Consider the following 230686-nt stretch of genomic DNA (forward strand, 5'->3'; position numbering starts at 1 on the left):
GTCGTTCAAATCCATGACACTCTCCTGCTTGGTCGCTGAGAGTGGAGCAGATCCTCGGCGGGCTTTCAACCTTTCAAGGTCAGGCTTATAAAATCAATTGGTTATGGTTTTTGTCGTGTACAGAGCCCGCATGATGAACGTTAAATATGCCTTGGTAGCCATCGCGCTATTCATCGTGGAAGTTATCATTGCCACCAAACTCAACAACTACCATTTCATCCGCGCCTATTTCGGTGATTTTCTGGTGGTAATCCTGCTGTATTGCCTGTTGAAAGCGGTTTACGACTTCGACCCGAAACGGTTGGCAATCGGTATCTTTGCGTTCTCGGTGGTTGTGGAAGTGGCGCAATATTTTCGCATTGCCGATGTGCTGCAACTGACGGGCTGGGCGCGGGTAGTGGTGGGGACGAGCTTCAGTTTCCACGATGTGCTGATGTATGCGGCGGGATGTGGAGTGGTGTATTGGGTGGATAGTCGCGGGAGAGAGGTCGGTGATAAATGTGACCGATAAGAACGTGATTGCTGACGTAAAACAAACCCGTGAGCACTGGCTGTTGTATTTCACACTGCTACTGGGGTTGTTCCAATGGCTGTTATGGCTAACTGGCTACGCATGGGATAGCACGCTTGCGCAATACCTGTTCCCGCCTGCGGTTGGCATCATTGGGCTGGAAACGTGGGCGCGTTTGCGGAAACACATGCCGGAGGTGGCTGTAGATGAAACTGTGTTACTGCACTGTTTGCCTGCAATGCTGGCGGGTGTACCTGTGTTATTGCAGGCATGGTGATATTCGTGGTCATGCTGTATGAACGGTTTGTCTCTTTGGCTTGGCACGAGGATAACCTTGTGGTGAATGGGGAGGAAATTCCGGTGAAAGCGATTGGCTGGCGTGTACCATCACCGTTTCAGGATTATGGGCGATAAGAGGCTGATGAATGGAAATCCTGCTGGTTTTGCTCTTTATGGTTGTTTTGATAGCAGTTGGTAGCATCCCTTGCCTGCTGTTTTGGTGGTTAGCGTGGAAACTGCTGCCCAAGGCTTACGCGCTGCCGCCTTACCGGATGGTAGTACTATGCGTTACCCTATCCATTTTGACAGCAATGGTGTTAAACCTTGAACTTGAGGTTGGTGTGCTTTCTATCGCACCGCTAACGCTAGTTTTTACCCTGTTATGGTCATTGCTATTACTGCCTATTGGAATATTCGCCAAGTATTTTTATGTCAACTATACGGGAAGGAGATCATGATCAAAAAAACCTTGCTGACGCAACACTGCCGAAAAAACAAGGTGCAACTTACACCTGCCACGTGATACCAGAACCAGAGTTGGACGAGGAAACTCAAGCAACTGCGGTTAGTGGCGCAACCCACGGCTATGTGATGAAAGGAAAGGTTAGAACTCATGGCGAGCTTCGTAAAAAAACGGCACGATAAGGTGCGATGCCATGAATAATCAAACCTATAATATGAGCTTAATTCAACAAGGATAGATAACAATATGCAACCGATACGCAGCATCACCCTCGCAATCCTGCTCATTGCTGCCAGCCTGCTTCCCGCTTGCAACAGTACACCGACAAAGCCAGACATTAATTCTGCCGCTAATCGTGCCCCCTGTCCCATCTTGCAAACCTACAGTAAGGAAGACGAGCAATTCCTCGGCCCGCCGTTGGGTTACGCTATCCGTTCCGGCAAGTTGGCGGATGCCGAGTGCCTGCTGAAATCCGGCATCAGCCCCAATGCTTACGACCACATGGGAGAAAGCCCGCTGCGTATCGCCATTACCGCCAACAACCCCGACATGGTGGCGTTGTTGCTCAAATACGGCGCAACAACCAATCGCCCCAGCAAGGATTTCCAGACACCCGACGGCTGCGGCAATGAAAATCCAGTGGATGTGGCCAAGGAGGTCGGCAACCCCAAAATCATTGCCCTGCTGCAAGGTGCGGAAACGGCTGGCGAATGCACCAATCGCCCGCTGGAAGAGATGAAACTGATGGAATCGGTTGACCCGATGCGCCACCCCGAAATGTACCAGTGAAATAGAGTTCACTATGGAAATATACGTCTATCCCATCATCGCTTTGTTATTTATCGGGATATTCACCCGCGAAGTCATCGCGCCCGCGTCACGCAACCACTGTGACCGCCGTTGGTTAATTATGGCAAGCTCACTGGGTGTTGCTACGGTTGTTATCACTCTGTTCATCGGGTATGTGATGGCAGATGTGATTCGGGAAAATGCGCTCTTCAACGCTAGCGAGGTATTACCCGATGTAATGGTTGGTATTTTAAGTTTTTTGCTGACCAGTTTTGTATTCTACTGGTGGCATCGGGCAACCCATTACTCTGATCTGCTGTGGCGGGTGTTTCACCAATTGCATCACAGTGCCAGACGGGTGGAAGCGTTAACCGCATTCTATGCGCACCCACTCGATACCGCAGCGGCAGTGCTGATCAGTGCGTTTTCCAGCTATGTTGTGTTGGGGGCAAGCCCGCTGGCGGCGGCAATCGCGCTATTGATTACTGGGACATTTGATTTGTTTTTGCATAGTGACATGTGTACTCCACGATGGTTGGGCTATTTCATCCAACGCCCGGAAATGCACACAGTCCATCACGAACGCGGGCATCATGCGCAAAACTACGGCTTGCCAGTATGGGATGGGTTGTTCGGGACATCGTGCAATCCAGAGGAACGGCGACTGGATTTGGGGTTCGATTCCGAAAAAAGCGAGCGGTTAACTGATATGCTGTTATGCCGCGATGTGCATAAAACCAGTGCAGGAAATTAATCCATGACCCTAGTCATCAACCTCGCGAAAAAAGCCAAAATTCCGTTCAAGGTACACGAATAAGCCCACTACGGTCTGTGAAGCAGCGTAAAAACTCGGCCTTCCGCCCACGCAGTTGTTCCGGCTGGCGGATGTGCTGCAACTGACGGGCTGGGCGCGGGTGGTGGTGGGGACGAGCTTCAGTTTCCACGATGTGCTGGTGTATGCGGCGGGATGTGGAGTGGTGTATTGGCTGGATATGCAAGGCGATTAGCGGGTGTGCCTGCCCAACTACCCATAACTTTTACGGTTCAAGTATGCCATTATCGCCGATGATCTGGTTCAATCTGTATTGATAACAATGTTTAACCGAGAAGGAATGTGAACATGAAATATCTCTTTTCTGGCCTGTTGGCGCTGCTTTTTTCAACATTGGTAGGTTGTTACGCAAGTAACCCTCTGCCTCCCGGTGGTGGGATTGCTTGCACCCAAGAAGCCAAAATGTGCCCCGATGGCAGTGCGGTAGGTCGTACTGGCCCACATTGCGAGTTTGCCCCTTGCCCAGCAGCCAAGCCTTGATTTGGGCTAACATAACCCGTGAGCCGTTGATATGCCTGAAAATACTTATTCCTTGGGTTGGAGCATCGTGTTCTGGCTGTTGTGGTCGGTTGGCGTGCTGGTTTTGCTGCTGTTCGGCGGTTTTCTGCTGCTAACGGCAATGGATGCGCCGCTGGCTGTTGGCTGGAATGGCTTGGTGGTGCTGGCGGAAGGTTTTCTGCTATTCAAAACCGCGCGGCATTTTGCACGCAAGGATAAACCGGCCTCCGAACTGCTGTTGTTGGTTGCGGTCGCCGCCATTGGCATTCCGCTGCTGGCAACGGGTGGCTGCATCATGCTCGATAATATGGGTGGTAGTATGCGCATTGCGGGGTAAACCAGTGTGATTATCCACTTTGTGTTTGATTTGCTGGCGCTGGCAAGCAGTGTGCTGGTGAGTTTCTGGTTTCGGCGTAAGGTCGGGCTGGCACGTCCGGCGGGGATCACGCAGCCATCGCAACACCATTACTACCTGCTGGCTTTGCTGTTCGGGCTGGTGGCGGGTAGCACGCTGTTTGGCACGCTGAACCTGCATCTGGCGGGGCAAAGCGGGGTTGCCAAAAGCATGTTGGGCGGCGTATTCGGTGCAATCGTAGCGGCGGAAACCTTCAAGCATTTTGCCGGAATCCGCCAGTCGACCGGGCTGTATTTTGTCCCCGGCCTGATCATGCTAATTGCGGTCGGGCGTATTGGTTGCTTCCTCGCCGGATTGCCCGATTTTACTTACGGCACGGAAACCAGCCTGCCGTGGGGTGTGGATTTCGGCGATGGCATTCGACGCCATCCGGTGCAATTGTATGAAACCTTTACCATGTTCGCCCTCCTTGCCGTGTTGCTGGTCAGTTACCCCCGTCAGCCTGCTTTCTGGCAACGGCAAGGGTTTTACGTGTTCGTGCTGGTGTATGCAGGGCAACGTTTCGCGTGGGAATTCATCAAGCCCTATCCACCCGTGCTGGCAGGTCTGAACCTGTTCCAGTGGATCAGTCTGGCGCTGATCGTTTACGCGCTGTTCATGCTCAACCGGAGTCAGAATCATGGGTAACAAAGCCCGCCCCTACATCTTCTACGGTCAGACCCAATCGCTGTGTGAGGAATGCCTCGCGGTTGTGCCTGCCAAAATCCTGTTCCAGCACGGCAATGTGTATTACCAGAAACGTTGCGCGGAACACGGCGTGCAAAAGATGCTGATTTCCACCGACATTGCGTATTACAAGCGCTGCAAGGAATACCTGAAACCCGGCGACATGCCGCAAGCCTTCCAGACCGAAATCAAGCAAGGTTGCCCGCACGATTGCGGCTTATGCCCCGACCACGAACAGCATTCCTGTCTGGCGCTGTTTGAAATCATCGACGAATGCAATATGCACTGCCCAGTGTGTTTCGCAAACTCCGCACCCGGCATGGGCAATCCGCGCAGCATGGAAGAGATCGAAACTATGCTGCAAACCCTGTTGGCGAGCGAACAGCAACCCGATCTGGTGCAAGTTTCCGGTGGCGAACCGACCTTGCACCCGCAATTGATGGACATCCTGCGCCGTCTCAAAGCCAGCCCGATCCGCCACTTGATGCTCAATACCAACGGCATCCGCATTGCCCGCGACCCGCATTTGGTGGAAGAACTCGCGACCCTCAAACCGGGTTTCGAGGTTTACCTGCAATTCGACTCACTCAAGGTAGAAGCTCTGCAAAACTTGCGCGGGCAGGATATGCGCAAGATTCGTCAGCAAGCCTTGGAAAAACTGGAGCAGCACAATATTTCCACCACACTAGTGTGCGTGATCCGCAAGGGTGTGAATGACGATGAAATCGGCGAAATTATCCAGTTTGCCCAGCAATGGAAATGTGTGCGCGGCATTACCTTCCAGCCAGTGCAAGACGCTGGGCGCAACGACGGCGACGAGCCAGTGAATCGGATTACCTTGAGCGAAATCCGCACCCGTATTGTCGAAGCGGATAACCCGTTTGGCGATGAAGACATGATCCCGCTGCCCTGTCACCCGGAAAACATTTCCATCGGTTACGGTATCAAGCTGGGTGGGGAAATTGTGCCCGTGACAGGCTTGTTACCGCGTGAAGAGCTGCTCAAAGGCGTGGATAACACCATTACCTTTGAAAAAAGTGCGGGTCTGAAAGACGCTTTTCTGAAACTGTTTTCACTGGATGCGTGTAGCGAACAGACTACGGAAAACCTGCAAACCATGCTGTGTTGCCTGCCGCGCATCCAAAGCGAAGGGCTGACTTACGACAACGTGTTCCGCATCGTGATCATGGCGTTTATGGACAAATACGACTTTGATCTGGGTTCGGTGAAACGTTCTTGCACGCATTTCGTCGAACCAAACGGGAAAATATACCCGTTTGATACGTGGAATTTGTTCTACCGCGATAAAGTCAGAGGGTAACGGGTTTCACGCGGCTTGCTGCTTCCGCCGCCCGCGCCCGTGCTTCGTCGGTATCTTTGCCGCGAGCCAATGCTACGCCCATGCGCCTGCGGGTGAAGGATTCTGGCTTGCCGAATAAACGGATGTCTGTTTCCGGCACTTGTAAGGCTTCTGCCACGCCGTCAAAGGCAATGCCCAGCGCATCCGCCCCGCCGTAAATTACCGCACTTGCACCCGTGGAATGCAGCGCGGTATTGACCGGCAAGCCCAAAATGGCACGGGCGTGTAACTCGAATTCGTTTTGGAACTGGGTTGCCATCGTGACCATGCCGGTGTCGTGCGGGCGTGGGCTGACTTCTGAGAACCACACGTCATCGCCCTTGACGAACAATTCCACCCCGAACAAACCGCGTCCGCCGAGGTTAGCCGTGATTTTTTCGGCGATGTCCTGCGCTTTTGCCAATGCGCTGTCGGTCATCGGTTGTGACTGCCAGCTTTCGACATAATCGCCTTTGACCTGCCGATGCCCGATGGGGGCGCAGTAGTGGGTTTCGATTTCGCCGTTTGCGCCGCGAGCGCGTACCGTCAACAAGGTGATTTCGTAGTCGAAGTGGATGCACTCTTCCACGATCACGCGCCCGTGATTGACGCGGCCTGCGGACAGCGCGTATTCCCAAGCGGCTTCTACCTCATCCGCGCTTTTGAGCATGGATTGGCCTTTGCCGGAGGAGGACATCACGGGTTTGACGAAACACGGGTAGCCCACGTCGTCTGCCGCCGCTTGCATTTCAGCCAAGCTGGAAGCGAAATGGTAACGCGAAGTCGGTAAACCCAATTCTTCCGCAGCCAAACGGCGGATGCCTTCGCGGTTCATGGTCAATTGCGCAGCGCGGGCAGTGGGGATCACTTCGGCAAGTCCGGCGGCTTCAATCGCGGCGAGTTCGTCGGTGGCAATCGCTTCGATTTCCGGCACGATCAACTGCGGTTTTTCGGCTTCCACCAAGGCGCGTAACGCTGCCGGGTCTGCCATGTTGATGCTGTGGAAACGGTGCGCAACCTGATGCCCCGGCGCGTTCGGGTAACGGTCAACCGCGATGACTTCCACGCCGAGGCGTTGCAGGGCGATGATGACTTCCTTGCCGAGTTCACCGCTGCCGAGCAGCATCACACGGGTGGCGGATGGGGAAAGCGGGGTTCCGATGCGCATTTGAGTCCTCCGGGGCAACAGGTACGGGAAAATTCTGGAGAATAGCACAAGCCGCCCCGGCGCGTTAAAATCCAGCCACACAATTATTTACCCTATTTGGAAGGACGACAGGCATGGCTTACACGGTAATAGTACAACCCTCTGGGCACACATTTCAGGCAGAAGAAAACGAACTCATTCTGGAAGCAGGGCTGCGCCAAGGCGTGGCGTTAACCTACGGTTGCCGGGGCGGATTCTGCGGTTCGTGCGCTGCCACCGTGCTTAGTGGGGGTGTGTATTACCCCAATGGCGCACCTAAAGGTTTAGCCGCCGCCGATCAGGAAAACGGTAAAACCTTCCTGTGCATGGCGTGTGCTGACGGCGATGTGACGCTGGATATGCCGCAACTCAGTGCTGCTGCGCCCGACATCGAAGTTAAAGTTTTGCCAACACGGGTGGAAAAGATGCGCAAGCTGGCGGATGACGTGATGGAACTGACCCTGAAAATGCCGGAATCCGAACGCCTGCGCTTCCTTGCGGGACAATACATCGACATCCTGCTGAAAGACGGCAAACGGCGTGGTTTCTCGCTGGCGAATGCGCCCAGTGATGACCAGTATCTCGAATTGCATGTCCGTCACGTACCGGGTGGGCAATTTACTGGCTACGTGTTCAACGAAATGCAGGAAAAGGCCATCCTGCGCATCGAAGGCCCGTTGGGCAGTTTCTACATCCATGATTCCAAGCGCCCGCTGATTTTGATCGGCGGCGGTACGGGCTTTGCCCCATTGAAAGGGATGCTGGAACAACTGATGGCGCAAGGGCTGGATAAGCCGGTACACCTGTATTGGGGCGTGCGGGCAAAAGAGGACTTGTATATGGATAGTGTGGTGCGTAGCTGGGTTGCCAAGCATCCGCAACTGACTTACGTGCCAGTGTTGTCCGCGCCACACGCCGACGACCAGTGGGAAGGGCGCACGGGTTGGGTACATGCCGCTGCTGCTGCCGATTTCCCGGATATGTCTGGCTATGACGTTTACTTGAGTGGCCCGCCGCCAATGGTGCAAGCCGCCAAAGCCGCGTTTTTGGCACAAGGTTTGCCGGAAGCACAATTGTTTTTCGATTCGTTTGAATACAGCCCCGACACGCTCAAAGTCATGCAGGAAAACCAGTCATGAGCGGCACGGGTTTCGTGTTACACCCGCAACTGGCGAAAGACACACATTTCGTCAGTGATTTGCCGCTGTGCAGGGTATTGCTGATGGATGAGGCGCGTTACCCGTGGTTTATACTGGTTCCACGCCGGGGGGAAATCCGCGAGATTCATGAGTTAAGTCAAGATGAGCGCAATCAATTGTGGGTGGAATCAGACCAAATCAGTCGGGCGTTATTACACTTGTATGAGCCTGACAAACTCAATATCGCGTCGCTAGGAAACATGGTTCCGCAGTTGCACTTGCATCATATCGCCCGTTTCCAAACGGATGCGGCATGGCCTGCCCCGGTGTGGGGAAAGTTCGTACCTCAAGCGTATGAACCCGCCGTTGCCGCACAACGCCTTCAAACAATGTGTCAGGTATTACACCGATGAAGGATGGAAAATATGCAGAAAACCAATTGGTCGCAGGATGCGTACATACAGGCGTGGGACTTTGCGTGCCTCGCCCATCGCGGGCAGACTTATAAAGGCCCGCAACCCGGTATCGTTTACGAATACAGCAACCACCCCGCTGCGGTGGCGATAGAAGTGATCCACGCTTTGCAGCATCACCCCGAATATGACGGTGATCTCGCCATCCAGTGCGCTTTGTTGCACGACACGCTGGAAGACACGCCCGTCACTTTCGCGGAATTGGTGGAAACTTTCGGGCAGGCGGTGGCGGAAGGTGTCAGTGCGTTGAGTAAGGATAGCACCTTACCAAAAGGGGAGCAGATGGCGGATAGCCTGATGCGCATTTGCCAGCAACCGCGTGAAGTGTGGCTGGTGAAATTGGCTGACCGCACCAGTAACTTGCAATACGTCCCACCCCACTGGTCGGGAGCGAAAACGCAAGCCTACCGTACACAGGCATGGATGATTCTGGAAATGCTGGGAACAGCCAGCCCCGCATTAGCGCAGCGGCTGGCAGAACACATTTGGCGTTACGCGCCGTAATTACAGCTTGTTTTTCGCCTCGATCATGTCATGGATGATCGGGTTGAGGATCAGTTCCATTGCCAACACCATCTTGCCGCCCGGAACCACAATGCTGTTACGGCGTGACATGAAGGAATCGTGGATCATCGCCAGCAGGTAAGGGAAATCCACATTGAAGGCTTTCGGGTCAGCGAAACGGATGATCACGAAACTTTCATCCGGTGAAGGGATGTCGCGTGCGATGAAGGGATTGGACGTATCCACGGTCGGTACACGCTGGAAGTTGATGTGCGTGCGTGAGAACTGCGGGGTGATATGGTTAATGTAATCCGGCATCCGGCGCATGATGGTGTCAACGGTTGCTTCCGGTGAATAGCCGCGCTCGGAGTGGTCACGGGCGATTTTCTGGATCCATTCCAAGTTAACGCTGGGTACAACCCCGATCCCTAGGTCGACGTACTGTGCCACGTCATAGCCACCGTAGCGCTTGTCTGCGGTGATGTCTTGCACCAGACCGTGCAGACCTTCGTAGAACAGGATGTCGGAATTGCTTTCAGTATCTTCCCAAGGGGTGAATTCACCCGAACCTGCTGCACAAGTTACGCCCGCATCTGCCAAACGCTTTTGGTGGAAAACCGCTTCACTATCATTGTGCAGGTAATAGCGCTTCTTGCCGACCCCGGATTCACCGTAGCTCTTAAACAGGGCTTCAAGTGCGTGGAAATCGTTGGCTTCTGGGCCAAAGTGGCTGAAGTTCGGCTCTACGGCAGAGCGTTGCTTGAATTCGCTGCGGGTAACGCCGTGGAAACTGTCGCCTTCGACGACCGTTGCAGTGATGTTTTCGCGGTAGAAAATGTGTTCAAACGCACGCTTTACGAACGTCGTGCCCGCCCCGGATGAACCTGTGACAGCAATAACTGGGTGTTTCTTTGACATGGGATCCTCTCCTCTTAGAATCAGAATGTGAATGCGCAATCCAACAACATTCTAACGAATGCAACTTACGGTCTGTATATGCCTTTTGATAGGGGCTAGCGGCGGGCAAGGTGGGTCAGAATTTCTGTTGTAATCCACTATTTATGGATTTTATCCCCAGTTTCTGTGGATAACTGTGTGGATTGTTTGCGGAAGAAACGGTAACAAGGCTTGTTTTACAAAGGCTTATCCTAAGTGCACAATAAACAAACAATATTGTTTTTCAATTGAATCAATAGGTTATCTTAATTTTGGTGCTTTTTGGCAGTGTGGTTGCGGTGCTGCGTAGCATCTGGTAATAAAACACAAATTGTGGATAAGTGGTGTGGAAAATGCCTTTCCCCATCTAGATGTTGTGTCGGTGTCTGATACTTGCCCTACTACCCGTAGATTTTTGTTGGATAGAACACATTTATCGTAAAGCTGCCGATCATTCCCGCTTTTCCCCCAGCCCCGTAAACCCCGCTGACAGATAATCTTGGCTGATGATCCTGTAACTATTTTGTAATCATGCAGTTACTGACTTATGCACAAACTCTGTGGATAAAAGTGTGCGCAACTGTGTGGAAGGTGCTGCACAGTACCCCACAAACAAGGGCTTAGCCCAGATTGTGCAAATATTAATCTCATTAATTATCCATTGCCAATCATGCAGTTACAAAACTCAAGCAGTTTTTTTCAGGGTCAGGCTATTCCTTGACGCAACTGCGTTCCTACATCTAGGGGCATGTGCATAACATTCCTAGCCGTCAGCAAATGCTTGACACAAGATGTAGTGTGGTTGGGGGTATTTCACACTATGGGCATATTTCTTGTGGATAAGCTATGATTAACCCCCTTTGTAGCTTATGTACCCTTTCCTGTATGAAACAAGTCCAGCCCCGTGTCGGTTTTGTCAGTCTCGGTTGCCCTAAGGCACTGGTTGATTCCGAGCGCATCCTTACCCAACTGCGTGCCGAAGGTTATGCCATCAGCAGCAGTTACGACGAAGCCGATTTGGTGGTGGTCAACACCTGCGGTTTTATTGATTCGGCGGTAGAAGAATCGCTGGAAGCCATCGGCGAAGCGCTGGATGAAAACGGCAAAGTGATTGTCACGGGTTGTCTGGGCGCAAACGCTGCCACGGTACTGGACGCTTATCCCAATGTCTTGGCTGTCACCGGCCCTCATGCTTATGAGGCGGTGATGCAATCTGTCCATGCGCATTTACCGCCGCTGCATGACCCGTACAGCGACCTGATCCCGCCGCAAGGGGTACGCCTGACCCCGCGCCATTACGCTTACCTGAAGATTTCGGAAGGCTGTAACCACCGCTGCTCGTTCTGCATCATCCCTTCACTGCGCGGTGATCTGGTGTCGCGCCCGATTGGCGATGTATTGCAGGAAGCCGAAAATCTGGTGAATGCCGGGGTGCGCGAATTGTTGGTGATTTCGCAAGACACCAGCGCTTACGGTATTGATGTGAAATACCGCACGGGTTTCTGGAAGGGGCGTCCGGTGAAAACCCATTCCCAGCAGTTGGCGGAAGCCTTGGGCGAAATGGGCGTGTGGACGCGCCTGCATTACGTTTACCCCTACCCGCACGTGGACAACCTGATTCCACTGATGGCGGAAGGCAAAATCCTGCCGTATTTGGACATACCTTTCCAACACGCCAGCCCTTCCGTATTAAAGGACATGCGCCGCCCCGCACATGCCGAAAAAGTGCTGGAACGTCTGCAAAGTTGGCGGGAAACCTGCCCGGATATTGCTGTGCGCAGTACCTTCATCGTCGGCTTCCCCGGTGAAACCGAAGAGGACTTTGAAACCCTGCTGGATTTCCTGCAAGAAGCCGAACTCGACCGCGTGGGCGCATTCACTTACTCCGCCGTCAATGGCGCGGAAGCCAATGCCTTGCCCGGTGCAGTGCCCGAAGACGAAAAGGAAGAGCGGCTGGAACGTTTCATGGAAGTGCAAGCCGAAATCAGTGCCGCTAAACTCAGCCACATGATTGGCAAAACCCTAACCGTGCTGGTGGATGAAGCCGACGAAGGCCAAAGCATTGCCCGCAGCTACCGCGATGCGCCCGAAATCGACGGGCAGGTCATCATTGAAGGCACGGAACTGCCAGTTGGCGAATTTGCCAAGGTGCGCATTACCCACGCGGATGAGCATGATTTGTGGGGCGAGGTAGTGTAACCATTAGATGACATGGCTTGCGTCAGCGGGCAAACGGCATTGGCGGAAGAGGATTTTCCTTGTGCTATGATTCCTATACCGCGAGCATTTAGGAACAGCCATGAAACTCCCCTACGGTGAAAGCAATTTCAAAAAGGTGATAACCCAAGGTTACACCTACATCGACAAGACGGATTACATCGCCAAGCTGGAAGCAGCAGGCAGCTACCAGATGTTGCTGCGCCCGCGCCGTTTCGGGAAAAGCCTGTTCCTATCGACGCTGTGGCACTATTACGACGTGCAGCACCGTGATGACTTTGATGCGCTGTTTGGCAACTTGCACATTGGGCAGCACCCGACCCCGCTCAAAAACAGCTACCCCGTGCTGTTCATGGAATTCAGCGGGATTGCCACCGATTCCCCTGAAAGTATTTACCATTCGTTCAGCCACAAGGTCGGGCTGGCCTTGCAGCGCACCTTGGAAAAATATGCCTACCCACCCGCAGCCATCACCAGCATCAGCCAAGTGTCCGCCCCTCATGAGAAAATGGAAACATTCTTTAACATTGTGGACGGGCAAAAAATCCTGCTGCTGATCGACGAATACGACCACTTCGCTAATGCCATCCTCCCGCACGACCTCAAGCTGTTCCAAAGTGTGGTCGGCAAAGGTGGCTTTGTACGCAGCTTCTATGAAACCATTAAGACTGCGACCCTGACGGGTACGGTAGACCGTTTCTTCATCACCGGGGTCACGCCGCTAATGCTCGACAGCATGACCAGCGGCTTCAACATCAGCGAAAACATTTCCCTGCACGAAGATTTCAACAGCGTGATGGGTTTCACCCCAAGCGAGGTGGAAATGTTGTTACAACCGCTGGTGAAGTCTTGCCAGCTTGATGGCGATGTTCTGATGGCGGATGTGCGGCGCTGGTACAACGGCTACCGTTTCAACGCACGGGCGGCAGAAACCATGTACAACCCCAATATGGTGCTGTATTTCCTGAAGAATTTCCGTATAGGGGATTGCAGTTACCCCAAGCGGATGCTGGATGAAAATATCGCCTCGGATTACGGCAAGATCATGGGGCTGTTCGGCATCGGCGACCGTGACAACAATTTTGCGGTCTTGGATGAAATCATCAACACCGGCGAAGTGACCGCCACGCAACGCCGCAAATTCGACTTCGACAAAGGTTTTGACCGTGACGACTTTATCAGTCTGTTAGCCTACATGGGCTTTGTCTCATTGCAGGGCGATACCTTGTCCGGCGAAGTGTTCGGCATCCCCAACCACGCCATCCAAGAACTGTACTTCCAGTATTTTAAGGTCGAGTTGGAGCGCCGCAACGAGGTCAGCATCCCCGACCGTGCCTTGTTGCAAGCGGTGGAAGCCTTGGCTCTGCATGATGACATCCAGCCCTTGGCAACCGAAATGCAACGGGTGCTGCCATTGCTGTCGAACCGCGATTTCATGAAGATGGACGAAAAGCACATCAAAACCTTGGTGTTGACGCTGCTGTACCAATCCCCGGTGTACTTCATCCAAAGCGAGCGGGAAATGCACCATAAATACCCCGACATTCTGCTGATGGAGCGCAGCCCCTATGCGGTCAAACACCAACACCTGATCGAACTGAAATACGCCAAGAAAGGCGAGGGGGAAAAGGCTTGGGAAGCCAAACGGCAAGAAGGCATCGGGCAGGTGCAAGGCTATTTGCAGCTACCGGAAATTGCCGTACTGCCCAAGCTCAGTGCGTGGGTGCTGATAGCGGATGGGGAGCGGGTTGAGGTCGTGAAAATACAGTAGTGTCACCGGCGCAACCGCATAAGCCGTTTTAGCGCGATGGTATTAATAGGAATGTACTTATTGGGATTACCTTCGGCACTAACCGCCCACTTTTTCCCGGCAACATCAAGACAATTGCCCCGCTGTGTTCTTCGCCGTAGCTGACGTGTAGCGGTTTGTCGTTGCCGTAGAAATACAGGCGGTCGAACGGGGTGTTTTGCACAATCCATTGCGCCACTTCCAGCATGTTCTCATCCGGCACAATAAAGTCACAAGCTGCACCTTTGCGTTCACAAATCAGGTTGCCACGGGAATTGAGTTCGTGGGCAGCGTGTTGGTCGCGTTTGGGGTCAATTCTGCCGTTTATGTGTTTGGCTAATTCAGGTGAACAAAAGCCGTAAGTAAGTTCGATACCACCGAAGTAATCCATTACCGGGTCAACGACTTGCAGGGCAAGTGCGGCTAAAGCGTTATAGGTTTCGGTTTGCTTCGGCAGGTTAGGTAAGCCTGTTTTGGCTTGGGTTTCACCGCATTCGATGAAGTCACGGAAGGTGTGATATTGACCGCAAGGGGCATCCAACGTTGGTGTGTGGTGTGAGGTTTGCAGCTCAAATCCCACCACTTCTAAGCGCAAGCGTTGCAAGGTCGCATCAAACTGTTCGGGAGGCATTCCATAACCTTCTAAATCAAACTCAGGGTGTGCTGATAAAGCTTGGTCAAAAGCGACTTGTTCAGCGTAATGTGGATAATCCGACGTGAGGAAACGCGCTTTCAGGTAGAGATAGGTCGGCGCGTAGGTTTCCCCGTATTTGTAATACTCAAAACGCTGGTTGACGAGGCTGATTTTGATACGCTCCAACAAGCGCGGTAAAGCTAGCCCTTCAAAGTCGTCGTATTTCATCAGCGACAGCTTGCCGGATTCAGCATGGATTTTCAGTAAATCAGCAGAAGTCACGTCACCAAAGACAAAAGTGGCGCAACTGATGTAAACGCGCAGGATCGGCGGCAACAACACTACCTGTGAGGTGTGGAAGGTCAGTGAACCTTCAGCATCTAAATAACCGTAACCTTGGTTCGCAGCTTGTTGGCACATCTGGCGAATTAGCGTTGGGTTGCCTGCGGAAAATAGCAAACGTTCGCCTTCGGTTTGGGCAAGCGGGTAGCTATTGAAAAAGGCTTTCACGTCCCGTTTGAGGCTTTCGGGTAAATGACGGTAAACGCGCTGCTGATCGAAACGGCGCATGGCAAAATAAACGGTCAGGTCTTCGCGGCGGCTATCGAAGGCAAGTTTCAGGGTGTCATTGCCGTGGAAACGTTGCAAGAAGTTCAAGCCGCGTTGCCATGTGCCGAATAGCTCTTTTACAGCGGCAATTTGTGAAAACTCATCTTCTTGAGGTGGGCGACCGAGTTCAAGCCAACACAACCATAAGGCATCTAGCAAGTCGGCGTGTTGCTGGTAAAACGCCTGTTCTTTTTCTGTTTTGGTCGGGCGTGCCGCTTTCGGCGCTTTGGGGGCTTTTGGAATTTGGCTGATCAGGCGATTAGCCGTACTGCGGTTGCGGTAACGGCGTTCCAGAAATGCCTGTTCTGCGTCTTTGTCTTTGAACACGAAAAACACGCCGGGGCCGACGGCTACCGGGTCTTCGTCGAGGACGCGGCGCAGGTATTCGCGGAATTCTTCCTGTGAGTAATAGCGCTGGAAGGTGTTACGGCTGGTGAGTACGCCATCGCGGAACAAACGCCCGCGTTCAGTGGATTGTTCGCCCAACATGACCGCAGCGCACAGGAATTGGGTGCAAAGTTGGTATGCGCCTAACACGGCTTCCATGCGTTCGGTTTTGTCTTCGATCACGTTGATGACGAAACCGAGGTTGACAATATCAGCGGTGTGTTTGGGGTTGTCGGGGCAGAAATGCGGATCCCAACCGTTGGCGATGAGGTTGTTTTGCCGCAGGATGTCTACGTCGCTACCTTTGCCACAGCCGTAGTCGAAAATCGTGTGTTGGCCTTCCAGAAAGTCATGCTTGGCGAGGAGTTGCATGGGTTTGGAGAGGGCGTAGCGGGTTAGCGCGGTGCGGTGGCGTTCGACGGTTTTGGAAGTTTTTTCTATGACTTCGGGCGGCGCTATTTCACTTCCATCAAGCCTAACTAGCTGGTGATCAACGACTTTGTAGCCTGCATTGCGGAGGCGTTCTTCCCATTGTTTTTTATAGCCGATTTTGCGGGAGTCTTTAAAAAGTCCGGCATCTTCGAGTTGCTTGGTAAGCGCGGCGAATTTGGGAATGTCGGGGTGATCGGGGGGGAGAAGGAGTTCTTTGCGGTGGAGGATGGGGGGGTTGTTATTATAATTGCACAAAGAGTTATTGAAATTATTCAAGTTTAACTTGATAGATTTTTTAAGTTCTGGAAAATGGTTCTTTTCAAAATCATCATATTCTAGCAAAGAAAAATATTCATCAATCAAGCTGACTTTAATGACATTAGGGTTCACTCCCTTTATATTTGCAACAAAAGAAAAAAACTTTATTTTATCTTTTAAAGACGAGAAGTTAATGAGATTTATATGGAAATAAACCTCATTATTAACTCGTTTTCCTTGGATTGATCTTAAAGCATTCAGATCAAAAATATTCATTGCAAATCAAACTTCAATATCTAACCAAGGAGCAATGCGTTGCCATGCTAAATCAGCAATTCTAACTGTTCTACTTTCGATGATTTCTTTTGTCCAATCACCATCAACATTAGCAACTGATTTCACCATCGGCAAATGACTTGAGTTTTCTAGTAGTTTTTCTGTTAATCCTGAAATGTTAACTCCATCTAACTTGGCTTTAGCAAGCAATTGATTTAGATCATCTAACGTATCCGCAGACAATACCTTATAGAATAATTTCTTTTTCTGCCAAGAACCATTTCCTAAAGATGAGTTTTCTGAAGGTGGGAGCAAGGTTAAATTACCTAGTTTATTTATAGTATCAGGGTCTTCATAAATACTATCTAACCAACCCTCATTTTTTGTTTGTGGAGCAATATGCTCAACTGTTTGCGAAGATTCGTCATCCCATGTTCTTAAATTAAACAATGGAAGAACACCTTGTTTTCCTATTATAGTTAATCCTGGATTTTCCTTGTCCACTACATTATCATGTGCTGATGCCAATAATAAAAATCTTGCAACTATTCCTTTTGTAGAATAAATGGGAATCCGTAATATTTTCTTTATCCATTCTTCTTTGCAAATTATTCCACCATTTTCTTTCAATTTATCAACTAAAGCTTTTTTTAGCAAATGAGATTTAGGTAAATCACAACTATTTCTACATCTTGCAAGTGGTTTTAGTATCACTCCATTATTGGTATTTTCATATCCAGAATACATTAACTCTCGATAAATTGAATCGATTCCTTCCGTGGTTTTTCTGGAGGAACGCCATAAAATAGAAAATGCTGTTACGGCTTTTGTTACAGAAATAAATTCACTAATGGCCTCATTTCTGCATTCTGAAGTTGAACTTAAAACTTCAGAATAATACCTGGCCAATATTCCTATGGTAATAGTGTGGTTTAATTTTTTAAGAAAGTCTACACAAAGAGATGTTTTGTCATCGCTAATCGGAGAAAGATCAGGTTTTTCTTTTTTATCACCAGTCCAAACTTTTTTCATAAAAATAGCACTATGAGATAAATGCCGAAGAAAGTTTCTTCTCTCGTTGCTATCAATACAGTCGATTTCTTCATAAGAGTCTTTTAGAAATCGACGTTGCTCACTTAGTCTTTTTGATAGCCCTTTGCCTCTTTCTGCCAGCTCAAAAGAAATTATGAGGCGACTTGTTGCATCTTGCTTATCTTTTGATTCAGAGAAGCTTTCAAGGTAATTTTCAATTTGTTCTATATAATTATATGATGGAGTGTTTTTATATTCTGATAATTTTTCAGAATATACAACTCTTGGTTTAAAAGTTTCAAATGCCGTGAGTGGCTCACCCGTTGTATTTAAAGATTCAAACATATCAAATGCGTAATCTTCATTTTTTGCTGTTACTATGGTAATAGCAATTCTATCTAACACAAAATTAGCAAAAAATACTATTCTTAAAAGCTCTTCATATGATTTATCACTTTCAGACTCTAATATTTTCTGAGCGGCTTCTGGGATTTCCGCATTAAGAAGAGTATTTTGAAAGTTAGTTGACTTTATAATAGATTCAAATTTTGGAATTTCTAGTTTTTCATCACTTTTGGTATTTTTTGCTATTATCTTAATAATTTTCTGAATAGATAATCGAGCATTTTTTAACAAATCATACTTAACTTGTTCAGCACTTGCAATCGGTGCTAAATACTTGAATCTGTTGTTGTTATTGTTGCGGGAATAATTGCCATATTCATGAAGATAATAGCCAACTGGAGAAATATAAGAAGCTGTTTTTTGTCTTCTTGACCAAGAATCAACATAAGCTCGGATCATTCTAGGGTAAAATTTAAATAAATCATCTCCAAGATTTGTGTCTTCCTCGAAAGTTTTCCCTAATCGAGTAACAACTTTTATACATTCCTCATAAAGCCAATACTGAGCATCATCTTCTTTATTTAGTTTATTAGCGGCTAGTTTTATTTCTTCATGCAACACAGTGTTAATAAGCAAAATAGTCGACAAACGTTGTTGACCATCAATTATAGTCATAACTTTTGCGGGAACTTCACCTTTAACTGCTGGCTCAACAGTTGATAGACCTGTATCATGAATAGCAATTATTGTTCCAATAAATGTTATTGCATCAGCACGCTCAACTAACATAGAAAAGCCATGACAAGCATCTTCCATCAATCGAGATATTTTGTTTTTATCCCAAGAATAATGTCTTTGATATGCGGGAATATACAGTCCTAATCCAGGCTCGCATAAATATTCCCATACGCTCTTTGGTTGAGCACTGAATACATCTTTAATATCCACTATTACTATTCCTGTGAAATTATAAACTACAAATCATACAAGCCTGATCTTCGGGATCATCATCTTCTTGATCTCTCAAAGCATCTTGCCATTTTATTGTGTGAACACTCTTAGCATTACGATTTGAAGTGCGTGCTCCTTCTGTTTTTTCAGCATGGGCAACTACTTCTTCAAGCGTCTTACCTTGTACCCATGTATAACCTTGTCCTGATTCCTTTTCGATGCGAACAGCCTCGGCAAATAAGTCAGGATGTTCGCGCTTTAACCCTAACCATTCATCTTGACGTTGAAAGAAGCAGAAGTAGCAACCTGAACGACTACGCCACCGATAATATTCTGGAATACCAACAGTATTTTCCAAAATTCGGAAAATATCTGATCGAATCAATCCATCTTCCATAAAAGGAAAAACTGCTTGAATATTTTCTTTCTGGCTAATATAACCTTCTCTATTTTCATCTGCACGAATACCGATATAGGTAACAACCGGATCATTACCAACGAACTTCTCAAAGGGTTTGATCTTCATCATTGATGTACACCAACGCTGTCGAGGCGATGGCAGATAGTTGTTGTGTATTTTTAACCAATGTTCAAAATCTCGCTCAGGACTCAGTTTTTTAATTTCTTTGCCTAAGTAAGCTTCTAATTTGTCGAGAAAATCATAAACTTCCTGAAGTTCAGCACCCGTGTCAGTAAAGAAATATTCAACCCGGTTATGAATATCTGGGTAGTGATCTCGGAGATATATGGCGAGAGCAGCACTATCCTTACCGCCGGATAATCCGAGGACATGGCGTGAATCTTCAAGTTCTGAAGCTTCTTGTAGCGTCAAATGCTTAGTCATGTTTAATCTTACTCAATTGCTTGGATGCAACTACTTTGGGGTGTTGAGTTGTCTGATAATCACGCAAGAAATCATCCACTAATTCAGCTAGTACTGCAAGTTGCAATTCTTTATCCGCCCCAGATAATTGATCATTTAATCGACTTTTTAGCTCATCTGCGGCTTCTCGCTGCATTTTACTTATCGCAACAGGCTGTTGACGCTCTTTTTCACCTTTTTTTATTGATTTCAATAAGATGACATCAAATTCATCTTGGGTATTTTGCCTTTTTTGATCATGAATGCGTAAAGCCTCAAGATCAAGCATACGTCGAGAATATTCACTCAATCGCATATCTGCTTGTGCTTTATCGCCATCAAGCCATTTTTCCGGTGATTTCTTGCCAAGAAACATAAGGATGCTGATAAACCAATCGTGATCAACTTTATCCGAATTGGTCAGTCGGTTGATGAATGCTTTCAATCCGTCGGTATCTACCGTATATGTATCAAGTCCCACATAACGCCCTGTAATGCGTCGCATCTCAGGAATCGTAGCATTAGCTTTCAGGCGTAAAGCTTGTGCTAAGAGCTTTTGTTGATCATCTAACATCTTAGAGTAAGCATGTTTCAATGCACTTAGTGTGTCCTTGAGCCTTTCAACATAACCATCGAATTTGGTTTGTTCGGTTGCTCTTATATCGAAACCTAGTGCTTGGGGTATTCCCTCAAACAGTAATTGTTCGGGTGATTTAGATAAGTGGAATGCATTGCGGAATGCTTTGGCGTGTTCAGGTAAGTCACTAGTCTTTTGTGTGTATTCATTTAAACCTCCCACAAATGTAGCTAGTGGTTTGATAGCTTGAACTACCGTCCGAGTCTTACCATCGGTGAATAATGCGGTCATGTATTCTTTGAAGATGGTGGCGCGGATACCTTCAATTCTAAACAGTTGTACCTTGAACAGTTCCGGTGTTTTCACAAAACGCTCTAAGACATCTTTACTGAGTGTCGGGAGGTACTGACCATCTTCGTATAAAGCTAATTCATCTTGATGTACAAAGTAAGCCGCCAAATACAATACAGGCAACACACCATTTTTTAGACCAAACGGTGTCGAAGTTAAGATGCCATCCAGATCACTGAAAGGTCGAGCTTTCTGCTCAGTTGAATTCAGAAATTCCTCAATCTCTGCCCAAGTTGCTTGTATAGAATGACCGCTGGTAGGTGCAAAAAATCCCCATTTACCTGTGTCATCCTGCCGATGAATGCTGGACTCACGCAATAACGCAAGATACATAGCTTTCTCAGGCGGAAATTTTTCAATTCCTAAAGCTTCTTCATCTGGATGCAAAAGCATCATTTCAAGCAGTTTGTTACGCCCTGCGGCTGCTTGGCTAGATGGTTTGTCGCGGTTGATCAGTTCATTTTTGATCGTTGGGATTCTGCAATATAAGCTACCTAATATGTCAGATAGTTTGTTTTGAAACGCCCGTTTACCATCAATCTGAACAGGTTTACCTTGCCAATACCATTGGCTACGTTGAGGCTGCTCTAACAGCAGGTGAACTTGAGTTTCTTCCGCCTGTAGTGCCGATTGGTAGTAATCTCGGAACTCCCGCTGTGCGACCGGATCAGAATGCAGTTCTTGGGATTTGTTTTGCACGGCTTCTAATGCCAATACATCTGCAACTACATCACGTAGCGTTGCTGCATGAGGATATTTCACTAATACATCAAGCGGAGATGCATTAGAAACCACTTGCTTGATGAAGGTTTCATCGTCCTGCTGATCTTCAGCGAGATAGAAAACAATACGTGGAACACCTGCACTTTCGCCAAGTTGACTTACTGAACTAGCATCAATAAAAGCCGTCGTGAAATAGTGCATTGCTCCTTTTTGAATGGAGAATTTACGTGCAACAATCGGCATTCCACCATGTTGCTTACTGAGACGTTCTGCAAGGCTGAATACACCTAATTTGCCGCGTTCTTCCTGCAAACGAAGTTCCAAGTCAAAGTCACTACCTTGCCATACACGATACTCGTTGTTGTACTTGCGCAATTGTAGAACCGCACGCTTCTGCAAAACTTCCAATGCACTTGTGATAGCATCAGGGTCATGCAAACAATAATTTAGGATTTCCTTAGATGCTTTTAAACCTGCTTGTGCTCCGATGAGATTCAACAAACCTACGGTTTTCAGAACTTTTACAGCATCAGGATTGTCATCACCCAAACGCTCTAATGCAGTGACAACTTCTGTCCAACGGCGATGTGTAAGATGGTCAACAACAGCCGCAGGTTGGTTGCTGATAAAGTAATCGTAAATTTCCCAAGGGTAAATCCAATCACCAAGATGTTCTAAACGCTTGAGACTATCCTGAAACCCAAACGCTTCCGTGCTTCCCAAATAGTTAAATAAGGTGCGTTCATTTTGAGCCACTTTTTGGCAAAGTAGTGGTAACAACAATGCGCTGATAGGGTGTAACGGATAGCATTGTTGGAACAATTGACTCGCAGAATGCTTATCTAGTGTATTTGGTAAAGCCAGCCACTTGCTTAATAAAGCAGACAATTGTTCTGTTTCTTTTGTAATTGTTTTTGGCAGTTTTTTAGGTTGTTCAACTGCTTTACTGACAATCCGTAAAGTTTGCTCAGCAGATTCTAGGAAAGGGATAACTTCAAAACGTCCTTGAACTTTTGCCCATTCATTACGTTGAACCCGACCTAATCCACGCGCATATTGTTCAAACGATTGATGCAGCAACACGAACACTGACAGAATTGCACCGCGCTCATCCTCACAGCCTGTGTATGCCTGCTCTGCTAATGCTTGTAACAGGTAAATGTCGTTCGCTTCAGGATGGCGAGCTTCATACTCTAGGAACTTACCTAGCTCATCAATCACAATCAAAACACCGTAGCCTCCTGCACTAGCTACTGCTTCTTGTAACTGGTTGATCGTATCAATCGTTTCCGTAACAGTGATGTGATCTTGTGCAGATAATTGAGCTAATTGTTCAAGTACTAGCGGATACTGCCGTTCTTCACGAGAGAAGAAAGCCGTAGCTCCCTCATGTAATGATTTAGCAAGTCGTTTACTTAGTGGCTCAGGGCTGCCGGTCAAGAAAACCCTGCAATGCTCTAATGATTTCCCGTTTTCATCCCAAAATTGGTCAATAACCATCTCATTGCAACGTGCTAGGACTGCTTGAGCCGCATCTGTGGCTACATCATCTGCTGCGCCTAATAAGTGGGAAAGAAATACGGCAAAAGATGATTTTCCCGAACCATATGGCCCCATTAGTGTCCATGCGCGGGGCATACTTCTGACTGCTGTAATGGTTTCGCCAACACGCGCCAACGTATCCAATGCACGAGTGGTTGGAATATAGGCATTAACAACAGCTAGTGAGTCGGCATCGCGCTCAAGATTAATTGAACGGGTGTAGTTTGTATTGACTTGTATTTGTCCGGCCAAGCTCATGCTGCTGCCTCAAGAAAATTCGATTGTTCGTAGTAACTGCGTAAGTAGCTCATAGGCTCAAGTTGGACATCGCTTGTTCTGAAAAGCACCCTGACTCCTGCTGTTTCCTGAAACCTGAATGGGGTATCTTTTCTCTGCTCTAGTTTTTCTAACTTGTAGAGAAAAGCACTTTCAGTCAGACAGAAAACTGCTCCCGGTGCTGGATAGTCATTTTTGCCATACATCAAATCTTCGATAGCCAACGCCTTTTCTCCTGTTGCATTGAACAGCGATGCAACTGCATAAGCAAGGACCTCGATAGGCAAGTGACCATGATCGCCCACCTGTACCTTGTATGTTTTGTTGTCAGGCAATAATGATAAGAGTTTGATGGACGCAAACGGTGTATCTAAAAACTCGTCTGAAAACTGTTTGGCTTTCGGGCGAGCATCCGAATACATACGCAAAGCCACAGCGACATCATTTTTAAGCGTATTTTTAGATGGTTTTGTATGACTGTTCTGTCTTACAAAATCTATCAAAGAATCAATGGCTTGTTCCGATGTGAATTCTGGTTTGTGATAACGGTTGTACATCCAATAGGCACAAGTTGCCTGCTCAGGATTGCTTGCCATGTGCCAATGTAATAACCAAATTGTAGCTTCATCCTCAAGATAAGGATCGACACCTTCGTTTTCGTCAAAGATGAAATCACCTAGTTTTGTCGGTTGGTAGCCTGTTTCTGTTTTTTCGATGATTTGGGTAGCTTGCACCCAATAACGAATAGCATTGACCATATTTTTGCCAACGCCAAGTCTAACAGTCGCGTCATCTGCATCAAATACTGACGGGTCAACCACAACCTCTTGGTAGGCTTTGGTTAGCCAACTGTAACGCAAGGGAAATGTTTCATGCCTACCAAAAGACATTCTTTTAGGATTGAATTTCATGCAATCACTCGCTTCTTAGTTGTGTTTTCTTCGTGATGCACCGATGTGGCAAGGGATAGTGAAAGTTGTTGTTTGCCTTTGAGGAAAGATTCAACATTCTCCAAAAACCAGCTTTTCAAACTGACATTATTCATCATAAGCTGTTCATATAGTTCTTGTTTTGTTTCGGGGTTTATTTCAATGACAATCCTGCCACTCACGCCTCTTGCCATACCATTTTGCTCCATTGGCACTATGTTACATAACATGTTAAGTGTAACATTACACGGATGAGAGTAACATTCAAATTAGCTGATTTTTTGACAGTAAATAAAGGTGATAAGGCGAAGCTCATGATTCCTCAAAGACTTCTTCAGCATTTTTTCGACTTGAACGTATGGTATTCCGATGGGCGACGTAGACCCCAGAAACCATTGCTGTTGTTGCTGGCTCTAGCACGGGTTCAAGCTGGAAAGCCCCGTATGATTGCCTTTGATGAAATTGAGGAGAAACTCGAACAGGTCATTGAGGACTTTTCCCCCAGTCGCCAACCTCATCCAGAATACCCATTTTGGCACTTACGCTCAGAAAAAATTTGGGAAGTCCCACAAAGCCACACCATCCCTACAACATCATCTGGCGATGCAGACAGAAAATACCTCCGCGATCACAAGATACAAGGTGGTTTTAGCCAAGAAGCGTTTGCCTTGCTCTCATCCCATTCCGACCTGCTGGAACGAGCGGCGATGATCTTGCTGGACGACAATTTCCCCTCATCCATTCACCAAGACGTGTTGGATGGTGTCGGGCTGGAAATAGACGTGACATCAAGCATCATTCAATACAAGCACGGCTAATCCCAATTGCCTCATGCGCCACCTGCGTTTAAAGCAGCAAGCCGATTAGCCAGTTGCAGAAAGTAGTCTGTTGACCAGATGTTGAGTACTTTGGCATCAGGTATGAATTTCACAACATCCTGCTTGGCGCTGTCAAAATCTACTGCCATGATGCGCTGGTGTAACCGTACTTGTAGTTCAGTTTCTGACACAACTTCTTGGCGAATAGCACCGCTTTCATAAGCTCGTCTGGCGAAATGCGCCAGATTGGGTGAGACGTTATGGCGTATATACCACTCAAAATCGAACCAATCACGCCCCTTCACCCGATTTTTCCATTGACGGAATAGCAGTGCGTGTAACTTTCCGGCAAAAAGATCGGGCAGGGAAAAGCACTTGACGTAAAAAGAAAACGGTTGGAGTAGCAGCTTTTCTTCCGTAGCGAAACCCAGCGGTGGCAAGGTATCCACCTCAAACTTGATTTTGACCTTGCGGGCGCTGCTAATGTTCAGGCTGAACACTTGGGTGTTGTTCTTCAAAAAGGCTGATTCTATCTGGCTGTCCGTGGTCTTTTGTTTGGTCGTAATCTCTACATCCAAACCCAATGCCTTAAATTCAGCGATCACCGCTTTGAAGTACGGTTGCAAAGAAAATTCAGCATCCGGTTGCAACAGTGAAAAATCCAAGTCTTCAGAGAAGCGTGGCAAACCATGAAAAATCCGCAGGCAAGTGCCACCGTAAAAAGCGGCTTGCTCAAAAAAGCCTGCGCGGTTGAGACCTGCCAATGCTACTTCCTGCATGACTTCGCGAAGTGCTTGATCGTGTTGCTCGACATTGACCAATGGATAGCGGTTCAACATCTGTTCCAGCAAATTCACTGCCATTGTTTGATAGCCTCGTACAAATTGCCCAGCAATGCGGTTTTATGCCCTGATTGCCGATAGGCTGCGATGATTTCCAAGTTAATCATGCCTGATTCATCAGCATCAAAGCGCAGGTCATCCAGCAAGAAATATTGCATGGATTTGACAGAATGCACCCGTAAGTTGCGGCTCAGTACCAGTCTGTCACACAAAGCCTTGGCAGGTGCGGCAAGTAAGCAATAACCACCGCCTTCCACCGCCACTGATTCTAGGCCGATAGGGTACAGCCCGTCTGGCAGGTGTTGGTAGGAAAAGCGCCCCACATCCGTTTCGAGCGTTTGGCTTCGCCGCGTTGTCACTGAGGTGACTTCCAGCACCTTTTCGGGGATTAGTCCGTGATGCCATAAGGCGTAGTCCAGTGATACACAGGAAGGCCCATACAGCAGGTTGGCGACCAGCAGGCGCACAATTGGTTTCCCCGTCAATTCAGGTGAAACCACATACATACCGCGTTTCACGGGTAGTAGGACGCCTTCCTCCAGCCAGCGGGAAATCTTGTTATTGGGGGTTTTGTAGCCGTTGAGTACTGACAACAACGTTTGATGCATAACAGGAATGTTGCCAAAAGACTTAAGCTGTAACTCGGCATTTCGCATGACATAACCGTTGAAAATGTTTACTTGATTTGATTAAATCAAACTAAGCATGAGAAATCAACGTATGTTGCTAGGTTCTGAAACTACAGTAAGACCACATAAGCGCCGCCCTAATCAATGAAAAGGGCGGCTCGTATGTAAAAACGAAGTTCTACTTCAAATGCGGGAGTGGGCAATCAACACTTAGCGCGAAGCAAAATTATTGCTGCTGCCGAAGTAAACCCATTCCACCAAGTCATCGTGTATGTCCCGTGCACCGGGCGCACCGGGGTCATTGTGCAAAATGCTCACTACATACGGCAAGCCATTGGCGGCGGTGATAAAGCCTGCCAGCGCCTTCACATTTTTCAATGTGCCTGTTTTGAACTTGCCACGGCCTGCCAAGTTGGTCATGCGTTTCTTGACCGTGCCTTCCATGCCGATGGTTGCCATTGAATTCAGCATATCGCTACGGAAAGGGCTGTTATAAATGTCGATCAGCATTTCACCCATTTCACGGGCGGAAATGCGTTCCACACGGCTAAGGCCAGAGCCGTTTTCAATCCGTAAGTTCGAGAAGCGCAAACCACGGCTTTCCAACCATTGACCGACAGCCGCAGCACCTTTTTGGGTGGTTCCCGGTGCGCCAAGCTGTTTTGCGCCAACCGACAGGAGCAACTGGCGAGCCATGACGTTGTTACTGTCTTTGTTGATTTCCATGATGATTTCACGCAAAGGCGCGGACAGGTGGGTTTGCACCAATTGCGCCCCGGACGGCGTTGTGCCGATTTGCAGGCCACCGCCTAAGTTGCCGCCCATTTCAGCATTCCAGATACGCCAGAAGTCAGCGAACAGGTTGGCATTCAAATCGCGTGTATTGCGCGGTGCGAGGCGGCAAATGCGCTGGACTTGCCCAGCCTTACCCGGCATGTTGTAGCAACTGCCCCACTCACCGTACAGCAAAGCTTCGGGTTCAGCGTTATAGGCTGCACCTTCCGCACCATCAATCGTACCTTGGTTTTGCACATTGAAATAGGTTTTGTCGATGACGAAATTACCCGCGATATTGCGTACACCCCGCGCCCGCAGTGCTTGCAGCAATTGACGGAAGCCAGCTTCACGGAAATCGGGGTCGCCGTAACCTTTGATGATGACATCACCTTGCAGGGTATCGCCCGCCAGATTCCCGGTGGTATAGATTTCAGTCGGCCAACGGTAGTCAGCGCCCAATACGCCCAAGGCCGTATACGTTGTCACCAGTTTCATGGTGGAAGCGGGGTTACGTGGGGTGTCAGCATACGCAGTCAGGATCGGTTGCCCGCCATTTACCGGGCGGACATAAGCCCCCATGTTCTGCTCAGCCAAACCACGCAAGCGCAAGCTGCTGGCAATGCTATCCGGTAACTGGTTAAGCTTGCCCGGCCCACGATAAGCTTTGTCCCCGCCCGCAGAGGGCAGGTTAGTCGGTGATGCATCGCCACGCGGTGCGTGAGAGGCGTAACTTTGGTTGTGAGGCCGACCCTGTGGTCGGTAGGGAGCTACGTCATTGATGTATGACGAGTCAGCCGAAGCGCCAGAATCCTGTGGCGTCGGTTGTGAACTGCACGCTATAACAGAAATGGATAAAACGGTCATCGCCGCGATACGCCAATTCAGCATAAATCTCCCCCTGCTTAATCCTGTCAAAAAACCATAGCCTAGCGTAGAAGCAGACGCGCTAAAACTCAAGCCTATATGGCTTCCGCGCGAAAAATTATCCTCTCCGCTCGTCAGCGGGTTGCTTAAATTCTATAAAAATGTTCCCTCAAAGCGACAAACGTTGTGAATAAACAACGTTCTGAGACAGTAGACAAACAAATCGGGCGTGCTATTCTTGCGAAAAATTAACGTTATCCGTTTGGAGTATGAGGATGAAACCATCCACGACTGAGCTCATGAACCCGATAAAACGTTTGGGGCTGGGCATATTATTGGGGCTATCAATCTGTGCAAGTAACTTTCCTACCGACGCGGTAGCCAAGGGGAAGGTCACGGAAAAAACACAGACTAGCAAGAAAACCAAACACACCGTCAAAAAGTCTGAGGATAAAAAGGCCGAGAAGTCATCAAGCAAGGGCAAAGTGAAGTTGGCTAGCAAGTCTAGCAAACACAAGACCGATAAGGCTGACGCAGCGGATAAGCCATCAAGCAAGGGCAAAGCAAAGTTGGCGAGTAAATCTGCCAAACACAAGGCCGACAAAGCCGAGGAAGACAACAAGACAGCGAAAAAAGACAAAACCAGCAGGCACGCCAAACTTGCCAAGAAATACAAAAAATCATCAAAAGTTGCTGAAGTAAAAGCAACGCACAAGACCAAAACTTCCCGTAAAAGCACGGCTACCAAGCACAAGCTTGTCCGCACCCCGCCGACAAACCAGTACAACATCACTTTCGTTCCAGAAGGCACTGCTGAAGAAGCAGATACCCAAGCACAGGGGCGCTTGCTTCAGGTCGGTACTGCTTCCTATTACGGCGATGCCTTTGATGGTGGGCGTACCGCTAGCGGCGAACGTTTCGACCAAGACAAGTTAACTTGCGCCCACGGCAGCTTGCCGTTTGGTTGCAAAATCCGTGTCACTAACTTGCGCAACAACAAGTCAGTCCAAGTAAAAGTGAATGACCGGGGCGGTTTCGCCAAACACGGGCGCGTGCTCGACCTTTCCAAAGCGGCAGCGCGGGAAATTGGCATGGTCAATACCGGTACTGCCAAAGTCAAAATTGAAGTGCTGGAATAAGCCTCACTTACAGGAAGCGGCTGACTAAGATCATGTCGCTTTCCACCCCTTGCGGTAGCGGGATGCGCACTTTATGCCCGCTGCCGGGGGCGGTTTCCATCGGAATGCCATCAAGGTTTTCCATGCTTTCCAAGGTAGTTTCACGGTTGCCTTCCGGCAGTACCAGTTCCAAGCGGTCGCCGACGCTGAAACGGTTTTTCACATCCAGTTCAATCCAACCCTGTTCCTTATCCACGCTGATTGCTTCGGCAACGAATTGCTGCTGATGCCCGAGGGATGCGCCTTGCATGTAGTTTTGGTATTCGTGGGTATGGTGGCGTTCGTAAAAGCCGTCGGTGTAACCCCTGTTCGCCAAGTTTTCCAGCACGCCCAGCAGTTTGGGGTCGAAACTGCGTCCCGCTAGCGCATCGTCAATCGCTTGTTTATAGGTTTGCGCGGTGCGGGCAACGTAGTAGTGCGACTTGGTGCGGCCTTCGATTTTAAGGCAATCCACGCCGATTTCCGTGAGTTTCTGGACGTGTTCGATGGCACGTAAGTCTTTGGAATTCATGATGTACGTGCCGTGTTCGTCTTCCATCACGGGCATCAGTTCGCCGGGGCGGTTGGTTTCTTCGAGGAAATACACCTTGTCGGCGAGCGGGTGGCGTTCTTGCCCCCCCATCCCCAGCCCTTCCCCCGCACGCAGGGCATCCATTGGCAGGATGGCTTCCTTCGGTACAAATTTACCTTCCGCTGCTTCCACCGCTTCGGTGGTTTTGTATTCCCAGCGGCAAGCATTGGTGCAAGTGCCTTGGTTGGGGTCGCGGTGGTTGAAATACCCCGACAGCAGGCAACGCCCGGAATAGGCAATGCACAACGCGCCATGCACGAACACTTCCAATTCCATGTCAGGGCATTGCTGGCGGATTTCGGCGATTTCGTCCAGCGACAATTCGCGGGAAAGGATCACGCGGGTCAGGCCAATGCTCTGCCAAAATTTCACGGTGGCGTAGTTGACCGTATTGGCTTGCACGGAAAGGTGTACCGGCATTTCAGGCCATTTTTCGCGCACCAACATGATCAGGCCGGGGTCAGCCATGATCAGCGCATCCGGTTGCATTGCAATCACTGGGGCAATGTCGGCGAGGAATGTGCCAATCTTGCTGTTGTGCGGGGAAATGTTCGCGGCGACGAAAAACTGCTTGCCCTGCGAATGCGCTTCCGCAATCCCTAACGCCAACACTTCGTTTTTGAAGTCGTTATTGCGTACCCGCAGGGAATAGCGTGGCTGGCCTGCATAGACCGCATCCGCACCGTAGGCGAAGGCGTGGCGCATGGCTTTTAATGTCCCGGCGGGGGCGAGCAGTTCAGGGCGTTTCATGGGGCGAAATCCAATCCGTTACGTTAAGGCCGGGATTATATTCCCAAGCGGTGCGCTAGGCGAATGCCCTTGTTGCCATTAAAACGTCACGACCAACGGTGAATCTTGCACCTCCCATTGCCCCTTCGCCACATTTTCCCCCGTGCCGCTGTTGAACAGTAGGTAACTGTACTTGCCGTAATGCGGTAGTTTGGCAAGCATCCTATCCAATCCGTCAGGGGTGGAAGCATCCAGCAGCACCATATTTTGTTGCCCTGCCCGCAATGCCAGTGCCAGCGTGTGCAAGCCGCAGGTGTAATTGACACTGTTGAGGGTGTAGGCCGCATCCGTCAGGCGGAAGGGTTCCTTTGCCCGCTCCAGCAAGCCTTGCAAGGCAAGATTGTCACCGCCGAGCAAGATAACCGTGCCAGTATCGGGCAAAGGCTGGTCGTCATACTGCACCCGTAAGGTTTTATCGTGGGCTTTCAGCGCGTCCAACCAGCTTTCCCACGCGACTTGCATCGCGGCATCGGTTTTGCGTGACAGCACGTAAGTCTTGGTTTCCTTGCCATACAGCACGCCGATGGAGGCTGGCAATTCCGCCGGATCAGGCAGGCGGAACAGGTCGAAATCCGGGTCAAGTGCCAAACGCTTGGGTTTTGCAGGCAGTTTCAGGGTAAACGTCTGCTTGGCTTGGGTCATGTGCAAGGTTTCACGCTGTTCGGGCTGCTTGCTGTCGGTAAATTGCAGGCGGGCGGGAATATCCAGCGGAAAGGCTTTGCCCGCCTGCGTTTGTTCCAACGTCAGTTCAAGCTGGTAGTCGGAAGCGGCGGGTTTGAGCGTATGGCTGGCGATTTTCAGTTGCGGTGCACCTGTGGTTTCGAGCCATTCATGCTGGAAACTGGCATCCACCTGCAAGGCCGCGAGCAAATCACCGAACGTGGCGGGGCGGAAACGGAAGTCGCGGTAAAACCCCTTCAATCCAGTGAATAACTTTTCATCACCCAACTGGCGGCGTAGCATGTGGAACAACATCAGCGACTTGTCGTAACCGATGGCTTGGGTGGTGGCATCATGGCGGCTGCGGAAGCTGGCAAGTGGGAAATCGGCTTGTTCCCCAACGAACGTGGCGTACTTTTGCAAGGCAGCGCGGCGGTATTCAATACCTTCGCCCTGTTGCTCCTTGATGCGCTGGTCAGCCAGATAGGCGGTTAAGCCTTCCGACCAATTGCCGTGGCTGGCATCAACGTAGACCCCATTGCCCCACCAGTTGTGCAAAATTTCGTGCGGAAATGCACTGTCCAAAATGAACGGTAAACGCATCACACGCGACCCAAGTAAGGTAAACGATGGCATACCCCAGCCCGTTTCCCAAAAACTTTCTACCGTAGCGAACTTTGCATAAGGGTAATCCCCCAGTAATGCCGAATAACTGTCGATGTATTTTTGGCTGGTTTGCAGGTAACGTTTGGCTAAGGTTTCATCCGCTGTTTGTAAATACACCATTGCCGTGGCGTGCTTGCCGGATTGTTGGTAAACGTGAAACTTGCCTGCAATCAAGTGGATGCTGTCCTGCGGGTGGGTTTCACGCCAGCCTTGTGCGGTTTGTTCGCCTTGGCTGAGGCTGACCCAACCTTCCGGTAAGCGCATTTGTAAGTCGAAAGTATGCAGCGCGTCGGTAACTTGTGGATACCATTGGCTATTGCCATCAAGATACACGCCGCGTTCGTTGAGTAGCACGCACGTTTGGGTCAGCCATGCGCAATCCGGTGTTGAGGCCAACTTACCGCTGTACGTGAGGGTAATAGCCTGCTGTTCGGGCGGAAGTGTAATACTATAGCGGTTAGGGGCAAGCGTTTGGGTGCGGGGGCTGTTCAAGCTGAATGCTGACCCTAGCGTAAAGGCAAATTGCCCGTCGTGGCGCAGGGTGTCTGGTACTGTCAGCGTGTCTTCCACCTGTAAGGAACCCGTTTTGACATCAGGCATGACACGTAAGACATGATGCAACACCGGCAAGTTATCCGCTGCTACCGGAACCGGCAGGGATAAAATCATCAGGATAAAAAGATGTTTCAGAATCCACATAGATTGTTGACCAAAATGATGAACCATAAGTTATTGGTGGCCTGTTGCCTTGGCTTTACCCTGTTTGCTGCCAGCGGGCAAGCGGCGATGTTGGAACACCGTAGCCAGCCGGAAGTCCTCGCGTGGTTGGGGAACTACCAGCCGGAAGTCGTCAGTGCGGATAAGCGTTTACCTTTTCCTGCCCTGATGGATGCATTGGGTCATAACCGCGTGGTTTTTGTCGGTGAAACCCACGACCGTTACGACCATCACCTCAACCAGCTTGCCATTCTACAAGCATTGCACCAGAGAAACCCGCGACTTGCCATTGGGGTGGAGTGGTTCCAGCAGCCTTTCCAGCCAGTGGTCGATGATTTTCTCGCGGGCAAAATCGACGAAAATGAATTGCTGCGCCGCACGGCTTACTTTGACCGCTGGCGTTACGACTACCGCATGTTGCGCCCGATCATGGAATACGCCAAGGCCAACCATTTGCCGGTGATTGCGTTGAATGCCCCGGCGGAGTTGACCCGCAAGGTTTCCCACGGCGGTTTGCAAGCCCTGAGTCCGGCGGAACGGGCGCAGTTACCCGCCAGCATCAGCCCACCCGATGAGGCTTACCGCTCACGGTTGGCAAAAATTTTTGCGGAACATTCCGGTAAGCAGCAACTGGAGAATTTCGTGCAGGTGCAGCGGATTTGGGATGAAACCATGGCACAAAACATCAGCCGTTTCCTGCAACCCAATCCGGCGTGGCAGATGGTGGTGTTTTCCGGTTCCGGGCATATCAGCCACGGCGCAGGCATCCCCCAAGACGTGGCGCAACAAATGCCGGACATCAAGCTGGCAACCGTGGTCAGCAGTGATATGCGCGACATCCAACCGGACATGGCGGATTATTTTATCCTGACGCGCCCCTATTCCTTGCCGCCGACCGGCAAGTTGGGGGTATGGCTAAATACCATCGGTAAAACCGTGCAGATTGGTGAAATGGCGGCAGGCAGCGCGGCTCAGAAAGCCGGGCTGCAAACCGGCGACCGATTGGCAAGCCTAGATGGCATCGCCATTACTAGCATGACCGACCTGATGCTGACACTGGCGCAATATAAGCCGGGGCAGCAGGTGCAGGTGCAGGTGGCGCGTGCGGGTGAGACGAATTTGTCCGCCTATGCTGTGACCTTGCAGTAAAAATACTGGCTGGCGCGGAAGTGGCGAAATCCAGCGACCACGCAGGGCGCACGTCGGGTGTTTGCCTTTCCCGCAGCTTGTCCGGTTGCAGGTCAGCGACCACTAGCATTTCGCTATTGGCAGTACCTTCGCTGAGGATGCCTTCGTGGGAATAGGTGAAATCGCACGCACTCAAGATGGCATTTTGTGCGTACTGGCTGCCCATGCCCGCCACACCTTGCAAATGCCCCACATTGCCACATAGCGCAACATACACTTCATTTTCCATCGCCCGTGCTTGTGCCGCTTGGCGGATACGCAAATATTGGGTGCGTAATGCCGTGCTGAATGGGGTGAAAAATACCCTTGCCCCTTGGTTTGCCAACCGCCGCGCCAGTTCTGGGCTTTCAACGTCTTGCCCGATAAGGATGCCGACCGTGCCGCAATCGGTTTCAATAGCGTGGGCAAAGTTGCCGGAACAGGTGCTCCACGCTTGGCTTTCGTGTTGCGGAATCTGGATTTTGGATTGGCGGTGCAAGCTGCCGTCACGCAGCGCCACGAGGCAGACGTTTTCCACTTGCCCATTGGGGCGGCTGATCAGATGTGTGCCGCCGATAATATTGACACGGTGTTGGGTCGCTAGCCTGCGCAGGCTTTTTTCGATCTTGAAGGTATAATGGTGCAAGATGGCGAGCGCTTCACCGACAGTGAGCTTGCGGTGTTGCAGGGTGAGGAGCTGCAAGGTGAATAATTCCGGCAGTACGATGAAATCAGCCTGTTGTTCCGCTGCGGTAACAACCCAGTGCCCAAGCTGGTTGCTGAAATCCTCAAACGTGCTGAGTGGTTGTTGCCTATACTGCACACTTGCCACCCGTACATTCTCAGGAAAATGGGAAAGGTTTGCGCCACCCATAGATTTACCCCCAATTATCAAACGATTGATGATATTGAACGACTGTCAGTCTACACAGGTTGTTGTGGTAAATATAAGACAAAGTTTTTTAACCCCCATAAGCAGAATTACTGTACCGCCCGTCGGGTTTTCCTTGGAGGACAATATGCAAGCAGATTTTTGGCTAGAACGTTGGGAACAGAACCAAATCGGTTTCCATCAGGATGACTTTAACAACCACTTACAGGCTTTCTGGCACAAGCTGAATGTGCCTGCGGGCGGTCAAATTTTCGTGCCGCTGTGTGGCAAAAGCCGCGATATGTTGTGGCTGCGAGCGCAAGGTTTTCAAGTAACAGGGGTGGAACTTAGCCCGATTGCGGTACAGGATTTCTTTGCTGAAAACCGGCTGGAAGCGCAGGTGACGCAACAGGGCAAATTGGAACGCTGGGAAGCGGACGGTTTGGTCATCCTCTTGGGTGATTTTTTCAACCTGACAGCGGCGGATGTGGCGGATTGTGCCGGAGTCTTCGACCGTGCCTCACTGATCGCGTTACCACCGGAAATGCGGGCGCGTTATGCACAACATTTCAGCGCGATTTTGCCACCCCATGTACAAACCTTGCTGGTCACGTTGGAGTACGCGCAAACCGAAATGAAAGGCCCACCGTTTGCCGTGCATGAGGCAGAGGTGCGCAACGCTTATGAGGCAGCTTTCCGCGTCGAAAAGTTGTTTGAAACCAGTGTACTGGATGAAAGCCCCAGCTTCCGCCAACGGGGGCTGACGTGCTTGGATGAAAAGGTGTATTTACTGATGCCGCGCTGAAACGTTTAACGTTTATCACATTGGTCGGAACCGCATTGGCAGGAGGGTTTGCCCGGTTCCGGCACTAAATCCACCCCACCTTCGTGCCACGGGTTGCAGCGCCCAATACGGCGGATCGCCAGCCATGAGCCTTTCAACGCACCGTGTTTTTCGATGGCTTCTTTCGCGTAGTGCGAACAGGTGGGGTAAAAACGGCAGTTACTGCCCAGCATCGGGCTGATGAAAAACTGGTAGAAGCGGATGAGGAGCAGGAATGGGTATTTCATTGCGCCATTATAGCAACAATGCGAAACTCCGCCCAACACACAGTTAGTCCATCACAAAGAGCTTGCACCACATGAATATGGAACAATCGCTAGGTCTGGGCAAAAAGCACCATGACCCAGCGGCGGAACGCCGTCGCCTACAGCTTTACATCAACCTCAAACTTTCCTCGACCGGGCAGCCACCCGCGAATGCTGGCGATAACGAATTTCTCTCGATTGCCCACGATTTGCTGCAAAGTTACCGTGAGAAAAATCGCCTGCTGACTGGCTACTTATGCCCGGCTGACCAGCGTATCCAAAGTTTCCTCGACAGCTATTTGGAAGATTGTGGGGCGGAAGGCAAGGTACGCCTGCCCGGCAATAGCGTCGTGCTTGACCGCTACGGCGTGGCGCGGGAACTTTCTTTGCCGTCTGACAGCGACGAATTCAAGTCCGACATCATTTCCAGCTACCGCGTAAAACAGGGCATTTTGCACAATCCGGCGAATGACCGCCGCACCACCAAAGGCTCGTTCCACATTGCCGAAGGCGGTTTGCCGGTTCCCGGCGACAAAAAAGCCGTGCCGAAACTGGCGTTTGCGCGGATGTTGGCGCACGCCATGAACCCGCCGGATACCTTGTTGCAACTGCCATTCACTGCCAACGAAGCGCAACAGGCCAAGCTGTTCGTTTCCTTGCTGCTACGCCCGGTGGTCTGCCCGGAAATCCCCGGTGTGGAAGCGGAAAAAAGCATGGAAATCCGCTTTTTTGCCCCCGGCAATCTGGTCAGTAACCTCGATTTCGTCGAAAGCATTTTCGGCAATGCGGGCAACCCTTACCTGCCTGCACAAGATGCCGCGCTGGATGTGGATCATTGGACGGGGCATACCGGCTGCGTCATCCTTGCCCCGCACCTCACGCGCTTGACCAAAAAAGAGCTGGGTTTGCCGCACTACGACCAAGCCACGGAACGCCAACGCAAAGATGGCATGTGCTGGCAGGAGGCGGGCGAGCTTTACAACGACGGCAGTTCTTTCAAAGTCACTGCCCGCGACACACGCGGGGTGATTGTCACCATCCTCGCCGACAACTATTACGGCTACTGCAAGAAAGAAGTCAAAACCCAGATCAGTTACGCAGCCAACCTGTTCGGGCTGGCGGAGGAAGAACATGCGGGGGGCGCACTGGCTTTCCAACGCCGCAACCACGGTGAGGAATACGGCGCGGATAGCCGTACCCGCAAACGCCCGGAAATTTACAATTTTGAGCGCATGGTGGCGGAATACGGTGCACGCATGGATGTGCAGCCGGAAGGTTACGCCATCGACAAAGCGCACCCCGACCTGATTTATCTGCCGCTCGACATCCGCATGGATTTGCGCACCCAAACCATCCGCTGGAAAAATGCCACGGGCGAACACTGCATCAAGCTGCGCCCCGGCAAGGTTTACATGCAGCCCAACGGTTACAAAACCGAGATGCAGAAACACCCTTCTGCCCCTAGCTGGCGCATTATCGGCACGGATGCGGAAGGCACGTTCTGCCACAAGCCGTGCACCGTTTCCGGCGGCGGCAAATCGGAAATTTCCAAGTCGCTGAATGACGCAGTAATCTACGGCCCAGTATTCGTGCAGGATTTCGAGGATGACATGGATCAGGTCGAAATCATTTTCAACCACGATTACACCCAGCGCCTCAAGCCGGAATTCGCCGACGAAGACAGCGACCCAACCCGCCAGCCGCTTAGCCCGGAACGCAGCCTCGGTTCGGTGATCAAGCTGCTTACCCCTTCGCCCAGCAATACCGACGAATACAACTCGTGGCTGGCGAGCATCCCTCCACGCATCCTTTCGCAAGCCTTCATCATCAAGCGCATGTATAAACCGGGGTCGGGCAGCAACTGGCGCAAGCATTTCTCGGTGGATGTGATTAACGGAATGCCGGGCAATGCGCTGAAACACAACGGGCGCGAACTGGTCGCCTCTTACCTGCGTGTCGGCTTGGATAAGGCGGGTAACTGGCACACCTACAAAGTCCGCCAAGATTTCATCGCCACCGAAAAAGTGCAGATGGAAGACGACATCAGCGCGTCGGTGGTGGTGAGTGGCGACGTATTGCCCAACCGTTCACCGAAATCATCCAATTCCAGCGTCAAACTGGTGAAAAACTGCGAATACCGCCTGTTCCAGCGCCCGGATGAAGCCATCCATCGCGGTTTCGACAAGCAAACCGAACACGATATGGCGCAACCGGACAATTTCATTGCCAACTTTGAGCCGTTGAAAGGCGACTCACTCACTGAAATCGTTGAGGATGTGGTCGAATTCCAGCAATACACCGACCCGATGCGTAACTTGCTGCAAACGGCGAATGAGTCCGGCGAATACGTGGTGTCTTCCGCCAACCCGCGTTTGGTGAATGGCAAACCCAGCCAGAATCCGCGTTACCTGCAAATCCGCCCTGACCTGCAACAGCCCCTACGTAAGTATGTCGCGGAAATGGGGGCGCGTTTCCTGCGGCGTGTGCCGCTGAACCAACCGCTGATGACGCCGGTTGATGCGGTGCTGACCGGGCGGCGTAACAACCCGCCGGAAAAGGGCATCCGTCCTCTGGCGGTGTTTAACCCGATCCATTATCAGGAATTGCCGGAACTGTTCATGGATTTCATTTGCAGCGTGACCGGCAAATCGCCCTCCACCACGGGTGCGGGCAGCGAAGGCGCATTGACCAAAGGGCCTTTCAACGCTTTGCGCACCACCGCTGACCTGAACAATGCGCTGGTGTCGTTCATCATCAGCGGTTACGCGGGTTTTTCCAGTGCGGCTGGGTATATCGGTGCAAACCTGCGCGTTGACCACGACATCAGTTTGCTGATCCCGGAAATCTGGGCGCGGCTGCGTGAACACGAGCGTGATCCGCGTTACCTGATTGAACATGGCTATTTGGAAAAGCTGGAAGATTTCGAGTACCAAGGCCAACCCGTGCTGGCAAGCCGTTTGGGCTACCGCATTACCGACCGTTTTGTTGCCACGTTTATGGGTAAAATCTTCGACAATCCGGCGGTGGTATTCGGCGAAAACACCCTCAAGCCAGAAACGCAGGGCATGGATGTGTTCGTGGATGGCATCAACAATATCGTCGAAGCGCAGCAACACGTCGCGCAAGCCTATCTGGATGACGGCAGCATCGAAGACGCTTGCCCGCCGCTGCAAGCTTTGTTGCACATCATGGCAACTGGCAGTTATCAGGGGAAAAATGCGCACCATCCCGACATCCGCGCCCTGTTTACCCGCGATGTCATGCTGAATTCCCGCTGGTATCAGCAACGTTTGCTGACCAAACAGCAGCGCGATATTGCTTTGTGGGAACGCCATTGCCACGACCTGCAAGCGTTTCTTGGCAAGGAAACCCATCAGGATGTGGCGGAAAAGATGGACATTGCCGGACGTTTGCAGCACGCACAGGCCAAGCTGGCGCATATCTGTACCCCGGAATACTTGCGCAGTTTGGAAGGGACGATTGGCGCGGATTTGTTGGGGGGCTACGCTTAGGCGTTAACCGAGCATCGCAAACAACGCTGCCAGTAAAGCGCGGTCAGGGGCGTTACCCAGCGATTGCTCAGCCGCGTGCAATACTTGGGTGCTCATGCGGTTACCGCTGGGCTATCGAAGCCTTGCAGCGCGGCTAGCTGGTGTTGTTGGGTGTCCGGCACGGTCGCCCGTTCTGGCAACGTTGGGGGCTTGACGTTCGACCGTGGCTTAAGTGTAGTAATCCTTCGGACAGTTTACACAGCAAGCGCCCCTACGCGGAACGTGCATAATCCGTTATGCTGTCTCCTTTAATACGTACAACGACGAAGTATTCATGCAGACCACCCCATCTTTTGCCGATTTTGCCCTCGCTGAACCGCTGTTACAGGCGGTACAAAAAATGGGGTTTACCCAGCCTACCAGCGTGCAACGCGAGGCAATCCCCCGCGCCCTGATGCGCCGTGACTTGCTGGTCAGTGCTGAAACGGGCAGCGGTAAAACTGCCGCGTTTTTGCTGCCCACCCTGCATCATCTGCTCAGCCAGCCTTCCGACGAATACGGTACTCGTGCTTTGGTGCTGGTTCCGACCCGCGAGTTAGCGAAGCAAATTTTCCAGCAATGCCAGCAGTTGTTGGAGTTCTGCAATTTGCAGGTGGGGGTTATTACGGGTGGTGCAGATTTCCGCCAACAGCAGAATATGTTGCGTAAAAATACCGAAATCGTGATCGCCACCCCCGGTCGCTTACTGGAATTGATGGCAGAACAAACCCCCGATTTTTCCCATCTGGAAGTGCTGGTTTTGGATGAGGCTGACCGGATGCTGGAAATGGGGTTCAGTAAAGAGCTGCAAGCCATTGCCGCGCAGTGCAATAAACAACGCCAAACCCTGTTGTTTTCCGCCACCTTAAACCACGAAGGCATCATTAAAATCGCCGAAAGGGTGTTAAACGCGCCTGAAATGGTGGGGCTGAACACCCTGCGCGACCAACATAAAAACATTGAGCAGCAAGTCGTCCTCGCCGATGACACCGCGCACAAGCAACGTTTGCTGGCATGGTTGCTGCTGAATGAAAATTTCACCAAAGCCTTGGTGTTCACCAATAGCCGGGCGCAAGCGGATAGTCTAAGCGGTACATTGCAAGCACAAGGCGTGCGTTGCGGGGTGCTGCACGGCGATATGGATCAAAAAAACCGTAACCGCATCATGGCACTGTTCCGCGACGGCGTGATCAGCACTTTACTTGCGACTGATCTTGCCGCACGCGGCTTGGACATCCCCGGTGTGGAATTGGTGGTCAATTTTGACGTGCCCCGCACGGGCATCCATTACATCCACCGCATCGGACGTACTGGGCGCGGCGATACACCGGGTTTGACCATTGCCTTGGTCAAGAGCACCGAATGGAATTTGATGGTCGGTATCGAGCGGTTTTTGCGTCAAAATTTCAAACATCGTACTATTGAAGGCTTGGAAGGCCAGTATACCGGCCCCAAAAAACTCAAAGCCTCCGGTAAAGCGGCGGGCAGCAAAAAGAAAAAACTTGCCAAAAAAGCGGCAGCAACCAAAAAAGGGAAGAAGCGTTAATCATGTCTAAACCCATCAACATCCCCATCATCAAAGTCCCGCCCACCGCGCTGATTGAGTCGCTGAACCCGCATTACACGCCCGAACAAAAAGTGGTGGTGAAGGACAAAATCAAACGCCTGCTCAAAGAGCAAGATGCAGTGCTGGTGGCGCATTACTACGTCGAACGCGATTTGCAGGAGTTGGCGGAAGAAACTGGCGGTTACGTTTCCGACTCGCTGGATATGGCGAAATTCGGCAACGAACACCCTGCGACTACGTTGATTGTTGCGGGGGTGCGTTTCATGGGCGAAACCGCGAAGATTTTGAACCCCGAAAAGCGCGTATTGATGCCAACGCTGGAAGCCGAATGTTCGCTCGATTTGGAATGCCCCGCCGACCAATTCATCCCGTTTTGCGACGAAAATCCTGACCGCACCGTCGTGGTGTATTCCAATACCAGTGCGGAAGTGAAGGCGCGTGCCGATTACGTCGTGACCTCCAGCATTGCGGTGGAGTTGGTGACATGGCTGGATGAACAGGGCAAGAAAATCCTCTGGGCGCCTGACAAACATTTGGGCAACTACATCCAGCGCCTTACCGGGGCGGATATGTTGCGCTGGCAAGCCGCTTGCGTGGTGCATGACGAATTCAAATCCCGCGCTTTGGGTAAGTTGATTGAGGAATACCCCGACGCAGGCGTGCTGGTTCACCCCGAATCGCCGGAAGAAATCATCAAGCTGGCAGATGCAGTCGGTTCCACCACCCAAATCATCAAAGCAGCGCAAACCTTGCCCAATAAGCGTTTCATCGTGGCGACCGACAGCGGCATTTTCTACAAAATGCAGCAAGCCGCACCGGACAAGGAATTTATCGCCGCGCCGACCATGGGCGAGGGTGCTACCTGCCGCAGTTGTGCGCACTGCCCATGGATGGCAATGAACGGTTTGCACAACTTGCTGAAAGTGTTGGAAACGGGTGAAAACGAGATTTTCGTAGATGAAGACATCCGCGTGAAAGCCTTACGCTCTACACAGCGGATGTTGGATTTCGCCAAGATGCGGCGTTAAGCCTGTTCCCGCGCTATCGCCCGATGCCCGATGTCGGTGCGGTAGTAAACGCCATCCCACTGGATTTCATGCACCAGTGCATAGGCGTTAGCTTGCGCTTCGGTAACGGTGTTGCCCAAACCGACGGCGCACAGCACGCGCCCACCGTTGGTGACGACTTGCCCATCCTGCTCTGACGTTCCTGCATGGAATACTTTGCCGTCGAGCTTCGCCGCTGCATCTAACCCGTTGATCACGTCGCCTTTACGGTAAGTGTCTGGGTAACCACCTGCTGCCAATACCACGCCTAAAGAAGCGCGGCTGTCCCATTGTGTCGTGACCTGATCCAGCCGTTCATCCAGTGCCGCTTCCAATAAATCGACGAAATCGGATTGCAAACGCACCATGATCGGTTGGGTTTCTGGGTCGCCGAAACGGCAATTGAATTCCAGCACTTTCGGCACGCCTTGCGGGTTGATCATCACGCCTGCGTACAAAAAGCCCGTGTAGGGGATGCCATCTGCTGCCATGCCGCGCACGGTGGGGTAAATCACTTCCTGCATGATGCGCTCGTGCATCGCGGGTGTGACCACTGGCGCGGGGGAATACGCACCCATGCCGCCGGTATTTGGCCCTTTGTCGCCGTTGTCGCGGGCTTTGTGGTCTTGGGAACTTGCCATCGCCAGTACGTGTTCGCCATCCACCATCACGATGAAACTGGCTTCCTCGCCGAGCAGGAATTCCTCAATCACCACGCGGCTACCCGCAGCACCGAAAGCATTGCCTGCCAGCATGTCATTGACCGCTGCAATGGCTTCATCTTCCGTTTGCGCCAGAATCACGCCTTTGCCCGCCGCCAAACCATCAGCTTTCACCACAATCGGTGCACCCATCTTGCGGATATACGCTACGGCGGGTTCGATCTCGGTGAAATTGGCATAATCAGCGGTAGAAATCTGATGTCGTGCGAGGAAGTCTTTGGCAAACGCTTTGGAAGATTCCAGTTGCGCCGCTTGTTGGGTAGGGCCGAAACAACGCAAACCCGCCGCACGGAATTTATCCACGATACCTTTGGAAAGCGGGGCTTCGGGGCCGACCACGGTCAAACCGATACTGTTTGCTTGCGCGTATTGCACCAGCGCATCCACGTCTTCCGCTGCAATTGGCAGGTTGCGCATGTTCGGTTCCAGCGCAGTGCCTGCATTGCCGGGGGCTACCAGCACTTCGCTTACGCGCCCGGATTGGGCAATTTTCCACGCCAGCGCATGTTCGCGCCCACCGCCACCGACTACCAGAACTTTCATGTTTGCTCCCTAAATCCTGAAAAACGCACCATTAAAGCGGGATTAGGTAGCTGTTTCAATAGCTCATGCGTTAAATGTCAGGATGTGTTCAAGCCGGAAATGGATTCGTCCGGGAGTTAGAAATGTACTATTGTGGAATTTTACTGGTAGCCGCCTTGTTAGGCGGGTGCAAAAATGAGACCTCTCCCCCGCAAGTGGCGGAGCTTCCGCCTGCACGGGTGGTGGCGACGGTTTATGCTGTGCATTCAGACACGGGTAATACCGCGTGCTACCGTGCGCCGGATGCGGCCTCACCCCTTGTCAGCACGCTCAGTAATGGACAACTGGCGGATTTGGTATCCATGCAGGAGGGTGTCATCAAAAATGGCAACGATTACTGGTTGCACATTTACCCGCGCCTCGGGCATCGGCCCAGTTGCTATATCAACATCAACCAGCTTGTGCCGGTTTCGTAAAAGCTTTGTTATGCTGTCAGCCTTAGTTACACACACATGATAAGCAATGAGCAAAATGATACAGGCTGACAGCCAAATCCGCTGGCGCTACCAACTGTTCCTCGCTGACGGCTATTTGGTCGAAGCAAGCACAGACCCGCAAGGTGACATCCTGCAATTGGGGCAGGGTGACATGCACCCCAACATTGAAGCGGCATTGCTGGGCTTGCCAGAGGGAGAAAATACCCGTCTGATCATGATGGCATCGGAAGCTTTTGGCACACCCGACCCCGACGCGATCCAAACCGTGCCGCGTGACGATTTCCCACCAGAACTGGGTTTGCAGCAAGGGCAAATCATCAGTTTCGCACTCCCTTCTGGGCAAGAGATTCCGGGGAAAATATTGGGCATTGGGGATGCGGGTGTGCAGGTCGATTTCAATCACCCGCTAGCAGGGCATAATATCCGCCTTGATCTGGAAATCGTTGAGATAGTAGGAAAACCAACCATGCAAGCCATCCTCGCCAACCCTCGCGGCTTTTGTGCCGGTGTTGACCGCGCCATTGAAATTGTTGACCGGGCGCTGGAAGTGCTTGGCGCTCCCGTGTACGTGCGCCATGAAGTGGTGCATAACCGTTTTGTGGTGAATAACTTGCGTGATAAAGGCGCGATTTTTGTGCAGGAATTGGATGAAATCCCCGATGATGCCACCGTCATTTTCAGCGCCCACGGGGTTTCGCGGGCAGTGCAGGAAGAGGCTAAACGGCGCGGTTTGAAAGTATTCGATGCCACCTGTCCGCTGGTGACAAAGGTGCATATCGAAGTGGCACGTTACAGCCGTGAAGGGCGCGAAACCATCCTCATCGGGCACAAAAACCACCCAGAAGTGGAAGGCACGATGGGGCAATACGACACTTCCCATGGCGGCGCAGTTTACCGGGTCGATTCCCCGCAAGAAGTAGCGGAACTACAGGTCAAGAATCCAGAAAAACTCGCTTTCGTCACCCAAACCACGCTGTCGGTGGACGATGCTTCCATCGTGATTGATGCCTTGCGCAGCCGCTTCCCCGCTATTATCGGGCCGAAAAAAGACGACATCTGTTACGCCACCCAAAACCGCCAAGATGCGCTGAAACGTTTGGCAGATGAAAGCGATTTGATTCTCGTGGTCGGTTCGCCCAACAGTTCCAATTCCAACCGTTTGCGCGAAATTGCCGAAAAGCGCGGTACACCCGCCCACCTGATCGACGGCGCAGAAGACATCCGTGCTGAATGGTTGCTGGGCAAAAGCAGCATCGGTGTCACCGCTGGCGCATCTGCCCCGGAAGTGCTGGTGGAAGGCGTGATTGCCTACCTGCAAGCGCAAGGGGCAAACGTCAAGGTACAGGATTCTGGCATTACCGAAAACGTTTCCTTTGTGTTGCCTAAAGAGTTACGCGCAGATTAATCATCTTCAGGCGCAGTGCAATGCGGGTTCCCCACCTTACAGGAGCTGATCCGCCCCGTTGTGGTTGCCATCGTGACCTTGTAACGGGTGCTGGAACTCGTTATCACGCTCAACGTACCGCCATTGGATACTTTCCCGCTTGGTTGGTAGTTGATCAGCCGTGGGGTTGAGCTATTGCTGGTGATCGTAACGTTGGTGGCGCTAGGTACGGTATCTTGCAAAATGGTGTCTGGTGTATCCGCAGTGCCGTTACCATCGGTATCGCAGGTATTGCCAGTATCGACTGCACCATCGGCATCGCAATCGACGAAGACGATCCAGCCACTATCAAAACCACCGGAGCTTGCGCAGCCTGACCCGCCACTGTTACGCACACACATGGCAGCGTTATAGTTGCGTTTGACGGCTTCGCCACGGGTGTAATTGATGGCTGAAACGAGCTGGTTGTTGAGGGCGGTTAGGCGGTTGTTTTCCATCATGCTGCTCAATGAGGGGGCGGCGACTGATGCCACGATGGCGACAACTGATAGCGTTACCATTAGCTCAATGAGCGTCATACCTTGCTGTTTATTGTTCATGATGCTTTCCATTTCAGGTATGTTATTTTTAGGATTCTTAGAAAGTGAAGGCGTCCATGCCAAGCACGTACTTCCTTGAGGCATCAGTATACAAACATCACCGTGTATCGGCGGGCGCTAAAAGACAGACGGCTTACCAAGCCAGACCGCCCGCTATTTACGCCAAAAAGCCGGGGTTAAAAGTACCAACACTGTCATCAGTTCCAGCCGCCCCATGATCATGCACAGGCTCAGCCACCATTTGGAAAAGTCACTCAGCGGGGCGAAATTGGTTGAAACTTTCCCCAAGCCCAAGCCCATGTTGTTGATGGTCGCGGCTACTGCTGAAAATGCCGTGACTTGATCTTCGCCATCCGCCATCAGCCCCAGCATGAAAACCATGAAGACGAAGACGTAAATGAAGAAGAATCCCCAAACGCCCTTCACCACACTTTCTTCAACTACCTGTCCGTTGACTTTGATGGGGATTTGCGCACGAGGATGCACCAGTAAGTTGATCTCGCGGATAGCTTGCTTAATGAGCAGTAACACGCGGATGTCTTTCATCCCACCTCCCGTTGAACCTGCGCAACCCCCGATAATGCTCAACATGGTGATCATGAGTGGCAAGAAATAAGGCCATGTGGAATGGTCGCCCAGAAATATCCCAGTACACGTCATTACCGACACTACATGCACGGAAGCGTAGCGCAATGCTTCAAATGCATCAGGATATTTTCCGTCAAAATACAGGATGGCAGCGGTCAACCCAATCGCAGACAACATGACCAAGATGTAAAAACGGAATTCCGAGTCTTCCAAATAAACGCTCAGGCTAGTTGCACGCCAAGCCATGAAATGCAGGCCGAAATTTGCACCCGCCAAAAACATGAATAGCACGGCGATATAATCAATGACGGGGTTATTAAAAAAGGCAAGGCTGGAATCGTAGTTGGAAAATCCGCCCGTCCCCATCACCGAGAAACTGTGCCCAACCGCATCAAACCAAGACATTCCGGCAAGGCGGAAAGCCAGCACGCAGGCAATCGTCAAGGAAAGGTAGGTGTACCACAGCAGTTTCGCCGTGGTTGCAATGCGGGGTTCGAGTTTGGAATCTTTGACCGGGCCGGGCGATTCAGCTTTGTAGATTTGCATCCCCCCGACGCCCAACATTGGCAGGATCGCAACCGCAAGCACAATGATCCCCATGCCCCCCAGCCAATGCAGTTCCGTGCGCCAAAATAAAATGGAACGTGGGAACCCATCCAGCCCGATAAAAACCGTGGCTCCGGTGGTGGTCAAACCGGATGTTGTTTCAAACACCGCATTGGCAAAACTTGAGTTTATCGAATCTGAAAAAACGAAAGGCAATGCGCCTGCCAGACTCAGTACCACCCAAAACAGGGTGACAATCAGGAAGCCGTCACGGGTGCGTAAGTTTGCCCTGACCCGCCTGACGGGCAACCACAATGCCGCACCTGCAACAAACAGTATGCCTCCGGCTTCCGCAAAAGGTGATACTTCGGGGTCATTCATCAACCAACCGACCAGAATCGGGGGTAACATGGTCAGGCTGAAAACCATCAGCAACAGACCCAAAATACGCTGGATGACACTGAGTTGCATAGGTCAGAAGTAGTTGATGCCGACCTGGAACAGTTTTTCAACCACAGGTACGTAGCGTTTGTCGGTAACGAACATGATGACGTGATCATTGGCTTCGATCAGGATATTTTCCATCGCCATCAGGACTTCCTCCTTGCGTACCAGTGCGCAAATGCTTGTGCCGGGTGGCAGCTTGATTTCTTCCAAACGCCTGCCGACCACGCGGGAGGTTTTGCGGTCGCCGTGGGCAATGATTTCAATGGCTTCCGCAGAGCCACGGCGTAAGGCATGGACAGCCACGATGTCGCCGCGCCGGATGTGGGTCAGCAGCGCCCCAATGGTCACTTGTTGCGGGGAAATGGCAAGGTCGATGGTATTTTCCACCAGATCGACATAACTGGGGCGGTTGATCAGGCTGATGACCCGTTTCGCCCCCAGCCGTTTTGCCAGCATGGAGGAAAGGATATTGGCTTCATCGTCGTTGGTGGTGGCAATGAAAACATCGGTATTCTCGATATTTTCTTCCAACAGCAAGTCTTCATCGGCAGCGTCGCCTTCCAGCACGATGGCTTTGTCTAAGCGTTCGGCAAGTTTGGCGGCGCGGTCATTGTCTTTCTCAATGATTTTGACCTGATAACGCGAATCTTCCAGCAAGCGGGCAAGGCGGTTGCCGATGTTGCCACCACCCGCCAAAATGATGCGTTTGTAAGGCTTATCGAGCTTACGCAATTCACTGATGATGGCGCGGATGTGTTTGGGGCTGGCGATGAAAAATAGCTCATCATCCACCTCGACAATGGTTGCTTCGGTGGGGGTGATGGCCTTACCTCGGCGGAAAATAGCGGCAACCCGAGCTTTGAGGCCGGGCATGTGTTCACGCATTTCGCTCAGGTGATGCCCCACGAGTGGGCCACCGTGCAATGCCTTGATCGCCACCATCTGTATCTTACCCCCGGCAAAATCCAGCACCTGTAAGGCTCCCGGATGAGCCAGCAGGCGGAAAATGTACTCCGTCACCAGTTGTTCGGGGTTAATCAGCACATCAATCGGTACGGCTTCGGGGGTGAACAGTTCCTTGCGGTCAAGGTAATGGGAGGAGCGGATACGGGCAATTTTGGTGGGGGTGCGGTACAGGGTGTGGGCAATTTGGCAGGCAACCATATTGATTTCATCGCTGTTCGTCACCGCAATCAGCATGTCGGCGTCTTCGATCCCGGCGCGTTCCAGCACCCGTGGGTAGGAGGCTTGCCCCACTTCCACCCGTACATCCTGCTTTTCACGCAACTCCCGCAGGGCAGCGGCATTGGTATCGACGATGGTAATATCGTTGTCTTCGTGTGCCAGCGCCCCAGCGACTGAACGCCCCACTTGCCCCGCACCCAGAATCAGGATTTTCATGCTGGTTTCTAACGTCCGTATTTTTTCGGATCAACATTGAGGGAACGCATTTTGCGGTACAGGTGGGTACGCTCCATTTTGACCTGATCGGCCAGTTTGCTGACGTTGCCATCGGCTTGCTTGAGTTGGTAAATCAGGTAATCGTGCTCAAACTGTTCGCGGGCTTGGCGCAGTGGCAACTCGAACAGGCTTTCGGGAATATGCCCCAGCCCTTCGCTAAATACCGGGATGCGCGTACCGATGGAATCTTCCACTTCGTCCAGCGACACTTCGGTTTCTGTACCCAAAATCAGCAAGCGTTGAACTAGGTTGCGCAGTTCGCGGATATTGCCGGGCCAAGTATGGTTACGCAGGAAATTTTGCGCCGACAGGGAAATGTGGCGGTAAGGCAGGCCGTCCTGCGCGGTAAGGGCATCCACGTAATGGTTGAGTAATTCCGGCACATCTTCCGGGTGTTCGCGCAAGGGTGGGAGCATCAGCGGAACCACGTTCAGCAGGTAATACAGTTCCTCGTTGAATTTCCCGCCGACCACATCGTCTTGCAGGTCGTGGGTGGAAGAGGCCATCAGGGTCACGTCGAGGTCAACCCATTCGTGCCCGCCAGTGCGCATGAAGCGGTTTTCTTTGAGCGCATTCAACAGGCGGATTTGCGCGTCGCTTTCCAGTTCGTAAATTTCTGCCAAATACAGCACGCCGCCATTGGCTTCGTCGAGCAGGCCGTATTGGATTTTGCCGTTTTCTTCCGCGCCGAACAGCAGTTTGCCGACGATGCTGCCCGAATTGTTCCCAGCAGACAGTGCTGCACGTACAAACGGGCGATCTTTGCGGGCGCTGCGCGAGTGGATGTAACGCGCAAACGATTCCTTACCAACCCCCGGTTCGCCGTAGAGCAATACGCGGGTATCGTGCTGGGCAATGCGCTTGGCCTGTTCGCGTAAGCGCTGCATGGCTTGGCTGGAACCTACCGGGTCTGGTGAACTTGCCACCTGTTTGCGCAATCCCCGGTTTTCCTGCTCCAGTTGGCTGGCACGCAGGCCGTTGTTGATGGTCAGCAGCATTTTTGCCATCGACAAGGGCTTTTCGATGAAATCGTAAGCGCCGAGTTTGGTGGCTTCCACCGCCGTTTCAATCGTGCCGTGACCGGACATCATGATTACCGGGCAGCACAGGCTATCGCTTTCACGCCATTCTTTGAGCAGGGAAATGCCATCTTGCCCCGGCATCCAAATGTCGAGCAGGATCAGGTCAGGTTTGCGGCTGCGGTGCAGTTCGCGTGCTTTCGCGGCATTTTCGGCGGTAACAACCCGATAGCCTTCGTCTTCGAGGATTTCGCTGACCAGTTGGCGAATATCTGGCTCGTCGTCCACGACCATGATGTATTGTGCTGTCATATTCCCTGCTCCTTGTCCTTAATTCAGCGGAAAACGTATGCTAAGCATAGCGCCTCCGGCCTCGTGATTCCGCGCTGTCAGATGCCCGGCGTGCTCTTCCACGATTTTTTTCACAATTGCCAAACCTAATCCTGTGCCTTTGTGCTTGCTGGTGACATACGGCTCAAACAAGCGTGGCAGTAATTCCGCCGGGATGCCAGCACCGTTGTCTTGCATGCACAGGGAAACTTGGTTGGCATCTGCCCAGTACGTGGTGGTGATGGTAATGACACCTGCCGCCGTTTGGCTTTCCTCAAGCGCTTCCAAACCATTCTTGATCAGGTTGACCAGTAGCTGGCGGATGCGGTTTACATCCAAACGCAGTGGCGGGATACCCTCGCCCAGTTGCAGTTTGATGCTGATACGGGCTTCGTTCTGGCGGTACAACTCTGCCACTTCCTGCACCAGTGCATTCAGTTCAACCCGTTGCAAATGCAAGCTGGGGGCGCGGGCGTATTCACTGAAAGCATTCACCATCAACTTGAGGTTATCAACTTGTTGAATGATAGTATTAGTCATGCGTTTAAGGAAGCTGGCAGAATCTTCACTCAACTCGCCTGACAGTTTACGGGTCAAACGTTCGGCAGAAAGCTGGATCGGCGTCAGCGGATTTTTGATTTCATGCGCCAAGCGCCGCGCCACTTCGCCCCATGCAGCATCGTGTTCGGCTTGGATCAGGTCGGTGACATCATCGAATACCAGTACCGAGCCGCGTTGCCCCGAAGCATCCGCAGGCAGCGACGCACCCCGGCAAACCAGCAATTGGCGTCCGCTTTCGCGTGTCAGGTTGATTTCAGATTGCCATTCGCTTTCGGTCGCCAGATTCTGCAAATGGGGCTGCACCACTTCGCAGAACGGTAGCAGGTCAGGCACGGAACTGCTGATTTCTTTCATCGCTTGCCCAACGTGATCCAGTAACGGTTGGCGCAGGATATTGGTGGCGGCGCTGTTGACGCGGCGGATAATGCCGCTTTCGTCCAAAGTAATAACGCCGGAGGATAAGTGTTCCAACACCACGTGCAGGTAATCGTGTTCTTGTTGGAGTTGGCGGCGGGCTTGTTCGCGTTCCTGTTGGGCATCTGACAGGCGCTTGGTCATGGTGTTGAAAGAACGTGCCAATAAGCTGAAATCATCCTTTTCCTCGACGGGCAATTTCTTTTGCAAATCACCCGCAGCAACCGCCAATGTGCCTTCCACCAATGTGCGCACCGGGCTGGTGAGGCGGCGGGAAAAAATAAAGGCGGCCCACAGCGCAAACATGACGGTCAACACCATGATCACGAGAATCATCAGGCGAAACGCATCTTTGATGGCATTACGCTGGAAATTAAGCAGCTTGTATTCGTTACGGGCGGCACTCACGCTGTCTGACAGGCTTTGCTCGCGTTCGGAAATTGGGAACAGCGCGGTAAGGATGCCTTCTTGCTGGTTATCAATCCCGTATTGCACGCGCATGGCAACCCGCGAAAATAGGTTTTTAGTCCCCACCGGCTCCAGCTTGTAATAATAATCGCGGACTTGCAGGGCTTGGAACAGGCTGCGGTCAGGCATCCGAGGGATCAATGTCCCTGCGTCTGCCACGCCCACCGCCACCATATTATGGGAGTTGTCCAGCAGGAACACTTCCCGCGCCCCCATCTGTAAAAACTGATCCAATAAGGTGGCTATTTCACTGCGCCCCAAGCCCGCGATGGCATTTTTGAGCCGTTCCAGCTCCGCCAGATGTTGGCGGTTGCGGGTGGCTAGGGCAATTTCGCTCAAATCGAGGGAGTCATCCAGCGCGTGTTCCACGGGTACGGAAAACCAACGGTCAATACGTTCCCCGATCAGGTTGATGGAAAACACAGAAACGATCAGTACCGGCAATAAGCTCAAGACCAAAAATCCCGTCATCAGCCGCAAGGTGAAACGCGACCCCGCTTGCCCGGTGCGCCACTGGTGAAAAACCCTGACCAAGTTGATCAGAATGACCAAACTCAACAGCAGCAGGATCGCAGCACTCAGGTAAAGATGCCAATCGCCGTAACGCGCGGCTTTTTCCGGGCTAATGGTCGCCATGTTCAGCAGCGACAGCGATACCACCAGCAGCGCAGAAATCATCGCTACCGGCAACCATTGCCAGATTGTTTTTTTCAGGGTATCGGCCACATCACTCCTTCACTTTCCAGTGAATAGCGGTCGGAAAACAGCGCTTGGACTTTCAACGGCAAGTTCAAGCTTTTGGGGCTGAGTTTTGCCGTTACGAAGATCGACGCATCATTGTTATAGGCGTTTTGAGGCAAGGCAGGCAAGGGGGAATCTTCCAGTGTTCCCATTTTCTCCAGTGCTGCAATCAGCGTCGGGAAGCTCCAATTCTCACCCGTATCCAGCCGCACCAATTGGTATTGCTGGCTCAAGGGGTGGTAATTCAGTTCCGCCTTGATGGTTTGCAGGCGGCGTTGGGTATTCCACCACCACGTATTGTGCCACTCCAGATTGAAGCGGATTTCATTTTGCAACGTCATACCGTTGAGCAAGCCTTCACGCAGGTAATCGCTTAATTGGTAATCCAGCTTCACGTTGCTGAGCAAGGACTTGGGCTGTTCGCCGGGATAAACCGAAAACTCACGGAAGTGGATGCTGGCTTCCTCAGCTACCGCTTGCCCCAGCAACAGCGCCAGTAATAGCCCGAGCAGTAATTGGCGCAATCCACGAAATGTCATAGCTGCCACATTCATTGTTTCCCACACCGCTTTTCCAGCAATGCATAATAAAACCCATCCATGCCCGTATTCCCCGGCAGGATTTGTCGTCCCATTGGCAATGCACGTCCCCATCCGTCCCCGATGGTTTGATGCACCGCATCGTGTTGTTCCGCCACAAATGCCGCGATTTGCTGGCTGTTTTCATCCGGTAAAATCGAACAGGTGGCGTATAGCAATTTGCCGCCCGGTTTCAAGGTTTGCCAAAGCGCCCGCAATAACCGCGCCTGTTCCTGTTGTAAGGCTGGAATGTCGCTATCACGGCGCAATACCTTGATGTCGGGATGGCGGCGGATAACCCCGGTCGCGGAACAAGGTGCATCCAGCAGGATACGGTCAAACAATTGCCCATCCCACCACGCGGCAATATTCCCGGCATCGGCAGCGACCACTTGCGCTTGTAACTGCAAACGCTGGAGGTTTTCCGTTACCCGCTGCAAACGGCTAGCGCTGCTATCCAACGCGATTACCTGTAAATCTAGCGTCTTTTCCAGCAAATGACTGGTTTTTCCACCCGGTGCGGCGCAAGCATCCAATACCCGCATTCCCGGTTGGCAATCCAGCAGGAAAGCTGCCAGTTGCGCCGCTGAATCCTGTACGGAAACCGCCCCAGCCGCAAAGCCCGGTAACTGTTCGACGCCCGCTGCTTTATGCAAGTTCAAGGCGCTGGCAACGTGAGGCACGGTTTCAGCCGCCAAGCCGCTATTTTCCAGTAATGCTAAGTAAGCGGCAGTGGTGTACTGGCGTTGGTTGACCCGCAACGTCATGGCAGCGTGGGTATTGCTGGCTTGCAGGATGGCTTCCCAATCATCAGGCCATGCGGTGCGGATACGCGCTAGTAACCAGTTGGGGAAGGCGTAACGCGCACTGTCCTGTTGGTCAGCTTGCGCCAGTAAAGCATCACGTTCACGTAGGAAGCGGCGTAACACGCCATTGACCAGCTTTTCCGCCCACGCTTTGCGCAGCTTTTTCACCGATTTGACCGTTTCATTGACGGCGGCGTGGTCGGGAGTGCGTTGGTAAATCAGTTGGTACAAGCCGACCCGCAGCAGGCATTCAACATCTTTGTCGGCGGCTTTGAGCGGCTTACCCAGCAATTGCGCCAATACGGCACTCAAACGTTCGTGCCAACGCAAACTGCCAAAACACAGGTCACGCAGTAATGGCTGTTCGGTGGCGGGCAACGCTTGGGCGACAGGTTGCTGCAAGACTTCGGTCAGGGAATCCCCGCCGTAAATGACTTGCTGCACAATGCGGGCAGCCGCAGCGCGGGTGCTCAAAACTGTTCCCCTAACAGGGAACGCCCATTGAGGAATTCGGCGGCTGACAAGCGCTTTCCCCCCGGCAATTGCAGGGTCAAAATGCGCACCAGGCCATCGCCCGTAGCAATGTCGATACCTTCGCGGCTTTCTGCCAGCACTTCACCGGGATTGCCATTACCAGCAACAATGCGGGAGGCAAAGAATCGCAACGGTTGTCCGTGATACAGCGTGTAAGCCGTTGGGTAAGCATCAAACGCGCGGATCATGCGGTCGATTTCCACCGCTGGCTTCGTCCAGTCGATTACTGCCTCGGCCTTGCTCAGCTTGTGGGCGTAATTGCTCAGCGTTTCATCCTGCACTTGTGGTTGTAGCTTGCCTTCGCAGAGTAAATCTAATGTGTGCAGCAGCGCGGTAGCACCTTCCGTCGCCAGCTTGTCGTGGATGCTTTGCCCTCCGTCTTGCGGGGTAATTGGGCAAACCACTTTGTACAGCATGTCGCCTGTATCCAAGCCCAAGGCCATCTGCATGATGGTTACGCCCGTTTCCGCATCGCCTGTTTGGATCGCCCGTTGGATGGGCGCAGCCCCACGCCAACGCGGTAATAACGAACCGTGGATATTCAGGCAGCCGTAACGCGGAATGTCCAGCACCACTTGCGGCAGGATTAGCCCATATGCCGCCACAATCATCACATCCGGCGCATAAGCCCGTAGCTTGTCCTGCTCTTCGGGCGCTCTCAAAGAAAGTGGCTGTTCTACCGGAATGCCTGCGTTTACTGCGACTTGTTTGACCGGGCCAAAGGTTAGCTTGCGCCCACGACCAGCAGGGCGGTCAGGTTGGCAATACACTGCCACCACTTCATGGCGCGACCCCAGCAGGGCTTGCAGGGCGGGTACGGCAAAATCCGGTGTACCTGCGTAGACGATCCGCAACGCTTGGCTCATCCTGCCGCCACCTTGTCAGTTTGTTTGCTGGGCGGTTTGGCGCGTTCCTTTTCCCACTTTTCCATCTTTTTGCGTACCCGTTGTTGCTTGAGGGTGGAAAGGTAATCAACAAACAGTTTGCCTTGCAGGTGATCCATTTCATGCTGGATGCAGATCGCCATCAGGTCATCGGCATCCATTTCAAACACTTTGCCATCGCGGTCTAAAGCGCGTACCCGGATGCGTTCAGCGCGGGTCACATTGTCGTAATAGTCGGGAACTGACAGGCAGCCTTCCTCATGCTCAACGCTGCCCTCTTTGCTGATGATTTCAGGGTTGATCAGGCAGAGTTGCCCATCTTTCTTTTCAGAAATGTCGATGGTGATGATGCGCTGATGGATATTAACTTGGGTTGCTGCCAAGCCGATGCCTTGATTGGCATACATGGTTTCAAACATGTCATCAATAAGCTGACGGATAGCGGCATCCACGGTGGCTACCGGGGCGGCTTTCTTGCGTAAACGTGGGTCTGGATGGTGTAAAATGTTTAACAATGCCATTGTAAATACCGAAAATCTAAAAGTTCTGAACGTTCTTCGTGACCGTAGTTTATTATAAACCGCAACGTCCAACACATAATAACCACAAGGATACCACCATGCGGCATTCTTCATCTTTTTTCTGGCGAGCTTTGCTGATTGGCACGGCTTCCGTGGCGCTTAACGGCTCGGCAGGTGCTGCCCCGACCCATGATTCCTATGACAGTTACTACGGTCAGCCTGATGCGCCATCAAGGGATGTTAGCCAAACTGCGGATATTACCGTCAATCCTGCTGCGCCGCGTACCTATACCGTGCAAAAGGGCGATACCTTGTGGGGCATTGCGCGTAAATTTCTCAATACCCCGTGGTACTGGCCGGAAGTTTGGGACAAGAACCAAAGCATTCAGAACCCGCACTTGATTTACCCCGGCGATGTGCTGAGTTTGGATTACGTGCAAGGTGGTGGCAACCAGTTGCTTCCGCGCATCCGTGTTGACCGGCGTGGTTCTGGGGAGCCGATTTCCAGCCTGATCCCGTTCATGGCTTGGCCTCGTGTATTGGATGAAGCAACCATCAAGAATGCCCCCTATATTTTGGCGTCGCAGGATGACCATCACCTGATCAGTGAGGGTGAAACCATTTATGTCAGGAACCTGCGCAATGCCGCAGAAGGTACGCGCTGTGCGATCTTCCACCCCAATAAAGCGCTGAAAGACCCACAAACCGGAGCAACTTTGGGCTATGAGGTCACTTACGGTGGTTACAGCCGGGTGGAACGTGTTGGTAATCCATCAACCGCTACCATACTGGATGCCAAACGCGAAATCCGTGTTGGCGACCGCCTGTTCTTGCCGGTGGATGAAACCAGTGGTTTGAATGCCCCGATCCACGCGCCGGATTTCAAAGTCCGTGCTGACATCATTTCCCTCTACGATGCTGAAGCGATCAGCGGCAATTACATGATTGCCACCATCAACAAGGGGCAGCGTGACCACATACAAGTCGGGCATACACTGGGCATTTACGCTGAGGGCAAGACTGTTACCGACCCTTACCTGCGCCAGCAAACCCGTTACGGTACAGGGTTGCCCGTCGAAACCCAGCTTCCACCCGAAAAAGCTGCCAATTTAGTCATTTATAAAGTGACCGATAAGGTCAGTTACGGCTTGATACTGGATGCCACCCGCGAAGTTAGGAATGGCTATAGAATAGGCAATCCATAGCGAAATACCTCCCAAGCTTGACAGGGAATCCCTTGCCAATAAGAAAATAAGTTTTTCATCATATACTTATATATTGATGATTTAGTTATGTTTTTTTGCGTGCAGGAAGGTAATCAGTTAAGCTGCGCACTGAGATGTTGATATATCTCAATGCGCAAGGGGGCGTTCTATGTACGAAACCCGGCACTGTCGGGTTTTTTTATGCCCCAAGGGCAAGAAAAACGGAATATTTGGCTGGCCTCTTCCATCATGATTTCTAATTGACGGGTATTGAGAGTAATAAGGACAGCGAAAAATGATGACATTTGAGACATTTGCATCCGCACAGTTAGCACTTTTGATGGCTGGTTTTGCCATCGCTTTTATCATGGGCGCCGCCGCACAAAAAACCCATTTTTGCACCATGGGCGCGGTTTCAGACTGGGTGAACATGAGCCACACGGGACGCTTGCGGGCTTGGGGCTTGGCAATTGCGGTCGCCACTTTGGGCGTCGTTGTATTGGAACTGATCGGTTGGGTGAAAGCCGATGCTTCATTCCCCCCTTACCGGGGCGGCTCGTTGGCGTGGATTGAAAACTTGTTGGGTGGCTTGCTGTTCGGGGTTGGCATGACCTTGGCAGGCGGTTGCGGCAACAAGTGTCTGGTACGGATTGGCGGGGGCAACCTCAAATCCATCTTTGTTTTGTTGATGGTGGGCGTGATTGCTTATTTCATGGTGACACCATTCCCCGGCACGGACAAAACCTTGTACTCCCTCTTATTTTACCCGTGGACAAACCATCTGGCGGTGAATGTTGGGGCCGCGCAGGATTTAGGGACGTTGCTGGCAGGTGCTGAAAAGGCGGCGTGGGTACGTTTTGCACTGGGCGGCATTTTTTCCCTATGGCTGATCTGGTTGGCGTTCAAGTCCAGTGACTTCCGTAGCAATATTGACTTCGCTCTGGGCGGCATCATTGTCGGTTTATGTGTGCTCGCCGCATGGTATGTCACCAGCAATATCGCAGTGAATGTGGATGGGGAAAGTTACCCGCTCAGCCAATACTACGGCGAATGGGATATGTTGGCGGAATCCGAAGACGGCAAACCCGCACAGGGCGCAACCCTTAGCCCGCAGTCATTCACGTTCGTTAACCCCATGGGGCAAGCTGTAGGTTATGCTAGCAGCGGTTTCAGCAGCACTGTCCTGACCTTTGGCATCATGGCGGTGTTTGGGATAATTGCAGGTTCTTTTGTTTGGGCATTGCTCAGCCGTGCTTTCCGTATTGAGTGGTTCGCCTCCGTCAGCGATTTTGTCAATCATGTGATTGGTGCAACGTTGATGGGCTTCGGCGGTATTTTGGCGATGGGTTGCACCATCGGGCAGGGTATTACGGGGGTTTCCACCCTCGCACTTGGCTCTTTCATCGCGTTGGGGGGAATTATCCTCGGCAGCGCCCTCACCATGAAAGTGCAACTGTACAAAATGATTTACGAAGATGAAGCCAGTTTCGGCAGTGCTTTAGTTACTGGGTTGGTTGACCTGAAACTGTTGCCCGAAAGTTTGCGCAAACTGGAACGGGTTGATTAAGTTTTTTTGAGGAGAGGAGGAAGACGATGTTGTTGAAAGCATTATTCATAAGTGTGGCATTGGTTGTTAGCGCATCGCCCAGCTTTGCGGCTGAGCCAGCGAAAGCCGATGCTGCTCCTGCCGCAGCAGCTAAAAAAGTTGAGAAGGTTGAGTTAAAAGCCGATGCAGCACCTGAGGTTAAAGCTGCGCTTGAAGCCGCAGGAACTGCAAACCAAGCCGTCGTAAAAGCCGGTTTCGAGTGGTTCATGAAGGAAAAATCCATGTCGGATTTGCTGCAAGACGCCATTAAATTAGCTAACGAAGACAAAACTGAAGATGCATTGAAACTGGCAAAAACCATTTCAAAAGCTGCTGAGGCAGGCATGAAACAGGCAGAAGCGGCTAAAACGGTTGCCCCACGTCTGTGAGTAAGGCCGTTAATGGTCAATGAATAGGATTCTGTTTAGAGAGGAGGTAAACATGCGAAAACTTTTTCGCAATCTGGCGATGTCGGCAGTTGTTTCTGTATTGGCATTAAGTACCAGTGTTCCGTCTGCTTATGCAGCAGATGATGCTAAAAAAGCCGATGAAGCCAAAGCAGCGGATGTGGCAGCTAAGCCCGCAGACGCAGCTAAACCAGCGGATGCGGCAGCTAAACCCGCCGATGCTGCTAAGACAGAGGAGAAAAAGGAAGTAACGGGTAAAGACCTGGCTTTCGACCGCGCTAAAGGTAACTGCCTTGCTTGCCATATCATCGCTGGCGGGGATTTGCCGGGTAATATCGGCCCACCACTGGCGGGCGTTTCCCAACGTATCCCTGACAAAGCCAAGCTGCGTGCTCAAGTCTACGATGCACGTGTTGCCAATCCCGACACCATCATGATCCCGTTCGGTCCTATGGGTGTCATGAACGACGAAGAGATCGACAAAGTCGTGGAATTCATATCAACACTGTAATAGTTGCCAAGTTTCTGGAGAGAGGAATTATGAAACGTAGAACATTTTTGCAAGGCACATTGGCAGCGGGAGCGGCTGGCTTGGCAGTCAGTGCAGGCTTGCTGACCCCGCGTATGGTCATGGCGGAAGGCGGCGGCGCATTTGACGCAAAAACCTTGGATGACGCGCTGAAAGCCATGGCGCTGACCCCGGAAGAATCCAAAGACATCACCATCAAAGCCCCTGAAATTGCTGAAAACGGTGCGGTAGTCCCGGTTGAAATTACCACCACCATCGCAGATGCCAAAGAGATCAGCATTTTGGTTGAAAACAACCCGACCCCACTGGCAGCCACCTTCATCCTCGGCGAAGGCGCCACTGCTGGTGCATCTACCCGTATCAAAATGGGCAAAACGTCCAACGTGGTAGCGGTGGTCAAGGCAGGCGACAAAGCCTATTCAGCCAAACAAGAAGTCAAAGTCACCATCGGCGGCTGCGGCGGCTAATTACGGGAGCAATCAATCATGTCAAGCATCAAACTGAAAGCCAAAGTTGAAGGCGATACCGTCGAAGTCAAAGCACTGATAACCCACCCAATGGAAACCGGGCAACGCAAGGACAAAAAAACCGGCGAACTGGTTCCCGCACATTGGATCAAGGAAATCATCGTCAGCGCAGGCGACAAAACCGTGATGACCGCCAACTGGGGCGCATCCGTATCCAAGAACCCATACCTTGCATTCAACTACAAAGGTAAGGCCGGGGACAAGATCAAACTGTCTTGGACTGATAGCAAAGGCGAAAAAGATTCTGCGGAAGCAGATGCCGCTTAATTACGAGGAGGTTCTCATGAAAAAAGCATTTACAGCCGTAGCAATTGTCGTGGCTTTGGCAGCTTCCTCATTTAGCACAGCCCAAGCAGGCCCTGCGGAAGACTTGGCAGCATTCCAAGGTTATTACGCCAAGCTGTTTCCGAATGTTCCCGCCGCTGACTTTAAAGATGGTGCGTATGCACTGGATGCGGCATTGAAGGAACAATGGCAAACCATGGAGGAGTTTCCCCCTTACGAACCTGACGTGGATGCAGGTAAGAAAATGTGGGAAACCCCTTTCAAGGATGGCAAAACTTACGCAGATTGCATGGGTGATGTGAAAGCCGTCCGTGGTAAGTTTCCGCACTATGACGCAGAAAAAGACACCATTGCCACACTGGAGGGCGCATTAAACGCCTGCAAAACTGCGGGTGATGGTGAAGGTTTCATGGATAAAGAGGGCAAGCCGCTGCTGAACAAGGGCAAGATTGCCCAATTGGCTGCTTACATTGCGATGGAAGGTCGTGGTGGCAAAATTGACATCCCCACGCCAGAAGGCAAAGCTGTAGCATGGTATGACAAAGGCAAAAACTTCTACTACGCTAAACGTGGTCAGTTGAATATGTCTTGCGCGGACTGCCATACTTACAACGCGGGTAAAAAGATCCGTGCTGACTTGCTCAGCCCTGCAATCGGTCACGTTACCCACTGGCCTACTTACCGTTCTGCGGATGGTGAAATCACCACCTTGCACAACCGTTTTATGGGTTGCAACACCATGGTGCGTGCCAACAAGTTCAAGGCGCAAGGCGACGAATATAAGGCATTGGAATATTTCCTGACTTATATGTCCAACGGCCAAGAATGGAATGGCCCCGGTTCACGTAAGTAACAACCGACGTTCGATCTGACAATCGCAGAAAAGCCCGGCTCATGTCGGGCTTTTCTGCGATGTTGAAGTTTTTATTGAGAGAGGAATTATGAAACGTAGAACATTTTTGCAAGGCACATTGGCAGCGGGAGTGGCTGGCTTGGCAGTCAGTGCAGGCTTGCTGACCCCGCGTATGGTCATGGCGGAAGGCGGCGGCGCATTTGACGCGAAAACCTTGGACGACGCGCTGAAAGCCATGGCGCTGACCCCGGAAGAATCCAAAGACATCACCATCAAAGCCCCTGAAATTGCTGAAAACGGCGCGGTAGTCCCGGTTGAAATCACCACCACCATCGCAGACGCCAAAGAGATCAGCATCTTGGTTGAAAACAACCCGACCCCATTGGCAGCCACCTTCATCCTTGGCGAAGGTGCTACCGCTGGCGCATCTACCCGTATCAAAATGGGCAAAACGTCCAACGTGGTAGCGCTGGTCAAGGCAGGCGACAAAGCCTATTCAGCCAAACAAGAAGTCAAAGTCACCATCGGCGGCTGCGGCGGCTAATTACGGGAGCAATCAATCATGTCAAGCATCAAACTGAAAGCCAAAGTTGAAGGCGATACCGTCGAAGTCAAAGCACTGATGACCCACCCAATGGAAACCGGGCAACGCAAGGACAAAAAGACCGGCGAACTGGTTCCCGCGCATTGGATCAAGGAAATCATCGTCACCGCAGGCGACAAAACCGTGATGACCGCCAACTGGGGCGCATCCGTATCCAAGAACCCATACCTTGCGTTCAGCTACAAAGGTAAGGCCGGGGACAAGATCAAACTGTCTTGGACTGATAGCAAAGGCGAAAAAGACGCAGCGGAAGTCGATGCCGCTTAACGCGCTATTCCCGCCTTAACCGTTGGCTTTATCTTTCCGGTATGTGGCTGGAAAGATAAAGCGCTATATCCCCTCCACTATTTTTCTGAGTCCCCTGCACGTTTCCTGCAAACGCTTTACCTACACTGGCGCGGTATCATTTCCTCGAAGCATAAAGGTACTGCCATGTTTCATGCGATTTTGCGGCGCGTATTCCGTCAAGTGTTGCTGCTTTTCTTGCTGCTAGCCACGGTTGTATTGGCTGGGGCAAGCTGGATCGACGGGGAAATCTTTTCGCCGCCACGCCGCGCTTTGCAGAGCTACCATCTGGAACGCCTCCAGCACCCAGCCGCGTTTGGCTTGAAAATCCGCAGTTACGCTTGTTTGGCAGGTAAAGTACCGTGCCTGCTGGTGGAGCCGGATGCGCAAGCTGGAGCGGGAGAACGTGGACGAAAACTCCGTCAGCAACTTGCCGACAAAGGCATTACCCCGCCTGCTTACGGGCAAGTGCGTGGCACGATGGTACTGCTGCACGGTCGGAACATGCGTAAGGAAGACCTGCTGCCCGTGGCAGAGCGCTTCGTTGCTGCTGGTTTCCGCTGCCTGATTCCCGACCTACCTGCACATGGCGATAGCCCGCTGTTGACGGTGGCGTTTGGTGGGAGTGCGTTTGAACGCAGCTTGCCACGTAAAATATTGGCGGATGCGCGGCAACATTTCGCCTTGCCTGCCGAACCCGCAGCCTTATGGGGCATGTCGATGGGGGGCGCATTTGCCGTGAGTGCCGCTAACGAATCGCCGCAAACGTGGGATGCGCTGATCGTGGTCAGCAGTTTCGGTACGTTGGAACAGGTGATGGATGTGCAGGTTCCACGCCGCTGGAAAACGCTGGTAAGCAAGCTGTTCCCGGCGCTGGATGCTGCCCAGCAATTGCGTGGACAACCTGCGGTCAGCCATCTCAACCCGCAGGAATGGGCGCAAGGCGTACATACCCCAGCGCTGGTCGTGCATGGAACCCGTGATGCTTTCATCCCCTTGGTGCAAGGGCGTAAGTTGTACGATGCGCTCGCCAGCCCGCACAAACGCTGGCTTACGGTAGATGGTGGTGGGCACACGAATGTACTGGGGACAGCGATGCCGTTGTATGCGGAAATGGGAGGCTGGCTGTTGCAGACCATCCCGCCACAATCTCTTGCTAACAACCGCTAGCGGCTGGAGTAAACAATTGGCTTGCAAACCTTTTTGCAGTGCCATAATCTCATTGGCATCCACCCTCAGGAGCTTATCATAATGAAAACAGTCGGCTTACTCGCACTTACCTTACTCTTCTCGCCACTGGCTGCGTTTGCCGCCATTCAGGCTGATTCCAGCATCAGCACCGTTACCGTTTACCCAGACAGTGCCCGCGTTACGCGCATCGCCAAAATTGCCCTGCCTGCCGGTGAGAACCAAGTCCTGCTGCCTAATTTGCCGCTGAGTTTGGATGAAGCTTCCCTGAGGGTTTCGGGGGAAAGTGCCGAATCGGTGGCCTTGGGCAGTGTGCAACTGGAACAAGCAGTTTCCGCCGATGCGGTGCAGGCGCGTGAAAAGCAGTTACACGACGAAATCGACGACTGGAAGCGCAAACGCCAAGAAGTGCTTGATGCCAAAACCCGCGCCGAACAGCAAATTGAATTCATCCGCGCTGCCGGTGGCTTAGGTGTTGCTGCTGCCCCTGCCGAAGACGGTGCACCCGCACCTGCCGCGCCTGCTGCCAAACCGTTGCCAATGGATCAGTGGCAGGCGGCATGGCAAACCCTTGAAGCCGCCACGGCTACGGCGCAAACCAAAGTCCGCGATGCTGACAAAACCATTGCCGAATTCGACAAAGGCATTGCCCAATTGGAAGCCCAGCTCGCGCAAGTCGCGACGGGTAACACCACTTCACGCACAGCCACCTTACACGTCAAAAGCGACAAACCCACCGAACTCAACCTGACCTTGCTTTATCAGATTCCGCAAGCGGGTTGGAAGCCGGTTTACGATGCGGAACTTAATAGCGAAGATGGCAAGCTCAACCTGAAAACCCAAGCTGAAATCCGCCAAACTACCGGGGAAGACTGGTCGAATGTCGCAGTTACCCTTTCTACCTTGCGCCCGACCAGCAATGCTGCACTGCCGGAGTTGGATAGCTGGGTCATCGACTTTGAAAAGGAGCGGATTTATCGCGCCGCCAGTGTTGAGGATGAAGGCGTGGTGAAATCAATGGTAGAAGCGCCTGAGCAGATGGCGGAAATGGCTGCTGCGCCCGCTGCGGCTCCTGCGCCACCGCCTGCCCCCAAACCGATGGCAGTGATGGAAAGCGCTTTGACCACGGGCGATTACAACGCCGAATATAAAGTGCCGGGTGCGCTGACGTTGGCATCCGGCAATGACAGCCGCCGCGTGACCCTCGAATCCCGCCAATTGGAAAGCAAACTTGCGCTGAGCAGCGTGCCGCGTCTTGATCCACGTGCGGTGTTGACCAGCAAAGCGGTTTACACGGGTGAAGCACCGTTGATTCCGGGGGCGGTTTCCCTGTACCGCGATGGTAGCTTCGTCGGCAGCAGTGATTTGCCGCCGTTACAAAAGGGTGAAGAGATGAAACTTTCCTTCGGTGAAGATGACCGGGTGAAAATAAAATTCAACGCCTTACCCGAAAAAACCACCGAGAAAGGTTTGCTCACCACCCGCGAAAACCGCGAACGCCAGTACGAAGTCACGGTGGAAAACCATCACGACAACGACCGCAGCGTGGTGTTGTACGATACCTTGCCAGTGTCAGCGCATGAGGACATCAAGATCACCGTCAGCGGGGAAAAGCCGCAGCAAAACGACATCGACGGCAAAAAAGGTGTGGTGGCGTGGGAACGTGAAGTCGGCGACGGGGAAAAACTTATCCTCAAATACGGCTACGCGGTCAGTTATCCACAAGGCAAAGACCTTTCCGGCTTATGAGTATGCAAGCTAACACCCTGCCCGTTGTGCAGCTTTTGCAGATTTCTGACAGCCATTGTTATGCCGATGACGATACGCGGCTGGAGTGGACGGATGCGGAAATTTACCCCAACCGTTCACTGCAAGCGGTGCTGGCGTATTTGGTGGGGCGGGCTGCGGGGTGTTCCGCGCTGTTCTTGAGCGGCGATTTGGCGCAAGAGGAAACGGCCGCAACCTATCAGCACATGAACGCTATGTTGGCAGATTTTCCGCTGCCAGTGTATGCGATGCCCGGCAACCACGACATCCCGGCGCTGATGCACGCGCACTTAAACGGCAAGGTGTCCCTGCCGGAAAAGGTGACGTTCGGCGTGTGGCATTGCTTGCTGCTGGATACCAGCGCACCGGGCAAACCGGACGGGCATTTGGGTGACGAACAATTCCAGCGGCTGGAAAGTTTGCTGGAAAGTATTCCACCGGAGCATTTCATTGCGCTGTTCATGCACCACCATGCGGTTTTCATCGACAGTGCGTGGATGGATGTGATGGGGCTGCAACAACGCGAACGTTTTTGGGTGCTGCTGGAACGTTTCCCGCAAGTACGGGCAGTGTTCAACGGGCATATCCATCAAGAATTCAGCGGGGAACACACCTTTGCCAGCGGGGTAAGCGTGCCGGTTTTTGGGACGCCAGCCACCAGTGTGCAACTCAAACCCACCAACCCGGTGTTTGCGTTTGACCATACCCGCCCCGCATGGCGCGAAATTAGCCTGCATCCTGATGGCAGTGTGACAACGCAAGTGCAGTATTTGACTCTCCCGATGTAATCCCGTACCGTGCCGCGCTGTTCAGGTGCTTGTTCATCAACTGATGGGAACAAGATAAATGGGAAACTGGTGCAAAACCAGTGCTGCCCTCGCAACGGTGAGCGTGCCAACGCAAGCCCGATACCAGCCTGACAACGTGCGGTGGAAGACCCCAAGCCTCCTCCGTTGCCAGTAAACGTGCGCGATGGGCGCACAGTACGGAAATCCATACCATGAAATTATTCCCTTTTGCCGCTGTGTGTGGCACTACTTTTATTTGCCTGTCTGTTTCCCCGCTGGTGTTGGCAGAAGACGCCGATTCTCTCGATGCCATCGTCGTCACCGCTGACCGTAAAGCACGGACGGTCGACGAAACCCTGACCCCCGTCACGATTATTACCCGCAAGGATATTGAGAAGTATCAAGCTACCGAACTGGTGGACGTGCTGCGGCGTGTGCCGAGTGTGAATGCGATTAACTCTGGTGGCGTTGGGCAACCCACTTCTGTCTATTTGCGTGGCACGAATGCCAGCCATGTGTTGGTGTTGATTGATGGCGTAAAGGTTGGGTCTGCTACTTTGGGGACAACAGCTTTTGAGCACCTGCCGCTGGATCAAATCGACCGTATCGAAGTGGTGCGCGGTTCACGTTCCAGCCTTTATGGTTCGGAAGCGATTGGTGGTGTGATTCAAATTTTTACGCGCAAAGGTGGGAAAGGTTTCCAACCAGAAATCACGGTGGGTGTTGGCAGTAACAACACCCGGAAAGCTAACGTGAACCTAGCGGGCGGCAACAACACGACTTGGTATAACCTCAACGCAGGTACAGAAAAAACAGATGGTATTGATGCCTGTAACAACTCCAATGCATGTTTCGCTTCCCCCTTGCAGCCAGATAACGATGGCTATCGCCGTGAATCTGCTTCCCTTCGTGCTGGTCATCGTCTTGCCGATGGCACTGAAATCGAAGTGACCGCCCTGCAATCGCAAGGTGATACGCAGTATGACGGCGGCTTTCAAAATCATACTGATTTTACTCAGCAGGCCTCGAGTGGGAGGTTTAAGCACAAGGTTGGGGAGAGGGTGGTTATCACTGCGCAAATTGGTCAAGCACAAGACAAAACAAATAATTTCAAAGATGGTGTATTTAAAAGCCGCTTTAACACCCAGCGAGCGACCAGTAATGTTCAGGCAGATATGCAGCTTGGGCAAGCTGGCGGGTTAACTATCGGTATTGACCAACAAAACGATAAGATTGATACAAGCACACGCTATGACCGTACTTCACGCAAAAATACGGGTATGTTTGCCAGTTACCAGCATGATCTTGGTAAAACTCAAATGGAATTCTCTGCTCGCCAAGATGATAACGAGCAATTTGGTAGGCAAAATACGGGGGGCGTCGCTGTAGGGCATGACCTGCCTAACAATCTGCGTTTAAAAGCCAGTTATAACACGGCCTTTAAAGCCCCGACCATGAATGACCTCTATTATCCTGATGATGGCACTGGTGTTGGCAACCCCAAGCTTGCACCGGAAACAAGCCATAATACAGAGCTTGGTTTGCAAGGTACTTTACCCAAGGGAAAATGGGAGATTAATGCTTTCCACAATCAAGTGGATAACTTAATCACATGGAAAGACATCGGTGGTTTCAAATCTTCGCCGTTCAATACCAATAAAGCGGATATTCAGGGTGTTGAGATAGTCGCAGCCACTCAGCTAGCCGCATGGAACATTGCTAGTAACCTGACCCTTCAACGCACGCAGGACAAATCCAGCAATCAGCCGCTGACGTACCGCCCCACTCAAATCCTTAATGTTGATGCAGACCGGGCGTTGGGACGGGTGAATATTGGGGCAACAGTTCATGCCGAGAGTAAGCGGGACTGGGACGATGCCAGTGCATGGCCTACGATAGTACGCAGGCAGCTTCCCGGCTATGCCACCCTTGACCTCCGTGCCGATTACAAGCTGTCGAAAGATTGGACAGTGGGGGCGAAAATCGGCAACGTGCTGGACAAGCAGTACGAAACCAATAAAGGGTATAATCAGGACGGAATCAACGGCCTCGTGACCCTCAAGTACGCGCCGAAATAGTTTTAAGGAGATATTTATGTTTACACTTTCAAATAAAAATCAGTGGCTTGTTGGCGGCATCTTGCTGCTGGTGATGCTTGCTACCCGCAGCCCGCTGGTTGACCACATCCAAGATGCGTCGTGGGCGGTGTTTTTCCTGCTGGGTTTTTATGTGCGCACTTACCTTGCGTTACCCGTGTTTTGGCTGGCGGCGTTTGCGGTGGATTACACCGTGACCCGTGATGGCACAGTTTCCAGCTATTGCTTTACGCCTGCGTATGGCTTCACCTTTCCGGCGTATGCCACATTGTGGGGTGCTGGGCGTTGGTTTGCGGGGAATTACCGCCAAGACTGGAGTGGCCTGTTCAAACTGGCAGGTGCGCTAATGGTCGGGACGTTGGCTTGTTTCCTCGTTGCCAATGTTGGTTTTTATGCCTTTGCGGACTATTTCGCCCAAATGAGTGCGATGGATTATGCAACAGCAGTAGCGAAATACCTGCCACCTTACCTGCAAACCACGCTGTTCTACGTGGGAATCGTGGCGCTGGTGCATGTTGCGGTCGTGCAAGCGAATGCCGGGAAGCGTGTTGCGGCGTAAATCAGGTTGCCCATGCGCCTGATCCTCGCCCCGATGGAAGGCGTGATGGATCACATCATGCGCGACCTGCTGACACGCATCGGTGGTTATGACCGCTGCGTGACTGAATTCGTGCGCGTTTCCCGCGAGAAATTGCCGCCGCGTGTGTTTTACCGTGCCTGCCCGGAACTGCGTCATGGCGGAAAAACCCCCGCCGGGACGCCAGTTTACGTGCAATTGCTCGGTGGCATCCCCGACTGCATGGCACGTAATGCGCAAGTGTTGGAAAACCTCAAGCCCCAGGGCATCGACCTGAATTTCGGTTGCCCCTCCAAAGTTGTCAACAACAGCGACGGCGGCTCGATCCTGCTGCGTGAGCCGCAACGGGTGCATGACATCGTGAAAGCGGTACGGACAGCGGTCAGCACGCACATCCCCGTGACTGCCAAAATCCGCCTCGGCTTCGACGACGGCAGCCTGTTTGAAGACATCGTGTTGGGCGTGGAAGCCGCAGGTGCAACGGAACTGTGCATCCATGCCCGCACCAAACAGCACGGTTACAAGCCACCCGCCTATTGGTCAGAAATCGGTAAGGTCAAACCCAAACTGCGCATTCCGGTGATTGCCAACGGTGAAATCTGGTCAGCGGAAAATGCCCTGCAAGCGCAAGCCGACAGCGGTTGCCAAGACCTGATGTTGGGGCGTAGCGCTTTGAGTTTTCCCGACCTTGCCCGCGTGATTAAAGCCCAGCACCACGGCGAAACTTACACGCCGATGACGTGGGATGAAATCCTGCCGATTGTGCTGGAATACGCGCACAGTTTTGAAGAACGCGCTCCAGTCCGCGCTTCCGGTTACATCAAACAGTGGTTCACCTATTTGTACCGCCAATATCCCGAAGCGGAAAGCACCTTCCAGCAGATAAAAAGCATGAAACTGCCCTCCGAGATCAGGGCGCATATCGGGAAAAATGCATGACGGATTCCGCCCAAAACCAACGCCATCAAGCCCGCATGGCGCGGAAAAAAGCCCTCATTGACGCCAGCATTGCCCGCGCTGACCAAAGCAAAGGTTTGCTGCTGGTGTTGACCGGCAATGGCAAAGGCAAATCCAGTTCCGCTTTCGGCATGGTGGCGCGTTCCTTGGGGCATGGCATGAAAGTCGGGGTCTGCCAATTCCTCAAAAGCCGTACCGATACCGGCGAAGAAGCGTTCTTTCGCCAACACGCAAATTGTGAATGGCACGTACTCGGCGATGGTTTTACCTGGGAAACCCAAAACCGCGAGCAGGATATTGCCACCTCACAACGTGGCTGGACAGTCGCACAACGGATGTTGGCGGATGACAGTTATGCGCTGGTGGTGTTGGATGAACTCACTTACCTGTTGAACTACGGTTATCTGGACGCTGATCAAGTATTGGATGCCATCGCTGCCCGCCCGCCGATGCAGCACGTGGTCGTCACGGGCAGGGCAGCCAGCGCAGCCTTGTGCGAATTGGCGGACACAGTAGCGGAAATTGCCGATGTGAAACACGCTTACCGCGCTGGCATCCAAGCGCAAAAAGGCATTGATCTGTAGGATAAGCGGTATATATCTAGCGACAAACGGCTATAATTAGCGCAATAGGAGACTAGTTATGGCAAACGATCAGAGCGCATTCACCCAATACGCGGGTTATGCCCGCAGCGTAGCAATTGCTCAAGCTAACGCCACCGCCTACCGGAAATACGTCGAAGGGCCCGACAGTTACCCGGCAAAAATACAGGCGATTGAAGCTTCCATTGCAGCGGAAAAAGCCAAACCCAAGCCGAACCCCGTGTTGCTGCAAAACCTGCAAGCCAATGCCGATAAGTTCAAAGCCGACTACGCCAAAGCGGGTTACGCACAGAAACTCGCCGATGCCATTGCCGCTGAAAGCAATGCCAAAGCGGAAATGCTCAAGCTGGAAAATGCCAACGAAGTGTTCCAATGCACCCCGATGATTGCCAAAGAGTCGCTGTACATCGTCGATACCGCAGGCTGTAATGCTTTTCGCACCTATAGCAAAAGCCCGCTTTACCCCTGCTATTACCAAGCTCCGCCTGCCAATAATGCCATGCAGCAAAAGGCGATCCAGCAGGTGCAACAGCCCGTGGTTCCGCAGTGTGTGTGTTTCCAGAATAAAACCATTACCTTGCCGCCCACGGCGGGTGGTGACGGTTTGCGGGTGTGGGAAAGCAATATCCGTATCAGCAAAGTGAACATCACCGACCAGCGTGTTTATGGCAATGACGTGGGGCATAAAGATGCGATCCAACTGATTCCGCCCGCCAAAACTGACCCAGTGAATAAAGCTGCCGACGGTTCGCCATGCCGCATGGAAGAGCAAATGGCAGGGGCAATGCTGGAAAACATTTACATCGACAACTGCCAAATCACCGCTGAAAAAGCCGCGTTCCAAGGCATTTTCGCCAGCGATGGGCTGTTTCGGAATATCCGCATCCTCAATAACACCATCAAGACGCAGGCCGCGCATTTCATTACTTTGAATGGCTTGCTCAGCGGCGTCATGCGCGGTAACAAATTGGTCGCAGCGGGAACATCGCCCGCACGGGTGCAACTGTATTCGACCCGCATCGGTGGCAGTTTGGCGGAAGAAGGGCTGGTGTGGCTGTTGTCTTTCAGCGCTTCCACGGGTTTCCAATACGCGCCGCTGGATACTGATTTGGTGTTCAACAAGGGGAAACCGGAAGAAGGCTTATACCCGTTGGATTCGGGTGGCAATATTGACCACCGGGGTAAGATTTCACGCCATTACGCCGCCTTCAGTATTGGGCTGGAACAGTTCGATTACTACGGCTACTTGCGCGAATACAACAGCCTGACTTATGGGCAATACCGCAGCAAATACCCCGACGACCTCAAGCGCATGGAAGGTTGGCTGACTGCCCGTATCGCCGAATACAAAATCCTCGACCCAAAATCCGAATTGCGTTTGGTGGTGATGCCGCAATTGCAGGATGCATTGGCGAAACTGCACGACCCGAGCTTATTTGATGTGCGCGTCCCCGACTTAAAGCTGTTGCCAGTCAAGATTTTCAGCATGAAACGGCTAGCGATCCGTTTCGGCAAACTGGCGGTATTTGACCCCAACGCCTTAGCCACCAGCCCGGAAGCCTTGGCGCAACTTAAACTGCGGCGCAGCAAACTGGCGTTTTTGGTCTAAAGGCTTAATCCGGTTGGCAGAGGTCACGTGGGTAATCGGGGACGTAATGCTTAAGTTCCATCTCAACCCAACCGCCCGCCACCGGGTCTTTGACCATGATGCTGGGTTCTGCCATCCCGACGTGGCGGTATTGCTTGTCGGCGTAATCCCAAACGCTGCCGCAACGCAGTTGGTCGTGTTGCACCGGGATGCGGCTTGCCAACGCAGCGGGCACATCCTTTGTCCACTGGAACAGCACCGTCCCAAAACCTGCACCGCCGTTAGCGAAACCGGCAGGGGTAATGGTGATGAATTCCGCCCGGTCAGCGATGAGCACTTGCGCCGCGCCGTGGCTATCTTCGCGCAACAACCACGCGATTTGCAGGCGGGAAGGTGACGGTTTGCAGCGCTTATCCGGGGTAACAACCCATTCGTTGGTGGCGGGGTCGCCATCCATATCCACTTGTAATTGCAATAACTGGCATCCCGCCCATTCGGGAGCATAAGCCAACACCGCGTCACGCAAGGCGGGCGAGGCTTTTTCATGTATGTCTGCCAACACCAGCCCGGTCGCTAACGGTGCGGAAATGGTTTGTTGGGCAAAGCCGCTGTTAGCACCCAACAGCAAACTGGTGGCACACAAAGCGGGCAACAACGTGGCGCGGAAGGCAAAGCTCATGGTTTTCATCCTTAAATAACGGCGAACTTTCCCAAGTATAGGCGAGATTAGCCGACCGACAGCGCCACCCCGACCAACCACAGCATTTCGCCGATTTCCACGCTTGCCCCTGCGGTATCGCCGGTACACCCCTGAATGCGTTGCACCATCATGCGCCGCAACAACCAAAAGCCAAGCACGGCGGTGAACAAACCTTGCAGGGAAAACAACATCGCCACCGCGAAGGTGATCACTGTTACCCACAGGGCAGGTTCTCGCGGCAAATGTTCCGTCACGGCACTTGCCAAACCCCCCGCCCGCACATACGGCGTGGTCAGGAACAACAGCAAAATCAAGGCGCGTCCCACTGCCGGGGCCAGCAAGACTGCCCACCAATGCCCGTTTTCCAAAATCACCGCCAGTGCCGCGAATTTCAGCAGCAACACGCCGATCAGCGCAACCACCCCTGCCGCACCCACCAATGGGTCTTTGAGGATGCGGTGGGTTTTTTCCACATCGCCAAAACCACCCAGCCATGCATCCGCACTGTCCGCCAGCCCATCAAGGTGTAGTCCGCCCGTGAGCATTGCCCACAACACCACCAGCATTGCCGCCAGCAACAACGCTTGCGCATGGGGAAACAGCAGCAGCGGTAAGCACAACAACACGCCGATCAGCAAACCGACCAGCGGGTAAAACAGCGCGGCGCGGGCGAAATCGGGCGCTTCCAGCTTGCCCAAGTCAGGTACGGGAATGCGGGTGAGGAAGGAGAGGGCGAGGAGGAAGTGGCGGGGCATCATTGTGTAATCCCGGTTTGGCGCGATGCCAACCATCCGGCACGTTTCTGCACGATGGCAGCAATCGCGTTCAGTAATGCGCTATTTTCTAGCCCTAATGCCAGCATGACGGGCTGAATGCCTGCCAGTACCCGTTTACTGAGTGCAATACTGCGTTTTTGCAGCAGAATGGGGTTAATGCCGACTTCATTAGCAAAACGTTGCCAGTGGCGGTGTTGCACCCATTCGGGACGGTATTCGCCGCCGATAGGCATTGCCATACGGGTATCTAGTGCTGGGTAAACGCTGGTACACAATAGGTCATACAACGGCGCAAGGTATAGACGATTGCTAGCCGTTATTATCATCGCCAGATTTTTCGCATGGGCATCGGCATTGCCAATCAGGTAATTGAAAATCACCCAATCTAGCACTTTCAAACGCTCGCGCCCCGGCACGGCAGCGTATTGGTCGATCAGGCGGAAAATATCTGCGAAATCCGCCCCACCATCCTTGGTGTATTTCTGGTCTGGCAATGCCCCTGCCAGTTGGCAAAAATCCAGTTGGTGCAAACGCTGCCATTGCCCATCACGCTCCACGCGGTCGTAGCGTTCCACCAGCAAGACGGGTTCGGGCAAGCGCACGATGTCAGCATTGACCGCATCCAACCCGCAATACCGAGCCAGCCGCAGGCAAAAGGCTTCATTGAATACCGCCTCTGGAAACTGCTTTTCCGGCTGGATCGCAGGTTTGAGGATATGGCTGGAAGCCGCCCCACCTATCGGCAACCAAAACGCGCCGTCGGTATAACGCACAGGAATTTTATCTTGCGCTCCTGCCAACGACAGGCGTAATTCCCCGTGTTGGAACAAGAGTGGCAAATGATCTGCCAAGCGCACTAAATCAGCACGAATCTGCTCCGTGGGGTAAGGCTGGTACGCGGCTTGGCGGGATTGGGTTGCGCCTTCCGGCACGAGTGCGAATGCACCAGCGGCATCTTCCCCAAAGGCGGCGAGTTGTGCGTAGACATCGCCACGTGGGAGGCGTTTAAGTTTCAGGATGGTATTTAACACTGCGCCTTCCGGCAGCAGGTTGCTAAAGAAAAACAGGACGTTATCGCCCCGCCATTGTTGCAGACCCAACGGCAGATGCGGTGTCAGGGGAAATGCAGTGCGGGATTGCACCCAGCTTGCGGCGTATTGGAAGCATAAAACGCGCGATTCACTCCACAACTGCCCGACAATTTCGTTGCCATACAACACTTGTAACATGGTCAGCGCCCCTGTGCGGTCAGTTGCAGCCCTAACGCGGCTAACACTTGGCAAGCCTTGCCCAGCGTTACGCCTGCTTTGCCGTTTTCAAGCTGGATGACGAGTTCGCGCCCTACACCGGAAACGAGTGCAAGTTCTTCTTGGGTCATGGCGTTGGCAAGGCGGGTGGTGCGTATTTGTTCGCCCAAAGTTAGCAGCATGGGATTATTGCCCGTAGTGGCGTGACGGCGGCGTTTGCTGGTGATGTCGCTGATGTCCGACATTACTACCTCCCAAGATGGTAAAAGCGAGAAAGTCTGTTATTGGCTACTTTTGGCTAAACGGGTGGGGAAGTCAAGGGAAAGTCGGGTTTCGGCGACATATCTATTTGTCTGAATTCCAGTTCAGATACATTCAAAGTCAGGGTTTGAAATTACTTGGTGAGCGCACCACTCATTACCAGCAATATTCGCATAATGATCATTACTTCCGTGGTTTCGGCAACTTTTCGATAGCCTGTTCAAAGTCGCGGTCAATCGGTTGCGGCTCTGATAGCAAGGCTTGGCGGTACTTTGCGTACTCCTGTTCGGCCTTTTGCAATGCTTGTTGGTGGGAAATTGTTCCGGCGTTGTCCAGCAGTTCGCGTCCGGTCATGCGCAGAAAATCATCCAGCCGCGTTGCCCAATCTTGCATGTACATGGGGGTGCGGTTGAGTGCCTGCAATTCGGCGAGTTCCAGATAGGCGGTGACGATGCGGTTGAGGACGTTGAGTTCGTCCGGGGTCAGGTAGTTTTTGGCAATGGTGATTTCGGCTTTGCCGGGTTTTGTGCCGATCCAGTGGGTCATGCCCATGTTGGGCTGGTTGGCGTCGGCGCGGGTGTGGATGATTTCGGCGGCGGTGTGTCCGTGCGCTGCCCAGTGCATCTTGTTTTGTACGCTGGCGAAAAACTGTTGGGAAACCTCGGTTTTCGGGTCGTAATCAATGCTGGTGGCGTAAATGTCCAGCACCTTGCGCCAGAACACGCGCTCGGCGGAACGGATGTCGCGGATGCGGGCAAGCAATTCGTCGAAATAGTTGCCACCGCCGCCGCGTTTGAGGCGTTCGTCGTCCAGTGTGAAACCCTTGACCAGATATTCGCGCAGGCGTTGGGTTGCCCAGATGCGGAACTGGGTTCCCCGGTGGGATTTTACCCGATAGCCGACGGAAATGATCACGTCTAGGTTGAAGTGTTCCACCTGATAAGTTTTGCCGTCGGCGGCAGTTGTTGCAAAATTTGCAATAACTGAATCCCGCACCAGTTCGCCTTCTGCAAAAATGTTGCGGATGTGGCGGGAAATCACCGACTTGTCGCGCTGGAACAGGTCGCTCATGTCGGTGAGGGAAAGCCACACGGTTTCGTCTTGCAGGCGGACTTCGAGGCGGGTTTGTCCGTCGGGGGTTTGGTAGAGGAGGAACGATGTATTTTGTTCGTCTGTAATATTCACTAATGTATCCTCAGTATTCAAAGTATCGTCATCAGTTCTTTTCTGCGGCTTTAAAAAAGTCCTCGATACCGTACAAATCTAACTGTAGTAATCTGTCTTGCAAGTTAATAACACGAGTAATTAATATTTTATCATCTGTCTCATCGGCTTCTCGCAAAAGTGTATTTAGAGCTTGAATTAATGATTTTCCGTCATAAAGCCGTCTGGCAGATTCGGTGGACAGTCTGTCCGCTAATTTTTCCATCAACTCTAATGTTGCTAAAGGGTCACGGTTTGATAAATCAGCAATCCAATCCAGTAGATGTTTGATGCTCCACCGATCTTCGTTGAAACTGGCTTTCTCGATATATAATCGGGCAAAATCGAGTCCTAAACAGCTACCATGCTCTTTAGGATCGAAAGCATCCTCAATTTCACCAATAACTTTTGGTAGACCTAATTCAAGTTCCAGAATACGAGTCAGTCCACTGATACACAGCCCATCTCGAATGTGTTTATCTAAGTTGGCTGCAAATACTTGGGTTGCAGCTATCCACACTTCTTCTTTGTTTACATTGGCTAGTTTTTCAAAAAGTTGATCCTGACTAATATGTCTAGATAGATGACTCATAGTCGATAAGAGTCCCCAGCCCTGCAATGCTTCGGGGTCACCTGATCGTAACATACGTTCCAGATAAGGCTGTACATACTCAAAATTACTATGATACTGATAATATAAATGTTGTTGTGCTACTCCCCAAAGATATGGTGGCGAGTTACCATCATAGATGTCACTAAATAATTGAAACCCCCATTCTGGATTTTTGTATGTTATATAGGGGATTTGATCAATAATTGTTATGGCTGCTTGTTCCGAAGCTTTGACTAAATGTCGTAATAATGGAAATAGCAATTCTGGAATATTTTGCTCTTCCTCTAATAAGCGACTGCAAAGTTTTGCAACACCACTTCCAATATGTCCCCAGTCACTGTTGATGGCACGAAACCGTACATCACGTTCAGATTTTTCAGTCAACGGTTCTTCAAAATTCTTTCTGATCTTCTGATGTCGCAAATCAAAAAGAAACTGAAATAAAATAAATACAAGTTTTTCTGTTTGTTCCTGTTGACGCAATACTTCACAGCAGGCTTCAGGAATCATAAAAAGATTAAATTGATTTGTATCCGTCCATAGCCAATTCTTTTCCATTAGAAGTAGTAATTTTTCTGCCAATGGCTCTCCATTTACTTCCGGCTGAACTCTTTTGAACTCACCACCAGCAGGGGTAAGATTCCCATATCTATACCGTAGATGATCAGCAACTCCATGAACAATATTTTGTGCATAACCTGCATCTAGTTCGCTCGAAAAAAATATGGGTATTAATTTTAAATATCGAGGAGGGTCATAGGCGGCAGCTTCGCTAAGCCTGCGTTGTACCATTCCTTGGTCGCCACGCAGATGGTCTCCAGGGTGATGTCCAAATCCATCGTCATAACCTTCATAATGCTTACAGTAAGAGATCAAGGCAATATCAGTGAAACTTAACATTTGCTCCAAGGTCAACGGATAACTAACAGTACCTCCTCTGCTTCTAATATCGGGTTCCGGCAAAAACCGACCAAAGCTATTCTCGAATTGGTTAATGAAACTTTGGCTTTCCTCAGTGCGATATATAACAGGTATCCACAACAAGTAGTTATACCTTTTTCTGTATACCCATTGAGGTGGTTCATTATTTTCTTGGTATCCAACCCAATCATCGCCATTATATAAGCCTAGAATAATGCGCTGATTTTCGAGTTGAGCTATCTCCGGCAAGAGGAAGTAACTGGTCTGCATCAATTGCCCGATTTCATAATCTAAACGACCATAGCGGAAAAATTCTGCATTAGTTAATAGTGCGCTTATTCCATCAGCATGGCTTTCAGGTGAATCAGAATAAGGTTTGATCAGGAAATACAGAAAAATCAGTAGGCTTGAATCTCTCAGTCTTGATTTATTTGTTTTCCACCATGCTGTGTTCTCACTTGCATGAGTATGAATCGCATTTTCTAATGCTTGTAGTAGAACAGCCAAATCATCTGAGTGATACAAATCTTGGCGGCTATGTCTCCGATCATAAGATGGGCAACTATCAATAAATGCTGAGTTTAACTCTCGATTTCTTGGTTCTTCACTGTATGCCCATAATTCTAAGCTAGAGAGTACCAGATCAAGAAAATGGCTAGACTTTTCTAAGTGTTTTTCCAAGAAATTTTTGTCTCGAAATTTGCAATCCAATTGTCTGCCAAGTTCAAAGTGAGAAATGCCTCTATTAGTTACCTTTCTAGTCATGAAGCGCCATAACAAGGTATTACCTTCGTTCATTGAGGTAGCATAGCGACCTAAAACATCTAGGAAAAACCCATATTCGCGGATGGTCTTTTTAGAAATCGACTCAAGTAAGGTATTTATCCCTTCTGTATGCCACTCGGTAAAGTTATTTATCTGCCAGATAATTACGTCATGCGCGTTGCTTGCATTCCAATCTTCATTAATAGCCCGTAACCATAGTCCAACGACTTCAGCAGGAAAGTTATTTGCCCATAGCTCTAGTCGTCGTAAAAAGTTATCCCTCCAATGCTGATCAGTATTTCTCAATAACGGCAACCAATAATCTAACAGTAATCTAAACCAACCATTTCCTGTGGTTTTCCAGAACATCCGCTCGAATAGAATAGGGTGTTGTTGAAAGATGCGCCGAATCAAAGGCCAGTCTTCATTCGGGCTAACATTCAGAGTTGCAATAGTCTCAACAATGAGTCGTTTAAGGTGGTAAGCAACTTTGTCATGATCGAGTGCTTTTGTAATCTGACGTGAAAATAGTTCTGGGCTGTATATTCGTAGATGAAATACAAAAGTTTGAACTGATGCTCTCAAAAAAGGGAATGGCGGGTATTCTAGGATAAATGACAGAAAATCCTTGTCATTGGCAAGAGCATGTTGGACAACCAAGGTATCAAAAAGTGTCTGATGACTGAAAGCAATCTTGCCGGAATCTTCGAACAACACATTTTGGCTAATCAGATTTCGACGTATAGATTCATCTCCGGGAAATTGGGTGATCGAGAGTTGATGTAATCTTGAACTAAGTAACAGGTGTGCGAGTTTTTGCAGGCTTTGCAGCCCTGTTGTACCTAAATCAGGATGCTTTCTTACACACTCATCCAGAAACACTGCCTGTAATTCATAGGGGTTGCGGATTTCTAGCCCTCTGTCCAAGCTAGCAATGGATTCAAATAGACGTAAATTCTGAGGTAAACAGAGCAATTGCTTTAGTTCGGTGTTTAAAGCCTCTGCCTTAACGCCCCACCCCGAAAGTAAAGGAGCTACAACACCATCAAAATCAAAATCCGCCAGCTCGACTTTTTTAGCCCATGTCCGGTCTCGGAGTTTTGCATCGTATTGTAAATCAAAGGTTCGGCAGGCTGCAATCAATGTTATATTTGATATGCCTTGCAACCGATCAATCAAGCTTAAAAAGTAATTAAGACTACCCGAATCCCTGTTTAAAGATAAAACATCCAGAGAGTCAATAATGACGACAAGTGGTTTTGATTCCACAAGGCGAGCACACATTTCTACTAAGTCATTTGGCAGATCGCATCTTGTTTCTTTAGTAATAAAACGATCACCCTTCAGGAATAGTGACGCTGTGTTTTCATCGCGTTCCAATTGTTCAATAATATCTAAGAGTAAACATGTTTTTCCGCTTCCTGGACGGTCAACAATGAGAATTGTCTCTTTTTGTTCCCTAATGCTATGGAGAACTTCTCCAAGTTCTGGTCGGGCAATTTGTCTGCCACCAACAGACCGATTCCAATCACGTCCAATGCGTGAAATATCGGCGAATTTATCCAGTATTTCCTGAGTCACATAGGTTGGTGCTGAAATTACTCCATGCTTACGTAATTCAGTGAAAACTTGTTCGCTACGAATTTCAAAACTTGTGCCTACTTGTTTTGATTGATGAGCATTTACAAAACTTTCAAGAATAGCAAGGGTCGTATCCGGCTTTGTAACTAGCCTTTCTAATTCTTGTAGATTTTGTCTTTTCCATTCCTCAAAATTAAGGTGAGAACCAAATTCTATTCGTTGAGCTAACTTAAAACTATTTTCTGCCGACTCTTGCCATCGTTCTGCTAAGTTAACTAAGGAGTCATTCTGCCTGTTTCCTGCTTCACGCTGAAATGCTGGGAAATCGGGATACTCACGGCAAGCGTCTGCTAATGATTTGAATTCCCCGAATGGTGTGGACGAATAGAAATATACCAAAGCAGTGCTGTCAGCACAGAGTTGCTCTTTGCTTTTTACAAGTTCATCACCTAAATCGGCGAATGACCAAGCGCGATTTTGTGACTGATTTTTCTTGGCCTGTATATAATGTCGATGATTATTCTTATAGACAATCACAATATCATCGACGGTCACTCTTTCTGAAAATTCACGAATCCCATTCGACTCAGCTTGAATGTAATCAATGTTGTCATCGGATAGCAGACGAATTACCCAGTGGATAGCCACTGCTATTTGATAGTCATCGCCCTGACCGGATTTTGTACCTTGCCTGCTCAAAATATCCTCGACAAACTAAGTTTTTGAATACCCCAATGCCAGCATCGCATTTTTTACCCCATACAACGCTAACACATCCCGCAGCCACAACCGACACCCTTGCTCTTTAACACTATGATCCGCCGAGCAATCCACCTGCCATTGCCGCAGCACATACCCCGCCATCGCCGCCCGCAGTTTCAAATGCAGCACGCCATCGACCATGCCGTAGTCGCGTTCGGTGATTTCGGGACGCTCACGGTCAGGGTGCGGCACGATGTCGAGTTCGACAATGCGGTTCCATTGGATGTCTTGCGCGGGGAGTTCGTGTTTGGCGGGGTTGCTATCCAGCAGTTCGGTGGATTCCATGCGCGTAAACACAAAGTCGCGGAATTCCCCGGATTTGCGGTCAAAAGCGCGGACGTGCCAGCGCAGCCCGTCATTTGCCAGCGCGAACGGCACAATCTCCCGCTCCGACACCCCGCTGGAATGCGAGAAATAACGCATCCTCACCGCTTTACGCTGATAAATTGCCCGCGTCACAGGCGCAAGGATTTCCACCGAAGGGCGGATCAACATCGGCGGCAATTCGCACGGCAACAACGCATCCTGCATCTGGCTGACCCCATCGCCAAACCCTTGCGACAGCATCATCAACACCCGCTCGACATTGTGCGCAAACGCAGGCCGAAAGCCACCGCCCAGCACATACGCCTTGCTGCTGCCATCCAGACTGAGGTTGTCGGGGCAAAGCTCGCGGTATTGCGCAAAATCGCGGGTCGCGGCAGCGGGAGCAATGCCAAAGCGATCCATCAAATCCTGACGGCGCACATCCCCCAGAAAGAACAGACGGAACTCAAGGAAGGCCAAGCGTTCGCGCTGCGGCAGGCTCAGGGATGCCAAGGTATCGGCGGTGGTTTCAAACATATCGGGCTGTTTCATGGATTAGATTATGATCTTCCTTATTCTAAAATTCAATAAACTAGACTACTATAGATCATCAATATGATGATAGTTTAAACGCTAGCGATTATGCGGAGACAAGCAATGAAAAAGGAATTGGTTCACACTTTTGCCTCACAGCCACGTTGCTTCGAGGCAGGCGATACCGCCCTGTTCGGCAAACCAACGCAATCCATGAAAGCCCAGTGGAATGTGCCTGACAATCGCCCGCTGGCTGATTTCGCCCCGACCATCATCCTCAAAGCCAAAGATTTCGCCACGGAAATCACCATCTTCAACGCCCGTGAACACAAAATGAAGACGGAAGCCGCCATTTCCAACGAACACATCACCAATAATGCTGCGGTGCGCCGGACATTGTTGGAACGTGGCATTCGCCCAGAAAACTTGCAGCCTGCGGAAGATGTGAAGAAAGTGGAACGCCGTTTGGCTTCAGAGGAAAAGAAAGCGTTGCAGAAACCGGATGTATTAGATGAATAACGACCGCTACCGTTAGGCGGATGAGCGGCGGGCGGGAACCCAAACGGCGGCGCATGGACTAAACTTATAGTGAACCCATTCTAACAATTAATTCATCACAATGAGGGAAGTGCATCATGAATAAGCTATTGAAATACAGCCTTATTGCCAGCCCATTCTTGCTGTCGCTGGCGCAACCTGTGTTGGCGGATGTCAATATTAACTGTCCGTTGAGTGATGCCCGCCGCACCATTACTGACCCACTGCCTGCGGGTTGGTGGACAACCCCAATCGTTAACCATTTGACCGAAACCAAGGTGCAGCCGATTGCTGGCAGACCCGCGCTGATGTGCATTTACGGTTCGTCCGGCTCCGTGCAGCGCAATGCCCCGGATAACAACACCTGTACCGCTGTTGCGGGTGGCTTCCGCTGCGTGACCAATGTGCCTGCGCCAGTCACGTTCTCGACGGGCAGTTTGGATGTGCCGCAAACTTACACCTTTGACCTCGACACGGGGCGTGTCCAACCGGCTGGGGCTGATTTGTGGTTCCAAGCGGAAACAGCCGATTTGCTTTACCTCGTCCCGCGCAATGGCGCATTGATGGCGGTCGGCAACCGCTCAAACCGGGGTTTCGCGGGTTGTTCCGCTGCCCGTTTCACGCCTGACCGTGCTTCCTTGTTGGATGTGCCCGTCGGTTCGTATGTCTGCGTCAAGACTAACGAAGGGCGGATTAGCCAATTCAGGATGAATGCGATTTCGGCAGGTTCCCCCAAACGGCTTTCTATCGGTTACACCACTTGGCGGTAAAACGGTAGGAGGGTTGCCGCGAGTGCTTCAAGCCTGCGGCAGCCCATGCCCGACAATGGAGCTTGCCCCGTCCGGGTAAGTGCGCACACGGGTGATCTGCGCGTAGCCGACTTCAAAGCGCAAACTTTTCTGGTACAGGATGTCGAGCACCTGTGCCAGCACCACGCGGATGACCCCCGCATGGGTCAGCACCAACACATGCTGCCCGGCGTAACGGGCTTGCAAGTCATTCCACGCTTCATGGATGCGGTCGATGAAACTTTCCATCGCTTCGCCGCCGGGGGCAATGAAACGCCGTGGCTGATACCACAATTGCTGCATCAACTCGGCATCTTGCGCCCAGATTTCGTCTTGGGTTTTGCCAATCCACAGGCCGAAATCCATTTCCCCGAAACGCGCATCCACCTCAAACGGGCAATTCAAACGCTGGGCAAGCAAACGGGCAAAATCGTGGCAACGGCGGCTGGGTGAGGCAATCACCGCATCCCAGCGCCCGGTTTGGGTGGCAAGCGTCAGTTGTTTCCAGCCGGAAATGCCCAGCGGTTCATGGCGCGGGGCGCAAAACAGGTTGGGGGTTGCCACTTGCCCGTGGCGCAACAAATCCACCGTGGTCGGCGTAGTCGGTACGGTGGGCGGCAGTTCTGGCGCAACTTCCGGGGCGCTGGCGTTATCCATGCGGCGTTACAGCTTCCCGGTAACAGATGCTTCGGCAAACGTTGCCATGCGGTTGTGCAATGCACAGGCCATGCGTAATAGCGGAACAGCGACGGCTGCACCACTGCCTTCCCCCAAACGCATCCCCAATTCCAACAGCGGGCGTTGTTTCAGTTCCGCGACGGCGAACACATGCCCCGGTTCGCCCGAGGTGTGCGAGAGGAACAGCCAATCACTGACGGCAGGTTGCAGCGCGGTAGCAATCAGTGCCGCTGCGGTGCTGATGAAACCATCCACCAACACCGGGATGCCCCATTGGGCAGCGCGGACGTAAGCGCCCGTGAGCGCGGCAATTTCAAACCCACCCATGCGGCGCAAGGCTTCCAGCGGTTTGTGGCAGTAATGGCGGTGCAGGTTGAGGATGCGTTGCACGACTTTGACCTTGTGTAACATGCCTGCCTGATCCAAGCCTGTGCCGGGGCCAACCACTTCCAGCGGGGGTAAGTCCAAAAGGGCGCAATACAAAGCGGTGGCAGCGGTGGTGTTGCCAATGCCCATTTCCCCGCCGATGAACAGTTCTGCACCGTTGGCGTGGGCGCGTTCCACGGCGTCAAACCCTGCTTGCAAGGCCAAACCCAGTTGCCATTCGGTCATCGCCGCTTGTTGGGTGCTATTGTCTGCACCATCGGCGACACGTTGGCTAATCAGTCCGAGGTGGGAAACTGGGTTTTTGAGACCGACATCAATCACTTCCAGCGTCGCGCCCAGCTCCTTTGCCAGTACGCTGATGGCAGCGCCGCCATTGAGGAAGTTGTGTACCATCTGCGTGGTTACGGCTTGCGGGAAAGCGGATACCCCTTCCTCGGCAACCCCGTGGTCAGCGGCGAATACGCTGATGTGTACCTTGTCGACTGCCGGGTGTCCGCGCTGTTGCATACCCGCGAGGCGGATCGCGATGTCTTCCAAATCACCCAGCGCCCCGGCGGGTTTGGTCAATTGCGCTTGCCGTTCGCGGGCTTCCGCTGCGGCTGCATTGTCCAAAACTCGACAGGGTTCGTTTAACCATTCCATGCTATTTCCTTTTAGATGCTGCTATCCGTTAACCTCACACCCGTTCCACCCAAGCCGCAATAGCCACTCGGATTTTTGGCGAGATATTGCTGATGATAGTCCTCTGCGTAGTAAAAGGTGGGCGCTTCTACGATTTCGGTGGTAATTGCGCCATAGCCAACATCTTCCAGTGCTGACTGGTAAGCATCCAGACTGGCTTCGGCTTCCAGCCTTTGTGCGGAGGAAGTGGGGTAAATGCCGGAGCGGTATTGCGTGCCCCTGTCATTGCCTTGGCGCATCCCTTGCGTGGGGTTGTGCGCTTCCCAGAAAACTTTCAGTAAGGTGGCGAAAGTGATCTGTGCCGGGTCGAGCACCACCAGTACCACTTCGTTATGCCCGGTCATGCCCGAACAGACTTCGTGGTAGGTTGGGTTAGGCGTATAGCCACCCGCATAGCCCACGGCAGTGGAATAAACCCCCGGCAGTTGCCAAAATAGTTTCTCCGCACCCCAAAAACAGCCCAGCCCAAAGGCCACCTGTTCCAGACCTGCTGGAAATGGCGCTTGGATCGGGTTGCCGTTGACGAAATGGCGGTTGCTGACCGGGATAGCTTCAGGGCGTCCCGGCAAAGCCTGATCTGGGGTTGGCAAGGTGGCGGGTTTGGTGTATCCAAACATAGTTGCCTCCTTGTTTACGTGCTTTTTTTGCCCGCGCCGGTGAAGAAATCCATCCACGGTTTGAAGGCTTCAGAGCCACCTACCACGCCAGTTTTAAAGAAACTGAGAGGATCGTAACCTTCTACGCCTTCCTGCATTTTTTTCAGCATTTGTGCCATGACTTCACGGTTAAATTCTTGTACATCCGGTAAGCCCATCAGGCGGCGCATGTCTTCCGGGGTCATGTCTACGTCGATTTTGATATTCATACGGGTACTCCCTTGTCCTGTATATCGGCATTTTGACACAGATTAGCGCAGGCAGGGGGAAACGATGCCATCATTTCATGACGCCTTACCTATACTCAAAGGCAAACTTGCGACAAAGAGTTAACGAAAATGACCACCGATACTCCAGTTACACCAGCCGACGCCCCTTCACTAGCGCAACTGTCACGCTTGAAACGCTGGGGCGGCTACCTGCGGAATGCCATCATCCTTTCAACAGATACCATGAAAGTGCTGACCGACCGGCTGATGGGGGCATTGCGGCTGTTTGCTGCCGTAGGTTTGGCTTTGATTGCCGGGTTGGTGGTTTACCAAGCGATCAGCAGCGCCAAATCGGTGCTGGTTAAACCCTTCACCGTTGCCAAAAGTATCGTTGACCTTAACCCTGACAGCGGGCGGGTCATTGCCAGCCAACTCAGCCGGGAATTGCAGGAGGCTGAAACCGCCATCGACAATACCCTGAAAGGCCAAGGCACGCGGCAGGCGGGGCAAAACATGGATGATCGCGGTGAGCCAGTGCAAATCATCAGCACCTCAGCCAGTACGCAGTTGGGTAGTAACATCAAGCTGCCAGAAACGGGCATTGCCATCAGCGATGTGGTTGATTTCATTTCCAGCATCTTCGGGCGGCGCAATATCGTCGGCTCGGTCTACCAAGATCAGGGCAAGCTGTTTATGCAGGTCGAGTTGGGCGAAAATGTTTTCACTTATTCCCGTGATTTGGGGAGCCGTCCGCCCAATGCACTGAATTTCGACCTGATCAAGGAAATGTTGAATGAAAGCCGCATCGACTTGCTCAGTGCCGCCGCGCCCAAACACAACCTGTATTATTACTGCGCAGGTAAAACCAATTTTGTCGGTGCAGGGGCGCAAGAGGGTGCGTTAGGGCAATGGTTTGGGTATTGCGCCAACCTCCGCAGCAGCCAGTTGACCCCGGAAAGTCTGGGCGAGTTACTGAAAACCCTGCAACAAGAAGAGCACAAGCAAGCCGTCGATGGCGATGATATGTTGAAGCATGTGCTCGACAATACGCTCGCCAATGCGGTGGAAAAGACCAAGCTGCTGTGCCCAGATTACGAGCAAACGAAAGTGTGTGTCGCCGCTGTTGCTGCTAGCGCCGCGCCAGTTGTTGCGCCAGTCCTGCCGTCGCCGCCACTTGCCCCGATTGCGGCTCACCCTCGGCTTCCTGATGCATACGACTTCCAGCCGGAAACATCAGTGGCTGCATTGGTTACTGGTGGTGGCGTCCCTATCCCGGAGCAGCCTGAAGACGTGCAGAAATACTTGCAGCAAGTGTTGCAAGCTTCGCCGCCGCTGGCTGATTTGGCGACCTTGCAAGCGCTATGGGATAAATGCCAAGCACCTGATACCCCGCCCGCTGCTTCGCTGGATATGCTGGCTTCCAACCAGACCGAAAGTGACGCCACGCTGCTATTCAACAACAAGCTTTATCCTCAAGCGGTGGCGAAATACATCGAAGCCTTGCAAAAGAACTGCAAGAACGCTTTTGCGTGGGCGAATATGGGGGTTTTACTTACCCAGCAAAAGAATGCGGATACCGCCGTTTTGGCGTTGGAAGCGGCAACCAGCGTCAATAACCGCATCGACTGGATACAAAACAGCCTGTGTATTGCCCGCGCTTACCGCGACCCAATGGCGCTGATGGAAAAGCGTTTGGAAGACAAAGCCTGCGCGGATGCCCGCATGATCAACCCCGCCAACCGGGTGGTGCTGGACAAGCAGTTTTACTTATCCATTGCTGACCGCTATTTCGATGAAGGCGGCTACCCGCAAGCTTCCAGCGCTTACCAAACGGCTTTGAGCATCGACCGCAAACTGGACTGCAATACCAATAAGGCGGTCAAGCAACTTTACTTACTGGAAACCCAATACCAAGTCCAAGGCGCATGGAAAGCCGCGTGTGAGATTAAGAATGCTGCAATACCGTTGCCGGACAATCGGCACAGCGCCTGTGAAGAGGAGCTGAGCAAGTTCCCTTGCCCAACCGCCAATTGAGGGCTTAAAAGCGGATTTTCAGCGCAAATTGCGTCTTCATCGCCAGCAATGCTTCGGCATTGCCTTTGGCGTCGTTGACCGGGTGGTGGTCATGTTGGGTTTTGCGCAGGTGTTTAAAGTTCTGGAACATATCCCCCACCAGCCCCTTGTACAGCGACCCCATATTGGTGGAGCTGAAACCGAACGGGTTTTCACCCAGAAAGTGATGAAAATACCAGTTGATGAACTGCCAATCGAAACCGTTATTGTCCGAAATGAAGTGCGGGCGGTCTGTTGCTTCGCGCTTTAACCAATCGGCAAATCGGCGCATCACCACGGCAGGATCATCGAAAGCCAAGGTTTCTTCCCGGCTATGCCCACTGACGGCAAGCGCTTGCGGAATCCAACGTTCCGAAATCGGCTTGAGTTGCCCGTAGAAGGTGCGGCTCAAGGCCGGTTCGACGATGACCGCGCCGAAACTGACCATTGAATAATCGCCGGGAATCGGGCCGTCGGCCTCGATGTCCACCATGATGTAGCTCATCTTTTTTCCTTAAAAGAACAGCGCTACCTTTGCCTCTGCCCGGTACTTGTGCAGCAGCGGCTCGGTATAGCCATTCGGTTGCTCACGCCCTTTAAACACCAGATCGCAAGCGGCTTTGAATGCCACGCTCTTGTCAGCATTGCCGCCCATTTTGGTGTAAGTCGGGTCGCCTGCGTTTTGCGCATCAACCTTGCCCGCCATGCGCTTGAACGCTTCCATGACTTGCTCTGGCGTGCAAATGCCGTGGTGTAACCAGTTTGCCATGTGTTGGCTGGAAATGCGCAGCGTGGCGCGGTCTTCCATCAAACCCACGTCGTTGATGTCAGGCACTTTGGAACAGCCGACACCTTGGTTTACCCAGCGTACTACGTAGCCTAGGATGCCCTGTGCGTTGTTGTCCAGTTCCTGCTGGATTTCTTCTGCACTCCAGTTGGGGTTAGCTGCGACCGGAATGGTGAGGATGTCGTCGATGTTGGCACGTGGACGGCTTTTCAACTCTTGCTGACGGGCGAACACGTTGACCTTGTGGTAGTGCAGCGCGTGTAAGGCGGCTGCGGTTGGCGATGGAACCCACGCGGTATTTGCCCCAGCGAGCGGATGCCCGATTTTGGTTGCCAACATGTTTGCCATTTGGTCGGGGATTGCCCACATGCCTTTACCGATCTGTGCATGACCCGGCAGGCCGCATTCTAGGCCGATGTCGACGTTCCAGTCTTCGTAAGCCTTGATCCAAGCAGCAGTTTTCATGTCGCCTTTGCGGATCATCGGGCCTGCTTCCATTGAGGTGTGCATTTCGTCGCCGGTACGGTCAAGGAAGCCGGTGTTGATGAATACCACGCGCTCTTTGGCGGCGCGGATGCATTCTTTCAGGTTGACGGTGGTGCGGCGTTCTTCATCCATGATGCCGACTTTCAGGGTGTTGCGCGGCAAGCCCAGTGCGTCTTCGATGCGCCCGAACAGTTCGTTGGTGAAGGCGACTTCTTCCGGCCCGTGCATTTTCGGTTTCACGATGTAAACCGAGCCAGTGCGGGAGTTGGCGAATTTCGCGCTGCCATTGAGGTTGTGGATGGCGATCATGGCGCTCATGTAACCGTCCATGATGCCTTCGGGGATTTCGTTACCGTCTTTGTCGATGATCGCGGGGTTGGTCATCAAGTGACCGACATTACGCACGAACAGCAAGCTGCGTCCCGGCAGTACGAGTGTGGAACCATCCGCAGCGGTGTAAGTGCGGTCAGGGTTCATGGCGCGGGTGAACGTTTTGCCGCCTTTGCTGACAGATTCGGTCAGGTCGCCTTTCATCAGGCCGAGCCAGTTGGTGTAAATCAAGGTTTTGTCGACTGCATCGACGGCAGCTACTGAGTCTTCGCAGTCCATGATGGTAGTCAGTGCCGCTTCCATCAGGATGTCATTGACGCCAGCGGTGTCGCTTTTGCCGATAGCACCGTTGCGGTTGATCTGGAGTTCAAAGTGCAGGCCGTTGTTACGCAGCAAGATGGCGGAAGGTGCTTCTGCATCCCCGTTGTAACCGGCAAATTGGTTGCCATTACGCAGGCCAATGACGGAACCGCCCACGAGGTCAATGCGCAGTTCACCGTTTTCTACCCAGTAACGGCTAGCGGTTTTGTGTGAGCCGTGCGCCAGTGGTGCGGCTTCGTCGAGGAAGTTGCGGGCAAATTCGATAACTTTCGCGCCACGCACCGGGTTGTAAACCGTACCGGCTTCTGCGCCATCGGTGGAAGGTAATGCATCCGTGCCGTACAGCGCGTCATACAAGCTACCCCAGCGGGCATTGGCGGCATTCAGGGCGAAACGCGCATTCATCACCGGCACAACCAACTGAGCGCCTGCCATTTCGGTAATTTCAGGGTCGACATTTTGCGTCGTAACCGCGAAGGCTTCACCTTCTGGCAACAAATAGCCGATGTCTTGCAGGAACGCTTTGTACGTTGCGAAGTCGAACTTGCCTTTGTTGGCAACGTGCCATGCGTCGATTTGGGCTTGCAGGGCGTCGCGTTTTGCCAGCAGCTCGCGGTTACGCGGGGCGAGGTCATTGACGATGGCTTCCAGCCCTGCCCAGAAACGTGCGGTGTCGATGTTAGTGCCCGGCAGTGCTTGATTGTTCACGAAATCATGCAGGAGTGTTGACACTTGCAAGCCGCCAACCTGAATTTTATCCAACATTAGTCAAGTTCCTCACAGAAATAAAATGTAATTGTCGACATATCAGCTTATAACGCAAGATTCCTTACGGTAAAAATTGGAATTATCAATGTTTAGTATTGGCGGGGCATTTGAATCTAAACCGGCATTTGTGAGACTCTTAAGTCCGTCGATTTTGGTATGCCCCGTTAATGACAAAAAAGCTACTGACTAGCCTGTGTGTTTCCCTGTTTTGCGCTGTTTTGGCGCAAGCTGCCGCCGTGCCTGAAGATCAGGCGAGCCTGTTCCTGCAAGTGCGTGCTGACCTGCAAGCAGGCAAAGTGGACACGTTTGTCGCTTTGCCGCCCACGATGCGCCAATACCCGCTGTACCCATGGTTGGAATACGAATACATCAAGCAAAGCCTTGGCGGCATTCCCGATCAGCAATTGCTGGCGTTTGCCCTGCGCAACCCCGGCTCGCTGATGGCGGATGATGTTTATGCGGCACTGGCGAAACGGCTGACGGAAAAGCAGGATTGGCAAGGCTTGCTGAACAACATCCCTGCTGAGCTGGATGATACGGATGTGCTGTGTTACCGCACCCAAGCACTCGCCGCCACCGGACAAAAAGATGCCGCACTGGAAGTCGGTAAACAGGCATGGCTGGGCATTGAAAAATCTATCACACCCGCGTGTGCGCCTGTCACCGTGCTGTTGCGCAATCATGTGAAATTGTCCACCGAGGATTATTGGCAACGCATCCGTGTGGCTATCGACAAAAAACAAACTTCGCTGGCTGCACAACTGGCGGCTGACTTGCCCCCCGACCAGCAAGCCGCCGTCGCGTTGTGGATACAAGTGCGTAAAGACCCGTTGGCAAGCCTGCCAACGGTATTGCAGCAAGCAGACTCCCCTTATGTGCGCGAAATTATCGCTTTCGCACTGGAGCGCATTGCCAAAAAAGAGTCACAGACCGCCGAATCCACGTGGTTGGCAGCCCGCCAAAAATTCAAATTTACCCCGGCAGAATCCGGCAGGGTGGAAAGCGCCCTCGGCATGTATCAGGCATTACGCCACGACGCCGCAGCGATTCCCCGGCTGGTCAACATTCCTGCTGAAAATCGCACCCAAGACGGCAGCCTGTGGTTGGCGCGTATTGCTGCCCGCCAAAGTGATTGGAATAGCGTCTTGCAAGCCACCCAGCAACTGACTTTCGATAACGAGCGCGATGCGGCAGGTTGGAAATACTGGCAAGCCCGCGCTTTGGAACAGACTGGCAAAACCCAAGAAGCGGCTTCGCTGTACGCCAATATTGCCCCGCAAGCGACATTTTACGGTTTCCTTGCTTCTGACCGCTTGGGGCAAGGCTATTCTGGGCTGAATGATCCGCCGGTTGACCGCAGCCAACGGGTTGCCGGGTTGCAAAAGTTGGCAGCGATCCAGCGGGTATTTGCGTGGTTTGCGCTGGGCGACCGTGCCCAAGGGCGCAAGGAATGGTTCCGTACCCTCCAACAGATGGATAAGGACGGCAAGCTGGCAGCGGCAGAACTCGCTACCCGCACGGGCGACCCCAACCTTGCGATCTGGACGCTTTCCCGCTCGAAAGAATGGGGTGAAATCAACCTGCGTTTCCCGCTCGTCCACACCGATCTGGTGCAGGAACAGGCGCGGAACCAAGGTCTCCAACCTGCGTGGATTTTCGGGGTAATGCGCCGCGAAAGTGCGTTTGATGCCAATGCGGAATCGGGCGCGAATGCTTTCGGCCTGATGCAATTGATTTTGCCCACTGCCCGCGCTGTCGGGCGCAAATTGGGGCTGACCATCAGTAGTAAGGATGATGTGCTGCAACCAGCAACCAATGTCCAGTTAGGCAGCGCTTACTTGCGCGAAATGCTGGGCAAGTTTAACGGTAACTACGCGCAAGCCACCGCCGCTTACAATGCCGGGCCGGGGCGTCCGCCGCAATGGGCTCCTAGCTCGCTGATCAATGCCGACCAGTGGATCGAAAGTATCCCATTTACCGAAACCCGCGATTATGTGCAGGCGGTGATGACGTATACTACGATTTACGATTACAAACTTAACGAGGGAAAAGGCATCCGCCTGTCTGAGCGGTTGTTGCCCATAGCACCGAATGCACCACCGAAAACTGCCCAACCGTAAACTTACCCAGCAACGCGGCGTCGCCATCCTGACGGTATTGGTGGTGGTGGCGTTGGTGGTGACGTTGGCAGCGTTGATTTTCGCCCGCCAAAGCCGTGCGGTGCGTCAAACCGATAACTACCAATCGTTAGAACGCGCATGGCAATACGCTTTCGCCCTAGAGCAATTCGTCGGTATGGAATTGCAGCGCGACCAGCAAGACAATAAATACGATGCTTTAAGTGAGGGCTGGGCAACCCAGCTTCCAACCTTGCCGATAGAAGAGGGTAACGGCGTCAAAGTTGGTGAATTCAAAGGTAAGCTGGAAGACCTGCAAGCCCGTTTCAACCTTAATAATGTACTGGATGAAAAGGGTAAGTTGCGCACCAATGGCGAAGACCAGCAGTTAAAAGAGCTGGTGAAGTTAAGCAGTTTGCCATCCGGGTTTGCCGACACCATTATCGACTGGGTGGATGCTGATAGTATTATCCAAACGGGTGAAAGTGCAGAAAGTGATTATTATCTGTCAGGCGCAGTGCCTTATCGGGCGGCTAACCGGGCGTTTGCGGATGCCAGTGAGGTACGGCTATTACGGCTGGATATAACTGACCCCAAAGAAAAAGAACAAATGTTGGCGGACTTTTTACGGAATGCCACCGTATTGCCAGCCAAAACCTCGACTAAAATCAATGCCAATACGGCGACGGATGTGGTGTTGAAAGCCATTGGTTTAAGCCAAAATAGTGTTGATACCATCGCGGCGGCACGCACCGCCGAAACCCCGTATAAAACCACGGGCGATTTGTTTGCTGCTTTGGATCCAGTGGATCAAGCAAAACAGGAGCAACTGAGCAAGGTTTTGGATGTTGCCTCGCAATATTTTCGCCTGACCGGAGAAGTCCGTCTCGGCAGGGCGCGGGTCTATGTCAATAGCGTATTTTTTCGTGAAACCGGCAAGCCCATCCGTGTCATAATGCGCCAATTTGACCGCGTTAACGAACCAGAAAAAGACGACACAACGACTGACGATGCTAATACTACGCCTGCAAACACCTGATGACCCCGAACCCGCTTGGGCTTTGCTCAGTGGTGCATCCACCGAGTGGGCGCACGGTACGTGGGATAAACTGTTACCCTTAGCGCGGGGGCAGCAGCAGGTTGTATTGCTGATCCCCAGCCGTGAAGTACTGTTGACCCATACCACCATCAATACCCGTAACCAGCGCCAGTTAAAGCAAGCGATTCCCTACGCGCTGGAAGATGCCATCGCCGACGACCCAGAAAACCAACACATTGTCTGGCAAATGCGCGGTGATACCTCGCTGGTTGACGCAGCCATCATCGACCGTGAGCGCCTGCGTGAATGGGTTGCCGCCTTGCAAAAGCACCAACTCCGCGCCAACGCGATCCTGCCGGACGTATTCGCCCTGCCGTGGGAAGCCGACACCGTGACCCTGTGGCAGCAAGGTGAGCAGACGTGGTTGCGCACCACCGAACTGGGCGGTTTCGCCTGTAACAGCAGCGCCTTGCCTTTGGTGCTGGAGAGCCTGCGGGCAGGGCGCGAAACCCCGCAGCGTGTGCGCCTGTATTCCGACCAATCTAGCGCTTGGGCAGAAAGCGGGCAGTTTGAAATCATCCCCGAAATCCACGCCGAACAACTCCACGCCAGCAGCTTGCAAAGTGCGATGCCACTCAACCTGTTGCGCGGCCTGCAAGATGAAACCAATGCCCGCCTGCGCCAACAATGGCAACGTTGGAAACAAGCAGCAGTACTCGCGGGGGCGGCAATCCTCTTGGGGGCAGGCTGGTTCGGCACGGCTGCTTACCACATGAACCGGCAGGTGGCAGAACTCCATGCCGAAAACCAACGCCTATTCGCCGAGCTTTTCCCCAATGCCACTGGCAGCGTTGATGATCCGGCGTCGCTCAAAGTTTTGCTGGATTCAGAACTCGCAGCGTTGCACAAGAAGGATGGCAATGGCGGGGCAGGCAGCCCCTTGGCCTCACTTGCCAGCTTCGCCGAAGCCTTCGCCAGCAGCAGCGGTTTGACACTGGAAGACATCCACGCCCAAGCGGGTGAATTATCGGTTAACTTGCAAGCGCAAGACCAGCAGGCGGTCGACAAGCTGCGTGAAACCCTAGAAACCGCACTGGGCAAGACCATCGAACTCAAATCATCTCGCACCGCCGACACCATCAAGGCGAGCCTGACTTTAGGGGGCACGTCATGAAAGCATGGTGGCAAAGCCTGAACACCCGCGAACGCCGCTTGGTGACGATAGCTGCGGCATTGCTGGCAATGATTTTTTTGTGGCTACTCATCTGGAAGCCGTTAGCCCGCCACTACACGTTCCTGCAACAGGATTTGCAGGTAGCGCGTGATGCCAACCAGCAAATGCAGCAACAGCGCGGCGAAATCCTCAACGCCCGTGGTGCTTCCCCCGATGCTGCGCCGCTCAGCAGTGAAAACCTTTACAGCGCTGTGACCAACCTGTTAAAACAACACCAGCTTGATGGTGAAGGCAGCAGTTCCGACTCACAGGAACGCGACAAAGTGCGCATCAAGCTGACAGGCAAGCCTTTCGATGCATTGGCGCGTTTCCTTGACCAAATGGAACACCAGTATGCCGCCCATGTCTCCAGCATGACCCTGAAACCCGCCAAAGAAAGCGGATTGATTGACGCAGAAATTCTCTTACAACGATGAAAAAAAGTATTCTAATTCTCGCCGGGCTGATCAGTTTCCTACTCACCTCTTTGACACAATTACCCGCCCACTTGCTGACCGACCGTCTGCCTGCGGGTTTGCCGCTTACGCTGCAAGGTGTCAGTGGTTCACTCTGGCAAGGTTCTGCCAGCAACGTCTCTTGGCAACAGTTGCAACTGCGCAATGTGCAGTGGGATTTACACCTTTCTGCGCTGTTCAAGGGGCAGCTTGCCGCTGGGTTACAAGCGCAGTTGGAAGGTGGTGATCTCAAAGGGACGTGTGGTGTTACGTTTGCGGGCAAGTTGCATTGCCGTGAGCTGACGTTGACAGATTTGCCTGCACAAGCCTTGCAGCCGTATTTGCAAGGTTTCATGCCATTGCGTGGGAAACTCCAAGCTGACCTCGCCAGCCTAGATTGGGCGAAAAACACCCGACCTAACATCAGCGGGCAACTCGAATGGCAAGAAGCCGGGGTGCAGATGAACCCGCGAGCATTCGGCAATTACACCGCAGTCTTTAGTGTTGATAGTGCGGGTGTGCAGCAAATTAGCCTGAACTCTGCGCCTGAAGCCGCTTTTGCACTGGATGGGCAAGGCAGTGTGCAAGTTGATGGTGCGTATCAGCTTTCTGCTGGCCTCAGACCGAATGGCGCGTTGGATGAAGATATTAAGCAGTTCATGGCAATATCGGTTGGAATGCCACAAGCAGATGGCAGCTATCACCTTGAAAAGCAGGGAAATGTGGCGTTGTGATGCGACTTTGAGGATTGGCGCACCCGGCTGGGATCGAACCAGCGACCCTTGGCTTCGGAGGCCAATACTCTATCCACTGAGCTACGGGTGCATGAAAGACTGTGCATGATACCCAAGGAAGGGCATAACGTCTATCTGCTTAACTCATATCAACGCAAAAGCAATTTTTCTATTCAGATGGATGGTGTATATTAGGGACATTGAATATAATCCGCCGGTTTACACTTTTTTGACTTCTTAGATTCACTGATTTCCGGGCAAAAATGTCCGCCCGGTCTACAGGAGGACAATGTGGCTCACTCGACACCTAATGACCCTATGGCTAAGCCAATTTTGATTGGTGGCCTCGCCCTGATTGGCGCGGCTGTTTTTGTACTGGTTTCCAGCTTGTTCAGCACGATTGGGAAAAACTCAATCAAAGGTGCTGAAGATACGACTATGCAAGCAGCAGCGGCTGATGCGAACCTTGCTCCGATTGGTTCCGTCAACAAGGTTGACAAATCCGTGGTTAAAGCAGCCCGTTCTGGTGAGGCTGTTTATAGCGCTGTCTGTACTTCTTGCCATGGCGCAGGCGTGTTGGGTGCACCGAAAATTGATGATAAGGCTGCTTGGGCTCCGCGTGTTGCCCAAGGTTTGGACGGTCTGCTGAAAAATGCGGTCAATGGTATCCGTTCCATGCCAGCGCGTGGTGGTGATCCAGCGATTACCGACGAAGAGTTGAGCAATGCCATTGTTTATATGACTGGCAAAGCAGGTCATGACCTGTCTGGTCAAGTGAAAGCTGCTGCTCCAGCCGCTGCACCTGCTGCTGATGCGAAGCCTGCTGAAGCTGCTGCTCCAGCCGCCGCTGCCCCTGCTGCTGATGCAAAACCTGCTGAAGCCGCTGCCCCAGCCGCCGCTGCCCCTGCTGCTGATGCAAAACCTGCTGAAGCTGCCGCTCCAGTCGCCGCTGCGCCTGCTGCTGATGCAAAGCCTGCTGAAGCCGCTGCCCCAGCCGCTGCTGCTGATGGCGAAAAGGTCTACAAAGCCACTTGTTTCGCTTGCCACGATGTCGGCGTTGCGGGTTCCCCGAAATTGGGCGACAAAGCTGATTGGGGGCCGCGTATTGCCAGAGGTGCTGACGCGCTGTACAAGTCTGCCGTTGAAGGCCGCATGAACGTTACTCCGGGTAAAGTCATGCCAGCTAAAGGCGGCAACCCTTCCCTGTCTGATGCTGACGTTAAGGCGGCAGTTGATTTCATGGTGGGCAAAGCTAAGTAATCAGCCCTCGCTGGTTATTTTGATAGAAAGGCGCACGGGTTGCGCCTTTCTTGTTTGCGGCGCAATAAAATCCCGCTAGCATTGGGGTTCATGAATACCCGTACCGAATACCAATGGCGTGACCTGTTCCGGCAGGTACTCCTTCACCGTAAAGAATTGATCCGCGCCAACGGCGTTGCCATCCTTGCTGCCCTGATCAGCGTCCCGATCCCACTGTTGATTCCCTTGCTGGTGGATGAAGTGCTGCTGCACAAACCTGCCGCCATGATCGCATTGATGGATGGCCTGTTCCCACCTGCTTGGCATGGCCCGATCCTGTATATCAGTGGCATTACTTTGCTGACGATGGTGCTGCGCCTGCTGTGGCTGGTGTGCACGGTTTATCAGACCCGCGAATTTACCCTGATCAGCAAAGACCTGACCTACAGCATTCGCCGCCGTTTGTTGCGGCACATCGAAACCATTTCTATGACCGAATACGAAACGTTGGGCAGCGGCACGGTCAGCTCGCGCTTAGTGGTGGATGTGGAAACCCTTGATGCTTTCCTCGGTGCAAGTATCAGCAAGTTTATCGTCGCGGTCATGACGCTAGTCGGTGTCACCGTGGTGATGCTGTGGCTGCATTGGCAGTTGGCGCTGTTCATCCTGTTCCTCAACCCACTGGTGATTTTGCTGACCACTAAGCTCGGTTCTTACGTCAAAGATTTGAAAAAGCAGGAAAACAGTGCGTTTGAACTGTTTCAGCAAGCCTTGACGGAAACCCTCGATACCATCCAGCAAATCCGCGCCAGTAACCGCGCTGGTAGTTTTTTCAGTCGGGTTGCCGATCACGCGCAGGATGTGAAACTTCACGCAGGGCGTTTCGCGTGGCGCAGTGATGCGGCTAACCGCTTGTCATTTACCGTGTTCATTTCCGGGTTTGACCTGTTCCGCGCGGTCAGCATGTTGATGGTGGTGTTTTCGGATTTGAGTATTGGCGAAATGCTCGCGGTGTTCAGCTACTTGTGGTTCATGATGGGGCCGGTGCAGGAAGTGCTGTCGATCCAGTACAGTTGGTACGGGGCGCGTGCCGCCTTACAACGCATCAACACCTTGCTGGCGATGCAGCCGGAACCGCATTACCCGCACCTGCATAACCCTTTCGTGGGCAAAACCACGGTCAGCGTGCGGGCAGAAAACATTACCTTTGCTTACGGCAACAAACCGCCGGTGTTGAAGGATGTGAATCTGACCATCCAGGCTGGGCAGAAAATTGCGCTAGTCGGGGCAAGCGGCGGCGGCAAATCGACCTTCGTGCAGGTGCTGCTGGGGCTTTACCAGCCGCAACAAGGGCAGTTGTATTTTGATGGCGTACCCGTGACGGAAATTGGGCTGGATGTGGTGCGCGAACACGTCGCCACCGTGCTGCAACAGCCCGCGCTATTCAACGACACCATCCGCGCCAACCTGACCTTGGGGCGTGATTTGCCGGATGAAAAGTTGTGGGAAGCGTTACGCATTGCCCAACTCGACGACACCATCCGCGCTCAGCAACAAGGCTTGGAAACCATCGTCGGGCGGCAAGGGATGCGCCTTTCCGGTGGGCAACGCCAGCGCTTGGCAATTGCGCGGATGATCCTGTCCAACCCCAGCGTGGTGATCCTCGATGAAGCCACTTCCGCGCTGGATATGGAAACCGAGCAGAAATTGCATACGGCAATGGGTGAATTCCTCAAAGCGCGTACCACCCTGATCATTGCCCACCGCCTCAGTGCGGTACGCCAAGCTGACCACATTTTCGTGTTTGAGGATGGCGGGATCAGCGAGCAGGGAAACCATCAGCAATTGCTGGCGCAAGATGGCTTGTACCGGAAATTGTACGGCGAGGTGTAATTACCCGCCCGTGGCGCTCATGTGGCGGAAAATCACGGGTTGGGCAGCGTTTACATCGAATTCGTGCCCTTGCGGCTTGATCGACATCGACTGGAGCAAGGCTTCACGCACTTTGACATCATCGTCTGGGTTTGCCCGCAACACTTCGCGCAAATCCACCGAATGTTCTTGCCCCAAACATAGCAGCAAACGCCCTTCCGCCGTCACCCGCACGCGGTTGCAAGTGTCGCAAAAGTTGTGGCTATGCGGGGAAATGAACCCGACCCGGTAATCGCTGCCTGCCCGCCCGAAATAGCGCGATGGCCCGCCGGTATTATCCGCCACTTCCGCTAGCGCCATGTGTTGTTGCAAGGCGTGCAAGATTTCAGTGCTGGAATAATACGCCTCGGCGCGGTCGTGGCTGTCGATCACACCCAGCGGCATTTCTTCGATGAAGGTGATGTCCATGCCGCGCTGGTGGGCAAATTCCACCAAATCCAGCACTTCGTCATCATTACGGTGTTTGAGGATCACGGCATTCAGTTTAATGCGCTGGAAACCCGCCGCCAGTGCTGCATCAATCCCCGCGAACACTTTGTTGATGTCGCCCAAGCGGGTCAATTGCTGAAAACGTTCTGCCTTGAGGGTGTCGAGGCTGATATTGATGCGCGTGACACCTGCGTCTTTCAATTCCTGTGCGTAACGCGCCAGTTGCGTGCCGTTGGTGGTCAGGGTCAGGTCGTGTAAGCCGTCGAGTTGCCCCAGTTCGCGGAACAGGTGCAGGATGTTACGCCGTACCAGCGGTTCGCCGCCAGTGATGCGGATTTTGTGGACGCCAAGCTCGACGAACGTTTTCCCCAGCCGCGCCATTTCTTCCAACGTCAGCAATTGCTCGCGGGGGACGAAGGTCATTTCTTCCGACATGCAATACACACAGCGCAAATCGCAGCGGTCGGTGACGGAAAGGCGCACGTAAGTGACCTGCCGCCCGAAGCGGTCGACCAGCAGGCTATTTTCGGGATTGCTTGGTATCATGTTTCTAGTTTTACCAACTCAGCCGTGGAGCCGCAATAAGCATGATGGAACATAAGGTGTGGGATAAAGGGAGTATCACTGCGGTGGTATTGGCGGGTGGGCAAGGTAGCCGCATGGGTGGGCAGGACAAGGGCTTGCTGCTGTTCCACGGTCGCCCGCTGGTGGAACACATCCTTGATGGTTTGAAACCGCAAGTCGGAAAAAGCCTGATCAGCGCCAACCGCAATGCCGACACCTACCGGCGTTATGGATGCATGGTCATTGCCGATACGGTGGAAGGCTTCCAAGGGCCGCTGGCAGGTTTTGCCGCTGCTATGCGGGTGGCAACCACGCCTTACATCCTCACCGTGCCATGCGATGCCCCATCCATGCCGCCCGATCTGGCGCAACGCTTACTGACGGCACTGCAAAGCGAAGGGGCGGAATTGGCTGTTGCGCACGATGGCATCCGCCTGCAACCCGTTTATGCGCTGTTGCCCCTGTGCCTGCTGGATGATTTACAAGATTTCTTAGCGCAAGGCGGGCGCAGCCCAAGGGAATGGTATGCCCGCCACCGCATGGCAACGGTGGATTTTTCCGATTGCGCTGCCAGTTTCAGGAACATGAATACCCCCGCCGACAAGCAGATGTTGGAAGGGCAAGTGCCGCTGCTGGGCTTTTGCGCTTACAGTGGCACGGGCAAAACCACCTTGCTGACTCAATTGATCCCGCTATTGAAAGCCGCCGGGCTGCGCATTGCGGTGGTCAAGCATACCCACCACGTCATTGACCTCGACAAACCGGGCAAGGACAGCTACCGGATGCGCGAAGCGGGGGCGCAACAAGTGGTGCTGGCTTCGCACCAGCGTATCATTTCCATGCGCGAAGTCGGGGGCGGTCGCCAGCGCGAAGCCTCGCTTGCTGATGCCATCAGCGGGATTATGGCGGCAAACGTTGACCTGATTCTGGTGGAAGGTTTCAAACACGAAGCCTTTCCCAAGATTGAATTGCACCGCCCCAGTTTGGGTAAGCCGCTGATGTTTCCTACCGATGGCAATGTGATTGCGCTGGCGACGGATGATGCGGCATTGGAAGTTCCTGCGCATTTGCCTAGGCTTGATCTTAATCAGCCGGAAACGGTGGTGGATTTTATTTTGGCGAGGATAAAGCAGCCACTCACGCCACATCCTTGACTTTTGGCAGATAGATGGCGGATATTGAGGTTTTACAGCCAAAAGTGGCAGATAAAATGGCGGATAACTCAAGCAACCACAAAGATCGAATCCTACAAGCGCTCCGTGAATTAGGCGAACCTGTCGCCCTATCGGACATCAAAGCGAAACTGGGCGACATACCAGAGCGGACATTACACCGCTGGTTGGCGCAATGGGTGGCAATAGGCGAGGTGCAAACCGCTGGTCAAAAGCGGGGACGGCGTTATTTCTTGCCAACACAATTCTCACCATTAGCGCCCGCAGCCAGTTCACACCTGTTGTTTTCAGCGGCGGCAATGCCTTTCATTGAGCGTGTCCGCCAGCCATTGATGACCCGCTCGCCGTGTACCTATGACAATGCATGGTTTGATGCTTACCAACCGAATGAAACCTTCTATTTGGATGCCGATCAACGTCAACGCCTGATGCAACAGGGCAGAAAAGTCAGCGATGAATTACCGGCGGGCACTTACGCACAGCGTATTTTCAACCGTTTGCTGATTGACCTGTCCTACAACTCGTCACGTTTGGAAGGTAACACGTACTCGCTAGTAGATACCCAAAAGCTGTTGTTGGAAGGGCTTGAAGCCGATAACAAGCTGGATGAAGAAAAAATCATGCTGCTGAACCACAAGGATGCGATCCGCTTTCTGGTGGAAGGCATCAACCGTCTGGAAATCAGCACGGATAACATCCGCTCCTTGCATTACTTGCTGTCAGATGGTTTGGTTGTTGCTGGTGCTGCGGGGCAAATACGCAGTGACAGTGTGCGCATTGCCTCCAGCACTTACATGCCGATGGATAACCGCGAACGGCTGGAAATGCAGCTCACCCGCATTGCAGATAAAGCCCGCCGCATCCATGACCCGTTTGAACAAAGTTTTTTCCTGCTGGTACACATTGCTTACTTGCAAGGTTTCATTGATGTCAATAAACGCACGGCGCGGCTGGCCTGCAATATCCCGCTGGTGCGGCATAATCTCGTGCCGCTTTCTTTCAACGACATCGACAAGGATGATTATGCCTCGGCAGTGTTGGTGACTTATGAACAGCATGAAGTCCGTCCACTGGCGGAGCTGTATATCTGGTCGTATCTGCGTTCCTGCCAACTGTACAGCGTCACGGCTGAAGCGATAGGTATTGATCCGCTGCGGGTGCAATACCGGCAAACCCGCAGGGGAGTGATCAGGGAAGTTGTGCAGCAATTACTACACGGTGATGCATTGGAAAGTTATATCCAGCAACAAGTTGAAGCACTTGTGCCCGCCATTCACCACGAAAAATTCATGGCAGATCTGCGCTACGACCTTGAACACCTTGCCCCGCATAACATTGCAGGGATGGGGTTTTCGCGGCAGGAACTGGAACGCTGGCAGCAAGCATTTTGATGCGTTAACGCTATTTCCTCCCAACCTTTTCCCAACCTCCGCCGTCTATGCTGTCTCTCCAAGGCTAGGGCAAGTGTTTGGAGGCACTTCCCCTGATGCCGTTATTAACGTGTAAGAGAGGAGAGGAATCATGCAATACGCAAATCCGAATACTGAAGGTGCGGTCATCAACTTCAAACCGCGCTACGAAAACTTCATTGGCGGCGCTTGGGTTGCCCCGGTGAAAGGCGAGTACTTCGACAATATTTCCCCAGTGAATGGCAAGCCGTTTTGCCAAATCCCGCGTTCCAGCGCCGAAGACATTGAGCTGGCACTGGATGCTGCCCACGCTGCCAAAGATGCATGGGGCAAAACCTCGGTGACGGCGCGTTCCAATATCCTGCTGAAAATCGCTGACCGCATCGACGCCAACCTTGAATTGCTGGCAGTCGCGGAAACATGGGACAACGGTAAAGCGGTGCGCGAAACCCTCAATGCGGACGTGCCGCTGTCATCCGACCATTTCCGTTATTTTGCAGGCTGCATCCGTGCGCAAGAAGGCACGTTGGGCGAACTCGACGAAAATACTGTGGCTTACCATTTCCACGAGCCGCTGGGCGTGGTTGGGCAAATCATCCCGTGGAACTTCCCGCTGCTGATGGCGGCATGGAAACTTGCCCCAGCGCTGGCGGCAGGTAACTGTATCGTGCTGAAACCGGCAGAACAGACCCCGGCTTCGATTCTGGTGCTGATGGAATTGATTGCTGATTTGCTGCCCGCAGGCGTGTTGAATATCGTCAACGGTTTCGGCGTGGAAGCAGGCAAAGCGCTGGCAACCAGTACCCGCATCGCCAAGATTGCCTTCACGGGTTCTACGCCGGTCGGTTCCCTGATTATGAAATACGCGGCGGATAACATTATCCCGTCCAGCGTGGAACTGGGCGGCAAATCGCCTAACATTTTCTTTGCCGACGTGATGGATCAAGAAGATGCGTTCGTCAGCAAGTGCGTGGAAGGTGCGGTGCTGGCGTTCTTCAACCAAGGTGAAGTTTGCACTTGCCCATCACGCTTGCTGGTGCAGGAATCCATCTACGAAAAATTCATCGGCATGGTGCTGGAGCGTTCCGCGCAAATCAAACGTGGCAACCCGCTGGATACCGAAGTCATGGTCGGTGCACAGGCTTCCCAAGAGCAATACGACAAAATCCTCAGCTACATCCAAATCGGTAAAGAAGAGGGTGCAGAAGTCATTACGGGCGGTGAAGTTGAGCAAATCGGCGGCGACTACTGCAACGGTTTCTACATCCAGCCCACCCTGCTGAAAGGCACGAACGACATGCGTGTGTTCCAAGAGGAAATCTTCGGGCCAGTCGTTTCCGTTGCTACCTTCAAAGACGAAGCGGAAGCACTGGCGATGGCCAATGACACCGAATTCGGTTTGGGCGCAGGCGTGTGGACGCGCGACATGAACCGCTCTTACCGCATGGGGCGTGGCATCCAAGCTGGGCGCGTGTGGACAAACTGCTACCACCTGTATCCTGCACATGCGGCGTTCGGTGGCTATAAAAAATCCGGCGTAGGCCGCGAAACCCACAAGATGATGCTCGACCATTACCAACAAACCAAAAACTTGCTGGTGAGCTACGACATCAACCCGTTGGGCTTCTTCTAAACTTTCTCCTCGCGTGTGGTGCGCAATGCGCGGGTCGGGTTATGCCTGACCTGCGCTTCTTTGTTTGCCGAACAATATCCACGCCGTCACAATGAGCGCAGCCGAGAAGGAAACCAACGCCCAATTGGCGAGAGAAAGGCCAAGAATCACCAATTCCTCGTCTTCGCACAAACCGCTGACCGCAAACAAGCTGGGCACGTTATCGCTCAGGAAGTAAACAAACTGTTCAATCAAACCGGGTTGGCTGCCTGCGCAAGAAGCACTACCGGGCGGCTGTAACTGCAACCACGTTTGATAGCTTGCTGTCCCCGTTCCCGTTCCCGCCAGCAAGAAGACGAGCCGACCTACTATCCATGCCTCGACACCACTGGCGGCAAGCAAACCGAACACCGCAATCAGCATGAACAGCAGCCGCTGGAAAATACACAAATAGCAAGGGTGAAGGCCAAGCAGGGCAGTCAGCGCAAAGCTGCCGATTACGAGGCTCAGCGCGGCTAAGCCAATGGTGAGCCAGAGAGTTTTATGGGGCAGTGTCAGCATTTGTAGGGGCATCCTGTGTTTTTTTATCCCACAAGTGTAGTCCGGCTGTTGTATGGGAGGGATGACAAAAGGCAAACAATCGCTGCTTTTTCGTGCCTCGCATTTTCTTGTCCATCATGAAATAGTCTGGATTTTTTTACGATGCGTCGTAAAATGGATTAAAGCAAATCATTATTTATCAATTGGTTATTGTGTGAGTTCTGTGTATTGGAATGGATTGTTTTACTGTGGTGGGGGCGCTGAACGTGCTGGTGGAAACGTTGTTGATGCGGCTGGTTTTAGCAAATCCTGTAACCACCCGCATCTCTCCTTGCCAATAAAACATGCTATCCTGCACCCAGCAAACCAATGGAATTTCCACATGCGCAGGGTCATAGGGCTATTCATTTTCCTCTTCATGTTAATGGTCGGTGTCATTCCGCCTGTGTATGCCGTCAATGCTCCTGAGGAAGCCAAGGAAGAAACCGTCAGTAAAGACAGTTTTGACGCTTACAAAGAGCTGGCAGATACCAAGCTGGATGCCGCGAAAGAATCCCTACAAAAAGACATTCAAAACTTCACAACTCGTGTTGAAGGTCAGGATAAACGCATTGACCAGCTAAACTCAGGAATTGATCACTCTCTGGCACTTCTTGGTGTACTACTGGTTTTGGCTGGTGTAATCAGCTTTTTCTCATTCCGTAACGCTGCGCGTAAGCAAGCACTGGATGAAGTAAAAGCGTGGTTTGCAGAACACGAACAATCCTTGAGTGACCGAAAGCAGGATTTAACCAACAAAATGGACGGATTCAATCAGCATATCCTTGAATTACAAAAACAAGTTCACGACCAAGCTGAAAAAATCCGAGAGATGATGAAGGAATTGGAAGACAGGCTTCTTGCCGAGTCTGATGAACTGGTCAAAAAAATTAGTGCATCACCGCAGGTTTATGATTCACCAAAAGCTGATGCACCTCCACTTTCCCTTCTTAGTCATATCAGGCTACATAATATTGATAGTTATGACTCTCTAAAAACTGATGTGCCGCTGCTTTCCCAAAAGGAAGCCGCGTTATTGGCAAAAGCAGCCGACAAGACTCAACATAAACCTGAAGCAGATCGAACTTTTGCAGACTGGAACCGCTTAGCATTCGCTGCGACCAAGAATAATGAAAAAGATCGAGCTATCACTTACTGGGAGAAAGCTCTAAATGCTCCTGATGTAGATGATTCGAAAATTGCCAAAACGTTACTTAATATTGGGATGGCATGGTATTACTTGGGGAAATATCAAAAAGTAATTGAAGTATATGATCAACTGCTAGACAGTTTTTCCAACTCCGCCGTCCCTAGTGTACAGGAGCAGTGCGCTATAGCGCTGGTCAACAAGGGCATGACACTGGGGGGAAAACTCAATGACCCGCAGGGCGAGGTGTCGGCCTATGATGAGTTGCTGCAACGTTTTGCCGTCTCCCTTGTCCCCAGTGTACAGGAGCAGTGCGCTATAGCTCTGGTCAACAAGGGCGTAACACTGGTACAAAAGTTTAATAACCCGAGGGGCGCGGTAGCGGCCTATGACGAGTTGCTGCAACGTTTTGGTGATTCCACCTTCCTCAGCTTGGAGGAGCAGTGCGCCAAAGCGCTAATCGGCAAGGGCATAACGTTGGGCAGGATGGGCGATCTGGCAGGTGTAGTTGCATGTTACGACGAACTGTTGGCACGTCACAGCCAATCCGGGAATCCAGCAATCCGCAAGCTATGCCAATCCGCAGAGGCAAATATGGCGGAGTTGCTGCTGGTATCAGGTGGGAATACCGAAGCCATTCCAAAGATACGGCAAGTGTTGGAACGGGTAGACGCCACCAATCAGGAGTTTGCCATCATGCACTTCCTGCTATGGTTGGCAGGAACGGATTCCTCGGTTTCTAATGTACTGACAGCCATTCGCGCCTCGTCGTCAGAAGTGCAATTCACTTGGGACTGGACTGAAATTCGTCCGCTGGTGGATAAACTTCCCGAACCGCGCAAAACCCAAACCGAATGCTTCATTGCTTTCTTCGGGCAGCATCACGACATCGCAACATTAGAACAATGTCTGGTGGCAGTGTCGAACTAAAACCAAACAGCTCTCCCAGTTGACCTGTCGCATCCTCTGTTGTCATAATGTCAACATGAAAGCCAAGCGCATACTCAAAGACCGTACCGTTTACGAAGGCGGGTACATACAGGAAATGGTTATATGGGAAGTGCCGCAACCCGTCGCAGGCAGCGAACACCTATACAAATACCGCCTGTTCTTCGGCCTGCCCGGAGAGCGGATTGTCGGTTATGACAACGAACGCCCCAAGGGAGATCATCGGCATTACGGCGAACGGGAAGAGGCGTACCCCTTCACCACGATCCAAAAGCTGATTGAGGATTTCATAACCGATGTACGGGAGCAAAGGAGACAATACTATGCAAGCCAAGACTAAACGCACCCTCGAAATCAAAATCCTCACCGAAGAGCAGGCCATGCAAGCTTCCGCTGCCCGTTTTCTGGATGCTTGGGGTAAGGGCGAATACGCAGGTGAATACCTGACTTTCACCTCACCCGGAATGTTCTTTGATGTCATCAACTCCCGCCGCTGGGATTTGGTGGTTAAACTGCAAAAGCTGGGTAAAACCAGCATCCGTGAACTGGCGCGGCAGGTGCAGCGCGATGTACGGCGAGTGCATGATGACATCAAAATCCTGATTGAACACGGTATTGTGGAGCAGGATGTAGGTGGTGTTTATGTTCCCTTCGATGCAATTCATGCGGATTTTACATTGGTGGCGGAAGCAGCATAGTTGCCGTGTTCGCCATCACCGAATCAGCCGCAAAAAGGCGGTTTGTGTAGCGGGCACATAGGGAACCCGCCATAATCACAGCCTTGATCCCGATACGGCGAACACGCATGTCCAACGACCTCAAGCAACGCAACAATCCCCTGCACGGCCTCACGCTGGAGGCGATACTCACCGCGCTGGTGGCGCATTTTGGTTGGGCGGGATTGGCGGAACGCATTCCCGTGCGCTGTTTCAGCAGCGACCCCAGCATTACGTCCAGCCTAAAGTTTCTGCGCAAAACCCCGTGGGCACGCGAAAAAGTGGAAGGGCTTTACGGCTTTATGCAACGTGAGATTCACCGCGCTAACAAGGGCGACCCCTCTGCTGGCTAAATGTTGAAACACCTCCGCGACCTCACCTTCCGCAATCGCTTCCATGCTTTGGGGGCGCACTTTTACAGCGAATTCCAACCGCAGGGGCTGGAAAACCCGACGCTGGTGTGCAGCAACGCCGACGTGGTGCAGCAGTTGGGTTTGCACGCGAATGAAGTGAACACAGATTTATTCCTGCAAGTATTCAGCGGCAATGCGCTGTTGCCGGGGATGCAGCCATTGGCGCAGGATTATGCGGGGCATCAGTTTGGACATTTCAACCCGTTCTTGGGGGATGGTCGTGCGGTATTGCTGGGAGACGTGGAAACATCGGGCGGCATCGTTGACCTGTACCTGAAAGGCGTGGGCAAAACGCCGTATGCGCGGACTGCCGATGGGCGAGCGGGGTTACGTGAATGCCTGCACGAATTCGATACCACGGAACAGTTGGCGGCTTTGGGTGTGCCGACCGCGCGGTGTTTGTGCGTTACTTCCGCCAGCCAGCAGGTGTACCGGCAAGGCTTTGAACCGATGGCGATGGTGACGCGCATTGCCCCCAGCCATGTACGTTTCGGCACGTTTGAAAACTATTTCTTCCAGAAAAACCCGGCGGCATTACGGCAGTTGGCGGATCATGTGATTGCCTGCCATTTTCCGACGTGTGTAGCGGAAGGGGAGGCGCGTTATGCAGCGTTTTTCCGTGAGGTGGTGTTGCGCACCGCACGCTTGATTGCGCATTGGCAGGCGGTGGGGTTTGTGCATGGGGTGATGAATACCGACAACCAGTCGATCCTTGGCATCACCTTGGATGTGGGTGTAAGCACGTTTACCCCGGCGCGTGATCCCCTGTGTGTCAGCCACCCGGACGATGAGCATGGGCGTTATGCCTTCGGGCAGCAACCCGTGGTGGGCTTGTGGAACTGCAATGTGCTGGCGCGGGCGCTTTCCCCGTTGGTTAGGGTGGATGCGTTACGCAGTGCTTTGCTGGTGTATGAGCCGGAATACTTGCGCCATTACGCCGCGCTCATGTCAGAGCCTGACGGGGCGTGATACCAATTCCGCCAGCCGTTCGCGCACCAATTCGCTGCCGCCGGTGCTGTGGCAGAGTTTTTCCATCAATACCGACGGGTCTTGGCAAGAATCCAATGCCCGCCCCATCACCGCATCAATGCAATGCCGCCATTCTTCCAACTCCGGCGAAGCGGATTGCGGCAGGAAGGAACCCCGGTACAGCGCAAACGCTTCGGTGCTTTGCTGTTGGCGCAATACCTGCCACACGTGGATGAAGTCAGCCCACACCGGAACTTGCAAGCGGTAAGGGCGCGACCCGATCTGCCCGTCCAGCAAACGCCGCAAATGCGACAATTCCGCTTTCAAAGTGGTGGTGGAAATCGGTTGGTCGCCATACAGCGCGGCATGGAAACCTTCCAGTGTCAGCCCTTGCGGATTTAGTGCTAACAGGCACAGAATTTCCACCTGCCGCATCGGCAAGCTCAAGGGTTTACCCCGAAATAACACACGGGGTTGCCCCAGTGCATGGATTTCCAATTCCGCCCGTGATAAATGCAGTGGCAGGCTGTTGGCAATCGAACGCGCCAAGCCCGCGACGGCGGCTTGCCCCAGCGGGGTGTGTTTGTTCCAAGTGGTGGAAATGTCGAGCACACCAAGCGTTTCGCCCGATTGCGGATGCACGATAGGTGCGGCGTAACATACCCAGTCATGCACATAGGAAGAATAATGTTCGGCGGAAAACACCGTTACCGGACGGCGCAGCGCGACCGATAAGCCTACTGCGTTGGTTCCGGCAGAGGGTTCGTCCCAGCACCCGCCTTGGGTAAAGTTCACACTTTCGGCACGTTTACGCATGTGGTTGCTAGCAAATGTCCACAGCAAGCGGCCTTGGGGGTCGGCAATGGCAGCGACTAAAGAGCCTTCTTTCGCCAATTGCATGACCTCGCCTTGCACTTGCAGCGCGGCTTGGCGCAAAGGGGAACTGTTCCACAAGTGGTGGATGGTGTAAGCGTCTTCCAGTGGGGCATGGTCTTGGCGGGGATTGACATGATGCAGGCTGCGTTGCCACGAGGCAACAATTTCCCCTTGGAGGTTGCCAGTTTTGAGCAATGGGCTGCCCACCACGAAACGGCTCCACGCGGTTTCGGTCACACGCCTGCGCTGCGTGAGTGAGGTTGCTACCTCCTGCTGCATGATTCTCCTCCTTGCGCTGTTGGTGGTGTGTTTGGTTTTATTTTATTTCAAGCGCTTGTCTATGTGCGGATTGCTCCAAGCTAACCTTTTATTGGGTGTCTGGCAAGTACTGCCAGAAAAAACAAAAAAGGGAGCCGAAGCCCCCTTTTGCACCTATTTTGTGGGGGCTTGCCTTGGCAGGTGAAAAGACTTCCCGTAGGATGAGTTCTTCCGACGTTGCCAAGTGCTACATTTGATAGGATGCGACAGGTTAACAATATGGATCACGGTAGCTTTAGGATTTGCTCATGACGACAACAGAAAGCCAGATCGAACAGGGTTTGATTGCCAAGCTGACCGATCTTAAATACACCTACCGCCCCGACATCCGTGACCGCGACACGCTGGAACAAAACTTCCGTGCCAAATTCGATGAACTCAATCGGGTGCATTTGACCGACGGTGAGTTTGCGCGGTTACTGGATCAGATCATTAGCCCTGATGTATTCGCCGCCGCGCAACACTTGCGCGAACGTAATAGCTTTGAGCGTGATGACGGTACGCCACTCCACTACACCCTCGTCAATATCAAAGACTGGTGCAAAAACACCTTCGAGATAGCCAACCAACTGCGTATCAACACCGAGAACAGCTATCACCGCTATGATGTGATGCTGCTCATTAATGGTGTACCTGTGGTACAGATCGAACTCAAAACCTTGGCAATCAGCCCACGCCGCGCTATGCAGCAAATCGTGGATTACAAAAATGATGTGGGCAATGGCTATACCAAGACCTTACTCTGCTTCCTGCAATTGTTTATCGTCAGCAACCGCAGTGATACGTGGTATTTCGCTAACAACAACGACCGCCATTTTAGCTTTGATGCAGACGAACGTTTTTTACCGCTCTACCAATTTGCGGATGAAAGTAACCGCAAGATTACCCATATCGACCACTTCGCTGACCATTTCCTGACGAAGTGCGTTCTCGGCGAAATGATCAGCCGTTACATGGTGCTGGTTGCCAACGAGCAAAAACTGCTGATGATGCGCCCTTATCAAATCTACGCTGTTCGGGCGATTGTGGATTGCATCCACCAAAGCTGTGGCAATGGTTATATCTGGCACACCACTGGCAGTGGCAAAACCCTGACTTCATTTAAAGCATCCACCCTGCTCAAGGACAATCCCGATATTGAAAAATGCTTGTTCGTGGTTGACCGCAAAGACCTCGACCGCCAAACACGGGAGGAATTCAACAAGTTTCAGCAAGGCTGCGTTGAAGAAAACACCAATACCGAAACCTTGGTACGGCGGCTGCTTTCCAGCGATTACGCCGACAAGGTAATCGTCACCACCATCCAAAAGCTCGGTCTGGCACTCGATAGCACCAACAAGCGCAACTACAAAGCCAAGCTCGAACCCTTACGCCATAAGCGCGTCGTGTTCATTTTCGACGAATGCCATCGTTCCCAATTCGGCGAGAACCACAAAGCGATTAAGGACTTTTTCCCGAATGCCCAGCTTTTCGGTTTTACGGGTACGCCGATCTTTGAAACCAACGCCAGCTACCAGCAGATCGAAGCGCAAACCGCGTCGTTCAAAACCACGCAAGACATTTTCCAGCAACAACTTCATGCCTATACCATCACGCACGCCATTGAAGACCGTAATGTTTTGCGTTTCCACATCGACTATTACAAAGCAGAAGGCAATGCCAAACCGAAAGCGGGTGAAACGCTGACACAAGAAGCCGTGGTTAAAGCGATTCTGGATAAGCACAACGCGGCGACGGCGGGGCGTAAGTTCAACGCGGTTCTGGCAACGGCTTCCATCAATCACGCGATTGAGTACCACCGCTTATTCAAGGAAATCCAAGCGCAACGGCAAGCACAAGACAGCGATTTTGTGCCGTTGCATATTGCCTGCGTGTTCTCGCCGCCTGCCGAAGGCAATAAGGATGTGCAGCAGATTCAGGAAGATTTGCCGCAAGAAAAGGCCGATAACCAAGATGCACCGGATGAGAAAAAAGCCGCACTCAAAGCCATTATGGCGGATTACAACGCTCAGTACGGCACGAACCACGACATCAATAACTTCGACCTGTACTACCAAGATGTGCAAAAGCGCATCAAAGACCAACAATATTCCAACCACGACTACGCCCACCAGCACAAAATCGACATTGTTATCGTAGTGGATATGCTGCTGACGGGTTTCGACTCCAAATACCTGAATACCTTGTATGTGGATAAAAACCTCAAGTACCACGGGCTGATTCAAGCCTTCTCTCGCACCAATCGCATCCTCAACGACACCAAACCTTACGGCAATGTGCTTGATTTCCGTAGCCAACAAGCGGCGGTGGATGACGCGATCAAGCTATTTTCAGGGGAACAAAAAGACCATGCCAAGGAAATCTGGCTCGTCGATTCGGCTACCGCTGTGATTGGCAAACTGGAAAATGCGGTGGCGAATTTGGATAAGTTCATGGCTTCGCAGGGCTTGGAAAGTGCGCCGGAACAAGTCGCCAACCTCAAAGGCGATGAAGCCCGCAGCCAGTTCATCAACCTGTTCAAAGAAGTGCAGCGGCTCAAAACCCAGCTTGACCAATACACCGACCTCACCCCAGAAAATGCCGAGAGCATTGAACAGGTTATTCCCGAAGACCAACTGCGGGCGTTCCGAGGGGTTTATCTGGATACTGCCCAGCGGCTCAAGGCACAACAAGCCAAGAACAACGACAGTGCCAGCGCGGTACAGCAGCTTGATTTCGAGTTCGTGCTGTTTGCTTCCGCTGTTATTGACTATGACTACATCATGGGGCTGATTGCCCGCTATACCGAAGGCTCGTCGGAAAAACAGCAAATGACCCGCGACGAACTGATCGGGCTGATTGGTTCAGATGCCAAATTCATCGACGAACGCGCAGACATCGCCGCCTATATCAACACCCTCACCATCGGGGCAGGCTTGAGCGAGCAAGCCATTCGGCAAGGCTATGAAACCTTTAAAAATGAAAAGTCCGCCCGCGAGCTGGCAATCATCGCCGACAAACACGGTTTGGAAGCAGCCACCTTGCAAACCTTTGTCGATAGAATTATGCAGCGCATGATTTTCGACGGCGAAACCTTAAGCGACCTACTCGCACCGCTAGAACTAAGCTGGAAAGCCAGAACCAAAAAGGAATTGGCATTGATGGAAGACTTAACACCGCTGTTGCACAAACTCGCCCAAGGGCACGACATTTCGGGGTTAGCAGCGTATGAATAACCAAACAAATACCTGCATCCTCAAACTACGTTTCCCCGAATTTCGCAATGCACCGGAGTGGGAGTTAACCTCACTTGGTACAAAAGCTATCAAAATTGGCAGTGGTATTACTCCTAACGGTGGAGAAAAAAACTATAAAAATACTGGTCGCCCATTTGTTCGGAGTCAAAATATTGGGTGGGGGTATTTAATACTGGATGATATTGTCTTTATTGATGATACGACACATTCAAAATTTTCTGCTACAGAAATCAAGAGCGGTGATGTTTTCCTAAATATTACAGGTGCTTCAATTGGTCGAAGTGCAGTTGCAAATTACAGCGTTCAAGGTGGAAATGTAAATCAGCATGTTTGTATCATTCGCACCAAACAAACAGAATTAAAACCATTTTTTTTGAATCAATACTTGCTATCCCAAGATGGACAGAAACAAATTGATAGTTTTCAAGTTGGTGGCAATAGACAAGGACTTAACTTTGCTCAAATTCGATCCTTTTGCTTGCCTTTAACTTCGATAGAAGAACAACAAAAAATCGCCGATTGCCTTTCTTCCATCGACGAACTTATCACCGCACAAACGCAAAAACTCGACACGCTTAAGACGCATAAAAAAGGGCTGATGCAGCAGCTTTTCCCAGCGGAAGGTGAGACTGTGCCGAAGTTGCGGTTTCCTGAGTTTCTGGATGCGGGAGAGTGGGAAGAAAAGACCATTCAAACATTAATTGATGAAAATATTATTATCGGTCATTTAGATGGGAATCATGGTGAATTATATCCAAAAGCTGAAGAGTTTTCGCAAAATGGTATTCCATATATTTCAGCTAATGACTTTATTGCGGGCGTTGTTGAGTTTGGCAAATGTAAGCGTATTCCAATGCAACGAGCATCACAATTTAAAAAAGGCGTAGCAAAAGACGGAGATATTCTTTTTGCACACAATGCAACAGTTGGGCCGGTAGCAAAACTAAATACAGATTTACCATTTGTTATTTTGAGTACAACTGCTACATATTATCGTTGTGATAATGATTTGTTGATAAATGACTTTCTGAGATTTTCCATTACCAGTCAATATTTTATACAGCAGTATTCAAAAGTCATGTCTCAGTCTACGAGGAACCAAGTTCCAATAACAACTCAAAGAAAATTTTTCATTAACCTTCCAAACCCTAATGAACAGAGAAAAATTGCGGATTGTTTGGCTTCGGTGGATGCGTTGATTGCGGCGCAAGCGCAGAAGATTGAGGCACTGAAACAGCATAAGAAAGGCTTGATGCAGCAGCTTTTTCCGGCGGCTGAGGAGGTGGCGGGGTGAGTAATAGACCACTTTCCATGAATAGATTGGTGCAACGGTTACGCGGTGACTTGGATAACCCAACAAAGCCTAGTCATTTTGTGTTGCTCTACGCCTACAGCGGCACGGGTAAAACGCGGCTGTCGATGGCTTTCAAGGAAGCTGGCAAGAGGAAAAGAGGCGTTCAACGCGATACGCTCTACTTCAATGCCTATACCGAAGATTTGTTTTCTTGGGACAATGATCTTGCTGGCGACACCGAGCGCGTTTTGCGAATTAACGCAGCGTCACGTTTCTTTTCCGGCTTCAAAGAACTGTCGTTAGAAGAAAAAATACGCCCTTTTTTGTACCGTTATGCCGATTTCGATTTCAGGATCGACTACGAACAGTGGACGATTACCTTTTCCCGTGGTGACACCGATCATATTAAAGTTTCGCGGGGTGAGGAAAACATCTTCATATGGTGTATTTTTTTGGCGATTTGCGAATTAGCGATAGATGGTGCGGAAGCCTATAGCTGGGTGAAGTATCTCTACATCGACGACCCGATTTCCTCACTGGATGACAACAACGCCATTGCCGTAGCCAGCGATTTGGCTCAATTACTCAAAAGGGGCAAAGATCGCGTAAAAACGGTGATCTCCTCCCATCACGGGCTGTTTTTCAATGTGATGTGCAACGAATTCAAAAAGTCATCACACAAGAAATATTTTCTGCTCCGTGGGACTAATGCGGATAGCTACAACTTACATACGTTGGGAGAAAAAGATGACACCCCCTTCTTTCACCATGTAGCCATGTTAAGCGAACTGCAACAAGCCTCCGAATCGGGCAAGCTGTATACCCACCATTTCAATATGCTGCGCAGCATCATGGAAAAGACCTCCAGCTTTTTTGGCTACAACGATTTTTCTGCCTGCATTCACGGCGTAGATGATGAAGTGTTGTATGCCCGCGCCTTGAATTTGCTGAGTCATGGCAAATATTCGGTCTACGAACCAAGGGAAATGGTCAGTGACACCAAAATATTATTCCAAAGAATACTAACGGCTTTTCTGGAACGTTACCGTTTCCATTTGCCTGAGCTACTCACTGAAGCTACCACACAACAGAGCCAACCATGATGGAACAAGACAAGAATAAACTGGACGATACCCCCGTGGCACTCACTCCCTTACCTGCGGGTTATCAAGACTGGCTTGCCAGCCTCAAAACCCGCATCCACACCGCGCAACAACGTGCAACACTGGCGGTTAACCGCGAACTGGTATTGCTGTATTGGCAGATAGGGCAGGAAATTTTAACCCGCCAATCCACGCAAGGCTGGGGCGCGAAAGTGATTGATCACCTAGCGCACGATTTGCGTGTTGCCTTTCCTGAAATGAAAGGGTTTTCACCGCGCAACCTCAAGTACATGCGAACTTTTGCCCAAAACTGGGGCAGTAGTGAATTTGTGCAAGAGGTGCTTGCACAATTGCCGTGGTATCACCACATCACCTTGCTGGACAAGCTCAAAACCCAAGCGACACGCGAGTGGTATGCCCAACAAGCCATCACCCACAACTGGTCACGTAATGTACTAGTGATGCAGATAGAAACCAACTTGATGGATAGAAGCGGCAAAGCCGTCAATAACTTTGCCCAGTGCCTACCAGCTCCCCAATCGGATTTGGCACGGGAATCACTAAAAGACCCGTACCGTTTGGACTTTTTGGGTTTAGGACAAGATGCCCAAGAGCGGGCTGTCGAAGCCGCATTGGTTGAACACATTACCCAATTTTTACTGGAACTGGGGGCTGGCTTTGCCTTCGTGGGCAAGCAAGTTCATGTGGTGGTGGGCGGGGAAGATTTTTATCTGGATTTGCTGTTTTACCACCTGAAATTGCGTTGCTATGTGGTGGTGGAACTCAAAGCAGGGGATTTTAAGCCGGAACATACTGGGCAGATCAGTTTTTATTTGAGCGCGGTTGATTCCTTGCTGAAACACCCTGATGACCAACCTTCCATCGGGTTGTTGCTGTGCAAAAACCATAACCGCATCGTGGCAGAATATGCTTTGCGTGATAGCCATAAACCGATAGGTATCGCCCAGTATCAACTAGGCGATGCTATCCCATCTGAACTTAAAATTGGTTTGCCCACTATTGAGCAAATTGAACAAGAACTCAGTAATAAAACACCCTCACAAGATAAAGCAAACCATGACTGATCAAGACCAAAAGAAACTGGGTAGCACCCTTTGGAACATCGCCGATGATTTGCGGGGCGCGATGAATGCGGATGACTTCCGTGATTACATGCTTTCCTTCCTGTTCCTGCGTTACCTTTCTGATAATTACGAAGCTGCCGCAAAGAAAGAACTGGGTTCCGACTACCCTGATAATAAGGATATTCCGAATATCGCGCCCTTGAGTATTTGGTATCAGGATTATCAGGAGGATGTGCCGGAGTTTGAGAAGCAGATGCGGCGCAAGGTGCATTACGTCATCCAGCCGGAATTTTTGTGGAGCAATATTGCGGAAATGGCTCGTACTCAAGACGGGGAGCTGCTGCACACGCTACAAAAAGGCTTTAAGTACATCGAAACCCAGTCATTTGAAAGCACCTTTCAGGGGTTGTTCTCGGAAATCAATCTGGATTCGGAGAAGCTCGGCAAAAAGTACCCGGAGCGCAACGCGAAACTCTGTACCATCATCACTAAGATTGCCGAGGGAATTGCTAAGTTTTCCACCAGTAGCGACGTGCTGGGCGATGCTTATGAATACCTGATAGGGCAGTTCGCAGCCGGATCAGGCAAGAAGGCGGGTGAGTTTTATACGCCACAACAGCTTTCCAGCATCCTTTCCGAAATTGTAACACTAGACAGTCAAGACCCGACCACGGGTAAGAAAAAACGATTAGATAAAGTCCTCGACTTTGCTTGTGGCTCTGGCTCGTTGCTACTGAATGTGCGTAAACAATTAGGGGTGCATGGTATCGGTAAAATCTACGGGCAGGAAAAAAACATCACGACCTACAATTTGGCACGCATGAATATGTTGCTGCATGGGGTGAAAGATTCCGAGTTTGAGATTCATCACGGCGACTCACTTCTCAACGACTGGAATGTTCTTAAGGAAGCGAATCCCGCCAAGAAACTTCATTTTGATGCTGTCGTTGCCAATCCCCCCTTCAGTTACCGCTGGGAGCCGACTGAGGCATTAGGTGAGGATTTCCGCTTCAAAAATTATGGACTTGCGCCCAAATCCGCAGCCGACTTTGCTTTCCTCTTGCACGGTTTCCACTACTTGGGCAAAGAAGGCACGATGGCAATCATCCTGCCACACGGCGTACTGTTCCGTGGTGGTGCGGAGGAACGTATTCGCCGCAAGCTGTTGGAAGATGGCAATATTGACACCGTGATTGGTTTGCCCGCGAATCTGTTTTTTTCAACAGGCATTCCCGTCTGCATTCTGGTATTGAAAAAGTGTAAGAAGCCAGATGATGTACTATTCATCAATGCCAGCGAACATTTTGAGAAAGGCAAACGCCAAAATCGTCTATTGCCGGAACATATCGACAAGATCATTGCCACCTATCAGTTCCGTCAGGAAGAAGACCGCTATGCGCGGCGCGTGCCAATGGAGGAGATTGCCGCCAACGACTACAACCTGAATATTTCGCGCTACATCAGCACGGCAAAAGCAGAGGAAGAAGTCGACTTGCAGGCAGTTAATGCCGAATTGGTCAGGTTGGGAAAAGGGATTGTGGAAGCTACCCAGAAGCACAATGAATTTCTGAAAGAACTTGGTTTGCCTGTTTTGCCGCTGGGCATTTAGGGGACAGCACTAATCATCCGATGTCACACCATAAAAAAGGGAGCCGAAGCCCCCTTTTTATACCTATTTTGTAGGAGCTTGCCTTGCAAGCGATTGCCAGCAGGGCTGGCTCCTACAACGACCGGCTTACGACACTTTCGGGTCGAGCTTGCCAGCTTTGTACAGGCCGAACATCACTTCCAGTGAAGTTGGCTGGATTTTGCCAGCCATACCCGCAGAGCCGAAAGCTTCAAAGCGGTCTTTACAGATGCCTGACATGGCTTTGGTCGCTTCTTTCAGGAATTTGCGTGGGTCGAAGTTGGCTTTGTTGTCAAACAGGTGTTTGCGGATTGCGCCTGTGGATGCCATACGCAGGTCGGTGTCGATGTTGACTTTGCGCACGCCGTGCTTGATGCCTTCAACGATTTCGGAAACCGGCACGCCGTAGGTTTGGCCCATGTCGCCGCCGTAGTTGTTGATGATTTCGAGCCAATCTTCTGGAACAGAAGAGGAGCCGTGCATAACCAAGTGGACGGTTGGGATGCGGTCGTGGATTTCTTTCACACGGTCAATACGCAGTACGTTGCCGGTAGGCTTCTTGGTGAACTTGTATGCACCGTGGGAAGTGCCGATCGCGATTGCCAGCGCGTCAACGCCAGTTTTCTTGACGAAATCAGCCGCTTCTTCCGGGTCGGTCAGCAGTTGGGAATGATCCAACACGCCTTCAGCACCGTGACCGTCTTCTTCGCCCATCATGCCTGTTTCGAGTGAACCCAAGCAACCCAGTTCGCCTTCGACGGAAACGCCGCAAGCGTGTGCCAGTTCAACCACTTTGCGGGTGGTGTCAACGTTGTATTCGTAGCTGGAAGGAGTTTTGCCATCAGCCATCAAGGAACCGTCCATCATGACGGAGGTGAAGCCAGACTGGATGGAGCGGAAGCAAACGGCAGGTTCCGCACCGTGGTCTTGGTGCATACAAACTGGGATGTGCGGGTACATTTCAACCGCTGCTTGTACCAAGTGGCGCAGGAACGGTTCGCCAGCATAAGAACGCGCACCGGCAGAGCCTTGCAGGATAACCGGGGAGTTGCACGCATCTGCTGCTTGCATGATCGCGTGGATTTGCTCCATGTTGTTTACGTTGAACGCTGGCATCCCGTAGCCGTTTTCAGCCGCGTGATCCAGTAATTGGCGCAATGAAATCAAAGCCATGTTGTTCTCCTTAAAATGTTAGTTAAAACGTTAAGCTGTATGTTTGGTGTTAGCCGTTCTGGTGTTCGCCGACGCGCAGTATTTTGAGCTGGTTTGTCCCACCTTTCGCCCCCATCAGGTCGCCTTTGGTGATGATGACCAGATCGCCAGTTTCCACGATACCTTCCTGAATCATCAGCTCGACGGCTTGTCGGTTGGCTATTTTCGGGTCTTTCAGCGGTTCGTGCAATTTTACTGGGTAAACGCCCCGGTACATGCTGACCCGCCGGGCAGCCTCATCACTGGAGGCCAGCGCGTAAATCGGGATGCCGGAACTGATCCGCGACATCCACAACGGGGTCGAGCCAGATTCCGTCAGTGCCGCAATCGCCCGCACATTCATGTGGTTAGCGGTGTACATGGTCGCCATCGCAATGCCTTCGTCGATGCGTTCAAAGCGCTCTTCCATGCGATGCCCGGAACGGCGGGTTTCGATGGAATTTTCCGCTTCTTCGCAGATGTCCGCCATCGTTTTTACCACCAGCGCAGGGTGTTTGCCGGTCGCGGTTTCGCCGGAAAGCATCACCGCATCCGTACCATCAATGACGGCATTCGCCACGTCGAAAACTTCCGCCCGCGTGGGGATCGGGTTTTCGGTCATGGTTTCCATCATCTGGGTGGCGGTAATGACTGCGCGGTTGAGCTTGCGGGCTTGGCTGATCAGGCACTTTTGCGCCCGTGGCAACTTGGCGTCACCAATTTCCACACCTAAGTCGCCGCGAGCAATCATGATTACGTCGGAGGCGAGGATGATGGCATCGCGGATTGCGCCTTCCATGGTTTCAGCGCGTTCCATCTTGGCAACAATCGCAGCCCGCCCACCAGCTTCCACCATTAGGCGACGTGCTTCATTGATGTCGTCGGCTGAGCGCGGGAATGAAACGGCGAGAAAATCAACGCCGATATTGGCAGCAACTTGGATGTCTTCCCGATCTTTGTCGGTCAGTGCGGCGGCACTTAAGCCCCCGCCACGGCGGTTCAGCCCTTTATTGTTGGACAGAACCCCACCATTGACGGCGCGGGTATGGATTTCATTGCCCTGAATGGCGATGATAGCCAAGACAATGCGCCCATCATCCAACCAGAGTTCATCCCCGACTTTGACATCGTGAATCAGTTCTTTGTAACCCAAACCGACCCGTTCTTGCGTGCCTGCATCGTTGGCGAGGTCTGCATCCAAGATGAAGGTATCGCCGGGTTTCAGGGTGATTTTGCCATCCTGAAAACGGGCAATGCGTAATTTTGGCCCTTGCAGGTCGCCGAGAATACCGACGATGCGCCCCGCTTTCCGCGCCAATTCACGCACCAGTTCGGCACGAGCCGCGTGTTCTGCGTGGGAGCCATGCGAAAAGTTTAGCCGCACGACATCTGCCCCTGCCCGGATAATGGCTTCAATGGCCTCCGGTGTGCTTGTAGCTGGCCCCATGGTCGCTACAATTTTAGTCCTTCTCAATGTATTACCTATTAACTGTGTGCTGTAAAGTGCTTAGTTTATGCTTGTTCTATGACATTATGTAGTGTGAAAAATGAAGCCGCACACTGGCGGCTTCATTAGTAGCTGTGATCAGCCTTTAGCGCGTTCTTCCAACATCGCAACGGCTGGGAGGACTTTGCCTTCGAGGTATTCCAAGAAAGCGCCGCCAGCGGTAGAGATGTAAGAGATTTTGTCGTAAATGTTGTACTTTTGGATGGCTGCGATGGTGTCGCCGCCGCCCGCCAGTGTGAAGGCTTTGGTTTCAGCCATTGCCATTGAAATGGCTTTCGTGCCTTCGCCGAATTGGTCGAATTCAAATACACCAACCGGGCCATTCCATACAACAGTGCCAGCATTCATGATGATGTCGACCAGTTCCTGTGCGGATTTAGGGCCGATGTCGAAAATCATGTCGTCGTCAGCCACGTCTTTCGCATCTTTCAATTCTGCCGGTTCGGCTGGGTCGAATTTCTTGCCGCAAACCACGTCAACAGCGATCGGAATGATTGCGCCACGAGCAGTCATTTTCTTGATCAGCTCTTGTGCCGTTGGTACGAGGTCATCTTCGCACAGGGATTTGCCGACATTGTGGCCTGTAGCTTTCAGGAAGGTATTGGCAATGCCGCCGCCAACAACCAACTGTTCGCATTTTTCAGACAGCGCTTCCAGAACGGTCAGTTTGGTGGAAACTTTGGAACCACCGACGATAGCAACCATTGGACGGGCAGGGTTTGCCAGTGCTTTGTCCAGTGCAATCAGTTCTTCCGTCAGCAAGATACCGGCAGCGGCGATGGGGGCAAATTTACCTGCGCCGTGGGTGGAAGCTTGTGCGCGGTGAGCTGTGCCGAAAGCGTCCATGACGAATACATCGCACAGGGCAGCATATTTCTTTGCCAGTGTTTCGTTGTCTTTCTTTTCACCTGCGTTGAAACGCACGTTTTCCAGCAGTACCACTTCGCCTTCCGCTACGTCAAAACCACCGTCGATGTAGTCTTTGATCAGGCGCACGGTTTTGCCCAGCTTGGCGCTCATGTCTTCGGCAATCGGTTGCATGGAGTTGGCTTCATCCACTTCACCTTCGGTCGGGCGACCACGGTGGGACATGACCATGACTTTCGCACCCGCTTTCATCGCGTGTTCAATGGTTGGCATGGATGCAGTAATACGGGCGTCGGAAGTAACTTTGCCGTCTTTGACAGGTACGTTCAGGTCGGCGCGGATCAGGACACGTTTGCCTTTCAGATCCAAGTCGGTCATTTTTATGAAAGCCATGTGGTGGAACTCCTTGCAGAAATCAAATCAGTCAAATAAAGCGGGTAAGGTGTGAGGTGCTTTAGTTGACGAATTTGGAGACCCTCACCCCAACCCCTCTCCCGCGAAGCGGGCGAGGGGCTAAGATTTCCCCTGTTGTTCCCCCTCGCCCGCTTCGCGGGAGAGGGGGCTAGGGGGGGAGGGTTTCTTAGTTCGCTGCTACGTGCTCAACAAAGCGCAGCATGTTCGCGGTATAGCCGTATTCGTTGTCGTACCAAGCCACGACTTTCACGAATGTGCCATCCAGCGCGATGCCAGCTTCAGCATCGAAAATGGAAGAGAAGCCAACGCCACGGAAGTCAGTGGAAACCACTTTCTCGTCGGTGTAGCCCAAAGTCTTGCTCATGTCGCCAGTAGTAGCGGCTGCTTTCATCGCTGCACAGATGTCTTTGTAAGACGCTTCAGTGTTCAGCTCAACAGTCAGGTCAACTACAGACACGTCAGAAGTAGGAACGCGGAACGCCATGCCAGTCAGCTTGCCTTTCAGCTCTGGCAGAACAACGCCAACCGCTTTTGCTGCACCTGTGGAAGATGGAATGATGTTTTCCAAAATACCACGGCCACCGCGCCAGTCTTTCATGGAAGGGCCGTCAACAGTTTTCTGGGTAGCAGTCGCAGCATGGACAGTAGTCATCAGACCACGCTTGATGCCCCACTTGTCGTTCAGAACTTTAGCAACAGGAGCCAAGCAGTTAGTGGTGCAAGATGCAGCAGAAATGATCGCTTGACCTGCGTAAGTCGTGTGGTTTACGCCGTAAACGAACATTGGCGTAGTGTCTTTGGAAGGTGCAGACATAACCACTTTCTTCGCGCCCGCTTCGATGTGTTTTTGGCAACCTGCTTCGTCAAGGAAGAAGCCGGTGCATTCCAGCACGATGTCTACGCCGATGTCGCTCCACTTCAGGTTAGCTGGGTCGCGTTCAGCAGTCAGGCGTACTGTTTTGCCGTTTACGACCAAGTTGCTGCCTTCAACCGCAACATCACCGTTGAAACGACCGTGTACGGAGTCGTATTTCAGCATGTACGCGAGGTAATCAGGTGCGAGCAGGTCATTGATACCGACTACTTCGATGCCAGGGAAATCTTTTGCAATAGCGCGGAAAGCCATACGACCGATACGGCCAAAACCATTGATACCAACTTTAATCGTCATGGGGAACTCCTCTAAACTCACTTAGATAAATCAGTAGGCAGGCTTCCCCTCCTCAGAGGAAGCCGCCTTGGGTGTGCGGTTACGCTGCGTTGCTGGCAGCTACGCTGATTGCGCCGAGTACATTTTCAACGGTGAAGCCAAACTGCTCGAACAACAGGTTCGCAGGGGCAGATTCGCCGAAGGTGGTCATGCCAACCACTACGCCGTTCAAGCCAACGTATTTGTACCAGCCGTCGCCGATAGCGGCTTCAACCGCAACACGGGCAGTAACTGCTTTAGGCAGCACGGATTCTTTGTACGCCGCATCTTGCGCATCGAATACGTCGCAAGAAGGCATGGAAACCACGCGCACTTTCTTGCTGGACTTCGCTGCTGCTTGCATAGCCAGTTCAACTTCAGAACCAGTCGCAATCACGATCACGTCAGGTGTGCCGTCGGTGTCTTTCAACACGTAGCCACCTTTGGCGATGTTAGCAAGTTGCTCAGCAGTACGAACTTGATGCTTCAGGTTTTGGCGCGAGAAGATCAGGGTGCTAGGGCCTTTGTACTCAATCGCGTGTTTCCAAGATACGGCAGTCTCAACCGCATCGCAAGCACGCCAGACGGACATGCGCGGGATCATGCGCAGTGTAGGGATTTGCTCAACCGGCTGATGGGTAGGGCCGTCTTCGCCCAGACCGATGGAGTCATGGGTGTAAACGAAGATGCTTTGGATTTTCATCAAAGCCGCCATACGCAGGGCATTACGTGCGTATTCGGAGAACATCAGGAAGGTCGCGCCGTAAGGCAACAAGCCGCCGTGCAGTGCCATACCGTTCATGATCGCGCTCATACCGAATTCGCGCACACCGTAAGACAGGTAGTTGCCGCTGAAATCTTGCGCTTTATGATGCCCAGGACTGATGTGCTTGCTGGACTTGTTGAAAGTGTTGTTGGAAGGCGTCAAGTCAGCCGAGCCGCCGAGGAACTCAGGCAGCAACGGTGCGAACGCATCCAGTGCATTTTTGGAAGCCACGCGGGTCGCTGGTGATTCTGCTTTCGCATCAATCGCAGCAATGGCTTTCGCGGATTCTTCAACCCAGTTAGCAGGCAATTCGCCAGCCATGCGGCGTTTGAATTCAGCCGCTTCCGCAGGGTAAGCCGCTGCGTATGCCGCAAATTGCTCATTCCATGCTGCTTCTGCTGCTGCACCTTTGGCTTTCGCGTCCCAACCTTCGTAAACGTTGGCAGGAATCTCGAATGGGCCAGGTGTCCAACCCAATTGGGCGCGGGTCAAGGCAATTTCAGCGTCACCCAGTGGTGCGCCGTGGCAGTCGTGTGAACCTGCTTTGTTCGGTGAGCCAAAACCGATAGTGGTTTTGCAGCAAATCAGGGATGGCTTGCCAGTTTCAGCGCGGGCAGCTTCGACAGCCGCTTTGATCGCGTCAGCATCGTGACCATCAACGTTAGCAACGACGTGCCAGCCGTAAGCTTCAAAGCGCTTAGGGGTGTTGTCTGTGAACCAGCCGTCCACTTCACCGTCGATGGAAATGTTGTTGTCATCGTAGAAACAGATCAGTTTGCCCAAGCCCATTGTGCCTGCGAAAGAGCACGCTTCGTGGGAAATGCCTTCCATCAAGCATCCGTCGCCCAAGAACACGTAGCTGTGATGGTCAACGATGGTGTGACCCGGCTTGTTGAATTGCGCAGCCAAGATTTTTTCAGCCAATGCCATACCAACGGCGTTGGTGATGCCTTGACCGAGTGGGCCGGTAGTGGTTTCAATGCCCGGTGCATAGCCGTACTCAGGGTGGCCTGGGGTTTTGGAATGCAGTTGGCGGAACGCTTTCAGGTCGTCCATTGACAGGTCATAGCCAGTCAGGTGCAGTACGGAGTACGGCAGCATGGAACCATGCCCATTAGACATGACGAAACGGTCACGGTTAGCCCACGCAGGGTTTTGTGGGTTGTGGGACATGTAGTCGTTGTAGAGGACTTCAGCGATGTCCGCCATGCCCATAGGTGCGCCCGGATGCCCGGAATTCGCTTTTTGTACGGCATCCATAGCCAAGACGCGGATTGCATTAGCCAGCTCACGGCGTGTAGTCATTGACGGGTCTCCTGTAATTTCAAGTATCGTTTTAACCCATCTCTAACGTGGTGATGGGATATGTAAGGCGTAACCCCCGCCGTCTGTATCTCAAGTGATGCAGCGCAGCAAAGATTTGCAAATTTTGTAGTATACTGCCACCACTAAAGCGCGACCCAAAGGGATGACAGCGCCCGCTGTATATTTATTGTTCAGGCTGGAATAAAGTCCTTGTATTGTGTCGAACTTCTATGGCATGGGCAACTCTCCCTTGTTGGATAGATAACCCTGCATTAATGTGAATTTTCCATGACGACAGCCCGTAGCGTATGGTGCATTGGCGAAATGTTTCGTCTATTATGGCGGGCTGGATTTTTGATACCGCACTTGAGGAGCGTTGCGACGGGCTGATTCCCGCCAGGCTCAAGTGAAGGTTGTTAGTACAACGGCGCTCGGTCATTCATTTTTGTTTAGGAGATTGAATCAATGACTGAGAGAAGCTACCTGTTTACTTCTGAGTCTGTTTCTGAAGGCCACCCAGATAAAATGGCGGATCAAATATCCGATGCCATTCTGGACGCGATCATTGCCAAAGACCCTTACGCCCGTGTGGCGTGCGAAACCCTGACCAAGACTGGCATGGTGGTTCTCGCGGGCGAAATTACCACGACTGCTGAAATCGACTACGAAGGTATCGTGCGTGGCGTGGTTAACGACATCGGCTACAACAATTCCGAAATCGGTTTCGACGGTCACACTTGCGCCGTGATCAATGCACTCGGTAAGCAATCCCCAGACATCGCGATGGGCGTTGACCGTGCGAAACCTGAAGATCAAGGTGCGGGCGACCAAGGCTTGATGTTTGGTTACGCCAGCAACGAAACTGACGTATTGATGCCAGCCGCTCTGACTTACGCCCACCGTCTGGTGAAGCAACAAGCGGATATGCGCAAAAACGGCACACTGCCTTGGCTGCGCCCGGATGCAAAATCCCAAGTTACTGTGCGTTACGAAGATGGCAAAATCGTTGCTATCGACGCCGTAGTGCTTTCCACCCAACACAGCCCAGATGTCAGCCTTGAAGACCTGCGTGCCGGTGTGATGGAACACGTTATCATGCCAGTACTGCCACAAGAATGGCTGCACGCTGATACCAAATACCACATCAACCCAACTGGCAACTTCGTAATCGGCGGCCCTGTGGGTGACTGCGGCCTGACCGGGCGTAAAATCATCGTCGACACTTACGGTGGTATGGCACGTCACGGCGGCGGCGCATTCTCCGGCAAAGACCCATCCAAAGTTGACCGTTCCGCTGCGTATGCAGGCCGTTATGTCGCGAAAAACATCGTGGCTGCTGGCTTGGCAGACCGTTGCGAAATTCAAGTCTCCTACGCTATCGGTGTAGCGCAACCTACCTCCATCACGGTTGAAACCTTCGGAACTAACAAGGTCGATGAAACCCTGATCGAAAATCTGGTACGCGAACATTTCGACCTGCGTCCTTACGGCATCACCAAAATGCTCGACCTGCTGCGCCCGATTTATCGCAGTACGGCTGCTTATGGTCACTTCGGTCGTGATGACCTCGACCTGCCGTGGGAACGTACCGATAAAGCTGCTGCGCTGCGTGCTGCTGCTGGCCTGTAATTAGGAGACTGACAATATGACTACTTTTAACGACTATATCGTCGCCGATATGGGCTTGGCTGCTTGGGGCCGCAAGGAAATCAACATCGCTGAAACCGAAATGCCCGGTTTGATGATGATCCGCGAAGAATTCGCTGCCAGCCAACCACTGAAAGGCGCTCGCATTACCGGCTCTTTGCACATGACGATCCAAACAGCCGTGCTGATGGAAACGTTGGTTGCTTTGGGTGCGGAACTACGCTGGGCATCTTGCAACATCTATTCTACCCAAGACCATGCGGCTGCGGCGATGGCTGAAGCTGGCATTCCTGTGTTCGCGTACAAAGGCGAATCACTGGAAGAGTACTGGGATTACACCCACAAAATCTTCGAGTGGCCTAATGGTCAGCAAGCCAACATGATTTTGGATGATGGCGGCGATGCGACTTTGCTGCTGCATTTGGGGACTCGTGCTGAAACAGACCCTAGCTTGGTTGCTAACCCTACGTCTGAAGAAGAAACTTACTTGTACGCGGCAATCCGTAACCGTCTGGAAACTTCACCGAACTGGTACAGCACCCGTTTGGCAGAAGTCCGTGGCGTAACGGAAGAAACCACTACCGGGGTTCACCGCCTGTATCAGATGCACGCGCGTGGTGAGCTGAAATTCCCGGCAATCAACGTCAACGATTCCGTGACCAAATCCAAGTTCGACAACCTGTACGGCTGCCGCGAATCACTGGTTGATGGCATCAAGCGTGCTACCGACGTAATGGTAGCGGGCAAAGTTGCGCTGGTATGCGGCTACGGCGACGTGGGCAAAGGTTCTTGCCAAGCATTGCGTGCATTGTCTGCTCAAGTTTGGGTAACAGAAATCGACCCGATCTGCGCCCTGCAAGCAGCAATGGAAGGCTACCGCGTGGTAACGATGGATTATGCGGCTGACAAGGCTGACATTTTCGTCACAGCGACTGGCAACTACCACGTCATCGACCACAGCCACATGGTCAAAATGAAAGACCAAGCTATCGTTTGCAACATCGGTCACTTCGACAATGAAATCGACGTGGCTTCACTGGAACAGTACCAGTGGGAAGAAATCAAGCCGCAAGTCGACCACATCATTTTCCCTGATGGCAAGCGCATCACGCTGCTGGCAAAAGGGCGTTTGGTGAACTTGGGTTGTGCGACTGGGCATCCGTCTTACGTCATGTCGTCTTCATTTGCCAACCAAACGATTGCGCAAATCGAACTGTGGACTGAGCGCGATTCCGGCAAATACCCAATTGGCGTTTACACCCTACCGAAACACCTCGACGAGAAAGTTGCCCGCTTGCAGTTGAAAAAGCTGAATGCGCAACTGACCCAGTTGAGCGAGTACCAAGCGCAGTACATTGACGTTCCAATGGAAGGCCCGTACAAAGCTGACCATTACCGTTATTAAGGTGTAAGAACCCCTCACCCCCCCTAGCCCCTCTCCCTCAAGGGGGCGAGGGGAACAAGAGAGGAAAGTTTATGACTGACGAACATCAACAGGATCATCAACACGATGACCTGATCTTCAGCTTCGAGTTTTTCCCGCCCAAGACTGACAAAGGCGCGGAAAACCTGCGGGTGGTGCGCACCCAATTGGCAGAATTGAAGCCGCGTTTCTTTTCCGTCACTTACGGCGCGGGCGGCTCGACGCAAGCCAATACGCTCAACACCGTGCTGGAAATTCAGCGTGATTCTGGCATTGAAGCTGCGCCACATTTGTCGTGCGTAGGTTCCAGTGCCGAACATATCCGCGAAATTCTGGACACCTACCGCAACAACGGCATCAAGCACATTGTTGCTTTGCGCGGTGATTTGCCTTCTGGTTCACGCGATTTGGGGCAATTCCGCTACGCTAACGAGTTGGTGGAGTTCATCCGTAAGGAAACCGGCGACCATTTCGATATTGAAGTGGCGGCCTACCCAGAAATGCATCCGCAAGCTCCCAACCTCAGGGTCGACATCGACAACTTTGTGCGCAAGGTGAATGCAGGCGCGAACAGTGCGATTACGCAGTACTTCTTCAATGCTGATGCGTACTGGCATTTCGTGGATGAATGCGTGAAAAAAGGCGTGGAAATCCCCATCGTCCCCGGCATTATGCCGATTACGAATTACACGCAACTGGCGCGTTTTTCGGATATGTGTGGCGCGGAAATCCCACGCTGGTTGCGCAAGCAACTGGAAACCTATGCGGATGACGTGGAATCCATCGCTAAATTCGGTGAGGAATTCGTTAGCTTGCTGTGTGAAAATCTGCTGGAAACTGGCGCACCGGGGCTGCATTTCTACACTATGAATCGGGTTGAGCCGACCATGAGCATTTGGAAAAATATTGGGTTGGCCGAGTAATGCGCATCCCGCGTTTTTACGTGCCGCAACCTCTCGTTGTTGGGCAGGAATTCACTCTGCCCGACACGACTTTCCGCCACGCAGTGCAAGTCTTACGCTTGAATGTTGGCGAGCCGCTGATCCTGTTTAACGGCGAAGGCGGCGAATATTCCGCACAGATGAGCAACGTCAGCAAACGCAGCGCATCCGTGATGATCGAAGGTTTTTCTCCGGTCGATACCGAATCCCCCATCCACCTCACCCTCGTGCAAGCCGTTATCAAGCCGGACAAGATGGATTTTGCCCTGCAAAAAGCCGTGGAACTGGGTGTGAATACCATCCAGCCGCTGATTACCCAGCGCAGCGTGGTGCGCATCGGCAAAGAGCAGGTGGATAAAAAGTTGCAGCATTGGGAGGGTGTTGTGGTTGCCGCTTGTGAGCAGTCCGGGCGTACCCGAATGCCAGTGGTGCAAGTTCCCTTAGCGCTGGAGCGCTGGTTGGAAATGCCAGCAACAGGCACACGTTTGATCCTCGCGCCGGGTGATTTCCCACGCATCAATGCTTTGCCGCTGGATTTGCCTGTGCCAATTGAACTGCTGATCGGGCCAGAAGGCGGGTTTACGGATGAGGAGGTGGCGCAGTGCATTCAGGCGGGTGTTACGCCGGTTTCGCTGGGGCCGCGCATCTTGCGGGCGGAAACGGCTAGCCTTGCGGCACTGGCATTGCTCCAGCACCGCTACGGCGATATTTAATTATTCTTCAAGCTGCGACGGCAAATCTTTAGTGATAGCCTGCATGTAATCATCCAATGGCAAGGTCGGTGCTGCATGGAGATTAAACGAGCTTAAGGTCTGGTTGTAGGCTGGTTCGCTGGAGAATTCATTATCGACCGTTATCTGATCCAGCCAGTTAATACCTTCCAAGATAATGAGTGGGGAACTCAGTAAGAGTGCCAGCCCTACCGCAGGCAGCGGGCGTAGGTAACTTGCCCAGCGTTGGTATAGGTACAGCAGCACGACCACGAGCACGGTGTTGTACAGCGTCGCCGAAGCGCTGGAGGGGGCATCAGAAGTCACGAGGTAAGATAGCGTTTCGCCGACCAAACCAATCAAGGATTTGGTAATAGCCAGCAGGGAAGCCATGCTGACTGCCGAGGCGATAGCCCAGCGATGGGAAGCCAGCCACGTTACCACCGACAATATCAGGGCAAATGCCAGTAAGACGGACAGGTTAAGTAATACGTCGCTGACGTAGAACCATGCGCCTTTGTCGATAAACGTTGTCAGGTATTTTTCCAAGAACAGCGTGGCTGCGGTCAGGATCAGCAGTATGGCTGCCCACACGGGGTTGGAAATAATGGAAAAGAAGCCGCTGAATTTCAGTAGGTTGGTTTCCGCAACGGGGGCATCAGCAGACAGCAGGTTGAGTTTGCGCCCGCCCAAGAGCAAACGGCTGGGGATGGGTAATTGCACCCGCTGTTGCCCCAGTGGATGCCCATTCATGGACGTGCCATTTTCACTCGACAGGTTTTGGAGGAACAATGCCCCGTCTTCGCCTTGTTCAAGCTGTAAATGATGCGCGGAAACCGCCGGGTCTGAGAGGATGATGTCGTTATCCAGCGCCCGCCCAATAGTTACCGGGAATTGTTCCAAGCGGTGGTATTGGTTTAAGCCACGTGTCTGGACTTCAAGAATTACTTTTGCCATTTGAATCCCTCCATCATGCGCTTGGCTAGTTGCACTCCGCTTGCAAAGTCGATACCCGTCATATCCATATTAAACAGCATCCCTTGTTGCGGGTATCCAACCATCGCTCCCGTCACCATCATGTCGCTGAGTCCCTTGTAATTGAGGTAATCCCGGCGGCAGATAGTCATTTTGAACTCTTGCCCTGCCACTTGGGTGAAATCAGTATGGCAGGCGAAATTGGTCACATCGTTTTTACCGGCCTTGCTCTCCAATACGCTGGAGTTCTGGGTTTGATAGCCCTTATAAAAACGCGGCGGGGTCATTTTATCGCTGGTAAGCCAGATATATTCATACGCGAGCGAGCCGACTTCCAACCCATCATCCAGATAAATATTGCTGTCATTGGTGCAGCGGGTGTAATACACGCGCATGAGTTCATCAGGGTCGGGTTTGCTGCTGTTGTCCCAGCAACGCACATAACCTTCAATATCACCGGGAACCACCAGCTTGCCGATGGGCAGGGTTGTCCATTTGGCATCGGTCAGGCGTTTGATGTATTTGTCGGCATTGCCACGTAGTTGTTCGGCAATGCGCTCATCAAGGTCGGCATCCTGCTCGAATCCGCTTAGCTTGAGGCGTTCCAGCATGGTGGCAAGGTATTGCCCCGGAACCAGAAAGCTGATTTCGTTGCCGGAGGTTGCCACATTTACACCGATGACTTCGCCTTGCTCATTGAGGGTGGGGCCGCCGCTCATGCCGGGATTGAGGCTGCCGGAAAACAGGATGTTGTTGTCATCGCTGTTTTTCATGATGCCATTGTTTGTTCCTTCGATAATCGAAAAGCCCAAATCCAGCGGATTGCCGAGTGAATACAGACGTGCGCCTTTTTGCGGTACTTGCGCGAGGTGCAAAGGCGTACCGAGTGGTTCGCCCGCCTTCAGTACGGCCAAGTCATGGATAACATCGACCGCCAGCAATTCCAACTTGCCAGATTTGCCAGCCGTGGAAAGGTAATCCAGCTCGAATTCTTCGGGGTCATTCACGAAGGTGCTGACAACGTGGTAGTTGGTCGCAATGATATTTGGCTCCATGACGATGAAGCCGGAACCAATTGCGGTTTTCTTGCCACTTTGTTGGTTAATGACCCGAACCTGATAGACAGACTGCTCAACATTCTTGTAAATAGAAGAGGAATCGCCCTGCGCGTAACCCGGCTGAACAAGCGCAAGCGTGATCAGAACCAATAAGATTTTTAATGAAAAACGGTACATTCCCTGCTTTCCCGCTTAAAACAAGCTTCATGTTTTGTATTGTATAAAATGGACTGTTGTTGCCAGCAGTACCTGTGGGATGACAGTTTTCCCCCTTCCGTCATCCTTGTAGGTCGGTGAAAACGTCCCTAGCGATGCTGATGGTTTCCGCCAAATCGGCATCGGTATGCGCCATTGAGACAAAACCGGCTTCGTAAGCGGAAGGCGCAAGGTATACCCCACGATCCAACATGCCGTGGAAGAAGCGGTTGAATTGTCCAATATTGCAGGCGGTCACTTGTTGGTAAGTATCAATGCGTTTTTCTGTCGTGAAGAAAAGGCCGAACATGCCGCCAACCTGCTGCGTGATGAAGGGTATATTAACTGCGTCTGCCGCTTGTTGCATCCCTTTTACGAAAGAAGTTGTCTTGGCGGTTAATTCTGCATAGAAACCGGGGCGGGAAATGATTTCCAGCATTTTCAAACCAGCCGTCATGGCGATGGGGTTGCCGGACAATGTGCCAGCTTGGTACACCGGCCCCAGCGGGGAAAGGTGCTGCATGATTTCGCGTTTGCCGCCGAATGCACCGACCGGCATACCGCCGCCGATGATTTTACCCAGCGTGGTAATGTCGGGTTTGACGCCATAGACTTGTTGCGCCCCGCCCAATGCCACGCGGAAGCCAGTCATGACTTCATCAAAAATCAGCACCGCGCCGGATTGGTCGCACACCTCACGCAAGGTTTCGAGGAAACCGGGGACGGGTGGGATGCAGTTCATGTTGCCGGAAACGGGTTCGACGATGATGCAGGAAATCTCATGCCCACGCGCCGCGAACACTTCGCGGACCTGCTCACTGTTGTTGTAATCCAGCGTCAGGGTGAATTGCGCCAATTCTGCCGGGACGCCGGGGGAACTGGGTTGCCCAAAGGTCAGTGCACCGGAACCGGCTTTCACCAAAAGTGAATCGCCATGCCCGTGGTAGCCACCTTCAAACTTGACCATGTAGTTACGTCCGGTGAAACCGCGTGCCAGCCGGATGGCAGACATGGTGGCTTCCGTGCCGGAACTGGTCATGCGCACCATTTCGATGGACGGCATGATTTCGCAAATCTTTTCCGCCATGGTGATTTCGAGTTCGGTCGGTGCGCCGTAACTCAGGCCATCTACTGCCGCTGCTTGCACCGCTGCCACCACTTCCGGGTGCGCGTGGCCTGCGACCATTGGCCCCCATGAGCCGACGTAATCAATCAGGCGGTTGCCATCAGCATCCCACATATACGCCCCTTGGGCGCGGGCAATAAAGCGCGGAGTCCCGCCAACGCTACGGAATGCACGTACCGGGGAATTGACCCCGCCGGGGATGGAACGTTTGGCTTGTTCAAACAGCGCTTCAGAACGGGTCACGGCAGACTCCCTCGGCATCAATATTAAAGGATGCTTATTTTCAATGACCCCGCCGCCATTGTCCAGCAAAGCAGGAAAAAACTTCGACGGACGGGGATCAGCGAAATTTATGACTGCTGGAATAAGTCCCGGTACAAACTGGCTTGGTGGGCAATATCCGGGGCATTAAACACATCGGAAATCACCGCCAGCATGTCCGCGCCATTTGCCAGCAAGCTCGTGGCGTTATCCAAGGTAATCCCGCCGATAGCGCAAATTGGTACGGATAATTGTTGGTGTGCTGCGTGTAGCACTTCCAAACTGGCGCGTGGTGCATGGGGCTTGGTGGGGGAGGGGAAAAAGCTGCCGAAGGCGATGTAATCTGCGCCTTGCTGTGCCGCTTCCAACGCCAACGGTAACTGGTTGTAACAGGACACCCCGATGATGGCGGATTTGCCCAGATACGCCCGCGCCGTTGCGAGTGCGGAATCTTCACGGCCTACGTGAACGCCGTCGGCTTGCACGGTTTTCGCTAGAGCCACGTCGTCGTTGATGATGAATAGGGCATTATGGGCGCTCGCGAGGGATTTTAAGTCCCTTGCTTCCTGTTCGCGCCGCGCCGCATCGCTGGTTTTGTCGCGGTATTGGACGATGGTTGCGCCGCCGCGCAGGGCTTGCTCGACTTTTTCCAGCAGCAAGTTACCAGTGGAGCCGTCGGTGATGATGTAAAGGCCGTTTAGTAGTGCCATGTTCATTGTTACTTGTCCTGCAAATGCCGTTCGCTATCCATGCTTTGGTGCAGGATGCGGATAACCTCCACGCAGGAGGACAGGCCAAGGCGGTAAAAGATCAGGTGCGAGCCAACCGGATGTCGCTTGTACCCAACGCGAATGTGCTCGATGGGCTGACCTGCCTGCGGATTTTCTGCCAGAAAGTCAAAAGCATCCAATAGCTTCTCGCCATACTGTTCTGCCTTCGCGAGTCCCCAAGTTGTAGCGCCATAACGCCAGATGCCTTTCAGGTCTTCCAATGCGAGCGGCGACAGGCTGTATTGCGCCATTATTTGCTCCCCAATTCTGCCCGCATTTCACGCTTAAACGCTTCACGGTCAAAGGCTTGGGGTCGCCCACTGTTTTCGCCTGCAATCAGGGCTTCCCGTAGCCGTTGTACCCGCAGTTCCTGTTCTTCCAGCAGCCGTAGTCCCGCACGGATTACTTCGCTGACAGAATGGTAATGCCCGGTATTAACTAAGCGGTCAACGAAGGTTTCAAAGTGACCGCTGAGGGATATAGAGGTATTTCGAGACATAACACAACTCTCAAGGCTGTCGATTTCCTTGATTATACCAAAAATTGGTATTTTGTCTGTGCAATTTGTATGCTCTCTTAGCTTACCTTCGTCCAGTAGAAGCGGTTCGGAATAAACTGCCCGCGCCCGATTTGCCGCCCTGCCTGCAAGCTACCCCACGTATATGCCTGCGCTGTTCCCACCGCTTTCACCATATCCATGCCTTTAGCAAGGTTGGCAGCACAGGTGGAAGCCAGTGTGCAGCCGGAACCATGATACGTTTCCGGCAAGCGTTCCCAGAACCATGTGCGTAGGCGTTGGCCTTCGCCGTACAGGGCGTTTTCGACCCGTTCGCTTTCGGCGTGGGTTCCGGTCAGCAGGACGTAAGCGCAGCCCTGATCCAGCAGCGACTGGGCTTGCTCATCCAGCGTGTCGCCATGAGTCGCCAGCCGTGCAGCTTCCGGGACATTGGGGGTCAGCAGGGTGGTCAGGGGCAGCAGGTATTCGCGGATGGCTTCCACCAGAATATCGGTGGAAAGGCTTTTGCCGCCGCCTGCCGCGAGGATTGGGTCGAGGATGACCGGCACATCCGGCGCTTGCAGCAAGATGCGGTGGACAGCTTCCACCGCCGCTACGCTGCCGAGCAAGCCGATTTTGATGGCGGCAATCGATAAATCCGCCAGCAGGGCTTCGGCTTGTTGCTCAATCAGGTAATCGCTGACAGGTTCAACGCGCTGCACATTACAGGTGTCCTGCACGGTCATGCAGGTAATGACGGATGCCGGGTGGCAACCTTGGCTGATGATGGCTTCAATATCAGCCTGAATGCCTGCCCCGCCGCACGGGTCGTGCCCGGCGAGTGTCATGACCACTGGAATGCTCACGTTTTTACCTCCATTTAGCAACAAATCTCCCCCAAGCGTTTGCGCACCACCACGACACCTTCTTCGCTTTTCTCTTTTTCAAAGCCTAAGCGCTGCATCAGTTTTAACATGCCAGTGTTGTGCGCCAGCACTTCGCCATCCACGTAACGCAGGCCGCGTGCACGTGCCGTATCCATGAGGATTTGCATCAGTACCCCGCCCAAGCCCCGGTTTTGGAAGCTGTCGGCAATCACGAGGGCGAACTCGCAACTGGTTTTATCCGGGTTGATGGCGTAACGCGCCACGCCCATTTCGACTTCCTTGCCATCCTGCCGGGTCAGCGCGAGGAATGCAATTTCCCGGTCATAGTCAATTTGTGTCAGGCGAACCAGCATGTCAGGGGTGAGTTCGCGTAAGGCTTGCATGAAGCGCATGTAACGCGACTCTTTCGACAGGTTGCGCACGAACTCCTGTTCCATTTCCGCATCTTCGGGGCGGATTGGGCGGATCACGATGTCAGTGCCGTCCGGCAATTGCATCCGCTTGACCAAATCGTTCGGGTAAGGGTGGATTGCCATGTGGTCGTAGCGGCGGGCGGTAACGGGCGGGTAACTGATGGTGAAACGCGCATCGACCGCCATCACGCCTTCGGCATCCGCCATCAGCGGGTTGATGTCCATTTCCACGATTTCGGGCAGCTCACAGACCATTTCCGATACCCGTTGCAGGGCTTTCCACAGTGCCTCGAAATTAATCTTGGGCATATTGCGGAATTCGCCGAGCAGCTTGGCGGCGCGGGTGCGGCACACGGTTTTCTTGATCATGTAATCATTCAGCGGCGGCAGGGCAACGGCGTGGTCACGGTGGATTTCCACCGCTGTGCCGCCCATGCCGAAGCTGATGATGGGGCCGAATACCGGGTCACGTACTACACCAATCATCAATTCACGACCGGAATTGCTTTGGTACATGCGTTCGACGGTGATGCCTTCAATCCGCGCTTCCGGCAAGCTGCGGCGGGTGGCTTCCACCAATTCTTGGTAAATGCTGCGCACTGCGTGGGCGCTGGCAATGTTCAGGCGTACCCCGTTCACGTCGGACTTGTGGGTCACGTCGGGGGAACTGATTTTCATCACCACCGGGAAACCCAGCGATTCTGCCGCAACCAACGCTTCCGCCGGGCTGCGGGTGAGGATTGTTGGCACGGCAGGAATGCGGAACGCCGACAAAATGGCGCGGGATTCCGTTGTGGAAAGGGTGCGGCGGCCTTCTGCCAGTACGCTTTCAAGGATCAGGCGTGCGCCTTGGATGTCCGGCTCGCGGGTTTGTTCCTGCACCGACGGCGGAACCTGCATCAGCATTTTCTGGTTATCGCGGTAATGCGTCAGGTAGGAAAACGCTTCCACGGCAGCTTCCGGGGTGCGGAAGTGTGGCACATTAGCTTCCGATAGGATGTCGCGCCCGGCGGCAACTTGCAGGTCGCCCATCCAGCACGCCAAGATTGGTTTGCAGATTTTGGCTGTTTTGGAATCTTTACAGGCCGTGCCGACAATTTTTGCCACGGCTACGGGGTCGGTCATGGCTTGCGGGGTCAGCATGACCAGTATGCCGTCGATGTTTTCGTCCTGCATACACACGCTCAGCGCGGCAGCGTAACGTTCCGGGGTGGCATCGCCGAGGATGTCGACCGGGTTGCCGTGCGACCACGTGAATGGCAGTACTTTGTTCAGGTCTGCCAAGGTTTTGGGGGAAAGGGTTGCCATGCGCAAGCCGGTTTCTATCGCGCGGTCAGTTGCCATGACACCCGGCCCGCCGCCATTGGTCATGATCAGCAGGCGGTTTTGCTGGGTGCGCAAGCCAGAGGAGAGGATTTGTGCGGCAGAAAACAGTTGGTTGATGGTGTCTACCCGGACTGCCCCGGCGCGTTCCAGTGCGGCATCGAAGGCTTCATTGCCGCCGACGATTGCCCCTGTATGGGTGCTGGCAGCACGCGAGCCTTCTTCGTAACGCCCCGCTTTCAACACCACCACGGGTTTCATGCGTGAGGCAGTGCGCAGGCCGCTCATGAAACCGCGTGCATCGTGTACACCTTCGATGTACAGCAAAATGCTGTCGGTTTTGGGGTCAAGCGCGAGGAAATCCAGTACATCCCCAAAGTCCACGTCGGCTGCGTCACCCAGCGTCACCACGGTGGAAAAGCCGATCTGGCGGGCGGCGGCCCAATCGAGGATGGCGGTACACATGCCGCCGGATTGCGAGACCAGTGCCAGATTGCCGGGTGCGGCTTGGTTGCGGGTAAACGTGGCATTCAAACCTGCGGATGGGCGCATGATACCTAAGCAGTTAGGGCCGATGATGTGCATCCCATACTGGCGGGCGATTTCCACGGAGTCTTTCTGTAAGCGCTGTCCGCGTGTACCGGCTTCGGCGAAACCAGAGGAAAGGACGACTACGCCCTTAACACCGTTTTCACCGCATTGCTGGAGAATCGCTGGTACGGTGGCGGCGGGTGTTGCCACAACCGCCAAATCAATGGATTTGTTCAATTCGGTCAGGTTAGGGAACGCAGTTTGCTCCTGCACCTTTTCGTATTTGGGGTTGATGGGGTACACTGATCCCTTGAACCCGGCATCCAACAGATTTTTGAAGACGAGGGTTCCTACGCCGTCTAGACTGTTGCTTGCCCCGAATACTGCGACACTCTTGGGGGCGAAGAGTTGATTTAAATAGTGGTGGCCCATAGCCAAAACCTCTAAGCTGAATAGATTGAGGACAGCGATGATGAAAGCCTAAAAACATCATTGTTGCAATGCAGCATATCCTACTCCAATTTTAGTGAAAAGAATATGACAGTTGCCGTAATTACGCATTCCCATTGTAGTTTGCACGATAATGGGTCTATCCATCACCCCGAATGCGCCGAACGGTTGGGGGCGATTAATAACCGCATGATTATGTCGGGCGTCGACTGGATTGCCCGCCATTACGATTCCCATCTTGCGGAACGTGAGCATCTGCTGCGCGTGCACGATGAGGAATACGTTGATCGTGTGTTCGCCACTGCCCCCAAGGAAGGTCATGTGATGCTGGACGGTGATACCGGCATGAATGAATATACCTTGGATGCGGCGTTGCACGCGGCAGGTGCTGCGGTCATGGCGGTCGATTTGGTGATGGCGGGAACCCACAAGCACGCTTTTTGCGCGATCCGTCCGCCGGGTCATCATGCGGGGCGGCGGCAAGCGGCAGGTTTCTGCATTTTCAATAATGTCGCAGTTGGCGCAGCTTATGCGCTGGACGTGTATGGGCTGGAGCGAATTGCGATTATTGATTTCGATGTCCATCACGGTGACGGCACGGAAGAGATTTTCAAAGACGAACAACGGGTGCTGTTCTGCTCCTCTTTCCAACATCCATTTTATCCTTTCACGGGTGCGGATACGGATTTGCCCAACATCCGCAATTTGCCTTTGCCGTCTGGGACGGGTGGTGCAGTATGGCGGGAAGCGGTAGAAGCGAGTTGGTTGCCCGCTATGCGCGAATTCCAGCCACAATTGGTGATGATTTCCGCCGGGTTTGATTCGCACATGGAAGACGACATGGGTGGCTTTAACCTGCTGGAGCGTGACTATTTGTGGATTACCAAGGAATTGTGCCAGATAGCCAAAGAGTCGGCTGATGGGCGGGTGGTTTCTTGTCTGGAAGGGGGATATGAGCTATCCCCCTTAGGCCGTAGTGCCACGCTGCACATCAAGGAACTGGCGGAATTCCACTAACAGGTCAGTGCTTTAGTGCAGGCCAATGGTGAATGCGCCAGTTTTCCCCGCGTAATAGGTGGTCGCTTCCAACGTGTAAGTGCCTGCGGACAGGGTGCGCTTGATTTGGGAATCAGTCGTGCCATTGCTGTCATCGTTTGAAGCCAGCAGGCTACCACCGCTTTGCAGCAAATACAGGAATGCATCTTGTTGGCTGGATTTGAGGTCAAGGGTAACGGTTGCCGCTTGTGTCAGCGTGAAGCTGTACTGGCGGGCGTAGTAGCCGCTGCCGCGTTGGTTGGCGGTGCAAGTGCTGGCCCATTGTCCGCTGAGTGTTTGCCCTAACGTCAATGGTGTGACCGCACAGGTCGGGTTGCTGCTGGTTGTTACGGGTGTGGCATTGACCGTGAATACGCCGTCCCGCCCCGCGTAATAGGTGGTGGCTTCCAATGTATACGTTCCCGCTGGCAAGCTACGGATAATCTGCGAATCGGTTGTGCCATTGCTGTCATCGTTTGATGCCAACATACTGCCATCAGCCCCCGCACCTTGCAGCAAATACAGGAAAGCATCTTGCTGGCTGGATTTTAGGTCAAACTTGACGTTCGTCGCGCTCGGCAAGGTAAATGTGTAATAACGGGCGCGGAAGTTGCTGCCCCGATGGCTAGATGCACAACCTGCCGCCCATTGCCCGCTGAGATTCCCGCCCGCAGTAAGCGTGGTTGGGGTGCAAGCCGTGTCGGTGGTTTCCACCATCACATTGGTATAGCTGCTGTTGGTCAAGCCCACGTCGTTGGTTACGCTCAGGCGGAAAGCGAGGGTTTCCGGGGCTGCGGGGGCAACAAAAGTGGGGGTGGCGCTCGTCCGATCGCTTAAGGTTACGGGTGTCCCGGCAGTTTGTTCCCATAAATACTGGCTAATGCTCCCACCGAAACCGCCCGCTGTGGCGCTCCCATTTAATGTAACGCCTGCTCCCGGCCTGACAGATTGGTTTGCTCCGGCAAGTGCGGTCGGTGGAGTTTTTACTGACATTACCGCGCGGTAGGCATCCAATGCGCCCGCGCCGCATGATGTGGTGGTGCAGTCAGCGCCAGTGCCCGTGGCAAACGGGCGTGCGGCGGCTTTGAGTTTCCGTTCCAGCAGTGCAGGCAATTCCGTTGCCGGGATGCTTCCGTCGCTCAAGTGGCTATTGGCTGACAACATCAGTGCTAACACCCCGGAAACGTGCGGGGCTGCCATGCTGGTTCCCTGATAAACGCCGTAGGTGTATTGGCTGGTGGGGTTGGTAAGGCCAGTGTTGACGGTTGATAGGACATCAACACCGGGGGCGGCAATATCTGCCAAACTTCCGGCATTGCTAAAGCTGGCTTTGCTGCCGTTTTTGGCTAACGCGGTGACGGCGATCACATTGGTGCAATTGGCGGGGCGTTGGGTGCTAATGTCGGCACTGGCGTTTCCGGCGGCAACAACGACTGCTACGCCGTGTGCGGTGGCGGCATTGATGGCATCTTGGTAGGTAGTTCCGCAACTGCCGGTTCCGCCCAAGCTCAGGTTGATGATTTTTGCGGGGTTGGGGTTTATGACGCCATTAACGGCTTCACCTGACGACCAGCGGATGGCATCCGCAATATCCGATAAATAACCGCCGCATTTCCCCAATGCCCGTGCCATCAGTATTTTGGCATTCCAACTGACGCCCGTGACTCCGAAGGCATTATTGCTGGCTGCGCCAATCGTGCCTGCGGTATGTGTGCCGTGCCAATAACTGTCACGTACTGAGCAACCTGTAAAAGCGGTGCTGGTAGCATCTTCTGTGCTGATCCAATCGCCGGGGTCGGAAGGGTTACTGTCGCGCCCGCCGCCATCGTTTCCGCGCGGGGTGGTGCTGACAAAATCATAGCCGGAACGGGCTGCTGTTCCGCCGACGAGGTTGGGCGTTAAATCAGGGTGGTCGACTACCCCGGTATCGACGACAGCGACGGTAATGTTACTGGTGTTGCTGATTTCGCCCCATGCGGCAGGCAGGTTGGCAGCGCCTGCATCCAATGTGGGGGGCGCATAGTGCCACTGACCGATGTATTGGGGGTCATTGGGTAAAACATCCCCGACAGGGAACATCAACTGGTCGGGTTCAGCATATTCCACATCCGGGTCAGTGCGTAGCAGGGTGGCGTAATCCCGCGCTTCTTGTAGCGTCATTTTGCCGGGTAATTGCACAATGTGGGCGTCGCCTCCCATGGCGCGTTTGTACTTTGCCCGAATGCCCAGCCCCACCGAAGCGATAGCGACCTGCACTTGGCTGGTTTCACTGATCATGATTGAGCGATGGGTGGCTGCGGGGCGTAATTTAACAATGATCTGATCCGTTTCACCCGCTAGCTGTGCTTGTAATGGCGCTGGGGAATGGGGTGCAGCCCAGACACCAGCAGTCATCATGAAGATTATTGGGCTAAGCAATAAACGCGGGGACATATCCGTAACCTCGTCAAATTAAACTCGGCTAACTTGAAATATCTTAGTAATCAGCAAATTAAGATTATTTCGTGTAGCTTGTGAGCTTAAGCATAACGAGGCAGTAGTGATAAATACCGTGCACCACGGATAAGTGCCATTTATTTTCTGATCAGAGCATCTAGGGTATAAAAAAGGCGGATAAGCGGTAAGGTGGCTACGGGTTCAGCGGATCGCCACGTAAATGGTAAGTGCGACCAGCGAAAACATGACGACCCACCAACCGAAGCTGACCTGACCGAACAGGGATTCCATCAAGGTGGGGGGCTTTTTGGGCGGGGCGGGCTTGGCAGTTAGGGCTGCCAGCAGTTCTTGGCGTACTTGTTGTTCCACATCAGCGAGCATACCGCCTTTGGTTCCGGCAATGTCGTTCAGCACTTTTTCCTTGATGCTGTTTTTGACACCGATTTTTGTGCCCTCTTCCTTGCCTTTTTTTACACCATCTTCCCAACCTTCCTGATAACCGATGGATGCGCCGCGTTGCCAACCGAAGTGATACGCCAGCCACGCAATGGCGGCAATAAAGACCCCGTACCAAAAGACATTCATTGAACTTTTTCCTTACAAATGCGTTCCTATACTCAATAAAAACCACGTTGGGCTATTCAAATGTATCACTATTTTACCGTATTGGTAGGCGTACTGCTAACCTGCATAGCGCCGCCTGCCTTGTCTGATAGCAGTATAGGGGCGTCGTTTAACCAGTGCCCGCAGCAAAATTACACAGGTGCTTTGTTTCGTCACGATTGGCCGACGCTGGTTTGGGATGGAACCCGTAACCGCGCCCGCGTGATGGCGGAAGGCAACCGTCCGGCAGAGCATTTCCTGCGGGTCAAATACCCAGCCAAAGGCGTGGGGCCGGTGCAAAGTGGTGGGCAAGCGCTGGTGCGCCTCGCTCCGGCGGAAGAATACTACCTTAGCTACCGGGTGCGGTTTCAGGAGGGCTTTGATTTCCGGCGTGGCGGTAAGTTGCCGGGGCTTGCCAGTGGTGATGGTAAATATTCCAATGGGCTGCATCCCGTTAACGGCGATGGCTGGACGGCACGCATGATGTGGCTGGAAGAGGGGCGCTTGATTCCTTACATCTATTACGTGGGGATGCCGAAAGAAAGTCGCTGGGGTGATAGCTGGCCGACCAATACCAGCCTGAAACCCAGTGTATGGTACACCCTGACTCAGCGCATCCGCCTCAATAGCCCCGGCAAGAGCAATGGTATTTACACCATTTGGGTAAACGGCAAGCAAGTGACCCACCGTACTGACATGCTCTGGCGCTACGGTAACAAGGGACTGATTGATTCGTTTATTTTTAGCACATTCCACGGCGGCAATACCGCAGATTGGGCACCGCGTTGGGATTGTTTCGCGGATTTTGATGATTTCCGCATTTCTCGTCAGCCGCCGCAGTAGGTTTCAGGGACAAACCCAAAAAAGTTTACTGATGGCTGAAGAAAAAACTTGAAAGCGAAAAGTATTTCCTTATAATACCGCTCTTCTTACGGGACATTAGCTCAGTCGGTAGAGCATCTGACTTTTAATCAGGTGGTCGAGCGTTCGAATCGCTCATGTCCCACCATATAAAAAAGGGTTGTAAATTTTAGGATTTACAACCCTTTTTGCTATCTGCGGTATTCAAAACCTCCAGTTGTCTCCCAGACTTCGGCATTCCCCCTAAAACTTATCCAGCTTTTTCGCGGTGCTTTCCATGCGGCGGATGTCCTGTGACATGGCTTGCAGGCGTGCCATCGTATAGGCGGATGTTCCCGGCAGGCGCGTTGCTTGGTCGAGCGAGGCGCGGGCGTACTTGTACTCGCCCATGCGTAAGCTGCGTTCGGCGGCGGCGGTGTAGGCTTCTGCCGCTTGCCCGGCTTGTTCCGCGACCCGTTGGCGGGTTTCCAGAAATTCCAAACTGCTTTGTTCATCCAAACGCTGTTGGCTGAGCAGTTGCCACGCTTGGGCGGCTTTGCCGTTGGCGAGCAGCGCATCAGCGAGTGCGTTGAGGATGCCTTCGTGTCCGGGGTGGCTCCTTGCCAGCGGCATCAGCAGTTTTTCAGCATCGTCGTAACGCCGGGCGCTGATCATAGCTTCAGCGCTTGCCAGCAATATGGGCAATTGGCCTGAACCCGCGTTGAGTTTTTGCAGTGCTGCCGCCCCGTTACCGCTGCGTAATAAGCGGATGGCTTGGGCGTATTGGGCAACAGCGCTATTGCCATCCGTTTGTGCGGAGGAGCTGGGGGCAGTCAATGCGCGGAGTTTTTCCCGTGCATAAAGGTAATCCACATCTTCTTGCGCCCGCCCGGAACCCAATTTGTTGGCACGGCTGCGGGCATCGCTGACCCGCTCAATGCTCAGCGGGTGGGTTTGCAAATACTTATTAATGTCACCGTACAGTTGGTTGCCAGCGCGGCGATCCAGCTTTTCCAAGAAACTCGGCATAGCGCCGGGGTCAAAACTGGAGCCTGCCAATATCTGTAAGCCGATGCGGTCGGCCTCAAATTCAGCATCGCGGCTGAAGGCCAGTTGTTGGTGGGCTTGCGCGGCAATCGTGCCGGTCATGATGGCTTCCCCTGCATCCGGGTTTTTAGTGGCGGCGGCTGCACCTGCCAACACACCTAACCCCATGAGCCACGGACTGCCTTTCTCGTCTGCCATCATCCGCGCAATGTGGCGCTGCGAAACGTGGGCAATTTCGTGGGCGATAACCGCAGCCAATTCGCTTTCAGAGGTGGTGTTGATGATCAGCCCGGAATGGATCACCACGACCCCGCCGGGCATGGCGTAGGCATTAATGTCGGGATTTTTGGCGATCAGGAAATAATAGTTTTTGCCGCCGGGGGCGTGTGCGGCTAAGCGCTTGCCGAGGGCTTGTAGCCACTCGTTGAGTTCGGGGTCTTCCACAATCGGGTCGCTGCCGCGCAGCTCGCGTAACAGCTTAAGGCCGAGGTGGGTTTCTTCGGTATTACTCATGGCGCTGCTTGCGGGGTCGCCAAAGTCAGGCAAGGTAATGACTGGCCTGTCCAAACTCGGTTCGGCATGGCAAGGTAACGCGCCAGCCATGAGGCCAGCAGCAATAGCAAGGGTGAGGATGCGCTGTTTCATGCGCTAACTATAGCCGAAATTAAGGTGCTTGACAGTCCACGCTTTTACATTAGAATATAAGCATATGTTTATATATTTCTACGGGACTGTGTATGTTTGGGATTCACGAAATTGACGCTGGTGGGTTGAAAAAGCTGTTGGATGCAGAAAAAGGTGTGCACCTGATTGATGTGCGTTCTGCTTCGGAAGTGGCTCAGGGCATGATCGAGGGTTCCGAATTTATGCCGCTGCATACTTTGCCTTTACGCATGAATGATCTGCCGAAGGACAAAACCATCGTATTTTACTGCCGTACTGGGGCGCGTTCTGCGCAAGCTTGCATGTATTTGGCACAAAATACCGGCATCCAAGCGACTAATTTGCGTGGTGGGATCATCAGTTGGTATCAGTCAGGTCAGAAGATCGTGCTGCCGACCGCTGCCTAAATAAGAAAATTCTGTTATAGTGATTTAGTTTAGTCAGGAGGGGTGAGCCTGCGCTTGGGTTCACGGATTGTAAACTATTGAGAGAGATTTGACGCATGAAAAAACTGGCGATCATCGCAACCAAAGGTAGTCTGGATTGGGGTTATCCTCCATTCATTTTGGCATCTACAGCCGCTGCACTGGGCTACGATGTACAGATTTTCTTCACTTTTTATGGCTTGCAACTGCTGAAAAAGAAGCTTGACCTGCAAGTGACCTCACTGGGCAATCCCGGTATGCCAATGCCAATGCCAATGCCTGTGCTGCTGCAAGCCCTGCCAGGGATGCAAGGCATGATGACTGCCATGATGAAAAAGAAAATGGCAGACAAAGGCGTTGCTGATTTGGCTGAATTGCGTGAACTGTGCCAAGAAGCGGATGTTAAGTTCGTTGCTTGCCAGATGACGGTTGACCTGTTTGAAATGGATCCGAAGGAATTCATCGAAGGCGTTGAGTATGCTGGCGCGGCGATGTTCTTCGAGTTTGCGGGTGAATCCGACATTTGCCTGTTTATCTAAACCGCAAGGTTATTAGACAGTCCACAAAAAGCCGGGTATATCCCGGCTTTTTGTTTGGAGGAAAATGAGATGAAAATCATGTTGATCAGTGGCAGCCATCGCCACAACTCACAAAGTGAGAAAGTTGCCCGCTATGTCGCCCAGTCATTGCTGGATAACGGGCAGGCAACGGCAACAGAGGTTTTCAGCTTGGCGGGCAACCCTTTGCCGCTGTGGGATGAGGGCATCTGGAACGGGGATGCAAACTGGCAAGCCTTACTGAACCCTTTGTCTGAAAAGCTCGCGGCGAGCGATGGTTTTGTGATTGTATCGCCTGAATGGCATGGGCAAGTTCCCGCCGGGTTGAAGAACTTCTTCCTGCTATGGGGCGCGGGGGAACTGGCGCATAAGCCAGCGCTGATTGTCAGTGTTTCTTCCTCGGATGGCGGTGCGTACCCTGTCGCCGAACTGCGCATGAGTAGTTATAAAAATAACCACATCTGTTATATCCCGGAGCAACTCATTGTGCGCAATGTGGAATCCGTGCTGAATGACGATGAAAGTAAAAATAACCCGCAGGCCGACCGTTATTTCCGTGACCGTATCGTGTATGCCGGGGGTATACTGAGTGCTTATGCGGCAGCCCTCAGGGGTGTGCGGGATTCTGGTGTTACCCACACGGATGTGTTCCGCTTCGGCATGTAAATGAGGCTATAAGCAAATGTTAAAAACAGCAGCGAAGACCCCGCAACGGATGTTAAACCGGATTGGGCGTCTGAGCTATTTCCACGATGACCGCCATGCTGACAGGCGCAATGAAATCCGTTGGCTGGTCGAGGAGTTTGTGGAAATCCCGGTGAAAAACCTTCCCCCTGCGTTGGAGGGGTTCACCATTGTGCAGTTGACCGATACGCACTTGCGGCCTTATACGCAAGTGGAACATATCCAGCGGGCGGTGGATAAAACCAATGCCCTCAAACCCGACTTGGTGGTGCTGACGGGCGATTACGTTTGGCATGATGAGCAAGACATCCTTGATCTGGTTCCGGTGCTGGCTGGGTTGAATGCACGGCATGGCATTTTCGCAGTACTGGGCAACCACGACATCAAAACGGATGCGGTCTTGATCGAAGAGACGTTTGCCAGCTACGGCATTCCGGTATTGCGCAACGACGGGCTGGACATCCAGTACGGCAACGGCGTGTTTCATCTGGCGGGGATTGATGATGGCTGGTTGGGCAAGCCTGACATCAAGGCGACGCTGGATAAGTTACGCGGCGACAAGCCCGTGGTGTTGCTGGCGCACGAGCCGGACATGATCGACTGGTATGCAAGCGACAGCCGCATTTCCCTGCAACTTTCAGGGCATACGCACGGCGGGCAAGTGCAAGTTTCACCGGGAAAACCGTTCATTCGGCCTTATTTGGGGCGGAAATATGTGCAGGGGCTGTATCGCGTGAACGAGTCGTGGGTTTACACCAGCCGGGGTATTGGCACAACGGGTGTGCCGCTGCGGCGTAATTGTGCGCCAGAAATTACTCATATCACGCTGGTTGCGGGTGATGGTTATTCGATCGCAGCGTAACGTTTGTCAGAAAGGCTTTGGATATTCCGGGCATTTCAGTAAACTGTCAAAAAGATAAAAAAGTGTTCTGGAGGGCTTCTTATCGCGGCTTCCACACCTTTTATAAGAACAGTCTTGCCGGATAGCCCGGTCAGGCTGAAATAATTAAAAAAACAACGAGCTATCAGTGTGAATACGTCCGATTCCCAAACTAATGTGTCCGAGCTTGACCTGACTGGCCTGAAAGTTGTCGTCGTGGATGACAGTAAGACCATCCAACGTACTGCGGAAGTCCTTCTGGGTGAACAAGGTTGCTGGGTGGTAACAGCCAGCGACGGGTTTGAGTCATTGGCGAAAATCGCTTCGTTTAAGCCAGATGTCATTTTCGTCGATGTCATGATGCCGCGCCTCGATGGTTATCAGACCTGTGCGCTCATCAAGGCAAACCGCCAATACCGCGATATTCCAGTGATCATGTTGTCCAGTAAGGACAGCATTTTCGACATGGCTCGTGGGCGCTTGGCGGGGTCTGACAAATACCTTACCAAGCCCTTCACCAAGCAGGATTTGCTGTCTGCCATCAAGACGCACGTCAAGCTGGAAGCAACACCCGCCACCCAGCCGGAAGGATAACAGCGTATGGCCGCACCGCATGTGCTGATCATTGACGACTCGCTGGCCGAAACCCGAATGTTCACTGTATTACTGGAGAAAAACGGGTATCAGGTCAGTGTGGCCTGTAATGGTCAGGAAGGGATTCAAGTCGCCAAGGCGCGGAAGCCGGATGTAATCCTGATGGATGTTGTGATGCCTTTGGTCAATGGTTTTCAGGCGACCCGCGAACTGACCCGTTCCCCAGAAACAGCCCACATCCCTATCATCGTATGCAGCTCCAAATCTGCCGAAACAGACCGCTTGTGGGGAATGCGCCAAGGGGCAAAGGCTTATCTGGTCAAGCCCGTGGCAACCCAGTTGTTGCTGGAAACGGTGGCGCAGTTTGTGCCTAAGGCGGGTGGTCATGGCAAGTCCGTATGAATTGCTGGCTGGTCTGGCTTTATTGCGCGAAAAGAAGCGCCGTTCCCGCCAGCGCAGCGACTTGGAGTTGCAGGAGTGGTCGGGTTTCCGCGTACAGGTTGGCAAGTTGGTGTGCCTGATTCCTTGTGAACAAGTTGAAGAGGTCATGACGCCTACGTCGGTGGCGGTTGCCCACGGTGTGCCTGCTTGGGTTCGGGGTATTGCTTACTTCCGGGCGCAGTTGGTGACGTTGGTGGATGTTGCCGGTTTGTTGTTGGGGGAAATCAAAGCGCCGACGGCTTCTTCCCGCGTGTTTGTGATGCGCGGTAAGCAGGAGTGGTTTGGTTTGCAGGTCAGTGCCTTTGATGGTGTGCGGCATATTTGGTCGGATACGGTAGAGGCGGGTGTGCCGGATGCTTTCTCGGGGGCATGGTTGCAATACGTGCGTCAGTGGTTGTCCCTAGAGGGTGAAACTGTGGCAGTACTGGATGCGGGCAAGCTGGTCGGGGCATTGGAAAATGGGGAGGTTCGGGTATGAGCCTGTTTGTTTGGCAGATGTCGGCGGGGGCGTTGTTGCTGCTTGTATTGATACTGGGGTTTTTCCTGTTTCGCCTGAAACGTCAGGTACGTTTGCAGTCCGCCGGGGATAGCCGCCAACAGCAAAAAGCGATCATGCGTTTGCTGGATGAGATGGGTTCCCTCGCCAATGGCGATTTGTCGATGCGGGCAACGGTGACGGAAGACATTACGGGCGCGATTGCGGATGCGGTGAATTACGCAGTGGATGCGTTACGCACCTTGGTAGTACGCATGGATTCAACCTCCAACCGCCTGACGCATTTTGCCCAAGGCGCGGATGGGCGCGTCAACCAGTTAGCGGATGCCAGCACCCGCCAAGCGCGGGATATTGCGGTGGCAACTTCGGCGATTGCTACCATGACGCAATCCATCCAGAAGGTGTCACGCAATGCTTCCAGTTCGGCGGAAGTGGCACGCAAGTCGCAGGAAATTTCACAGGCTGGGGCGCGGACAGTGCGTGCCACGATTGAAGACATGGTGGCGATCCGTGAGCAAATACAGGCCACTTCCAAACGCTTGAAACGCTTGGGGGAAAGTTCACAGGAAGTGGGCGACATTGTGCGCCTGATGAATGAAATCGCTGAACAGACCAATATTTTGGCATTGAATGCTTCCATCCAGACGACTTCCAATACGTCGGCGGGGGGCAGCAGCGGCTTTAGGCGCTTGGCGGATGAGATGCAGCAACTGGCGCAACAGGCGGCAGGGGCATCGCGCAAGATTGATGTGTTGATCCGCACCATGCAGGCGGATACGCACGAAGTCATGGCGTCAATGGAAGAGACCACGGCGAAAGTGGTGGATGGTGCACGCAATGCAGGTTCCGCAGGGGATGCACTGGATGAAGTGGAAAATGTAACCATCGGGATGGTTCGCCTGATCGGTAACATTTCAGATGCCGCAGGTAAGCAAACGGACATGGCAGGGCAGGTCAGCTCGACAATGAATGCCATTCAGGAAGCGACTTTGCAAACAGCACAATACAGTCAGGAAACCCGGACACTCGTGGCAAACCTGAATGCAACGGCAATGGATTTGCGTGCAGCCATTGCGGGCTTCAATCTGGCAGAAGAAAAAAGATAATGACAGGTGAAATATGATTTCGGATAAATCAAGTTTGGCAAGCCGTCTTGGCTGGATCATTGGCGATTTGGAGCAGGCCATAGAACAGGCCCGGCAATTGTTCGCGCAATATACCCAGTCAGCAGACGGTGGTGAACTGGGCACATGCCGGGAAGCCTGCCGCCAGATTTGGGGCGTGCTGGATGTCTTGGGGGCGCAAGGTGCTAATATGCTGGGGCGGGAACTCGTCTCGGTGCTGGATGCCTTAATCCAACACAAAGTCAGCAATGTTAAGGCCGCACAGGATGCGACCGCCGAAGGCTTGCTACAACTCTCCGAATACCTGAAGCATTTGCAGGATGGTTATGCCGATTTGCCGGTGGTGGTATTGCCTACCCTGAATAATCTGCGGGCGGCACGGGATGCAGAATTGCTTTCCGAACATCTGGTATTCCTGCCAGAAGATGCGCACGCGGACAATGCCCAGATCGGTACGGATGAATACATCAACCTGACCCCGGAACGCTTGCAACAAGTCAGCACCAAGCTGCGTTTCTATTTCCAAAAAGCCTTGCTGGGCTGGTTCCGTGATGAACAGCCGCAACGCATGTTACAGGCCACCAATAAGGTAGCTACCAATATGCTGGTGCTTAGCCAAGCGCGGCGTTTGCGGGCTTTGTGGTGGATTACTTCTGGTCTTTCCGAAGCGTTGGAACAGGGGCGTTTGGAACAAAGTGTTGCCATCAAGATGCTGTTGGGGCGTATGGAGCGTGAAATCCGCCGCTTCGGTGAGTTGGGTGAAGCGGCGTATGACCGTACCTTACCCAATGAATTGCTGAAAAACCTGCTGTACTACATCGGCTTGGCAGAATCCGGCGCGGAAATTACCGACAAGGTAAAGGCTGCCTACAATCTGGATATGTATTTGCCGCAGGGCGAAACGCTAGTAGAACTACGTCAACATTATTCCACGCCGGGACGTGATTTGTGGCGTGCGGTTGCCAATTCGGTCATTGATGAACTGAAAGGTTTGCAAAGCACCTTGGAGGCGATGCAAGACGAAGAGCGCCAGCCGGAATTGTTGATCAAATTGGCGGAACGTTCCTCACGCCTTGCCGATACTTTAGGCATGATTGGTCTGGGGCAAGCAGCCGACTTGACCCGTTCCTTAGGGGAAACCTTGCAAGGCAAGGCAGCGCGGCACGAGGTGCAAAACCTTGATGACTTGTTGCATACCAGCACACATTACGTGCGCTTGGAAAAGGTGTTGGACGAGTACGCGCACAGCGGCGAAGACATCACAGATGCGGTTTTCAATGCGGAACATGAAGGGCAAGACCCTGCCAGCGCCCGCAGTTTGTTGCGTACCGCGCAAACGGAACTGAACAAAGCGCAGACGCGGGTGGTTTCCTTCTACAAAGAAGGTTGGGCATTCGTCTATCTGGAAGAAGTGGTGGCATCGCTGGAAAATATCAGCGGCGCACTTCATGTCATGGATGAGCAAGAATTGCTGCCGATGGTTAATACCGCGCTAACCTATTTGCGTGAAGATTTATTGGCTCGCCAACGTCAGCCTTCACCCGAAGAACTGGCAGTTTTTGCTGATGTATTAACCTTGTTTGAAGCCTCCATTTCCGCCAAATTGCAGGGTGAGGATTACTTTGCCCTGTTGCCGACCGCTTACGGTAAGCTACGCGAGCTTGATGGGTACAGCGAGTTGGATTTGCTCGGCGACATCAATTTGGATGAAATTGCATCTGACGCTGAGGCAAAAAAAAAAGCGAGACAAGTTTCAGTTTCAACACTTTATCAGCGCCTGCGGAACCCGAGCTAGACGACTTTGAGCTAGTCAGTTTTTCTGAAGACGAACACGAAACACCCGCACCTATCCCTGCCCCTGCCGTTCCTGAATCCCCCGGTTTGCGTGAAGCACTGGGGGATGAAATCTTTGAGATATTCACCGAAGAAGTTGCGGAAATCACCCAAACCCTCGCCGACCTTTACCAGCAATGGAACAAGGATCGGCAAGACCGTGGCCTGCTGACTGAAATCCGCCGCGCTTTTCATACCCTCAAGGGCAGTGGGCGCATGGCGGGCGCATTCGCTTTGGGTGATTTTGGCTGGGCGCATGAGGATTTGCTGAATCAGGTGTTGTCAGGGCGCTTAGTGGCAGATAACCGGGTTTCGGCAGTGCTGGATTCCGCCATCCAAGAGTTGCAGGAACGGCAGGTATTTTTCCAGACGGCGCAGCAAAAAGATGCACGGGTGGATACGGCGGTGGCAGCCGTTGCGGCGGTCATTGCTGGGGAAGAAGCCCCATCCGTAGCAGAACCAGAACCTTTCATTATGGATATGGAAGAAGAGGAAGTGCTGGCAGCGCCCGAGCCAGAACCTGCGCCTTTTGTGATTGAAGACGAGGATGAACTGCCTGACCTAGAACCTTTTGTGCTCGAAGAAGAGGAAGTGCTGGCAACGCCCGAGCCAGAACCTGCGCCTTTTGTGATTGAAGACGAGGATGAACTGCCTGACCTAGAGCCTTTTGTGCTTGAAGACGAGGAAGTGCTGGCAACGCCTGAGCCAGAACCCCCGCCTTTTGTGATTGAAGACGAGGATGAACTGCCTGACCTAGAGCCTTTTGTGCTTGAAGAGGAAACGCAGCCAGCGCCGTTGATGACGGCAGAAGATTTTTCGCTGGAAGATCAGGCTGAACAGGAAGCCGATACCCGCTTAGTCTGGCAATTATTCTGGGAGGAATTCCCCGAACAGCTTCATGCTCTTGACCAGAACCTACACCATTTGCAGGAAAATCCAGCGGATCAAGAAATCATCCGCGAACTGGAACGCGAATTCCACACCCTGAAAGGCGGTGCGCGGATGGCGCAACTGTCCGCACTGGCAGATGTCAGCCACGAAGCCGAAAGCTTATTGTCTGCGTTGCCGCGTCACGCTGAAGCCAGTCCGGCGGCGTTGGAAGCCCTGCAACAAGCGGTCGACAAGCTGCACACGCTGGCAGAGCAAGCCCGCCATACCCCTGAAAGCTCACCTGTTGTAGATGTTACCCCCGCTAGCGATACGGCAACAGATGTATTGCCAGCAGAAGCGCCGCAAGATACTGCATTGATTGAAACTAGCCCTGCGTTGGCTGATAACTGGGTGAAATTACACGCAGGGCAAAGTGCATCCAAGAGCTTGCTGGAGCGGGTATTGGCAGAACAAGCCGACAGTTTGCCCGACATCAGCGTATTGGGTATTGCGTCACGCTCGGATGCTTCCCCGCAAACGGCGGCTGAGCCTGCCGCGTCAACGGGCAATCACGAAACTATCCGTTTGCCTGCGGTGTTCGTCGATAACCTGATTGACCGCGTGGTAGGGCTTAATGTCCAGCAAGTGCGCTTGTCGGAACATTTCAACGGCATGGGCATTGATGTTGATGAGCTGATCCGCACGGTTGCCCGCTTACGCCAGCAAGTTCGGGCACTGGAGTTGGAATCTGAAGCGCAAATCCACGACGGGCGCAGTTCCCGTTCTGCCAACAGCGTGGTGCATAGTAGTGGCGGCGAATTTGATGCGCTGGAAATGGATCAGTACGCGGAAATCCAGCGCATTTCCCGTTCATTGGCAGAAAGCCTGAGCGACTTGGTGAACCTTGAGTCCGACCTTTCCAACCAGTTACGCAAGGGCGAGCAATTATTGCAGGAAGACATGCGTACCACCCGCCAGATTCAGCAGGATTTGTTGGATACCCGGCTGGTGGCGCTGACCATGCTGGTTCCACGCTTGCGCCGTTTGACCCGCCAAGTCGCCGCCGAATTGGGCAAACAGGTGACGCTGGAAGTGCAAGGCGAGGAGTGTGAGCTTGACCGCAACCTCTTGCAGCACATGACTGCGCCGCTGGAACACTTGATCCGCAATGCCATTTCCCACGGGATCGAACTGCCGGAAGAGCGCGAGCGCCAAGGCAAACCGCCGACAGGCCGCATTACCCTGAGCGTCAGCCGCGATGATGCGGAAATCGTGATCCGTTTCCGCGACGATGGGCAAGGCTTGGATAGGCAGCAGGTACGCGAACGTGGTTTGGAACTGGGCTTGATTGCTTCCGCTGAAAGCTTGCCGGATAACGAATTGGATCGGCTTATCTTGCGCCCCGGCTTTAGTACCGCAAAAACTATCAGCCAAATCGCTGGGCGCGGCATCGGCATGGATGTTGTGTATTCCGAACTCAAAGCCTTGGGTGGCAGTTTGCAGATCGCGTCGCGGGCGGGACAGGGGGCGGAATTCAGTATGCGCCTGCCGTTTACGCTGATTGTGAACCCGGTACTGCTGGTTGAGGTGGAAGGGCAAGTATTTGCCTTGCCGCTGAGCGGTATCCAAGGTTTGGCGCGGCTGTCGGGGGCAGACCTTCAGAAAGTGTTGGAAACTGAAGGTGAACAACTGGAATTCGCTGGGCAGTTTTACCGGGCACGTCAATTGGCAGAAGTGCTCGGCGCGGGTGGGATGCCGACCTTCCCAGTGGATGAAATGTTCCCGGTGGTATTCTTCAAACTGCATGAGCAAGCGGTGGCATGGGTGATCGGGCACATCCAAGGGCGGCGCGAAGTGGTGTTGCAACCTTTAGGCGTGTTGTTCAAAGATTGCCGCTTGTATTCGGCAGCCACGGTTGCCCCGGATGGCAGCGTTTTCCTTGTGCCGGATATGGCGGAATTGGCACGGCGCGTGGGTGTGGTTGATCAGCCCGTCACGGAAAAAGCGGCGGAAACGGCACTTTCCACCGCAGTCAGCCATACGGGGCCTGCACGCATTTTGGTGGTGGATGATTCTATTACGGTGCGGCGTGTGACTGAAAAATTCCTCAATACCCAAGAATATGCCGTGTCCACAGCCAAAGACGGCATGGATGCCTTGGAGCAAATCGGCGAATTCCTGCCCGATGTGGTGTTGCTGGACATAGAAATGCCGCGCATGGATGGCTTTGAATTGCTGGGGCATCTGCGTCGTGACCCGCAGTGGCAACATTTGCCGGTGGTGATGATCAGTTCCCGTACTGCGCAAAAGCACCGCGAGCACGCCGTGGCTTTGGGGGCAACGGGTTTCCTCGGCAAACCTTACCAGAACGAAATCTTGCTCAGTACCTTGGAAAGCGTGCTGGCAAGTGGGCATGTGAATGATGGGGAGCGCATTTCAGCATGAGTAACGATGTAAAAAACGGGACATTACCCGCGATCAAATGCCTGATCGTGCGTTTGCAAAAAGCGAGCCTGATTTTGCCCTTGAACCTGATGGCGGAGTTGGTGGATGGGGAAACCTTAAGCCCTTCGGCGCATCCGGGGGTGGAGGGCTGGTTGCATTGGCGTAACCGCCAGATTCCGGTGGTGTCACTGGAATCCTTGTGCATGTTGGAGGAAGAAGGCAATGCGGGCGAGGGTAAGTGCCTGATCCTGCACACACTGTCGCCAATGTCTGGCTTGCCGTTCATTGCTTTGCGGGTGCAGGGCAGTTTGAATACGCTGGAAATTCAACCCGATACCTTGCGTGACGACCACAGTGGCAACGAGCAGCGCTGCCCGTATGTGGCGCGGCAAGTACGGGCTTCCCACCTGCTGTGCTTTATCCCCGATATGCCTGCGATTGAAGCGGTGGTTGCGGAAATTTTGCAACTGACCACTGAGCAAGCGCAGCCGGTATCAGATGAGGGTGAGGGATAACAGCAGCAGCAGGATCAGCGACACCGCAAAAGCCGTATTGACGCTGTTGGGCTGGTTCATGTGGCGTTCCATGAACACGGTTTTCTCGGCAGTATTGCGCATCAATTCCAGCCGTGCCTGCACGTTGAGTGTGTCCGGTTTCTCGAAACCGACCATGCCACCTTTCAGGTTGATCAGCGGAACCAGCATATTGATGTTGATGTGTGCTTGGATGGCGTCTTGCGTGGGGCTTTCGTAGTTCACTGCCCATGGGGCGGCGTACTCGAAGGCTTCCAGCAGGAACATTTCGCGCATCTTTTCTTGACTGTTTTTGAGTATTTCGCGGTTGTGTTTGAGTGCTTTTTCTAGATCGTCCAGCGGCATCATTGGCATCGGTGCGGAAATGTGGACGTAATAGTCACGCTCGCGTACCGTTACCTTGATGGTTCCGGCGTAGTTGTTCGGTAATGTAGTTTCTTTTTTGTCAGCCATAGTCGGTACATTCCACGTAGAGTGGTTTTGGATTATTAGTATCTATTCTGATGGCGCTGAGCTGACCGCCCCATACACAGCCCGTATCCAGCGCAATGACCTGATTTTCAGAATAATAACCCAAGGTTGACCAATGTCCAAACAGAACCGTCACGCCCAAGGGCTTTCTGTTTGGATGCAAGAACCACGGAATAAGTTTCATCTTTTTGCTGGCAGTTTGCGCATACTCTCGTGGATGGCCTTTGGCATCGAAGTCCAAGCTGCCGTCGGGACGGCAATAACGCATCCGGGTGAAGGCATTGAGGATGTAACGCTGGCGGTCGATGGTTGGCAGCAGGGCATCCCAAACGTCGGGTTGGTCGCCATACACGAGGGGCAACCAAGTGGCGACCAAGGGGCTGGTAAACATCTGCTCCACTTCACGGGCGCACCGTTGCGCGGTTGCTAAATCCCATTGCGGTGGAATACCGGCATGGCAGAGGGCATAACCGAGCATGGGGTCGGTGTGCATAATCGGGCGTTGGGCAAGCCACTGGATCAGTTCGGGGTAATCCGGTGCTTCCGTCAGCGGTTTGAGGCTTTTGTGCGGTTTGCGTATGCCGTGGAATGCTGCCAACAGGCTGATGTCGTGGTTGCCTAAAACGGCTACTGCTGCGTTACCGAGTGAGCGCACGAAGCGTAAGGTTTCGAGTGAATGTTTACCCCGGTTGACTAAATCGCCTGCTAACCAGAGTGTGTCAGCGGCGGGGTCGAAGCGGAGTTTATCCAGCAGCCGCATGAGGGGTTCGTAGCAGCCTTGTAAGTCGCCGATTGCGTAGGTAGCCATAGTGTCTTTCCAACCTAAGTGAAGGGCTGAAGCTTACAGGATGTGACTTAGTGTGTAATCCTGCGCAAAGCTGTTATTTTATAGGGTATAATTTGCGCAAGCCCCTGTTCGAGTGTTGTTTATGCCTACTGCATCCCGTTTTACCCGAATTGTTATTGCCTGCTTAGGTGTTTTGTTGGTGCTATTCCTGTTTTATGCGGCTCAAGCCGCAGCACGTTCTGCATCGCAGGTGTTGGAGGACTCCATTGTTAAGGTGTATGTCACCCAAGAATCGGTTTCCTCTTCATCACCGTGGAATTCCGATAATATTTCTATTGGCGGTTCTGGTTTTGTCATTGAAGGTAAGCGGATATTGACGAATGCCCATGTGGTGGCTGATGCCATTTTCATGGAAATCCAACAAAACGGGAATCCCAAACGTTATCAGGCAGAGGTGGTGGCTGTGTCTCATGAATTGGACATCGCCATTCTGACGGTAAAGGATAAAACCTTTTTCGATAAGGTGAAGGCATTACCCTTGGGGGATCTGCCCAGTATCCATCAAGATATTATGGTGTCTGGTTATCCGGTGGGTGGTGATAGCTTGAGCACGACCCGTGGTATTGTGTCCCGTATCGAATACCTGACTTATAGTCACAGTGCTTTGCCTTACCAAATGATTCAGGTGGATGCTGCCATTAACGCGGGGAACAGCGGTGGCCCGGCTCTTGCTGACGGCAAGGTGGTTGGGATTGCTACACAGACCAGTACAGAAGGTGAAAGCATCGGTTACATTATCCCGGTCACGTTGATCAAACGCTTCTTGCAGGATATGGCTGACGGTAAATACGATGGCTTTCCTGCCTTATCCGTGAGAACGGAGTATTTGCTTAGTCCAACGTTGAAAAAGAAGTACAAATTACCGGAAGATCAAACGGGTGTGCTGCTGTACCGTGTTTGTGCGAATACCAAAGCAGAAGAAGCCCTGAAGGTGAACGATGTTATTACGCATATTGATGGCCTGCCAATAGGGGATGATGGTACTGCACCGATGGCATCTGGTGGAACCATCGATTTCCTGCACTATGTTGACCTGCATCAAGTGGGAGATACGTTGTCGCTTGATATTGTGAGGGATGGAAAACCGCTTAACGTTAAACTGTTGCTGGATGAAATGGATAAGACCAATTATATCTACGATCAGGCTCCGCGTTATTTTATCTACGGCGGGTTTGTGTTTGTGGCGAAAACATTCGAAATTGGTTGTTTGACCCGTGCAGAGTACGACTTAAGTAAGCATAAAAATAAAAAAGATGATGTCGCCATTGCTCAGGTATTGGCTACTCCCGACAACCAAGGTTTCCATGATATATCAGATACCAGTATCGAAATGGTCAATGGGCAACGGTTTGACACATTTGAAGAATTTTATCGGCTAGTAAAAGCTGGCGATGGACAGTTTATTGAGTTGGAAGATGGTGGGGGCTATCGCTATACGATTGACCGCCTACTGGCTGAGAGCGGGGATAAAGCCTTGCTGGAGAAGTACCGCATCCAGCAAGACCATTCCAAAGATGTCGAGGGTTTCTCAGTCGTTACCGCTCAGGCTCATCAAGAACTGCAAGATATACCAGAACATCAGACCAACGCTGGAGAACAGCGACAGTGACGCAGCAACGTGTTGCTCAGTATGGTATTCATGGATGATGTTGGAGGTGCTGTACAGGACGGATGCCGCTGCAAACACAACCATGATGCCGGAGAACACCAGTCCCAGCGTAAAGCCGAACAGGATGCTGGCAGCAATCACGCCGATGGCAACTAAACCACCGATGTTCAGGATCGGCCCAAGGAATGAGAAGTTCTTACGGGTACTAAACGCGGTGAAAGTGATGCCAGCCGCCAGTAACAGGGTCAGCAGTGCCGCGTGCCCAAGGATGTCGGGGGCATAGCGCAAGGCGATGTAAATCAGCGGCATGAACACAATGGCTTCTGCCACCACAAACAACCCCAAACCTGCATACTGCATTTCCTTGGAAATGGCGGAATGCGCCCAGTTGTTGGCGATGTAGGAAACGCCCATGAACATTCCCATTACGATCAGCCACATCCATTTGCTGCCTTGCAGCAGGTGGACGAAAGATTCCGCAACACCGGACTGGATCAGCAGGCTTTCGACACCGACGAAGGCCATGATAGCGCCACCCAAGTGCAGGTAGGTGCGGCGGATGAAATCAGCGCGTTCAGTTTCGCTGGCATCGGCAACTAATGTGCCGGAATGGATGTCAAGTTGTGCCATGTTTTACTCCTAGAGATAACTTTGGTGAGTTGCTTATTATGATTACATACGTACAGCCATGGGGCTAATTCCCATGCCAGATAAGGTTTGTTGCCATTTGTCCAGCATCTCTTGGCTGGTTGCGGGGCCGAGACGCACCCGGAATACTGTCCCGCCATTGACTTGGGCTGGTTCTATGCGGGCGTTGAGGCCACCCTTTTTCAAACGTCCCTGAAGTGTGCTGGCTTGTGCTTGGGTTTTGTAGGAACCAAGCTGGAAACCATTCACACCTTTAGCTACCGCTGCTAGCGGCTCTTTCTTGTCGGCTGGTTTTTCATCCGTTTTGGCAGTGACTGGCGCTTTGGTGGCTTTGCTATCTTTTGTTGCCCCGGCTGGTGCGGTGGGTTGCACAGCGGTCATCGGCACGTTGACTTCCAACTGTGGCAAAACTGCGTGGTAGCTGAAACCCGGCATTTCTTCTGGGGATGACTGGTTTGCTGGGGCGGTATTCAGGGCTGGATTATTTGCTGGCACACTGCTTTGTGCCACGCCCGCATTCATTACTTGGATAGGCGGTGTGCTTGTCTGTGCGGTGGTGGATGTTGTTGTGCCATTTTTGCCGTTCAAAGCATACAGTGCCAGCCCGACCAGCAGGCCAATGGCAACGCCACCCAACATCCAGCCCATTCCGTATTGGCTGAAAGCGCTGTCGGAGGCCGCTTGTTGTTTAAAGTCTTTAGTCATTGCGGTGATCCCAAATTTCCGGCTTTCCCGGATTATAGCGAAAAGACAGGAAAAATATGCATATTAATAAGTTATGTGGCGAATTTTCAGTGATACATGGAGTTTGTTTTAGCTGAAATCCAGTGGGTCAATGTCGATAGACCAATGTACCGCCGACGCGCCCGGTAATTTTACCCCATCTGTCAGTAAGGTGTGCAAGGCATTATGCAGTGCCGCCCGCTGTTTGCTGCCCAGCAGCAATTGGGCGCGGTAACGGTTGGCGCGTTTTTCCAGCGGAGCGGGAACAGGCCCTAAACGCCGGATGTCTTGTCCGGTGGCGGCTAGCCGTTGGCTGATGTGTTCCAGTAATTGCAGGGCTTTTTCCATGCTGTTGGCGCTGGCTCGCAGCAGGGCTTGGTAGCCATAGGGCGGAAAATCCCAACGTTTGCGGTCTTCCAGCAGTTGGCGGGCAAAGGCGGTGTAACCTTGCCCAATCAGTTGGTGCAGCAAGGGGTGTTCCGGCTGGCTAGTTTGCAGGATGACGTGCCCCGGTTTTTCTGCCCGCCCAGCGCGGCCTGCTACCTGTACCAGCAATTGCCCAAGGCGTTCCATAGCGCGGTAATCGGTGCTGAGCAGCGATTGGTCAATATCCACGATGACGACTAAGGTGAGGTTGGGGAAGTCATGCCCTTTCGCCAGCATTTGCGTCCCGACCAGAATCAATGGCTCGTTGGTGCGCACGGTGGTGAGCTTTTCTTCCAATTCCCCTTTGCGGCTGGTGCTGTCGCGGTCAATGCGCACCACCAGCGCATCCGTGAAGAGGGTTTGCAAAACCAGTTCCAAGCGTTCTGTGCCTTGCCCTTGGGTGGTGAGCTGGGGATTTTTGCAGTTGGGGCAATGGCTGGGGGTGGGGTGTTCGACCCCGCAATGGTGGCAAACCAGTTTATTGCGGCGGGCGTGCCACGTCATGTTGACGCTGCAATGGTGGCAACTGGCTTGCCAACCGCAAGAAGGACAATACAGCGCTGGGGCAAACCCACGGCGATTGAGGAACACCATCGCCTGTTCGCCGCGTGCCAATGTTTGGCGGATGGCTTGCAGGCTAGCAGGTGTCAGCCCGGCTTGCAGGTCAAACGGGCGCGTGTCTTGCAATTGCAAGGCAGGTGGACGCGCACTGCCGGGGCGTTGGTCGAGGCGGTGATAGTGGTAGCGCCCTGCTTGCACATTATAAAGCGATTCCAGCGAGGGGGTGGCACTGCCGAGCAGCACCGGGATGTCGAGCATCCGGGCGCGTTTGATGGCAAGGTCACGCCCGTGGTAGCGGAAGGCTTCCTGCTGTTTCAGCGAGGCATCGTGTTCCTCATCAATAATGATCAGGCCGAGCTGTGGGGCAGGGGTGAAAATGGCGGAACGTGTGCCAATGATGATCCGCGCTTGCCCGCTGCGTGCCTGTAGCCATGCTTTGAGGCGTTCCCCGTCGTTCATACCGGAATGCAGGCAAACGATAGCAGTGTCCGCAAAGAAATGGGTGAAACGCGCTTGCAACTGCGGGGTCAGGCCGATTTCTGGCACGATCACCAGCGCTTGTTTGCCTGTTGCCAATAATGGCTCGATCAGGCGTAGGTAGATTTCGGTTTTGCCGCTGCCAGTGATGCCGTGTAAGAGCACAGGGCGCGGGGAGGGTTTTGCATTCCATTGTTGGATGGCGGTTAGGCAATGTTGCTGTTCGGGGGTGAGTGATAATCCGTGCTTGGGGGAATCGCTTGCGGGGCAAGCTCCTACCGGGGGGGCTGATTTGAGCAGCTTTTGCATCCGGCTGGTAAGGGGCTTAGCTTTGCGTAAGGTTACGGGCAGCGCGGCAAAAATCGCCTCACCGACGGGGTAGTGGTAGTAATTCGCTGCCCATTGCAGCAATTCCAGCAAGTGCGGGTCAGGCAGGGCGATGTCGTCCAACACTGCCAGCAGTGGTTTCAGGGTAAAACCGTTGTCGGTATCGTCAGCTTGGGTTTCCGTGCCCAACACCAGCCCGACGCTATGCTGCTTCCCCAAAGGGACAGTAACACGCCCGCCAAGCACAGGTTGCTGGCCTTCCTCGACGGTGTAACTCAGCAGGGTGTGTAAGGGGCGGGGAATAGCGACGTGTACGATGTTGCGGGTCTGGTTCATGCGTCAAGTTTAACGGAATTGCCCATGCCCTGCTGTACGAGTTTTACCGGGTTTTTGAGGCGTAACCTTGGAAAAGGCGGCAACTGCTTGTTTCTGTGAGGGGTTGTGGGGTTATTCACAATATCTGTGGATAACTCTGTGGAAGAACTGCGGACATCTGCTTCTGAGCCTTGCCAGATAAGCCTTTTTCCACTTTGGTTAAAAAATAAACAACACATTTTTCGTTATTGAATTCAATAAGATAGATTATTGTTCGGTTCTTTTCTTGACAAGTATGATGGGATTATGAATTGCTGATTAATGTGTGGACAACTCGTAAAAAAGCCCAGATAAACCGGGCTTTTTAGGCGATTGTCAAGCCTTGGATGGCAGTTAGTTAGGGCATATTGTATGCACCCGCTTGGCTATGCCTGAAACCGCATCGACAAATCCACCGCCCGTACATGCTTGGTAATACTGCCCACCGAAACGAAATCCACCCCCGTTTCCGCAATCGCTGCGATGGTTTCAGGGCTAACTCCACCGGATGCTTCCAACGGAATTTTGCCCGCTGTTACCCGCACGGCTTCGCGCATTGTGTCCAGATCGTATTCGTCCAGCATAATGATGTCGGCCACCGCTGCGGTGGCTTCCGCCAATTCCTGCAAGTTTTCGGTTTCCACCTCAACCAGAATACCGGGGTGTAACTGACGTGCTTGCTGGATGGCTGCCGTAATCGACCCCGCCGCCATGATGTGGTTTTCCTTGATTAGCACGCGGTCGTAGAGGCCGATGCGGTGATTGCTGCCGCCACCACACAACACTGCGTATTTCTGTGCAGTGCGTAAACCGGGCAAGGTTTTGCGCGTATCCAGAATCCGGCATTGCGTGTGCGCCACCAAATCTACATAACGGCGTGTAGCGGTGGCGGTGGCTGACAGGGTTTGCAGGAAATTCAGCGCCGCCCGTTCCCCGCTCAAGATCGAACGTGCACTGCCGCGCAAGGTACACAGCAGGGCATTGCCTTCCACCTTATCGCCATCCTGATACTGCCATTCAATCTGCACAGAGGGGTCAAGTTGGTGAAACACTTCATTAAACCACGCCACCCCGCACAAGGTAGCGGCTTCGCGGGAAATGACTGTTGCTGTCGCTTGTTTATCGGCAGGAATCAGCCCTGCGGTGACATCACCCGTGCCAATATCTTCCGCCAAGGCGCGGGCAACGGTTGTTTGAATATCGTTTGGTAAGTTCATTTTTCTCACGCCCTAAAAATAAAAATGGGAGGCTGTTACACCTCCCATCAACTTGCCCCTGACTCCTCGTCAGTTCATTAGATACGGGTAATGCCCATCATCTTTAAAATGGACTTTTCGTAGAACGGTTCGGAACTGCCTTTCTTCATCTTACGGATGAAGTATTTCTCGAACGCGATCTTCGCCATGTGTACCCATTTGCCTTTCTTGAACCAAGCCACGTTACGTGGTGGGATTTGTGGCAGTGCCACGAATGCCGCACCTGTGTCGCCCATGTCCGCCAAGCAGATAGCGTTCCATGTGCCGGTAGTGGATGGTTCTTTACCATTCAGTTCGTCAGCGATGTTGTGAACCAGTGACGTAACCATGGATTCGATCATGTAGCCTGTTTTCGGCGCACCTGTTGGTACAGGGGTGGCTTCAACTGGCGGGATGGCGATACAAACACCAGCCGCATAGATGTTTTTGTATTTCGGGTTGCGGTGCAGTTCGTCAACGATAACGAAACCACGTGGGTTGCACAGACCTTCAACAGCAGCAACAGCATCCACACCTTTGAACGCTGGCAGCATCATGGCGAAATCGAACGCGATTTCGTGTTCTTTTTCCACTTCGCCTTTGCTGGTCAGTTCGGTGACGAACATCTTACCTGCTTCAACCTTGGTGGTTTTGGCATTGGTAATCCATTGCATGTGGTGGTTGCGCAGTTCGGATTCCAACATACCTTTGGAGTCACCCACGCCACCCAGACCCAAGTGACCGATGTACGGTTCGGAAGACACGTAAGTCATCTTGAATTTGTTGCGCACACCGCGTTTACGCATGTCGGCGTCAACGATGAAAGCGAATTCGTAAGCAGGACCGAAGCAGCTAGCAAATGGCATTGCCCCAACGATGATGTGACCGGAACCTTTTTCCAGCAATTTCTGGTAGTTGCCATAAGCGATTTCAGCATGGCCTACGTCACAGACGGAGTTCGTGTGACCACCGTGCGGGCCAGCGCCTTCCACTTCTTGGAAGAACAGTTTCGGGCCAGTGGCAATAACGAGGTAGTCGTATTTGACTTCTTGACCGTTGTCCAAGTGCAGGGTGCTGCCTGCGGCGTCAATTTTGTCGCAACGCGCGGCGATGAAATTGATGCCTTTCTTGTTCAGGTATTTTTCAATCGGGAAAGTAATGTCAGCGCGAGTACGCCAACCCACTGCAACCCACGGATTCGATGGTACAAACTGAAAATAGTCACGTTCATTGATAACGGTGACTTCATGCCCTTTACCGAGCATTTCTTTCATTTCGTATGCGGCGGGCATTCCTCCGGTCCCGGCACCCAGAATTACAACATGAGCCATTAGCGCGAACTCCTAACTAAAAGTTTTAAACGTGTGGTTTGCTTTTTCTTGACTAAAGCATTTTGAACGACCTCTCCCAATTACCTTGCATCACACCACAAATTGCCTCAATCGTCAATCTTCGCCTTGTTTATCAATAAATTAGAGTTTTCTAATATATCTTCGGAGTGGTATGCTTCAAGCTGGTAACATAATATGACGGCGTATGAAAAAAATCGAATCTTGGCTGGTTGGCGGTGCGGTGCGTGACCGTCTTTTGGGCATTCCCTTAAAAGACCGTGACTGGGTAGTGACTGGCGCAACACCAGAAAACCTATTACAACAAGGCTTTAAACCCGTGGGCAGCGACTTTCCTGTGTTCCTGCACCCCCAAACGGGTGAGGAATACGCCTTGGCACGCACGGAACGCAAAACCGCCAAGGGCTACCACGGCTTCCAGTTCCACGCCGCGCCGGATGTTACGCTGGCAGAAGACCTTGCCCGCCGCGACCTGACCATCAATGCGATGGCGCAAGACGAAAACGGTAATCTCATCGACCCCTACGGCGGTCAAAGCGACTTACAGGACAGGTTATTACGCCATGTTTCCCCCGCATTTGCCGAAGACCCGGTGCGTATCCTGCGTGTGGCGCGTTTTGCTGCCCGCTTTGCTCCGCTCGGTTTTCGGGTGGCGGATGAAACCCAACATTTGATGCAAACCATGGTCGCGGCGGGTGAAGTTGATGCCCTCGTTCCTGAACGGGTCTGGCAGGAAACCGTGCGGGCGCTGGCTGAACCCGCTCCTGAACGTTTCTTTGAAGTCTTGCGCGAATGTGGCGCGTTGAAAGTGCTGTTCCCCGAAATCGACCGGCTGTTTGGCGTGCCCCAGCCTAGCCAACATCACCCGGAAATTGATTGCGGCATCCACACGTTGTTGGTGTTGCGCCAAGCGGTGCTGTTAAGTGACGCGCCGGAAGTGCGTTTCGCCGCCCTGACCCACGACCTTGGCAAGGGCTTAACACCTGCCGAGATACTCCCCAGCCATCATGGGCATGAAGCGCTGAGCCGCCAATTGGTGACGCAATTGTGTGAACGCCTGAAAATTCCCACCCGTTTCCGCGAACTGGCGGAACACGTAGCGGAACAACACGGTCGTATCCATAAAGCGTTGGAGTTACGCCCCCAGACTTTTTTGAATGTGCTGGAATCCACCGATGCTTTCCGCAAGCCGGAACGTTTTGCCCAGATACTATTGGCGTGCGAGGCCGATGCACGTGGGCGGTTGGGCTTTGAGGACAGGGTTTACCCGCAGGCTGATATTTTCCGGCAAATGCTCGCTGCCTGCCAGCAAGTGGATGTCAAAGCCGTGGTACAAGCGGGCTTTCAGGGCGTGCAAATCCGTGAACAGCTCCATAGCCGCCGAGTTCACGCCATCCGTGAAATGCAACGCCATCTTGATATTGGCGGCGAGTAGCCGCATATTGAGCTTGTAAGGGTAACGAATAGATTATTTGATTGAGAGGGTTGATCATGACTACTGACGAAAAAATTGCCTCCTTTGGCTTGGGTCAGGTTATTCATCACCGCCTGTTTAACTATCGTGGCGTTATTTTTGACGTGGATGCGGCGTTTCAGGGAACTGATGAATGGTTCCAGAAAAATGTAAGCGTCGGTAATCCGAGCAAAGATGAGCCGTGGTATCACGTGTTGATTGACCAAGATGGGCGTGTGGCTTACGTGGCTGAACGCAATCTGGAAGCTGATAAATCTGTGGAGCCGGTCGAACATCCGTTAATTGAAAACTTTTTCACTGGGTTCAATGGCGACCACTACCAAGTACGGCAGACGCTGAACTGATGGACTGGAATTTACTTGCCGGTTCTGAATACCTTGCCGCGTTTCTGGTGGGGCTGTTGGGCGGTGTGCATTGTTTGGGCATGTGCGGTGGCATTGTGAGCGCCCTGACGTTCAGCCTTCCCCCGGCACAACGCAACAATGTCGGCAGTTTGCTGCCTATGTTGCTGGCCTATAACACAGGGCGCATCGGGGGTTACATGCTCGCGGGCGGCTTAGTCGGTGGGCTGGGTGCGGCGTTTCTCGCATTGGGTGGGGTGGAAAACTTCCGCCATTTCCTGCAAATCTTTGCCGCATTGTTCATGGTGGCCTTGGGGCTGTATCTGGCAGGCATCTGGCAAGGGGTTGCGAAAGTCGAAAATGCCGGGCGGGTATTGTGGCGGCGCATCGAACCGCTGGGGCGGCGTTTCATGCCGGTCGATTCCCCCGCGAAAGCCCTGCCGCTAGGATTTGTATGGGGCTGGTTGCCGTGTGGCTTGGTTTACAGCGTACTGATCTGGACATTATCGGCGGGTAGTGTTGCCAAAGGTGCATTGCTGATGCTGGCGTTTGGCTTGGGGACGCTGCCCAACCTGTTATTGATGGGGGCAGCAGCGGCGCGGTTGGCGCGTTTCACCCGCAACCCAACGGTTAAACAGGTGGCTGGCCTGTTGGTGGTGGCCTTGGGATTGTTGCTGCTGTGGCGGGCGTTCGCCGGGATTTAAGCCAGCAATTCCGCCAGCCATAAACGGATACGTAAGCCCCAGCCTGATGATATTCCTACCTCGCTGAAACTGATTTTCCCGTTTTTGTCGATGATGTAATTGGCAGGTACGCCATGTACACCGTACTGTTGGGCTAGTTTCCCATCGGCATCGACAATCGTTACCCAATCCGTAATCTGCTTGCGAGCCATGTAATGGGGAATGTCTTCCTCCCCATCCGGCGGGAATGCGACGGTGATCACCGCATGGTCTTTGGCAATGGCTGAAATGGCCCCCTGCTCCATTGCGCACATCGGACACCAATCAGCCCAGAAGTGCAGCAACACAGGCTTGCCCCGGTATGCCTGAAGGTGGATGCTTGTCCCATTTGTCGCTATGCGCTCAAAATCTGGCGCATCGCCATCCAACATCCCACGGTGTTGCCACGCACGGAGGCCGAAAATGATGACGGCAAAAACCGCTAACTCAAGCAACCAACGTACCCAACGCCGCTGCTTTGTCGGTTCTGTGTTCCCCAATATGTATTTTTTCATACGGCTTGTAGTTTCCCTCCCATTGGAAACATCATAACATGGAAGCCTTCATCCATTAACACTGCGACTATTTGCCGTAAAAGACAGCCACACCATGTTACAACGAAAAAATAGCTTCCTGCACTTTTACCGACGTATCCTAACCCTGTTGTTCACCTGTGCCGTGCTCGCAGGCGCTGCCCAAGCTGCCAGCGAACCAGAATGGCATAAAGTAGCCTATAAAACCCAAGCCAAACCGTCGCTGAAAAATTTGGCAAACAAACAGTACGAACTGTTCCGCTTCTTTCTGGACAACTCACTGCAAGGGGCGGGCAAAAAAGACTTCCTGCATGTCGCCAAACAAGTCAAAAACAACATCACGTGGCGCGACGAACACGGCAAAAATGCTTACAACGAAGCCTTCCGCCGTTCCTACAGCTTTGTGCAATCTACCGACCTCAAAGGGATGCCCGACACCATCTTGCTAATCCCCTACATCGAATCCCAATGGCATGGCAAAAAAGGCGAAAAGTCAGGCGATTACGGCTACTGGCAGCTCATCCCGGAAGTTATCAAAGAAATCCAAACGCTGGATTACGTTCCCGTAAGTGTACGCGAAACCGACATCGACACACTGCGGGAAAACGCCACGCTCAGCACCGAAGCCGCGCAAGTCCATTTGCACCGTTACCATTTCTATTTCGCCAATGTCGCCAAATTTTCAGAAAGCGATGCGTGGCTGCTGACTTTTACCTCGTTTAACTGGGGGGCGGGTAACGTCAAACGCATGATTGCCGATTTGCAAGCGGACGGCATTGAAGCGAACTTTTCCAACTTTTACCACCGCCTGTATGCCACTCACAAAATCAGGCCGGACGATAAATCACTGGAAGCGGCAGTGGAATACGTGCCGAGTTTGTGGAATATCGCTCAGTTGATTAATAGCGCAAATTAAGCGGCATTAGGCACAAGGCGGAGTTGCCACCGTCACATTACCGCTCAAGAAAAAGTCCTTGGGTGCGTCCAAATCAAAACGCAGTTTGCCGATGGAACAAGTGTCATACAGGATTTCCAGTGCCAAGCGGGTATTCTTGATGATCTGGTTTACCTGCCCGTTGTCCAGCGGGAAATTGTCGCGGATGTATTGCAAACTTGCCCCGCCCGCCTGCAAATCTTGGTTCAATTGCAGCAAACGGGTGTAAGTATCGGCGCTGAAATGGCGCAGTTTCTGCAACATCCCGGTCTTTTTGGCGAAGTTGGCGTATTCGACGCGCCCACCAGCATCATTGTCATTGAGGAAGGTGCGCTGTAACAGTACCGGCGAGAATGCGGCAATTTCGGCGGGTGGTTTAATGCTGCCCATATCCCGGCGGCTGTTTTTGCTTTTCTCGTCTTGCGATTGCACCTTGCCGCCTTCAACCCAATACCATTGCCATTGGTAATCAATGTTGCCGATGCGGTCTTGCTGGCTGAAGATGAAATCCAACAGCACGATTTCCGTCAATTCCTTCATCCAGTACATCATCTGGAAGGCGGAGGCATCTACAGTGTCTCTTTTGACCTTGGCATCTTTGAACGCCAGCTTTTTACCGGCATCAATCGCCTGCAACAGCGGCATATCCAAACTCAGGGCGGCGTAAGGCGCGGTACGTTGGAACTCTTCGTTCTGCACGGTTCCCCAACTGGAGCGCACCCCGTTGATTTCCATCCCATAGCGCGTGCCTTTGCCTTTCAGCAAACTGCCATAGATTTTCTTGCCATCACGGGTAAACAGGCTTGCCGCCGCTGAAAAACCTGCGGGATTCTGTTCCGCCGCCGCCAAATGTTGCCACCCCGCCGCAATCATACCGGATGTGGCTTGCGCTTTGCCCCGGCGGGTGACGCGCTGGTAATGCGCAGTGCGATCCATTTCCCGGTATACCGCCACGGGCACTTTGACCGAAGTGTCGAAATAGCGTGAGAAGTGGTAATACAGCAGCGAGGCCATTGAGAATGTGCCGCTGGTATTGTTTTGGTTCATGGTCTGCTTGAATACAGCCACTTTATCGACGGTCGAGGGCACGGCTTTGCCTTTACACTGGCTTTCATAGGCTGCTTGCGATTGCCCAGTACGGCTGATGTCACGCACCATTGTGCCGGGGCTGGTGCTCCAGGTTTTTGGGCATAGCGCGATGTGTTCGGCGTAAAAATCAATTTGGGCGAGTTCTTCCTCTTTCGCCTTATCCTTGCGGGTATAAACGCCATCGGGCATCTCGGGCAGGGCAATACAGCTCTCGGTGACGCCGTTGGGCGAATGGAAGTCGTGGGTGGTTCCTTGTGGCATGTCCGTTCCTCCTGATTAATGTTATTAGGGGCAAGACTGCATACACAGCCTTGCCCTGTCCTGCTATTTTAGTCTGGTGGTACGGAAGATGCGGTAAACGGCGAATATTCGGTCTTCTAAGCGGCGAGCGTTGGACTACCTTGTGGGCAGTGGATGACCCGCGCAAACGCAGCACCTTCCGGCAATGTTTGTGCCGTGACCCAAATTTGGCTGACCGCCCCTTGGCTGGTTTCCTGCAAGCTTTGTAGGGTGCTGGTGGTGCGCTCAGGGTCGAAAAAGGCAAACGGCTCGTCAAGGAACAGCAATTGCGTGGCGGTTTGGGTGTTATCTGCCAGCGCATTGGCAATCGCCACCCGCATTGCCAGCGCAATCTGGCGTTGGGTTCCAGCGGAAATTTCGTTGAAATCCAAGTAATCGCCTTTCTTTTCCGACAACACTTTGAGGCTGAAGTCGGGCATCAGTTCGAGTGATTCGTAATGCCCGTGGGTGAAGCGCTTGAGCAGTTCCCCACAACGTTGGCGCACCAGTTGGTTGAAGCGCCCGATGGAATGCCCCGCATTGCGTTGCAGCAGGTCGATGGCGGTGTCGAAAATAACCCGGTCGCGGCGGATGTATTCCAGTGCTTCTTCCTGTTGGTCGAGGCTGGCTTGCATCCGTGTGCGTTGGTTCAGTTGGTCGTGTTCCCGGTCGATGTCGCTGTGCAGGGAACGCAGGTATTTGCCAAACTCGCGGTTGCGGTTTTCCATGCTGACATTCAGCGCATCGGCGGCACTTTGGACGTTACTGGGGTGGATTTCATAACGTTCGGCGGATTTCGCCCATTCCGGGAGTACCGCAATGTCGGCGTGGTCACTGCTGTGGGTAGGGATGTCGGTCTGCGTTTGTAAGAGGTAATACGCGGCGCTTGTGCCTTCCAATTGCTCGTTGGCGGGAGTATTGGTGATGTGGAAACCTTCCCGCAGGGTGTTGGCAAGGTTGCTGGCCTGCTGGCGTAACGGGCGCATCCGGCGGATGTCGAGATACCAGCCGTAAAGCAGCAATGCGGCACTGATTAGGGCAGTGATAGCAGCCACCCGAATAGCAGTCCTGCCGAGCGTGTCACGCAAGCCGCTATCGAGGCTTGCCAGCCAATGGCTACTGGCTGGCGGGGCGAATAGGAGGAATACCCCAGCCAGTAATGCCAGTACGAACACCAGCAGGCTTACTTTTGTCCAGATGCCCATGCGTTCCACGTGCTGTTTCAGTACTAGGAAAAGCTCATGGTTCTCGGGATAGCGTTCGGCTTCTTTATCCACCCGTTGCGCCAGTTGCAGGAAATATTGCTGGCGTTCTTCCAGTGCGGAACCCACGGTTTCCAATTCTGGCAAGCGTGCGTCATCAATCTGTTGCGCGTTCAGGGCTGCTTGGCTTTCCTTGCGGCGGGCATTCATGCCCTCGATGGTTTGGATGCGCTCGCGGTTTTCGCTTTGCAGTTGCTCGTTCAGGTGGGCATATTCTTTTAAGCCTGCCACCGAGCGCAGGTTATCGGTATCGCTTTGGGCGCTCTGGGCGTTTTGTTGGTTCCAGTAAAAGGCTTGGATAAAGGCTTTGTGGTTGTAACCGAGCAGGGATTTGAGCTGTTTTTCCACCGCTTCGGGGGTGTCGGCGAGGGTGGAGCCTTCTTCCGTCGAAAACAGGGTTGCCATCACGTCGCCACTTTGGTTAATGGAACGGATCAGGCGGTATTCAAAGCCCCGGTGTTGTAATTTCAGGGTAACGCTGGCTTGTGGGGTTCCCCAGCGGATCAGTTTGGTGGCTTCATCTGCGCCGAATTGCTCGGTACAGCCGAACAGAGCGAATTGGATGGCATCCCCAATGCTGCTTTTGCCCGATTCATTGCCGCCGGTGACGGCGACTAGCCCGCGCTCCGGCAGGTTGTCCAGTTGCAAATGTTCGTATTTGCGGAAATCTTTGGCGAGGAGTGCAGTAATGATCATGCCGATGGCTCCGTATGGCGGGTGGCTTCCAGCCGCGCAATAACCAAGCTTACGGCGTCAGCATACACCTGTGGGTCGAAACCATCCGCATTGGCATGGGCGGGGAAGTCTTGCAGGCAAAAATCCGCAAAACGCCGTGCGACCGCCGTTTTTAATTGCTCTGGTCGTAGGCTCTGGAGGAAATCTGGTGTTGATTTTGACGACATAACTGTCCTCTACATAAATATTTCCCTATAACTATATGCGAAGAAGCGCAATTTTGCAGGTTGGGAAGTGTTACAGCTTGAAAGAAACCAACATCGCCAGCACAAACGCCACGAGGTAAACCCACGGGAAGGCGATCAAGTACGTGACGAGTTGCGCCGCGCCCTGTGCAGAAGCCCACCACGCGCCAATGCCTGAAATGGCAAACGCAACCGGAACCCCCATTGCCGCGACCAAGAGCGCACCTGCCCACGGCACTTTCATATTGGCGATGCTGATGACGCTGCCCATTGCGAAGAATGCCCCCAACACGACACCTGCTACGCTTACCGCCGTATTAACCCACAGAGTTACAGACATGCAGATACCTCGCGTTTATGTTTAGGGATAGTGCCATGACTGTAGCACGCGCTGTAACCGCCTGCGCCAGTAATCGCTTAAATAGATCGTAACGTTAGAAACAATCCGCTTTGAAATGTATGAGCAGATGCTTATACTGCGCCACATTCGATCAATTCAAGGAGAAAACCATGTTCCCGAATAAAGAAGGCCAACGCATCCCTAGCGTTACATTCCACACCCGCCAAAACAACGAATGGGTTGATGTGCAAAGTGATGCGCTGTTTGCGGGCAAAACCGTGATCGTGTTCTCACTGCCGGGCGCATTTACCCCGACCTGCTCTTCCACCCACGTACCGCGTTACAACCAGTTGGCAGATACGTTCAAGAAACTCGGCGTGGATGAAATCATCTGCATGTCCGTCAACGATACCTTCGTGATGAACGAGTGGAAAATTGACCAGAAAGCCGACAAAGTGACTTTCATCCCAGACGGCAACGGCGAATTCACCGATGCGATGGGCTTGCTGGTGGACAAAGATGACATCGGTTTCGGCAAGCGTTCATGGCGTTATTCCATGCTGGTGAAAGACGGCGTGGTCGAGAAAATGTTCATCGAGCCAAACAAACCGGGCGACCCGTTTGAAGTTTCCGACGCTGATACCATGCTGGCTTACATTTCACCAGAAACCAAAGCGCCGTTGGATGTGGTGGTATTCACCCGCCCCGGTTGCCCGTTCTGCGCCCGCGCTAAAGGCATGTTGAAAGACGCTGAAATTGGTTTCGACGAATTGGTGTTGAACCAAGATTACACCAACCGCAGTTTGCGTGCGGTCGCAGGCGTTGATATGGTTCCGCAGGTATTCATCAACGGTGAGCGCATCGGCGGGTCAAGTGATCTGGAAGCGTGGTTGACGGCAAGATAACCCCTCACCCCCTAGCCCCCTCTCCCTCAAGGGGCGAGGGGGAACAAGAGGGAAAGCACAACAATGGTTTCTTCATCTTTAGCCCCTCTCCCCTTGAGGGAGAGGGGTTGGGGTGAGGGGTACAAACAAGGAGCAAAGCATGAGCCAACATTACGATTTAATCGCCATCGGCGCGGGCAGCGGTGGTTTGTCAGTGGTCGAAAAGGCCGCGAAGCACGGTGCGAAGTGCGCTGTCGTGGAAGTCAATGATGACCTCGGCGGTACGTGCGTTAACCGGGGCTGCGTTCCCAAAAAGGTGATGTGGTTTGCCGCTAATTTGGCTCATGCCCAATACGAAGCCCAAGATTACGGCTTCGCCACAACCCCCGGCAAATTGGACTGGGGCAAGCTGGTCAGCAAGCGCGATAACATGATCGGCGGGATTACTGACTGGTACATGGATAGTTTTTTGGCTGAAGCGGGCATTGACCTGATCCAAGGCCATGCCCGTTTCGTCGATGCCAAAACGCTGAATGTTGATGGCGAAACTTACACGGCTGACCACATCGTGATTTCCACGGGTGGTCGCCCGATTGTGCCAACCGATATTCCGGGGGCAGAACATGGTATCACCTCCGACGGCTTTTTCGAGCTGGACGAACAGCCTGCGAAAGTCGCGGTCGTGGGTGGCGGTTACATCGCGCTGGAATTGGCGGGTGTGCTGAATGCACTGGGTTCAGAAACGCACATGTTGCACCAAGGTTTCCCGGTGCTGATCGGTTTCGACAACCTGATGCGGAAAACCCTGCGCACCCAGATGGAACACGACGGCGTGCAGTTCAACGACACGGGCAAGATTGCCAGCGTCGAAAAGCAGGCTGACGGTAAATTGAGCGTCCATTACGCCGACGGCAGCACGCTGGAAGGCTTGGATCAGTTGTTGTGGGCGATTGGGCGCAAGACCAATACCGACGACATTGGGCTGGAAAACATTGGTCTGGAACTCGCCCCCGGTGGTTTCATCGACGTGAACGACTGTCAGGAAACCAGCGTTCCCGGTGTCTACGCGATTGGCGACATCATCAATAAGCGCGGCGTGCAACTGACTCCGGTAGCGATTGCGGCAGGTCGTCGTCTCGGCGACCGTTTGTTCGGTGGCATGAAAGACCGCAAGCTGGATTACAGCCTGATTCCCACCGTGATGTTCACGCATCCGCCGATTGGCACGATTGGTTTGTCGGAAGAAGCGGCTCGGGAGCAATACGGCGACACGGTGAAGGTGTACAGCACTGAATTCACCCCGATGTATTATTCCTTCGTCAAGCACAAGGCCAAAACCGCGATGAAGCTGGTCGTGGTCGGTGCGGAAGAAAAGATCGTCGGTTGCCACGCCATCGGTTTGGGTGTGGATGAGATGATGCAGGGCTTTGCGGTTGCTATCCGTATGGGGGCGACTAAGCAGGACTTTGATGACACTATCGCCATTCATCCCGTCAGTGCCGAAGAAATGGTCACAATGAAATAATCCTGTGGGGCGGAAGATTTTTCGCCCCTACTTCCGTAGCAAACTTACGCCAATCAGCACCAATACCATCCCCGCCAAATGAAACCAGCCAAACGGTTCACCCAGTATCAGCACCGCCAAGCCAATGGTGAAAACGGGGCCAATTGTGCCGACAATACTGGTTTTCGCCGTTCCAATCCGTGCAATGGCCTCGCTGACCATAAAGCTTGGAATTAAGGTGCTAAACACCGCGAGCAACACCCCGTAGCCCCACACGGGTGAGGGCAGGCGGGCTAACGTTTCCAGCGAATGTGTCGCGGCAAAATGCACGAACACACATACCGTCGAAACCAACATGGCTATGCTGGTGAACAACAAACTGCCCAATTTTCCAATCAGCCGTTTGCTGAACACTACGTAACAGGAAAACGTCAACGCCGCAGCCGCCACCAAGATTACGCCAAGGTACACATTGCTGCCGCTCAAGGTCGCTTCGTGTGAATACAGCACCATCACGCCGCTGTAGGTCAACACTAACGCCAGCACGATTTGCTGGGTGATTTTCTCGCGCAAGAACACCCAGCCCAGCAATGTGGTCATAATGGGGTAGGTATACAGCGTTAAACGTTCAAGTTGCGCGGAAATGTGCTGCAAACCCTCCATGTCCAGCCACGAAGCGAGGTAATAGCCCATGAAACCCAGTATTGCCAAGGCCAACCATTCCCGTGGCAAAGGTAAAACCGTGTCCGGTTGGCGCAGTAACCAAACCAGCATTGCCAGATAAAACGGCAACGCGAGTAACATCCGCAGCGTCAGCAAGGTGGTGGTATCGACCCCGTGGGCGTAAGCCAGTTTGATGAAAATGGACTTGAGCGCAAATAGTGCCGTGCCACCGATGGCGAATAATAAGCCGGTGTGTAAGGCTTGCTTGGTCGTGTTTTCCCGCATGAAAATATTTTCCCCCACTCTTTTGATTTTCTGGATAAGCTCTATAGTGCAATGTGATCAGAAAAGGACGACTTATCATGACAGCGATAGCAGACAGAGTTTATACCGCCGCGCAAATACGTGAGTTGGAACGGGTAGCTTTTCAGGAATGCGGGGTTGTCAGTTCCGGGCTGATGGCGCAGGCGGGGCAAGTGGTTTTTGATGCCATACGCGAAAAGTGGCCGGAGGCGCGTTCCGTGTGTGTCGTTTGTGGCGGCGGGAATAATGCAGGCGATGGTTATGTGGTGGCGAAACTGGCCTTGCAGGCGGGTTGGCAAGTCACGGTGCTGGGCTTGGGCGATGTGTTGCGGCTGGGGGATGATGCGCGACGAGCCTACAGTGATTTTCAGGCCGCTGGTGGGCGTGCATTACCCTTCGATGGCGTTGTGCCCATAGCGGATGTGATGGTCGATGCGCTCTTCGGTATCGGTTTGGATCGTGATCTGGAAGGGGTGTATGCCGCACTGGTCGCGCAACTTAACCAGCAAGCCTCACCCGTGGTGGCGGTGGATATTCCATCGGGTTTGCACGCTGACACGGGCAAACCGTGCGGTAGTGCGGTCAAAGCGGCGTTGACGGTCACTTTCATCGGGCTGAAAGCCGGTTTGTTGACGGGAAGCGCCCGCGATTATTGCGGTGAAATCCGTCTCGCACGGCTGGATGTGCCGGATGCAGCCTATGCGCAAGTTCCCACCGACATGCATTGCCTTGGTTTGCATACCCTGCAAGCGCATTTGCCGCCCCGCAGCCGTCTGGCGCACAAGGGGCATTACGGGCACACGTTGTTGATTGGCGGGGCGCAAGGCATGAGCGGCGCAATCCGTTTGGCGGGGGAAGCCGCATTGCGCGTCGGTAGCGGGCTGGTTTCGATTGCCACGCACCAAGAACATGCGCCCACCCTCAACTTGATGCGCCCGGAATTGATGGTCTACGCAGTGGAATCCCCCGTGCATTTACGCCCCTTGCTGCAAAAAATGGATGCGCTCGGTATTGGCCCCGGCATGGGGCAAACCGCGTGGTCGCGCGGCTTACTGACGATGGTGCAAACCGCTGACTTGCCTAAGGTGGTGGATGCGGATGCGCTCAACCTATTGGCGCAAACCCGTGGCAAACGCGATGACTGGGTGCTGACACCACATCCGGGTGAAGCTGCCCGCTTGCTGGGCTGTGAGGTCAGCGAGGTGGAACAGGATCGGGTTGCCGCTGCCCGTCGCTTACAACGCGATTACGGCGGTGTCATCGTGCTCAAAGGCGCCGGAACGGTGGTCGCTTCCGCCACATCGGTAGCACTGTGTCCGGCAGGCAACCCCGGTATGGCATCGGGCGGTATGGGTGATGTGCTGACTGGAATCATTGCAGGCTTGCTGGCACAAGGGCTAGGATTGGCAGCGGCTGCCGAAACGGGAGTTTACGCCCACGCACGGGCAGCCGATCAGGCGGCAGAACGCGGCGAACGCGGGCTGCTGGCGAGTGATGTACTGGCCTGTTTGCGCGAAACGGTGAATCCATGACCGAAAAGTTACACATTGAAGACGAAGCGGCGATGTTGGCCTTGGGGGCGCAGCTTGCACGGCGTTTTCCCAATGGTGGGCTAATCACCTTGCACGGCGATTTGGGGGCGGGGAAAACGACCTTGGTGCGCGGATTGTTGCGGGAACTGGGGCATACCGGCGTGGTCAAAAGCCCCACTTACACACTAGTGGAACCGTATCAAGTGGGCAACCGCGATATTTACCACTTCGATTTGTACCGGCTGGCTGACCCGGAAGAGTTGGAATACATGGGTATCCGCGATTATTTACGCCCGGATGCTTTGTGTCTGGTGGAGTGGCCTGAGCAGGTGGGTGAATTGTTGCCCATCCCTGATTTGCAGGTGTCCATCTATCATGCGGGGTCGGCAAGGGATGTTATATTGGCTTAATTGTTAATTATCATGATGTTGCAATATTGTCATAAAAAACCACTTGAAAAAGCACCCGGTCTGGTTTAATACTTATGGTAATCATCGTATTTATAGGGCAGTGACGTGGTGGGCATTACATGGGTGTTGTGCTTGCTTGCCGCTGAGTGTTTGAGAGAATCAAGTTCATGAATAGCAATAACGTTACCCGAAGAGGTTTCCTCCTGAAGTTGGGTGCTTTGGCTGGTGCTGTTGCTACCGGACTGGTTGCCCCGCGCATGTTGGCTGCCAAGGTGAAAGGGCATCTGACCGGGGCAAAGCTGGAAGGCAGCGTCGGGTCTGTAACATTTTCCCTATTGCTGGATGAGCCAGTCGGTCACAAAGTTTTTACCCTCGCTTCCCCGAATCGTGTGGTCATTGATTTAGCGGATACCCGCCTGACAGGAAAGTTGAAGCAGGGGGCACATGACCGCCCACCTGTTACCGCCATTCGTTATGCTGAACGTGAGAACGGCAGTTTGCGGGTAGTGCTGGATGTGGCGGAAGAAGTGTCCGTCAGCGCCTCCATGCAAGCCGATGGTAGCCAAAATGTCCTCAAGGTCAGTATCAATCCTACCGGACGTGGCAACACGGGCGGCAAGAAAAAGGCGGCTAGCGAGCCAGAAGAGCCTGTTACGAAACAACCCGCTTCCACGAAAAAGACCAAAGAAAAGCCAGTTACCTCCGAACCCGCACATGGCAAATTCATCGTGGTCATTGACCCCGGTCACGGCGGCAAAGACCCCGGCGCGATTGGCAGCAATGGAACCCGCGAAAAAGACGTGGTGCTGGAAGTTGCCCGTAAACTCAAGGCGCGGATTAATCGGGAAAAAGGCATGAAAGCCATCCTGACCCGCGATTCCGACACCTTTATCCCGCTGCGTGAGCGTATGGACATTGCCCACCGGCAGAAAGCCGACCTGTTCATTTCCGTCCACGCAGATGCTAACCCCAATGCGCGGGTCAGCGGTTCTTCCGTCTATATCCTGTCAGAAACGGGCGCGTCCAGCGAAGCGGCTCGCTTGATGGCGGAAAGCGAAAACTCTTACGAACTGAAATTCGGCGACCGCAGTTTGAATAACACCAGTAATCGCTTGGCTTCCGTGCTATTGGATTTAAGCCAGAATGCCATGATGGATCGCAGCCTGCACGTGGCAAAAGGTATCTTGGGCGAATTGTCGAAGGTCAATAACCCCTTGCGTTCCCGCGTGGAAAGTGCAGGATTCATCGTGTTGAAATCACCGGACATTCCGTCAATGTTGGTGGAAACTGCTTTCATTAGCAACCCGACTGAGGAAAAGCGCTTGCGCACCGCTGATTATCAGCAGCGTTTGGCGAGTGCCATGTTTAAGGGCGTGAAGCGTTACCAACTGGCGCTGGCGGATGCGCAGTCAGCTAATGCCTAATTTTTGCTGGAATCCCGCTCACGTAGCAGTTTGGCAATAAACAGTAAGAGCAGGAAGGTTACGCCTCCTGCTAAGCTCCAATATATAAAAAATTGTTGGAAATAATGGATCGGGAAAAGCTGGATCAGAGCGCTATCGAGGGAAAATACCCAGCTCTGGTTAGTAAATAGCAGTTGGTGTATGTAGTTAAAGCTCCAGCGGAAGCTCAATGAAGTCAGCACTCCTACAATGCCTAGCACGCCCAACCCCAGATAAGACGTGTAATACAGCGATTTTACCAACAGCCGTTTATTACGGATTTGCATTGCCACCAGTAGCGCAAGCAAGCTTGATGCTACATACCATATTTGTTGCACAGCCAGTAAGGTGCGTTTTACATCCAGCATGTGCCGCCGGGAACGCATATCCAGCAAGTCAGTGTTAGGCAGGTTCGGAATAGGGTCTTGTAGGAGGTAATCCCATAGCCAGTTACTGAGCGCTTGCAGCCCCGGTTCAACAGTGGGATGGCTGGTTTCTAGCAGCAAGTGAAAAATGGAAAGCATGACTACACAAAATGCAGTCACACCAATCAACAATAGCTTGGCTTGTCGCACTGTCTAAAAACGGTATCCTATGGTGATACCGTACAGTGTATAGCTATTTTTCAATTTTGTACTTTCCTGATCTGCATATGCCTGCAAATCAGCCGGTAGGCTTGACCAATTATTGGGATTGCTGGACTGCATTTTTATTTGTGAAGAAAGGCCGGATACTTGGCCTGCCTCAGCCTGTATATACCAGCCATTACCACTCTTTTTGCCAAAGCAATGATTGTACCCCACGCCCACGTAGGGAAGTGTCTTTTTTGTCTCCACTGCACCAGTAATATTCCCTAAATCGGCTGCCGCATATTGTTTACCATTGAGGGAGTATCCGACACCCGGAGTAGGGGTTACTGTAGCGGACAACGTGGATGGATCACCTAGGTGCGTGATGCCAGCACTGCCATAGAAGCCGTTTTTGTCTTGCCAAGGAAACCAATCCAGCGTAAAGCGGGCGTTCTTCTGCTTGAGCTGTTCGGTGAATTTGATTTGCCCGGTACTGAAAGTTCTATCCTGTTTGTAGTCCAAGGTGGAATAGCCACCCCGGACGCGCAGGGTGGGAGTGATGCGGTAGCCTGCTTCAAGGCCGTTGCTGTTACCAAGATCACCAATTTTTGCGCCGGAGACACCCACTTCAAATGCTCCCTCTGCAAAGGAGGCAGTAGGGAGTAGGCAGATGACGGCGAGGATGATGGGGTAAATTTTCATAATCCTGCTGATTTCCTTAAGGTGTTACCGGGCGTTTATCAATGACAACGAATGGGGTGGCGTACTTGATTGGGTCGTTAATCAGCGTGCCGATCCACGTTGGGATATTGGTCACGGGTTGCTGAATTCCTAATAATGGATCGTAGTTAAAGATTTCCACATTCTGATTCAAGTTTTTGTTAAAGCCATAGAATGCCCCATCTTCCGCCACAACAATAGCCCGCACGTTCAGGTAGTTATGTTCAGGATAAGTTACTCCACCCACGGTTTTTTCAGTGAAGCTGTAAGATGCAAGGGGTTTGGCTTTGCCCGTTTCCAGATTGAGTACATTTACACGATCAATCGCACCTTCATCAGCAGCATCATTATTCCACTTCGTCATAAAAGTGGCTCGCCGCCAAACGTACACGCCTACAGTATTACCGCCATCAACTAGCTTGGTACGGTACTGAGGGACTACGACCTTATCAGTCCCGGAAATGGGTGCTTCACCGTCGCCTAAACCGACATAAAAATCCCCATTTTTGTGTTTGCTCAGTTTGCTTTCCAGTAAGCCCTGCAATTCACCCGCGCGGTAATTGTCGGTTCCCAGAATACCTTCAGCAGGTCGCCACCAGATCAGGGAGACAGTTTGTTTATGAGTGTCTGAATCTTTATTCGGCGTGTGGTCAAGGGTGATGCTGAACAAGTAATTGGCATTAGTTTCGTCAACGACATGAATGCGTTGGGTAGTTTGCTCCACAAAATACAGCCAGCCCTTGTCGGCTCGGCGGTACATGGTAGTCCACGTCTCCCCGTTATAGTTGGGGATAGCGCCAGTGCCGACCACCGTGTCGCCTCCCATCGTATTGAGCTTGTGTAATATCCCAGTAGCTCGCTCGGTGTAAAAGGCAGATGAGGCAGGTAACTGAGTACTGGGACGTGGCACTTGATAGTCGGATGTCACCGTAACGGGCACTTTTTGAACTTCGCTACTGCTTAATCCATCGGTAACGGTAAACTCAAAGTTTCGACTCTCAGTGACACCCGCAGAATTGGTAGTTCGGTCGCCGAGGATCGCATAAGCTTTCAGTTTTGCAGAATTGAAACTTAGGTACTTTAGTGCCAACATGGTGTCATTGAAACTGTGTGTTGCAGTTCCGCTGCCGTTGATAAAAGGTTGTGAGTAATCCCCGTCAGTGTCGTGCCACTGAATTTCCAAGTCATCGTTTGTATATGGAATGCGCAAGAATGCTGGGTCATCGTACTCTTTCAATGTGATGTTTGGTATCGTCGTATCTATGGTAGGTGGTTGGTTAGTGATGCCAGCAGTGTTTTTTACCCAATTCTCAATGGCCTTGTAGTCATCGGATGTGACACTTAATGCGATATGGTCTGTGGACACATTAGTGTGGAGTGTGTTTGCTGAACCGTCGGCATTTTTACCACCACGGGCATACACTAATAGTTCTGATTCATTTGGAGTATTGAAATCAATCCGCTGGGATGCAGATGCGAGTGTGCTGTCCATTGAGCTAACTAAATCACTGATCCACGGATACGGCGAATACTTATCATCACCTTTGTTTTCTAAATGAGTTTTGACAACAAAACGGGTGTCGGGATCACTTAGCCAAACAGTGCTAATGAAGCGTTTGTACCAAGGCAGACCAAAGCCTGTATCTTTTATGCCTTCTGTCAAATTACTGGTATGGCAGGCAAAGCATTGCCGCACCATTGCCTGATAAGCTTTTTGTGCCTGTGGTGTGGTACGGGAAATGCTGCTTTCCTGAAAAGTCGTATTCAGTTTGTTAGAGAGTCCAACAGGTATTTGAGTCGTTGTGTAAGTAATAAATTTTTGGATGTCTGCCGATGACCAATGTTTACTGTGATCGTATCTATTGTTTATGTTTGCAATATCCGTTGCCACGGTTGTGTTGTATACCGCGCCATAGTCACCAGCACGGTTAAGCACGCGACTGGATTCGTTAGGATGGTTGGCATCGGGTGGGACAGTTAAATCATCATTTAACAGTAGGCTCCACAAGAAAGGTGCTTTATGGTAAGAGTCTTCTGCACCCATCGGGTTAATGCTATTGTCTACAAAGGGCACTACTCCAGTGTTATCACTTAAGCTGTGCGCTCCTAGCAGAAGGTTACGGTAAGTCGGGTTAATATTGGAAATGCCAGTTGTGTTGGCAAGGTCTAACTTATCTCTAGCATTGTGGCAATCCATGCAGGATTTTCCATCGACATTGCCCTGCTTTTTGAGCAAAGGAATGATGTCATTGTAGAAATCCGGTATATGGTTAGCTGAGTTATATTGGCTAATATCCTTGTCACTTCCGAGGAGCGTGGACAGGTCGCCGCGCATTTTTTGGGTGGCAATGGCATTCTTGTTTGCATAGAAGAGGTTCCTTTCTTCGCTGCGCTCCATGTGGCATTGGTTGCAGCCATTTACCCGATTTTTGACAAAACTGACTTCTTGCCGTTCAGCACGTATTGGAACCCATACATCACTACGGTCTGAGCCTGCGCCTGAAAAACGCTTATGCAACCGCCATGTGTATAACCCGGTTTTCAGGATGACACCGAGGGAGCCATCGCTTTCGGGTTCAATGAAATCACTGGCGGGAATGATCATTTCTTGGCTGTTTTTCATTCCGATGGCATTAGAGTCTGCGAAATGGTGGGAGGGGATGAAGAACTGCAAGCGTAAGTCACTAGGAAGAATATTTCCTATTTGAGGATTACCCACTTGATGTTGCGCACCATTGTCTGACATGGTGATATTTTCAACTAGGAACCCCGCTCTGTGCTCACCCAGATGGTTGTTGGTGAAGGACACCCGGTTTTCATCGAGATCACCTTCACTGGGGACAATCACCTTTGATGCAGGGGGATAAAAGCTGCGCGGTTGCATAAAGTGGTAGTTGTTGTTCGAGATCACCAATTTGCCAGGAGAGTTGTCGAGCGGAGCTGAGACCGAGATCGTGGCGGGGTAGTCTTTTACATAAATACCGTAGGTGTTATCCACCGTTGCACGGTAGGCATAAGTAAAGCTCTGATCGTTGTAATGTTCTGGGGTGCGAGAAATATTCTGGTCAACCCCATTGCTGACTAGTTTTTCTAGAAATATTTTGTCGCTACGTAGGTCAAGATTTGTGCGGTTTGTCATCAGAATATGACCTTCCTCCGCAAAACCATGGTTAGTACGAGCCCCTTGTCCCATTAAAATGTAACCCTTGTAAGGTCCTGAGCGTATTGCGCGAGGGGCATATAAGCTGGCTTTACTACGGTCGGTGGAGGATTCTTGTCCGAAGTAGGTGAAGTTGTCGCTTCCGTCGATTTGCATTTTCCAAAGGGAAAAACGGTTTACCGCATCTTGGTGTTCCCACTGATTAAAGATGACCAGCTTGCCACCACTTGGGCCATCTACCACGGATGGTTCGGTTTGGTGGGAGTTATTGAAGCCGATGCGGATGGTATCCCCTGTTTGGGTGTCCATTTTGTGGATCAGTGGCGTAGGGTGGCGGTCGTATTCATCTTCTAAGACGCTGCGGGCCGCATAGTTAATCGGAATTTCATTGTCTTGTACGGTTTTGGCTACCAATAAAATTTCATGGTTGGTGGTGGGGTCGTTGCCTATGTAGGCAGGATTCATGAAATCGACGCTATTGTCTTTGGAAATCTTGGTCAGGGTCTGTGATGCAATGTCCAGCCGATAGATGCCTAACTTACGCTTGGGGTTGCTCATCTCTTCACGGCTCATGGAAATGAATAAACTTTTCCCATCTGGTGCTACATCAAAGCTATGGATGCGGACTTTTTCAGTGTCTTTGCAATCGTTGTCCTTGGGAGGCCATACTTGCCAAGAGTCATATTTCGTCCCTTCAGGGTTGAGGCGGCTGACCAATAGCTTGTCTTCGTAACCTACGGCATCGTAACCCCGTGCTGGGAAGCGCAGATCAGTGCGGCTATCTAAGTGTGCCCACGCAATATAAAACAAGTCGGGATAAGTGCGCCCATCAGCACCATGTACCACCGCCTTCTGTGGCTCGAAATCCTTTCCGTCAGCTACGCCCGAAATATTGCCGCATTGGGTGATGTCCGGTGTTCCTGTTCCTTCCACGGTAGCATTATCCGGTGAAATACAACCAGCAAGCATGAGCACAAAGACAACAACAAGCCAATGACACTTCCGTAATGAGTTCATCACCAAACCACTCCCTCGTCTAATCTGATCCGTGATTAATCAAGCGCGGTTATGATTTGATAAAGTCTGCTTAAAGTCAAACGTAATTGCTGAAAAATTGATGAAACGTTGCAAAAAACGTTTCAGGAAGAGCGGACGATGTTTCCCATCAATCCATCCCTGATTTCCGTCGGCTGATCCCGCTCCCCCAGCGGCGCATCCAAAATGTAATCCAACCGTTGCCCGAACTGTTGCGTCACTTCCCGCGCACTGCGGGCGGGCGGCTGGTCACTCAAGTTAGCGCTGGTGGAAATGAGCGGATGTCCCAGTTGCAGGCACAATTCCCTGCATAGCGGGTGGGCAGTGATGCGCACGGCGAGGGTATCGTGCTTGCCACGTATGAGCGGGGAAACGTCAGGATTTACCGGCAACAGCCACGTTACCGGGCCGGGCCAAGTGGGGAATACCCGCGTTTGCAGGATGCTGTCCAGCGGTAATAAGTAGGGTTCGAGTTGGCTGAAATCGGCAGCGATCAGGATCAGCCCCTTGTGAGCTGGGCGCTGTTTGAGGTCAAGGATGCGCTGTACGGCGAGTAGGTCGGCGGGGTTACAGCCAAGGCCGTAAACCGCTTCGGTAGGGTAGGCAATGACCCCACCGCAGCAGATGGCATGGAGGGCAGCAGCCAGTGCCTCGCCCGCCATTACCCAGCCTTTTTCTTGCTGGTCGTTGGTTTTTTCGCTGCTGGCTTCTTGGCGGCAGGTTTAGGTTTAGCCTCTGCCGGTTTCTTTGCCTTTTCGGCGCTGTCCGTCGTCTTTTTCGCTGCCGTTTTCTTTGGTGCTTTAGCTGGTGTGGCTGCTGCGATCAAGGTTTGGCATTCTTCCAGCGTCAGGGTGTCGATGTCGCCGTCTTTCGGCAGCTTGGCGTTGATCTTGCCTTGCTTGAGGAATGGCCCCCAGCGCCCTTTGATGACGTGCAAGCCATCACCGAAGTCACGCAGCAGCTTTTCGGCATCTTTTTGCTTTTTCTCGGCAATCAGTTCCAGTGCGCGTTCCAGCGTGACGGTGTAAGGGTCGTCTTGCTTGCCCAGCGAGGCGTATTCACTGCCGTATTTGACGTAAGGCCCGAAGCGCCCGACGTTGGTGCTGATGGCTTTGCCGTCTTCCGTTTCGCCCAACTGACGTGGCAGTTTGAACAGCTCCAACGCTTGTTCGAGGGTGATGCTGTCCATTTTCATGCCGGAGCGTAAGCTGGCGAAAACGGGCTTTTCCTCATCGTCTTTGGAGCCGATTTGCACGAAAGGCCCGAAACGCCCCATGCGTACTGACATCGGCTTGCTGGATTCGGGGTGGACGCCCAATTCGCGGGATTGCAACACGTCGCTGCGGTTGACGCTGCCCATTTTGTCATCGACCAGCGTGTGGAATGGTTGCCAGAACGCATCCATTACCGGAACCCACGCCTTTTCCCCGCGTGAAATTTCATCCAATTGGTCTTCCAAATTGGCGGTGAAATCGTAATCGACGTATTGGGTGAAATGTTCCGTCAAGAAACGGATCACGATGCGCCCAATGTCGGTGGGGGTGAAGCGGCGGTTTTCCAGCTCCACGTATTCACGCGCCAACAGGGTGGAAATGATGCTGGCGTAGGTGGACGGGCGACCGATGCCGAATTCTTCCAGTGCCTTGACCAAGGAGGCTTCCGAGTAACGCGGTGGCGGTTCGGTGAAATGTTGTTCTGGCAGGATGTCGTGCAGGGTAACGGTTTCGCCTTCTTCCAGTGGCGGCAGCGGGCTTTCTTTTTCACTGGCGCGGTCATCCAAGCCTTCCTCATAAACCATCAGGAAGCCGGGGTCACGGATGGTGGAGCCGGAAGCACGGAAGAAGCTGCCTGCGTCGGCATTCAAATCCGCCGATACTGTATCGAGTGTGGCGTAAATCATTTGGCAAGCGACGGTACGCTTCCAAATCAGTTCGTAGAGTTTGAACTGTTCTTCGCTCAGGAAGGCTTTGACACTTTCCGGGGTGCGCAACGCAGACGTGGGACGCACGGCTTCATGCGCTTCCTGTGCGTTTTTGGATTTGGTTTTGTAGAAATTGGGGCTATCCGGCAACTTGTTTTGACCGTAACGCTGCCCGATCAGCTCGCGCAGTTCCGCAATCGCTTCATTTGCCAGAATCACCGAGTCGGTACGCATGTAGGTAATCAAACCTACCGTGCCGCCGCTACCGAGGTCGATCCCTTCGTACAATTGCTGGGCAATGCGCATGGCGCGTTGGGTGGAAAAGCGCAGTTTACGCACCGCTTCCTGTTGCAACGTAGACGTGGTGAACGGCGGAGCGGGGTAACGCTTGCGCTGTTTCTTTTCTACCTTGCTGACCAGCAGCTTGCCTTGCGCGGCTTGTAACAGGCGGTTACGCACGCTGGCAGCTTGCGCTTCATTATTAATGTCGAATTGGTCGAGTTTGCGCTTATCCAAGGTGTGCAAGCGGGCAGTGAAGGCTTGCGCATCCTTTTCGGTTTGCGCCGTCATTGTCCAATATTCTTGAGTGACGAAGGCTTCGATTTCTTCTTCGCGTTCCACAATCAGGCGTAAAGCGGGGCTTTGTACACGCCCGGCAGACAAGCCTTGCTTGATCTTGCGCCATAGCAGCGGTGAAAGGTTAAAACCGACCAGATAATCCAGTGCGCGGCGGGCTTGCTGCGCATCCACAAGGTCATAAGCCAAGTCGCGGGGATTTTGGATGGCCTCTTGAATCGCGCGTTTGGTGATTTCATGGAACACCACGCGGTGGACTGTCTTGTTTTTCAGCGCCCCACGTTCTTTCAGTAATTCGTGCAGATGCCATGAAATGGCTTCGCCTTCGCGATCCGGGTCGGTTGCCAGATAAAGGGTATCGGCCTTTTTCAGCGCACGGGCGATGGCATCGACGTGCTTCTGGTTGCGGTCGATGATTTCATAGCGCATGGCGTAGTTGTTGTTAGGGTCTACCGCGCCTTCCTTGGGTATCAGGTCACGCACGTGACCATACGAGGCAAGGACTTCAAAGCCCTTGCCCAGATACTTTTGGATTGTCTTTCCCTTCGCCGGAGATTCGACGATTACCAGATTTTCGCTCATTATTTATATGTACAGGCCGTAGATGCCGCTGTCCTGATTGATCACAGGGCGCATTTTATGCTTGGAATCGAGGCAAAAGTAAAGCACTGTGCACCGGATGTGGGGAAATTCATCCAGTTACCACAGATGAGCGGCATCATAATGCTGGTTGATGCGGTAAGGCGACCCGGTTGGACGGAAATAGATGTCAACCAACTGTGGCGTTTTCATGTGCAAGGTTTCCGCTACTTTGATCAGGGTAGACAATTTGGCTTCCCTAATGTCTGCCTGCCTCAGCTTGTGCCACGTTTGCCGCGAAATGCCGGACTGCTCTGCTGCCGAAGTGGTTGTAAGATTGAGCGTTTTCATGCGCTCCTGTATGTATTTTGCCAAATCTGTTGATGACATTTGCTGTAAGCCTCCCTCTCTGACACCTCAAACTAGGGGTAATTCTGCGCTTTTGCGGCTTTGCAACAAGGTGGAAAATTCCATATTGACAAAAGTTATGGGTATCTGAATTTCAAGGGTGTTTCAGTGAAATCAATGGCTTGGTGATATTGGTGTGGGGCGGGCGATAAAGAAAATGTGGAAGTGTAAACCGCAGTTTACATTTTTTCTGTTAGCGTTCGAGGCGTATGCAATTTTTCTATGGGAAGAGTCCTTGCCAAACAGGGGGGCAATACCCGGATTCTTCCCACCCTTTTGTGTATGCCAACCGAATCTCCCTCAACTAACACTTTGGTTGGTATGGGCAGCCGGTCTGTAGCAAGACCGGCTTTTTTTCTAACCCGCGCGGTTGCGCATGTGTTCCGCCACATTGGTGAACGAACGCTTGAGTTGCGTTCTGAATAGCTCGTCTTGTACCTGTTCGTCCAATGCCGTGTTCATGCACAGCATCCACTGGTCGCGCATTTGGGCATCCACCGGAAACGGCATGTGCCGCGCCCGCAAACGCGGATGCCCGTATTCCGCTTCATACAGCCCCGGCCCGCCGAGCCAGCCAGAGAGGAACTTGAACAGCTTGTCGCGTGCGCCTTGTAAGTCTTGCTGATGAATCTTGCGCAGTTCCCATGCTTCCGGCAAGGTGTCCATCAAATCGTAGAAGCGGGTCACCAGACGCAGTACGCCAGCTTCACCACCCAGCATGTCGTAATGGGTTCTGATCGGTAATTCCATCAATAACTCCGTCCGTTGCGGCGAAAAAACGCAAGTCTACGGCGATTTCAAGCCTATCCGCATGTAATTTCGCAAATACATTAGAAAATTAACATATTGTAAGTATAATCGCGCCTTTCATGAATTCATTGAGTACTCTAGTTGTGATCCAGAACCTGCGAAATATCGCCATCATTGCCCACGTTGACCACGGCAAAACCACCCTTGTAGACAAACTCCTACAACAATCCGGTACTTTGGGCGAACGCGCCGATGTAACCGAACGCATGATGGACTCTAACGCGCTGGAGAAAGAGCGCGGCATCACCATTTTGGCGAAAAACACCGCTCTGCGCTGGACTAACCCAGAAAATGGTATCGAATACCGCATCAACATCGTCGACACCCCCGGACATGCTGACTTCGGTGGCGAAGTAGAACGTGTACTGTCCATGGTTGACTCCGTACTGCTGCTGGTTGACGCGGTTGATGGCCCAATGCCACAAACCCGTTTCGTTACCCAAAAAGCTTTCGCGCACGGCCTGAAACCGATTCTGGTCGTTAACAAAATCGACCGCCCTGGCGCAAACCCGCACCGGGTCATGGATCAGGTATTTGAACTGTTCGACAACCTCGGTGCGACTGACGAGCAATTGGACTTCCCGGTTGTTTACGCTTCCGCCCTGAACGGCTTTGCCGGTTTGGAAGAAACCGTTAACAGCGGCGACATGACCCCCTTGTTCCAGACCATCATCAATAGTGTAGCCGCACCAGATGTTGACCCTGATGCACCATTCCAGTTGCAAATCAGCCAATTGGACTACAACTCTTATCTGGGGATTATCGGTATCGGGCGTATCAAGCAAGGTCGCGTCAAAACCAATACCCAAGTTAAAGTCATCGACACCGAAGGCAAAATCCGTAACGGTCGCGTGCTGAAAATCCTCGGCTTCAACGGCTTGGATCGCGTCGAAGTCAACGAAGCGCAAGCAGGCGACATTATCGCGTTCTCCGGTATGGACGAGCTGCACATTTCCGACACCGTGTGTGACCCGGATAACGTCGTTGCACTGCCAGCGTTGAGCATTGACGAACCGACCGTCACCATGACGTTCCAAGTCAACACCTCACCGTTTGCGGGCAAAGAAGTCAAAACCGGCACGTCTTCACGTCGCTTGAACGAGCGTTTGCATCAAGAATTGCTGCACAACGTTGCTTTGCGCGTTGAAGAAACGGCGGATGCGGAAAAATTCAAAGTTTCCGGTCGTGGCGAACTGCACTTGGGCATCCTGATCGAAAACATGCGCCGCGAAGGCTATGAACTCGCGGTTTCCCGCCCTGAAGTTATCATCCGTGAAATCGACGGCGTGAAAATGGAACCGTTTGAAAGCGTGACCGTTGACATCGAAGAGTCCAGCCAGGGCAAAGTCATGGAAGCACTCGGTGAACGCCGTGCTGAACTGAAAGACATGGCTCCCGATGGCAAAGGCCGCGTGCGTTTGGAATACCTGATGCCATCACGCGGCTTGATCGGCTTCCAAACCGATTTCATGACCATGACTTCCGGTACTGGCTTGATTTACCACGTATTTGACAGCTACGCACCGTTCAAACCGGGCGCGATTGGCAACCGTCACAACGGCGTTTTGATTTCCAACGGTACGGGCAAAGCGTTGGCTTACGCACTGTTCAGCCTGCAAGAGCGTGGCAGACTGTTCGTCGGTCATACCGAAGAAGTCTACGAAGGTCAGGTCATTGGTATCCATACCCGCGACAACGACTTGGTGGTTAACCCGCTGAAAGCCAAACAGTTAACCAATATTCGTGCTTCTGGTACTGACGAAAACCTGATCCTTGTCCCGGCGCTGCGCATGACGCTGGAACAGGCGATGGAATTCATCGACGATGACGAGCTGGTCGAAATCACCCCGAAAAGCATCCGTATCCGCAAGCGTTTCCTGATGGAAAACGACCGCAAGCGTGCTGGTGCAGCGAAGAAAGAAGAAGCCTAAGTTTCTCTTTAGCCTAAACAAAAAACCCGCCCTTCGTTGGCGGGTTTTTTGTGTCAGTCAGCTTGGGTGACGGTGAAAATCACCCCATCAACACCCGTGACACGCACCCGCGCTCCGGCGGGCATGTCATCATCACTTTGTACCCGCCACGCGGTATCACCCACCCGGATCGTGCCTCTCCCATTGATAATGGCATCGGTCAGCACGTATTCCTTGCCGATGTGGCTGAGCAAGCGGTTGTTGAGGTCGGGTGTGTCGGAGCGGATGTTTTCCTCACGGAAATGGGATTTACGCCAGCCGAATACACTCACCAATGACACTAGCGCAAACATCAGGATTTGTCCGGCAAACCCCAGTCCGGGGAACAGCCACAGTGCGATGCCAGTGACAATGGCACCGAAACCGAACCACATTAGCACCATCGCGGGCGCAAGTACTTCCAGCGCCATCAATAAGACACCGAAAATTAGCCAATGCCAGAATTCAAGGTGTTGGATGTCCATCAGGTTTTATCCTTCATCGCTTTCCACAGTTCATTGATGCTGCCGATGGAACCCATCAGGCCGCTGGTATCAAGTGGCATGAAAATGGTTTTTTGTTGGCTGGAGTCAGCAAACTTGCCCAGCGCTTCCACGTATTTTTGTGCCACGAAGTAGTTGAGCGCTTGCACGTCACCTTGGGCAACCGCTTGGGAAACCATTTGGGTGGCTTTGGCTTCCGCCAGTGCTTCCCGTTCGCGGGCTTCGGAGCGTAAGAAAGCGGCAGATTTCGCACCTTCGGCTTCGAGGATTTGTGATTGCTTCTTACCTTCGGCTTCGGTGATCTGGGCGCGTTTTTGGCGTTCGGCGGTCATTTGCAGGTTCATGGCGCGTACCAGTTCGGCGGGGGGTTCGATGTCCTTGATTTCGACCCGCAAGACTTTCACGCCCCACGCACTGGTGGCTTCGTCGACGATGGAGAGGATGCGTGTGCCGATTTCATCGCGTTTGCTCAGCAAATGGTCGAGTTCCAGTGCACCGCACACAGAACGCAGGTTGGTCATGACTAAGTTGAGGATCGCAGTTTGCAGGTTGGTGATTTCATACGAGGCTTTGGCAGGGTCAAATACTTGGTAGAACACTACGCCATCGATATTGACGTTGGCGTTGTCGGCGGTGATGACTTGCTGCGGGAGAATGTCGAGCACCTGTTCCATCATGTTGACCTTGCGCCCGACCCGGTAAATGATCGGGATAATCAGGCCGAGGCCGGGTTGCAGGGTGTAGACGTAACGCCCAAAGCGCTCAACGGTGTAGTTATAGCCTTGTGGCACCATTTTGATGCCCATGAAAATGATTGTGCCGATAAAGACAAGGAAGGCAAGGGCAAAGGCAGTCATGGTATAAGCTCCTTTTGGGTCAGGTATTTATGGTTATGGATGCTTCCAAGTGTAGTCTTGCTGCGTTGGAATTGGCATATTTCCCGACGAAAAAACGTTATAGCTGGCAACTTGCCCAAACTGGTATAGTCAAGGGTCAATATCTTGGCATATTAAGGAGAAAACTTATGGATCACGGCATGATGGGGGGCGCTAGCTTGAAGGGGCTTTCCCGTATCGCTGATAACCCTTCTAGGCATTTGCAACAAATTGCTGCTGACATAGACAGTTACGATACCCGCGAGAAAATCGACCGCATTCTGGACGAATTAGACTTCATCCATGAGCTGGTTGACCCAGATGCGCAACCGAAAGTGACGGAAGTGACTAATGCGTTGATGGAACGTTACCGCGCTTTGGGCGGTTAAAAGAAATGAGGGCTGGCAGCGGTGTCATGGAGAGAAACCAGTGCCAGCCCAACCGCTAGGAGGAAGTCTTCACTATCCTCTTAGTGTGGTGCTTTGTACTTGATTTTCCGCAAACCGACCCGACCGATTATCAGAAATCCTGATAGGGTTAGGGTTTAACGCAAAAAGGCTCCCGCAGGAGCCTTTTTGTTTTTCAGCGGAAAAAGCTGAAATTACTTCGCAGGAGCCGCAGCAGGTGCTTGTGCAGGAGCAGCCGCAGGAACTTGTTGCATTTGCGGAGCAGCAGGCATCATCGGGTAGCCATTGTAGCCGTTCTGGGAAGATTGGCTGTAGCCGTAGCCTTGACCGTTGCCATCGCCGTAGCCATAACCGTTGCCAGCAGCATACCAGTCGCCGTTGCCTTTACCGTTAGCAGCCATGTCAGTAGCCATGTCGGTTTTGCCTTTGCCTTTGAAGTTGATGGTGAATTCAACTTCGCCGTCAGCGTTGCCTTTACCACGACCCCAGCCGTTTGCGTCGCCATTACCGTTACCGTAGCCATTGCCGTTAGCAGCAGTGGAACCAGTGCCGTTGCTGTAGCCTTGACCAACGCCGTTACCGTTGTCAAAACCGTCAAAGAAGTTAGCAGAAGCAGCACCAGAAATGGCGATCAAAGCAGCGAATGCGATAGCTTGCAGTTTCATAATTAATGTCTCCTAGCGATTCAATTTGTTGGATTCAGTGTTCTTGGAACATGTGGTTAATAATAATATTAGAATGTACTAATGTAAAGAGGTGTTCTGCAAAAAAAGCACACCATTTATCGGGCTGGCGGTTCAGGTGTTCCTGAAGCTTGCTGACAGGTGCTGCGAATTCTGCCTTGATACGGGTTGGGGGTGTGGGTGAAGCCTACCCATCCCCTATAAACCATTGTATCATCCGTGACTTGCACCCTTTTAAGCTCAACATAACAAGCATTGGACTCTATGGATCCTTTAACCCTGCTGTTGCTCCTGCCTGCTGCGGGCGCTGCTGTCGTCGCTTTGTTGCCCGGCAACCGTCCGTCATTGATCCGTAATACTGCCATCCTTGCGGCAGTGCTGACGCTGGCTTATGCCATCAGCCTGATTACACAGTTCTCCTTTATCGAACCCGGCATCCAGTTGCATGTACAACATGTGTGGAATGCGCAACTCGGCACATCCTTTGCTCTGGGGATCGACGGTTTTTCCTTCCCGCTAGTATTACTGACAGCTTTGCTGGTGTTGATGGCCTTGCTTGCCTCACACATGGTAACGCACCATGTTAAGGGCTATTACCTGCTGATGTTGTTGCTGGAAGCTGCCACGATGGGCGTGTTCATGGCGCAGGATTGGGGCTTGTTCTACGTGTTCTGGGAGTTGGTGCTGATCCCGCTGTTTTTCCTCATCGACCGTTGGGGCGGGAAAAACCGCCAGACTGCCGCGCTGAATTTCGTCCTTTACACCATGGGTGGCTCGATTTTCATGCTGTTGGCGTTGTTGATGTTGTTTGACGCGACTCCAGCGCACGCTTTCAGTTTCAGTGCGATGGCGGAAGGTGCGAAGCAGTTACCTGTGGGTGAACAGGTGCTGATTTTTACCGGCCTGCTGATTGGTTTCGGGGTGAAAATGCCGGTATTCCCGCTGCATGGTTGGTTGCCGCTGGCGCATGTGGAAGCACCTAGCCCGGTGAGTATTTTGCTTTCCGGTATCCTGCTGAAAATGGGTTCGTATGGGCTGATCCGTGCGATTGAAATTTTGCCTGCTGCGGCGCAAGCGATGCAGGGAGTGTTGTTTGCACTAGGGCTGATCGGTTTGCTGTACGGTGGTTTGCTGGCTTGGCGGCAAAGCGACATGAAAAAAATGATCGCGTATTCGTCGGTCAGCCACATGGGGGTGGTGCTGATTGGTATTTCGACCCTGAACATCTACGGCATGACGGGCGCAGTTTACCAGATGGTGGCGCACGGATTGGTTGCGGGGGCAACTTTCATGTTGATCGGGTTGCTGTATGAACGCACCCATACGCGCGATATTAATGACTACGGCTCGCTGATTAAGGTTACGCCGCGTTTTGCGTTCCTCATCATTTTGGCCTTTGTCGGCGGGGTGGGGTTGCCGAGTACCGCTGGATTTGTCGCGGAATTGCATGTGTTGATTGGCGGTTTCAATGTTTGGGGTTGGAGCATCGTGCTGCTGTCCTTGGGGGTGTTAGTTACTGCCACTTACAGCATCCGCACGGTTAAGCACTTGTATACCGGCCCGGTACGGCTGGATATGCAGCAGGTGGAAGATTTACGCCCGCTGGAAATGATGGCGGCAGGTACGCTGATTTTCGGCACGATGCTGCTGGGTTTCTACCCCACGCCGTTGCTGGACATGATGGATGTATCGGTACAGCATTTTGTTGCTGATCATGCGTTGGCAGTAGCCGCGCACCTGTCAGGAGATGTTATGCCGTGAGTCACGCAGGGCAAGACCAACACGCTGACGCAGCATCCCATCGCTTCGGACACCTGTTGGAGCACTTGGGGCACGTTTTGCCCGGTCAAGCGCCACTGCGGGATTTTGTCCACCACAATACCTTGCACGGTTTCCAGCACCTGCCATTCCCACAAGCGCTGAAAGCGGCACATGACATCACGGGTTCACATGGCTATTTGCCCGTGGAGAAATTCCGCGAATATTTCCGTAAAGGACGCATCACGCAAGACGATTTGCAGGCGGTGTTGCAAGCAGATGCCCGTTTGGATAGCGCGGAAAGTGTTTTCAGCCATGCGCAAGGCACGGTGACACGCGGAGATATTTACCGCGCTGCAATGCTTGCCCCGATCAAGCCGATTACCCCCAGCCAATTTGTCTGGCAAGTGGAAGAAGTCCACGCGCTGGAAACGCATGGTGAGTTGTGGGCGGCTTGCATGGAGGCATTGCAACTCGAACATTACCTGCTGCATTCCGAAGACCTGCTGAACTTTTCCCCCGAACGTGCTGCCCGTTTGTTTGCTGCCCAATTGGAAGGTGAGGCGGTCGACATCGACGAACGTTTGCGCCAAGACGCCCAACACCAATTGCTGGAACTGACCCATCGGGTCGGCACAGACCTGACCTTGCGCGGTTTGCTGCTGGCAGTCACGGGTGAAGACATCATGCACGACATCCGCCCGCTATTGCTGCGCCAAATGGCGGCATGGTTGGATCAGGGTATGGCAGCGTGGACGAATGGGCACGATGGAACCAGCCTGTATACGGCGTGGCGCGAGTCCAGTTTGAATGACCTTACGTCACTGCTGGAAGAGTTGCCCGATTGGCGCGAACACCTGAGTTCGCTGCCGGATGACCCGGTAGATGCAATTATTGCTGAGTTGCAGCGCATTGGTATCGCCAAAGAACAGTGGGAAAGCTATCTGGAACGGTTGGCGTTGGAACTTCCGGGCTGGTCGGGCATGTTCCTGTGGCGGCACGAACACCCCGGCTATGCAGGCATTATCCAGCCGCAGGTCGGGATGCTCGACTATCTGGCGATGCGTTTGAGTTTGGAACACTTGTTTGCCCGCCGCCTGTGCCGTCAGGTTTGGCTGATGGAAGCCAGCCTTAGCGATATTCGCGGGCGTTTCCGTCGTCACGGGGCTGAGTTTTTGGTGCGCTATTACACATTTAACCGCCGATTGCCGGAATACTTGCTCACGCCTGCGCAGCAAATGATCCAGCAGAGCCGCCCGCGTGTGTACGAAGACCAGCGCTGGAACCAGCTTGCCCACCAGATTTGGACATGGGCGCAGGTGTTCACGGGCTGGGGTGAAGGCGCGGTTTACGATCAGGGTTGGCGCTTGTTTTCCCTTGCGCGGCAATTGCAATGGGATGCCTCCGCGATCCGCAACTTGCCCCCAGAACAGCTTGCCAAGGTGTTTGCCTGTCTGGAAACGCTGGATGAGGAACGCGCCGGTTTCCTGTGGTTGCAAGCTTACGAACGCCATTACCGCGAAGAAATTTTCAATGCGGTGGTTAACAACCACCAGCGTGGGGCGTGGGAACAGCGCGGGCAGCGTCCGCAGGCACAGGTAGTGTTCTGCATGGATGACCGCGAAGAAGGCATCCGCCGCCATCTGGAAGAATTAAGCCCGCAAATTGAAACGTTGGGTGCTGCTGCTTTTTTCAACCTGCCGATGAACTGGCAAGGGCTGGATGATAAGAGCGTCACCAAACTTTGCCCCGTGCCTGTGACGCCCGAACATCTGGTGCGCGAAGTGCCCGCAGATGAGGCTGCTGAATTGCGGCGTGTACATGAGCGGCGCGTCACGTGGCGTAAACGTCTGTTCGCGGGTTTGCAACATGTTACCCGCCATAATTTGTTGTTGGGAACTCTCAGCCAGATGGTGCTGGCTCCTGCGTCATTGGGGATTATGCTAGGCAAATCCTACATGCCATTGGGTTTCGGTCAGTGGGTCAAAGGCTTGCGGCACAAGGCCGATATACCGATTCCCACCAAGCTGGAATACATTGCCTTGTCACCGGATGCGGAACGTTCCGGGCAGCAAAACCAGATGGGTTTCACCGACACTGAACAGGTGGAAAAGGTCGGTGATTTCCTGCGCATGATTGGCCTGACCGACGGCTTTGCTCCGCTGGTGGTGATCATGGGGCACGGTTCCACCAGCCAGAATAACCCGCACGCTGCTGCCTATGAATGCGGTGCGTGCAGCGGACGCCACAGCGGGCCGAATGCGCGGGTGTTTGCGTCGATGGCAAACCGCCCGGAAGTGCGGGCATTGTTGGTGGAGCGGGGGATTTGCATCCCTGACGATACGTGGTTCGTGGGGGCGGAACACGATACGTGCGACGAACAAATTCCGTGGTACGACACAGACAAAGTGCCTGCTGTGTTGCGGGATAAGTTGCAAACCTTGCAGGAAGCCATCCGTGTAGCGGCGATGCATTCAGCGCATGAACGTTGCCGGAAGTTGGCTTCCGCCCCGCGTAACCCGACCTTGCAACAAGCCGCAGCGCACATTGCTAGCCGCGCCCTTGATTACAGCCAAGCTCGCCCGGAACTGGGGCACGCCACCAACGCCAGCGCGTTTGTTGGGCGGCGCTCCATGACCCGTGGCAGTTTCCTCGACCGGCGTGGTTTCCTGATTTCCTACGATTGTACCCGCGACCCGGATGGGAGTGTCCTCGAAGGTATCTTGCTGATGGCAGGGCCAGTGGGGGCGGGCATCAGCCTTGAATACTATTTTTCCACAGTGAACAACGAGCGTTACGGCGCTGGCACAAAAGTGACCCACAACCTCACAGGGCTGTTTGGGGTCATGGAGGGCGTCTTTAGCGACTTGCGCACAGGTTTGCCTGCACAAATGATCGAAATCCACGAAGCCATGCGCTTGCTGGTGGTGGTGGAAGCCAAAGCAGCTACGGTCGGGGAAATTTACGCACGCCAGCCGCCTTTACAGGAATTGATCGGTAATGGCTGGATTATCGTGGCGGTGAAAGACCCCGATTCGACGGCGATTGATGTGTTTGTGCCGGGAACGGGGTTTGTGCGTTGGACGGGGGAAACTCATGCGCTGCCTGTGGTGGAGCACTCAGTAGATTGGTACAAAGGGCATTATGGGCATCTTTCTCCGGTGTTGGTGACGGCGGGAGCCACCCCTCACCCCCTAGCCCCCTCTCCCTCAAGGGGCGAGGGGGGACAAGAGAGGAGGGTGCAGCTTGTTTAATCGTGAGCGTTATCTGGAGTCTATTTTAAGTCAGTTGGGTAGTAAGGCTAGAGAAGATGATGATGTCTCTACACTGGCGGATGTCGTGCTACATGCTGAATTGGAAAGAGGACAGAGGAAAACTAAAGATAATAGTCAGGATGGAAAACCTAATAGGGAAATAGTTGAGGTATTGGCTAGTTTACGTGCAAATGCAGCTAAAAATGACTTTGCCGACAAAATAAGAAAAGAAAACAAAATGAAGCACACACTTCGTGATGACAAAAACACTCCTGTCCCCCCTCGCCCCTTGAGGGAGAGGGGGCTAGGGGGTGAGGGGTTTCTTCGCCTTCCCATCAGCCCCGAACGCCACCTGCAAATGATGGAGTGCGCCCGCGACTTCCGTAAAATCCCCACGCCAAGTGAAGCCATTTTGTGGCAAGCTCTCCGTAACCGCCAAGTAGCGGGCTACAAATTCCGTCGCCAACAACCCATTGGAGCTTTTGTCGTGGACTTCTTCTGTGCCGAACACAATCTGATTGTCGAAGTAGACGGTGCAATCCACGCAACCCAGATAGAACGCGACCAAGAACGCCAACACCTACTCGAATGCTGCGGCTACCAATTCCTACGCTTCACTGCCACCCAAGTAGAACAAAACCTAAAAACCGTTACCACCACTATTGAATCCACCCTCCTCTTGTCCCCCTCTCCCCTTGAGGGAGAGGGGCTAGGGGTGAGGGGTAAAGCGCAGCTTGAGGGAGAGGGGCGGATACACCATGCCTAACGAATTGCTCCTCCTAATCCCCGGCCTCCCCTTCCTCTCCGCTGCGTGGATCGTCATCGGTTTCATTTTCGGTTGGAACCGGGGTGAAAAAGGTGAGCGCGAAACCGCTTTCGTCGCCGTTACTGCCAACACCTTGAGCCTGTTGGGGATGCTTACCCTTGCCATTTACGATGCTATCGCAGGCGCACCCGGTCATGTGGTGCTGTTCCCGTGGCTGCACAGTGGCGAATACTACGCTTTCGTGAGTTTTACGCTGGATAAGCTCAGCTTGAGTTTCGGGGTGGTGATTGCCACCATCACCTTGTTGGTGACGCGCTTTTCGGTCAATTACTTGCACCGTGAGATCGGTTTCCAGCGCTTTTTCATCGTGCTGTCGCTGTTTTCGTGCGCGATGCTGCTGATTGTATTGTCGGGCAGTGCCTTGCTGGGCTTTATTGGTTGGGAAATGGCGGGGATCAGCTCCTACATGCTGATTGGTTACGCATGGCATCGGGAAACGGCAGCGGAAGGGGCAACCCGTGCCTTCGTCACCAACCGCTTCGGCGATACAGGCTATTTGTTTGGCATGTTCGTGGCGTTTGTGTGGCTGAAAAGTACCGAATGGGATGTGTTGCTGCAACGCCATGCGGAGATGCCGGGTTTGGTGGTTGGGATCATGGCGATGGGCTTCATGCTGGCAGCGCTGGTGAAGTCGGCGCAGTTCCCGTTTACGGCTTGGATTACCCGTGCGTTGGAAGGCCCCACTCCATCGAGTGCGGTATTTTACGGTTCGGTGATGGTGCATGTGGGCATTTATTTGCTGTTGCGCATTGAGCCGCTGTTAGTACAAGCGCCTGCCTTGCAATACCTGTTGATACTGGTGGGGGCGATGACGGTGCTGTATGGCTGGTTGGGGGCGTTGGTGCAAACCGACATCAAAAGCTCGCTGATGTTTTCCACCCAACAGCAAACTGGCTTGATGCTGGTGGAAATTGGTTTAGGTTGGACGACTTTCGCTGCGGTACACATGATGCTGCACGCGATCTGGCGGGCGTACCAGTTCCTGCATTCGCCTTCGTTCCTGCAACAAACGGGCTGGGAACCGGCAAAACCTGTTCCAGCGTGGTTGCGTAAGCAAAAATGGTTGTATACTGCCGCCCTCCAACGTTTTTGGCTGGTTCCGCTGGAAAACTGGCTGCTGGTACGGCCTACGCAGGCGTTGGCACATGAAGCGCAGAATTTCGATAGCCGTTTCATCGACCGCCTGACCGGGACACCATCGCACAGCAATATGCTCGGCACTTTGGCGGAAATGCAGGCTTTCCAGCAAGGCAAATTACGGCTGGAAAGCGGCGTTGGTACGGCATCCGGTATTTTCGGCAGGCTGATGCAGTGGGTTGCGGAACAACTGGAGTGGCTGGAAGATCGGCTGTTGTTGCAAAAGGGCGGCGGAAAATTGGGGGAAAACCTGCGGCAAGTCGGCGGGTATCTGGATTTGATCGAGGAGTTGTTGGCGCAACCCCGTTATCTGGTCTTGTTAATAGCGGTCACGCTGGCCGTTATTTTGTAGGAATAATTACACCATGAGTGACCACAGTCAGGCACATATTGAGCAGCGCGAGTTGCTACGGCAGGCAATTGCGGGCTTGGATGCTGTCCTGCCGATCCAAGCGCCTTTGCAGGATTTCGTCCACTTTAACCCGCTGATGAATTACGAGCATCTGCCGTTTGAGGAAGCCCTGCGCACCGTGTATGCGCAAACTGGCTCATTGGGTTATCTGCCTGCCAGTGAATACCGGCGTTTCTACCAGCAAGGGCGTATCAATCGCCTCGACATTTGCAGCATCCTTGATACCGAAGTTGATAAAGCCGACGACAAAGATATTTGGCTGACGGTGCTGGCGAATAACATCAAAGCCATTTCTTTCCAGCAAATGCGTTGGCAGGTGGAAGAAAACCGCGCATTGGAATGTTTCCAGTCGGATGTGCCGTTTGAACAGCGCGAAAAACTGCTGGAAGCCGCAGGGCAAGATGAAGCCTGCGCAATCCGCAATCTGTGGGAAACCTGCCTGCAACGGCTGGAACTGAATTACGACCTGCCGCACCCGGAAGCCTTACTCAATTTACGTTTAGCTGACATCAATGAAATCTGGAGCCGGATCAAGCAGCAAGGCCAAATCGGTAAAGCTATCCCGGATGCGGAAGCCCTGATCCATAGCGAAGGCCGCGAGCTGTTGCACAAGCTTGTGGATCAGGTCGGTAATGGCATTACCTTACGCACTTTGCTGAAGAAGCTGACCGGCGTGGATGTGATGGAACAGGTATTGCCGCAACTGGGGCGTTATCTGGCAAGTTGGCTGGATCAGGGCGTGGCAGGGTTGAGGGCAGAGGGTGAAGGTTTCTACGCTTACTGGCGTGCCGCCGCATTGCAAGACATCACCCCGTGGCTGGAGGGGATGGATAACTGGGGCGATTACCTCGATTCCCTGCATGACGACCCGTTGGAAATCATTCATCAGGAATTGATGCGCATCGGCATCGACAAGCAACACTGGGATGATTACCTACGTTCATTGGCGTTGGAACTGCCGGGTTGGTCGGGCATGTTCAACTGGCGGGCAAAAAATCCGGGCTATCTCGGCTTGCCTGCGGTCAATCAGATGGAAGATTATCTGGCGGTGCGGCTGGTGTTGGAACACTTGTATTGCCGCCGTTTGACCAGCGAATCGTGGCAGGTGGATGCCAGTACCATCGGTATCCGGGGCTACTTCCACCACAATGAGGACGAGTTTTTTGTCCGCTACCATGCCTATAACGCCACTTTGCCTGAATACCTGCAACAGCTTGCCCAGCAATTCCTTGAAAGCCAAGAAGACATCCAGCCGCTGGAATGGCATCAGCTTGCCCACCAAATCCTGACGTGGAACCTTGCCCCAGAAACCGTGATTCCGGTCGGAACTGACATCTACCGGAAGGCATGGCGACTGTTCCACCTTGCCCAGCACATGGGAATGGATGCGCAGCGTTTCGCGCAACTGGAACGGGAGCGGATCGACCGCTTGTTGAGTGTTTTGGAAGCACTGGATGACCCCAATACCAGCGGTTACTTGTGGTTACGGGCGTATGAACACCACTTTCAGGAAGAAATTTTCAGTGCGTTGCTGAATAAGCACATGACCCCTCACCCCCAAACCCCCGCACCCAGCCCCTTGCAGGGTCGTCCCTCAAGGGGCGAGGGGGCTTCACCCGTTGCCCAACTGATTTTCTGTATGGATGACCGCGAGGAAAGTGTGCGCCGCCATCTGGAAGAACTTGCCCCGGAACTGGAAACCTTGGGCGCGGCGGGCGTGTTTGGTTTGCCCAATAACTGGCGTTCGTTGGATGGTTGCAAGCCGATCAAATTGGCGCAGCCGGTGGTGACGGCAGTGCATGAATTCCGCGAAGTGCCGACTGCCAGTGGGCAACAGCGCTTACCACTGCACCGGAAACGCCAGCGTGCCATCGAATGGCTCAAGCGCATGAAAAACCATTGGATGCGCCACGGGGTGCTGGAAACTGCGCTGGCATTGCCAGTACTTGCTCCGTTCGCCTTGCTGGAATTGCTGGGGCGCAGTTTGATGCCGTCGGCTTACCAGCGTTTCATGGCTAAGATGCAGCGTAAGGCCAGTTTGCCCGTGCAGGCGCGTGTTGATTACACCGCCCGCGAAGCGTTGGAATGCCCGAGTGCCGCGCAAAACCAGATTGGACTGAGTGCTGAGGAAAAGGTGGCTAAGGTCGCGGCTTTCCTCAAACTGACGGGTTTTACCAGCGGCTTTTCCCCCTTGGTGGTGTTGATGGCGCACCGTTCGCGCCATTTGAATAACCCGCATATCCTTGGCTACGGTTGTGGGGCGTGCAGCGGGCGTTTCGGCGGGCCGAATGCGCGTGCTTTCGCCGGGATGGTGAACGAGTTGGAAGTGCGGGCGCAACTGGCTGCCCAGCATGGCATCAGTATTCCTGATGAATGCCGTTTCATTGCCAGCGAGCACGATACCACCAGCGATGATATTGACTGGTTTGATACGGATTTGATCCCCGCCAGCCATCAAGCGCTCTTCCAGCGGGTGCGGCAAGCAACGGAACAGGCGGTGCGCCAGTCTTCACACGAACGTTGCCGCAAGTTTGCTTCCGCCCCGACGAAATTATCCCCAGCACAGGCCAAACGCCATGTGCAAGCACGGGCGGCATCCCCCGACCAAGTGCGGGCGGAATTGGGGCATCAAGGCTGTGCGGTGGCTTTCATCGGCCCGCGTAGCTTGAGCAAAGGCATTTTCTGGGATCGGCGCTCCTTCCTGATTTCCTACAACCCGCACAATGACCCGGAAGGGCGGATGCTGGAAGCGCAATTGCAAGGCAACGGCGTGGTCGGGGTCGGTATCCAGATGGATTACTATTTCTCGCGGATGCAAAGTGGTTACTTCGGTTCCGGCAGCAAGGCTACGCATAACCTGACGGGGCTGTTCGGGGTGATGGAAGGGGCTTCCAGCGATTTGCGCACCGGCCTTGCCCAACAAATGGTGGAATTGCACGAACCGATGCGCTTGCTGGTGGTGGTGGAAGCCGAACCCGAAACATTGGGGCTGATTTACCAGCGCCATGCTTATTTGCGGCAGTTGCTGGACAATGATTGGGTATTGTTGGCAGTGAAACCGCCCCACAGCAATGAAATCCAGCAGTTCAAGCCGGGGGTAGGCTTTGTAAAGTGGCAGGGAATGTTGCATAAATTACCGCAAGCCAACAGTTCGGCGGAATGGTATAGCGGGCATCACGGGCATTTGTCGCCTGCACAAATTGGTGGGGAGGTGGCTTATGCCTGATTGGATAGTCTTACTGGTTCCCGGTTTGCCGTTGCTTGCCGCTTGTTGGATTGCGTGCGGTACGCTGTTTGGCTGGAGCCGGGGTGAGGAAGGCGAACGGGGGACGGTATTTGCCGCGCAACTGGCGGGTTTCCTCAGCCTATTGCTGCTGTTGGTGCTGGACGGGGTATTCGCTTTGGGTGACGGCGCGGCGCGGCAGCTTGTGCTGTTCCCGTGGCTGCACAGTGGAATGTATACGGCTTATATCAGTTTCACCCTCGATGCCTTGAGTTTGAGCGTGGCGACGGTCATCGCGCTGATTACCCTGCTGGTAACACGTTTTTCGGTCAATTACTTGCATCGGGAAGCGGGGTTTCAGCGGTTTTTCATGGTGCTGGCGCTGTTTGCGGCGGCGATGCAACTGATTACGTTGGCAGGCAGTGCGGTGCTGGCATTTGTCGGTTGGGAATTGGCGGGGGCGAGTTCTTACTTGCTGATCGGTTACAACTGGCAGAGCAAGACCGCGACCAATAATGCCACCCGTGCGTTCGTTACCAACCGGCTGGGGGATGCGGGCTTCATGCTGGGGATGTTCATGGCGTTTACGTGGTTTCGCAGTACTGAATGGAATGTCTTGCTAGCACCATCGTCGGGTGTTCCGAGCCTGATGATCGGGATTACCGCGCTGGGTTTTATGGCGGCGGCTTTGGTGAAATCGGCGCAATTTCCGTTTTCGGCGTGGATTACGCGGGCGTTGGAAGGGCCGACGCCTTCGAGTACTGTGTTTTATGGTGCGGTAATGGTACACGCGGGCATTTACCTGTTATTGCGCATCCACCCCTTGTTGGAACAAGTGCCTGCCTTACAATACCTGCTGATGTTGGTGGGTATTTTGACCATCTTGTATGGTTGGTTAGGCGGTATGGTGCAAACTGACATCAAGACTTCGCTGCTATTTTCTACCTTGGGGCAAACCGGCTTGATGTTGGTGGAAATCAGCGTCGGCTGGTACACGCTGGCGCTGCTGCATCTGTTGTTCCACGCGGTGTGGCGGGCGTACCAATTCCTGCATTCGCCATCCTTTGCCTTGCATGTGGATTGGCAGGCAGCACCCAAAGCCCCCGCATGGTTGGGGCGTTGCCATTGGTTACACGTTGCCGCGTTGCAACGTTTCTGGCTTGACCCGCTGACCGATTGGTTGCTGGTGAAACCGACCCAAGCCTTGTCGCAGGAAACCCAAGTATTCGACGGGCAAATTCTGGATAAGCTCAGCGGTACGCCGATTTACCACAGCGGCATTTCCTCACTGGCAGAAATGCAGGCGCTCCAGCAAGGCACATTGCGTTTGGAAAGTAGTATCGGGGTGGGTTCCGGCTTATTCGGCAAGCTCATGCAGTGGGCGGCGGAACAACTGGAGTGGCTGGAACAACGCTTGTTGCTGCAACAAGATGGCGGTAAGGCCAAGGAAACCTTGGAGGTTTTGGGGCGTTATCTGGACAGGATTGACCGTTTGCTGACCCAACCGCGTTATTTGGTGCTGTTGGTGGCGGTAACGCTGGTGGTGATTTTCTAGGAGTAGCTTAGCGATGACGTTTACTGAAATTCCAAGTTCCACGCCGTTGTTGGCAACCTTGCAATTGCTACCGTTGCTGACCGGGCTGATCCTGATCCGGGTTCGTGGGGAAGCGGCAATGGCGCTGGCGGGGATTGCTTCTGTTGCCGAAATGTTACTGGCGCTGAGCTTGTATGCCCGCTTTGACATCCATCAGCCTGCTGGGGTGATGCAGTTTGGCGAACAGTTCCAACTTTTGGGGGCGCTCCACTACCATGTGGCGGTGGATGGCATCGGGGTGTTGTTCCTGTTGCTGACCAGTGTGTTGGGCTTGTTGAGCGTGGTGTTCATCCTGATCCGCAAGCTGCATGAAAGCGCGGTGTTGGCGGCGATGATGATGATCCAAGCAACCTTGGTCAGCCAGTTTGTCACGGTGGATATGCTCTGGTTTACCTTGATGTCCTTGTTGGAAATCTTGCTGGTGGCGTACATCACCAAACGCTGGCCTACTTTCCATGACATCCAACCGACTTTGGCGCGGTTCCTGCAATTCATGGCAGTGGGGCTGCTGCTGCTGGCATTTGGCACACTGTTGCTGGGTTGGAGCTACGCTGACGCCAATCACGGGCAGTGGAGTTTCAGCCTGTACGATCTGGCGAACCTGCATTTCGGGCAAAAGAGCATGATCGGGACGTTGGTGTTCTTTTCACTGTTCTATGGCTTGGGGGTGCGCATTCCGCTGTTCCCGCTGCACGGCTGGCTACCGAGTTTCATGATCCACGGCAATGTTGCGGTGGCACCGATTTACCTACTGGGGCTGAAAGTGGGGGTCTACGGGCTGTTGCGCTTTGTGTTCCCGATTGTGCCGGAAGCGGTGCAGGAATGGCACGTTATTGCCACCATCTTTGCTGCCAGTGGGGTGTTTTACGCAGCGTTTTTGGCGATGCGCCAACAGACTTTGCGTGAAATGCTGGCGTTTGCGGTTATCAGTCATACCGGGATTTTGACCCTCGGCTTGTTCAGTTTGCACCCGATGGGCTTCCGGGGAAGTATCTTGCTGGCGCTGAACTTTGGGGTGGCGATTACCGGGCTGTCGTTGATGACGGGCATGGTGTGGCAGCGTACCCGTACTACCCGTTTGAGTAAGCTGGGTGGTTTGCTGGATTACATTCCGATTGTGGGGCTGGCATTCTTGGTCGCGGGCTTGGCGATTGTGGGGATGCCGGGAACGCCGGGTTTTGACGCGGTGCATTTCGTGTTGGAAGGCTCAATCAAAAGTTTCGGGGCATTGGCAACGATTGCCGCTGCACTGGGGAACTTGGTGGCGGCGGGCTTCCTGTTGCGGGCATTCCAACAGGCGTTTTTGGGCAACGCGGCGGTGGATACGTCGCGTTGGGATACTTGCCCAACGTATCCGGCGGAAATGTTCATGGCGGGTCTGGTGATGCTGGTGATTGTCGGCGTAGGGTTTTATTCCGCACCGTGGACGGCGTTGATTGCCGAGCCAGTGAACGGGTTGGCGGGGTTGTTTCCGGGTTTGAATCTTGAAGGCTTGCACGGGGAGGCACACTAATGACGCTATTAGGTATGGATTTTCCGTGGTTGAGCTTGCTGTTGCTGATTTTGCCACTGGGTGCGGTGCTGACAGGTATGATGCCGGGGCGTGAAGCACGTTGGGCGGCGTTAACAACGGCTGTCTTGGTGCTGGTCATCAGCCTTCTCGTGGTCGTGCAGTTTGACCCCACGCAAACGGGGTTCCAGTTTATGGAAACCACCCCGTGGATGCCTGATTTGGGTATTGCTTACCGTCTGGGGGTGGATGGCCTGTCGGTGTTGTTCCTGCCGTTCACCGCGCTGCTGTTTATTGGGGTGATACTGGCGTCGTGGAATGCGATTCGCACCTTGCCGCGCATGTATTTCGCGCTGCTGTTGGTGCTGGAATGTACCATCCTAGGGATTTTCACCTCGCTGGATACCATCCTATTTTTCTTGTTCTGGGAAATGACCTTGTTGCCGCTGTTTTTCCTGATCAGCTTGTGGGGCAGTGGCGCGAACCGGCGTTATGCAGGGGTGAAATACAGCCTATTCATGCTCGCGGGCGGTTTGCCGATCTTGGTTGGGTTTGTGGTGATGGCGATTAATAATCCGGGTGGGATGAGTTTCGCCTACACCGATTTGCTGCAAAACAGCCGTGAACACGGGGTGCAGGTGACGGTATTTTTCCTGTTGCTGGTGGGTTTTGGGGCAAAAGTGCCGCTGTTCCCGCTGCATACGTGGTTGCCAGTGGTGGCGCAGGAAGGCCCAGCGGGCGTGGTTGCGCTGCTGACAGGTTTGAAAGTGGGGGCGTATGGTTTGCTGCGTTTCGCTTTGCCCTTGGCTCCCGATGCGGCGCGTGAATTCCAGTGGGTGCTGGTAGGGCTAGGGATGATCGGGGTGCTGTATGGTGCGGTAGCCGCTTTGAGCCAAACCAGTTTGCGGCGCATGTTAGCGTTTTCCAGCTTGAGCCATGTCGGACTGGTGGTGCTGGGGATTGCCGCATTCAGCCCGCAGGGGATTCAGGGGGCGGTGTTCCAATTGCTGAATTTCACGCTGGTGGCGGGTGGTTTGTTCCTGATTACCGGCTTTTTGCACCAGCGTACCGGGTCGACCGAAATCCTCAGCTTGGGTGGTGTGGCGAAATCCATGCCTTTGCTGGCGTCATTCTTCTTCTTCCTTGGCTTGGCGGGGATTGGGATGCCTGCGACTAGCGGTTTCCCGGCAGAATTCTTGCTGATCGTGAGTATTCTGGAAGTGCATACCGGCGCGGGCCTGGTGGTACTATTCGTGGTGATCCTCGGAGCGGCGTATTTCCTCAATTTCTACCGCAAGGCATTTCTGGGCGAAGCGCAACACGACATCATCCGCGATGCCCCGGATTTGAAAAAACGTGAACTGGCAGTGCTGTTGGTGTTGGTGTTACTGGTGTTGGTGTTTGGTTTCTATCCGCAAGGAATCTTAGACATGACGCAAGCCAGCAGCCAGTACTGGGTAACGTTGATGTTGCCGCCGGGAACGACGCCATAAGGTGAGGCAATAAGATACTGGCTACTGCTTCCAGCTTCTATCCACAGGGGAAGTGGGATATAACCGGAACCAGCAGCCAGTAGAGGGTTGGCCTGATGCGGTGGTGGATTACCGCACGTCACGCACCAGACGGACATATTTTCCGCCAGCTTTGAATGATTGGAATGGCTGGCCTTTACTAAAGTCAACGCTCCATGCATTAGGATCGGATTGGTTACTCGTCCATACGCTCTGTGCTGGCATCAGTGGAAAAATGCTCAGGTTTACGGCTGGATTCTGGCATTGCCTTTCCACGATGCTGCTTAATTCTTTAACTGTAGGCAACCGCCATCCGCGTTGGCCTGCGAAGCGCGTCGTGTCAGCAACTTGCGCTTGCTGCATAGCGAACTCCCACGTCATGCGGCTGGCTTTGCCGTAGCAGCCTCTGCCTTCTTGGCCTTCAAGGCATTGTTTCCATATCAGGCCAGTTTGTGTGTCTGTCACCGTGCCATCACGATGCTCGATAAAGCGTTGGGATGCTGCCGCCGCGTGCAAACTGGTGAGGCACTCTTGCGCCATAACCGGATAAGCACTACAAAAAAACAGGATGCTGCCGCCCCACGCACGCAAGAATGCTTTTTTGGTCATTTTCATAGTTGTTGTTACCAAGCAAGTTGAGAATCTATTGATTTTTTTAACGCTAGCCCAAGCGCTTACCATTTGTTGAGTAAGTCGCAAGCGGTATAAAATTGGTTCAAACGATTTTATTAATAAGTTAAATTTATCACTGATCCGCGCCCGTCATAAGTATCAATTAGTAAGCGTGCGCTCAGGTGAGTTATCAGGAAGGCTTTATTTTGAGCAATATCAACCCCCAATTGATGCAGTGGTTGGCGGCGACAGGCTTTGAGCGGTTGCCGGGTGTGTTTGTTACCGGCACAGATACTGGCGTGGGGAAAACGTGGGTAAGCACTAGACTTATCAAAGTGTTACGCGCTATCGGGCGGGATATTACGCCGCGCAAACCGGCAGAATCGGGCTGGTCAGATACGGATGTTACCTTGAGTGATACCTGGCAACTCTCCCAGGTTGCTGGGGTTAACCCTGAAATGGTTTGTCAAAACCGCTTCCGCGCCCCACTTTCACCGCCACGGGCAGCGTTATTGGAGGGGAAGCACTTACAGATTGGGACGCTGGTGCAACAGTGCCGTGAGGGGCTGTCAGCGGGACAGTTTTTGTTAGTGGAAGGCGCAGGCGGGTTTTATTCCCCGCTTGCCGATGATGGTTTGAATGCTGACCTTGCCGTCGCACTGGGCTTGCCGCTGCTGGTTGTGGCGGAAGACCGTGTGGGCTGCATCAACCACATTTTGCTGGTGGTTGAAGCTGCCCAGCGGCGTAACTTGACGGTGGCGGGTATTGTTTTAAACCAGCGCCAGCCCGCCCCCGCAGGCATGGACAACGCCACTGACTTGCGCGGGTATATCAGCATCCCAATCCTGCCTGCGCTAGCGCTGGGTTAATCACTTCTACGGTAAGTTTACCGTGGGACTTGCACCATTATCCGCACAGGTGAAGGTGGCAGATTCTTGGGTGCGGGCAGCGCTGTAAGGGTTAAGGTTAAAACCGCCGCTGAGCTTTGCTTTGTAGGTAATGCGTAACTTGCTCAACGCGCCGCCGACGTGTTCGAGGTTACGGCTCCACTCCCACAGCACGCCGTCTTGCAGCACTTGCTCAATCCGTGCTTCGGTGCGCCATTGGTTAGCGGCGAAATCAAAATAATCGACTTGGGTTACTTTCGCGGTTGTGCCAGTCTGATTGGCAATTTTAATGTCGAAATTGTTGCAACGGTCGCCAGCAAAAGCCGCTACATTTCCGAGCAGCAGTCCCGCACCCCACACGCTTGTTGCCAGCGCTTGCCAATAGTTCATGGCGGCATCCTCCGTGAGCTGATGAATGAGGGACGGGAAACAGCGTCCCTGCCATCCAGCCCGCATCCCTTGCGGATTGTTTCCCGACCCATAACGCTAATGTACGTGGATGGCGCGGCGGGAACAGTGAACTATTTCACACTTAGGCAATAATCGTGGGCATAGCGGTGGCGTTTGATTGGGTATTGGTGCTGGTGGCGGCAAAGTTGAGCTGCCATTCCATGTCATTACTGGAACTGGCGTATTCCAGCGCCCGTGCGCGGCTGATCTTGCTGTCTTTGTAAAGCTGGTAGAGCGATTGGTCGAAGGTTTGCATCCCATCCGTGGAGCCTTTGGCAATGATGTCTTTCAAATCACCAAATTGCCCCTGCCGGATCAGCTCCGCCACGTAAGGGGTGTTTATCAGCACTTCCGCCGCCAGATGCAAGCCATCCTTGTCATCGGGAATCAGCCGTTGGGCGACGATGCCGCGCAGGTTGAGTGATAAATCCATCAGTACCCGCCCCTTGTTTTCACTGGGGAACAGATAAAGTACGCGCTCTAGCGCCTGAATGACGTTAGTGGCGTGCAGGGTGGAAAGCACCAGATGCCCGGTGTCAGCAAACCCCAGCACCGCGTCGATGGTTTCGGTGTCACGCACTTCCCCAACCATGATCATGTCGGGTGCTTCACGCATGGCTTCGCGCATGGCATTGGCGTAACTTAAGGTATCAAAACCCACCTCGCGCTGCCCGATGATCGACTTTTCATGGTGAAAGGTGTACTCAATCGGGTCTTCAATGGTCAGGATGTGCCCGCTGTGGCGTTCATTACGGTACTGGATCAGCGAGGCCATTGAGGTTGATTTGCCGGAACCCGTGGAGCCGACGAACAGGATCAGCCCTTCCTTACGCATCACCAGTTCTTTCAGTACTGGCGGCAGTTTGAGTTCTTCCGGCGAACGGATGTCGGAACGGATATGGCGGATAACCATCGACACTTCCCCGCGCTGGAAGTAGAAATTCATGCGGAAACGCCCAACCCCGCGCAGTGAGAAACCCTTGTTCAACTCGCGGTCGTTAAAGAACGACTCAATTTCGGTAGCAGTCAATAATTCTTCGGCCAGTTGGCGGATATTGCCCGGTTTCATCGGTTCGCGGCTGATGTGCTTGAGTTTGCCGCGAATCTTGAGCGAGGCGTAAGCGCCGGTGGTCAGGTACAGGTCAGATGCGCCTTGTTTCACCATCATCATGAGTAAGGGACTGATGCGTAGGTCGTTTTCGCTTAAAGTGTTCATTACGCTCTGTTCTCTAGTGGTTCGATGACCATGTTATCCAACCCCTTGAAGAAATCATTGTCTTTGGCAAAGCGGCTTTCCAGCTTGAGCCGCAGGCGTAAATCGTTTTGTGAATCGGCGTGGCGCATCCCTTCGTGGACGGTGATTTTACGGGCTTCAATCAAGTCGAACAGGGCTTGGTCGAACGTGCGCATCCCGTGCTCGCGGGATTTGGAAGTCAGGTCTTTCATCCCCGGTACATCGCCTTTCATGATCAGGTCAGCCATCAGTGGGGTATTGATCACCACTTCCACCGCTGGCAAGCGCCCGTCTTCCTTGGCTTTGCGCACCAAGCGTTGGGAAACCACCGCTTTGAGGTTAAGCGATAAATCCATCAGCAACTGGTTACGGCGCTCTTCGGGGAAAAAGTTGATGATGCGGTCAATCGCTTGGTTGGAGCTGTTGGCGTGCAAGGTGGAAAGGCACAGATGCCCGGTTTCGGCGTAGGCAATGGCGTAGTCCATGGTCTCGCGGTCACGGATTTCCCCCAGCAAGATCACGTCCGGTGCTTGCCGCAGGGTATTTTTCATGGCGATTTCGTAACTGGCGGTGTCGATACCCACTTCGCGCTGGGTAATCAGGCAGCCCTTATGCGCGTGCACGAATTCAATCGGGTCTTCGATGGTGACGATATGTCCTTTGGAATTTTCATTGCGGTAATCGACCATTGACGCCAGCGTGGTGGATTTACCGGAGCCGGTCGCACCGACCATGATCACCAGCCCACGTTTGGTCATGGCGATGTCACGCAGTACCGGCGGCAAGCCCAATTCCTTGAAGTCAGGGATACGGTTAGGGATGTGGCGCAACACCATGCCCGCGCAACCGCGCTGGGTGAAGGTATTGACCCGGAACCGCGCTTTGCCGGGCAGGCTGATGGAAAAGTTGCATTCCATGTCCTCCTCGAACTGCTTGAGTTGGCGGTCGTTCATGATCGAACGCACCAGCATCCGCGCACTGCTTTCATTCAAAGTTTGGTTGGTCAGTGCCAGCAATTCGCTGTCAACCTTGATGGAAGGGGCGGCATCGGCGGTGACGTAAAGGTCAGAACCGCGCTTTTCCAGCATGGTCGCTAGCAGCTTGTGTACGTAACTGACGGCAGAATCACGATCCATACATCACCTCCTGTGTGGCTCAAATAGCATCGGGGTTATCGGCTTTGCGGCGGGCATCATTGCGGTCAACCAGACCTTTCATCACCAAGGATTTCAGCGACTGGTCGAGGGTTTGCATCCCATCACCTTGCCCGGTTTGCATGGCGGAACGCATTTGCGCGATCTTGTTTTCACGGATCAGGTTGCGGATAGCGCGGGTTCCGATCAGGATTTCATGCGCAGCGACCCGTCCACCGCCTTTTTTCTTCAGCAGGGTTTGGGAAATGACGGCTTGCAGCGATTCGGAAAGCATGGAGCGCACCATATCCTTTTCCGCTGCGGGGAATACGTCCACGATACGGTCGATGGTTTTGGGCGCGGAGGTAGTATGCAATGTGCCGAACACCAGATGCCCGGTTTCAGCAGCGGTCAGGGCAAGGCGGATGGTTTCCAAGTCACGCATTTCCCCGACCAGAATAGTGTCCGGGTCTTCCCGTAGTGCGGAACGCAGGGCATTTTCAAACCCCTTGGTATCACGGTGGACTTCGCGCTGGTTGACGAGGCTTTTCTTGCTCTGGTGCACGAATTCAATCGGGTCTTCGATGGTGAGGATGTGCCCGTAATCGGTGTCGTTTTTGTAATCGACCATCGCCGCCAGCGTGGTGGATTTCCCCGAACCTGTCGGCCCCGTGACCAGCACCAAGCCGCGCGGATTTTCGGAAATTTTACGGAAAATACCGGGTGCACCCAGTTGTTCCAGCGTCAACACCTTACTGGGGATGGTACGGAATACCGCGCCCGCGCCCCGGTTCTGGTTAAAGGCATTCACCCGGAACCGCGCCACGCCGGGGATTTCAAACGAAAAGTCGCATTCCCAATGTTCTTCGTAGGTTTTGCGCTGGTGGTCATTCATGATGTCGTAAACCAGCGCATGAACTTCTTTGTGTTCTAGCACCGGCAGGTTGATCTTGCGCATTTCACCATCAACGCGGATCATGGGAGGCATCCCGCCCGATAAATGCAGGTCGGAAGCATTATTCTTCACGCTAAACGCGAGCAGTTGGGTAATGTCCATTGTTGTTATTATTCCCGGCTAGGATTTTCAGGGTTTACATTCGTAGGAAATTAACATAAGCCATGACCATAGGTGAAAATATCCAGACAATCGGCGAGCGCATCCGTGCTGCCGAACAGCGTTTCGGGCGCGAACCGGGCAGCGTGCATCTGCTCGCGGTGAGCAAGAAACACCCCGCTGATGCCATCCGCGAAGCTTTAGCGGTCGGGCAAACCCTATTCGGCGAAAATTACGTGCAAGAAATGACTGAAAAAGCCGCCGAATTAGCAGGAAGCGGTATCGAATGGCATTTCATCGGCCCGATCCAGTCCAACAAAACCCGCCTGATTGCACAAACCGCCCGCTGGGTGCATTCGGTAGACAGTTTCAAAGTTGCCCACCGCTTGAGCGAACAAAAGCCCGCCGATGCGCCCGCGATCAATATTTGCTTGCAAGTAAACATCAGCGACGAAGACAGCAAATCCGGCGTACAGCCAGCGGAATTGTCCGCACTCACTGCACAAATCGCTGAATTACCGGGACTGAAACTGCGCGGCTTGATGGCAATCCCTGCCCCGGAACACGATTTCGAGCGCCAACGCGCTGTTTTCGCCCAAGTGCGGGCGTTGCAGGAAAGCCTGAATGCGCAAGGTTTCGCCCTCGATACGCTGTCGATGGGCATGACGGATGATATGGAGGCCGCGATTGCCGAAGGCGCAACGATTGTGCGTATTGGTACGGCAATTTTTGGGGTGAGGTAGGGCGCACCGATGTGTGCGCCCTCAATCGTAATTAGGCGAGGATTTCCTTCAAAAACTGTGGCAACGCCGCGCTCCCGCGATGGATTTCCGCATTGTAATACTGGGTCGGGAAAGCCAATGCCTGTGCTGCCGCTTCGCGTGCAAATTCCACCTTGCCTGCTTTCGCCGCAATCGTGCAGCTCCACCAGCCCGTTGGATAGCAAACCTGTTGGAATTGGCGTAACTGGATGTCGCTGAAACCCGCTTTGCGCATGGTGTCGTGCATCGGTTTGATGATCTTTTCGGCGTGAACCAGTGGTGACTCGCTTTGTTGGATCAGCAAACCGTTTTCGCCCAGCGCCCGCCAGCAACCTTGGAAGAATTCTTCGCTGTACAACACCGCACCGGGGCCTACCGGATCAGTGCTGTCCACGATCAGGATGTCGAGGGAACCGGGTTCAGCATTGTTGATCCACGCAATCCCGTCTTCAAACGCCAGTGTGGCGCGAGGGTCGTTGTTGGATTCGCACAGTTCGGGGAAGAACATTTCGCTGACGCGGGTCACGCGCTCGTCGATGTCAATCTGGATGGCGGATTCAACTTCCGGGTGTTTCAGCACTTCGCGCAAGGTTCCGCAGTCGCCGCCGCCGATGATGCACACGCGCTTGGGGGCAGGGTGGCTGAACAGCACTGGGTGCGACATCATTTCGTGGTAAACAAAATTGTCGCGGGTTGTCACCATCGTGCAACCATCCAGCGTCATCAGTTTGCCGAAAGTGGTGGTGTCGTAGATTTCCAGCTTTTGGAAAGGGGTCTGTTCTTCGTGGATTTTCGCTGCTTCGGTCAATTCCAGCCCGAAAATCGTGCCGGAATCAGACAGTTCAGTAAACCAGTTTGGGTTGGATGTCATGGCAGTGCCTTGCGCGTTGGTAATTCAAGGCCGCTATGATGCCACAAGCATCCGGTGGGGTGAATGTATGATCAATGAAAGATCGGTGTGCCACCGTTTAGGTTCATACCTTCCGCCCAGAAAAAGCTGTTGCCTTCCTCAGGCCGGTTAATCAGCACCATCAATACCACCCATTTGAGGCGGTCTAGGTTAAAGTCTTCGTCCTGCAATTCCAGCACGCGGTCGAGGATTTGTTCGCGGGCTTCGGGGTTAATTACGCCTGCCTGCTCTAAAAACACGAGGTAGCCTTGGCATTCGGTGTTGAGCCAGTATTTTTCTTCGGGGGAAAACATACGGGTGGCGGAACAGCGGTAAGTCACTTCCACGCGGGCGGCTTCATCGCCGAGGCTTTCCAGCCAATCAAAGGCGCGGGTAATCTCGCTATTTAAAAAGCCCGCCTGCTGTAAATAACCGTGCATGGAATTACGGTCTTCCGGCAGGTTATCACCCATGTCGGGGTAGTTATCGAAAAGGTAGAAGAGGACATCCAGCGTGTTTTCTTTCATCAGTTCCCGTTTCCCGGCCCCATTCGCATGTAGTGCCCACCACCACATGCTGCTACAAAGCCCTGTAGTTCCAGCATAAGCAGGATGGATGAAACCGCTTCGGCGGTCAAGCCTGTGTTCAGGATAATCTGGTCAATCGGTAGCGCTTCATAGCCTAACGCATCTAAAACCTGAGCGTATTCAGGGTCAATCTCGTCCAGCGGCAGGCTTGCCACCGCGCCGAGTGCCAATTGCCCTTGCGCAGGCGGCGTGGCTTTATCCTGTTGTAGCCAGACGTTCAGTTGCGGGGCAATTTCTTCCAATATGTCCGTGGCGGTTTCCACCAGTTTCGCACCTTGCCTGATCAGGTGGTGGCAACCCCGTGCCAGCGGGTTATGGATCGAGCCGGGAATGGCGAAAACTTCGCGTCCTTGCTCCATCGCGTGACGGGCGGTGACTAACGTACCGCTTTGCAGTGCTGCTTCCACGATCAGTACCCCGAAACTCATACCGCTGATGATGCGGTTGCGGCGCGGGAAATGCTGCGGGTGGGCTGCCGTGCCGATGGGGAATTCGGAAACGATAGCGCCTTGCGCGACGATGCGTGCCGCCAGCGAACGGTTACGCAAGGGATACATGATGTCCAGCCCATTGGCGACCACCGCAAAGGTATTGCCTCCGGCTTCCAGAGCGGCTTCGTGGCTGTGTGCGTCGATCCCAACCGCAAGGCCACTGGTGACGGTCAGGCCATTGGCAGCGAAATGCGCGGCGAAGGCGCGGGCGTTTTCTTTACCGCCTTGCGTGGGGTTACGGCTACCGACCATAGCGATTTGCGGGTCGTTGAGTAATTCAGGGTTGCCCAGCACGAACAGCAGCGGCGGCGCAGTGCGGATACGTTTGAGCAGTGCGGGATAATGCGGGTCTTCCGGCACGAGGATGTGGTGTTGGTCAGCAGCATTCAGCCAGTGCCAGTCCGGTGCGGCAGCATCGCGGGGTAATGCGCGGTAAGCAGCAATGCCTTCCGCTTTCAGTCCGGCTTCGCGCAAGGCATTGTCACTGGCTTGGCGGGCGTTTACGGCACTGCCGAAATGCTCCACGATGCGGCGCATACTGCCGGGGCCTATGCCTTTGGCTCGCCAGAAATGCAGGCGGGCACGTAGTTCTTCATCGGCAAGCGGGGTAGGGCTGCTCATTATGGGGCTTACGGCTCATGTGGTTAAGGATGCCACGATTGTGCGTGACGGGTATGTTGGGCGCAAACAAAACTGCTGAGCGGAAGTGCCAGCAGCTAACCTTTACCGCAGGTCAATAATATCCGCCAGCACGTCGGTTTCACCGCGTTTGCGGGATGCAGCGGCAGAATCGTAAACCACCAGTAACGTGGTTTTGCCGCCGTGTTGGAACAAGGTAATGCCTTCGGCGTGGTCATCCCCCGCATCATCGCCCTGCCCGTAATGCACATCAAAAATGGCATCCAGTTGTTTGCTGGAAACGAGGCTTTCGGCGTCAGGTTGCGCCCCGCCTTGCCAGCGGTAAAGGGCGGTGGGGCCATCAATGCTCATGGTCGGCCCCGCCAGAATCAGCAAATCATCGCCTTGCACGCACAAGTCACGCACCCCCAAACCGTCCAGTTTCAGGAAATGCTTGCGGTAAGGGCGGTTATCCGTGCCGATATTCACCAGTTTCAGGATGGACGGGTCATTGGCATCGGTGGTCACTTCCAGTTCAAGGATCGCCGCCCAACCGCGCAACACAGGCCCACGCAAACCAAGGAACAGGCGTTTCCCCGCGACTGCCAGCCCTTCGATGTCGAAGCCGTTATCCTTGCCGGGAATGTTGAGGAAGGCTTGTAAGTGCGGGTCGGAACGTAACGCGGTCATCAAGTCATTGCCGATGGCGTCACCATGCAATTGCGCGGCAGTCAGCGTTTGCCCGTGGTATTGGGCGGTTTTTTGCAAAGTCCACGTTGCACCGTCGGCGACCAGCGGGATGCGTGCCAGCAAATAACGGTTGCTAGCGCCGCTGACTTTTTCCAGTTGCTTGAACGCTTTGGCGGGCGGTTTGTCTGTTTCTGGCTTTTTGCGGACGAGGCTGTGGGAGCCAGTCAGCCATAAATAACCGTCTTGGTAAGCCAAACCTTCGGTGTCGATTTCCGCGCCACCATCTTCGGTTGCGGATGTGGATGCGGCAGGTAAGCGTAAGTAAGTTTCCAGCGCGAAACGGGTGTGGTTGGCGTAGTGCGGGCTACCGTCAGGGTTTTGCCCCTGTAAGGTGAGGCGTTCCAGATACGTGGTTTCATCGTTGACCACCCACAGGGTGTTGCCAACTTGTACGACAGCGGAAAGGGCATCCCGCAGCGCGGCATTGGGTGGGGCGAAGCTGAGGTGGGCGGAAGTGGCTTTTGACATGGGTTTCCCTACAGGTTTACGTGCTTTGTTGGATCGTCAGCAGGGCATTCATTGCCGCTGCCGCTAATGTACCGCCGCCGCGAGTGCCGTCGACCACGATGCATTCAATGCCGAGGTCACGGTGCTGTTTCCACAACTGTTGCTTGGCAGGTTCGGCAAGGATGAACCCGCGTGCTGCCGCAATCACCAGCGCAGGCGTGGGCGCACCTTCCTTGAGGATTTCCAGCAAACGGAACAGGGCGGTGGCGGATTGCCCAATCAGGATGATGCTGCCCGCCATGTACGGCTTCCAGTAATCCACAGCGGTCATGGCGCGGGTCTGCTTGCTGGCTTTGGCGTGGGAAATGACCGATGCCTTGCCGAGAAAACTCAGCGGTTCCTGATACATTAGCGCATCATCCAGCGCGTGGCTGACCAATTCTTCGTCGTAAAGGATATTGTTGCGTATTTTGATGGCCTTACGTGCTGCTTCCATTGCGCGGTCGCTGAATTGGATGTGTTGCGCCAATTCCGGGTCGCCGCAAGCATCCACCATCTGTATGACAACCTGCTGCTGGTCGGGGGTAAAACGTTCCAACGCCACCAATTCGCGTATTTTGTCGTTGTTTTGTTGGCGGATGCGTTCAGGGTCGCGCAGGTATTGCATGGGGGATTCCGGGGTTATTGGATAACGGCTGCCAGCGGGCTATCCGCCGCGATCAGGTTACGGATGTCGCGATAAGGCACGGTAAATTCCGTCGGCCCCACGGCATTAGCGGCGATTTCATAGGGGTTGAAAGTGAATGTCAGCCCATCAGCCATGACGCCAAAATTGGTATTGATGTGGAAAGCGTTGTTCTCAAACGAAAAGCCTTCCTCTTCCAAGTTGGCGGTGGGGGCAATGTTCCGCGCTTTGCGGAAAGCACTTTCACCTGCGGTATTCAGCGCACCCTCGTAGCCCGTCGCCAGCAGGTCAGCCAAGGTCAGTTGTTCCCCGGTGTCGGTGCTAAGGACGAAATAATGTTGCCCACTGGAAGGGTGTGCGCCGCCAATGTAGCTCGTTTCGGTAACGTTGAGCGTCACCAGATTGCCTTTGCCAAAGACCAGTTCGGCATTGCGTTCCAGTAGCCAGTTGCCGATAGGGCTGGGGTTCTTTTTGTAATCTGCGATGAACATGGCGGCAAGCTCTTCCGGCGTGGTCGGTTGCTTGCCTGCGTCGTCACTGAATTCTAGCACTTGCGATTGGATGAATTGGTTGATGGCATCGACAGCTTTGGGGTTAACGGAATCGTTCAGTATTTTGGGATAGCTGACTTTTACGCTGACGCACTGGGCATTGTCGAGTGTGACATCGGGGGAACCGGGGCATTTCGGGCCGTCTTGATGCTGAAATTCGATCATTTCTGCGGAAAGGGAACCCATTGAAACACTTTCATTGCCACTGGCGGGGAGTTCCAGTTTGCAACCCGCCAGCGCCAGTAACCCCGTTGCCAGCAATGTTGTTCGTAACTTCATCTGTATGCCTCCTAAAGCCAGCGCTTAACCCGCGTTTGGTACGCAAGATACGCGCTGGTAAACCTTTCTTCCAGCACTTTTTGCAGGCTGTTCAAGGCGCTAGCCGTGCAATTTCCCAGCCATCAGCGGTGCGCCGGTATTCAAAACGGTCATGCAAACGGCTTGGACGCCCCTGCCAGAATTCGATGGTATCCGGCACGATGCGGTAGCCGCCCCAAAAGTCCGGTAAGGGAATTTCGCCTGCGCTGAATTTACGTTTCATTTCATCCAACTTCATTTCCAGCAATTTGCGCGAGGTAATAATGGAGCTTTGCGCTGATACCCATGCCCCCAATTGGCTACCGCGTGGGCGTGAGGTGAAATAGCGCAGCGATTCGAGGGTGGGAACCTTTTCGGCACGTCCGGTGATTTCCACTTGCCGTTCCAGTTCCTTCCAAAACAGCAGCAGCGCGACTTGCGGGTTGGCGTTGATCTGTTGGGCTTTCTGGCTTTGGTAATTGGTGAAAAACACAAAGCCGTTGGCATCGTAGGATTTCAGCAATACGGTGCGCAGGGTGGGTTTGCCGCTGGTGGAAACCGTGGCGATTTGCATGGCGTTGGGTTCCATGACTTCTGCGTCGATGGCTTGTTTGAACCACAGGCTAAACTGTTGGTAAGGGTCAGGGTCTAGCGTGGTGCGGCTGAGACCCGCCTGCGTGTATTCGCGCCGAAGTGCGCCGATGTCCATAAGTAACTTCCCGTTGCTGCAATCAAGGCAGAGAGTTTACAACGAAAAAAAGCCAGACCCTAAAACAGAGTCCGGCTAAAAAGACACAAAGGAAGGGCTAAGACCTCTGTGTCGAAGTGGAACCCGTCAGGGTTCCAGGGGCTAACAATTCAATAGGGGCAACTGTTCCGTTTTACAACCCGTAATAGCGGGCGACATATTGCTGCTCTGCCGGGGACGCGGGTGCAGAAACAGGTATCGCTTGGCTGATATAACCTTGTTGCGGCATATAGGTTAACGGGGCATTGTTGCTCGGATAATAGGGCATCGTTGCACTCATGTAAGGGTTGCTGGTCGGTGCGGGTGCTGGCATTCCATAAGCACTGTAAGCACGATCCTGCCACGCCATATAGAGTGGGTTGTTTTGCACATTGGCACAGCCGGATAACAAAATTAAGGTAATTCCCGGCAATAACACGCTGTTTTTTATTATGTTCATTGCGTTTATTCGTTGTTGTTGGGTTTGTCTATGGGATGTATCGTGACAAAAAACGCAGGCAATGTGCAGCGTTTGCTGGATAAACGGTGTGCAAGCGGATAGGAGGAATAAAAAGGGGGATTATCGGTTAATTTTTGCCCTTTCCGTGCTGCTGGATTGCCCAATCTATGTGCTCAAGCACCACCTCATTGCTGATTTCTGCGCGGCGGGAGTGCAGCAAACGCAGCGTGGATGGATGAGCGGGCATATTGCCCAAAGCCACGGCGATATTCCGCAACCAGCGCTGATAACCGATGCGGCGGATCGCAGAACCTTCCAACTTGCGTAAGAATTCATTTTCAGTCCATTGGAACAAGTCACTGAGCAGGGCGCTGTCCAGTTGGTGGCGCACGGCAAAGTCGGCTTCGGTGGAGGTGTGGGCAAAGCGGTTCCACGGGCAAATCAGTTGGCAGTCATCGCAGCCGTAGATGCGGTTGCCCATCAAGGGGCGCAGTTCCAGCGGAATGATGCCCTGATGCTCAATGGTGAGGTAGGAAATGCAGCGTCGCGCATCCAGCGTGTAAGGCGCGATGATAGCGGCGGTGGGGCATACGTCGATGCAGGCGCTACATTGCCCGCAATGGGCAGCAAGTTCGCCAGTTTCGGGTAAGGCTAAGTCGGTGTAGATTTCCCCCAAGAAAAACCACGAGCCTGCGTCGCGGCTGAGGATGTTGGTGTGTTTGCCCATCCAGCCCAGCCCGGCTTTTACCGCAATGGGTTTTTCCAGCACTGGGGCGCTGTCAGTGAAAACGCGGTAGCCGAATGTGCCGATCTCGGCTTGCAGGTGTTGCGCGAGTTTTTCCAAGCGTTGGCGGATCAGCTTGTGGTAATCACGCCCGAGTGCGTAGCGGGAAATGTAAGCGCGTTGCGGGTGGTTGAGCAGCATTTCCGCATCGGTGCTGTCAGGCGGGAAATAGTCCATGCGCACGCTGATGATGCTGATTGTGCCGGGAACCAGTTCGGCGGGGCGGCTGCGTTTCGTGCCGTGGCTTTGCATCCAGCCCATGTCGCCGTGATAGCCTTTTGCCAGCCAGTCGTGCAAGCGTTGTTCCGCGCTGGCAAGGTCGATATTGCTGATACCAAGGGCAGCGAAGCCCAGTTGTTTGCTGAATGACTGGAGCTTACGGAGAATATCAGTGCTGTTGGGGGGCGTGTTTATCATTTCGGCATTCTGCCAGTTATCCTGAATTTTTTCGACAAATGGTCTATTTTAATGGGCAATCGGCATAATCTATTGCTGTGGGTTTTTCGGGGGCAATCATCATGGGCGATACCACATCAGACGTGCAGGGCAAGGCGCAAACTTTGCGTGCGCAAGTGCAGGAACTGCAACTCAAAGCAGCCAAAGCGCAGGAATACGTTGACCAGCAACAGGCGCGACGTACCAAGTTGTTGGCGGAGCGTGAGCAATACGTCAAACAGAACCCCTCGGCTGCGTCGCTGGTAACGCCTTCGGTCGAAGTTAGCCCCGCAGATGCGAAAGAACCCTCAGGTTGTATGTTCGCCGGAAAATCAAGTGCGGCGAAAACACCCGCCACCGCTCCTGCGGCTAATGCATCGGCGCATCCCAAACTGGTTAGCCTCAATGCCCAAATTGCTGACTGCGATAACCTGTTGGCGGTGTGGAAAAAGCGCGTGGAAGAATACAGCAGCATGGCAAGTAAGCTCACTGCCGATGCTGATGCGCTGGATAAGCGTGGGCAAGCAACCCCAGCGGGGCAAACCCAGCAAACCACCCCTACTGCGGGTACTTACAGCGTCGTGCTGCACCGCACCGACATTGCCGCCCCGCCCGTCAATATGACCTTGGATCAGCCGTTTACTGCCGACGCTATCCACATCCGGCGCAACAACCAAACGATCAGCGGCAACACCATCAGCGACACGATTTTGGATTTGCCTTACGGACAGGCGCAAAAGTTGGCGGATCAGGCGCACCGCGATGCCATCCAGTTGATCCCTTCTGACCAGTTCGCGGGTGGGGAATTGGAAAATCTCACGATCAGCGGCAACCGCATCCATTCCAGCGGCAAGTTGCAGGGTATTTTCGGCTCAGACGGCATCTTCCGTAACCTGACGATCATTTCCAACACCATCGACACCCAGTCAGACCACAAAATCACCATCAATGGTTTGGTCGGAAAAAATAACCGCATCCAAGCCAACCGCGACGCGCAAGGCAAATTGGTCGCGGTGCAGCTCAACCCCATCCGTTTGGGCGGTAATCTGGCAACGGGCAATGTCTGGATTTTGTCGGTAGTGGCAGAAGACCAAACGCAATACGGTTACAGCCCGTTGGATGTCGGTAATGACGGCAATCAGCACATTCAGGATAACCGCAGCGTGGCGCAAAACCGTGACCGGGCAAATGGCGATGCCAACCTGACGAATTTCCCGCTGAGCGAATTCAAGCGCCAATTACGCACCATGACCATCGGGCAATTGCTGCAATACAGCCCCTCCGTGGATGCGGCAGTGAATGCATGGTTGCTCAAAGTGGGGGAATTGCTGCCGGGTTCCGCGAACTTGCTGGCACGGGTGGAACAAGCGCGTGCGGCTTACGAGATGCAGCGCAATGTCCCGATTAGTGAACTGCTTGCCCACAGCCCGGATTTGCAGAATTTCTTCATTCAAGCCTTAGCGAAATGGGTGGCAAGCACAACGGCAGGGAAGGCTTAAGCCCACGCCTGCCGCCGAGATTTAGTGCTGTTGGTAACGGGTCAGGCGGGTTTCGATCACTTGCCCATCATCGTTGTGCTGCGCTTGGACAATGCCGTAACCCAGTTCTGGGGCAAGCCATACAGTGGTTTTACGCTCACCATCCGTATGCTGTACTTTTTCGCACTCGAAACGTCCCGCCGGGGTTTCCAGCGTTTCCTTACCGAGTTTACGGAAGCTGTACGTGTGTACCTTACCCCTATTGGCAGTGTGGTAGGTCAGCGGTTTATTGGCGGCAAGGTCGTCCATCAGGCGCAATTCCATCAGCGCGGGGTCGATCGTGCCATTGGGCGTTTGCAGTTGGAGGCTGCTGCCATCATAGGTTTCTTGCGCTTGGGTAGGGCTGCTGAAAGTGACTTCATCCCGGCGGTTTTTGCGTTTGCTTTTGTGCTGGAGTGAATAGCTTTTTGGCAGCAATTGTTCGCCCTGTCGTGCCCCGCTGCTGCGTTCGTTTAATACATCGCCACTCAAGATCGCGGCAAGCCCGTTGGCTTTGGTCAGCTTTTGGTAGGTATAGCTACCGCCATTGTAGCTCAGGCTGGCATCCATACCGCCGAGGGTGATGCCGTCCACATTGACCGAATAGCTGGCCTGAAAAGCGTCAGGGGCGGCTTGCGCCAGTGAGCTGGCAAGTAACAGGCTAAGGGCTGGTAGTGTGTATTTCATGTTGTGTCGGTTCCTTGTTTTGGGTGTCCATTGCCGCGTTTGACCGCCAAATAGTGGGTCAGTTCAGGTGCTAATCTTGAGGTTCGGCAACAAAGCAGTTGACCAGCCATCAAAAATACTACAAAGATGATCTAAAATATTGGAAAATCAGCCCAGCGAGCCAAGAATTGCTCTGCAACCTCGGTGATGTCTTGGCAGGTCAACGGTAGGTCGTTTAGGAATGACCGCCGCGATGCATTGAAAAATCAGGGAGAACCCTTCTGTGAGTAAAAATATTCTTCAACTTTCCGATGCCACGTTTGGGCAGGAAGTACTGAAATCCCCAACGCCGGTACTGGTTGACTACTGGGCGGAATGGTGTGGGCCATGCAAAATGATTGCGCCTCTGCTGGAAGAGCTGGCGGTTGAATTTGCGGGCAAGTTGACTATTGCCAAGCTGAATATTGACCATAACCAAGTAACGCCGCCGCGTTACGGTATCCGTGGTATCCCAACCTTGATGCTGTTCAAAAATGGTGAAGTGGCTGCGACCAAAGTTGGGGCGCTGTCTAAATCCCAGTTGACGGCATTCCTTAACCAGAACCTGTAAGCACAATACGTCGCGCCATGAGGGGTTTTTTCCGCTCATGGCGTGCCGGAGAGCACTATTTTACTAGACGCAACCTGATCTGCGTGCTAACTTAGCTTCACTTGAGTCTGCATCCAGATTCATTCCTGCGAATCCTGTCCCGTTTCTTTCGATGGAATCCTATTTAAGCCTCTATCCGTGCGCTTAGATTGCCTCTATGGGCTTTATACGTTATTCCAACGACATCTGCTGCTATTAAGGGACAGGGGCTACCTTATCAACTGGATTTGATAAAACACCTCACTCACACATACACATATGAACCTGTCTGAATTAAAGAAAAAATCGGTCACTGAAGTTTTCGAAATGGCGCAAGCCATGGGCATTGAAAGCATTTCGCGCACCCGCAAGCAAGACATTATGTTTGCCCTGTTGAAGGCACATGCGCAAAATGGCGATGACATTTACAGCGACGGCGTGTTGGAAATCCTGCAAGACGGCTTCGGCTTCTTGCGCTCGGAAGACTCCAGCTACCTCGCCGGGGCAGATGACATCTACGTTTCGCCCAGTCAGATACGCCGCTTCGGGCTGCGGACGGGGGATACGGTCGCGGGGAAAATTCGTCCTCCCAAGGATAACGAACGTTATTTCGCCCTGCTGAAAGTCGATAGCATCAACTACGAGCCACCAGAAAGTGCGCGTAACAAGATTGCCTTTGAAAACCTCACGCCTTTGCACGCCGATGAACGGATGCGCATGGAGCGTGGTAATGGTAGCCGTGAGGATATTACCGCCCGCGTTATCGACATCGTAGCGCCTTTCGGTAAAGGCCAACGGGGTTTGATTATCGCGCCGCCAAAGGCCGGTAAAACCATCATGCTGCAAAACATTGCGCAGAGCATTGCCTCCAATTACCCAGACAGTTACCTAATCGTCTTGCTGATCGACGAACGCCCGGAAGAAGTAACGGAAATGTCGCGCATGGTGCAAGGCGAAGTGGTTTCTTCCACCTTCGACGAGCCTGCTGCCCGCCACGTTCAAGTTGCGGAAATGGTCATCGAAAAAGCCAAGCGTTTGGTCGAGCACAAGCGTGACGTGGTAATCCTGCTGGATTCCATCACCCGTTTGGCGCGTGCTTACAATACCGTCGTGCCATCCTCCGGTAAGGTGTTGACAGGTGGTGTGGATGCGAACGCATTGCATCGCCCGAAACGTTTCTTCGGTGCGGCACGTAATATCGAAGAAGGTGGCAGCTTGACCATCATTGCCACCGCGCTGATTGATACCGGCTCCAAAATGGACGAGGTTATCTACGAAGAATTCAAGGGTACGGGCAACATGGAAATCCATCTGGATCGCCGTATTTCCGAGAAGCGCGTATTCCCTGCGATCAACATCAACCGTTCCGGCACGCGCCGCGAAGAGTTGCTGACCACCCAAGACGAACTGCAAACCTTGTGGGTATTGCGCAAGTTCTTACACGGTATGGACGATCTGGAAGCGATGGAACTGTTGTTCGACAAGCTCTCCAAAACCAAGACCAATAGCGAATTCTTCGATGTAATGCGTCGCGGGTAAGTAACACACCCCATCCCTGCCATCCCATCGCGCTTGGCAGGGCATCGGAGGATTTCCCTTGAGTCATATCCCCCAAACCCCTCCACCTGCTCCCACGTTTTGGGAAGCCTTCCTGTACTGGCTGAAACTGGGTTTCATCAGCTTTGGTGGCCCTGCTGGGCAAATCGCCATGATGCACACCGATCTGGTGGAGCGCAAACGCTGGATTTCCGAACACCGTTTCCTGCACGCACTGAATTTCTGCATGATCTTGCCGGGGCCGGAAGCTATCCAATTGGCGATTTACATCAGTTGGTTGATGCACGGCGTATGGGGCGCAATCGTGGCGGGAGTGCTATTTTTCCTGCCGTCATTTTTGCTGCTGTCGTTGTTGGCGGGGGTCTATCTGGCGTGGGGCGATGTGCCGCTGGTGCAAGGGTTGTTCTACGGTATCAAGCCTGCGGTGGTGGCGGTGGTGTTGTTTGCCGCGTGGCGTATCGGTAGCCGTGCGCTGAAAAATGAAGTGCTGTGGGGTATAGCGGCGCTGGCGTTTGTTGCTATCTTCGTGTTTGGGGTGGGTTTCCCGTGGATTGTGTTGGCAGCGGCAGTGCTGGGGGCAATCGGCGGCAAACTGATGCCGGAAAAATTCAAAAGCGGCGGTGGGCACGGCGCAAGCAATAAGGTTTACGGTGCGGCGGTGATTGATGACGATACCCCGACACCTGCGCACGCCAAATTTTCTTGGGCAAAGCTGGCAATGACTGTGGTGGCTTGCACGCTGATTTGGTTGGTGGCGATGTTTGCCATCCGTGGTGAAACGGCGTTGACGGAAATGGCGACCTTTTTCAGTAAGGCCGCGTTTCTGACCATCGGTGGCGCGTATGCGGTGCTGCCTTACGTTTATCAGGGCGGGGTGGAACATTACACTTGGCTGACTGGGCCGCAAATGATGGACGGTTTGGCGCTGGGTGAAACCACGCCGGGGCCGTTGATCATGGTGGTGACGTGGGTTGGCTACCTCGGTGGGGTTGCCAAAGGGGTTGCCGCTAATTCGGTGATGGCAGGTTTGGCAGGAGCTGCGGTGGCGACCTTTTTCACCTTCCTACCGTCGTTCCTGTTCATCCTCGTCGGTGCGCCAGTGGTGGAATCGACACGGGGCGAATTGAAATTTACCGCGCCGCTGACTGGCGTGACCGCCGCCGTGGTCGGCGTGATCCTGAATCTGGCAGTATTCTTTGCATGGCACACCTTCTGGCCTAAAGGCACGGGGAGTGCGCCGTTTGCGCAGCCGTTCGAGTGGTTTACAGTGCTGGTTGCGGTGGCTGCGTTCGTTGCCTTGTGGAAATACAAGGTGGACATCATGAAAGTAATCGGCGCGTGTGCGCTGTTAGGTCTAGTTTACACTTACATTTTGGGGATCATGTAACCATGGAACGTACCATCAAACCTGAAGACTTTGCCGCCATTGCCGATACCGCCATTGTGCTGGATGTGCGCCGCAAGGAAGACCGCGATGCTTCCAATGAAACCCTTCCTTTTGCTTTATGGAAAGACCCCGCGCAAATTGACCAGTGGATTGGTGCACTGCCGCACAGCCACGAAGTCATCATCTATTGTGTGCGTGGCGGGGCTGTCAGCAACAGCGTGGTTGACCGCCTGCAAGCCGATGGCGTGAAAGCGCGGTTCATTGAGGGTGGGATTGAAGGGGTGAAAGCGGCTGGGGGCAAAGTAGGGCGTAAGTGATGCGTTACATCGGAACTATCCAATGAGCAGCCACATCCAGTCACTCCAACAAAAAAAACTCCTGCCCAGCCCGCCGGATTTTCTCAGCAGTGCCGTGCAATACGAAGTCATCATGGGTTCGGTGGCGTATGGGGTCAGCAACGACAGTTCGGACATGGACATCTACGCTTTTGCGATTCCGCCCAAGACCATGATGTTTCCGCATTTGCGCGGCGAAATTCCGGGTTTTGACAACTATTCGGTGCAATTCGAGCAGTACCAGCAGCATCATATCCGCGATACGGCGGCGTTGGGTGGCAAGGGGCGGGTGTATGACGTGACGGTGTTTGCGATTGCCAAGTATTTCCGCCTGCTGACCGAGAATAACCCCAACATTATCGACAGCCTGTATGTGCCGGAAAATTGCGTGCTGTATGCCTCGCCCATCGGCAAGCTGGTGCGCGAGCGGCGGCAACTGTTCCTGCACAAGGGCTGCTGGGCGAAGTTCAAGGGGTATGCCTACGGGCAGATGCACAAAATCCGTACCAAACAGCCGGAGGGCAAGCGCAAGGAATTAACGGAGCAATTCGGTTATGACGTGAAATTTGCCTACCATGTGGTGCGCTTGCTGGGCGAGGTTGAGCAATTGTTGATGCATCAGGACATGGATTTGCAGCGCGATGCCGAACAGATGAAAGCGATCCGCCGGGGTGAATGGACGCTGCCGCAACTCGAAGATTACTTTGCCCGCAAGGAAGCCGATCTGGAACGGGTGTATCTCGCCAGCCGCTTGCCGGATGCGCCGGATACGGATGCCATTCGCCAGTTGCTGACGGATTGTCTGGAACAGCATTTCGGCTCGATCAGCGAGGCGGTGAGCCGTCCGCACGCGGCTGAACGGGCGTTGGAGGAGATTGGGCAGGTGTTGCAACGTTATCAGGGGAAAATGTAAATGCAGGAACTGATTAATACCAGCATCCGCACGGAAGTGTTGAGCAAGCTGGAGGAGCTGGCTCGCCAGCATCAGGTGACGATTATTAGCGCGATTGAAAGCGGCAGCCGTTCGTGGGGATTTCCTTCGCCGGATAGTGATTACGACGTGCGCTTTGTGTATGCCCATGCGCCGGAGTGGTACATCCAGCTTGACCCGGAACGCGATGTGATCGAACTGCCCGTCAACGCGGTGCTGGATATTGGCGGCTGGGATGTGCGCAAAGCGATGACGCTCGCCAACAGCGGCAACAGCGTGATTCAGGAATGGCTGATTTCACCGCTGGTTTACCACGAAGACTCGCAACGGGCTGCGCTGCTGCGTGAGATGGTGGCGCGTACCTTCAACGCCAAGGCGACTTTCCACCATTACAGCGCGATGGCGCATAACATGATTGCCGCGCTGGATGCGCCGGACATCAAGCTGAAACGGTTCTTTTACATCAGCCGCGCCACCCTGAGCGCGTTGTGGGTGATGCGCGAACACACGATGCCTACCGTCGTGTTCCCGGATTTGTTGCAGGCATTGACGGATGACGTGGCGGTGCTGGAGGCGTTTCAGCGGCAGATTCGGGATAAGGCGACGAAAACCGAGGCGGAAACGGGGGCGGTTGATCCGCTGTGTCTGGCGTTTGTGCGGGCGGCGTATCGGGAGGTGATGGCGGCGGATGTGGATAAGTTGCCGCCAAGGCAATATGCTCTGAGTAATGACGATTTGCGTA

Annotated in this window: 205 protein-coding genes, 2 tRNA genes, 1 pseudogene and 2 riboswitches (1 of these 210 cut by a window edge); of the genes and pseudogenes, 112 read left to right on the forward strand and 96 right to left on the reverse strand. The window is 52.9% G+C overall.

The window, feature by feature from the left end; genetic code table 11:
* Positions 1 to 130: 130 nt before the first annotated feature.
* The 10 genes from PHE17_RS01570 (at position 131) to PHE17_RS01615 (ending at position 5774) form a co-directional block, all read left to right on the forward strand.
* Complete coding sequence (locus PHE17_RS01570) at positions 131 to 511, forward strand: DUF2809 domain-containing protein (protein ID WP_301014053.1); 381 nt, start codon at positions 131 to 133, stop codon at positions 509 to 511.
* Positions 501 to 788 (forward strand): hypothetical protein, encoded by a 288-nt coding sequence (locus PHE17_RS01575; RefSeq protein ID WP_301014054.1) that lies wholly within the window; start codon positions 501 to 503, stop codon positions 786 to 788. The genes PHE17_RS01570 and PHE17_RS01575 overlap by 11 nt, the downstream gene beginning before the upstream one ends.
* Positions 789 to 793: 5 nt before the next feature.
* Entirely contained in the window at positions 794 to 925 is a 132-nt protein-coding gene (locus PHE17_RS01580) for a hypothetical protein (RefSeq protein ID WP_301014055.1), read from the forward strand.
* An 11-nt stretch (positions 926 to 936) separates the two neighbouring features.
* A complete protein-coding gene (locus PHE17_RS01585; RefSeq protein WP_301014056.1) occupies positions 937 to 1248 on the forward strand; it encodes a hypothetical protein in 312 nt (103 codons plus the stop codon).
* A 251-nt stretch (positions 1249 to 1499) separates the two neighbouring features.
* Positions 1500 to 2042, forward strand: a complete 543-nt coding sequence (locus PHE17_RS01590; protein WP_301014057.1) for an ankyrin repeat domain-containing protein — start codon at positions 1500 to 1502, stop codon at positions 2040 to 2042.
* Positions 2043 to 2055: 13 nt separating this feature from the next.
* Positions 2056 to 2796: a sterol desaturase family protein gene (locus tag PHE17_RS01595; protein ID WP_301014058.1), complete on the forward strand. Its 741-nt coding sequence runs from the start codon at positions 2056 to 2058 to the stop codon at positions 2794 to 2796.
* A gap of 366 nt (positions 2797 to 3162) precedes the next feature.
* Complete coding sequence (locus PHE17_RS01600; RefSeq protein WP_301014059.1) at positions 3163 to 3354, forward strand: hypothetical protein; 192 nt, start codon at positions 3163 to 3165, stop codon at positions 3352 to 3354.
* Between the two features lie 31 nt (positions 3355 to 3385).
* The gene (locus tag PHE17_RS01605) at positions 3386 to 3709 is read left to right on the forward strand and encodes a hypothetical protein (RefSeq protein ID WP_301014060.1); all 324 of its coding nucleotides are present in this window, start codon (positions 3386 to 3388) and stop codon (positions 3707 to 3709) included.
* A gap of 6 nt (positions 3710 to 3715) precedes the next feature.
* Positions 3716 to 4414, forward strand: a complete 699-nt coding sequence (locus PHE17_RS01610; RefSeq protein WP_301014061.1) for a prolipoprotein diacylglyceryl transferase family protein — start codon at positions 3716 to 3718, stop codon at positions 4412 to 4414.
* Positions 4407 to 5774: a radical SAM protein gene (locus PHE17_RS01615; protein WP_301014062.1), complete on the forward strand. Its 1368-nt coding sequence runs from the start codon at positions 4407 to 4409 to the stop codon at positions 5772 to 5774. Before PHE17_RS01610 ends, PHE17_RS01615 begins: the two co-directional genes overlap by 8 nt.
* On the opposite strand, the gene purT is transcribed toward PHE17_RS01615, so the two are convergent.
* Complete coding sequence (purT, locus tag PHE17_RS01620; protein WP_301014063.1) at positions 5764 to 6960, reverse strand: formate-dependent phosphoribosylglycinamide formyltransferase; 1197 nt, start codon at positions 6958 to 6960, stop codon at positions 5764 to 5766. The genes PHE17_RS01615 and purT overlap by 11 nt on opposite strands.
* 113 nt (positions 6961 to 7073) lie before the next feature.
* Between purT and PHE17_RS01625 the strand changes: the two genes are divergently transcribed.
* The 3 genes from PHE17_RS01625 to PHE17_RS01635 are packed head-to-tail and all read left to right on the forward strand — an operon-like array spanning position 7074 to position 9094.
* On the forward strand, positions 7074 to 8117 hold the full coding sequence (locus PHE17_RS01625; protein WP_301014064.1) for a CDP-6-deoxy-delta-3,4-glucoseen reductase: 1044 nt from the start codon (positions 7074 to 7076) through the stop codon (positions 8115 to 8117).
* Positions 8114 to 8530 carry an HIT domain-containing protein gene (locus PHE17_RS01630; RefSeq protein WP_301014065.1) on the forward strand — a complete coding sequence of 139 codons (417 nt, stop codon included), beginning with the start codon at positions 8114 to 8116 and terminating at the stop codon, positions 8528 to 8530. Before PHE17_RS01625 ends, PHE17_RS01630 begins: the two co-directional genes overlap by 4 nt.
* Positions 8531 to 8542: 12 nt before the next feature.
* The gene (locus tag PHE17_RS01635) at positions 8543 to 9094 is read left to right on the forward strand and encodes an HD domain-containing protein (RefSeq protein WP_301014066.1); all 552 of its coding nucleotides are present in this window, start codon (positions 8543 to 8545) and stop codon (positions 9092 to 9094) included.
* Here the strand turns inward: PHE17_RS01635 and PHE17_RS01640 are convergent, their stop codons facing one another.
* Positions 9095 to 10012 carry a phosphoribulokinase gene (locus tag PHE17_RS01640; RefSeq protein ID WP_301014067.1) on the reverse strand — a complete coding sequence of 306 codons (918 nt, stop codon included), beginning with the start codon at positions 10010 to 10012 and terminating at the stop codon, positions 9095 to 9097.
* A gap of 903 nt (positions 10013 to 10915) precedes the next feature.
* On the opposite strand from PHE17_RS01640, the gene rimO reads away from it, so the two are divergent.
* Positions 10916 to 12229 carry a 30S ribosomal protein S12 methylthiotransferase RimO gene (gene rimO, locus PHE17_RS01645; protein ID WP_301014068.1) on the forward strand — a complete coding sequence of 438 codons (1314 nt, stop codon included), beginning with the start codon at positions 10916 to 10918 and terminating at the stop codon, positions 12227 to 12229.
* A gap of 100 nt (positions 12230 to 12329) precedes the next feature.
* Complete coding sequence (locus PHE17_RS01650; protein WP_301014069.1) at positions 12330 to 14018, forward strand: AAA family ATPase; 1689 nt, start codon at positions 12330 to 12332, stop codon at positions 14016 to 14018.
* A 28-nt stretch (positions 14019 to 14046) separates the two neighbouring features.
* On the opposite strand, the gene PHE17_RS01655 is transcribed toward PHE17_RS01650, so the two are convergent.
* From PHE17_RS01655 to PHE17_RS01680, 6 genes are all read right to left on the reverse strand, one after another.
* A complete protein-coding gene (locus tag PHE17_RS01655; RefSeq protein WP_301014070.1) occupies positions 14047 to 16353 on the reverse strand; it encodes a DNA phosphorothioation-associated putative methyltransferase in 2307 nt (768 codons plus the stop codon).
* Positions 16354 to 16638: 285 nt separating this feature from the next.
* Positions 16639 to 18957, reverse strand: a complete 2319-nt coding sequence (locus tag PHE17_RS01660) for a DUF262 domain-containing HNH endonuclease family protein (protein ID WP_301014071.1) — start codon at positions 18955 to 18957, stop codon at positions 16639 to 16641.
* A 19-nt stretch (positions 18958 to 18976) separates the two neighbouring features.
* Complete coding sequence (locus PHE17_RS01665) at positions 18977 to 19804, reverse strand: phosphoadenosine phosphosulfate reductase family protein (protein WP_301014072.1); 828 nt, start codon at positions 19802 to 19804, stop codon at positions 18977 to 18979.
* Positions 19797 to 23273 (reverse strand): hypothetical protein, encoded by a 3477-nt coding sequence (locus tag PHE17_RS01670; RefSeq protein WP_301014073.1) that lies wholly within the window; start codon positions 23271 to 23273, stop codon positions 19797 to 19799. Before PHE17_RS01670 ends, PHE17_RS01665 begins: the two co-directional genes overlap by 8 nt.
* Positions 23270 to 24202: a DUF4007 family protein gene (locus PHE17_RS01675; protein ID WP_301014074.1), complete on the reverse strand. Its 933-nt coding sequence runs from the start codon at positions 24200 to 24202 to the stop codon at positions 23270 to 23272. The genes PHE17_RS01670 and PHE17_RS01675 overlap by 4 nt, the downstream gene beginning before the upstream one ends.
* On the reverse strand, positions 24199 to 24414 hold the full coding sequence (locus PHE17_RS01680) for a hypothetical protein (protein ID WP_301014075.1): 216 nt from the start codon (positions 24412 to 24414) through the stop codon (positions 24199 to 24201). Before PHE17_RS01680 ends, PHE17_RS01675 begins: the two co-directional genes overlap by 4 nt.
* A 249-nt stretch (positions 24415 to 24663) precedes the next feature.
* Here PHE17_RS01680 and PHE17_RS01685 point away from each other — a divergent pair, with 249 nt between their 5' ends.
* Positions 24664 to 25038 carry a hypothetical protein gene (locus PHE17_RS01685; protein ID WP_301014076.1) on the forward strand — a complete coding sequence of 125 codons (375 nt, stop codon included), beginning with the start codon at positions 24664 to 24666 and terminating at the stop codon, positions 25036 to 25038.
* An 11-nt stretch (positions 25039 to 25049) separates the two neighbouring features.
* On the opposite strand, the gene PHE17_RS01690 is transcribed toward PHE17_RS01685, so the two are convergent.
* The 3 genes from PHE17_RS01690 to PHE17_RS01700 form a co-directional block, all read right to left on the reverse strand.
* Positions 25050 to 25901 (reverse strand): nucleotidyl transferase AbiEii/AbiGii toxin family protein, encoded by an 852-nt coding sequence (locus PHE17_RS01690; protein ID WP_301014077.1) that lies wholly within the window; start codon positions 25899 to 25901, stop codon positions 25050 to 25052.
* Positions 25892 to 26488 (reverse strand): hypothetical protein, encoded by a 597-nt coding sequence (locus tag PHE17_RS01695; protein WP_301014078.1) that lies wholly within the window; start codon positions 26486 to 26488, stop codon positions 25892 to 25894. Before PHE17_RS01695 ends, PHE17_RS01690 begins: the two co-directional genes overlap by 10 nt.
* Before the next feature lie 231 nt (positions 26489 to 26719).
* Positions 26720 to 28174: a D-alanyl-D-alanine carboxypeptidase gene (locus PHE17_RS01700; RefSeq protein ID WP_301014079.1), complete on the reverse strand. Its 1455-nt coding sequence runs from the start codon at positions 28172 to 28174 to the stop codon at positions 26720 to 26722.
* A gap of 275 nt (positions 28175 to 28449) precedes the next feature.
* Between PHE17_RS01700 and PHE17_RS01705 the strand changes: the two genes are divergently transcribed.
* A complete protein-coding gene (locus PHE17_RS01705) occupies positions 28450 to 29289 on the forward strand; it encodes a septal ring lytic transglycosylase RlpA family protein (protein ID WP_301014080.1) in 840 nt (279 codons plus the stop codon).
* Positions 29290 to 29296: 7 nt separating this feature from the next.
* On the opposite strand, the gene yegQ is transcribed toward PHE17_RS01705, so the two are convergent.
* Positions 29297 to 30649, reverse strand: coding sequence for a tRNA 5-hydroxyuridine modification protein YegQ (gene yegQ, locus PHE17_RS01710; RefSeq protein ID WP_301014081.1), 1353 nt, complete (start codon positions 30647 to 30649; stop codon positions 29297 to 29299).
* Positions 30650 to 30727: 78 nt separating this feature from the next.
* Positions 30728 to 32713 carry a M1 family aminopeptidase gene (locus PHE17_RS01715; RefSeq protein ID WP_301014082.1) on the reverse strand — a complete coding sequence of 662 codons (1986 nt, stop codon included), beginning with the start codon at positions 32711 to 32713 and terminating at the stop codon, positions 30728 to 30730.
* Between PHE17_RS01715 and PHE17_RS01720 the strand changes: the two genes are divergently transcribed.
* Entirely contained in the window at positions 32696 to 33880 is a 1185-nt protein-coding gene (locus PHE17_RS01720) for a ChaN family lipoprotein (protein WP_301014083.1), read from the forward strand. The genes PHE17_RS01715 and PHE17_RS01720 overlap by 18 nt on opposite strands.
* On the opposite strand, the gene PHE17_RS01725 is transcribed toward PHE17_RS01720, so the two are convergent.
* The gene (locus PHE17_RS01725; protein ID WP_301014084.1) at positions 33762 to 34772 is read right to left on the reverse strand and encodes a nitrilase-related carbon-nitrogen hydrolase; all 1011 of its coding nucleotides are present in this window, start codon (positions 34770 to 34772) and stop codon (positions 33762 to 33764) included. The two genes, PHE17_RS01720 and PHE17_RS01725, sit on opposite strands and share 119 nt — an antisense overlap.
* 145 nt (positions 34773 to 34917) lie before the next feature.
* On the opposite strand from PHE17_RS01725, the gene PHE17_RS01730 reads away from it, so the two are divergent.
* Positions 34918 to 35574: a thiopurine S-methyltransferase gene (locus PHE17_RS01730; RefSeq protein ID WP_301014085.1), complete on the forward strand. Its 657-nt coding sequence runs from the start codon at positions 34918 to 34920 to the stop codon at positions 35572 to 35574.
* A gap of 5 nt (positions 35575 to 35579) precedes the next feature.
* Here PHE17_RS01730 and yidD read toward each other — a convergent pair whose 3' ends face one another.
* Positions 35580 to 35840: a membrane protein insertion efficiency factor YidD gene (gene yidD / locus PHE17_RS01735; protein WP_301014086.1), complete on the reverse strand. Its 261-nt coding sequence runs from the start codon at positions 35838 to 35840 to the stop codon at positions 35580 to 35582.
* A 71-nt stretch (positions 35841 to 35911) separates the two neighbouring features.
* On the opposite strand from yidD, the gene PHE17_RS01740 reads away from it, so the two are divergent.
* The 3 genes from PHE17_RS01740 (at position 35912) to nadA (ending at position 41983) form a co-directional block, all read left to right on the forward strand.
* On the forward strand, positions 35912 to 39370 hold the full coding sequence (locus PHE17_RS01740) for a hypothetical protein (protein WP_301014087.1): 3459 nt from the start codon (positions 35912 to 35914) through the stop codon (positions 39368 to 39370).
* Positions 39371 to 39683: 313 nt separating this feature from the next.
* Positions 39684 to 40934, forward strand: a complete 1251-nt coding sequence (locus PHE17_RS01745) for a DEAD/DEAH box helicase (RefSeq protein ID WP_301014088.1) — start codon at positions 39684 to 39686, stop codon at positions 40932 to 40934.
* Positions 40935 to 40936: 2 nt separating this feature from the next.
* Complete coding sequence (nadA, locus tag PHE17_RS01750; RefSeq protein ID WP_301014089.1) at positions 40937 to 41983, forward strand: quinolinate synthase NadA; 1047 nt, start codon at positions 40937 to 40939, stop codon at positions 41981 to 41983.
* On the opposite strand, the gene purD is transcribed toward nadA, so the two are convergent.
* Entirely contained in the window at positions 41980 to 43266 is a 1287-nt protein-coding gene (purD, locus tag PHE17_RS01755; protein ID WP_301014090.1) for a phosphoribosylamine--glycine ligase, read from the reverse strand. The genes nadA and purD overlap by 4 nt on opposite strands.
* A gap of 122 nt (positions 43267 to 43388) precedes the next feature.
* On the opposite strand from purD, the gene PHE17_RS01760 reads away from it, so the two are divergent.
* From PHE17_RS01760 to ispH, 3 genes and pseudogenes are all read left to right on the forward strand, one after another.
* A complete protein-coding gene (locus PHE17_RS01760; protein WP_301014091.1) occupies positions 43389 to 43721 on the forward strand; it encodes a hypothetical protein in 333 nt (110 codons plus the stop codon).
* A 55-nt stretch (positions 43722 to 43776) separates the two neighbouring features.
* Positions 43777 to 43977, forward strand: a pseudogene (locus tag PHE17_RS21685) (FKBP-type peptidyl-prolyl cis-trans isomerase); the annotation flags it as partial.
* 231 nt (positions 43978 to 44208) lie between these two features.
* The gene (gene ispH / locus PHE17_RS01765; protein WP_301014318.1) at positions 44209 to 45147 is read left to right on the forward strand and encodes a 4-hydroxy-3-methylbut-2-enyl diphosphate reductase; all 939 of its coding nucleotides are present in this window, start codon (positions 44209 to 44211) and stop codon (positions 45145 to 45147) included.
* Here ispH and PHE17_RS01770 read toward each other — a convergent pair.
* The 9 genes from PHE17_RS01770 to def all read right to left on the reverse strand — a co-directional run bounded on the left by PHE17_RS01770 (position 45144) and on the right by def (position 55623).
* Positions 45144 to 45725 carry a GspH/FimT family pseudopilin gene (locus tag PHE17_RS01770; RefSeq protein WP_301014092.1) on the reverse strand — a complete coding sequence of 194 codons (582 nt, stop codon included), beginning with the start codon at positions 45723 to 45725 and terminating at the stop codon, positions 45144 to 45146. The genes ispH and PHE17_RS01770 overlap by 4 nt on opposite strands.
* Before the next feature lie 153 nt (positions 45726 to 45878).
* Positions 45879 to 47330 carry a TrkH family potassium uptake protein gene (locus tag PHE17_RS01775; RefSeq protein ID WP_301014093.1) on the reverse strand — a complete coding sequence of 484 codons (1452 nt, stop codon included), beginning with the start codon at positions 47328 to 47330 and terminating at the stop codon, positions 45879 to 45881.
* A 3-nt stretch (positions 47331 to 47333) separates the two neighbouring features.
* Positions 47334 to 48707 (reverse strand): Trk system potassium transporter TrkA, encoded by a 1374-nt coding sequence (gene trkA, locus PHE17_RS01780; RefSeq protein WP_301014094.1) that lies wholly within the window; start codon positions 48705 to 48707, stop codon positions 47334 to 47336.
* Positions 48708 to 48715: 8 nt separating this feature from the next.
* The gene (locus PHE17_RS01785; RefSeq protein ID WP_301014095.1) at positions 48716 to 50098 is read right to left on the reverse strand and encodes a sigma-54 dependent transcriptional regulator; all 1383 of its coding nucleotides are present in this window, start codon (positions 50096 to 50098) and stop codon (positions 48716 to 48718) included.
* An 18-nt stretch (positions 50099 to 50116) separates the two neighbouring features.
* Positions 50117 to 52285, reverse strand: a complete 2169-nt coding sequence (locus tag PHE17_RS01790; protein WP_301014096.1) for an ATP-binding protein — start codon at positions 52283 to 52285, stop codon at positions 50117 to 50119.
* Positions 52270 to 52839, reverse strand: coding sequence for a DUF4390 domain-containing protein (locus tag PHE17_RS01795; RefSeq protein WP_301014319.1), 570 nt, complete (start codon positions 52837 to 52839; stop codon positions 52270 to 52272). The genes PHE17_RS01790 and PHE17_RS01795 overlap by 16 nt, the downstream gene beginning before the upstream one ends.
* Before the next feature lie 11 nt (positions 52840 to 52850).
* Positions 52851 to 54158: a 16S rRNA (cytosine(967)-C(5))-methyltransferase RsmB gene (rsmB, locus tag PHE17_RS01800; protein ID WP_301014097.1), complete on the reverse strand. Its 1308-nt coding sequence runs from the start codon at positions 54156 to 54158 to the stop codon at positions 52851 to 52853.
* On the reverse strand, positions 54155 to 55084 hold the full coding sequence (gene fmt / locus PHE17_RS01805; protein ID WP_301014098.1) for a methionyl-tRNA formyltransferase: 930 nt from the start codon (positions 55082 to 55084) through the stop codon (positions 54155 to 54157). Before fmt ends, rsmB begins: the two co-directional genes overlap by 4 nt.
* A complete protein-coding gene (gene def, locus PHE17_RS01810; protein ID WP_301014099.1) occupies positions 55081 to 55623 on the reverse strand; it encodes a peptide deformylase in 543 nt (180 codons plus the stop codon). Before def ends, fmt begins: the two co-directional genes overlap by 4 nt.
* Before the next feature lie 98 nt (positions 55624 to 55721).
* On the opposite strand from def, the gene PHE17_RS01815 reads away from it, so the two are divergent.
* The 17 genes from PHE17_RS01815 to PHE17_RS01895 all read left to right on the forward strand — a co-directional run bounded on the left by PHE17_RS01815 (position 55722) and on the right by PHE17_RS01895 (position 71487).
* Complete coding sequence (locus PHE17_RS01815) at positions 55722 to 56828, forward strand: LysM peptidoglycan-binding domain-containing protein (protein ID WP_301014100.1); 1107 nt, start codon at positions 55722 to 55724, stop codon at positions 56826 to 56828.
* A 295-nt stretch (positions 56829 to 57123) separates the two neighbouring features.
* Entirely contained in the window at positions 57124 to 58395 is a 1272-nt protein-coding gene (locus PHE17_RS01820) for a YeeE/YedE family protein (RefSeq protein WP_301014101.1), read from the forward strand.
* 26 nt (positions 58396 to 58421) lie between these two features.
* Complete coding sequence (locus tag PHE17_RS01825) at positions 58422 to 58802, forward strand: hypothetical protein (protein ID WP_301014102.1); 381 nt, start codon at positions 58422 to 58424, stop codon at positions 58800 to 58802.
* A 52-nt stretch (positions 58803 to 58854) separates the two neighbouring features.
* Complete coding sequence (soxX, locus tag PHE17_RS01830) at positions 58855 to 59331, forward strand: sulfur oxidation c-type cytochrome SoxX (RefSeq protein WP_301014103.1); 477 nt, start codon at positions 58855 to 58857, stop codon at positions 59329 to 59331.
* Between the two features lie 29 nt (positions 59332 to 59360).
* On the forward strand, positions 59361 to 59816 hold the full coding sequence (soxY, locus tag PHE17_RS01835; RefSeq protein ID WP_301014104.1) for a thiosulfate oxidation carrier protein SoxY: 456 nt from the start codon (positions 59361 to 59363) through the stop codon (positions 59814 to 59816).
* Between the two features lie 18 nt (positions 59817 to 59834).
* Positions 59835 to 60143 (forward strand): thiosulfate oxidation carrier complex protein SoxZ, encoded by a 309-nt coding sequence (gene soxZ / locus PHE17_RS01840; RefSeq protein ID WP_301014105.1) that lies wholly within the window; start codon positions 59835 to 59837, stop codon positions 60141 to 60143.
* Positions 60144 to 60159: 16 nt separating this feature from the next.
* A complete protein-coding gene (gene soxA, locus PHE17_RS01845) occupies positions 60160 to 61014 on the forward strand; it encodes a sulfur oxidation c-type cytochrome SoxA (RefSeq protein WP_301014106.1) in 855 nt (284 codons plus the stop codon).
* Between the two features lie 88 nt (positions 61015 to 61102).
* Complete coding sequence (soxY, locus tag PHE17_RS01850; protein WP_301014107.1) at positions 61103 to 61558, forward strand: thiosulfate oxidation carrier protein SoxY; 456 nt, start codon at positions 61103 to 61105, stop codon at positions 61556 to 61558.
* Positions 61559 to 61576: 18 nt separating this feature from the next.
* Positions 61577 to 61885, forward strand: coding sequence for a thiosulfate oxidation carrier complex protein SoxZ (soxZ, locus tag PHE17_RS01855; protein ID WP_301014108.1), 309 nt, complete (start codon positions 61577 to 61579; stop codon positions 61883 to 61885).
* Positions 61886 to 62050: 165 nt separating this feature from the next.
* On the forward strand, positions 62051 to 63073 hold the full coding sequence (locus PHE17_RS01860) for an alpha/beta fold hydrolase (RefSeq protein WP_301014109.1): 1023 nt from the start codon (positions 62051 to 62053) through the stop codon (positions 63071 to 63073).
* An 81-nt stretch (positions 63074 to 63154) separates the two neighbouring features.
* Positions 63155 to 64840, forward strand: coding sequence for a mucoidy inhibitor MuiA family protein (locus tag PHE17_RS01865; RefSeq protein WP_301014110.1), 1686 nt, complete (start codon positions 63155 to 63157; stop codon positions 64838 to 64840).
* On the forward strand, positions 64837 to 65646 hold the full coding sequence (locus PHE17_RS01870) for a metallophosphoesterase (protein WP_301014111.1): 810 nt from the start codon (positions 64837 to 64839) through the stop codon (positions 65644 to 65646). Before PHE17_RS01865 ends, PHE17_RS01870 begins: the two co-directional genes overlap by 4 nt.
* A gap of 6 nt (positions 65647 to 65652) precedes the next feature.
* Positions 65653 to 65793, forward strand: a riboswitch (cobalamin riboswitch).
* A 65-nt stretch (positions 65794 to 65858) separates the two neighbouring features.
* On the forward strand, positions 65859 to 67724 hold the full coding sequence (locus tag PHE17_RS01875) for a TonB-dependent receptor (RefSeq protein ID WP_301014112.1): 1866 nt from the start codon (positions 65859 to 65861) through the stop codon (positions 67722 to 67724).
* Between the two features lie 16 nt (positions 67725 to 67740).
* Positions 67741 to 68301, forward strand: a complete 561-nt coding sequence (locus tag PHE17_RS01880; RefSeq protein WP_301014113.1) for a hypothetical protein — start codon at positions 67741 to 67743, stop codon at positions 68299 to 68301.
* 12 nt (positions 68302 to 68313) lie between these two features.
* Positions 68314 to 69258 (forward strand): tRNA-dihydrouridine synthase, encoded by a 945-nt coding sequence (locus tag PHE17_RS01885; protein WP_301014114.1) that lies wholly within the window; start codon positions 68314 to 68316, stop codon positions 69256 to 69258.
* Positions 69255 to 69860, forward strand: coding sequence for a cob(I)yrinic acid a,c-diamide adenosyltransferase (cobO, locus tag PHE17_RS01890; RefSeq protein ID WP_301014115.1), 606 nt, complete (start codon positions 69255 to 69257; stop codon positions 69858 to 69860). Before PHE17_RS01885 ends, cobO begins: the two co-directional genes overlap by 4 nt.
* A gap of 58 nt (positions 69861 to 69918) precedes the next feature.
* Positions 69919 to 71487, forward strand: coding sequence for a hypothetical protein (locus PHE17_RS01895; RefSeq protein ID WP_301014116.1), 1569 nt, complete (start codon positions 69919 to 69921; stop codon positions 71485 to 71487).
* A 4-nt stretch (positions 71488 to 71491) separates the two neighbouring features.
* Here PHE17_RS01895 and PHE17_RS01900 read toward each other — a convergent pair whose 3' ends face one another.
* From PHE17_RS01900 to PHE17_RS01930, 7 genes are all read right to left on the reverse strand, one after another.
* A complete protein-coding gene (locus tag PHE17_RS01900) occupies positions 71492 to 72145 on the reverse strand; it encodes a hypothetical protein (protein WP_301014117.1) in 654 nt (217 codons plus the stop codon).
* A 47-nt stretch (positions 72146 to 72192) separates the two neighbouring features.
* Positions 72193 to 72924, reverse strand: coding sequence for an adenosylcobinamide-GDP ribazoletransferase (locus PHE17_RS01905; protein WP_301014118.1), 732 nt, complete (start codon positions 72922 to 72924; stop codon positions 72193 to 72195).
* Positions 72921 to 74171 (reverse strand): type II toxin-antitoxin system HipA family toxin, encoded by a 1251-nt coding sequence (locus PHE17_RS01910; RefSeq protein ID WP_301014119.1) that lies wholly within the window; start codon positions 74169 to 74171, stop codon positions 72921 to 72923. Before PHE17_RS01910 ends, PHE17_RS01905 begins: the two co-directional genes overlap by 4 nt.
* A gap of 2 nt (positions 74172 to 74173) precedes the next feature.
* Positions 74174 to 74434 (reverse strand): helix-turn-helix domain-containing protein, encoded by a 261-nt coding sequence (locus PHE17_RS01915; RefSeq protein WP_301014120.1) that lies wholly within the window; start codon positions 74432 to 74434, stop codon positions 74174 to 74176.
* Positions 74435 to 74633: 199 nt separating this feature from the next.
* Complete coding sequence (locus PHE17_RS01920; RefSeq protein WP_301014121.1) at positions 74634 to 75635, reverse strand: virulence RhuM family protein; 1002 nt, start codon at positions 75633 to 75635, stop codon at positions 74634 to 74636.
* Between the two features lie 31 nt (positions 75636 to 75666).
* The gene (locus PHE17_RS01925) at positions 75667 to 80232 is read right to left on the reverse strand and encodes an ATP-binding protein (RefSeq protein ID WP_301014122.1); all 4566 of its coding nucleotides are present in this window, start codon (positions 80230 to 80232) and stop codon (positions 75667 to 75669) included.
* A 15-nt stretch (positions 80233 to 80247) separates the two neighbouring features.
* A complete protein-coding gene (locus tag PHE17_RS01930) occupies positions 80248 to 81153 on the reverse strand; it encodes a WYL domain-containing protein (protein WP_301014123.1) in 906 nt (301 codons plus the stop codon).
* Positions 81154 to 81258: 105 nt separating this feature from the next.
* Between PHE17_RS01930 and PHE17_RS01935 the strand changes: the two genes are divergently transcribed.
* Both PHE17_RS01935 and PHE17_RS01940 read left to right on the forward strand, forming a co-directional pair.
* The gene (locus PHE17_RS01935) at positions 81259 to 81654 is read left to right on the forward strand and encodes a hypothetical protein (protein WP_301014124.1); all 396 of its coding nucleotides are present in this window, start codon (positions 81259 to 81261) and stop codon (positions 81652 to 81654) included.
* A gap of 116 nt (positions 81655 to 81770) precedes the next feature.
* Complete coding sequence (locus PHE17_RS01940; RefSeq protein WP_301014125.1) at positions 81771 to 82442, forward strand: hypothetical protein; 672 nt, start codon at positions 81771 to 81773, stop codon at positions 82440 to 82442.
* A gap of 27 nt (positions 82443 to 82469) precedes the next feature.
* Here PHE17_RS01940 and PHE17_RS01945 read toward each other — a convergent pair whose 3' ends face one another.
* From PHE17_RS01945 to PHE17_RS01960, 4 genes are read right to left on the reverse strand one after another with little or no spacing between them, the layout of a single operon-like run.
* Positions 82470 to 83117 (reverse strand): histidine phosphatase family protein, encoded by a 648-nt coding sequence (locus PHE17_RS01945; RefSeq protein ID WP_301014126.1) that lies wholly within the window; start codon positions 83115 to 83117, stop codon positions 82470 to 82472.
* 6 nt (positions 83118 to 83123) lie between these two features.
* A complete protein-coding gene (gene cobT / locus PHE17_RS01950; protein ID WP_301014127.1) occupies positions 83124 to 84167 on the reverse strand; it encodes a nicotinate-nucleotide--dimethylbenzimidazole phosphoribosyltransferase in 1044 nt (347 codons plus the stop codon).
* 11 nt (positions 84168 to 84178) lie between these two features.
* Positions 84179 to 84823 (reverse strand): peptide-methionine (S)-S-oxide reductase MsrA, encoded by a 645-nt coding sequence (gene msrA / locus PHE17_RS01955; RefSeq protein WP_301014128.1) that lies wholly within the window; start codon positions 84821 to 84823, stop codon positions 84179 to 84181.
* A 14-nt stretch (positions 84824 to 84837) separates the two neighbouring features.
* Positions 84838 to 85071, reverse strand: coding sequence for a DUF6489 family protein (locus PHE17_RS01960; RefSeq protein WP_301014129.1), 234 nt, complete (start codon positions 85069 to 85071; stop codon positions 84838 to 84840).
* A 129-nt stretch (positions 85072 to 85200) separates the two neighbouring features.
* Here PHE17_RS01960 and PHE17_RS01965 point away from each other — a divergent pair, with 129 nt between their 5' ends.
* Positions 85201 to 87105 (forward strand): hypothetical protein, encoded by a 1905-nt coding sequence (locus PHE17_RS01965; protein WP_301014130.1) that lies wholly within the window; start codon positions 85201 to 85203, stop codon positions 87103 to 87105.
* Positions 87106 to 87109: 4 nt separating this feature from the next.
* On the opposite strand, the gene PHE17_RS01970 is transcribed toward PHE17_RS01965, so the two are convergent.
* Together PHE17_RS01970 and PHE17_RS01975 are read right to left on the reverse strand one after the other, a co-directional pair.
* Positions 87110 to 87628 (reverse strand): 3'-5' exoribonuclease, encoded by a 519-nt coding sequence (locus PHE17_RS01970; RefSeq protein ID WP_301014131.1) that lies wholly within the window; start codon positions 87626 to 87628, stop codon positions 87110 to 87112.
* A 9-nt stretch (positions 87629 to 87637) separates the two neighbouring features.
* The gene (locus tag PHE17_RS01975) at positions 87638 to 89812 is read right to left on the reverse strand and encodes a malate synthase G (protein WP_301014132.1); all 2175 of its coding nucleotides are present in this window, start codon (positions 89810 to 89812) and stop codon (positions 87638 to 87640) included.
* Between the two features lie 170 nt (positions 89813 to 89982).
* Between PHE17_RS01975 and PHE17_RS01980 the strand changes: the two genes are divergently transcribed.
* From PHE17_RS01980 to PHE17_RS02000, 5 genes are read left to right on the forward strand one after another with little or no spacing between them, the layout of a single operon-like run.
* Positions 89983 to 91935, forward strand: coding sequence for a lytic transglycosylase domain-containing protein (locus PHE17_RS01980; RefSeq protein WP_301014133.1), 1953 nt, complete (start codon positions 89983 to 89985; stop codon positions 91933 to 91935).
* Complete coding sequence (gene gspK, locus PHE17_RS01985; RefSeq protein ID WP_301014134.1) at positions 91907 to 92971, forward strand: type II secretion system minor pseudopilin GspK; 1065 nt, start codon at positions 91907 to 91909, stop codon at positions 92969 to 92971. Before PHE17_RS01980 ends, gspK begins: the two co-directional genes overlap by 29 nt.
* Positions 92943 to 94145, forward strand: a complete 1203-nt coding sequence (gene gspL, locus PHE17_RS01990) for a type II secretion system protein GspL (RefSeq protein WP_301014135.1) — start codon at positions 92943 to 92945, stop codon at positions 94143 to 94145. The genes gspK and gspL overlap by 29 nt, the downstream gene beginning before the upstream one ends.
* Entirely contained in the window at positions 94142 to 94621 is a 480-nt protein-coding gene (locus PHE17_RS01995) for a type II secretion system protein M (RefSeq protein ID WP_301014136.1), read from the forward strand. Before gspL ends, PHE17_RS01995 begins: the two co-directional genes overlap by 4 nt.
* The gene (locus PHE17_RS02000; RefSeq protein WP_301014137.1) at positions 94618 to 95373 is read left to right on the forward strand and encodes a type II secretion system protein N; all 756 of its coding nucleotides are present in this window, start codon (positions 94618 to 94620) and stop codon (positions 95371 to 95373) included. The genes PHE17_RS01995 and PHE17_RS02000 overlap by 4 nt, the downstream gene beginning before the upstream one ends.
* Before the next feature lie 15 nt (positions 95374 to 95388).
* On the opposite strand, the gene PHE17_RS02005 is transcribed toward PHE17_RS02000, so the two are convergent.
* Positions 95389 to 95464, reverse strand: a tRNA-Arg gene (locus PHE17_RS02005).
* A 200-nt stretch (positions 95465 to 95664) separates the two neighbouring features.
* Between PHE17_RS02005 and PHE17_RS02010 the strand changes: the two genes are divergently transcribed.
* Positions 95665 to 96633 carry a c-type cytochrome gene (locus PHE17_RS02010; RefSeq protein WP_301014138.1) on the forward strand — a complete coding sequence of 323 codons (969 nt, stop codon included), beginning with the start codon at positions 95665 to 95667 and terminating at the stop codon, positions 96631 to 96633.
* Between the two features lie 90 nt (positions 96634 to 96723).
* A complete protein-coding gene (locus PHE17_RS02015; RefSeq protein ID WP_301014139.1) occupies positions 96724 to 98505 on the forward strand; it encodes an ABC transporter ATP-binding protein in 1782 nt (593 codons plus the stop codon).
* On the opposite strand, the gene moaA is transcribed toward PHE17_RS02015, so the two are convergent.
* A complete protein-coding gene (moaA, locus tag PHE17_RS02020; protein WP_301014140.1) occupies positions 98506 to 99519 on the reverse strand; it encodes a GTP 3',8-cyclase MoaA in 1014 nt (337 codons plus the stop codon).
* A gap of 41 nt (positions 99520 to 99560) precedes the next feature.
* Between moaA and mobA the strand changes: the two genes are divergently transcribed.
* The 3 genes from mobA (at position 99561) to PHE17_RS02035 (ending at position 103751) form a co-directional block, all read left to right on the forward strand.
* On the forward strand, positions 99561 to 100691 hold the full coding sequence (gene mobA, locus PHE17_RS02025; protein WP_301014141.1) for a molybdenum cofactor guanylyltransferase MobA: 1131 nt from the start codon (positions 99561 to 99563) through the stop codon (positions 100689 to 100691).
* A 56-nt stretch (positions 100692 to 100747) separates the two neighbouring features.
* Positions 100748 to 102100 (forward strand): Fic family protein, encoded by a 1353-nt coding sequence (locus PHE17_RS02030; RefSeq protein ID WP_301014142.1) that lies wholly within the window; start codon positions 100748 to 100750, stop codon positions 102098 to 102100.
* 130 nt (positions 102101 to 102230) lie between these two features.
* Entirely contained in the window at positions 102231 to 103751 is a 1521-nt protein-coding gene (locus tag PHE17_RS02035) for an aldehyde dehydrogenase family protein (protein ID WP_301014143.1), read from the forward strand.
* 39 nt (positions 103752 to 103790) lie between these two features.
* Here PHE17_RS02035 and PHE17_RS02040 read toward each other — a convergent pair whose 3' ends face one another.
* On the reverse strand, positions 103791 to 104291 hold the full coding sequence (locus PHE17_RS02040; protein ID WP_301014144.1) for a disulfide bond formation protein B: 501 nt from the start codon (positions 104289 to 104291) through the stop codon (positions 103791 to 103793).
* Positions 104292 to 104352: 61 nt separating this feature from the next.
* On the opposite strand from PHE17_RS02040, the gene PHE17_RS02045 reads away from it, so the two are divergent.
* From PHE17_RS02045 to PHE17_RS02065, 5 genes are all read left to right on the forward strand, one after another.
* Positions 104353 to 106386 (forward strand): tetratricopeptide repeat protein, encoded by a 2034-nt coding sequence (locus PHE17_RS02045; protein WP_301014145.1) that lies wholly within the window; start codon positions 104353 to 104355, stop codon positions 106384 to 106386.
* Between the two features lie 55 nt (positions 106387 to 106441).
* Positions 106442 to 106744 carry a DUF6516 family protein gene (locus PHE17_RS02050; protein WP_301014146.1) on the forward strand — a complete coding sequence of 101 codons (303 nt, stop codon included), beginning with the start codon at positions 106442 to 106444 and terminating at the stop codon, positions 106742 to 106744.
* On the forward strand, positions 106728 to 107102 hold the full coding sequence (locus PHE17_RS02055) for a hypothetical protein (protein ID WP_301014147.1): 375 nt from the start codon (positions 106728 to 106730) through the stop codon (positions 107100 to 107102). The genes PHE17_RS02050 and PHE17_RS02055 overlap by 17 nt, the downstream gene beginning before the upstream one ends.
* A 107-nt stretch (positions 107103 to 107209) precedes the next feature.
* Positions 107210 to 107473, forward strand: a complete 264-nt coding sequence (locus tag PHE17_RS02060; RefSeq protein WP_301014148.1) for a VF530 family protein — start codon at positions 107210 to 107212, stop codon at positions 107471 to 107473.
* Positions 107474 to 108502: a protein adenylyltransferase SelO family protein gene (locus PHE17_RS02065; RefSeq protein ID WP_301014149.1), complete on the forward strand. Its 1029-nt coding sequence runs from the start codon at positions 107474 to 107476 to the stop codon at positions 108500 to 108502.
* Here the strand turns inward: PHE17_RS02065 and PHE17_RS02070 are convergent.
* Positions 108482 to 109657: a helix-turn-helix domain-containing protein gene (locus PHE17_RS02070; RefSeq protein ID WP_301014150.1), complete on the reverse strand. Its 1176-nt coding sequence runs from the start codon at positions 109655 to 109657 to the stop codon at positions 108482 to 108484. The two genes, PHE17_RS02065 and PHE17_RS02070, sit on opposite strands and share 21 nt — an antisense overlap.
* Before the next feature lie 287 nt (positions 109658 to 109944).
* Here PHE17_RS02070 and PHE17_RS02075 point away from each other — a divergent pair, with 287 nt between their 5' ends.
* From PHE17_RS02075 to PHE17_RS02095, 5 genes are read left to right on the forward strand one after another with little or no spacing between them, the layout of a single operon-like run.
* Positions 109945 to 112911: a type I restriction endonuclease subunit R gene (locus PHE17_RS02075; RefSeq protein ID WP_301014151.1), complete on the forward strand. Its 2967-nt coding sequence runs from the start codon at positions 109945 to 109947 to the stop codon at positions 112909 to 112911.
* Positions 112904 to 114226, forward strand: a complete 1323-nt coding sequence (locus PHE17_RS02080) for a restriction endonuclease subunit S (protein ID WP_301014152.1) — start codon at positions 112904 to 112906, stop codon at positions 114224 to 114226. Before PHE17_RS02075 ends, PHE17_RS02080 begins: the two co-directional genes overlap by 8 nt.
* Positions 114223 to 115329, forward strand: a complete 1107-nt coding sequence (locus tag PHE17_RS02085; protein WP_301014153.1) for an AAA family ATPase — start codon at positions 114223 to 114225, stop codon at positions 115327 to 115329. Before PHE17_RS02080 ends, PHE17_RS02085 begins: the two co-directional genes overlap by 4 nt.
* A complete protein-coding gene (locus tag PHE17_RS02090) occupies positions 115326 to 116414 on the forward strand; it encodes a PDDEXK nuclease domain-containing protein (RefSeq protein ID WP_301014154.1) in 1089 nt (362 codons plus the stop codon). Before PHE17_RS02085 ends, PHE17_RS02090 begins: the two co-directional genes overlap by 4 nt.
* The gene (locus tag PHE17_RS02095; RefSeq protein ID WP_301014155.1) at positions 116407 to 118023 is read left to right on the forward strand and encodes a type I restriction-modification system subunit M; all 1617 of its coding nucleotides are present in this window, start codon (positions 116407 to 116409) and stop codon (positions 118021 to 118023) included. The genes PHE17_RS02090 and PHE17_RS02095 overlap by 8 nt, the downstream gene beginning before the upstream one ends.
* A gap of 126 nt (positions 118024 to 118149) precedes the next feature.
* Here PHE17_RS02095 and fba read toward each other — a convergent pair whose 3' ends face one another.
* From fba to tkt, 5 genes are all read right to left on the reverse strand, one after another.
* Entirely contained in the window at positions 118150 to 119214 is a 1065-nt protein-coding gene (gene fba, locus PHE17_RS02100) for a class II fructose-bisphosphate aldolase (RefSeq protein ID WP_301014156.1), read from the reverse strand.
* A 49-nt stretch (positions 119215 to 119263) separates the two neighbouring features.
* On the reverse strand, positions 119264 to 120706 hold the full coding sequence (gene pyk, locus PHE17_RS02105) for a pyruvate kinase (RefSeq protein ID WP_301014157.1): 1443 nt from the start codon (positions 120704 to 120706) through the stop codon (positions 119264 to 119266).
* A gap of 111 nt (positions 120707 to 120817) precedes the next feature.
* Positions 120818 to 121999, reverse strand: coding sequence for a phosphoglycerate kinase (locus tag PHE17_RS02110; protein ID WP_301014158.1), 1182 nt, complete (start codon positions 121997 to 121999; stop codon positions 120818 to 120820).
* Positions 122000 to 122186: 187 nt separating this feature from the next.
* Complete coding sequence (gene gap, locus PHE17_RS02115) at positions 122187 to 123191, reverse strand: type I glyceraldehyde-3-phosphate dehydrogenase (RefSeq protein ID WP_301014159.1); 1005 nt, start codon at positions 123189 to 123191, stop codon at positions 122187 to 122189.
* Positions 123192 to 123270: 79 nt separating this feature from the next.
* On the reverse strand, positions 123271 to 125280 hold the full coding sequence (tkt, locus tag PHE17_RS02120) for a transketolase (protein WP_301014160.1): 2010 nt from the start codon (positions 125278 to 125280) through the stop codon (positions 123271 to 123273).
* A gap of 362 nt (positions 125281 to 125642) precedes the next feature.
* Positions 125643 to 125720, forward strand: a riboswitch (S-adenosyl-L-homocysteine riboswitch).
* Between the two features lie 25 nt (positions 125721 to 125745).
* Here tkt and metK point away from each other — a divergent pair.
* The 4 genes from metK (at position 125746) to PHE17_RS02140 (ending at position 130004) form a co-directional block, all read left to right on the forward strand.
* A complete protein-coding gene (gene metK, locus PHE17_RS02125) occupies positions 125746 to 126909 on the forward strand; it encodes a methionine adenosyltransferase (protein WP_301014161.1) in 1164 nt (387 codons plus the stop codon).
* A gap of 16 nt (positions 126910 to 126925) precedes the next feature.
* Positions 126926 to 128332, forward strand: a complete 1407-nt coding sequence (gene ahcY, locus PHE17_RS02130) for an adenosylhomocysteinase (protein ID WP_301014162.1) — start codon at positions 126926 to 126928, stop codon at positions 128330 to 128332.
* Positions 128333 to 128403: 71 nt separating this feature from the next.
* Positions 128404 to 129273: a methylenetetrahydrofolate reductase [NAD(P)H] gene (gene metF, locus PHE17_RS02135; RefSeq protein WP_301014163.1), complete on the forward strand. Its 870-nt coding sequence runs from the start codon at positions 128404 to 128406 to the stop codon at positions 129271 to 129273.
* Entirely contained in the window at positions 129273 to 130004 is a 732-nt protein-coding gene (locus PHE17_RS02140) for a 16S rRNA (uracil(1498)-N(3))-methyltransferase (RefSeq protein WP_301014164.1), read from the forward strand. Before metF ends, PHE17_RS02140 begins: the two co-directional genes overlap by 1 nt.
* On the opposite strand, the gene PHE17_RS02145 is transcribed toward PHE17_RS02140, so the two are convergent.
* From PHE17_RS02145 to PHE17_RS02180, 8 genes are all read right to left on the reverse strand, one after another.
* Complete coding sequence (locus PHE17_RS02145; protein WP_301014165.1) at positions 130005 to 130958, reverse strand: FHA domain-containing protein; 954 nt, start codon at positions 130956 to 130958, stop codon at positions 130005 to 130007.
* Positions 130946 to 132211: a serine protease gene (locus PHE17_RS02150; RefSeq protein WP_301014166.1), complete on the reverse strand. Its 1266-nt coding sequence runs from the start codon at positions 132209 to 132211 to the stop codon at positions 130946 to 130948. The genes PHE17_RS02145 and PHE17_RS02150 overlap by 13 nt, the downstream gene beginning before the upstream one ends.
* Before the next feature lie 100 nt (positions 132212 to 132311).
* On the reverse strand, positions 132312 to 133598 hold the full coding sequence (gene hemL, locus PHE17_RS02155) for a glutamate-1-semialdehyde 2,1-aminomutase (protein WP_301014167.1): 1287 nt from the start codon (positions 133596 to 133598) through the stop codon (positions 132312 to 132314).
* 107 nt (positions 133599 to 133705) lie between these two features.
* Entirely contained in the window at positions 133706 to 134332 is a 627-nt protein-coding gene (thiE, locus tag PHE17_RS02160; RefSeq protein ID WP_301014168.1) for a thiamine phosphate synthase, read from the reverse strand.
* Positions 134333 to 134334: 2 nt separating this feature from the next.
* Positions 134335 to 134637 carry a type II toxin-antitoxin system RelE/ParE family toxin gene (locus tag PHE17_RS02165; protein WP_301014169.1) on the reverse strand — a complete coding sequence of 101 codons (303 nt, stop codon included), beginning with the start codon at positions 134635 to 134637 and terminating at the stop codon, positions 134335 to 134337.
* Positions 134637 to 134885 carry a type II toxin-antitoxin system ParD family antitoxin gene (locus tag PHE17_RS02170; RefSeq protein ID WP_301014170.1) on the reverse strand — a complete coding sequence of 83 codons (249 nt, stop codon included), beginning with the start codon at positions 134883 to 134885 and terminating at the stop codon, positions 134637 to 134639. The genes PHE17_RS02165 and PHE17_RS02170 overlap by 1 nt, the downstream gene beginning before the upstream one ends.
* 77 nt (positions 134886 to 134962) lie before the next feature.
* Positions 134963 to 135730 carry a hydroxymethylpyrimidine/phosphomethylpyrimidine kinase gene (locus tag PHE17_RS02175; RefSeq protein ID WP_363320058.1) on the reverse strand — a complete coding sequence of 256 codons (768 nt, stop codon included), beginning with the start codon at positions 135728 to 135730 and terminating at the stop codon, positions 134963 to 134965.
* Between the two features lie 32 nt (positions 135731 to 135762).
* Entirely contained in the window at positions 135763 to 138468 is a 2706-nt protein-coding gene (locus tag PHE17_RS02180) for a bifunctional acetate--CoA ligase family protein/GNAT family N-acetyltransferase (protein ID WP_301014172.1), read from the reverse strand.
* Positions 138469 to 138573: 105 nt separating this feature from the next.
* Here PHE17_RS02180 and PHE17_RS02185 point away from each other — a divergent pair, with 105 nt between their 5' ends.
* A complete protein-coding gene (locus PHE17_RS02185) occupies positions 138574 to 139503 on the forward strand; it encodes a histone deacetylase family protein (RefSeq protein ID WP_301014173.1) in 930 nt (309 codons plus the stop codon).
* A 12-nt stretch (positions 139504 to 139515) separates the two neighbouring features.
* On the opposite strand, the gene PHE17_RS02190 is transcribed toward PHE17_RS02185, so the two are convergent.
* Positions 139516 to 141954 carry a S8 family serine peptidase gene (locus tag PHE17_RS02190; RefSeq protein ID WP_301014174.1) on the reverse strand — a complete coding sequence of 813 codons (2439 nt, stop codon included), beginning with the start codon at positions 141952 to 141954 and terminating at the stop codon, positions 139516 to 139518.
* A gap of 204 nt (positions 141955 to 142158) precedes the next feature.
* Positions 142159 to 142542, reverse strand: coding sequence for a hypothetical protein (locus tag PHE17_RS02195; protein WP_301014175.1), 384 nt, complete (start codon positions 142540 to 142542; stop codon positions 142159 to 142161).
* A 60-nt stretch (positions 142543 to 142602) separates the two neighbouring features.
* On the opposite strand from PHE17_RS02195, the gene PHE17_RS02200 reads away from it, so the two are divergent.
* Positions 142603 to 143403, forward strand: a complete 801-nt coding sequence (locus tag PHE17_RS02200) for a polysaccharide lyase (protein ID WP_301014176.1) — start codon at positions 142603 to 142605, stop codon at positions 143401 to 143403.
* A gap of 90 nt (positions 143404 to 143493) precedes the next feature.
* Positions 143494 to 143569: transfer RNA gene (locus PHE17_RS02205), tRNA-Lys, on the forward strand.
* Positions 143570 to 143664: 95 nt separating this feature from the next.
* On the opposite strand, the gene PHE17_RS02210 is transcribed toward PHE17_RS02205, so the two are convergent.
* Positions 143665 to 145092, reverse strand: coding sequence for a M48 family metalloprotease (locus PHE17_RS02210; protein ID WP_301014177.1), 1428 nt, complete (start codon positions 145090 to 145092; stop codon positions 143665 to 143667).
* A gap of 92 nt (positions 145093 to 145184) precedes the next feature.
* Here PHE17_RS02210 and PHE17_RS02215 point away from each other — a divergent pair, with 92 nt between their 5' ends.
* From PHE17_RS02215 to PHE17_RS02265, 11 genes are all read left to right on the forward strand, one after another.
* Positions 145185 to 145517, forward strand: coding sequence for a rhodanese-like domain-containing protein (locus tag PHE17_RS02215; protein WP_301014178.1), 333 nt, complete (start codon positions 145185 to 145187; stop codon positions 145515 to 145517).
* Between the two features lie 95 nt (positions 145518 to 145612).
* Complete coding sequence (locus tag PHE17_RS02220; RefSeq protein ID WP_301014179.1) at positions 145613 to 146074, forward strand: DsrE/DsrF/DrsH-like family protein; 462 nt, start codon at positions 145613 to 145615, stop codon at positions 146072 to 146074.
* 69 nt (positions 146075 to 146143) lie between these two features.
* Positions 146144 to 146758 (forward strand): NAD(P)H-dependent oxidoreductase, encoded by a 615-nt coding sequence (locus PHE17_RS02225; protein ID WP_301014180.1) that lies wholly within the window; start codon positions 146144 to 146146, stop codon positions 146756 to 146758.
* Between the two features lie 16 nt (positions 146759 to 146774).
* Entirely contained in the window at positions 146775 to 147638 is an 864-nt protein-coding gene (locus PHE17_RS02230) for a metallophosphoesterase (protein WP_301014181.1), read from the forward strand.
* Between the two features lie 168 nt (positions 147639 to 147806).
* The gene (locus PHE17_RS02235; RefSeq protein WP_363320056.1) at positions 147807 to 148250 is read left to right on the forward strand and encodes a response regulator; all 444 of its coding nucleotides are present in this window, start codon (positions 147807 to 147809) and stop codon (positions 148248 to 148250) included.
* A 6-nt stretch (positions 148251 to 148256) separates the two neighbouring features.
* Complete coding sequence (locus PHE17_RS02240; RefSeq protein ID WP_301014182.1) at positions 148257 to 148652, forward strand: response regulator; 396 nt, start codon at positions 148257 to 148259, stop codon at positions 148650 to 148652.
* Positions 148636 to 149169 carry a chemotaxis protein CheW gene (locus PHE17_RS02245; RefSeq protein ID WP_301014183.1) on the forward strand — a complete coding sequence of 178 codons (534 nt, stop codon included), beginning with the start codon at positions 148636 to 148638 and terminating at the stop codon, positions 149167 to 149169. The genes PHE17_RS02240 and PHE17_RS02245 overlap by 17 nt, the downstream gene beginning before the upstream one ends.
* Positions 149166 to 150293 (forward strand): methyl-accepting chemotaxis protein, encoded by a 1128-nt coding sequence (locus PHE17_RS02250; protein ID WP_301014184.1) that lies wholly within the window; start codon positions 149166 to 149168, stop codon positions 150291 to 150293. Before PHE17_RS02245 ends, PHE17_RS02250 begins: the two co-directional genes overlap by 4 nt.
* Positions 150294 to 150306: 13 nt before the next feature.
* Entirely contained in the window at positions 150307 to 152106 is a 1800-nt protein-coding gene (locus PHE17_RS02255) for a hypothetical protein (protein ID WP_301014185.1), read from the forward strand.
* A gap of 86 nt (positions 152107 to 152192) precedes the next feature.
* On the forward strand, positions 152193 to 155459 hold the full coding sequence (locus PHE17_RS02260; RefSeq protein ID WP_301014186.1) for a response regulator: 3267 nt from the start codon (positions 152193 to 152195) through the stop codon (positions 155457 to 155459).
* Positions 155456 to 155974 carry a chemotaxis protein CheW gene (locus tag PHE17_RS02265; protein WP_301014187.1) on the forward strand — a complete coding sequence of 173 codons (519 nt, stop codon included), beginning with the start codon at positions 155456 to 155458 and terminating at the stop codon, positions 155972 to 155974. Before PHE17_RS02260 ends, PHE17_RS02265 begins: the two co-directional genes overlap by 4 nt.
* Here the strand turns inward: PHE17_RS02265 and PHE17_RS02270 are convergent.
* Together PHE17_RS02270 and PHE17_RS02275 are read right to left on the reverse strand one after the other, a co-directional pair.
* The gene (locus tag PHE17_RS02270; protein WP_301014188.1) at positions 155954 to 156445 is read right to left on the reverse strand and encodes a hypothetical protein; all 492 of its coding nucleotides are present in this window, start codon (positions 156443 to 156445) and stop codon (positions 155954 to 155956) included. The genes PHE17_RS02265 and PHE17_RS02270 overlap by 21 nt on opposite strands.
* Entirely contained in the window at positions 156438 to 157271 is an 834-nt protein-coding gene (locus tag PHE17_RS02275; RefSeq protein WP_301014189.1) for a symmetrical bis(5'-nucleosyl)-tetraphosphatase, read from the reverse strand. Before PHE17_RS02275 ends, PHE17_RS02270 begins: the two co-directional genes overlap by 8 nt.
* A gap of 121 nt (positions 157272 to 157392) precedes the next feature.
* Here PHE17_RS02275 and PHE17_RS02280 point away from each other — a divergent pair, with 121 nt between their 5' ends.
* Entirely contained in the window at positions 157393 to 158919 is a 1527-nt protein-coding gene (locus PHE17_RS02280; protein WP_301014190.1) for a S1C family serine protease, read from the forward strand.
* Here PHE17_RS02280 and PHE17_RS02285 read toward each other — a convergent pair.
* The 5 genes from PHE17_RS02285 to PHE17_RS02305 all read right to left on the reverse strand — a co-directional run bounded on the left by PHE17_RS02285 (position 158839) and on the right by PHE17_RS02305 (position 165001).
* A complete protein-coding gene (locus PHE17_RS02285; protein WP_301014191.1) occupies positions 158839 to 159549 on the reverse strand; it encodes a Bax inhibitor-1 family protein in 711 nt (236 codons plus the stop codon). The genes PHE17_RS02280 and PHE17_RS02285 overlap by 81 nt on opposite strands.
* A 42-nt stretch (positions 159550 to 159591) precedes the next feature.
* Positions 159592 to 160272: an SPOR domain-containing protein gene (locus PHE17_RS02290; protein WP_301014192.1), complete on the reverse strand. Its 681-nt coding sequence runs from the start codon at positions 160270 to 160272 to the stop codon at positions 159592 to 159594.
* A gap of 108 nt (positions 160273 to 160380) precedes the next feature.
* Positions 160381 to 162417 carry a primosomal protein N' gene (locus tag PHE17_RS02295; RefSeq protein WP_301014193.1) on the reverse strand — a complete coding sequence of 679 codons (2037 nt, stop codon included), beginning with the start codon at positions 162415 to 162417 and terminating at the stop codon, positions 160381 to 160383.
* A gap of 404 nt (positions 162418 to 162821) precedes the next feature.
* On the reverse strand, positions 162822 to 163652 hold the full coding sequence (gene nadC, locus PHE17_RS02300; RefSeq protein ID WP_301014194.1) for a carboxylating nicotinate-nucleotide diphosphorylase: 831 nt from the start codon (positions 163650 to 163652) through the stop codon (positions 162822 to 162824).
* A 77-nt stretch (positions 163653 to 163729) separates the two neighbouring features.
* The gene (locus tag PHE17_RS02305; protein WP_301014195.1) at positions 163730 to 165001 is read right to left on the reverse strand and encodes an FAD/NAD(P)-binding oxidoreductase; all 1272 of its coding nucleotides are present in this window, start codon (positions 164999 to 165001) and stop codon (positions 163730 to 163732) included.
* Between the two features lie 214 nt (positions 165002 to 165215).
* Between PHE17_RS02305 and PHE17_RS02310 the strand changes: the two genes are divergently transcribed.
* The 3 genes from PHE17_RS02310 to PHE17_RS02320 are packed head-to-tail and all read left to right on the forward strand — an operon-like array spanning position 165216 to position 167538.
* Entirely contained in the window at positions 165216 to 166454 is a 1239-nt protein-coding gene (locus PHE17_RS02310; protein ID WP_363320059.1) for a multifunctional CCA addition/repair protein, read from the forward strand.
* Between the two features lie 56 nt (positions 166455 to 166510).
* A complete protein-coding gene (gene hspQ, locus PHE17_RS02315) occupies positions 166511 to 166837 on the forward strand; it encodes a heat shock protein HspQ (protein ID WP_301014197.1) in 327 nt (108 codons plus the stop codon).
* Positions 166837 to 167538, forward strand: a complete 702-nt coding sequence (locus PHE17_RS02320; RefSeq protein WP_301014198.1) for a sulfite exporter TauE/SafE family protein — start codon at positions 166837 to 166839, stop codon at positions 167536 to 167538. Before hspQ ends, PHE17_RS02320 begins: the two co-directional genes overlap by 1 nt.
* Here PHE17_RS02320 and PHE17_RS02325 read toward each other — a convergent pair.
* On the reverse strand, positions 167535 to 168071 hold the full coding sequence (locus PHE17_RS02325; protein ID WP_301014199.1) for a redoxin domain-containing protein: 537 nt from the start codon (positions 168069 to 168071) through the stop codon (positions 167535 to 167537). The two genes, PHE17_RS02320 and PHE17_RS02325, sit on opposite strands and share 4 nt — an antisense overlap.
* A 94-nt stretch (positions 168072 to 168165) precedes the next feature.
* On the opposite strand from PHE17_RS02325, the gene PHE17_RS02330 reads away from it, so the two are divergent.
* Entirely contained in the window at positions 168166 to 169005 is an 840-nt protein-coding gene (locus tag PHE17_RS02330) for a transglycosylase SLT domain-containing protein (protein WP_301014200.1), read from the forward strand.
* A 6-nt stretch (positions 169006 to 169011) separates the two neighbouring features.
* Here PHE17_RS02330 and PHE17_RS02335 read toward each other — a convergent pair whose 3' ends face one another.
* From PHE17_RS02335 to PHE17_RS02350, 4 genes are all read right to left on the reverse strand, one after another.
* Positions 169012 to 170373, reverse strand: coding sequence for a hypothetical protein (locus tag PHE17_RS02335; RefSeq protein WP_301014201.1), 1362 nt, complete (start codon positions 170371 to 170373; stop codon positions 169012 to 169014).
* A 116-nt stretch (positions 170374 to 170489) separates the two neighbouring features.
* Positions 170490 to 172349: an AAA family ATPase gene (locus PHE17_RS02340; RefSeq protein WP_301014202.1), complete on the reverse strand. Its 1860-nt coding sequence runs from the start codon at positions 172347 to 172349 to the stop codon at positions 170490 to 170492.
* Positions 172346 to 172555: a hypothetical protein gene (locus PHE17_RS02345; RefSeq protein WP_301014203.1), complete on the reverse strand. Its 210-nt coding sequence runs from the start codon at positions 172553 to 172555 to the stop codon at positions 172346 to 172348. Before PHE17_RS02345 ends, PHE17_RS02340 begins: the two co-directional genes overlap by 4 nt.
* A 70-nt stretch (positions 172556 to 172625) precedes the next feature.
* Positions 172626 to 172913: a hypothetical protein gene (locus PHE17_RS02350; protein ID WP_301014204.1), complete on the reverse strand. Its 288-nt coding sequence runs from the start codon at positions 172911 to 172913 to the stop codon at positions 172626 to 172628.
* A 170-nt stretch (positions 172914 to 173083) separates the two neighbouring features.
* On the opposite strand from PHE17_RS02350, the gene PHE17_RS02355 reads away from it, so the two are divergent.
* Both PHE17_RS02355 and gorA read left to right on the forward strand, forming a co-directional pair.
* Positions 173084 to 173818: a glutathione peroxidase gene (locus PHE17_RS02355; protein ID WP_301014205.1), complete on the forward strand. Its 735-nt coding sequence runs from the start codon at positions 173084 to 173086 to the stop codon at positions 173816 to 173818.
* 139 nt (positions 173819 to 173957) lie between these two features.
* Positions 173958 to 175322 (forward strand): glutathione-disulfide reductase, encoded by a 1365-nt coding sequence (gorA, locus tag PHE17_RS02360; RefSeq protein WP_301014206.1) that lies wholly within the window; start codon positions 173958 to 173960, stop codon positions 175320 to 175322.
* A 27-nt stretch (positions 175323 to 175349) separates the two neighbouring features.
* Here gorA and PHE17_RS02365 read toward each other — a convergent pair whose 3' ends face one another.
* Positions 175350 to 176249 (reverse strand): DMT family transporter, encoded by a 900-nt coding sequence (locus tag PHE17_RS02365; protein WP_301014207.1) that lies wholly within the window; start codon positions 176247 to 176249, stop codon positions 175350 to 175352.
* Positions 176250 to 176326: 77 nt separating this feature from the next.
* Between PHE17_RS02365 and PHE17_RS02370 the strand changes: the two genes are divergently transcribed.
* The 3 genes from PHE17_RS02370 (at position 176327) to PHE17_RS02380 (ending at position 179633) form a co-directional block, all read left to right on the forward strand.
* Complete coding sequence (locus PHE17_RS02370; RefSeq protein WP_301014208.1) at positions 176327 to 177799, forward strand: NAD(P)H-hydrate dehydratase; 1473 nt, start codon at positions 176327 to 176329, stop codon at positions 177797 to 177799.
* Positions 177796 to 178209: a tRNA (adenosine(37)-N6)-threonylcarbamoyltransferase complex ATPase subunit type 1 TsaE gene (gene tsaE, locus PHE17_RS02375; protein ID WP_301014209.1), complete on the forward strand. Its 414-nt coding sequence runs from the start codon at positions 177796 to 177798 to the stop codon at positions 178207 to 178209. Before PHE17_RS02370 ends, tsaE begins: the two co-directional genes overlap by 4 nt.
* A gap of 167 nt (positions 178210 to 178376) precedes the next feature.
* Positions 178377 to 179633 carry an N-acetylmuramoyl-L-alanine amidase gene (locus PHE17_RS02380; RefSeq protein WP_301014210.1) on the forward strand — a complete coding sequence of 419 codons (1257 nt, stop codon included), beginning with the start codon at positions 178377 to 178379 and terminating at the stop codon, positions 179631 to 179633.
* Here the strand turns inward: PHE17_RS02380 and PHE17_RS02385 are convergent.
* From PHE17_RS02385 to PHE17_RS02415, 7 genes are all read right to left on the reverse strand, one after another.
* Positions 179630 to 180175 (reverse strand): DUF1461 domain-containing protein, encoded by a 546-nt coding sequence (locus PHE17_RS02385; protein ID WP_301014211.1) that lies wholly within the window; start codon positions 180173 to 180175, stop codon positions 179630 to 179632. The genes PHE17_RS02380 and PHE17_RS02385 overlap by 4 nt on opposite strands.
* A 54-nt stretch (positions 180176 to 180229) precedes the next feature.
* Positions 180230 to 180922: a hypothetical protein gene (locus PHE17_RS02390; RefSeq protein ID WP_301014212.1), complete on the reverse strand. Its 693-nt coding sequence runs from the start codon at positions 180920 to 180922 to the stop codon at positions 180230 to 180232.
* A gap of 16 nt (positions 180923 to 180938) precedes the next feature.
* On the reverse strand, positions 180939 to 185120 hold the full coding sequence (locus PHE17_RS02395; RefSeq protein WP_301014213.1) for a hypothetical protein: 4182 nt from the start codon (positions 185118 to 185120) through the stop codon (positions 180939 to 180941).
* 119 nt (positions 185121 to 185239) lie between these two features.
* Complete coding sequence (locus tag PHE17_RS02400) at positions 185240 to 185797, reverse strand: L-threonylcarbamoyladenylate synthase (RefSeq protein WP_301014214.1); 558 nt, start codon at positions 185795 to 185797, stop codon at positions 185240 to 185242.
* Entirely contained in the window at positions 185797 to 188214 is a 2418-nt protein-coding gene (locus PHE17_RS02405; RefSeq protein ID WP_301014215.1) for a DNA topoisomerase I, read from the reverse strand. Before PHE17_RS02405 ends, PHE17_RS02400 begins: the two co-directional genes overlap by 1 nt.
* A 117-nt stretch (positions 188215 to 188331) precedes the next feature.
* Positions 188332 to 188601 carry a helix-turn-helix transcriptional regulator gene (locus PHE17_RS02410; protein ID WP_301014216.1) on the reverse strand — a complete coding sequence of 90 codons (270 nt, stop codon included), beginning with the start codon at positions 188599 to 188601 and terminating at the stop codon, positions 188332 to 188334.
* 375 nt (positions 188602 to 188976) lie between these two features.
* Positions 188977 to 189369 carry a group II truncated hemoglobin gene (locus tag PHE17_RS02415; protein WP_301014217.1) on the reverse strand — a complete coding sequence of 131 codons (393 nt, stop codon included), beginning with the start codon at positions 189367 to 189369 and terminating at the stop codon, positions 188977 to 188979.
* A 143-nt stretch (positions 189370 to 189512) separates the two neighbouring features.
* Here PHE17_RS02415 and typA point away from each other — a divergent pair, with 143 nt between their 5' ends.
* Positions 189513 to 191360: a translational GTPase TypA gene (gene typA, locus PHE17_RS02420; RefSeq protein ID WP_301014321.1), complete on the forward strand. Its 1848-nt coding sequence runs from the start codon at positions 189513 to 189515 to the stop codon at positions 191358 to 191360.
* Between the two features lie 53 nt (positions 191361 to 191413).
* Here typA and PHE17_RS02425 read toward each other — a convergent pair whose 3' ends face one another.
* Entirely contained in the window at positions 191414 to 191863 is a 450-nt protein-coding gene (locus PHE17_RS02425) for an NfeD family protein (RefSeq protein WP_301014218.1), read from the reverse strand.
* A complete protein-coding gene (locus tag PHE17_RS02430) occupies positions 191863 to 192738 on the reverse strand; it encodes an SPFH domain-containing protein (protein ID WP_301014219.1) in 876 nt (291 codons plus the stop codon). Before PHE17_RS02430 ends, PHE17_RS02425 begins: the two co-directional genes overlap by 1 nt.
* 167 nt (positions 192739 to 192905) lie before the next feature.
* Between PHE17_RS02430 and PHE17_RS02435 the strand changes: the two genes are divergently transcribed.
* Positions 192906 to 193145 (forward strand): hypothetical protein, encoded by a 240-nt coding sequence (locus PHE17_RS02435; protein ID WP_301014220.1) that lies wholly within the window; start codon positions 192906 to 192908, stop codon positions 193143 to 193145.
* Between the two features lie 212 nt (positions 193146 to 193357).
* Here PHE17_RS02435 and PHE17_RS02440 read toward each other — a convergent pair whose 3' ends face one another.
* Positions 193358 to 193828 (reverse strand): hypothetical protein, encoded by a 471-nt coding sequence (locus tag PHE17_RS02440; RefSeq protein ID WP_301014221.1) that lies wholly within the window; start codon positions 193826 to 193828, stop codon positions 193358 to 193360.
* 282 nt (positions 193829 to 194110) lie between these two features.
* On the opposite strand from PHE17_RS02440, the gene PHE17_RS02445 reads away from it, so the two are divergent.
* The 8 genes from PHE17_RS02445 (at position 194111) to PHE17_RS02480 (ending at position 209053) form a co-directional block, all read left to right on the forward strand.
* On the forward strand, positions 194111 to 195607 hold the full coding sequence (locus tag PHE17_RS02445) for an NADH-quinone oxidoreductase subunit M (protein ID WP_301014222.1): 1497 nt from the start codon (positions 194111 to 194113) through the stop codon (positions 195605 to 195607).
* A complete protein-coding gene (locus tag PHE17_RS02450) occupies positions 195604 to 198858 on the forward strand; it encodes a DUF2309 domain-containing protein (RefSeq protein ID WP_301014223.1) in 3255 nt (1084 codons plus the stop codon). The genes PHE17_RS02445 and PHE17_RS02450 overlap by 4 nt, the downstream gene beginning before the upstream one ends.
* A gap of 238 nt (positions 198859 to 199096) precedes the next feature.
* Positions 199097 to 199624, forward strand: coding sequence for an endonuclease domain-containing protein (locus tag PHE17_RS02455; protein WP_301014224.1), 528 nt, complete (start codon positions 199097 to 199099; stop codon positions 199622 to 199624).
* Positions 199617 to 201173, forward strand: coding sequence for a proton-conducting transporter membrane subunit (locus PHE17_RS02460; protein WP_301014225.1), 1557 nt, complete (start codon positions 199617 to 199619; stop codon positions 201171 to 201173). The genes PHE17_RS02455 and PHE17_RS02460 overlap by 8 nt, the downstream gene beginning before the upstream one ends.
* Before the next feature lie 13 nt (positions 201174 to 201186).
* Positions 201187 to 204459 carry a putative inorganic carbon transporter subunit DabA gene (locus PHE17_RS02465; protein ID WP_301014226.1) on the forward strand — a complete coding sequence of 1091 codons (3273 nt, stop codon included), beginning with the start codon at positions 201187 to 201189 and terminating at the stop codon, positions 204457 to 204459.
* Complete coding sequence (locus tag PHE17_RS02470; protein ID WP_301014227.1) at positions 204452 to 206011, forward strand: proton-conducting transporter membrane subunit; 1560 nt, start codon at positions 204452 to 204454, stop codon at positions 206009 to 206011. The genes PHE17_RS02465 and PHE17_RS02470 overlap by 8 nt, the downstream gene beginning before the upstream one ends.
* 13 nt (positions 206012 to 206024) lie before the next feature.
* The gene (locus PHE17_RS02475; RefSeq protein WP_301014228.1) at positions 206025 to 207563 is read left to right on the forward strand and encodes a proton-conducting transporter membrane subunit; all 1539 of its coding nucleotides are present in this window, start codon (positions 206025 to 206027) and stop codon (positions 207561 to 207563) included.
* Positions 207563 to 209053: an NADH-quinone oxidoreductase subunit M gene (locus PHE17_RS02480; protein ID WP_301014229.1), complete on the forward strand. Its 1491-nt coding sequence runs from the start codon at positions 207563 to 207565 to the stop codon at positions 209051 to 209053. Before PHE17_RS02475 ends, PHE17_RS02480 begins: the two co-directional genes overlap by 1 nt.
* Positions 209054 to 209161: 108 nt before the next feature.
* Here PHE17_RS02480 and PHE17_RS02485 read toward each other — a convergent pair whose 3' ends face one another.
* Positions 209162 to 209686, reverse strand: a complete 525-nt coding sequence (locus PHE17_RS02485) for a DUF1566 domain-containing protein (RefSeq protein ID WP_301014230.1) — start codon at positions 209684 to 209686, stop codon at positions 209162 to 209164.
* Between the two features lie 203 nt (positions 209687 to 209889).
* Here PHE17_RS02485 and bioD point away from each other — a divergent pair, with 203 nt between their 5' ends.
* The gene (bioD, locus tag PHE17_RS02490) at positions 209890 to 210552 is read left to right on the forward strand and encodes a dethiobiotin synthase (protein WP_301014231.1); all 663 of its coding nucleotides are present in this window, start codon (positions 209890 to 209892) and stop codon (positions 210550 to 210552) included.
* Positions 210553 to 210558: 6 nt separating this feature from the next.
* Here the strand turns inward: bioD and PHE17_RS02495 are convergent, their stop codons facing one another.
* The 4 genes from PHE17_RS02495 to PHE17_RS02510 all read right to left on the reverse strand — a co-directional run bounded on the left by PHE17_RS02495 (position 210559) and on the right by PHE17_RS02510 (position 214444).
* Entirely contained in the window at positions 210559 to 210960 is a 402-nt protein-coding gene (locus tag PHE17_RS02495) for a hypothetical protein (RefSeq protein WP_301014232.1), read from the reverse strand.
* A 142-nt stretch (positions 210961 to 211102) separates the two neighbouring features.
* Positions 211103 to 212236, reverse strand: a complete 1134-nt coding sequence (locus PHE17_RS02500; RefSeq protein WP_301014233.1) for a PilT/PilU family type 4a pilus ATPase — start codon at positions 212234 to 212236, stop codon at positions 211103 to 211105.
* Positions 212236 to 213390: a PilT/PilU family type 4a pilus ATPase gene (locus PHE17_RS02505; RefSeq protein ID WP_301014234.1), complete on the reverse strand. Its 1155-nt coding sequence runs from the start codon at positions 213388 to 213390 to the stop codon at positions 212236 to 212238. Before PHE17_RS02505 ends, PHE17_RS02500 begins: the two co-directional genes overlap by 1 nt.
* Before the next feature lie 19 nt (positions 213391 to 213409).
* On the reverse strand, positions 213410 to 214444 hold the full coding sequence (locus tag PHE17_RS02510; protein ID WP_301014235.1) for a type IV pilus twitching motility protein PilT: 1035 nt from the start codon (positions 214442 to 214444) through the stop codon (positions 213410 to 213412).
* 62 nt (positions 214445 to 214506) lie between these two features.
* On the opposite strand from PHE17_RS02510, the gene PHE17_RS02515 reads away from it, so the two are divergent.
* Positions 214507 to 215184 (forward strand): YggS family pyridoxal phosphate-dependent enzyme, encoded by a 678-nt coding sequence (locus tag PHE17_RS02515; protein ID WP_301014236.1) that lies wholly within the window; start codon positions 214507 to 214509, stop codon positions 215182 to 215184.
* A 31-nt stretch (positions 215185 to 215215) separates the two neighbouring features.
* On the opposite strand, the gene speE is transcribed toward PHE17_RS02515, so the two are convergent.
* The 9 genes from speE to queG all read right to left on the reverse strand — a co-directional run bounded on the left by speE (position 215216) and on the right by queG (position 222905).
* Complete coding sequence (speE, locus tag PHE17_RS02520) at positions 215216 to 216073, reverse strand: polyamine aminopropyltransferase (RefSeq protein ID WP_301014237.1); 858 nt, start codon at positions 216071 to 216073, stop codon at positions 215216 to 215218.
* A gap of 71 nt (positions 216074 to 216144) precedes the next feature.
* Positions 216145 to 216618 carry a DUF494 domain-containing protein gene (locus tag PHE17_RS02525; RefSeq protein ID WP_301014238.1) on the reverse strand — a complete coding sequence of 158 codons (474 nt, stop codon included), beginning with the start codon at positions 216616 to 216618 and terminating at the stop codon, positions 216145 to 216147.
* Positions 216618 to 217790 carry a DNA-processing protein DprA gene (dprA, locus tag PHE17_RS02530; protein WP_301014239.1) on the reverse strand — a complete coding sequence of 391 codons (1173 nt, stop codon included), beginning with the start codon at positions 217788 to 217790 and terminating at the stop codon, positions 216618 to 216620. The genes PHE17_RS02525 and dprA overlap by 1 nt, the downstream gene beginning before the upstream one ends.
* Positions 217791 to 217892: 102 nt before the next feature.
* Complete coding sequence (locus PHE17_RS02535) at positions 217893 to 219005, reverse strand: DUF3616 domain-containing protein (RefSeq protein ID WP_301014240.1); 1113 nt, start codon at positions 219003 to 219005, stop codon at positions 217893 to 217895.
* 16 nt (positions 219006 to 219021) lie between these two features.
* Entirely contained in the window at positions 219022 to 219651 is a 630-nt protein-coding gene (locus PHE17_RS02540; protein ID WP_301014241.1) for a precorrin-8X methylmutase, read from the reverse strand.
* Positions 219652 to 219665: 14 nt separating this feature from the next.
* A complete protein-coding gene (locus tag PHE17_RS02545; protein ID WP_301014242.1) occupies positions 219666 to 220499 on the reverse strand; it encodes a DUF3298 and DUF4163 domain-containing protein in 834 nt (277 codons plus the stop codon).
* A gap of 91 nt (positions 220500 to 220590) precedes the next feature.
* Positions 220591 to 221226 carry a pyridoxamine 5'-phosphate oxidase gene (gene pdxH / locus PHE17_RS02550; RefSeq protein ID WP_301014243.1) on the reverse strand — a complete coding sequence of 212 codons (636 nt, stop codon included), beginning with the start codon at positions 221224 to 221226 and terminating at the stop codon, positions 220591 to 220593.
* Positions 221227 to 221398: 172 nt separating this feature from the next.
* Complete coding sequence (locus PHE17_RS02555) at positions 221399 to 221704, reverse strand: hypothetical protein (RefSeq protein WP_301014244.1); 306 nt, start codon at positions 221702 to 221704, stop codon at positions 221399 to 221401.
* A gap of 127 nt (positions 221705 to 221831) precedes the next feature.
* On the reverse strand, positions 221832 to 222905 hold the full coding sequence (gene queG, locus PHE17_RS02560; RefSeq protein ID WP_301014245.1) for a tRNA epoxyqueuosine(34) reductase QueG: 1074 nt from the start codon (positions 222903 to 222905) through the stop codon (positions 221832 to 221834).
* 101 nt (positions 222906 to 223006) lie between these two features.
* Between queG and PHE17_RS02565 the strand changes: the two genes are divergently transcribed.
* Positions 223007 to 224422 (forward strand): hypothetical protein, encoded by a 1416-nt coding sequence (locus tag PHE17_RS02565; protein ID WP_301014246.1) that lies wholly within the window; start codon positions 223007 to 223009, stop codon positions 224420 to 224422.
* A 21-nt stretch (positions 224423 to 224443) separates the two neighbouring features.
* Here the strand turns inward: PHE17_RS02565 and PHE17_RS02570 are convergent, their stop codons facing one another.
* On the reverse strand, positions 224444 to 225127 hold the full coding sequence (locus PHE17_RS02570; protein ID WP_301014247.1) for a DUF3108 domain-containing protein: 684 nt from the start codon (positions 225125 to 225127) through the stop codon (positions 224444 to 224446).
* 262 nt (positions 225128 to 225389) lie between these two features.
* On the opposite strand from PHE17_RS02570, the gene trxA reads away from it, so the two are divergent.
* The 6 genes from trxA to PHE17_RS02600 all read left to right on the forward strand — a co-directional run.
* Entirely contained in the window at positions 225390 to 225716 is a 327-nt protein-coding gene (gene trxA, locus PHE17_RS02575; protein WP_301014248.1) for a thioredoxin TrxA, read from the forward strand.
* Between the two features lie 297 nt (positions 225717 to 226013).
* Positions 226014 to 227273, forward strand: a complete 1260-nt coding sequence (rho, locus tag PHE17_RS02580; RefSeq protein WP_301014249.1) for a transcription termination factor Rho — start codon at positions 226014 to 226016, stop codon at positions 227271 to 227273.
* A 58-nt stretch (positions 227274 to 227331) separates the two neighbouring features.
* The gene (chrA, locus tag PHE17_RS02585; protein WP_301014250.1) at positions 227332 to 228678 is read left to right on the forward strand and encodes a chromate efflux transporter; all 1347 of its coding nucleotides are present in this window, start codon (positions 227332 to 227334) and stop codon (positions 228676 to 228678) included.
* Positions 228679 to 228680: 2 nt separating this feature from the next.
* Positions 228681 to 228995 (forward strand): rhodanese-like domain-containing protein, encoded by a 315-nt coding sequence (locus PHE17_RS02590; RefSeq protein ID WP_301014251.1) that lies wholly within the window; start codon positions 228681 to 228683, stop codon positions 228993 to 228995.
* 22 nt (positions 228996 to 229017) lie between these two features.
* Positions 229018 to 229926, forward strand: a complete 909-nt coding sequence (locus PHE17_RS02595) for a nucleotidyltransferase domain-containing protein (protein WP_301014252.1) — start codon at positions 229018 to 229020, stop codon at positions 229924 to 229926.
* Positions 229927 to 230686 carry the 5' portion of a nucleotidyltransferase domain-containing protein gene (locus tag PHE17_RS02600; RefSeq protein WP_301014253.1) on the forward strand. The gene runs 17 nt beyond the window's last position, so only the first 760 of its 777 coding nucleotides appear in the window; the start codon lies at positions 229927 to 229929; the stop codon falls past the right edge of the window.

This window comes from Thiothrix sp., from assembly GCF_028714775.1.
Classification (GTDB): Bacteria; Pseudomonadota; Gammaproteobacteria; order Thiotrichales; family Thiotrichaceae; genus Thiothrix.

Bases quoted from the DNA above. Each gene is read 5' to 3' on its own strand.
- PHE17_RS01570 (WP_301014053.1), top strand. From the start codon at position 131: ATGATGAACGTTAAATATGCCTTGGTAGCCATCGCGCTATTCATCGTG.
- PHE17_RS01585 (WP_301014056.1), top strand. From the start codon at position 937: ATGGAAATCCTGCTGGTTTTGCTCTTTATGGTTGTTTTGATAGCAGTT.
- PHE17_RS01590 (WP_301014057.1), top strand. From the start codon at position 1,500: ATGCAACCGATACGCAGCATCACCCTCGCAATCCTGCTCATTGCTGCC.
- PHE17_RS01595 (WP_301014058.1), top strand. From the start codon at position 2,056: ATGGAAATATACGTCTATCCCATCATCGCTTTGTTATTTATCGGGATA.
- PHE17_RS01600 (WP_301014059.1), top strand. From the start codon at position 3,163: ATGAAATATCTCTTTTCTGGCCTGTTGGCGCTGCTTTTTTCAACATTG.
- PHE17_RS01605 (WP_301014060.1), top strand. From the start codon at position 3,386: ATGCCTGAAAATACTTATTCCTTGGGTTGGAGCATCGTGTTCTGGCTG.
- PHE17_RS01615 (WP_301014062.1), top strand. From the start codon at position 4,407: ATGGGTAACAAAGCCCGCCCCTACATCTTCTACGGTCAGACCCAATCG.
- purT (WP_301014063.1), bottom strand. From the start codon at position 6,960: ATGCGCATCGGAACCCCGCTTTCCCCATCCGCCACCCGTGTGATGCTG.
- PHE17_RS01625 (WP_301014064.1), top strand. From the start codon at position 7,074: ATGGCTTACACGGTAATAGTACAACCCTCTGGGCACACATTTCAGGCA.
- PHE17_RS01630 (WP_301014065.1), top strand. From the start codon at position 8,114: ATGAGCGGCACGGGTTTCGTGTTACACCCGCAACTGGCGAAAGACACA.
- PHE17_RS01635 (WP_301014066.1), top strand. From the start codon at position 8,543: ATGCAGAAAACCAATTGGTCGCAGGATGCGTACATACAGGCGTGGGAC.
- PHE17_RS01640 (WP_301014067.1), bottom strand. From the start codon at position 10,012: ATGTCAAAGAAACACCCAGTTATTGCTGTCACAGGTTCATCCGGGGCG.
- rimO (WP_301014068.1), top strand. From the start codon at position 10,916: ATGAAACAAGTCCAGCCCCGTGTCGGTTTTGTCAGTCTCGGTTGCCCT.
- PHE17_RS01650 (WP_301014069.1), top strand. From the start codon at position 12,330: ATGAAACTCCCCTACGGTGAAAGCAATTTCAAAAAGGTGATAACCCAA.
- PHE17_RS01665 (WP_301014072.1), bottom strand. From the start codon at position 19,804: ATGACTAAGCATTTGACGCTACAAGAAGCTTCAGAACTTGAAGATTCA.
- PHE17_RS01670 (WP_301014073.1), bottom strand. From the start codon at position 23,273: ATGAGCTTGGCCGGACAAATACAAGTCAATACAAACTACACCCGTTCA.
- PHE17_RS01675 (WP_301014074.1), bottom strand. From the start codon at position 24,202: ATGAAATTCAATCCTAAAAGAATGTCTTTTGGTAGGCATGAAACATTT.
- PHE17_RS01680 (WP_301014075.1), bottom strand. From the start codon at position 24,414: ATGGCAAGAGGCGTGAGTGGCAGGATTGTCATTGAAATAAACCCCGAA.
- PHE17_RS01685 (WP_301014076.1), top strand. From the start codon at position 24,664: ATGATTGCCTTTGATGAAATTGAGGAGAAACTCGAACAGGTCATTGAG.
- PHE17_RS01690 (WP_301014077.1), bottom strand. From the start codon at position 25,901: ATGGCAGTGAATTTGCTGGAACAGATGTTGAACCGCTATCCATTGGTC.
- PHE17_RS01695 (WP_301014078.1), bottom strand. From the start codon at position 26,488: ATGCATCAAACGTTGTTGTCAGTACTCAACGGCTACAAAACCCCCAAT.
- PHE17_RS01700 (WP_301014079.1), bottom strand. From the start codon at position 28,174: ATGCTGAATTGGCGTATCGCGGCGATGACCGTTTTATCCATTTCTGTT.
- PHE17_RS01705 (WP_301014080.1), top strand. From the start codon at position 28,450: ATGAACCCGATAAAACGTTTGGGGCTGGGCATATTATTGGGGCTATCA.
- yegQ (WP_301014081.1), bottom strand. From the start codon at position 30,649: ATGAAACGCCCTGAACTGCTCGCCCCCGCCGGGACATTAAAAGCCATG.
- PHE17_RS01720 (WP_301014083.1), top strand. From the start codon at position 32,696: ATGTTTCAGAATCCACATAGATTGTTGACCAAAATGATGAACCATAAG.
- PHE17_RS01715 (WP_301014082.1), bottom strand. From the start codon at position 32,713: ATGTGGATTCTGAAACATCTTTTTATCCTGATGATTTTATCCCTGCCG.
- PHE17_RS01725 (WP_301014084.1), bottom strand. From the start codon at position 34,772: ATGGGTGGCGCAAACCTTTCCCATTTTCCTGAGAATGTACGGGTGGCA.
- PHE17_RS01730 (WP_301014085.1), top strand. From the start codon at position 34,918: ATGCAAGCAGATTTTTGGCTAGAACGTTGGGAACAGAACCAAATCGGT.
- yidD (WP_301014086.1), bottom strand. From the start codon at position 35,840: ATGAAATACCCATTCCTGCTCCTCATCCGCTTCTACCAGTTTTTCATC.
- PHE17_RS01740 (WP_301014087.1), top strand. From the start codon at position 35,912: ATGAATATGGAACAATCGCTAGGTCTGGGCAAAAAGCACCATGACCCA.
- PHE17_RS01745 (WP_301014088.1), top strand. From the start codon at position 39,684: ATGCAGACCACCCCATCTTTTGCCGATTTTGCCCTCGCTGAACCGCTG.
- nadA (WP_301014089.1), top strand. From the start codon at position 40,937: ATGTCTAAACCCATCAACATCCCCATCATCAAAGTCCCGCCCACCGCG.
- purD (WP_301014090.1), bottom strand. From the start codon at position 43,266: ATGAAAGTTCTGGTAGTCGGTGGCGGTGGGCGCGAACATGCGCTGGCG.
- PHE17_RS01760 (WP_301014091.1), top strand. From the start codon at position 43,389: ATGTACTATTGTGGAATTTTACTGGTAGCCGCCTTGTTAGGCGGGTGC.
- ispH (WP_301014318.1), top strand. From the start codon at position 44,209: ATGCAAGCCATCCTCGCCAACCCTCGCGGCTTTTGTGCCGGTGTTGAC.
- PHE17_RS01770 (WP_301014092.1), bottom strand. From the start codon at position 45,725: ATGAACAATAAACAGCAAGGTATGACGCTCATTGAGCTAATGGTAACG.
- PHE17_RS01775 (WP_301014093.1), bottom strand. From the start codon at position 47,330: ATGCAACTCAGTGTCATCCAGCGTATTTTGGGTCTGTTGCTGATGGTT.
- trkA (WP_301014094.1), bottom strand. From the start codon at position 48,707: ATGAAAATCCTGATTCTGGGTGCGGGGCAAGTGGGGCGTTCAGTCGCT.
- PHE17_RS01785 (WP_301014095.1), bottom strand. From the start codon at position 50,098: ATGACAGCACAATACATCATGGTCGTGGACGACGAGCCAGATATTCGC.
- PHE17_RS01795 (WP_301014319.1), bottom strand. From the start codon at position 52,839: ATGACATTTCGTGGATTGCGCCAATTACTGCTCGGGCTATTACTGGCG.
- fmt (WP_301014098.1), bottom strand. From the start codon at position 55,084: ATGAGCCAAGCGTTGCGGATCGTCTACGCAGGTACACCGGATTTTGCC.
- def (WP_301014099.1), bottom strand. From the start codon at position 55,623: ATGGCATTGTTAAACATTTTACACCATCCAGACCCACGTTTACGCAAG.
- PHE17_RS01815 (WP_301014100.1), top strand. From the start codon at position 55,722: ATGCGGCATTCTTCATCTTTTTTCTGGCGAGCTTTGCTGATTGGCACG.
- PHE17_RS01820 (WP_301014101.1), top strand. From the start codon at position 57,124: ATGATGACATTTGAGACATTTGCATCCGCACAGTTAGCACTTTTGATG.
- PHE17_RS01825 (WP_301014102.1), top strand. From the start codon at position 58,422: ATGTTGTTGAAAGCATTATTCATAAGTGTGGCATTGGTTGTTAGCGCA.
- soxX (WP_301014103.1), top strand. From the start codon at position 58,855: ATGCGAAAACTTTTTCGCAATCTGGCGATGTCGGCAGTTGTTTCTGTA.
- soxY (WP_301014104.1), top strand. From the start codon at position 59,361: ATGAAACGTAGAACATTTTTGCAAGGCACATTGGCAGCGGGAGCGGCT.
- soxZ (WP_301014105.1), top strand. From the start codon at position 59,835: ATGTCAAGCATCAAACTGAAAGCCAAAGTTGAAGGCGATACCGTCGAA.
- soxA (WP_301014106.1), top strand. From the start codon at position 60,160: ATGAAAAAAGCATTTACAGCCGTAGCAATTGTCGTGGCTTTGGCAGCT.
- soxY (WP_301014107.1), top strand. From the start codon at position 61,103: ATGAAACGTAGAACATTTTTGCAAGGCACATTGGCAGCGGGAGTGGCT.
- soxZ (WP_301014108.1), top strand. From the start codon at position 61,577: ATGTCAAGCATCAAACTGAAAGCCAAAGTTGAAGGCGATACCGTCGAA.
- PHE17_RS01860 (WP_301014109.1), top strand. From the start codon at position 62,051: ATGTTTCATGCGATTTTGCGGCGCGTATTCCGTCAAGTGTTGCTGCTT.
- PHE17_RS01865 (WP_301014110.1), top strand. From the start codon at position 63,155: ATGAAAACAGTCGGCTTACTCGCACTTACCTTACTCTTCTCGCCACTG.
- PHE17_RS01870 (WP_301014111.1), top strand. From the start codon at position 64,837: ATGAGTATGCAAGCTAACACCCTGCCCGTTGTGCAGCTTTTGCAGATT.
- PHE17_RS01875 (WP_301014112.1), top strand. From the start codon at position 65,859: ATGAAATTATTCCCTTTTGCCGCTGTGTGTGGCACTACTTTTATTTGC.
- PHE17_RS01880 (WP_301014113.1), top strand. From the start codon at position 67,741: ATGTTTACACTTTCAAATAAAAATCAGTGGCTTGTTGGCGGCATCTTG.
- PHE17_RS01885 (WP_301014114.1), top strand. From the start codon at position 68,314: ATGCGCCTGATCCTCGCCCCGATGGAAGGCGTGATGGATCACATCATG.
- cobO (WP_301014115.1), top strand. From the start codon at position 69,255: ATGACGGATTCCGCCCAAAACCAACGCCATCAAGCCCGCATGGCGCGG.
- PHE17_RS01895 (WP_301014116.1), top strand. From the start codon at position 69,919: ATGGCAAACGATCAGAGCGCATTCACCCAATACGCGGGTTATGCCCGC.
- PHE17_RS01900 (WP_301014117.1), bottom strand. From the start codon at position 72,145: ATGAGCTTTGCCTTCCGCGCCACGTTGTTGCCCGCTTTGTGTGCCACC.
- PHE17_RS01905 (WP_301014118.1), bottom strand. From the start codon at position 72,924: ATGATGCCCCGCCACTTCCTCCTCGCCCTCTCCTTCCTCACCCGCATT.
- PHE17_RS01910 (WP_301014119.1), bottom strand. From the start codon at position 74,171: ATGTTACAAGTGTTGTATGGCAACGAAATTGTCGGGCAGTTGTGGAGT.
- PHE17_RS01915 (WP_301014120.1), bottom strand. From the start codon at position 74,434: ATGTCGGACATCAGCGACATCACCAGCAAACGCCGCCGTCACGCCACT.
- PHE17_RS01930 (WP_301014123.1), bottom strand. From the start codon at position 81,153: ATGAAACAGCCCGATATGTTTGAAACCACCGCCGATACCTTGGCATCC.
- PHE17_RS01935 (WP_301014124.1), top strand. From the start codon at position 81,259: ATGAAAAAGGAATTGGTTCACACTTTTGCCTCACAGCCACGTTGCTTC.
- PHE17_RS01940 (WP_301014125.1), top strand. From the start codon at position 81,771: ATGAATAAGCTATTGAAATACAGCCTTATTGCCAGCCCATTCTTGCTG.
- PHE17_RS01945 (WP_301014126.1), bottom strand. From the start codon at position 83,117: ATGGATAACGCCAGCGCCCCGGAAGTTGCGCCAGAACTGCCGCCCACC.
- cobT (WP_301014127.1), bottom strand. From the start codon at position 84,167: ATGGAATGGTTAAACGAACCCTGTCGAGTTTTGGACAATGCAGCCGCA.
- msrA (WP_301014128.1), bottom strand. From the start codon at position 84,823: ATGTTTGGATACACCAAACCCGCCACCTTGCCAACCCCAGATCAGGCT.
- PHE17_RS01960 (WP_301014129.1), bottom strand. From the start codon at position 85,071: ATGAATATCAAAATCGACGTAGACATGACCCCGGAAGACATGCGCCGC.
- PHE17_RS01965 (WP_301014130.1), top strand. From the start codon at position 85,201: ATGACCACCGATACTCCAGTTACACCAGCCGACGCCCCTTCACTAGCG.
- PHE17_RS01970 (WP_301014131.1), bottom strand. From the start codon at position 87,628: ATGAGCTACATCATGGTGGACATCGAGGCCGACGGCCCGATTCCCGGC.
- PHE17_RS01975 (WP_301014132.1), bottom strand. From the start codon at position 89,812: ATGTTGGATAAAATTCAGGTTGGCGGCTTGCAAGTGTCAACACTCCTG.
- PHE17_RS01980 (WP_301014133.1), top strand. From the start codon at position 89,983: ATGACAAAAAAGCTACTGACTAGCCTGTGTGTTTCCCTGTTTTGCGCT.
- gspK (WP_301014134.1), top strand. From the start codon at position 91,907: ATGCACCACCGAAAACTGCCCAACCGTAAACTTACCCAGCAACGCGGC.
- gspL (WP_301014135.1), top strand. From the start codon at position 92,943: ATGCTAATACTACGCCTGCAAACACCTGATGACCCCGAACCCGCTTGG.
- PHE17_RS01995 (WP_301014136.1), top strand. From the start codon at position 94,142: ATGAAAGCATGGTGGCAAAGCCTGAACACCCGCGAACGCCGCTTGGTG.
- PHE17_RS02000 (WP_301014137.1), top strand. From the start codon at position 94,618: ATGAAAAAAAGTATTCTAATTCTCGCCGGGCTGATCAGTTTCCTACTC.
- PHE17_RS02015 (WP_301014139.1), top strand. From the start codon at position 96,724: ATGAATACCCGTACCGAATACCAATGGCGTGACCTGTTCCGGCAGGTA.
- moaA (WP_301014140.1), bottom strand. From the start codon at position 99,519: ATGATACCAAGCAATCCCGAAAATAGCCTGCTGGTCGACCGCTTCGGG.
- mobA (WP_301014141.1), top strand. From the start codon at position 99,561: ATGATGGAACATAAGGTGTGGGATAAAGGGAGTATCACTGCGGTGGTA.
- PHE17_RS02030 (WP_301014142.1), top strand. From the start codon at position 100,748: ATGGCGGATAACTCAAGCAACCACAAAGATCGAATCCTACAAGCGCTC.
- PHE17_RS02035 (WP_301014143.1), top strand. From the start codon at position 102,231: ATGCAATACGCAAATCCGAATACTGAAGGTGCGGTCATCAACTTCAAA.
- PHE17_RS02040 (WP_301014144.1), bottom strand. From the start codon at position 104,291: ATGCTGACACTGCCCCATAAAACTCTCTGGCTCACCATTGGCTTAGCC.
- PHE17_RS02045 (WP_301014145.1), top strand. From the start codon at position 104,353: ATGACAAAAGGCAAACAATCGCTGCTTTTTCGTGCCTCGCATTTTCTT.
- PHE17_RS02050 (WP_301014146.1), top strand. From the start codon at position 106,442: ATGAAAGCCAAGCGCATACTCAAAGACCGTACCGTTTACGAAGGCGGG.
- PHE17_RS02055 (WP_301014147.1), top strand. From the start codon at position 106,728: ATGCAAGCCAAGACTAAACGCACCCTCGAAATCAAAATCCTCACCGAA.
- PHE17_RS02060 (WP_301014148.1), top strand. From the start codon at position 107,210: ATGTCCAACGACCTCAAGCAACGCAACAATCCCCTGCACGGCCTCACG.
- PHE17_RS02065 (WP_301014149.1), top strand. From the start codon at position 107,474: ATGTTGAAACACCTCCGCGACCTCACCTTCCGCAATCGCTTCCATGCT.
- PHE17_RS02070 (WP_301014150.1), bottom strand. From the start codon at position 109,657: ATGCAGCAGGAGGTAGCAACCTCACTCACGCAGCGCAGGCGTGTGACC.
- PHE17_RS02075 (WP_301014151.1), top strand. From the start codon at position 109,945: ATGACGACAACAGAAAGCCAGATCGAACAGGGTTTGATTGCCAAGCTG.
- PHE17_RS02080 (WP_301014152.1), top strand. From the start codon at position 112,904: ATGAATAACCAAACAAATACCTGCATCCTCAAACTACGTTTCCCCGAA.
- PHE17_RS02090 (WP_301014154.1), top strand. From the start codon at position 115,326: ATGATGGAACAAGACAAGAATAAACTGGACGATACCCCCGTGGCACTC.
- PHE17_RS02095 (WP_301014155.1), top strand. From the start codon at position 116,407: ATGACTGATCAAGACCAAAAGAAACTGGGTAGCACCCTTTGGAACATC.
- fba (WP_301014156.1), bottom strand. From the start codon at position 119,214: ATGGCTTTGATTTCATTGCGCCAATTACTGGATCACGCGGCTGAAAAC.
- PHE17_RS02110 (WP_301014158.1), bottom strand. From the start codon at position 121,999: ATGGCTTTCATAAAAATGACCGACTTGGATCTGAAAGGCAAACGTGTC.
- gap (WP_301014159.1), bottom strand. From the start codon at position 123,191: ATGACGATTAAAGTTGGTATCAATGGTTTTGGCCGTATCGGTCGTATG.
- tkt (WP_301014160.1), bottom strand. From the start codon at position 125,280: ATGACTACACGCCGTGAGCTGGCTAATGCAATCCGCGTCTTGGCTATG.
- metK (WP_301014161.1), top strand. From the start codon at position 125,746: ATGACTGAGAGAAGCTACCTGTTTACTTCTGAGTCTGTTTCTGAAGGC.
- ahcY (WP_301014162.1), top strand. From the start codon at position 126,926: ATGACTACTTTTAACGACTATATCGTCGCCGATATGGGCTTGGCTGCT.
- metF (WP_301014163.1), top strand. From the start codon at position 128,404: ATGACTGACGAACATCAACAGGATCATCAACACGATGACCTGATCTTC.
- PHE17_RS02140 (WP_301014164.1), top strand. From the start codon at position 129,273: ATGCGCATCCCGCGTTTTTACGTGCCGCAACCTCTCGTTGTTGGGCAG.
- PHE17_RS02145 (WP_301014165.1), bottom strand. From the start codon at position 130,958: ATGGCAAAAGTAATTCTTGAAGTCCAGACACGTGGCTTAAACCAATAC.
- PHE17_RS02150 (WP_301014166.1), bottom strand. From the start codon at position 132,211: ATGTACCGTTTTTCATTAAAAATCTTATTGGTTCTGATCACGCTTGCG.
- thiE (WP_301014168.1), bottom strand. From the start codon at position 134,332: ATGAACATGGCACTACTAAACGGCCTTTACATCATCACCGACGGCTCC.
- PHE17_RS02165 (WP_301014169.1), bottom strand. From the start codon at position 134,637: ATGGCGCAATACAGCCTGTCGCCGCTCGCATTGGAAGACCTGAAAGGC.
- PHE17_RS02170 (WP_301014170.1), bottom strand. From the start codon at position 134,885: ATGTCTCGAAATACCTCTATATCCCTCAGCGGTCACTTTGAAACCTTC.
- PHE17_RS02175 (WP_363320058.1), bottom strand. From the start codon at position 135,730: ATGACACTCGCCGGGCACGACCCGTGCGGCGGGGCAGGCATTCAGGCT.
- PHE17_RS02180 (WP_301014172.1), bottom strand. From the start codon at position 138,468: ATGGGCCACCACTATTTAAATCAACTCTTCGCCCCCAAGAGTGTCGCA.
- PHE17_RS02185 (WP_301014173.1), top strand. From the start codon at position 138,574: ATGACAGTTGCCGTAATTACGCATTCCCATTGTAGTTTGCACGATAAT.
- PHE17_RS02190 (WP_301014174.1), bottom strand. From the start codon at position 141,954: ATGTCCCCGCGTTTATTGCTTAGCCCAATAATCTTCATGATGACTGCT.
- PHE17_RS02195 (WP_301014175.1), bottom strand. From the start codon at position 142,542: ATGAATGTCTTTTGGTACGGGGTCTTTATTGCCGCCATTGCGTGGCTG.
- PHE17_RS02200 (WP_301014176.1), top strand. From the start codon at position 142,603: ATGTATCACTATTTTACCGTATTGGTAGGCGTACTGCTAACCTGCATA.
- PHE17_RS02210 (WP_301014177.1), bottom strand. From the start codon at position 145,092: ATGAAACAGCGCATCCTCACCCTTGCTATTGCTGCTGGCCTCATGGCT.
- PHE17_RS02215 (WP_301014178.1), top strand. From the start codon at position 145,185: ATGTTTGGGATTCACGAAATTGACGCTGGTGGGTTGAAAAAGCTGTTG.
- PHE17_RS02220 (WP_301014179.1), top strand. From the start codon at position 145,613: ATGAAAAAACTGGCGATCATCGCAACCAAAGGTAGTCTGGATTGGGGT.
- PHE17_RS02225 (WP_301014180.1), top strand. From the start codon at position 146,144: ATGAAAATCATGTTGATCAGTGGCAGCCATCGCCACAACTCACAAAGT.
- PHE17_RS02230 (WP_301014181.1), top strand. From the start codon at position 146,775: ATGTTAAAAACAGCAGCGAAGACCCCGCAACGGATGTTAAACCGGATT.
- PHE17_RS02240 (WP_301014182.1), top strand. From the start codon at position 148,257: ATGGCCGCACCGCATGTGCTGATCATTGACGACTCGCTGGCCGAAACC.
- PHE17_RS02245 (WP_301014183.1), top strand. From the start codon at position 148,636: ATGGCAAGTCCGTATGAATTGCTGGCTGGTCTGGCTTTATTGCGCGAA.
- PHE17_RS02250 (WP_301014184.1), top strand. From the start codon at position 149,166: ATGAGCCTGTTTGTTTGGCAGATGTCGGCGGGGGCGTTGTTGCTGCTT.
- PHE17_RS02255 (WP_301014185.1), top strand. From the start codon at position 150,307: ATGATTTCGGATAAATCAAGTTTGGCAAGCCGTCTTGGCTGGATCATT.
- PHE17_RS02265 (WP_301014187.1), top strand. From the start codon at position 155,456: ATGAGTAACGATGTAAAAAACGGGACATTACCCGCGATCAAATGCCTG.
- PHE17_RS02270 (WP_301014188.1), bottom strand. From the start codon at position 156,445: ATGGCTGACAAAAAAGAAACTACATTACCGAACAACTACGCCGGAACC.
- PHE17_RS02275 (WP_301014189.1), bottom strand. From the start codon at position 157,271: ATGGCTACCTACGCAATCGGCGACTTACAAGGCTGCTACGAACCCCTC.
- PHE17_RS02280 (WP_301014190.1), top strand. From the start codon at position 157,393: ATGCCTACTGCATCCCGTTTTACCCGAATTGTTATTGCCTGCTTAGGT.
- PHE17_RS02285 (WP_301014191.1), bottom strand. From the start codon at position 159,549: ATGGCACAACTTGACATCCATTCCGGCACATTAGTTGCCGATGCCAGC.
- PHE17_RS02290 (WP_301014192.1), bottom strand. From the start codon at position 160,272: ATGACTAAAGACTTTAAACAACAAGCGGCCTCCGACAGCGCTTTCAGC.
- PHE17_RS02295 (WP_301014193.1), bottom strand. From the start codon at position 162,417: ATGAACCAGACCCGCAACATCGTACACGTCGCTATTCCCCGCCCCTTA.
- nadC (WP_301014194.1), bottom strand. From the start codon at position 163,652: ATGAACTTACCAAACGATATTCAAACAACCGTTGCCCGCGCCTTGGCG.
- PHE17_RS02305 (WP_301014195.1), bottom strand. From the start codon at position 165,001: ATGGCTCATGTTGTAATTCTGGGTGCCGGGACCGGAGGAATGCCCGCC.
- hspQ (WP_301014197.1), top strand. From the start codon at position 166,511: ATGACTACTGACGAAAAAATTGCCTCCTTTGGCTTGGGTCAGGTTATT.
- PHE17_RS02320 (WP_301014198.1), top strand. From the start codon at position 166,837: ATGGACTGGAATTTACTTGCCGGTTCTGAATACCTTGCCGCGTTTCTG.
- PHE17_RS02325 (WP_301014199.1), bottom strand. From the start codon at position 168,071: ATGAAAAAATACATATTGGGGAACACAGAACCGACAAAGCAGCGGCGT.
- PHE17_RS02330 (WP_301014200.1), top strand. From the start codon at position 168,166: ATGTTACAACGAAAAAATAGCTTCCTGCACTTTTACCGACGTATCCTA.
- PHE17_RS02335 (WP_301014201.1), bottom strand. From the start codon at position 170,373: ATGCCACAAGGAACCACCCACGACTTCCATTCGCCCAACGGCGTCACC.
- PHE17_RS02340 (WP_301014202.1), bottom strand. From the start codon at position 172,349: ATGATCATTACTGCACTCCTCGCCAAAGATTTCCGCAAATACGAACAT.
- PHE17_RS02345 (WP_301014203.1), bottom strand. From the start codon at position 172,555: ATGTCGTCAAAATCAACACCAGATTTCCTCCAGAGCCTACGACCAGAG.
- PHE17_RS02350 (WP_301014204.1), bottom strand. From the start codon at position 172,913: ATGTCTGTAACTCTGTGGGTTAATACGGCGGTAAGCGTAGCAGGTGTC.
- PHE17_RS02355 (WP_301014205.1), top strand. From the start codon at position 173,084: ATGTTCCCGAATAAAGAAGGCCAACGCATCCCTAGCGTTACATTCCAC.
- gorA (WP_301014206.1), top strand. From the start codon at position 173,958: ATGAGCCAACATTACGATTTAATCGCCATCGGCGCGGGCAGCGGTGGT.
- PHE17_RS02365 (WP_301014207.1), bottom strand. From the start codon at position 176,249: ATGCGGGAAAACACGACCAAGCAAGCCTTACACACCGGCTTATTATTC.
- PHE17_RS02370 (WP_301014208.1), top strand. From the start codon at position 176,327: ATGACAGCGATAGCAGACAGAGTTTATACCGCCGCGCAAATACGTGAG.
- tsaE (WP_301014209.1), top strand. From the start codon at position 177,796: ATGACCGAAAAGTTACACATTGAAGACGAAGCGGCGATGTTGGCCTTG.
- PHE17_RS02380 (WP_301014210.1), top strand. From the start codon at position 178,377: ATGAATAGCAATAACGTTACCCGAAGAGGTTTCCTCCTGAAGTTGGGT.
- PHE17_RS02385 (WP_301014211.1), bottom strand. From the start codon at position 180,175: ATGCTTTCCATTTTTCACTTGCTGCTAGAAACCAGCCATCCCACTGTT.
- PHE17_RS02390 (WP_301014212.1), bottom strand. From the start codon at position 180,922: ATGAAAATTTACCCCATCATCCTCGCCGTCATCTGCCTACTCCCTACT.
- PHE17_RS02400 (WP_301014214.1), bottom strand. From the start codon at position 185,797: ATGGCGGGCGAGGCACTGGCTGCTGCCCTCCATGCCATCTGCTGCGGT.
- PHE17_RS02405 (WP_301014215.1), bottom strand. From the start codon at position 188,214: ATGAGCGAAAATCTGGTAATCGTCGAATCTCCGGCGAAGGGAAAGACA.
- PHE17_RS02410 (WP_301014216.1), bottom strand. From the start codon at position 188,601: ATGTCATCAACAGATTTGGCAAAATACATACAGGAGCGCATGAAAACG.
- PHE17_RS02415 (WP_301014217.1), bottom strand. From the start codon at position 189,369: ATGGAATTACCGATCAGAACCCATTACGACATGCTGGGTGGTGAAGCT.
- PHE17_RS02425 (WP_301014218.1), bottom strand. From the start codon at position 191,863: ATGGACATCCAACACCTTGAATTCTGGCATTGGCTAATTTTCGGTGTC.
- PHE17_RS02430 (WP_301014219.1), bottom strand. From the start codon at position 192,738: ATGACTGCCTTTGCCCTTGCCTTCCTTGTCTTTATCGGCACAATCATT.
- PHE17_RS02435 (WP_301014220.1), top strand. From the start codon at position 192,906: ATGGATCACGGCATGATGGGGGGCGCTAGCTTGAAGGGGCTTTCCCGT.
- PHE17_RS02440 (WP_301014221.1), bottom strand. From the start codon at position 193,828: ATGAAACTGCAAGCTATCGCATTCGCTGCTTTGATCGCCATTTCTGGT.
- PHE17_RS02445 (WP_301014222.1), top strand. From the start codon at position 194,111: ATGGATCCTTTAACCCTGCTGTTGCTCCTGCCTGCTGCGGGCGCTGCT.
- PHE17_RS02455 (WP_301014224.1), top strand. From the start codon at position 199,097: ATGAAGCACACACTTCGTGATGACAAAAACACTCCTGTCCCCCCTCGC.
- PHE17_RS02460 (WP_301014225.1), top strand. From the start codon at position 199,617: ATGCCTAACGAATTGCTCCTCCTAATCCCCGGCCTCCCCTTCCTCTCC.
- PHE17_RS02465 (WP_301014226.1), top strand. From the start codon at position 201,187: ATGAGTGACCACAGTCAGGCACATATTGAGCAGCGCGAGTTGCTACGG.
- PHE17_RS02470 (WP_301014227.1), top strand. From the start codon at position 204,452: ATGCCTGATTGGATAGTCTTACTGGTTCCCGGTTTGCCGTTGCTTGCC.
- PHE17_RS02475 (WP_301014228.1), top strand. From the start codon at position 206,025: ATGACGTTTACTGAAATTCCAAGTTCCACGCCGTTGTTGGCAACCTTG.
- PHE17_RS02480 (WP_301014229.1), top strand. From the start codon at position 207,563: ATGACGCTATTAGGTATGGATTTTCCGTGGTTGAGCTTGCTGTTGCTG.
- PHE17_RS02485 (WP_301014230.1), bottom strand. From the start codon at position 209,686: ATGAAAATGACCAAAAAAGCATTCTTGCGTGCGTGGGGCGGCAGCATC.
- PHE17_RS02495 (WP_301014232.1), bottom strand. From the start codon at position 210,960: ATGAACTATTGGCAAGCGCTGGCAACAAGCGTGTGGGGTGCGGGACTG.
- PHE17_RS02500 (WP_301014233.1), bottom strand. From the start codon at position 212,236: ATGAACACTTTAAGCGAAAACGACCTACGCATCAGTCCCTTACTCATG.
- PHE17_RS02505 (WP_301014234.1), bottom strand. From the start codon at position 213,390: ATGGATCGTGATTCTGCCGTCAGTTACGTACACAAGCTGCTAGCGACC.
- PHE17_RS02510 (WP_301014235.1), bottom strand. From the start codon at position 214,444: ATGGACATTACCCAACTGCTCGCGTTTAGCGTGAAGAATAATGCTTCC.
- PHE17_RS02515 (WP_301014236.1), top strand. From the start codon at position 214,507: ATGACCATAGGTGAAAATATCCAGACAATCGGCGAGCGCATCCGTGCT.
- speE (WP_301014237.1), bottom strand. From the start codon at position 216,073: ATGACATCCAACCCAAACTGGTTTACTGAACTGTCTGATTCCGGCACG.
- PHE17_RS02525 (WP_301014238.1), bottom strand. From the start codon at position 216,618: ATGAAAGAAAACACGCTGGATGTCCTCTTCTACCTTTTCGATAACTAC.
- dprA (WP_301014239.1), bottom strand. From the start codon at position 217,790: ATGAGCAGCCCTACCCCGCTTGCCGATGAAGAACTACGTGCCCGCCTG.
- PHE17_RS02535 (WP_301014240.1), bottom strand. From the start codon at position 219,005: ATGTCAAAAGCCACTTCCGCCCACCTCAGCTTCGCCCCACCCAATGCC.
- PHE17_RS02540 (WP_301014241.1), bottom strand. From the start codon at position 219,651: ATGCAATACCTGCGCGACCCTGAACGCATCCGCCAACAAAACAACGAC.
- PHE17_RS02545 (WP_301014242.1), bottom strand. From the start codon at position 220,499: ATGAAGTTACGAACAACATTGCTGGCAACGGGGTTACTGGCGCTGGCG.
- pdxH (WP_301014243.1), bottom strand. From the start codon at position 221,226: ATGGACATCGGCGCACTTCGGCGCGAATACACGCAGGCGGGTCTCAGC.
- PHE17_RS02555 (WP_301014244.1), bottom strand. From the start codon at position 221,704: ATGAACATAATAAAAAACAGCGTGTTATTGCCGGGAATTACCTTAATT.
- queG (WP_301014245.1), bottom strand. From the start codon at position 222,905: ATGATAAACACGCCCCCCAACAGCACTGATATTCTCCGTAAGCTCCAG.
- PHE17_RS02565 (WP_301014246.1), top strand. From the start codon at position 223,007: ATGGGCGATACCACATCAGACGTGCAGGGCAAGGCGCAAACTTTGCGT.
- PHE17_RS02570 (WP_301014247.1), bottom strand. From the start codon at position 225,127: ATGAAATACACACTACCAGCCCTTAGCCTGTTACTTGCCAGCTCACTG.
- rho (WP_301014249.1), top strand. From the start codon at position 226,014: ATGAACCTGTCTGAATTAAAGAAAAAATCGGTCACTGAAGTTTTCGAA.
- PHE17_RS02590 (WP_301014251.1), top strand. From the start codon at position 228,681: ATGGAACGTACCATCAAACCTGAAGACTTTGCCGCCATTGCCGATACC.
- PHE17_RS02595 (WP_301014252.1), top strand. From the start codon at position 229,018: ATGAGCAGCCACATCCAGTCACTCCAACAAAAAAAACTCCTGCCCAGC.